Genomic DNA, 230,686 nt, shown 5'->3' with positions numbered 1-230,686 from the left:
GGTCTTGGTGACGTCACCCATGAAGTAGCCGTGGAAATTTTCCTCGGCGAACAGGATGGTGCCCCAGGGGGTCTTGCCGCCCGCGCAGTTGTTGCAGGTGCCGATCACCTTGGTGCCGGTGGAGTCATAGCTGGTCTTCAGACGGTCGGAGCCGGCAGCCGGGCCGGTCAGCTCGAACTCGGTCTCCAGCGCGGTGAAGCGGCGGTTCAGCGGACTGTCCTTGACCACGCTCCAGGTGTTGCCCTCGCGCTTGATCTCGACAACAGCATGGCCGTGGGCGGCCATCTCGATATCGACCTGTTCGGCGGTCAGATCCTCGGCGCCGGGGCTGCCCGGGAACATCAGGTCCGGGTTGGTGTACTCGTGGTTCACGCACAGCAGGCCGTGGTCGGAGGTGTTGGAGCCGACCGGCAGCGGCATGAAGCCGACGAAGTCGTTGTTGTAGCCGAACTGCTTGCTCTGCGCCTCGGCCGTCTGATTCATCGGGTCGAAGTCGGGCGCGCCCGCGACCACCGGATCGCCCCAGCGGATCAGCGTCTGGATTTCGTAGCCCTCGGCGACGTGGCTATTCTCGTCATAGCTGTGCGGCAGCGGCGGGAAGGTCAGGGTGCTGGCGCCCTCGGCGGCATGGGCCGCGCGCGGCGCAATCGCCGTGCCCAGGGCACCCGCCGCGCCGGCCAGCGCCACGGAGGCGGCGGCACCCTTCATCAGGCCGCGACGGCTCAGGGTTTTGCCGCTGAACAGGCTGGCGGCGACAACGCCACCGACGGCGGTCGCGGCCACACCGGCCGGCGTACCGATCTGGCTCAGACGGGCGGCGAGAATGGATTCAAACGGCCGTTCGGTCGAGCGGTTGACGGCGACATCGTCGTCGGCCTCAAGGCGTTGGCCAAAGGTCAAGTGGTCGTGCATGGGAGACTCCGTTGGATGCTCTTCGCGGAAGAGGTCTTTCTCGCGACCGAAACGGTTATATTCCTTAATAACCTACCGTCGCGCGAACCATCGTCGCTGGAGTCTAGGCTGGCCTCCCCATGCCCGCAATCGGAACACTGTGAATATTGGGCGACGCCTTGGCGTCGGAACGATTACACTTTCGCGTCAGAAGTATTACAACCCCTTTACGCCGCGCCGCCCTATACCGCCAAGTATTCGTGGCGCAGATCCTCGTTGTCGAGCACCTCTTTTGCCGTGCCGTCATAGACCACCTCGCCCATGTCGAGGATGACGGCGCGGTCGGCCAAGTGCAGGGCGGCGATGGCGTTCTGTTCCACGATCACCGTGGTCATGCCCAGGTCGCGGACCTTGTGCAGGGTCTTTTCGATCTCCTGCACGATGACCGGCGCGAGGCCCTCATACGGCTCGTCGAGCAGCAACAGCTTGACGTCGCGGGCCAGCGTGCGGGCGATGGCCAACATCTGCTGCTCACCGCCCGAAAGGGTCGTGCCTTCCTGGTTCTTACGCTCGCCGAGGCGGGGGAACAGCTCGTAGAGCTGTTCCAGTGACCACCCCTTGGGCGGCGCGATCTGCGCCAGTTGCAGGTTCTGCTGCACCGTCAGGCCCTGGATGATCCGCCGGTCCTCCGGTACCAGCCCGACACCGACGCGGGAGGCCTGATAGGCCTTCATGCGGTGCAGCGGCTGGCCCGCCAGCCACACCTCGCCCTGGGTCAGGTGCGGATCGGCCAGCCGGGCGATGGTCCGCAGCGTCGAGGTCTTACCGGCGCCGTTGCGGCCAAGCAGGGCCAGGATTTCGCCCTCCTTCATGGAGAAGCCGACCCCCTGGACGATGTAGCTCTCGCCGTAATAGGCATGCAGGTCGCGGGCCTGGAAGTAGGGGGTGTTCTCCGGCGCAACGGCTGCGGCGGCGCCTCCGGCGGGGGCGGCGGGCACCACGCGGTCGCGGGGGGTGGTGGCGATCATACCTGTGCTCCTCCCAGATAGGCTTCCTTCACCTTCGGGTCGCCCTTGATCTGCTCGGGCGTGCCTTCGACGATGGGATGACCCTGCGCGAACACGGTGATCCGCTTGGCCAGCGAAAAGACGACGTGCATGTCGTGCTCGATGATGATCTTGGTCACACCGTGCTGCTCCGACATGCGGGCCAGCAGGTCGATGGTGTTGTTGGTGTCGGCGCGCGACATGCCGGCGGTCGGCTCGTCCAGCAGGACCAACTTCGGGCTCTGAACAAGGCACATCGCCAGTTCCAGGCGCCGCTTATCGCCGCGCGACAGGTTGCCTGAGTGGTCGGTGAGCTTGTCGGCCAAGCCGACGTCGGCCAACATCGCTTCCGCCCGCTCGCGGATATCGGCCTGGGCGTCCACGCGCCCCCACCCGTTGATGCGGAACGCGCCATCCCGCACCGCCAGGGCCGGGATCATCACGTTCTCAAGCAGCGTCAGATCGCTGAAGATCTCGGGCGTCTGGAACACGCGAGCGACCCCGACCTGATTGATCTCGTGCGGGCTCAGACCGAGCAGGGAGCGGCCGTTGAACTTGACCGTGCCGGTGTCCGGCCGCAGCCGGCCGACGAAGCAGTTGAGGAGCGTGGACTTGCCGGCCCCGTTGGGGCCGATGATGGCGTGAACCGAGCCCTCCTCGATATCGAGGTTGACGTTGTTCAACGCCTTCAGGCCGCCGAAGCTCTTGTTGACGTTCTGAACCTGGAGAATGCCCATCGGTGGTGCCTCCCTTCCCTACTCGGCGGCCTGAGGATGGGCTTGGTCGGCCCCGCCGCCCTTGCCACGGCGGCGCAGCAGCGCCTGGATGCGGTGTCCGCCCTCAATCACACCGCCGGGCAGGAAGATCACGATCAGCATGAACAGCAGGCCCAGCGTCAGGTGCCAGCCCTCGCCGACGAACAGGCTCGCCACCGACACAACGGCGCCTTCGACCCCGTCCGGCAGAAAGCCAAAGATTTCATGCAGGGTCTGCTCGTTGAACGCCGAGAAGATGTTCTCGGAGTACTTGATGATCCCGGCGCCGAGCATGGGGCCGAGCAGCGTCCCCGCGCCGCCCAGGATGGTCATCAGCACCACCTCGCCAGAGGCCGTCCACTGCATCCGCTCGGCGCCGGCCAGCGGATCGGTCACGCACAGCAGGGCGCCCGCCAGACCGGCGTACATGCCGGAGATGACGAACGCGGTCAGGGCGTAGGGCCGGGTGTTGATGCCGGTGAAGTTCATGCGGTTCTGATTGGACTTGATGGCCATCAGCATCAGGCCGAACGGCGAGCGGAAGAGGCGGAATGACACGTACATGCCAATCAGCAGCCAGACCGCGCAGAAGTAGAACCCCGGCAGACCGTTCATCTCGATCCCGAACAGAGTCGAGACCAGCGATCCCTCCACCTCTCCCGCGCCCATCATGTGGTCGAGCACGCGTGGATCGCTGTTCAGGACCCGCAATCCGGTTTCGCCGTTGGTGATCGGCGTCAGCACCGAATAGGCCAGGTTGTAGGACATTTGGGCGAACGCCAGCGTCAGGATGGCGAAGTAGATTCCGGTCCGACGCAGACTGACGAAGCCAATGACCCACGCGAAGGCGCCGGCCAGAACGATGGCCAAGGCGATGGCGGGCAACGGGTTCATGCCCAACAGCTTGAAGCTCCACACCGCGGTGTAGGAGCCCACGCCCAGAAAGGCCGCGTGCCCGAACGATAGGTAACCGGTCAGCCCGAACAGGATGTTGAAGCCGACGGCGAACAGCCCGTAGATGGCGAACTTCTGCATCAGGTCGGGATAGCCCGCCCCCAGCGGCGCCAACCACAGCGGCATGGCCAGGATCAGCACCGCGAAGAGCGCGAACCGGAGGAGGTCGCCGCGGGCCGTTTCTCTCGTAATCGTCGTCATGGCCTCAGCTCTCCATCACGCCCTTGCGGCCCAACAGACCGCGCGGCCTCACCAGCAGGATGATGACGGCCACAAGGTAGATAATAATCTGGTCAATGCCCGGGATGATGCTCTTGACCTCGGTCATGGACGCGAAGGACTGCAGGATCCCCAGCAGGAAGCCGGCGGCCACCGCGCCCGGCAGGCTGCCCATGCCACCGACCACGACCACCACGAACGACAGCACCAGGAATTCCATGCCCATGTGATAGTCGGGCGGCAGGATCGGCGTGTACATGACGCCGGCCAGCCCGGCGACCACGGCGGCCAGCCCGAAGACGATGGTGAAGCGCTTCTCGATGTCGATGCCGAACAGGCCCACCGTCTCCCTGTCCGCCATGCCGGCGCGCACCACCATGCCGAAGGTCGTCAACTGCAGGAAGGCGAACACCCCCCCAATCACCATGGCGGAGAACAGGAAGTAGATCAGCCGCCAGTACGGATAGACGACGGTGTTGGGTTCGAAGCCCAGAAACGCGCCAATATCGGCGGCCAGTCTCAAATCTTCCGGTGGCGCCTGTGGAATCGGATTGGCGCCGAACCAAGCCTTGATGATCTCCTGCAGCACGATGGCCAGACCGAAGGTCACCAGGATCTGCTCGGCGTGGGTGCGACGATAAAAGAACTGGATCAGGCCCCGTTCCATCACCAAGCCGATGATGATCATCACCGGGATGGCCATCAGGATCGAAAACGGCACCGAATAGTCGAGGATGAAGGTGCCCCAGTCGCCCAGCCAATTCTCGATCATCGGCACACGCACCTCAAGCGGCGTGCCCCACGGGGTCATCTGCGTGGGATCGACGGTGACTTTCTCCAGGCCGATCAGCTGATTGAAGCTGACCGCGCAGAACGCCCCCATCATGAACAGCGCCCCATGGGCGAAGTTCACGACGCCCAGGGTTCCGAACACCAGGGTCAGACCGAGCGCGATCAGGGCGTAGGCACCGCCCTTGTCGAGCCCGTTGAGGATCTGGAGAAGGATCGCATCCATCCGCCAAGGCTCCTTGGGTCGCCCGGAAACAGCCGCATCCGCCGACAAGCGGGACACGCGCGGTCAAGGCCATCAACCGGGGTCATAATAAAACAAACGGAAACGTCCCGGGCCGTCGCGCGACGGCCTGAGACGCGGCGCGGTCGCCCCGGGGATCGGAGCGACCGCGCCTGGTCGGGTGTGTGTCCGGCTTAGACGCCGTTGTTGCACTCGCCCAGTTCGCCACCGAAGATGGCCGGGTCGTAGGTAACCTGCTCGGCCGGAACCTCCTGGACGATCTCCAGCAGGTCGAACTGCGAGGTCGGGTTCTCGTTCCCCTTCACCACCAGAACGTTCTTGAAGCACTGGTGGTCGGCGGCGCGGTACAGGGTCGGGCCGTTGCCCATGCCGTCGAACTCAAAGCCCTCCAGGGCCTCGACCACGCCGCAGGGCATGAAGGTCCCGGCGCGCTCGCAGGCGTCGGCGTACAGGATCGCCTGGACGTAGGTGGTGTGCGCCGCCTGGGACGGCGGGAAGCCGTACTCCTCGCCGAAGGACTTCACAAAGGCCTTGGAGCCCTCGTCCTGCAGCGACCAGTGCCAGTTGGTGGTGCCCAGGATGCCCTTCACGTTCTCGCCGGCGCCCTGCGCCATCAGGCGCGAGTACAGCGGAACCACGATGGCAAAGTCCTTGCCGTTGACCTGCTTGTCACGCAGACCGAACTGAACGGCCTGGGTCAGGCTGTTCACCATGTCCTTGCCGTAGTGGTTCAGGATCAGCACGTCGGCGCCGGAGTTCAGAACCGGCGTGATGTACTGCGAGAAGTCACCGGCACCCAGCGGAGTGCGGACGGCCTCGACGGTCTCCCAACCCAGGGCCTCGGTGGAGTTCTTGATCGACTCTTCCTGGGTCCAGCCCCAGGTGTAGTCGGCGGTCAGGTGGTAGGCCTTGCGGTCGGACCCGTAGGTGCTCTTCAGCACCGGGGCCAGCGCGGCGCCGGACATGTAGGCGTTGAAGAAGTGACGGAAGCCGTTGCGGCGCTTGTCCTTACCGGTGGTGTCATTGGAGTGCGTCAGGCCGGCCATGAAGATGACGCCGGCTTCCTGGCACAGCGACTGCACCGCGATGGCCACACCGGAGGACGAGCCGCCGGTGATCATGATGGCGCCGTCCTTCTCGATCATGCGCTTGGCGCTGGCGCGGGCGGCGTCGGACTTGGTCTGGGTGTCGCCGGTCACGAACGCAACCTTCTTGCCCAAGACACCGTTGCCGGTCAGAACCGTCGGGTTCATGGTGTTCAGCATGCCGCCGTCACCCTCACCGTTGAGGTGCTTGACGGCGAGCTGATAGGCGCGCAGTTCGTCGGCACCCTCGTCGGCATAGGCGCCGGTCTGCGGCACGTTGAAGCCGAAAGTCACGGTGTCGCCGGTCGGCTTGTTCAGGTAGTCCGCCGCCCAGGCCTGGGAGCTGAAGATCGTCGGCATGGCCAGACCGGCCCCGACGGCGGCGCCGCCCTTGAGCACACCACGACGGCTGGGATTCAAGAAATCAACCATTGCATTCCTCCCTGTGGATTATTCGGCGTGGCGCGGCCCGAGGGGTCTTCCGGCCATGGCTGCCGCCACCCGACGACCACGCAAATCAATGACGGGTCCGCGCTCTGACAGCGGGGTTCCTCCGTCACGTCGGATGCACTGTTACAATCACTCTGTCAAAAAGACAATAAAATATTGATTTGCCAGCCGCTTTTTGTAACAAATTGCCCTGATGCGCTGTCCGGCTTGTCAATTTTTCCACCTTGCGGCGCACAAATCGTCGCTGTCCGGGAGGGGCGGATGGAAAGCGGATTCGGCCTGAAAATTCGTGAAAGGCGGAAAAGCCTTGGGTTAACACAGGCTGCGGTTGCCCAGGACGTCGGCATCTCGACCTCGTACTTCAACCTGATCGAACGCGGCAAACGAACCATCGGCGGCGCCTTGTTGATCCGCATTGCCCGCGCGCTTGACCTCGATCCAGCCACCCTGGATGACGACGCTGAACGCCGAATGGCCAACGAATTGACCGAAGTGGCCGCCGATCCCCTGCTCAGCGCCATCGACCTCGACCATACTGCGGTGCCGGCCCTGGTCGGCCGCCATCCCGGCTGGGCCCGAGCGCTGGCCCTGCTGCACCGCGAATGCCGGGACCGGGGCGAGATCATCACCGCCCTGTCCGACCGCCTGGGGCAGGACCCCTTTCTCTCCGATATCGTGCACCGCATGCTGACGACCATCGCCGGGATCCGCTCGACCGCCGAAATCCTCGACAGCGTGGACGATCTCGACGCCACCCAGTCGCGCCGCTTCCGGTCCAATCTGGCGGCGGAGAGCACCCGCCTGTCCGACGCGGCCCAGGCCCTGGCCGACTTTTTCGACCGCGCGGAAGCGCCGAAACAGTCGATCACACCGGGTGAGGAAATCGACGACTTCATCATCGGGCACAACAACCACTTCCCGACCCTGGAAGAAGCGGCGGCCCGCCTGCGGGCGCGGCTGGGCGCTCGCCACACCATCGACGACGCCACCCTGTTGGCCGCGCTGGAAAAAGTCTCCGCCGCACCTCCCGTTCCGTCGGATCCGGCGAAGGCGCGCCGGCTAGGCCGGAGTCCACCGGAGGCCCCACACCACCACCCTCACACCGCGTCCGCCCGCCGTTTTGACTTGGCCCGTCGGGTCATGTCCGCGTCTCTTCGAGGCGAGATCCAGGACATCATCGCCTCTGCTCCTCAGCTTGCGTCACCGGAGGCAAGACGGCGGGGGGAAAGTGTTCTGACTTCGTATGCGGCCGCCGCGTTGTTGTTTCCTTACGAGCCGTTTCTTGAGGACGCGGAAACGCTTCGGTATGACATCGGCCTCCTTCAGGGAACCTACGCCGCCAGTCACGAGCAGATCTGCCAGCGCCTTGTCAGCCTGCGCCGCTCGGGCGCCGAGGGCGTGCCCTTCGCCATGATCCGTGTCGATCCCGCGGGCAACCTGTCGAAACGGTTTCCCCTGCCGCGCCTGCCCATGCCCCGGCACGGGGCCGCGTGTTCGCTTTGGGCGGCCTACCAGGCGTTCCAGACGCCGGGACCGATCATCCGGCAACTGGCCGAACTGCCGGCCGGTGATCGGTTTCTGTTCGTCGCCCGCGTCGTGCGCAAGGGCGTGGACAGCTTCAGCAGGCCGGCCCGGCAACTCTCCGTCGCCATCGTCTGCAACGCGCAATACGCCGACCGGATCGTCTACGGCGACGGCCTGGACCTGTCGGGACAGGCCCGTGCCGCACCCGTTGGCGTCTCGTGCCGTGTGTGTCCGAGAGGGGGCTGCCAGCACCGGGCAGAGGACCCCATCGTGCCAGCGTGATCCCTATCGCCCAAGGGGCTTTGAGTTCCAGCCCACGCATGGGTAAGATGGCATCAAGATCGTCCCGGCGAGGACGGCGCAAACAGGGAGGACAGGCTTGGCCGCGCGCCTGCTGATCGCCGAGGATGAGGCGAGCATCCTGGAATCGCTGGTGTTCATCCTTGGCCGCGAGGGATACGACATCACGACGGCACGGGACGGCGAGGACGCCTTGCGGCGCCTCAGGGCCGAGGGGCCCGTGCACCTGCTCATCCTTGATGTCATGCTGCCGCGCCTGAACGGCTTTGATGTCCTCAAGGCCGTGCGCGGGGACTCAAGCCTGTCCGACGTGCGCGTGCTGATGCTGACCGCCAAGGGTCAAGCCCGTGATCGCCTGATGGCCGAGCAGATGGGCGCCGATGCCTTCATCGCCAAGCCGTTCTCGAATCAGGATGTCGTGCGCGAGGCACGGCGCCTCGTTCCGCCGTGACGGACGATCCCGCCGAAGCACCGGATCGTCCCCCCGCCGCGTCGACGGTGCCGCGACGCTGGCGTGATTTTGCCGCCTTGCTGCCTGTTGCCGGCCTGATCCTGTTGATGCCGCCCGTCATTGGTCTGTTCGTCTCCGACGCGCGCCCGTTCGGGGTTCCCGGCATCGTCGTTTTTGTTTTCGGGATTTGGGCCGCGCTGATCGTCGCCGCGGCACTCGCGAGCCGCTCTCTGTGCGCATCGGGTCGTCCCGGGACGCGCCCGGACGGAACGCCCGAGCCATGATACCGGTCGTTGAATTCGCCCTGGCCGTCGCCCTGGCTTATGTCGCGCTGCTGTTCCTGGTGGCCTATGTCGGTGATCGCCGTGCCCGCCAAGGGCACTCCGAGTGGCTTCAGTCCTCCCTCGTCTACACCCTTTCAATCTCGATCTACTGCACATCTTGGACGTTCTACGGCGCGGTCGGATCGGCCGCGCGCAACGGCCTGGAATTCGCCACCATCTACCTGGGGCCGACCCTTGTCTTCGTCGGCTGGTGGGTGGTGCTGCGCAAGCTGGTGCGGGTCGGGCGGACCCAGCGGATCACCTCGATCGCCGACCTGATCTCGTCGCGATTCGGCAAGAGCGAAGTTCTGGGCGCCCTGGTCACCCTGATCGCGGTTGCGGCCGCGACCCCCTACATCGCCCTTCAGCTCAAGGCGGTGACCACAAGCTATCAGGTCATCGCCGGCATTCCTCTGGACTCCGCGGATTTCCGCGCCGGGTTCTGGCTCGCGGTGGGCATGGCGCTGTTCACCATCCTGTTCGGGACGCGCAACGTCGATGCCAACGAGCGCCATCACGGCGTCGTGGCGGCCATCGCGCTGGAGGCCCTGGTCAAGTTGTTCGCCTTGGTGGCGGTGGGCGTGTTCGTCGTCTTCGCCCTGTTCGATGGTCCGGCGGACCTGTTCGCGCACGCTCCGCCCGACTTCCTGCATGCGGACGATGTCTTCGGCCCGCGCTGGATCTCCCTGATCGTGCTGTCGGCGGCAGCCATCATCTGCCTGCCGCGTCAGTTCCAGGTGATCGTGGTGGAGAACGTGGACGAGCGGCACCTGTCCACGGCGTCGTGGCTGTTTCCGGCCTACCTGTTCGTCAGTTCCCTGTTCACCCTGCCCATCGCCATCAGCGGCATGACCCTGATGCCCCCCGATGCCGATCCCGACATGTTCGTGTTGACGATCCCGCTGATGGCGGAGGCCGAGGCGCTGGCCATGCTGGCCTTTCTGGGCGGGTTCTCGTCGGCCACGTCGATGATCATCGTCTCCTCCATCGCCCTGTCGACGATGGTTTCCAACCATATCGTCGCGCCGCTGGCGCTGCGGCTGTCGCACGGCCGGGAACGTGTGAGCGGCGATGTCCGGCGTCTTCTGCTGACCACGCGACGGATCGCCATCGGGGCCATCATCCTGTTGGGGTTTCTGTATTTCCGCATCAGCGGACAATCCGACGCGCTGGCCTCCATCGGCCTGATCGCCTTCGTGGGCGTGGCCCAGTTTCTGCCCAGCGTCATCGGCGGCCTGTATTGGCCGCTGGCCAATCGGCGCGGCGCGCTGTGGGGCCTGTGCGCGGGATTCGCTCTGTGGATGTACACGCTCGCCCTGCCCAGCCTGGAGGCCGAGTGGCCCATGAGCCCGCGCCTGATGGCTGAGGGTCCCTTCGGGATCGGCCTGCTTAGGCCTGAAGCCCTGTTTGGGCTCGACGGTCTGGATCCGCTGGTCCATGCCACGTTCTGGAGCCTGCTGGCCAACGCTGTTCTGTTCGTCTTCGGCTCCCTCAGCCGGGACCCGCGCCCGCTGGAATGGGTGCAGGCCCGTCAGTTTGTCGATGTCTTCAGGGGCGGAGCCGACATGTCCCCGGGCGACGGCCCCCGGATCCGCCGTACGGCCACAAGCGAGGAACTGTTTATCCTGGCCCAGCGCATCCTGGGGGCCGAGTCGGCCCAGGATTTCTTCGACGCCGCCGCGCGCCGGCAGGGGCTCACCCACGGCCTGCCCATGCCGACCGAGGACGTGATGGCCGATCTGGAACGGCGTCTGGCCGGCAGCGTCGGCGCCGCTTCCGCGCGGGCCATGATGGCCCAGGTGGCCGGCGGCGAGGTGGTCAGCATCGACGAACTGGTCAGCATCGCCGACGAAACCGCGCGCATCATGCGCTACAGTCAGGCGCTGGAACGCAAGTCCGCCGAACTCGAGACCGCCGCCGCCCAGCTTCGCGAGGCCAATGAGCGCCTGCGCGAAACCGACCGCCAGAAGGACGAGTTCCTGAGCCAGGTCAGTCACGAGGTCCGCACCCCGATGACGGCGATCCGCAGCTTCTCGGAAATCTTACGCACCACCGAGGACCTGAACGACATCCAGGCGCGCCGCTTCGTGACCATCATTCACGAAGAGAGCATCCGCCTGACCCGCCTGCTCGACGTGATTCTTGATCTTCGGGTCGTGGAAAAGGGAGAGATCCCCATTACCGTCGAACCCGTCGAGCCCGATGCCCTGCTCGACGCGGCGGCTGAGACCTGCGAGGGACTGAGTCAAGGCGCACTGATCGCCATTCGCCGGGGCGCCCGGGCCTCGGGCGCACGCGTGCAGGCCGACCCGGATCGCCTGCGGCAGGTCTTCATCAACCTGCTATCCAATGCCGTGCGCCACAACGACAAGGACAGCATCGAAATCACCGTGGAAAGCCATGCCACCGGTGATCTTTACGAGGCCATCATCGCCGACAACGGCCCCGGCGTGCCGCAGGACCATAGGGAGCGGGTGTTCTCCATCTTCTCCGCGACCTGGACCCGCGAAGGGCAGAAGGGCGCTGGCCTGGGTCTGGCCATCAGCCGGGGCATCATGCGGCGGATGGGCGGCGATCTGACGCTTGACGAGAGCACGCCGGAACAGGGTGCGCGGTTCCGGGTCACCCTGCCCCTGACCACCGACGATCCGCCGCCATGACGAACTGCGGAACGGCGAGCCGTCGCCGGTCGTGTCGGAATCGTTCTTGACACGGTGCCCCCTGGGACGCAGAAAACCGCACTATCCGTAAGGGTTTGGACTGGGCATCCCATCCGGCATCACCGGAACGGAAGCCGGTCCATTACGGGCGGAAAGCCGCCACTCGATTTCGATCCGTTTCATTGGGGGATGAACACCATGGTCAAACACACCGGCTTCAGCGCCGCAATCCTGGGCCTTGCAATGGCCATGAACGTGCCCGCGACGGCAAAGGAAGGCGGCGACCAGTACCCCCACGGCGGGGAGGGGTTCATGGCCGGTGCCGTGCCTCCGCCCGGATTCTACATGCTGGGCTACGGCGTCGACTACCGGGGTGAACTGGTCGACGCCGACGGCGACGAGGTCGCCATCCCCGGGCAAGATCCGATCTCCATCCGGGTTGACGGGATCGCCGCACGCGCCATCTACACCAGCCCCTATCAGATCCTGGGCGGCTACTGGGGCGCTCACCTCATCGTTCCGTTCTTCGATATGGAACTGGACACGGGCCTCGCCTCGCAACGCAAGACCGGCCTCGGCGACATCACGTTCAGTCCGTTCATTCTGTCCTGGCACTGGCCGGAGTGGCACCTGGCGACGGCCGTGGACATCTACGCGCCCACCGGACGTTACAAGGCCGGCGACCTGCTGAACATCGGAACCAACTACTGGAGCTTCGAGCCTCTCGTCGCGGTGACGTATCGCAACGCTGAGGGCTGGGAAGCCTCTGGTAAGTTCATGTACAATTTCAAGACAGAAAATCCGGACACGAACTATCACTCCGGCGACGAGTTCCATGTCGACTATACGTTCGCGAAAAACTTCGACAACTGGTCATTGGGCGTCGGTGGATACTTCGTTCACCAGATCCAGCGTGACGAGAACAATGGCGCCGAGGTCGCGGACAGCATTCGGGCCAGTTTCGCCATCGGCCCCCAGATCAAGTACGATTACGAAAATATGAGCTTCATCGCCAAATGGCATCATGAAGCCTACAGCCGCAACACGTTTGACGGAAACCGGTTCAACCTGAAATTCATCTTCGCGTTCTGAGACTGAACCCGGTGTTTTCCGGTCGGTCGCAGCGCCCGATCAAAGATGTTCGTGCGGCACCCCTCCGCGCAGGTGCCGCACGATGTCGCGCAGCGAGGCCGGCTTGCGCAACAGTGCGTCCGCCCGCTGCCGCAACCGGTCCAACTCCTTGGTCGACCGGGCGGCCTGTCCGGTGATGATCATGATGAAGACCGGGCGGACTCCGGCTCTCAAGCGGTCGATCAGCCAATGGCCGTCACGTTCCGGCATGCGCAGATCCGTGATGACCGCGCGGGCCGGATCGGTCACGTGGATTTCCAACGCCTGCTGACCGTTCAACGCAACGGTGACCCGGTAACCGATGGCCTCCAGATACGCCCCGATTTCCCGGGCCGCCACCTCCTCGTCATCGACGACCAGAACGTGGGGGCGTTCACCGGCGGTTGCCTCTCCGGGAACGACCGGCGCGGGTCCCGCTGGCGCGACCTCCTCCTCCGACTCCGCGACCGGTTGAATCGCCTGCCGCGCGCGCGGCAGGAGAATGTGGAAGGCCAGCCCCTCGTCCGTGTTCTCAACGAGGATGGTTCCGCCCATCTCGTTGATGAAAGCCAAGCTGATCGACAGCCCCAGGCCGGTGCCCTGCTCGCCCGACTTGGTCGTGAAAAACGGATCGAACATGTGGAGACGCACGTCCTGGGAAACACGCGGACCGTTGTTGCTGATGACGACACGCAGGTAATCGCCGTCCTCCTCCAATGACGCCGACACGCGGGCGCGCGCGGCTTCCCCGTTGCGCAGGCGTATCCCTTCCTGGGACAGAAGCGCATCCCGGGCGTTGCGAAGGATATTGACCAGGACCTGTTCCAATTGGTGCTGACGCCCGATGGCCTGGGTGTCGCCGAGATTGTCCTCGATCTCCAGGTCGATGTTGTCGTCGCGAAACTGCTTGTCCACCAACCCGACCGCCGAGGCGATAGCACGCGACACGCTGAACGGGCGGACCACTCCGGTGTCGCGGCGGCTCAGCCCCTGCATGTAGGAAATCACCTCGAACAGGCGCACGACCTGCTCCTCGATGGCGGCGAAGCCCTGCTCGGCACGCTCGGCATCAAACCCGTGGCGCTTCAGCCGTTCCAACGAGCCTTCTGCCTTCAGGCGGATGATATTGAGCGGTTGGCTGATCTCGTGGGCCAGACTGGCCGACATCTCGCCCAGCAGGGTCAGTTTCGCCGCGTGCTGGAAGCGGGCCTCCAGGTCGCGGCGTTCCGTCATGTCCTCAATGATGACCAAGCCCTGCACATCCTTGCCATCGCCGGAAGGCATCACGGCGAAGGTCAACCGGGTCAGAAGGCGGCGATCATCGCGCCCGCGCAACTCGCGCTCGAACACATCCACCCAGCCGGGCCGAGGCTGCCCTTCGGCCAGACGACGGGCCTCTGTCGGCGTCACGTCCGGCGCCAGCAGGTCGGCATATTTCATGCCGCGCAGTTCATGGGCCGAAAGACCCAGCATGCGCCGCGCGGCCTCGTTGGTTTCCATCAGCCGTCCGTTCTTGGACAGGGTCATCATGCCGAACGGCGCCAGGGTGAAGATGTTGCGGAACTTCAACTCACTGTCGGTCAGCGCGCGTTCCGCCTGCTTGCGCTGGGTAATGTCGATGAATGTGGTCAGGCAGGAGGACGCGGGCGCGTCCATCTCGGTGGTCGGCTGGCTTTGCACCAGACAGACCAGTTCCCGGCCCTCGCGCCCGAGCACGGTAATCTCGTCCGTGGCGTCGCCCCCCGCCAGAACCTTGTCCAGATGCCGGGACAGCGCGGCGTGCGAGGCCGGGTGAATGAACAGATGGAGCGGCTTGTGCTCGATTTCGTTCGCCCCGGCCTCGAACAGCCAGCCCGCCCTGCGGTTTGCGCTGACGATGGTGCGGCGATTGGAGATGATGCAATAGCCGATGGGCGCGCCATCGAACAGACTGGCATACCGCTGAATGAGGGATTCGTTGATCTGCCGGGCGTGACGCAGCTCCTCGTTCTGGGCGCGCAACTCTTCCTGGTGCGTCGCCAGATCCTCAAGGGCCGTTTCCAGTGCGTGGCGCTGGTCGGCAAAGCGGGCAAGCTCAGCCTCGCGCTCCATCAGGCGCTTGCGCAAGTCTTCGACTTCCGCGTCCCGTTCGGATTCCGTCCGTTCCACGCCGCGTTTCCCCTCGGCCATACGGACGCGGTGTGCCCCCACACCGCCCGTCAGCTTGTCCACGGTAACGCAATCACCGCCGCGCCGACACCCGAACGGAAGAATGAGACGCCACTGAAGCCTCGCCTCAGCCGAACAGATCAGGCCGACGTGTCGAGGCCTCCTTTCGACCGTGGCCGACGTTCGTTCCGCCTCCTACTCCCCGCAATACGGCACGGACTCATCGGGCGTGGCGTCCGGATAGAACGTGACGATAGCATCATTGCGCATTACGAAGACCGCCTCGTAGCCCTTGCCGTCGTCCAGCACCCGATGACGGCAGGCCTCGGTCCCGGACCCCAACTGCCCACGCGCCAACCGATAGGCTTTGGTCACCTCGTGCAGCATGTCGGAGGCCGTCAGACCCAGGGCATAGCCGTTGATGCACTTGACCCCCGTGGCGCCGTCCGGCGTGCGGAAAATCACGCCTTCCGTGTAGATGGGCGGCTCGATTTCCACGACGGAACAACCGCCTTCCAGACGCCCGGCCCAGCCATTGAGCTGCGCCTGGGCATATCGGCCCATGTAGTGCAATCCGCCCAGGGTCCAGCGCCCGTCCTCGCGCTGATACGGCTCGCCGCAGAAGATGTGGCGAAACCCGGATTCGTCGAACCAAGCCCGCTCCAGGGTGTCGATATCACCCCGCAGTGTGGCAAGAAGCGAATCCCTCAGGGAGGGGCGATCATCGAGGAAAGCCCGGAACCCGCTCGCTGGCACCGCGTCCCCCCAATCGCCGCACAGACGCAGAACGCCCAGATCAACTTCGGTGAAGGCGGGCTGCGGCGGGGTCGGATCGTCCGGCCCCTGGTCGATGTTATCGAAAAAAACGGGAAACGCCGGGGTCGGCGCCGGTGCCGATTGCGACAGCCCGGTCGGGGCCTCCACGTCCGGCGGTTCGATGAAGGCCGGTCCGGCCCCGGTCTGCCCCGGCGCCGGCTCCGGGACCTGTTCCGCCTGAGTGTCGGCCCCCACCGGCCCGAACACCTCCAACCGTCCGCATTCCCGCGCCACCCAGCGTTCCTGGGGCATGGCACCCGGCACACGCAGGCGGACCCAGGGACCGTCCGGGCGGTTCAACTCGAACGCGCCGTAGACCGTGCCCGGACGCAGCGTCACCTCGCCCGGATTGGTGCCGCTGTTGAAGCTCTGATAGGCGGGGCATTCGGCGCGGGCCGCAAATGTGCCCTCAATGGCCACGGCGGCCCGGGCCTCGCGACCCGACAGGCCGATGGGGCCGAGCAGGCACACGACGACGAGAGCAACGGCAATGGTCTGGACCCGGGGCGGCATGGTCACTCCTCCTGGCGCGTCAACGGCGTGATGTTCCACCGGGCACCATACCCGGAACCATGGCGGCAATACGGCACCCCGACCACTTCGATATCCGACCCTGTCAGGCAGCGCCCGCGCCTTGTCGGGAGGCCTGTTGTTGCGGCGCCGGATAGGCCGGCTTGGCCCCGGATGCCCGCACCGACGGCGCCCCGTCCCCCACACCCTGAGGCGAGGGAACATTCTGTCCGATGGTGGCGCAGTCATCCCGCAGAGTCTCCACCAGGCGCTGCACCTCCTCCGGACGCATCTCCCGCATGTGACGCAACATCATGGCCCCCAGCTGCAAGCTGGATTCCAGAGCCTCGGCCACGCTGCCGGTGGCGCCATGGCGGGTCAATTCGGCGACCTGGACCGGATCGCGCGCGCGAGCGAACACAGGTAGTCCCGGACGCAATCGCTTGACCGCGTCGGTGGCCCGTTCGGCCGCCTCCGGTTGATCCAGGGTCACGACCACCGCGCGCGCGTCGTCCAGGCCGGCCGCCCGCAGCACCTCGGCGCGACTGGCGTCGCCGTAATAGACATCCTGCCCCTGACGGCGCGCCTGCTCGACCCGTTGCGCATGCATATCGAGCGCCCGATACGGCACGCCCGCAGCCTCCAGCATGCGCACCACTGTCTGCCCGACGCGCCCGTACCCGGCGATGATAATATGGCCGCCACTGCTGGGCTGAGGCTCGGCCGGACGCGGCGCCAGGGCTCGCATGCGCCGCTCGGCCTGCTTGGGCAGCAGGAACGGCAGCAGTTTCACCATGAGCGGCGTGAGAGCCATGGTCAGCGAGATCACCAGGATCAGCAGTTGCGATACCTCCGGCGCCAGCAGCCGGGTCTGCGTGGCCAGCGTGAACAGGACGAACCCGAACTCACCGCCCTGACACAGAAGAACGGCCACGCGAATGGAATCATCGCGGCCGACGCCGAGCAACTGACCCAGCCCGAACAACAGAAGGGCCTTCACGGAGAGCAGGCCGGCCACCAGCGCCAGCACGATGACCCAGTTGGACGCGGCCGCCCCCAGATCAACGCTCATGCCCACGGCCATGAAGAAAAGGCCGAGCAGGAACCCGCGAAACGGCTCGACATCCGCCGCAACCTGATGGCGGAACTCGGACTCAGCCAGCAGCAGACCGGCGAGGAACGCGCCCATGGCCATCGACAGCCCGACCGCCTGCATCAGGAAGGCAACGCCAAGGACGATCAGAAGGCTCAAGGCCGCAAAGACCTCCTGATTTCGCGCACCGGCAACGACCCGGTAAAGGTGCTTCAGGACATAGCGCCCGCCCACGATCACAAACGCGATGGCAACCACGGCCAGCAACACCCGTGCCGCCACGTCACCCCAGCCTTCCGCCACTTGACCCGGCGACAGCAGCGAGACGAGGGCCAGCAGCGGCACCACCGCCAGATCCTGCAACAGCAGCACGCCGAACGCCGCGCGGCCGTGCCGTCGGCCGAACTCCCCGCGATCCCCCAGGATCTGCAACCCGATCGCCGTGGAGGACAGCGCAAGACCGAACCCGATGATCACCGCCGCACCGGTTCCCACTCCAAAGGCCCAGGCAATGCCCCCCAGAACCGCGCCGGTCACAAGAACCTGTGCCGACCCGAGCCCGAACACATCCTTGCGCATCAACCAAAGGCGCGCCGGCTTCAGTTCGATTCCGATCAGAAACAGCAGGAAGACGACGCCCAGTTCGGCGAAATGCAGCAGGTCCTCGCCCTCGGTGAGCACACCGAAACCCCACGGCCCGATCACCAAGCCCGCCACCAGGTATCCCAGCACGGATCCCAGTCCGAGACGCTGGAACAGCGTGACAAACACGATCGCGCACCCCAGAAGGGCGAGGAAGTCGAGTGTCGAAACGTGGCTCACCGGTTTCCTACTCCCTCTCCACGACGTCTGGGGTCTGCGCAAATCGCATATTCCTCAATGTAGCGTTTGCAGGGCGTTGGCGCCAGACTCTCGCCGGGGCCACACCCGGCCGCACCCCCGCCTTGATCGGGGCAGCGTTTCACCGCACTCTGCGAACCTCCATGCGACCCGCGCCTTGCCCGCCACCCCGGCCCTGACAGGAACCCCGCTATGATTGATACCACCGACTGCCCCCAAGCGGACATCCAGGCGCTGGTGCCCCTTGCCGAGACGCTGGCGGACGCGGCGCGGCAAGAAACCCTGCCCCGGTTCCGGTCGCGCGCACTGTCGGTGGAAACAAAAAGTGATCACTCGCCGGTCACCGTCGCCGACCGTGCCTCCGAGACCGCCATGCGGGCGCTGTTGGCGGAGCACTGCCCGGATCACGGCATTCTTGGTGAAGAAGAAGGCTCCAGCGGCCTGGACCGTGATTTCGTCTGGGTGCTGGATCCCATCGACGGCACCCGCTCCTTCGTCACAGGTAGCCCGCTGTGGGGCACGCTGATCGCGCTGAGCTGGAAGGGCACCCCGGTCCTGGGCGTGATCGACGTCCCGGCGATGAACGAACGCTGGGTCGGATGCATCGGCCGGCCGACACTCTACAACGGCGCGCCCTGCCGGACGCGATCGGTCACCGACCTTGACCAAGCGGTACTGTACACGACGACGCCAGACCTGTACGGCGAACGCGACCGCCCGGGGTTCGAGGCGCTGTCATCGCAAGTGGCTGAACGGCGCTATTGCGCCGACTGTTATGCCTACGGCATGCTCGCCTCGGGTTGGATCGACATCGCCCTTGATCCCGGCACGCAACCATATGACTACATGGCCCTGGTACCGGTCGTCGAAGGCGCCGGCGGACGCATGACCGACTGGTCCGGCGCCCCGGCGGATCTGCGCAGTTCGGGCTGGGTGGTCGCCACCGGCGATTCTGCCCTGCACGCCACGGCCACCAGATTGCTTCGCGGTGACTAGCGACGGCCCCGGGACGCCCCAACATGTTCCAGGATTCCCGCGTCCCTCGCCCCCGAACCGCCTCAGGACCGTGCCCATGCCCGACTCCGCCGTCCGCGATCACCTCCACCGCGAGGTCCTGCAAAGTGACGATTCTTACGGCCTGCTGCCGGAGTTCGTCTCGCAGGTGCATGACGCGCTGGAGGCGGGCGACGAGGACACGGTCCGCGAGTTGGTCGCCCCCCTTCACTACGCCGATATCGCCGACCTGATCGAGACCCTGAGCCCGGAGGACCGCGACCGCTTCGTGCGCGCCACCAAGGCGGCGTTCAACGCGGAGATCCTGCCCGAGCTTGACGACGCGGTGCGCGCCGAGATCATCGAGGAACTGGGCTTCGAGGATTTCGCCGCCTGCCTGCGCGAGGTGGAATCGGACGACGCCGTCTACCTCGCCGGCCAGTTGGAGGACGAGGAGGAGCGCGCCGCCGTTCTGGCCAAGCTGCCGCCGGAGCTGCGCAGCGTCATCGAACAGGCCCTGGCGCTGCCGGAATACTCCGCCGGGCGCCTGATGCAGCGCGAACTGGTGGCCGTGCCCAGCTACTGGACCGTCGGCGAGACCATTGACTACCTGCGCTCCGGGGCGCGCCTGCCGGACGAGTTCTATCAGATCTTCATCGTCGATCCGCGCCACCGGCCGGTCGGCTACGTGCGTCTGTCCTCGCTGCTGCGGTCGCGCCGGCCGGTGCGGCTCAACCAGATCATGGACCTCAAGGCGGCCGAAATCCCGATCACCATGGACCAGGAAGAGGTCGCCTTCATCTTCCGGCAACAGAACCTGCTGTCGGCGCCGGTGGTCGATGCCTCCGGCCGGCTGGTGGGCCGGATCACCGTGGATGACGTGGTCGACGTCATCGACGAGGAGGCGGAGGACGACATGTTCCGCCTTGCTGGTCTGTCTGAGGGCGACCTGTTCTCCGATGTCGTGGACACCGTGAAGTCCCGCATCACCTGGCTGCTGGTCAACCTGGGCACGGCGGTGCTGGCCTCGCTGGTCATCGGCGTGTTCGAGAGCACCCTTCAGGCCGTCGTCGCCCTGGCCGTGTTGATGCCGATTGTTGCCTCTATGGGTGGAAACGCCGGCACGCAGACCCTGACCATCGCCGTGCGCGCGCTGGCGACCAAGGAACTGACCGCCGCCAACGCCGGACGCATCGTCAGTAAGGAACTGGTGATCGGCCTGATCAACGGCGTGGTGTTCGCGGTGCTGACCGGGGCCGTCTCGTGGGTCTGGTTCGGCGACGGCATGATCGGCGTGGTCATCGGCGCGGCCATGGTCATCAACATGATCGCCGCCGCGCTGGCCGGAATCGCCATTCCGCTCGTGCTGGACCGGCTGAAGGTGGACCCGGCCGTCTCCTCCGGCGTGTTCCTGACCACGGTGACCGATGTGGTCGGCTTCTTCGCCTTCCTGGGGCTGGCAGCGGTGTTTATTCTCTAGGCTGGTCCCTGCTCTTCCGCTCCATCATTGGGATCCAGCGGCTCGTCCGAGCCGTCGTCGTCCGGCAGGGTCGCCGCGTCGTCGTGGTCATGGGCACGAGCCCCATAGGCGGCCAAGGCGGGACGGGCGTCCAACAGGCCGGCGGCGCGCAGTTCGTCCACCCCGGGCAGGTCCTTGACGCTCTCCAGCCCGAAATGATCGAGAAACGCGTCCGTGGAGCCCCATTGCAGCGGACGACCCGGCGTCTGGCGCCGCCCGCGCGGCCGGATCCAGCCGGCGTCGAGCAGCACATCGAGCGTGCCCTTCGACACCGCCACACCCCGGATTTCCTCGATCTCCGCCCGCGTGACCGGCTGGTGATAGGCGATGATGGCCAAGGTCTCGACAGCGGCGCGGGACAGCCGACGCTGGTCCACCGTCTCGACCGTCAGCGCCTCCGCCAGATCGGGCGCGGTGCGGAACGCCCAGGTGTTGCCGGCCCGGGTCAGTTGAACGCCCCGCCGGTCGTACTGGGCCGCCAGCGTCTCCAGCAGGGGACGCACCTTGACGCCCTCGGGCAGGCGCGCCGCCAGCGCCGCCTCGGTCACCGGCTCCGCCGACGCGAACACGATGGCCTCGATCATGCGCAGGAGTTGGAACGCGTCCGCCGCCCCGTTCGGCTCTGTGGTCTCACTCATGCCGATGCTCCCTCCGCCGCACATACAGCGGCGAGAACGCCCCGTCTTGGCGCAGATCGAGCCGCCCCTGCCGCGCCAGTTCCAGCCCGGCCACGAAGGTCGCCCCGATGGCCGAGCGCCGGTGCAGCGCGTCGGCCAGATCCTCGGGCAGGAAGCGGGCCAACGCCGTCCAGTCCAGGGCCTGTCCCATCAGGCTGTTGAGCCGCGCCAACGCCTGATCGACGGAATACAGGTCGAAGGGCTCGACCGACAGGGACGCCTGACGCTGGCGGCCGCGCACCGCACCATACGCCCGCAACAGGTCGTGCCATGTGAGATCAAACACCGTCTGGCGGTGGATGGCCACCGGCTCCGGCGCCCCGCGCGGTAGCCGCGTCAGCCCAAGCCGGGGACGCTCCATCAGCGCCTGCCCGGCCGTCCGCATGGCCTCCAGGCGCTGCAACTGGAACTGCAGGGCGGCCGCCATCTCCGCACCACTGGGCTCGTCATCGCCCTTGGGCACGGGCAGCAGCAGGCGCGACTTCAAAAAGGCCAGCCACGCCGCCATGACCAGATAGTCCGCCGCAAGATCAAGGTGACGGTCGCGGGCCAGCCGGACAAAGACGAGGTACTGTTCGGCCAATTGCAGGATGGAGATGCGCGCCAGATCAACCTTCTGATCCCGGGCCAGGGTCAGCAGCACGTCGATGGGACCGTCGAAGCCGTCGAGGTTGACCACCAGCGTGGCGGGATCACCACCGCCCCCGACGGTGTCTTCCTCGAACGCCGACGCACCGTCCGCCTTGGGCCCTTCGCCGGACATCGCCCCCTCCCCCGCCTCTACAGAAAGGCAAAGGTCGTCACAAGCCCACCCAATCCGTTCACGACGGGGAACAGGACGGAGCGGAACGGATCGAACGCAACCCCCACCTGAGCCAGCAGGTACGGCAGCAGGAACAGCACGCCCACCAGGATGAAGATTCCGACCTGTTCGAGGCGGGCCAGCGGCAGAGCCAACGCCCGGGGCAGCAGGCCGACCGCCACCCGTCCGCCGTCCAGGGGCGGCAACGGGATCATGTTCAGAACCGCCAGGAACAGGTTCAACAGAATGAGATTCTGGAGCGTCTGCCACGCCCAAGGCGACGCCACGTCCGGCAGAAACGGCACCACATGGATCAGCAGCGCCCCGACGTAGGCCATCAGAATGTTGGATCCGGGACCCGCCGCCGCCACCAAGATCATGCCCCAGCGGGGATTGCGCAGTCGCCGAACATTGACCGGCACCGGCTTGGCCCAGCCGAACAGGAACGGCGCCCCGCTGATGAACAGCAGGCCGGGCAGCACCACCGTGCCGATGGGGTCCACATGCCGGATCGGATTGGCGGACACCCGCCCCAGACGATACGCCGTGTCGTCGCCCAGCTTCCAGGCCGCCCATCCGTGCGCGGCCTCGTGCAGGGTGATGGCCAACAGCACCGGAATCACCCAGGTCGTGGCGGCGACGATCAAGTCGGGGCTCATGCGCGCATCACCTCCTCGAGACGGGTCAGGGCCACGTCCGCGTCGAACGGTGCGGGCGGGCGAAGGGCGGCCTGGGCCCGCGCCAGACGGACCCGGCCCGCCGCATCCAGCGCCCGACAGCCGTCGACAACCGCCCGCATTTCCGCGAGATCACCGTTGCAGTGCAACACCACGTCACACCCGGCCTCCAGCGACCGCGCCGTCCGCGTGGCAAAGTCGTCATTCAGGGCCTTCATCGAGATGTCATCGCTCATCAACAGCCCATCGAACCCAATATGGGACCGGATCACGTCCCGCACCACCGCGGGAGACACCGTGGCCGGCCTCTCGGGATCGATGGCCGTATAGACGACGTGGGCGGTCATTCCCAATGCGGCGTCCGACAGGGCGCGAAACGGCGCGAAATCGACCGCCTCAAGCAGATCGCGCCCAGCATCGACCACCGGCAGCGCCTCATGGGAGTCCACGCGCGCCCGGCCGTGCCCCGGCAGGTGCTTGATGACCGGCAGAACCCCGCCCTCCAGCAAGGCGTCGGCGCAGACGCGGCCCAGATCACCCACGACCGATGGATCAGCACCGAAGGCCCGATCTCCGATCACGTCATGGCCCATCGGATCGGCCACATCAAGCAGGGGAAGGCAATCGACATTGATCCCCAGCCGAGCGAGATCGTGGGCAATCAGGCGGGCGTTCAGCCGTACCGCTTCCCGCGCCGCCGCCCGGTCGCTCCGGTGCAGGGTGGCGAACACGCCCTGGGGCGGGGCCGCGCGCCAGTGCGGCGGCCCCAGGCGCCGCACGCGGCCGCCTTCCTGGTCGATCAGCACCAGGGTGTCAGGCCGGCCCGCCAAGTCCCGCAACTCGGCCACCAGACCGGCGACTTGATCCGGCGTCTCGACGTTGCGTCCGAACAGGATGAATCCGACCGGCCGCGCCGCCCTGAACAGCGCGCGTTCGGCCTCGCTCAGCCGAGGTCCGGCACATCCCAGAATGGCGGCCAGGGGCGCGTCGTCAGTCGCGGACAACCAGACACTCCACGTCCCGGCGCCTCAGATCGCGGCACAGTGCTTCCGCCGCCCCCACATCGGCCAGAGGTCCCGCCCGCAACCGGTAGAACTGACCCAGATCGCCCAAGTCAGCGTAAACGATCACGGGGGCGATTCGGCCCAGAAGATCGCCGTGGGCGTCCCGCAGACTCTCCCATTGCCGTTCCGCTTGAGCCCGCTCCTTGAAGGCCGCGAGTTGGATCAGCGGCCCGTTTTCGACGGCAAGCGCCACGTTTTCGGCGGGCGCCGCTGGCGCCGCCTCCGGCTCCGGTTCAGGCGCGGTGGTGGCCGTCGCATCGTCCCCGGCGGGCTCGGGCTCGGGCTCGGGCGGCACCTCCGCCTCGGCCGCTGCCACCGTTGAGCCAGCGTCCTCAGGCGCGTCCGGCACCGGTGTCGCGGCCTCGTCGGCGGTCACTGTCGTCATCGCCGTCAACGGGGCCGGGGCCGGCTCGGGGACGGGCGGGGCCACCGGCGGAGAGGGCGCGGGCAGCAACTGCTCGACGTCATCCGCGCCGTCGACGCGCGCATCCTCGCCGACCTGCTCGTAAACCCGCCGATCCATGTTCTCGACACGCAGACCACCCGGATCGTCGGGCCGAAACTTGAACGGTCCCTCCTCCGCGCGAACGGTCGGCAAGGACGGCAGGGCGGTCGACGCCGGTTGTGTGGGTGTGGCCACAACGACCTCGGCTTCGTCGGCACGGATCGACACCGTGGGCCCCGGCGTCAGGGCCACCCAGGCCGCCAGCCCCGACACGGCGACGACGACCAGAGCCAGCAGGGTGACCCAGACCGCGCGGCCCCGCCCGGATCGGCGCTGCGGTTCCGGCATCAGGTCGTCTTCCTCAAGGGTCATGTCCGGATCGTCATCCAGCTCTGGCGCATCCCTTTCGGGCGGGCCGGACGGCTCGTCTTCCGGCATGACTCGGAACATCTCATCGTCGAGGGCGATGGGCTCCTCGCGTCCGTCACGCCGCGTCTTCTTCAATCCGGACATCAGCGGAGTTCCCTGACCGGCTGAACGCCAAAGATTTGCAGACCTGAGGCTATCACCGTCGCCACACCCTGGACAAGCGCCAGACGCGCCAGCGAGCGCGCTTCGTCATCCGGGAGCAGAAAACGCAACTCGGCATCATCCTTGCCCTTGGTCCAGAGGCCATGGAAGGCGCCCGCCACATCGGCCAGATAATACGCCACGCGGTGGGGCTCGTGCGCCTCGGCCGCGCTCTCCACCAGACGGGGCCAGCCGGCGAGAAGGCGGATCAACTCCAGTTCCTCGGGCGCCTCCAGAAGCTCGACGGAAGCGGCGGCCAATGCCTCCGGGGACAGGTCACGCGTCGGCCACAACGCGGCGGCATGACCCGCCACCGAACAGGCCCGGGCGTGGGCGTACTGCACGTACCAGACCGGGTTGTCCCGGCTCTGCTCCGTCACCTTTGCGAAGTCGAAGTCCAACGTGGCGTCGTTCTTGCGGGTCAGCATGATGAAGCGCACGACATCCTTGCCGACCCGGTCCACCACGTCGCGGAGAGTCACGAAGGTGCCGGCGCGTTTCGACATCTTCACCGGCTCGCCCTGGTCCAGTAGCTTGACGAGCTGGCACAGCTTGACGTCCAGGGCAACCTTGCCGCCGCCCACCGCCTTCACCACGGCCTGGAGCCGTTTCACATAGCCGCCGTGGTCGGCGCCGAAGACATTGATGAGGTCGTCGAAGCCCCGCTCCACCTTGTCGCGGTGGTAGGCCATGTCCCCAGCGAAGTACGTCCATGAACCGTCGGACTTCCGCACCGGCCGGTCCACATCGTCGCCGAAGTCGGTCGCCCGGAACAGGGTCTGCGGGCGCGGCTCCCAATCCTCGGGCGTCTTGCCCTTGGGGGGTTCAAGGACCCCCGTGTAGATCAGGCCCTGTTCTTCCAGCCAGGCCAGGGTCGCGTCCACCTTGCCGGCCTCGACGAGCGCGCGCTCACTGGTGAACACGTCGAACGATACCCCCAGCGCCGCCAGATCGTCCCGAATGACATCCAGCATCACGGCAATCGCCCGGTCGCGAACCGGCCCGATCCAGGCGTCTTCGGGTTTCTCCGCCAACTCGTCGCCATGATCGTCGGCGATCGCCCGCCCAACGGGCACCAGATAGTCGCCGCCGTATTCGATCTCCTTGCGCGCCAGCATGCCGGCGATGTCGTCCTCGCTGAGGCGGCCCAACGCCTGCCGATAGCGGGCATGGACGGCCCGGGCCAGCGCGTCCACCTGGGCGCCAGCGTCGTTGACATAGTACTCCCGAGTCACTCGAAAGCCCGCCTTCTCCAGCAGCCCGGCCAGGGCGTCCCCCACCACCGCCCCGCGCGCGTGGCCGACATGCATCGGGCCGGTCGGGTTGGCAGACACGAACTCCACGTTCACCCGCCGCCCGTTCCCGATCATGCTGTCGCCGTAGGCGGGCCCGGCGCGCAGACACTGGCGCAGACAGCCCAACCAGATCGCGGGGGCGAGCCGCATGTTGATGAAGCCCGGACCGGCCACGTCCACCTCGACCACGCCGGTCATCGCCTTGAGGCGCGCCGCCAGCGGCTCGGCGAGGTCGCGCGGCTTCAGGCCGGCCGGCTTGGCCAGCACCATGGCGGCGTTGGTGGCCATGTCGCCGTGCGCCGGATCGCGCGGCGGCTCGACCGTGACGCGGGCAGTGTCGATCCCCTCCGGCAGGGTTCCGGCGGCGACCAGGGCGGCCACCTCCGCGAGGACATGGTCGCGGTAGGTCGTGAAGATGTTCATGGCGTCTCGGTTCCAGCGGGAAAGGCGTTGGCCTCGGATGCGTCGAGGCGCGGCGCTTACGGTTTGATGACGGGATCGAACAGCCGGGCGTGTTCGTCAAGGGCGAAGCGGTCGGTCATGCCGGCGATATAGTCCGCCACCACGCGGGCCAGGCGGGTCCGGTCCTCACCGGCCGCGAGGGCGCGCCCGGCCCACTCGCCCGGAAGCAACACCGGCTCGTTTACCAACAGGTCGAACAGATCGCGGACCACCCGTCGCGCCTTGCTCGTCATGCGGTTGACCCGATGATGCCTGTACATGTTCGGGAACAGGAACGCCTTGAACCCCTTGTCGTTCTCCCGCATGGACTCCGAAAAGGCCACCAGCGGACGACCCAGGGCGCGCACGTCTTCGACGCACCCCGGTCGCTCGGTCGCCGCCCGCCGCACCGTTTCCGCGCACAGGTCCTCGACCATGGCGGTAATCAGGCGCCGCACCGATTCGTGAATGACCCGTGAGCGCTCCAACCCCGGATGAGCGTCGGCCACGGCCCGGAACACCGGCCCGACCAAGGGCACGTCCCGCAGGTCATCCTCGGAAAACAGGCCGGCCCGCAGTCCATCGTCGATGTCGTGGGCATTGTAAGCGATGTCGTCGGACAGCGCCGCCACCTGCGCTTCCGGCCCGGCGAAGGTGTGGAGTTCCAGGTCATGCGTCTCGACGTATTCCTGGATCGCCAGCGGCAACGGCTCGTCCGTATGCGGCCCGAGCAGAGGGCCATTGTGCTTGACCAGACCCTCCAGGCACTCCCAGGTCAGATTGAGCCCGTCAAAGGCGGCATAGCGGTGTTCCAGCTTGGTGACGATGCGCAGCCCCTGGGCGTTGTGGTCAAAGCCCTGGTGGTCGCGCATGCGGTCCTTGAGGGCCGTCTCGCCAGCATGCCCGAAGCAGGTATGCCCCAGGTCGTGGGCTAGCGCCAGCGCCTCGGCCAGATCCTCGTTGAGGCCGAGGACGCGACTGATCGAGCGCGCGATCTGCGCCACCTCCAGGCTGTGGGTCAGCCGGGTGCGGTAGTTCTCGCCCTCGTGATAGACGAAGACCTGGGTTTTGTACTGGAGCCGGCGGAACGCGCCGGAATGGATGATGCGGTCGCGGTCTCGCTGGAACACGGTTCGCGTGGCGGATTCCGCCTCCTCGTGGAGGCGCCCGCACGACCGCTCGGGCTCGCTGGCGCAGGCCGCGAGAACCCGCACCGGAAACGCCGACGACAAAGCTTGGGACAGGGTGGACGTCATGGCGCGCACCCTACCCTTCAGCCGTCACCACGGCAACGCCGACAGCGCGGGACGCCGGCCATCTCCCTCGACAGCCCACGTCCCGGGCCGAAGGCCCATTCGCAACGGTCGCTCAGGCCGCCTGCAGGCGCTCGAACTTCGCCTGAAGCTGTTCCGGCGTTTCGGCGCGCGCGGGATCCTTAACGATGCACTCGACCGGGCAGACAGCCACGCACTGCGGCTCGTCATAATGACCGACGCATTCGGTGCAACGCTCGTGATTGATCTCGTAGATCATGCTGCCCATGGCAATGGCGTCATTCGGGCACTCGGCCGGGCAGGCATCGCAGTTGATGCAGGTGTCGCTGATCTTGAGGGCCATGGATACGGTGTCCCACTGAAGAAGAAAGAAAAAAGAGGTCGTTGGGCTTGTCGCTCCGGACCCGAAGCGCACCCCCCCCCTCCCTGGTTGACTTTGCCAAAAAGACGATCCAATCGCAACCGCACGCCCGAACACCCCGCGATGCGCGGTTCAAGGGGGCGTTCACGGACCGTCCGACCGGACTGTGCTCCCGTTAGGCCGAAAAAGCGCAGCCCGCATTGATTCGAATCAATGCCCCGGACAGTCCATGCCGATTGAACAGTTGCGGTAGCATGGTGTAACCGTGTCCTCTCTTGACGGATTGGCTGACGGCGGGGCGCTGCCCGTTCCGGCGTGGGCTGATGACACTGCGGATTGGAACCCCCCTCATGCAGCGAACCTCGGTCTCGATCGCCCTGACCGGCAGCGGCGGCGCCGGTGTGATGACCGCCGGCCAGATGCTTTTGGATGCAGCGGCGGAAGCCGGCTACTACGGCCTCATGGGCCGCACGCTCGGCCCCCAGATCCGCGGCGGCGAGTCGGCCGCGCTCCTGCGGGTGGCCACTCGCCCTGTTCAGGGCCTGGACGATGGCCACGACGTCCTGCTGGCCTTCGACTGGGGCAACATCGAGCGGTTCAGCGCCGAGTTGCCCCTGATCCCGGGCGGCATCGTGATCGCCGACCCGCGCAACGGCGCCGTGCCCGAAGTCATGCGGCGGGACCACCACCGCATTGTCGAGGTTCCCATGCAGGACCTCGCCAAGGCTATCCCGGGCGGTCGGGTCAACATGGTCGGCCTGGGCCTGATTGCCGAACTGATCGGTCTGGATCATCACTACCTTCTGGACCGCCTCGCCAAGCAACTGGCGAAGAAGGGCGAAGAGGCGCTGGCCGCCAGCAAGGCCGGCCTGGACGCCGGAGCCGAGGCGGCCGCCGGCATCACCGGCCTGGAACCGCTGGCCCCCCCACACCCGCGCGAGACCGAACGCTGGTCCATCACCGGCAACGACGCCGCCGGCCTGGGCGCCATTCAGGGCGGCGCCCGATTCTGCGCCGCCTATCCGATCACGCCGGCCACCGACATATTGGAATGGCTGGCCCCCAACCTGCCGCGCGTCGGTGGCGCGCTGGTGCAGTGCGAGGACGAACTGGCCTCGATCAACATGATCATCGGCTCCAGTTTCGGCGGTGTGCCGTCGGTGACCGCGACCTCCGGCCCCGGTCTGGCGCTGATGATGGAAAGCCTGGGCCTCGCCGTCGCCTCCGAGACACCCATCGTGGTCATCAACGTGCAGCGCGGCGGCCCCTCGACCGGCATTCCCACCAAGTCCGAACAGGTGGACCTGAACATCGCCGTCAACGGCCTGCACGGCGACGCCCCGCACGTCGTCACCGCGCCCCTCTCCATCGGTGACTGCCTGTTCGCCACGCAATGGAGCGTGCATCTGGCCGAGGCGATGCAGACGGCGGTCATCGTGCTGTCCGACCAGTCCATCGGCCAGTCGCGCGCCATTATCGACAAGCCGGCGGAGATCGCCTTCATCGGCAAGCGTCTCGTGCCCGAGACAATCGAGGCCCCCTACCGCCGATACGCCATCACCGCCGACGGCGTGTCGCCCATGGCCCTGCCGGGGCAGGAGGGCGGCGCCCATACCGCCGACGGCCTGGAGCACAACGAGTTCGGCAACCCCTCGACCCAGATCGACCACCACCAGAGCCAACTCGACAAGCGCCTGCGCAAAGTCGTGGGCTATGACTACGGCGACCACTGGGCGATGATCGAGGGCGACGAAGACGCCAGTATTGCCGTCGTCACCTGGGGTTCGGCCGCCGAGCCGTGTCGGGAGGCGGTACAGCGCGCCCGCGCCCAGGGCTTCAAGGTGCGCCTGATCGCCGCGCGCCTGATCCACCCGATTCCCCTCGACAAGATGGGCAAGGCCCTGGAGGGCATCAGTCAGGTTGTCGTCGTGGAGCAGAACCACGGCGGCCAGTATTACCGTCACCTGCGGGCGCATCTGGACCTGCCCGGCAAGGTCACGGCCTTCCACCGCCCCGGACCGTTCAGTCTGCGGCCGCGCGAGATTCTTCAACACATCCTAGGTCAGTAACGCCAGGACACCGGACCACGGAACCGAGAGCAAATCCCGAGCGATCCGGAGCGGATCGCGACGACGATTTGCTTCAATATCAATTCAATAGAGCGCGTTGCGCGAGTCAGACCTCACGCAACGCGCTCTAGACAGAAAGGGAGCGGACCCCATGGACGCGGTCGCGCCAAAGCCCCAGGATTACAAGTCTGACCTCAAGCCGGTCTGGTGTCCCGGATGCGGTGATTTCTCGGTTCTTGCGGCCATCACACGGGCGTTGGCGGAACTGCGCCTGCCACACAAGGACGTGGCGCTGGTCTCCGGCATCGGCTGTTCATCGCGACTGCCGGCCTATACCTCGCTGTATGGCTTCCACGCCGTGCACGGCCGCGCCCTGCCGGTCGCCAGCGGCCTGAAGCTGGCACGCCCCGAGTTGACGGTGCTGGCCGTCGGTGGCGACGGCGACGGCTTTTCGATCGGCGGCAACCACTTTGTCCATGGCTGCCGGCGCAATGTGGACATGACCTATATCATCATGGACAACAGCGTCTACGGCATGACCAAGGGGCAGGCCTCGCCGACCACCGCGGCGGACTGGACCGGCTCTAAGCTGACGCCGGAAGGACCCGGCCTGTCCCCATTCCGCCCGCTGGAAATGGCCCTATCGGCGGGGGCGACCTTCATCAGCCGGGCGTTCTCGGGCGATCCGCTGGAGGTGACGCGTCAGATCTGCGCCGCCATCGAGCACAAAGGCTTCTCGTTCGTGCATGTGCTGAGCCCGTGCGTGACCTACCGTCCGGAACAGAAGGGCTGGCGCGAGGTCGTGCATGCCGACTTCACGGAACCCTACAGTGATCGCCGCGAGGCCTTTCTGCGGCTGCTGGACGACGACGGGTTTACGACAGGGATCCTGTACAAGAGCCAAACGCCCCCGTTCCAGCCGACGCCCAAGTCCGTCGAGCCGGTTGCCACGCTCGGCGATCAGTTCGCCATCTGACGGCGGTCTGACCGCCCCCGCCCACAGACCGGAGAAACGCCGTTGGAAACCGTGGAAGAATTCATTGCCCACGCCATCGCCCTGGAAGAGGACTCGGCGGTGCGCTTCGATGACATGGCCGACGCCCTCGACGTTCACCAGAACCACGAGGTCACCGACCTGTTCCGCAAGATGGCGCATTACTCGCGTCTGCATCTGGCGGAGGCGCGCAAGTTGGGCGAGGGCATGACCCTGCCCGACCTGAAGCCGTGGGAGTTCAAGTGGCCGAACGCCGAACCGCCGGAGACGCCAGACCAGGACGCCACTCACTACCTGATGACGCCGCACCACGCCCTGGTCATGGCTCTGGACAGTGAAAAGCGCGCCCAGGTCTATTACGCCGGCCTCGCTGATGGGTCCGACAACGCGCGCATCCGGGAACTGGCCGCCGAGTTCGCGGAGGAAGAATCGGAACACGTCGCGTTGCTGGAAGCCATGCTGGCCAAGTATCCCGCCCCGCCCGCCGACTGGGACGAGGACATGGACCCACCGGTGGCCGTGGATTAGGGTGGGGGGCGCCCCCACGTCCCAACCGCGAGGTTCCGCCATGCCCGCCGACGCCCCTCCTCTTCTCGACGGACCCTCCGCGCCGCCCGCCACCGACGGCGCGCCGGAACAGATCATCGTGCTGCTGCACGGCTTCGGCGCCGACGGCAACGACCTGATCGCTCTGGCTCCGGCCCTGGCGCAACGGTTCCCTAAGGCCGCTTTCCATGCCCCGCACGCGCCCGAGCCGTGCGAGGTGATGCCGTTCGGCCGCCAGTGGTTCAGTTTCACGCAGTATGATCCGGAGATGTGGCGCCGCGACGCGGCCAATCTGGTGCCCGCATTGGAAACCATGGGCGAGGGCGCGCGCGCGGCAGCCCCCTCCCTCGACGCCACCCTTGACGACCTGTTGACGCGCTACGGCCTGGGTCCCGACCGACTGGCCGTGATCGGCTTTTCCCAGGGGACCATGATGGCCTTGCAGGTGGTGTTGCGCCGTCCTGCCCCGGTGGCCGCGCTGATCGGCTTTTCGGGCGCGCTGACCGGCGCCGGAGCGCTGCCCGGAGAAATCACGGCGCGCCCGCCGGTCACCCTGATCCACGGGGAACAGGACCCCGTGGTGCCCTTCGCCGCCCTGGCCCACGCCGAGGCCGGACTGAAGGCCGCCGGGGTGACGGTCGACAGCCATGGGCGGCCCGGGCTCGGACACGGTATCGACCCGGAGGGCCTGGCCATCGCCGCCGCCGCGCTGGCCCGGGTTTGGCCGAACGACGGCACGGGATGAGTCCGGACGTCCCATCCTCGATCTTTGACCCCAAGCGAAATGGCATTAAGCGACTGAAAACCAAAATGTGGCAGATTGTGGCAATGGCACTGACCGATCCTCAAGACCGTACGCGCGATTCGTCGAGGGCAAACGCAGAGGTTGAGACGGCCTCTGTCAATCCGGAGACCCTTGTCCATGTCCATCCAGTGGCGCCTGATCCTCTCGCTCGGTGGGCTATCCCTTCTGGCGGCTGTCGCCATGTCCGTGGTGTTCACGATCTACATGGAGCGGCTGACCGTCCACGCGGAAGAACGGCAACTGACCAGCCTGTTCGACAACCTGCGCTCCGATCTCGCCGAAGAGGGCCAACGCGCGCTGTCGCTGGCCACGCTCGTCGCCGAATCGCCGACAGCGTCGGCGGCCTTCGCGGCGGGCGATCGGCAGGCGCTGCTCGACCTGTACCAACCAGCGTTCGAGGCCATGCGCGAGACCTTCGGCGTCCGGCAGTTCCAGTTCCACAGCCCGCCAGCGACCTCGTTCGTCCGCATCCACAAACCCGAAAAGTTCGGCGACGACCTTAGCGGCTTCCGCAGCACGGTGGTCGAGACCAACCGTGATCGGACGTCCATCCAAGGCTTGGAGCGCGGCGTCGCCGGTCTCGGCATGCGGGGCGTCACGCCGGTGTACCACGATGGCCAGCATGTCGGCTCGGTCGAGTTCGGCCTGTCCTTCGACCAGCCCTTCTTCGAGCGATTCGCGCGGGACTACGGGGTCAACATCGCCCTCTACCTGACCACGGCCGACGGCCGGTTCGAGACCTTCGCCTCGACCCATGACGGCGTCCAATACCTTCCGGAAGACGCCCTGAGCACTGTCATGAACGACGGCACCGTCTTCCGCCAAATCGACGAGGGCGACCTCAACATCGCCGTTCTGGCGCGGACCATCACGGACTATGCGGGCAGGCCCATCGGCGTGGCCTCCATCGCCCTGGACGCCACCCCCTATCATGCCCAGATCGCCGACGCCCGATGGCTGGCGACCGTCGGAACCCTGATGACCCTGGCCGTTGCCCTGCTTCTGGGGTACTGGATCGCGCGCGGCATCGCCGGCCCCGTGGGGATGGTCACCGACACCCTGACACGTTTGTCAAACCGCGACTTCAACATCCACCTGCCAGAGACCAAGGGGACCGGCGAGGTGGCACGCATGGTGCGGTCCCTGAGCGACTTCCGGACCAAGGTCGAACAGGTCGACGCCGCCGAGCACGCGCAGGCCAAAAAGCTCGCCGAGGTGGAGGCCCAGCAACGCACCCTGACCGCCCAGGCGCGGACGAATCTGCGCGGTGTCGTCGCGGCCGCCATCCAGGCCAACGAGGCTATCGTGACGCTGGCGCACATGATGCGCGACGTCAACGCCGCCAACGTGCAGACCCAAACCATGGCCTCCGCCGTTGAGGAAATGGTGTCCTCCACGCGGGAGATCTCCGCCTCGTCGGATCGCGCCGCCGCCGATGCCGAGGGCGCGCGTGGCGCCGCCGGCGAGGGCGTCGAGGGCGCCGGCCGCGCCGTCGAGACCATGGAAGGGATCCACGGGGCCGTGCGCGGGGCGGCCGACCGCATTGATACGCTGGCCGAAGCGTCGACCCAGATCGGCGAGATCGTCCAGCAGATCGAGGACATCGCCGACCAGACCAACCTGCTCGCCCTGAACGCCACCATTGAGGCGGCCCGGGCCGGCGATGCCGGCAAGGGCTTCGCCGTCGTCGCCAACGAGGTCAAGAGCCTCGCCAATCAGACCGCCCGGGCCACCGAGGACATCCGAGGCCGCATCACCACCCTGCGCGGCGAGATGAGCACCATCATCGAGGCCATGGAAAAGGGCGCCGGCGCGGTCGAGGACGGACGCGGAGTGGTGACGGACCTGGGCGGCCAACTCCAAAACATCTCAGGCAGCATCAACAACGTCACCGAAAAGATGCGCGACATCGCCTCGATCCTGACCCAGCAGACCGACGCCGCCAACGAGATCGCCGAGGGCACGACAACCATCGCCTCCCTGTCCAAACGCAACACCGAAGAAGTCCTGAACGCGCTCAAGGCAATGGATCAGGCCACGGCAGCGCTGAACGAACAGGTCAGCCTGTTCGCCGGACTGGGCGGGTCCCTGGTGCTGGTCGAGGTGGCCAAGAACGACCACGTCGTCTTCAAGAAACGTGTGGTCGATACAGTGCTCGGCCGCGACTCGTGGAAGGAACACGATATTCCCGACCACAACGCCTGCCGCCTGGGCAAGTGGTATAAGAGCGTGAACGACCCCACCCTGCGCAATCACAAGGCCTACAGGGACCTGGATCGCCCGCACGCCGAGGTTCACGCCCTGGGCCGCGAGGCCGTGCGCAAGGCCACCGCCGGCGACATGGACGGCGCCCTGGAGGCCATCACCGGCCTGAACCGAGCCAGCAAGGAGGTGGTGGACATGCTGTCGGACCTCTCGACCGCCGTGGAGCAGATCGAATCGACTCGACCGGATGGCGCCGCCTGACGGCCGGGACGTCCCCCCCCTGAGGGGATCCCGGGCTTGGTCTCGCGTCACGATCCGGCCGTTGCGGGCCAAAGCCAGGGTTCGGGCACAAATTCCGTCATTGCGAGCCCGCGTCGCCAGACGCAGGCGAAGCAATCCAGAGCGGAAAACACTAACATGTGCCCTGGATTGCTTCGTCGCTACGCTCCTCGCAATGACGAGCTTATTGTGTTGGAACTCGAAGCACACGACGTCAGAATGTGTAAGGCGTCATCCAATCAACCGACACTTGGCCATCGGGACCGCGATCTCGGGCCGTGTCCGCTGTGCGGCCGGCCCCTGATCGCCGGCCCCAGCGTTGAGGATCACCACTGGACCCCCCGTGCGTTCGGGGGCCGGGAGACGTCGCCCTTGCACCGCGTCTGCCACCGCATGATCCACCGCCTGTTCGATCCCGCCACCCTCGCCCGACGCATGAACACGCCAGAGGCGATCCGCAGCCATCCCGACATGGAACGCTTCCTCGCCTGGGTGCGAAAGCAACCGCCGGAATTCGTCGCCCGCACCGAGGCTCCGGGCCGGTACGGACGCAACAGGGGACGGCGCGGACGATGACACCCGGTTGGACCCTGCGCCGCCCGACACTGGCTTGGGGCGATGACGGCACGCCGGAAAGCCTGGATTTCGGCGATCTCTACGCCACCCGCGCCGACGCGATCGGGGAGGCGCGGCACGTCATCCTGGACGGCATCGGCGCCCCGGCGGTGTGGAACCGCCCCGGCCCCTTGGTCATCGGCGAAACCGGATTCGGCATTGGCCTGAACCTGCTGGTCGCCTGGGACCTGTGGCGCCGCACGGCCCCGCCGGACGCCCGGCTGCACTGGCTGTCCGTCGAGGGCTGGCCGATGTCGCGCGACGAGGCCACGCGCGCCCTGGCCCGCTTTCCCGCCCTGGCTGACCTCGCGGCGCGCCTGCTGGCCGCGTGGCCGCCGCCCATCCCTGGCCTGCACACGCGCGCGCTCGACGACCGCGTGACCCTGACCCTGGCGTTCGGGCGGGTCGAAGAGGCCCTGCCCACCCTGGGCGGACCCGTGGACACCTGGGCGCTCGACGGTTTCGCCCCGGCCCGCAATCCCGACATGTGGAGCCCGGACGTGCTCGGCCATGTCGCCCGCCTCAGCCGCCCGGGCGCCCGGCTGGCCACCTACACCACGGCCGGCGCGGTGCGGCGCGGCCTGGAGGACGTCGGATTCACGGTCGCACGCACGCCTGGCTTCGCCGGCAAGCGCGAATGCCTGAGAGGTCGGCTGGCGGGATCGCCGGAGCCGCTCCGGCCGCGCCGACGTATCGCAGTTATCGGCGCCGGAATTGCCGGCTGCGCGGTGGCAGCGGCGCTGCGGCGGCGCGGAGCGAACGACATCGTGCTCGTGGACGCGCGCGGGCATCCGGGCGAGAGCCTACCCCCGGCCCTGCTCGGCCTGCTCGAACCCCGGCTGGAGAAGAACGACTCGGCCCCTGCCCGGTTGCACGCGGCGTCCTCCCTCGCGGCGGTGGCGCTCTATGACCGACTGGCGGACGGCGGCGCGGCCCCCTGGCGCGGGCCACGCGGGCTGCTGTCCGCCGACCGGGGCCGCCGGGACGATGCCTGGCGGCAGGCGGTGATCGACCGCATGGACTGGCCCGAGGATCGCCTGAGGTTGGTGAAGGCGCCCGAGGCTGCCAGCCTTGTGGGACTTGATCCCCCAGGCGAAAGCGCGCTGTGGCACCCCATGGGCGGGTGCCTGTCGCCGCCCGCGCTGTTGCCGGCGTTGCTGGGGGACACGCCCGTTCTGGCCGCGACCGTCGAGACACTGCAACCCGGCAAGGACGGTGGTTGGATCCTGATGGGCGCCGACGGATCCGTGGTTGTCGAGGCGGATACCGTGGTCCTGGCCACCGCGACCGACACCACCCGACTGTGGCCGGCCGCCGCGTTGCCCCTGCGCCCCACGCGCGGGCAGGTGAGCCTTCTGAGGGTCGCCGACCCCGACGCGCCGCCCCGGGTCGCGATCTCCAGCGGCGGCTATGTCACCCCGCCGGTCCCCGATGGCGAGGGTGGCTGGGTCCGGCTGCTCGGGGCCACGCACGAGCCCTGGCGCGCCCGAACGGACAATCCCTACGCCCCGCGCGACGGCGACGACGCCCGGATTCGCGAGTCCCTGGCTGGCGAATGGCCGGCGCTGGCCGAAGCCTTGGGCGTGGAACCGACCATCGGTGCCCTGGCCGGCCTGCGCGCCACCACGCCCGATCACCTACCCCTGGCCGGCCGGTTGTTCGACACCGCCGCGCTGGCCGAGACCCACGGCGAGACTCTGCGCAAGGGCGGGCGCAAGGCGGCAGGCGCCCTGCCCGCCCCGGGCGCCGACGGGTTGTTCACCCTGTGCGGCCTGGGCTCCCACGGCCTGACCACCGCACCCCTGCTGGCGGAGGCGGTGGCCGCCGCCGTCACCGACACCCCCTCGCCGCTGCCCCCAGACCTGACCGCCGCCGTCCACCCGGCCCGTTTCGCCGCGCGGGCACTGATCCGGGGTCGGGCCGAGGGACCCACGGCCTGACCTCTTGCGCCCAGGGCAAGAGCACATCCCGCGCGGTCCGAAGGGGCGCCGCGGCGAGAAAAAAACAAGAACCTCAACATCCTTGGTTCGCCGAGGTGACCCTTAGCCGGACGAGTCAGTCCAATCGTCGCCCGGTATGACCTTCGGTGGACTCGGCCCCGGTCCACGCGCCCACCCGGCCACCCCCCATATCCTGTCCCGCAGGACCGTGTTGGGGATAGCCCGGTGGGCTGGCGCGACACTCAACCCAAAAACCCTAAATAAGCGCCGGAGTTGATTCGACGATCCCCGTAACAGGCTTGACACCCATGAGACTAATTTTGTTTCCTGCGGTATATTTGTACATTTGATAGTGTAACTTCCACTTGCTTTTTTCGCGCACACCGAATGGCGTGATATTTATAGCGTCCTGTCCAAATTCCGTACTTCTATACTCGCCCGGCGTCAAAACTTTTTGGGTCGCGCCGACCTTGGCAAGTTCCGTCATCTGAGCGCTGCTCTGGTTCCCGGTGGCCGATTTGACATTGGAGTGGTAGACCAAGATCGATCCATCCTGGCAGGGTGACCCCAGCCCCAGGGAACATCCACTCATTTCAGCCGTAAACATATACTTGGCCGCGTTACCAAGCATCACGCCGAATGTTTTATTGTCTTCATAAGGGCACCAATACGCAGCAATCTGCTCATTCCTGTCTGCATTTCGCCCGTTCACTAGCATATACAATGGCACCCTGTATCCATAACGACCATGATATGCTGTTTTATCATAATTTCTTCCTACCGCTTTCAAGGTCAATGTCATCACGCCACCGATCAACGATGACCCGAAGTGCTTGCTGAGCGTTTTTTTCCATTCTGTGCCGTAACCACACCTGACAAGCACAACGTTATTTTCCATGAATTCGATCGGATCTTCCTTGAACTGTTGCGCGGCCGTCATCGTGTCTCTCCTTTATCTTTGTCGCCGGCACTCTGCGAAGTGACCGGGCCGACCAACGAGTCCGCCTGCTCGGGCATGACACGATGACCCGGTCAGACCGAGTACCCCTCGTCCCACACCGCGGACGCGGCTGCCATACGATGCCGGGGAGCCCCTCCGCAGGCGCCTCGAAATTCAGTACGCTCGCGAAACACCGCGCCGGTGTGACGTGCGCTATCCGCGCCCAGCCGAATCCAAACGACGGGATCAAGGTCATTGGCACCAATGGTCACTGTGTCTGACGTGACGCCATCAGATCCAATTTATCTCATTTTTTCTTGGGTTTCTCAAGAAAATACCCAATTTGGGCATGGCTTATTGCGGAAAAGAAATTATCCGCACTCTGTCCGAGCGGAATGTTCGTATTAGTCCAGTTATGAAATTGTCGCGATGGATTCCGCAATACGATCTTGTTCCCGAACATCCCCCTTTCGCTTCTCGGAGTCTTGGTTTGCGCCTCGGTGATCTGGATCGTCCCGGCGCCCCCAAAACCGCAACAGTGTCCGCCGGTCTTTCCCCGGTCCGGCGGCCGTGGACCGCACCGCGCTTGGTACCATCGATCCGAACGCGCAACGCGGGCCTTTCCCCGGCGCCCCACTTGGTGCATTTTACCGTCGCGCTCCGCCTCTCACCGGCGGTGCGAACACCGACACCACGTAAGCGGCGCGATCACCCTGGGAGATGGTTGAGGATGGGTACTTTCAGCATCTGGCACTGGATCATTGTTCTTCTCGTTGTCCTGCTGCTGTTCGGCGCGGGCAAGATTCCCCGGCTGATGGGCGACGTCGCCAAGGGCGTGAAGGCCTTTAAGAAGGGTCTGGCGGACGACGATGACTCCGACGGCTCCGGCGAGTCCCGCAAGATCGAGGGCGAAAACACCGCCGCGTCCGAGCGCAAGAAGGACGAGGCCTCCAACGGCTAGGCGCGCCCCATGTTCGATTTCGGATGGACGGAACTGGCCGTCATCGGCGTCGTCGCCCTGCTGATCATCGGCCCGAAGGACCTGCCCAAGGTTCTGCGGACGTTGGGGCAGTGGTCGCGCCGGCTGCGCGGTCTGGCGCGCGAGTTCCAGGGCCACGTCGATGACGTCATCCGCGAGGCCGAGCTTGAGGACGTGAGGGACGGCGTCAACAAGGTCCGGCGCAAGAACATCGGCCAGTCGATCAACAAAATGGTCGATCCCGACGGTCGGGTGGCGCGCGAACTGGACGAGGTTGACCGCGCCGCCCGTCGGCGCCCGACCCGCAAGGCGCCCTCGTCCGATGGCGACGGAGCGACAGCGCGCGCCGACGCGACACCACCGACCCCGAAGAGCAATTCCGGCGAGGATTGAGCGGTGCCTGCCTACAGCGACAACCCCGACGACAACAAGATGTCGCTGGTGGACCATCTGACCGAACTGCGGACCCGCCTGCTGTGGTCCGCGGTGGCCTTCATCGTGGCCTTCTTCGCCTGCTACGGTCTCGCGCAATACATCTACGATTTCCTCATGCAGCCGCTGGCGACCATCATGCGGGAGGTCGGCGGCAGCCAGCGCATGATCTACACGGCGCTGACGGAGGCCTTTTTCACATACGTGGCCGTGGCCGCCTTCGGCGCCCTTGTGGTGACGTTCCCGATGCTGGCGACGCAGGTCTGGCTGTTCATCGCGCCGGGTCTGTACAAGCACGAAAAGAAGGCGCTGCTGCCGTTCCTGTTCGCCTCGCCGGTGCTGTTCCTGACCGGCGCCGCGCTCGTTTACTATATGATCATGCCCCTGGCGTGGCGGTTCCTGCTGGGGTTCCAGACCACCGGCGCCGAGACCGTGCTGCCGATCGAGCTTGAGGCCAAGGTCGGCGAGTATCTGGGCCTCGTGATGCGGCTGATCCTGGCCTTCGGGTTCTGCTTTCAGATGCCGGTGGCACTGACCCTGATGGCCCGCGTCGGCATCGTCACCTCCTCCGGGCTGGCAGGGGCGCGCAAATACGCCATCGTCGGCGTGTTCGTGCTGGCCGCCGTGGTCACGCCGCCCGACATCATCAGTCAGGTGGGTCTCGCGCTGCCGCTGCTCCTGCTCTACGAGGCGTCCATCTGGTCGTGCCGCTACGTCGAACGGCGACGCGGCGATGTCGAGGAGGACGAGGACTGGCTCGACGACGACGAGGATGACGACGACGGCGACGATCCGGATGACCCGGACCCGACCGCCGGTTCGTCACGCCCAGCGCCGCGCGAGGACGACAGCCGGGCCGAACCAGCAGCTTCGGCGGCGGCGACGTCGACCCGCGTGTCCCCAACGGATGAGATCACCGAGGCCGACGAGGATGACGGCCCGGACGATACGGACTTCAACACCGGGCGGTGAGGCAACACGCACCGTCATTGCGAGGAGCGAAGCGACGAAGCAATCCAGAGCAGGTGCTTTCGTTTTCTGCCCTGGATTGCTTCACCCTCGTCCAGCGACGAGGGCTCGCAATGACGCCCGTCCGCGCTGGGCGGAATGTGGCCCCGCACCGTGAACCTCGCGCCGCCGTCCATCACCGAACCAACGGAACGACCGATGCATGACATCAAGTGGATCCGAGACAACCCCGACGCCTTCGACACCGGCCTGACCCGGCGCGGCCTTGCGCCGTTGTCCGCGCGCTTGCTGGCGCGGGATGAGACCCGGCGGACCTCGCAGACCGAGTTGAACACGCTTCAGGCGCGGCGCAACGAGGTCTCGAAGTCCATCGGCAAGGTCAAGAAGGAAGGCGGCGACGCCCAGCCCCTGATGGACGAGGTGGCCAGCATCAAGACCCGCATGGCCGAGATCGAGGGCGAGAATGCGGCCGCCGACGCCGACCTTCGGGAGGTGTTGTCCACCCTGCCCAACACGCCCGACGACGACGTGCCCGACGGGCCGGACGAGGACCACAATCTCGAACTCCGGCGATGGGGCGAACCGCGCACGTTCGATTTCGACCCCCGGGAGCACTTCGACATCGGCGCGCCGCTGGGCATGGACTTCGAGACCGCCGCCCGCCAGTCCGGCACGCGGTTCGTGATCCTGAAGGGGCAGGTGGCCCGCCTGGAACGGGCGTTGGCCCAGTTCATGCTGGATCTGCACACGTCGGAGCACGGTTACACCGAGATCAATACGCCGGCCCTTGTGCGCGACGAGGCCCTGTTCGGCACCGCGCAGTTGCCCAAGTTCGCCGAGGACCTGTTCAAGGTGGACGGCGGCTTCTGGCTGATCCCCACCGCCGAGGTCACCCTGACCAACATGGTCGGCGGTCAGATCCTGGACGAGGCCACCCTGCCCCTGCGCTTCACGGCGTTCACACAGTGTTTCCGGTCCGAGGCCGGCGCCGCCGGCAAGGACACGCGCGGCATGATCCGCATGCACCAGTTCGAGAAGGTCGAACTGGTCAGCATCGTCCACCCCGACCAGTCCCGGGCCGAACTCGACCGCAAGACCGCCTGCGCCGAGGAGGTCCTGAAGCGCCTGAACCTGCCCTTCCGCACCGTGGCGCTGTGCACAGGCGACCTAGGCTTCGCCGCGCACCGCACCCACGATATCGAGGTCTGGCTGCCCGGCGCCGGCCGCTACCGAGAAATCTCCTCGTGCTCCAACACCGGCGCCTTCCAGGCGCGACGCATGGACGCGCGCTTCCGTCCCACCGAGGGGAAAGGCACGGCACACGTCCACACCCTGAACGGCTCCGGATTGGCAGTGGGCCGCACCCTGGTGGCCGTGCTGGAGAATTATCAGCGGGCCGACGGGTCAGTGACGGTGCCCGACGCCCTGAAGCCCTACATGGGCGGCCTGGAGGTGCTGCGTCCCGATGTTTGAACCGATCCCCGATCTATCCAAGGCCCGTATTCTGGTCTCCAACGATGACGGCATCGACGCGCCCGGCCTCGCCGCGCTGGAGCGCGTGGCGCGGACCCTGTCGGACGATGTGTGGGTGGTGGCCCCGGAGACCGAGCAGAGCGGCGCCGGCCATTCGCTGACCCTGCACGACCCGATCCGTTATGACTGGCGTGGGCCGCGTCATGTCGCGGTGCGCGGCACGCCCACGGACTGTGTTCTGATGGCGGTCAAGCTGTTCCTGCCCGACCGCCGCCCCGACCTTGTGCTGTCCGGGTTCAATCGCGGCTCCAACATGGGCGAGGACATCACCTATTCGGGCACCGTCGCCGTGGCCATGGAGGGCACCTTGCTGGGCATCCGCTCCATGGCGCTGTCGCAGCAGGGATCGAACCCCGAGGCCTGGCCGTGGGCAACGGGGGAGACCCTGGCCGGCGACGTGATTCGCCGCGCCTGTGCCGCGCCCTGGAGCCGTGACGTGCTGGTCAACGTCAACTTCCCGGATCGGCCCGTGGACAAGGTCCAGGGCATCCGGGTCACGCCCCAGGGCAAGCGGATCGGTTCCAGCCGGTTTTCCGAGAACATGGTCGAGCGGGTCGATCCGCGCGGTCGGCCCTACGTGTGGATCGGCGTCGAGCAAGTGCGCGGCCTGGAGGGCGAGGGCTCCGACCTGCACGCCATTGCCGAGGGCTTTGTCTCGGTCACGCCGCTGTGTATCGACCTGACCGATCCCGCAACCCTCGATGCCATGAGGAACGTCTTTTGAACGGCGGCGCCCACGACCACAAGATCCGCCTGCTGATGGACCTGCGGCGCACGGGGGTGACGGACACGCGCGTGCTGTCGGCGCTGGAGACGGTGCCGCGCGAGGTGTTCGTCTCCGACCCGTTCCTGGAGCATGCCTACGACAACCGGGCGCTGCCCATCGACTGCGGCCAGACGATCAGCCAGCCTCTGGTGGTCGGTCTGATGACCCAGTACCTGACCCTTGGGCCGCGCGACAAGGTTCTGGAGATCGGCACCGGCTCCGGCTATCAGGCGGCGGTGCTGTCAAAGGTGGCGCGGCGGGTTTACACGGTGGAGCGGCACGCGCCCCTGCTGGCCCAGGCGGAAGCACGCTTCAAGCATCTGTCCCTGACCAACATCGTGACCCGCCACGGCGACGGTATGAAGGGATGGCCGGAACAAGCGCCGTTTACCCGAATCATGGTCACGGCGGCGGCGCGACAGATCCCGGAAGGCCTTGCCGACCAGCTTGACGACGGCGGTGTCATGGTGCTGCCGGTGGGCGATGCCGATCAGCAATGGGTGATGCGGGTGACGCGATCCAATCACAGGCTGCACACCGAGCGACTCCTGGCCGTCCGCTTCGTGCCCCTTCTGGACGGCGTTCCGGATCACGATCCGGACACCTGACGGACGGCATCTGGCCTCGCCCGGTCATGGGCGATAGAGTGACGCCATGAAGCCCACGCCTCCACCCTTTCGCCGCGTTCTGGTTGTCAGTGCCCTGACCGGCCTGATGCTGGGATCGGTCGGGTGTGACCGGGGGTGGCGCGACAGCCCCTACCCGGCCGCACCGTCCCACGTCCAGGGCACACCGGCCCCCGCGCCGCGCTATCAGGGCAATCCGACCCAGGCCCGCAGTGTGGTGGTCGCGCCCGGAGACACCGTTTATTCCGTCTCCAGACGCCTCGGCGTGCCGACCCGCGCCATCATCCTCGCCAACGGCCTTGAGCCCCCGTTCGAGGTCCGACCCGGGCAGGTGCTGACCCTGCCGGCGCAGCGGGTCCACACGGTGGCCCCCGATGAGACCCTGTACGCCCTGTCGCGTCGCTATGGCCCCTCGGTGGCCGCCATCGCCAACGCCAACGGCCTAGCCCCACCCTACGTTATCCGGGTTGGAGAGTCCTTGGTCATCCCGGCGGCCTCGGAACCCGAACCGGTTGACGTCCGCCCCGCCGTTTTTCCGAATCAGATGGCGGCCGCACCGCCTCCACCCGCGCCGACGCTGCCGTCGGCCGCGCAGGCGCGACGGGCGGTCCCGGGCGCCGAGCCGCCTCCACGCGCGGGCGATCTGTTCCTGTGGCCGGTGGACGGCGAGATCATCGCCGGCTTCGGTCCCGACGACGCCGGACGGCACAACGACGGCGTCGATATCGGCGCGCCGGCCGGAACCCCGATCCGCGCCGCCGAAAACGGCGTGGTGACCTATATTGGCGACGCCATCCCCGGCTATGGCACGCTTGTGCTGATCCGCCATGCCGACGGCTGGGTGACCGCTTACGGCCACACGGCGGCCCCCCGGGTCGAACGCGGACAGGTGGTCCGGCGCGGTCAGCCGCTGGGCGAGACAGGGCAAACCACCGCCACGGGCCGACCCATGGTCCACTTCGAGATCCGCCGGGACGGCCGGCCTGTGGATCCGCGCCCACGCCTGAAACCGCGTGCGTAGGCACATGTCGACCACCCGCGTTGACGACACTTCGGTTCGTCCCCTAAACACGAACCCTGGCACTCGACCATTCGGAGAGACCTGAATCATGGCGCAGCCCACCACAGAGCAGTCCACCACCGCCAGCCCTCTGGACGCCTTGACCCTGGAGGCCATCGCGGCCGGGGGCAAGGCCGCCCTGGCGCGGGCGCTGGCGCTGCTGGAGAGCAGCCCGGACGCCGGTCCGACCGCCGACCTCCTGACCGCTGCCCATCAGGCCCCGCGCGCCCATGTGTTGGGGATCACGGGCCCGCCCGGCGTCGGCAAGTCCACGCTGCTGAATACCCTCATCGCCGTGTGGCGACGCGAGGGCAAGACCGTGGGCATCATTGCCGTCGATCCCTCGTCGCGGCGGTCCGGTGGCGCCCTGCTGGGCGACCGCACGCGGCTGAAGAACGATCCGGACGACCAGGGGGTCTTCGTCCGCTCCATGGCCGCGCGCGATCACCTGGGCGGGCTGGCCGGCCTGACCACGGCGGCGATGGTTCTGATGCGCGCCTTGTACGACATCGTCATCGTGGAGTCGGTGGGCGTCGGCCAGTCCGAGACCGAGATCGTCAGCGTCGCCGACACCGTCCTGTTCTGCGTCCAGCCGGGGTCCGGCGACAGCCTTCAGTACATGAAGGCGGGAATCGCCGAGATCCCGCACATCATCGCCGTGACCAAGGCCGACATGGGGGCGGCCGCCGAGCGCGCTCGCGCCGATGTGGTCGGCGCGCTCAGCCTGGGCGAGCATTGGGACAAGTGGGATGTGCCGGTGCTCAAGCTGTCGGCCTCGCGCCTCCAGGGCATCGAGGAGCTGATGAATGCGATCGCCGCGCACGCCGGCCACCTGGACACGGACGGCCGGCGCTCCGAGACCCGCCATCATCAGGCCGAAGCCTGGCTGGAGGACTTCGTCCGCGAGCGCTTCGGCCGCGAAGGCCTGCGCCGCGCCGGCCGGTTGTCGCTGGCGAAGGGAGAGAGTCCGTTCGCGCGTCTGGCCGAGATCGCCGAGCGCTTGGGCGCGAGCAGGTGAACCGGACGGAACCGGGTCCCGTCGGTGGCCCCCTCGCCAATGGGCCGGCACGCTGGGGACTGGCCGTAGGACTGCTCGCGCTGCACGTCGGGCTGACGCTGGCGTGGTCCAGTGGCCTCGCCCGTGACGACCTGGAAAGCATGGTCTTCGCCCAGGGCTGGGCCTGGGGCTACGATCCCGAACAGCCGCCGCTCTACAACTGGCTGGAGATGGCGCTGTTCGAGGCCACCGGCCCCTCGCTGGCCGGCGCCATCCTTCTGCGCTGGAGCATCGTCGGGGTCGGGGTCCTGGCGCTGTACGACGCGATCCGCCGCATGGCCGGCGGAGACGGTGCCCTCGCCGCCGGGGCCGTGGCCGGCATGGCCGGCACGGCCCTGTTCGGGTTCGAGGGCGCGCGGCATTTCACCCATACAACGCTGCTGCTGACCACCACGGCTCTGCTGCTGTGGACCGTGGTCTGCATGGTCGAGCGCCCGACGGCGATGCGTTACCTGGCCGTGGGCGGAGCCTTGGCGTTGGCCCTGCTGTCCAAGTACACCATGGCCGTGTTCGCGCTGGCCTTGTTGTTGGGCGCATTGGTGGACCCCGCGACGCGCGCCCGGCTGTTCAACCGGCGCGTTCTCCTGGTGTCCATCGCACCCCTGCTAGCGCTGCCCGGGCATCTGGTGTGGAGACAGGAGCAGGATGTGAGTCTGCCCGACCGCGTCGCCACCATCACGGATACCGGCGCCGGGGTGGCTCCCGGGGAGGCGCTTGCCGGACTGCTGAGCGACACCGTGGCCGATCCGCTAGCGGCAATGGCGCCCCCTCTTGTGTTGATCCTGGTGCTCCTGCCCTGGTGGCGGAGAGGCGGCGCGCGCCCCACTCCACGATGGGACCGGGTGCTGGCTGCTTACGTCGCGGCCGCCATGGCCCTGACTCTGGCGATCGTGCTGGACAGGGGCGGCGACCGGCTGCGCTATCACTACCTGATGCCGGCGGCGATGGTGCTGCCCGCCATCCCGCTGCTGTGGGTCGGGTCGCGCGACCTGGCCGTGGCGCCGTGGCGTCGGCGCGCGCTGGGATGGGGGCTGGGCGGACTGGCGGTGCTGTTCGCGCTGGGGTCGGTGGTGGACCGGGTCTTGATCGAGCCGCGCCACTGCGACCGCTGTCTGTCGCTTCTGCCGGCCGAGCGCGCGGCCCAGGCCGTCCGCGAGGCCGGGTTCACCGACGGCACCATCGTGGCCGCCAACCTGGACTGGAGCGCCAACTTGCGCCCGGCGTTCCCCGACGCCCGCATGGTGGCCCGTCACTACCCTGACTGGCGCCCGCCGCACCCGCCCGGAAACGGCGCCTGTCTGATCCTGTTGTCGCGGGCGGAGACGGAAGCCTTGCGCACCGGCACACTCGATCCGGAATCGATCCGTGACACCCTGAAACCCATGCTTGACGCCGCCCCACCGGACGGCTGGCTGGCCCGGTTTCAGGTCCACGACCTGCCCCTCACCCACGCGCCGGATCGCACCGTCCCGTTCGGCTTCGTGCTGCTGACGGAGGGATTGGGGACGTGCCGATGACGGGACGCGACCTCCGGCAGTCCTTATCCCGCGCGTCAATCCCTGGCGGACGGCCCTCAAGAACGGAGGGCCGAACACTTGGCAGGCGGCCGAAAGGACACTTAATCACGGAACAGTCTCATCAAAACGCGGAGAAACAACCTAAAAACCACGGCATGACTGCACAATATCTGAACGCCTCTGCACATTGGAAAAGCCAAATTGGCGCAAGATTGCGCACGATAAATGCCGCTGATCATGATATCATATTGTCTTCAATGGCATGCTCCCGTAGCAAGAGGTGAGGTGTGTCATGGCTCCCAAAATCAAGATGCTCCCGGTCGCCTTCCTTACGGTTCTGTTCTGTTTCGGCGCCGTCGCGCATGGCCCCCTAGCCGCTGCCGAAACCGAGATCCGCGTTGGCGGCACCGGCGGGGCGCTCGCTGCCATTAGTCAACTCGGCGAACATTACGCCGCCAGCCGGCCCGATGTGACGGTCACCGTCCTCCCAAGCCTGGGCAGCGGCGGCGGCATCCGCGCCGTTCGCGACCGGATCATCGATATCGGCGTGAGCGGCCGTCCCGTGCGCGAGGACGAGGGCGCGGGCTCGACCCTGATTCAGGTCCCCTTCGCACGCACGGCGGTGGCACTGATCACCTCGCGGCCCGGCGGCGCCAAGGTCACCTCGCAGGTTCTGAAGGCCCTGATCGCCGATCCGTCCCCGATGTGGCCGGACGGCGCGCCGATGCATGTCATCCTGCGACCGCCCACGGAAACCGACTATCATGTGCTGGAGGCCGAACTGCCGTCGGTCTGGCAAGCCCTGGTCGAGGCCCGAGACCGCCCCGAAGTCCCGGTCACCGCAACTGATCAGGAGAACCTGGAACTGGCGGTGACCCTGCCCGGGTCCCTGACCACGGGAACGCTGCTTCAACTTCGCGCGGAGGACCAACCGCTCTATCCCGTGATGATCGATGGGCTGGTGCCATCGGCCGAAACCCTGGCCAGCGGTGACTACCCGCCCATCAAGGACTTCGTTCTGGTCGTCCGCTCCGATGCCTCGAAGGCGGCCAAGGCCTTCGTCTCGTTCCTGCAGGGGGAAGACGCCGCAGTGCATCTGCGCGCTCTCGGCGCCATTCCGATCCGGTGATCCCCATGCCCGCAGATCCCGCCAGAACTTCTTCGGAGGTCTTCGATTCCCTGGAGCGGGCGCGGAACCTGATGCGCCGGATGTCGATCATCATCAGCGCGTTGGTGGCAGTCGCGGTGCCGGTCGCCTATGCCCTATCGGGGTACTTGGCCCTGAACAACGATCTCGCCTTCAAGGCTCAACTGAATGCGGAGCGTATCGCCCGGTACGCCTACGGCCGCCCCCAAGCCTGGCCATACGCCGTCGAACATCTGAAGGTCCTGATCACGTTGACCGGCAAATCCAACGCGGCGGTTCGGCAACAGGTGTGCGACGCCAACGGAGTCCACATCGTCGACACCACTCCCAACCTTGCACCGCCACTGATGTGGCAACGCAGACCCATCCTGGTGCGCGGCGAGGTGGTGGGCTCGGTCGGCGTCGGCACCAGTCTGTGGCCTCTCTTGTTTTCAACGATGGCCGCAATGGGCGTCGGACTAATGATCGGTGCCCTGTCCTGGCTGGTCATGCGGAGGCTGCCGCAACGTTCCCTGGAGCAGTCGTTGGCCGCGATACACAGATCGCACGAAAAGACACACCGCCAAGCCGCCAGCCTGACCGCCGTCAACAACGAACTGAATACGCAATACCAGTATATTGCCGAAACAGCGCGACGGCTGGAGCAGGCGCGCAAAGACGCAGAGGTGGCGAACCGGAGCAAGTCCACCTTCCTGGCCACCATGAGCCATGAACTCCGGACACCCCTCACCGCCATCATTGGTTTCGCCGACATGATGGAAAGCGGTGTGTTCGGCAAGATCGAACAGCCCAATTACAGCGAGTATGTGCGAGACATCAACCGAAGCGGACATCACCTATTGTCCATCATCAACAATATGTTGGACCTGTCCAAGGTGGAGGCTGGCCGTATGGAGCTGCGGCCAGAGCTCGTCTCGGTGCCGGACCTCCTTGAGGACAGTGTCGGCGTTCTGGAGACCATCGCCGCCGATGCGGGCGTGACCCTGGCCCTGTCTGTGGCAGACGACCTGCCGCGGGTTCGAGCCGATGAGGTCAAGATCAAGCAGGTGTTGCTGAACTTGCTGTCGAACGCCATCAAGTTCACGCCACCGAATGGGCGAGTGACAGCCTCCGCCGACTTGCTTGACGGCGATCATGTCCGTGTCACGGTCACCGACACCGGGATCGGTATGGCGACAGACGAACTGACGCATGCGATGGAGCCGTTCCGGCAAGTGGAAAACCCCATGACGACGAAGCACTTCGGCACCGGCCTCGGGCTGCCCGTGTCGAAGGCCCTGGTCGAGTTGCACGGCGGCCATTTCGGGCTCGCCAGCGTCAAGGGCACGGGCACCACGGCAACGATTACGTTGCCGATCAATGGTCCAAAAGGGGGAACACAAGGACCCGACGCGCAGAACGCGGAAGGACCGGCGTAAGCCACCGCTCCCGCCACGGCTCTAGAGCGCGTTGCGCGCATTCTGAATCACGCAACGCGCTCTCATTATTTGACATTTAGACAGATCGTCGTCGCGATCCGTTGCGGATCGCTCCGGATTTCCTCTCCCCCGGATTTTGGTTTGCCGAACGCCCGTCAAAGGGACTAAACAGCGGGTCCCCCCTTCCGACCACGCCGGACCCGCCATGACCGACATTCCGCACGCCGCCCTGTTGCCGAACGGCCTGAGTGACGTCCTGCCGCCCCGGGCCGAGCACGAGGCGCACATCGTCGAACAGCTCATGGCCTTCGTCGCCGGCCATGGCTACCACCGCGTCAAACCGCCCCTGATCGAGTTCGAGGACGGACTGTTGTCCGGGGCCGGCGCCGCCCTGACCCGCGACACGTTCCGGGTCATGGACCCGGTGTCACAGCGCATGATGGCCGTGCGCCCGGACTTCACGGTGCAGATCGGCCGCATCGCCACAAGCCGGCTGGCGCGGACGCCACGGCCCTTGAGGCTGTGCTACGCCGGGCAGGTGCTGCGCGTGCGCGGCACGCAACTGAGGCCGGAGCGCCAGTTCACCCAGGTCGGCGCCGAACTGATCGGCGCCACTGGCGAGGCCGCAGAGGCGGAGGTGATCGTCCTGGTGGCCGAGGCCCTAGAGGCCGTTGGCGCCGCCGACCTGACCCTCGACCTGAACCTGCCGACCCTTCTCGGGGTCCTGGTGGACGCCCACGGGCTGGACGCCGAGCACCACGCGGAGCTTCGCGCCGCCGTCGATCACAAGGACGTGGCGGCGGTGCGGACCCTGGCACCGTCCGGCCTGGGCGGGCTTCTTGTATCCCTGATCCAGGCCACCGGCCCGGCGCAGGAAACACTGGCGGAGATCGGCGGGCTTGGCCTGCCAGACCCAGCGGCCGAACGGGTGGCCGCCCTGGGCCGCTTGGTGGCCCGTATCGAGTCCGCGCATCCCGGCCTGCCCCTGACCGTTGACGTGCTGGAAAGCCGGGGCTTCGAATACTACACTGGCATCGGCTTTTCGGTCTTCGCCCGCCGGGCACGGGGCGAACTGGCGCGCGGCGGACGCTACGGTGCCGGACCCGGGGACTCGGCGGAGCCCTCCGCCGGCTTCACCCTGATGATGGACGCCGTGCTGGATGCGGTGCCCCCGGCCGCGTCCCCGGCGCGAGGTCTGGCTCCGCCCGGCCACGACCGCGCCCTCGCTGCCCGCCTGCGCCGCGAGGGCTGGATCGTACTTAATGCCCTGGACGGCACCGACGACCCGGCGGCTGAGGCGCGTCGTCTCGGCTGCACCCATCTGCTTGGCGCGAGTGGCCCCGAGGGTTTGGACTGACCCAAACGACAGGCGCGCACGGTCGACCACGCAACACCGGATTGTCGTACCGGGGACGCCCAGACCGTATTGGCGGAATGAACCCCATTGCCGTTTGGTTGTTCCTGGGGCATCATGCACGCATGCTCACGCTTGCCGCCACGCCCGCCATGTCTTTGTCCGACTCCGACCTGCGCGACTGGTTGCGGCTGATCCGCAGCGAGAATGTGGGGCCAATCACCTTCCACCGGCTGCTGCGCCAGTACGGCACGGCGGCGGCGGCGCTGGAGTCCCTGCCGGCGCTGGCGCGGCGCGGCGGGCGCGGCAAGCCGCTGCGCGTGTGTTCCAAGTCCGCCGCCGAGCGGGAGTTGGAGGCGGCGGGCAAGGCCGGGGTCACCGTTCTGGCCCATGGAACGCCGGGCTATCCGCGCACCCTCGCCCCGCTGGAAGACAGCCCGCCCCTGCTGTTCGCGCGCGGACACGTCGCCCTGCTGGAGCGGCCGGGCGTGGCCATCGTCGGTGCCCGCAATGCCTCGCTGAACGGGCGCAAGCTGGCGCATCGGCTGGCCCAGGATCTCGCCCGCGCCGACCTGCTGGTGGTCTCCGGCATGGCCCGGGGCATCGACACCGCCGCGCATCGGGGGGCGCTGGGGGGCGCCACGGCGGCGGTGTTGGCCGGGGGCGTGGACGTGGTCTATCCGCCCGAGAACCAGGAGCTTTACGACGCCCTGACGCAACAGGGACTGGTGGTCTCGGAAATGCCGCTGGGCGAGGCCCCTCAGGCCCGCCACTTTCCCCGCCGCAACCGAATCATCTCCGGCATGGCGCTGGGGGTGGTGGTGGTCGAGGCGGCGGGCCGCTCCGGCTCGCTGATCACCGCCCGGCTGGCGGGCGAACAGGGGCGCGAGGTCTTCGCCGTGCCCGGCTCTCCGCTGGATGCCCGCGCCGCCGGTCCCAACGGACTGTTGCGCGATGGTGCCACCTTGACAGAAACCGCCGACGACGTGCTGAGGGGCCTCGCCGACCTGTTGCGCGCCCCGCTGGCGGAGCCGGACGCGGCGGAATTCCGCGCCCGGCCAGCATCGCCGCCCCCGGACGCAGAGGTCGATGCGGCACGCGAGATCATCGTCGAGGCGCTCGGTCCGGTTCCGGTGACGGTTGACGAACTCATTCGCGGCTGCCAATTGTCCGTATCCGTCGTCGCGACCGTCCTGCTCGAACTGGAACTGGCGGGCCGCCTGGACCGCCTGCCGGGGGGGCGGGTCGCGCTTCTGACAACGCCCTGACCGGCCGGCGTCCTGTCCGCCCGGCGGGGTGGTTCACGTCCGGACTGGATGAAAGGCGCCCGTCGCTCATGCGCGTTGTCGTTGTGGAATCGCCGGCCAAGGCCAAGACCATCAACAAGTACCTTGGGGATGACTTCAAGGTGCTGGCGTCGTTCGGCCACGTCCGGGACCTGCCGGCGAAGGATGGGTCCGTCGATCCGGACCAGGACTTCGCCATGAAATGGGATGTGGACCCGAAGTCGGAAAAACACCTGCGCGAGATCACCGAGGCGGTCCGGAAGGCCGATGCGCTCTATCTGGCCACCGACCCCGACCGCGAGGGAGAGGCCATCTCCTGGCATGTCCGCGACGTGCTGGCCCAGCGCAAGGTGCTGGGAGAGAAGCCGGTTCACCGCATCACCTTCAATGCCATCACCAAATCGGCCGTCAACGACGCCATGGCGGCGCCGCGTGACCTGCACCAGGAGCTGATCGAGGCCTATCTGGCCCGGCGCGCGCTGGACTATCTGGTGGGATTCACGCTCTCGCCCGTGCTGTGGCGCAAGCTGCCCGGCAGCCGCTCGGCCGGCCGCGTGCAGTCGGTGGCGCTGCGCCTGATCTGCGACCGCGAGGCGGAGATCGAGCGCTTCAAGGCGCGCGAGTACTGGACCGTCGAGGCCTTGATGGCCACCACGACGGCCGGCGGTGGCCAGACCTTCACCGCCCGCCTGACCCACCTGGACGGCAAGAAGCTGGACAAGTACGGGCTGCCCGACGAGACCGCCGCGCGCGCGGCCGAGGCCGCCATCACCGGCACGTCGTTCAGCGTCGGCAAGGTCGAACGCAAGACCGCGAAACGCCACCCGGCGCCGCCCTTCACCACCTCGACCCTTCAGCAGGAGGCGTCCCGCAAGCTGTACTTCTCCGCCTCGCGCACCATGAGCGTCGCCCAGCGCCTCTACGAGGGCATCACCCTGGGCGGCGAGACGGTCGGCCTGATCACCTACATGCGAACCGACGGCGTGCAGATGGCGCCCGAGGCCATCCACGCCACCCGCGCCACCATCGAGCGCGACTTCGGCGGCCGCTACGTGCCGGACGCGCCCCGCATGTACAAGACCAAGGCCAAGAACGCCCAGGAAGCGCACGAGGCCATTCGCCCCACCGATCCCGGCCGCACCCCGGCCATGGTGGCGCCCTACCTCAGCAAGGAACAACTGTCGCTCTATGAACTGGTCTGGAAGCGCACCATCGCCAGCCAGATGGCCAGCGCCGAACTGGATCAGGTCGCGGTCGATCTGACGGCGGCCGACGGCCGCGCGGTGCTGCGGGCCAACGGCTCGGTGGTCACCTTCGACGGCTTCCTGAAGGTGTACCTTGAGGACCGCGACGATTCGGCGGAGGGCGACGACGACTCCAACCGCCTGCTTCCGCCAATGAAGGAAGGCGACGCCGTGGACCGGCGCGAGGTGAAGGCCGAACAGCACTTTACCCAGCCGCCGCCGCGTTTCACCGAGGCCAGTCTGGTCAAGAGGATGGAGGAGTTGGGCATCGGCCGCCCCTCCACCTACGCCAGCATCCTGTCGGTGTTGCAGAATCGCGAGTACGTGAAGCTGGAAAGCCGCCGATTCGTGCCGGAGGACCGGGGCCGCATCGTCACGGCGTTCCTGGAGAACTTCTTCGCCCGCTACGTGGAGTACTCGTTCACCGCCGACCTTGAGAACAAGTTGGACGAGATCTCGGCCGGTGCCCTGGGATACCGGGCGGTGCTGCGCGAGTTCTGGACCGATTTCAAGGCGGCGGTCGACCAGATCCAAGGTCTGCGCGTCGCCAATGTGCTGGATGCTCTGGACGCGGAACTGGGCCCGCACCTGTTCCCCGAGCCCGAGGACGGCGGCGCCGACCCGCGCGCCTGTCCGACGTGCGGCGACGGCCGGCTGGGACTCCGAATCGGCAAGTTCGGTGCCTTCATCGGCTGCTCGAACTATCCCGAATGCCGCTACACGCGCCAGCTTGTGGCCACCGCAAACGATGACGGCGGGGCCGAGGATCTGGCCGCCGGCCCGCGCGAATTGGGCACCGATCCGGAGACGGGCAAGCCGGTGACGCTGCGCAAGGGACCGTACGGGCTGTACGTCCAGTTGGGCGAACAGGAGCAGATCGGTGAGACCAAGACCGGCAAGCCCAAGATGGGTCCGAAGCCGCCGCGCGCCTCGCTGCCGCAGGGGCTGGACGCCGCCCGCGTTGACCTTCAGGTGGCGTTGGGCCTGCTGGCCCTGCCGCGCGACGTCGGGCCGCACCCCGAAGACGGCGCCATGATTCAGGCCGGCCTGGGTCGATTCGGTCCCTACCTGAAGCACAACGACGGCTATAAGTCGCTCCCGAAGGACGACGACCCGCTTCTCGTGCTGACCATCGGGCTGAACCGGGCGGTCGATCTGCTGGCGCAACAGGGCGGCGGACGCAAGCGCATGGCCGCCCGGGCGCTGGGCAACCATCCTACCGACGGCAAGCCGGTCACGCTGAAGGACGGCCGCTTCGGCCCCTATGTCGAGCACGGCAAGGCCCGCGCCTCGCTGCTGAAGGCCGACCGCGAGAACATCGACGGCCTGACCCTGGACCGCGCCATTGAACTGATCCGGCTGAAGGCCGAAAAGGACGCCGCCAAGACGGACTCCGGCGGCAAGGCCGGGCGAACCACGTCCAAGGGACCCGCCAAGGACACTGGAAGCGGGCGTAAAACCGCCACCAAGAGTTCCTCCCGCAAGACGGCCTCCGCCCGATAGGCCCGACGGATCGACCCGGACTCGTTCCGACTCAGGGTTGGCGAGGCGTGGTCACGGGCGCATGCGAAGCCCGAAATACCTGTATCTGTCGGTTGAAGCCATGAATGCCTTCGGCCGCTTCGCCCTGCATGAGTTGTGCGGTCAAGCGTGCAGGACCTTTTCATGGAATATTCCCACGTTAAGTTCGTCTCATTCTTTTGGAGGAGTATACGTTCCTTCGAGAATCGGGTATCACCAAGGAACACGTTGCCAGCGGGCACGAAAAGCGGTCAAAAAAGGATCGTCACGGTCCACAAGAGACCCAGGCACGTTCTCGTTGGGAGGAAACGCGATCACCGGCACCGTGTGGTGACAGGGATGATGGCATGATTCTAAAGCAACAGGACAACACCGCCGTGGTGCATCTGTCCGGCGCGTTGACGCACACGGCCTTCGGCCGGTTCAACGACGTTCTGGATCACATGCGGGCGACCGGGGCGCAGAGTTACGTTCTGGATCTCGCCGAGGTTCCGTTCATCGACTCCAGCGGAATCGGCATGCTACTGATGAGCCAGGAAGTGGCGGAACAGCGCGAGTGCTCGCTCACGCTTCGATGCGTCGAACCGGCCGTGTGGTCGATCTTGGAACAGGCCCACGTCACCGAGCTTTTCGTTCTGGAGGACGGCCGGACCTCAGAAGCGGCCTGACGTTTGCGGGGCGGAGCGGAACCGGGGGGGGAAGCAAACCATGGATGTCTTTGCACATCTGTCGGGACACCGGGACAGCAACGAATCCGGATCGGACGATCCCATGGCCGGCGCCGGCCAGCCGACCACGCATGGCCGAACGGCAGTGCGAGCGCGACTGAACGGGATGCCGTGTCTTGTCAGCGTCCTCGACACCGACGCCGATGTGGTCTCCGGGGCTCTGGCGATTCCCCCCTTCGCCGGGGAACGCGCTCCGCTTCCGCCAAAGGGACAGCGGGCCACGTTGGAACTGGTCGAGTCGGAACCGCGCGACTGCGACCCCATCGAGATTATGGTTTCGGCGTCCAATCGCCGCACCGGACGGTTCACCGCCCAGGTGTTGGCCCTGTCCGAGGAACAGGCGGAGTGCCTGCGACCGTGACAGCAGCCCGTCCGGCCGGCCGGCGCCCATGAGCGCCCAGCACCTCGCGGTTCAGATCATCGGCGGCGGCCTCGCGGGCAGCGAGGCGGCGTGGCAGTGTGCCCGGCGGGGCCTTGCCGTTGCCCTCACTGAGATGCGCCCCGTCCGGGCGACCGACGCACACGTCACCGACGGGCTGGCTGAACTGGTGTGCTCTAACTCCTTCCGCTCCGACGATGCCGAGGGCAACGCCGTCGGCCTGCTGCACGCGGAGATGCGCCGCCTGGACTCCCTGGTGATGGCGGCGGCCGACCGCAACAAGGTGCCGGCCGGGGGCGCGCTGGCCGTGGACCGCGAGGCATTCTCGCGTGATGTCCAGGCCGCGTTGGAGAGCCACCCCAACGTCACGGTCACGCGCGGCGAGATCACCGCCTTGCCCGACGCGGACGACGGCCCGACGATCATCGCCACCGGCCCGCTGACGTCGCCGGCTCTCGCCGAAGCGATCCGCGCCGAGACCGGCGAGAACCACCTCGCCTTCTTCGATGCCATCGCCCCCATCGTCCACAGGGACAGCATCGACATGGACGTGGCGTGGTTCCAGTCGCGCTATGACAAGGGCTCGGGCTCGGACTACATCAACTGCCCCATGGACCGCGCCCAATACGATGCCTTCATCGACACGCTGCTGAGCGCCGAAACGGTGGCCTTCAAGGAATGGGAGGGCACACCGTACTTCGAAGGTTGCCTGCCCATCGAGGTGATGGCCGAACGCGGCCGCGAAACGCTGGCCCACGGCCCCATGAAGCCGGTCGGCCTGACCAACCCGCGCGCCCCTGACCGCAAGCCCCACGCCATCGTCCAACTGCGCCAGGACAACGCGCTGGGCACGCTGTACAATATCGTCGGCTTTCAGACCAAGCTGCGCCACGGCGAGCAGGCGCGCATCTTCCGCATGATCCCGGGTCTGGAGCGGGCCGAGTTCGCCCGCCTGGGCGGCATCCACCGCAACACGTTCCTGAACAGTCCGCGCCTGCTGGACGGCACGCTGCGCCTGAAGAGCAGGCCCTGGGTTCGTTTTGCCGGGCAGGTGACGGGCTGCGAGGGCTATGTGGAAAGCGCCGCCGTGGGCCTTCTGGCCGGGCTGTTCACGGCCGCCGAGGCATGGGGCGAGGCGGTCATGCCACCGCCGGGCACGACGGCTTTGGGCGCCTTGCTGAACCACATCACCAACCCGGCCCACGCCGAGACGTTCCAGCCCATGAACGTCAACTTCGGTCTGTTCCCGGAGCTGCCCCCGGAGCTGACCCGGGTGGGCAAGCGCAAGCTGCGCGGCCGCGACCGCAAGGCGGTGTACGGACGGCGGGCGCTGGAGGATCTGGCCGGGTGGATGAGGTTGCCTAACCGTAGGTTGGGGTGAGGCGCGACGCGCCGAACCCCAACACACCCGTCCGGTGTTGGGGTTCGCTCCGCTCACCCCAACCTACAGGGCTGCGTGAGTGATCTCGCGGACGGGGCCGGTTCCGTCCGCTCAGAACGCCGCCACCACCCCATCCGCGCGCGGGTCCGCCGCCCCCTCCAACACGCCATCGGGCCGGCGCACGATGGCGCCGGCGTGACCGGTGACCTCGTCGAACGCCTCTAACCGCGACACCGTGTGCCCGGCCGCCTCCAGCGCCGCGATCACCGCCGGGTCCACCCGGTTTTCGATCTTCACGTCGTCGGGGCGGCCCACCCAGGTACGGCCGAGCATCCAGCGCGGCGCGGTCACGGCGGCCTGGAGCGGCTGCCCGAACAGCACATGGCGGGTGAAGATCTCCGCCTGCACCTGCGGCTGGGCATCGCCGCCCATGGTGCCGTAGACCATCATGGAGCCGTCGTTCAGCCGCGCGATGGGCGGGTTCAGGGTATGGAACGGGCGCCGCCCCGGGATCAGCGCATTGGGCTTGTCCGGATCAAGCTGGAAGCTCGTGCCCCGGTTCTGCCAAACGATCCCGGTGTCAGTCAGCACCGCGCCCGAGCCGAAATCGTGATACAGGCTCTGGATGCAGCTCACGGCCCGGCCGGCGCCGTCGATACAGCCCATCCAAACGGTATCGCCGTCCCCGATCCGGTCGGCCGCCGGCCACGGCGCGGCGCGGCGGCGGTCGATCCCGGCCGCCCCCTGGTCCAGCATGGTGTCCGTCAGGTACGTGCCCGCGTGCACGGCCATGTAGCGCGGATCAGTCACATGCCGGTTGCGGAGCGTGTACGCGACCTTGGCCGCCTCGATCAGGCCGTGGATATGGTCGAATCCCTCGGCCTCGGCGACCCCGAGACGCTCGAACAGGCCCAGGATCATCAGCGAGGACAGGCCCTGGGTCGGTGGCTGGGTGTTGTAGACCGTGCCGTGCGCCAACCTCAGGGCCAACGGCCGGCGCCGCGCCGACCGATGCCCCGCCAGATCGTCCGACAGCAACGGGCTCCCCAGGGCCTTCAGATCGGCCGCGACCGCCCGACCGATCTGGCCGCGATAGAAGTCATCCAGGCCGCGCTCGACCAAACCCCTCAGAGTCGCGGCCAGGGCCGGGTTGCGCCGCCGCGCGCCGGGGGCGGGCGGGTGTCCCCCGTCAAGGAACAGATCGGCGAAGTTGCGCAGGCCCGTCACTTGGTCGCCCACCCTTTCGGTCGCGCGAACGAGGGAGGTCGCCGCCGGACAGCCCGACTCGGCGTAGTGGATGGCGTCCTCCAGCAACCGCGCCAGCGGCAACGATCCATCCCAGTGACGCGCGCTCATCTCCAGCGCCGATGACCACCCGGAGACCGCGCCGGCCACCGTGTTGGCCGCCAGCGGACCTCGCACGGGGACCCCCTCCAGCCCTCGCGACCGGTAGAGATCAGCCGTGACCGCGCGACCGGCGGCGCCCGCGGCCTCAATGGACAGCGCGGGCCGCCCCGGCCGGGCCATCAGCCAGAACGCATCCCCGCCCAGCCCGTTCATGTGCGGATACACGACCGCGCAGGTCGCCGCGCAGGCCACCATGGCCTCGATGGCGTTTCCGCCCTCGCGCAGCACCCGCAGCCCCGCCTGTGCCGCCAAGTGGTGCGGCGCCGTCACCATGCCGCGCACGGCCGTCAGGGTATGCAGCATCGACCCGGGTCCATTCGTTGGCGTACGGAAGACATCCCCTGTATGCGGGATCGCATCCGCTTCCGTCCAGAGCCGAGTTGACGGCCGAAGCGGTTGCCCGGCCCCACGCCCCGGAGTAAGGAAGGAACGCCCCGCCCTGATGGAACACAGCGCCATGGCGAACGACTACACCCACAGCATCTACATGCCGATCCCGTGGGAGATCTTTCACCGGGACACCCGGGTGCTGGCCCAGCGGATCATCGCCGAACACCACCGCTATGACGGTATCATCGCCATTGCCCGGGGCGGCATGATCCCCGCCTGCATCATCGCCCGCGAACTGGACATTCGCACCGTCGAGGCGGTCAGCGTCGCCAGCTACGACGACCGCGCCCAGGGCGCGCCCCGCATGCTCAAAGGCGTGGACACCGACCTCGTCGGCGACGGCGACAACTGGCTGGTGATCGACGACTTGGTCGATTCCGGCGTGACCGCCAGTGTGGTCCGCAATCTGCTGCCTCGCGCCACCATCGCGACGGTTTACGCCAAGCCGGAAGGACAGGCCGCCGTGGACCTGTTCGCCGTCCCCGTTCAGAGTGAACTCTGGCTGCTGTTCCCCTGGGACGCCGAACTGAAGCCCAACGAACCGTTGGCGCGCCACCACGCGGGACCATCAAAGGGGGCTTGATGCCTGCGGGCCCCCTCGATTGAGACTGATACTTATTCAAAAAAAGATGTGGCCTCTCAAGATGGCCCTGACGACAATAGGGCGGAGAAGAGTCTCTTTCCTCGGCCAGCGTCTTGGCCCCGACCAAGGAACGCGCCCATGCGAGTCCGCCTGAGAGCCGTTTTGACCGCCGCGCTCTGCGCCTTGCTGATGGTCGCACCTTTCGCCCAGGTCAGGGCCGCGAGTACGGACGCGGCAGGACCACTCACCCTGGGCTTCATGCCCTATCTGAACGCTGAACACCTGATCGAAAAGTACACACCGCTGGCACGCTACCTGTCCGAGGCCCTTGACCGGCCCGTCCACATCACCGTCGCCCGCGACTACGCGGAACACATCCACCTGACCGGAGAGGACGCACTGGACATCTCCTTTCTGGGCGGCAGCCCTTATGTGGTGATCGGCGAGCAATACGGGCTCAAACCCCTGCTTGTCCGCTTCGAGTTCGACGGGATGCCCACCTTCCGATCGGTCATCGTGGTCGAGCGAGACAGTCCCTATCAGGAACTGTCCGACCTGGCGGGCACCCGCATGGCCTTCGGCAGCACCAATTCGACCCTCAGCACACAGGTTCCAGTGTACATGCTAATGCAGGCCGGCGTCCGGCTGGAGGACCTCGCCGACCGTAGCCATTTGCGCAACCATGAAAACGTCATCCTGGGCGTCCAGTTCGGCGACTTCGACGCCGGTGCGGTGGCCGAGGAAGTTTTTGTCGAGAACCGCGACAAACCGATCCGCGCCCTAGCCTATTCCAAGCCGCTGTCAACGCATGTGTTCGTCACACGCGCGACCATGGACCCGGCGTTGCGCGACAAGATCGCCCAAGCCCTGCTCACGCTGCGCGACCACCCGGACAGCACGGAAATCCTGGGCGCGATCAGCACCACCCTGACGGGGTTCGCGCCCGTAAGCGACAGCGATTATGACCCGCACCGGGACATCCTCACCGTCGTGCTCCCTGTTCTCAAGGATCAGTAGGTCCGCCATGGGACGCACGTTTCGGTACGGTCGATGGGTCCTGCTCTTCGTGATCGTTCTGATTCTGTCCCTGTTCACGTCCATTGCCAGCCTCCTGGTGCATACCCAACTGCGCAACCAGTTAATCGCGGGCGAAACCCGCAAGATGGAGGTCGAGGCCGCCCTGATCGGCGGTATTCTCACGGATACCATGCTGCGCAACGACTACGTCGAGGGGCAGCACCTTTTGGACGATTGGGTCTCCGACCGCCAGGATGTGGTGGTTCTGGACGTCACGCTCGACAACGGGCGGACGTTTTTCTCGTTCCGCCGCGCGGACAATGCGGAGACACCCCTGACACTCAAGCAAACGTTCCAGTACCGAAATCGCGTCCTGAGCCTGACGCTATGCCACGATGCCACGGAACTGCACGACGCCTTGGCCGCCCTGCGGCGCAGCCTGTTCCTGCTGGGCCTCTCGCTGATCGGCGTGACCACGCTGACGCTGTGGTACGTGCTGTTCCGCTGGATGGTGCGGCCGATGGAAGAGGAAATCACGGCCCGAACCCGCGACCTGAACGCAGCCCGCGACAGCCTGGAAGAGAAGGTGGCCGAGCGAACGGCCGCCCTGAAGAAAGAGGTTGAGATCCGCCGGCAGACGGAGGCCGAACTGCGCAAGCTCGGCATGGCGGTCGAACAGAACCCGGTGACCATCTTCATCACCGATCTGGCCGGCCGGATCGAATACGTGAATCCCAGATTCGAATTGATGACCGGTTACGCTCGCACGGAGGCCCTGGGCCAGACCCCGCGTCTCCTCAAGTCTCCCGAAACCCCGCAAATCGTTCACGAAACCATGTGGGCCACGGTTCTGGCAGGTCGTGATTGGCGCGGCGAACTCAAGGTCCGTCGCAAGGACGGACAGGAGTTCTGGGCGCACGTCTCGATCTCCCCCATCAAGGACCCGGACGGGACGATCACCCACTTCGTGGCGATGCACGAGGACATCACCGAACGCAAACAGGCCGAGGCCTCCATGGAGGAATCCCGGCACGCCGCCGAGCTGGCCAACAAGGCCAAGACGGAACTGCTGGCCAACATGAGCCATGAACTGCGCACGCCCCTGAACGCGATCATCGGCTTTTCGCAGACCATGCGCGACGGCCTGTTCGGCCCGCTCGGAAACGACAAATACGGGGAGTATGTCGATCATATCCATGCGTCCGGCTCGCACCTTCTGGACCTGATCAACGACATCCTGGACGTCGCCGCAGTGGAATCCGGCCGGCTGACCCTGAACGAGGAGGAGGTGGACCTCGCCGACGTTCAGCAATCCGCCATCGAGTTCCTCGCCTCACAGGCCCGCGAGGCCGGCGTCACCCTGGCCAACGCCATCGGCTCCGATCTGCCCCGGTTGCTGGCCGACCACCGCCGGCTGCGCCAGATCCTGCTGAACGTGCTGTCCAACGCCATCAAGTTCACGCCCCAAGGCGGCCGCATAGACAGCGCCGCCCGGCGCGACGACGACGGCGGACTCGTGATCACGGTGCGCGACACGGGCATCGGCATGGACGAACAGGGGCTCATCACCGCAATGACCAAGTTCGGTCAGGTGGACAGCTCATTGGCCCGCAAGCACGAGGGCACCGGCCTGGGACTGCCGCTGACCAAGGGTCTTGTCGAGTTGCACGACGGCCGGTTGCACCTGACCAGCGCGCCGAACGAAGGCACGACGGTGACAATCCGGCTACCGCCCTGGCGCGTGCTTGATCCGGAAACCGTGGATGCAGACATTTAGCCCGGTCGTCCCACCTGCACGAAAACCCGGGATTGGAGACCCCGCCTTGTGACCCTAGAGCGGTTCTGACATGATCTGGCATTAGCCATTGTCATGACATCTTCGGTGACGGTGCGTGGATGGCTGATCGGCGCCACATACGGCGAGATCCGATGATTTTTGCAATCTAAGAGAGAACGGGAAACCACGGGTGTCCGCCGGAGCCCCCCACGATCCATTTGCAGTCGCCACGATGACCGGGCTGACCTCTCCTGGCCTGTCCGACGCCGTTCTGGCGGCCATCCCCCTGCCGGTGTTCGTCAAGGACGAGACCGGGCGCTACATTGCCTGCAATGACGCCCTCGCCGCGTTTCTCGGGTGCGGGCGGGAGGACGTCCTGGGACGAACGGCCTTCGACCTTCTCCCCTCCGACCTCGCCGAGGCCTATCAACGGGCCGATGACACCCTTCGCGCCACGGGTGGCCCCCAACGCTACGAGTCCGATGTCGAGTCACCGATCCACGGGCCGCGACGCGTCGTTTTCAACAAGACCCTGGTCACACCGCCGGACGGCGGGCCGCCCCTGATTGTCGGCATCATCGAGGACATCACGGACCTCGCACCATCGCGCAGCGACGCGCCGATCCGGGACGCCGTGCATCAGGCGTTGACGCGCTTTTCCGCCGACGCCCTGAAGACCTCGCTCGCGAAGGACCCGGCGCCTTTCCAAACGCTTCTGGCGGACATCGGCGCGGCCACGGGGACAGACCGCACCCGCTTCGACCGCTTCGACGAGGACGATCCCGGTGTCGTCGCGCTGTCTCTTCACTGGATTCGCCCCGAGGTATTCGCGAACGCCAATCAGGAGGCCCCCCAGCCCCTGCGCGTCGACGCCCTACCATGGGTGTCGGACCGCCTGCGGGCCGGGCAGATTGTGAACATTCCGGATGTCGCCCTGCTGCCGGACCCGGCGGGCACGGATCGGGCTTCTCTCTCACGCGCGGGCGTCAAAGCCCTGCTGACGGTCCCCATCCGCCTCGACCGGATCGTGATCGGCCTGTTCGGAGTCGGCTCCCTGACCGCGCCGCGCGCCTGGACAGAGGAAGAGATCAGTCTCCTCCGCCTGACGGCCCACACCCTCGCCCAGGCCCTCGACCGTGATCGGATCGAAACGCGGCTTCGCGTCAGCGAACAGAACTTCCGCGCCCTGTTCGAGTCCATGCAGGACATGCTGTTCGTCGCCGGGCTCGACGGCCGCCTGCTGCACACCAACGCCGCCGCCGCCCGCCTGCTCGGATATCCACGCGAGGTTCTGTGCGGCATGTTGGTGACCGATCTCCACGATCCGGCGCTTCTTGAGCAGACCGCCACGCTCCGGGTTCAGGTGGCACAGGGCGAGGAGACCACCTTCGACCTGCCACTGCACACGAGCGCCGGGCGCACACTCCCGGCGCGGACCCATGCCTGGAGAGGCATCTGGAACGGCCAGCCCTGCATCTTCGCTGTCTCCCATGACATGACGGCCATCAGCGAGGCCGAACTCTGGTTCAAACGCCTGTTCCGCAATAATCCGGCACCGATGGCGCTAGCGACAGCCAGTGACGCAACCCTGGTGGATGTGAACGACGCCTTTCTGGCGACGACCGGCTATGACCGCGAAGAGGTGATCGGCCAAAGCACCGCCGCCCTGAACCTGCCCGTCGATCCGGACGCGTTCGATGCGGCATCCCGGCAGTTGCGGGAAAAAGGGCGCGTGGCGGGCGTGGAACTGCGCATCCGGCGCAAGGACGGAGGGATCCGGTACGGCCTATTTTATGGTGAACTGATCGCGGCCCACGACCGGCACGTTTTCCTGACCGTCATCACCGACGTGACGAAACGCAAGCGGACGGAGGAGGCACTGGCGAAGAGCGAGGAGCGCCTCCGGCTAGCCTTCGAGGCCGCCAGCGACGGGATTTGGGACTGGGATATCGCCAACGACACGATTGATTGGAACCCGCGATGCTTCGCAATGCTGGGGTTCCACCCCGGGGCCTTCCCGGTCTCTGTGCAAACGTGGCGGGACCTGTTGCACCCAGATGACCGCGAGGTCGCTGCCGCCACGGTCGCCGCGCACATCAATGAAGGCAAGGCTTGGGCCCTGGAATTCCGCCTGCGGCGGACCGACGGAACTTGGTTGTGGGTGCTGGGGCGCGGCCGTCCCGTGGCCTGGGACGAGGCCGGACAGCCGACCCGGGCCGTCGGCACGCACACCGACATCGACGGCATGAAGCAGGTTCAGCAATCCCTGATTGAGGCTCGGCAGGCGGCGGAATACGCCAGCCTCGCCAAGTCCGAGTTCCTGGCCGGCATGAGCCATGAACTGCGCACGCCGCTCAATTCGATCCTCGGCTTTTCATCGGCCTTGCTGACGCCGGGTCCGACCGAAACCCGGGAGCTGAAAACCCGGAACTACCTGCAACACATCCACGGCTCGGGCGAGCACCTGCTTCAACTCATCAACGATATTCTCGATCTCTCGGCGGTCGAGGCGGGCAAGATGGTCCTTCAGGACGGGCCCATCGATGTGGTGGACGTCTGCCGCAACTGCATGACCATGGTCAGCAAACCGGCGGCCAAAGGCAATGTGGCCCTGATCTTCGAGGCCGGCCCTCGTCCCCCGGTCCTTCACGCTGACGAACGGCGCGTCAGGCAGGTCCTGCTCAACCTTTTGTCGAACTCCGTCAAGTTCACGCCGTCCGGCGGCCGGGTCACGCTGTCCATCCACGAACGGGACGACGGCACGCTGGCGTTGGTTGTCACCGACACAGGCATCGGCATGGACACGGCAGCCCTCGACAAGGCCATGAGGCCCTTCGAGCAGGTCGAGAACGTCCTCTCGCGGCGGCACGACGGGATCGGTCTCGGCCTGCCCCTCACCGCACGTCTGATGGACCTGCACGGCGGCACATTGTGCCTGGACAGCGAACCGGGAACCGGCACCACCGCGACCGCGACGTTTCCCGCCGCGCGGGTGCGCCCGGCGGACTGAGCCGCCGGCCTCCCCCGCGCCCTCAAACGACCTGGCAGACATCCTCGAACGCGGGCCGGGGCGCCCGGGGGAACAGCTTCGACGCGTCGCCGTATCCCAGATTGACCAGGAAATTCGACCGCCACGTCGTGCCGTCCAGGAACGCCGCGTCGACCTTGGCCTTGTCGAATCCGCTCATCGGACCACAATCCAGGCCGAGCGCCCGTGCGGCCATGATGAGATAGGCGCCCTGAAGGCTGCTGTTGCGGAACGCCGTCTCCTCAATGAACGCATCATTGCCCTCGAACCAGCTTTTCGCGTCCGCGTGCGGAAACAACTCCGGCAATCGATCATGGAACCGCATATCATGGCACACGATCACCGTGACCGGCGCGGTCATGGTCTTGTCCAGGTTGCCCTCCATCAGGCAGGGCGCGAGTTTCTCTTTCGCCGCCTTGCTTTTCACGAACACGAAGCGAGCCGGCTGGCAGTTGGCGCTTGTCGGAGCCATTTTCACCAGATCGTGCAGGCGCCGCAGGGTCGCCTCGTCAACATCCCCATCGCGCCATTGGGAATGCGTGCGGGCATCCTCAAACAGCAGGCCCAGGCCCCGGCCGTCCACCGTCGACACCGTGCGATCATCAAGCATATGTGGCTCTCCTTTCCGTCAGACCATGAAAGACGACGCTGCCCCTGTGACAACGGCCACGGGGACGGCGCGCCTTAACCCTTGCCCGGCACATGGGAACGGGGCCGGTGTCGTCAAGGGTACGGCCGGACGCGATGGTCGGATCGGGGTCCAACCGACTCCGGCCGCCACTTCACTGTGGAAATCGGAAAGAAAATATGGCAAAACAATACTGTGTATCGCTTTTTGAAAGTGATATCGCAAGATACGCATGACCCCCACCCTCTCAGCGCCGACTCGGTCACCCTCGCGCGCGCAACCGCGCCCCGCCGGTGACAGAGGGCAGCCCAACCCGGGGAGCACACAGGGTGAGACCTCCGTCCGCCCCATGGATGGAAAGACGTGAACCAGCGGCCCGTCGCCTTGGGATCGGCCGCCTGGACTGGCCGCGCCATCGCGTGGCCGGCGTTGTCATGCTGCTGTGCGCGCCACTGGCCGGCATCGCCCTGGCGGCGCAGTTTTCACCGCACGCGGCCACGGCTCAAAGCGAACCGCAGACGGCCACGGACACCCGCCGTGACATCCGGGAGATGTACGCGCACTCGAAAGACGAAGTCCCGCGCCTGACCGGACTGCTGACCCTCGTCGACAGGGAACGGGCGGCGGCCTCCGGAGACACCCGAAAGCGGTACGACAGGGTCCACGATCTTCTGACCGACGCCCGTGCCCGCCACGCCATCATCGTGCGCGATCTGGCGGGCGGGACCGGCCCCATGAATGAGGTCACGGCCCGCACCATCCACGCCGACTGGGACGCCGCCAAGGCAGCCACCCAACGGGCAGAGGGCCTTTACCGGGAGGCTCGGCGCCAAACGGATGTCCCCACAACACTGCCCGATCCGGCACCACCGCCCCCCACCGTGTCGCCTGCCACCGAAGCGGCGCCGGCCCCGGCTCTATTCCGGGTCCTGACCGCCTCATCGCCGCCCACGCCCACGCCCACGCCCACGCCCACGCCCACTCCGACACCCACTCCGGCGCCCGTCACGGGCTCGCCGCCGCAGGAACCGGCCCAAGCGCCGATCGAAGCGCCGAGCCGGCCCCCGCCCGTCCCTTCCGAGACTTCGGTTGCCGCGCCGACGCCCGATACGGCCGAACCGCCCGCGACGGCATCACCACCGGTGCCACGCCCCGCCCCACCCTCTCCGGCGCCGGCGCCGACGCCGCCGCTCCGTCCCGCCATCGTCAGCCCACGACCGCCAAGCGTGGCGGATGCCCGACCAGCGAGTCCGCCGCGCGCCGCCCTTTCCAACCCGCTGCGCACGCTGGATCCGCCGCCCCTGACAACGCGCACGGCCACGAGTGTGGCGCCGAGCGACACCCTGGGGCGCACCCTGCCCACACCGCCGACGGTGGAGATGACCGGTCCGGCCGCCCTGCCACCTCCGGGAACCCCGCCCTTCCATCGTGGTGGGGCCGCCGACTGGAACCCGTCCCTTAACCCGCTGGCCAGGCCGCCCGGCGATCCGTCGGTCATCGTCCACCCGGAATTCGCCGGTCCAGCCCGATCCGAGACCCTGCCCCCGCCGGTCCAAAGCCGGGCATACGCCTCCGACACGATACGCCGAACCCGTCCGCTGGAGATGCCCCCGCCGACCGAGTCCACGTTGCAAGGCTCCGACTCGATGCCCGATCCACCGATGCCGGACATCGCCGCACCAACCGCGCCTTCCGTGGCCCGGATCCCGCCGGCCGCTCCTCCCCCTCCCCCTCCCCCTCCACCAGAGCCGGACGCGGGACCCGCCGCCGCGCCGAACCCGCCGCCACCTCAGGCACCGGTTCCGCAGGCCGCACCACCGCAACCGCCAGCGGCCGACACGGTCCAGCCGTTCGCACTCGACCGCGAGACCCAGAGCGGCAACGCGGCGCCCAAACCGGATGACTCTCGGGCACAGTTCGCCGAAATCGCCGAGCAGGTCTCCGTACACCACGAAAAGACCAGGGACCTCCTTGGCCAGATCGATCCCGTCCGCGCAGACCTAGCCCAACGCATGGAGTCGTTGCCGCCCGCCGACCCGCGCCGCGCCGGCATGGAAGAGGTGCGGACAATCATCGACACCGCAGAAACCAACCTGAAGGCCGCCGAAACCAAATACGGCGCCCTGTCGGAGCAGTTGCGGGTCATTCTGGAGCTGGAGCCAGGCTCCCCCGTCACTTGGACCCCGCGCGACGCCGCACGGCAGGCCATCGCCGCCAGCACCAAGGCCAACCAGGGCGTGAACGGCCTCAAGCAGGCCATGGCCCGATTCGAGGAGGTCATGACCCAGCGCACCACCCGTCTCACGCCGGGGGCGCTGGCGCAGTAGATATCGGCCAACGCGGCCCTTCCCCGACGCACCGCCCTTTGCAAGCGGGGTGGCCGGGATCCATTTCTTTTCGCACACGCACCATATATAGTTATCCACACCCCCGTGGACACAAAATCTATTGCCAACGGCACCCCACCCGCATATTCTTGGGGTCGTTCGGAGCCGGAGACACAATATCCTGTGTGACAGAGGGATGTCACCCCGCCCCCGAACCCAGCCGGGAAAAGATGGCGCTGCCTCGCCGCGCGCGGGTCCCGGTCGAGCCGAAACGCCGTTCAACAGCCGGACGCGCCCCGTGGCGCCGGCGACCAGATGGAGAGGGGAACGCGAGCCATGCGCATCGACCGCCATTATACGACCGAGGGCCAGGACCCGTACGCCTCCGTTGCCTTCCGCACGACCGCCAGCGAGATTCGCAATCCCGACGGCTCGACGGTCTTCCGGCAGGAGAATATCGAGGTTCCGGCCGACTGGTCGCAGGTGGCGAGCGACGTGCTGGCCCAGAAGTACTTCCGTAAGGCCGGTGTGCCGGCGGCGCTGCGCCCGGTGCGCGAGGACGACGTCCCGCAGTGGCTGTGGCGCCACGAGGCCGACTCGGACGCCCTGGACGCCCGTCCCAAGTCGGACCGCACGGGCGGCGAGACCAGCGCCAAGCAGGTGTTCGACCGGCTGGCCGGTACCTGGACCTACTGGGGCTGGAAGGGCGGCTATTTCGACTCCGAGGCCGACGCCCGCGCCTACTTCGACGAGATGCGCTTCATGCTGTGCGCCCAGGTCGGCGCGCCAAACAGCCCGCAGTGGTTCAACACCGGCCTGCACTGGGCGTACGGCATCGACGGCCCGTCCCAGGGACACTTCTACCGCGACTACAGGACCGGCGAGATGATCGCCTCCAACAGCGCCTATGAGCACCCGCAGCCGCACGCCTGCTTCATCCAGTCCGTCAGCGACGATCTGGTGAACGAGGGCGGCATCATGGACCTGTGGACGCGCGAGGCCCGCCTGTTCAAGTACGGCTCCGGCACCGGCACCAACTTTTCGTCATTGCGTGGCGAGGGCGAGCCGCTGTCCGGCGGCGGACGTTCCTCCGGCCTGATGAGCTTCCTCAAGATCGGCGACCGCGCCGCCGGCGCCATCAAGTCCGGCGGCACCACCCGGCGCGCCGCCAAGATGGTCATCTGCGACGTCGACCACCCGGACATCGAAACCTTCATCAACTGGAAGGTCCGCGAGGAACAGAAGGTCGCCGCCCTGGTCACCGGCTCCAAGACGCTGGCGCACCACCTGAACGCCGTGCTGGCCGCCTGCCGCGAGTGGGACGGCGCCGCCGATTCGCCCGATCGCCTGGATCCCAAGGTCAACAAGACGCTGAAGAAGGCCGTGATCGCCGCGCGCAAGGCGCTGGTGCCGGAGAATTCCATCCAGCGCGCCATTCAGTACGCTCGCCAGGGATACGCCGCGCTGGATATCGAAACCTTCGACACCGACTGGGATTCGGCCGCCTATCAGACCGTGGCCGGGCAGAACTCCAACAACTCCGTGCGCGTCACCGACGACTTCCTGGAGGCGGTCGAGCGCGACGGCGACTGGAATCTGACCCACCGGCTCTCCGGCAAGACCGCCAAGACCATGAAGGCCCGCGACCTGTGGAACCAGATCTGCGAGGCGGCGTGGTCCTGCGCCGACCCGGGCCTGCAGTTCGACACCACCATCAACGAGTGGCACACCTGCCCCGCCGGTGGGCGCATCAACGCGTCCAATCCGTGCTCGGAGTACATGTTCCTGGACGATACGGCCTGCAATCTGGCGTCGCTGAACCTGATCCGCTTCCGCCGCGACGACGGCACGTTCGACGCCCAGGGCTTCGCCCACGCCGCCCGGCTGTGGACCGTGGCGCTGGAAATCTCCGTCCTGATGGCCCAGTTCCCGTCGCGCGAAATCGCCGAGCGGTCCTACGACTACCGCACCCTCGGCCTGGGCTACGCCAACATCGGCGGCCTGCTGATGGCCAGCGGCCTGTCCTATGACAGCGAGGCCGGCCGCGCCCTGTGCGGCGCCATCACCGCTCTGATGACCGGCACCGCCTACGCCACCTCGGCCGAGATGGCGGAGGAACTGGGCGCCTTCCCCGGCCACGCTGCCAACGCCGGTCACATGCTGCGGGTGATGCGCAACCACCAGCGCGCCGCTCGGGGCGAGTTGAAGGGCTATGAGGATCTGTCCGTCAGCCCGGTTCCGCTGGACCACGCCGACTGCCCGCAGCCCGACCTGATCGACGCCGCCGTCGCCGCCTGGGACCGCGCGGTGGACCTCGGCGCGGCGCACGGCTACCGCAACGCCCAGGTCTCGGTGATCGCGCCCACCGGCACCATCGGCCTGGTGATGGACTGCGACACCACCGGCATCGAACCCGACTTCGCCATCGTCAAACACAAGAAGCTGGCCGGCGGCGGCTATTTCAAGATCATCAACCGCATGGTGCCCCAGGGTCTGCGCGCGCTGGGCTATGACGAGACCGCCATCGACCGCATCACCCGTTACGCCACCGGACACGGCACCCTGGACGGCGCCCCCACCGGCGAGGGCGCCCTGACCCATGCCGCGCTGCGCGCCAAGGGCTTCAGCGACGAGGCCCTGCGCCGCCTGGAAGACGCCTTCTCCAGTGCCTTCGACATCCGGTACGCCTTCAACGTCTGGACGCTGGGCGAGGACGTCTGCACCCGCGTACTCGGCCTGTCGGCGGAGCAGATCAACGACCCCCGGTTCGACATGCTGGCGGCGTTGGGCTTTTCCAAGAGCGCCGTTGAGGCGGCCAACACCTACGTCTGCGGCGCCATGACGGTCGAGGGCGCGCCCGGCCTGAAGCCCGAACACCTGCCGGTGTTCGACTGCGCCAACCCGTGCGGCCGCATCGGCAAGCGCTATCTGTCGATGGACGCTCACATCAAGATGATGGCGGCGGCACAGCCGTTCATTTCGGGCGCCATCTCCAAGACCATCAACATGCCCAACGACGCCACCATCGCCGACTGCGACCGGGCCTACCGGACCTCGTGGAAGCTGGGCCTGAAGGCCAACGCGCTGTACCGCGACGGCTCCAAGCTGTCGCAGCCGCTCAACGCGCAGATCCTGGAGGACGAGGACCTGACCGACGACCTCGCCGACGCGACCGCGACCGAGCGCACGACGGTGGTCGCCGAGCGCGTGGTCGAGCGGGTGGTGCACCGCCTGCAACGCCACCGCCTGCCGGATCGCCGCAAGGGCTATACCCAGAAAGCCGTGATCGGCGGCCACAAGGTGTACTTGCGCACCGGCGAATACGAGGACGGCAGCCTGGGCGAAATCTTCATCGACATGCACAAGGAGGGCGCCGCCTTCCGCTCGCTGATGAACAACTTCGCCATCGCGATTTCCATCGGCCTGCAATACGGCGTGCCGCTGGAGGAATTCGTCGAGGCCTTCACCTTCACCCGGTTCGAGCCCAACGGCATGGTCGAGGGCAACGGCGCCATCAAGATGACCACGTCGATCCTGGACTACATGTTCCGCGAGATCGCCGTGTCCTACCTGGGCCGCAACGACCTCGCCCATGTGGTGCCGGACGATCTGCGCATCGATGCCCTGGGCAGCGGCAATGACCAGGGCGATTTCGCCGAGGAATGGGACGAGGCGGAAGAGGAACCCGCCCTGCCCAGCACGGTGTCGGCCGGCTACGTGCGCTCGAACCTGTACGTGCTGCACGGACGCGGCGCCGCCCAGGAGACCGCGCCGGTGGCCCGCGCGGGTGGCGCCGAAGCGGTGGCCGGCGCCGTGGCCGTGGGCCAGACCATGGCCATGGCCCCGGTCGGCGGCGGAAGCGTCGGCGGCGGCTCGGGCGACTCCACCATGGCCCGCATCCGCGAGGCCCGCATGAAAGGCTACGAGGGCGATTCCTGCGACGAATGCGGCAACTTCACCCTTGTGCGCAACGGCACCTGCATGAAGTGCGACACCTGCGGCGCGACGAGCGGGTGTTCGTGAGGGAAGGGCATCTGGGGCGGGCTTGGCGCGAAGGCGCAGCCCGCCTTACGTCCCGGGTTCGTCTGATAGCCCCATTTAGACAGGGCAAGCCGCACGTGAAGAGACAAGCTTGGCAATCATGTGCTCCGCTCCACGTTGACGAATGAGTTAGGTGTGGAGTCAATTTTATCTTCAATACAGCAATTGGAGGAATCCTATGAAGGACTTAACCACTGCCGTCGCCATGGGATCGTCTATACAAACAGTTGATACAATTGAACACGCCGGCGCGCTTTGGCTTGTTCCATTGTGGGGAGATTTTAACAATGGCGCAACAAAGATACCTCTAAGAATGATCTGTCTTTCGGTGTTGCCGCATCAAAAAACCTCAAACGGTCCTCACGACTTTATTCTAAGTGAATCATTGCCTGAGGATCTGTTTGACTATAACGCCCCTCTTCCAAAGAACAATTATATTGTGGTTGAGCCCGCACGCCTTCAAATATCTGAAAGAAAGACCGTAAACTAGCCGACTCAATACCTTAAGATTAGTGCTTGTCTGCGCTTGTTGCCCTACAACACGTGGCGTGACCCCGTGAGGAATGATTTGGGGCGGCTGCGAAGGCCTAGTCACCCGTCCCAAATCACCGCATGTGGTGCAACAATAAGCCTGCGCTGCGAACCGCTTCCGAAGCTGCCGGAAACTCCTTAACCGCCTCAGGACCGCGCTTTCGGCCGCGTGTACAGGCGTGCCGTCGCATGGCCTGTTTCGCGCAGCGTGTCAGCGAACCGCAGGCGGTCCTCTCGGGAACTCGCCGGGTTCTTGGCTAGAGCGGCCGCAGCTTTCCGCACGCTCTGATCCAGAGTCTGGATCTTGCCGCTCCGCACCAGCGTTCCGAACCGGTCTGCTTTCGCATGGTCAGTCACGCCGAGCCTCCCTCGCTGGATCGTGTTGTCAAGATATGGCGCGTTTCCATGGCGGAGGCAAGCGCGGCTGCCGCTTGGTCCAGGATGAGCGCGTTGCCTTCGTCGAAACGGTCCGGAATGTTCGATGTCGCCACAAGAACGCCCCAGGGTTCAGTACCCTCATCAATGGGACCGATCGGAATCGAGGCGAACGACACATAGTGGCGATCATCGCCATTCCGCTTGAGGTTCTCCGGTGCCGCGACAAACACGGCAATGTCCGGTGCCGTCGCGTTCCCTGTGATGATGGGGCGTCCGGTGCTGAACGCCTGGCCGATGTGACCGACGCCGGGGGGCCAGTCCCGAGGCGCGCGGTCGCCAGCCGGATTCCACTGGTCCTTCAGGCGCGAGACCGGACGCAGGGTGCGGTCGGCCCGGTCAAATCTGTAGACCGATATCGTCCAATGCTCATCGGGCTGGAACCCGAAAAACGCCGCGCCGTTCATGGCAACGGGTTGAACAATGTCGTCAACGATTTCCTGTTCGCTCAGACCGGGCGATCTGGCGACCAGGGCGATCATGTCGAACCAGCCGAGGGCTGCCTGCGTGGTTGTGGAGAGATAAACGACAGCATTTTCGAGCGCTTCGTTTCTTTGCTCTTCGCGTTTCAATTTCTCGCCGGTGTCTACCAGGTCAAAATACAGCTCCGATGCCAGAAATCGACTGGGCATTGAAAGCGCCCCAAAGACGAGCCAGACGCTAACAAGTGCCGCCAGACCGCCCCAGAAATACCATGTCAACGTTTCGAACGACGGAAAGGCCGCGATGCCGACCCAGACCGTCAGCGCACCGGGTGCAACGAAGGTCGCCAAGACATACGAGAACCGTCGCAGCCACGCCAAGGCCCCGACTTCTGTCCTGGCTGCCTGTTCGGTTCTTGTCCGGTGTTTCCCGGAAAGGGATGCCATTCCCTCGTCTCTCTCATCGTGGGTCCGCCTGCCACCAGCCGCCGGTCAGACCCTCCGCCGCATGGCCCACCTTTGCAATACACTCGAAATGGGCGCGGGCACCAGGAAGAGGTTCGCGAATCCTGTTCCGCCGGGCTCATCATCCGGTTGATGGCCTCACGAAATCAGGCCGAGCGGAGGGTCCCCGCCCGGCGCTCGGCCCGATCATCGTCCCTACCGCTCATATGTCGCGGTGATGCTGGCGCTGTCGAGCGCACCCTGAAGGAAGAACCCGACCATGGCCCCCGAAGCACTTTCGTCCAGCGGCAGGGACTCGTCGGGCAGGGCGTAGACGGTGAAGATGTAGTGGTGCGGCCCGTGGCCTTCCGGTGGGCAGGCCCCGCCGAATCCGGTGGAGCCGAAATCGGTGCGGCCCTGGACGGCGCCCTCCGGCACCGGCGCCTCGACGCCGACGCCCGTGGGCAGGGATGTCGTGTCGGCCGGAATGTTGAACAGCGTCCAGTGCCACCACCCGGAGCCGGTCGGGGCATCCGGATCGTAGACGGTGACGACGTAGCTCTGGGTGCCTTCCGGCGCGCCCGACCAGGACAGCGACGGCGACAAGTTGTCGCCCTCGCAGCCGAAGCCGGCATAAACGTGGGCCTCGGACAAAGCGTCCCCGTCAGCGATGTCATCGGAAGTCAGGGTCATCTCCGCCTGGGCCGCCGTTGCTCCGGCGGCGGCCAGACCGATGGCCGCAAGGACGGTCGAAAAAGAACGAACGGCGCGCATGCTGGACTCCTTATTGTTAAAGGTCGATCTGCCACACCCGCCTAAAGACTGGCCGAGCCCTGTCCGTCCGTCCAGTCCCCATGAATCGATAAATTGATGACTTGTTGAAACGCCGCCTCCTCCCGCACCCGTCCCGCAGAGACTCTCTGGTCCCGCGCCTTCCCAAGACCCCGCCACGTGGATTACAAAAGCGCGTCCCATCATCCGGCGGATCTCACGACCATGCCCGAATTGACCTCCCTGTGTGTGTTCTGCGGCGCCAAGGCCGGCACCAATCCAGCCCTCACCGAAGCCGCCCGCGACCTGGGCACGGCCATCGGCCGGTCGGGCCGCACGCTGGTGTTCGGCGGCGGACGCGTCGGCCTGATGGGGGAGCTGGCCCGGGCCACGCGCGAAGCCGGCGGTCACGTCGCCGGTTTCATCCCCGAACACCTGGAACGCGCCGAACGCGCCGACAAGACGCTGCCGGAGCTGCACGTCGTCCCCGACATGCACACCCGGAAGCTGCGGATGTTCGAGCGCGCGGACGCCTTCTGTGTACTGCCGGGCGGGCTGGGCACCCTCGACGAGACCTTCGAGATCCTGACGTGGCGGCAGCTCGGCCTGCACGACAAGCCGATTGCCCTGCTCAATGCCGGCGGGTTCTGGAATCCGCTGCTGGCGCTGGTGGACCGGATCATCGCCGAGGGTTTCGCCCACGTCGAGAACCGGCGCCTGTTCACCGTGGTGGACGATCCGGACGCGGTCATCCCCAGCCTTGCGGCGGAACTGGTCCGGCAAGTCCCCGACGCCGGGCCGCCGCCCGGGCACGACGCCCGGGCACTGGGGTAGCTTGGTCCCGACCCATTGCGTCGCTGAAACGGATCTCACCAGCAACGCCGCTGCGACCCCGCGCATGCGGCGTTTTCCCCGTCATTGCGAGCCCTCGTCATCTGACGAGGGCGAAGCAATCCAGAGCCGAAGACCGTGGTCCTCGCCCTGGATTGCTTCGGCGCTCCATGCCTCGCAATGACGTCGGATGTCACGCAAAGACGGTATGCTGGACAGGGCAATCGGGTGAAAGCACGTCCCACCATCTTTTATTGAGGCAGGGCGGATTCGACCCGCGAAGCGGGGAAATCCGCCGCTTGGCGGCGATGCGGCGGGTTGCGCCTTCGGCGCGAACCCGCCCTACGAAGTTTCGCATGTCGTCAACAGGGCGTTCGCCCGATTGCCCTGGTGTGCCGGACAGCGCAATGGCGGGCCTACTTCGGCTCCATGCGCAGGGCGCCGTCCAGGCGCACCACGCTGCCGTTCATCATCGGATTCTCGATCAGGGACCGGACCATCTGGCCGAATTCCTCCGGCTTGCCCAGGCGGTGCGGATGCAACGTCTTCTTGACGAGCGCTTCGTAGAGATCCGGAGGAAAGCTGTCGAACATCGGCGTCCGGAACAGGCCCGGCGCGATGCACATGACCCGCACGCCGGAGCGCGCCAGCTCACGGGCCGCCGGCAGGGTCAGCGCGGCCACGCCGCCCTTCGACGCCGCGTAGGCCGCCTGTCCGATCTGGCCGTCGGTGGCGGCGATGGAGCCGGTGTTGACGATCACGCCGCGCTCGTGCTCGGCCTCGTCCTGCGGCTCGGGGTCCAGGGCCGCCATGGCGGCGGCGGCCTGACTCATGACGTTGAAAGTGCCGATCAGGTTGATCCCGATGACGCGGGAAAACGTGTCCAGATCGTGCGGCCCCTGCTTGCCGACCACCCGTCCCCCGGCGACGATGCCGGCGCAGTTCACGCAGATGCGGGCTGGCCCGTGCGCGGCCGCCGCCGTGTCCAGCGCCGCCGCCACGGACTCGGCGCTGGTGACGTCGCAGCCCAGACCGAGCCCGCCGAACTCCGAAGCGGTGGCGGCGGCGCCGTCAGCGTTGACATCCAATACGGTGACACGCGCGCCGGCCTCGGCCAGCACGCGCGCGGTGGCCTGCCCCAGGCCGGAGGCGCCGCCGGTGACGATGGCGGCATGACCGGAAATCTGCATGGTATCGGGGGTCCCTGATAGTTCGAAGGATCGCGAAAAGGGCGTCGAGCCCCATCCTCATGTACCGGACGGAGGCGCGCTATTCCAGCGTTCGCTTGCGCAGTACCACCCGCATGGCCTCCACGGCACGCGGTGTGGCCAGAAGAGTCTCCAGAGGGGTGCCCTCGGCCTCCAGACGCTCCCCCAGGGGGGAGAAGGCGAACTCCAGGCTGTCCAGATCGAACCGTGCCTCGCTCCAGCCAATCGCCTCGTGCCCGTCGGTGAAGGCGGTGAAGGCGTGCTCGTTGAACGCCCGCCGGTTGGCGGGATCGGCCCAGGCCCCGTGCGACAGGTCGTAGGGCACCAGGATCTCGATGGTCCCGCCCTCCGTCAGCAGGCGGAGGCAGGTCGTCATGAACCCGATCAGGTCCGGCACCCGGGCCGGCACCCACGGCGCCAGAATGCGGGTGAAGGCCCCCGGCGAAAAGGCCACCGGACCGAACCGGCCGGTGTCGAGCACGCGCCCCGGAAGCGTTGGATCGCACGGATCGGCCACAATGTCCGGCGGCGCGGCGCCGACCGGCGCGGGCGCGCCCGGCAACGCCAGATTGACGGCCTCTTCGACGGGATCGCGGTCGCCGTTCAGGTTTAGCACCGTCGGCACGGATGCGAACGCCCGCCCGGCCGGACCCGAGACCGGCGCGGTCACGGGCGCTTCGACGGGCGATCCGGTGGAGGCCATGGGAGCGGTTCGCGGCAGCCCCTCCATGGCCTGCTTCAACACCGACGCGGCATCGCGCCGCCGCACCGCGTCAAGGCCACGTTGCTGCAATGCCTGACGGCCGTCCACATCGTTGGCCAGCCGCTGGCAGGCGCGGGCCAGTTCGGCGAACGGCGCCAGCCGCACGGCGGCGCGAAGGTCGGCGTCGGCCTCCAGGTCGGGCGTGGCCTCGGCCAGCACCACCTTGCGGTTGGCGAGCAGGTAGACCAGACGGGTCGGCTCCGGTGTCTGCTCCTCCAGCGGCGCCAGTTCCAGCACCATGCTGGCGCGCGCAACCAGGGCGTCGCGCTTCTTGCCATACACCTCGGCAACGGCCCGCATCTCCAGCCCGTGCGCCTCAAGTTCGGCCATCAGGCGCCAACGCTCCCGGGTCATGGGACCGATGAACAGCACGCCGACGTCCTGGGCGCGCACCGCCGGCAAACGGGCCAGAGCCGGAACCCAGCCGGCCGGGACGTGTCGAACCGCGTCGGCGTCCCTGCGAAAGGCACCGACGATGGCATCGCGCGAGGACCGGCTGACATCCCAGACCGGATTGCGAGCCAGCAGGCGGGCGTACTCTGGATAGCGCCCGGACAGTCCGCCCCGCGGCACAGGCAGGGCGTTGTAGACCAACACGTCCGGCGGCAGCGCATCGACGCCCCGGCCGTCCATCAGGTGGCCACCGATGAGGATGGTCAGGGCCTCCGCGTCCATGCCGTCCGACGTCCGCGCGACCGCATGGCCCAGGTCGCGCAACCCCTCGGCGGTGATGAGCGCCAGATCATCCAGCGCGGCGGCCCCGGGGACACCGGACGGTCGCGGGTGCAGGATGCGGACGGGGCGCGGCGTGGTCATGGATCGCCCTGCTCGTCCGCCAACGGCGGGGCATCCCCGCTAAGCCCGGCATCGGGCACCAGGAACACCTGACCGGGATAGATCAGATCGGGGTCGCGAATCTGGTCCTGGTTGGCCTCGTAAATGATGGTGTAGTCGATGCCCTGGCCATAGACCACGCGGGCCACGCGCCACAGACTGTTGCCCGGCTGCACGACCACCATCGTTTCGCCCGGGCCGGCGCTTCTCAGCGTGACGTCGGTGTGGCGGAAAGGCAGTTCGACGCGCTGGGCCACCCCGCCGTCAGCGCCCAGTTCGTCCACCCGCAGGGTGTAGACCCTGTCGTCGAGGGCGGAGGCCTCCGGCGTGGCGGTCCACGCCCCCGTTCCATCGGTTTGCGCACGCGCCACCGGCTCGTTATCCAGATAGAGTTGCACCGTGACATTGGGGCGGGCCGTGCCGGACAGGGAAACCCCGCCGCTGGCGCTGTAATCCACGCGCGACAGGCTCAACTCGCCGACGGCGGACGGCCCTCCCGGCCCCTGCAGGAGCCGAACCGCCTCTCCGCCCTGGCGCGGCGCCTCCAGCGCAATGACGGGGCGATCATCGCCCGCGCCCGGCACCGACAGAACCACCACGGTGTCCGAGACCCGCCGGGACTCGCTCCCCTCAGACGCCGAAACCGAGGCGGTCGCGGTTCCTGACGGCATATCCATATCCACCCGGACATCCGAGCCGAACCGCCCCGCGCCGGCTCCGGCACCCCCCTGCGCCGACAGCGACAGTTCCCGGTCGCCCGGGGCCAACGGTTCGTCGGGCAGGAACACCCACTCCCCCCGCCTGTCGGCGGTCACCTCGCCGATGGCGGTTCCGGCGTCCAGAATGGAGACCCGCGCCCCTGGAGCGGCCCGACCGGCCATGACGGCGCTTCCATCGGGCTCAACCCGCACCACGTCGAACCGAGGCACGTCGGGACCGGGGGGGGGCTCGGCGTCCCGTTCCGGCGCGGCGGAGGCTGGAGCGGACACCGACGCCCCAGAGTCGTCCGCCACCGTGTCGTCCGCCACCGCGTCGAGCGTCTCCCGCGCCGTCTCCATCGCCAGATCCAGGCTCTGTCCGCCGGTCGACGCGACCGGTTCGGGCTCCGACTCAGGGGCGGCCGGGGGCCGCACGACGGCCTGTCGGACGGGTTCCACCGACCATGTCGCAAGATGCCACGCCAGCACCGCAACAGTCAGGACCCCGGCGAGACCGACAAGGCTCCATAGGAGACGCTGGGACATGGTTCTGCCTCCCCTTGGACAAACGCCCGGCAAGACGGCGCGAAAAGACTGCCCGCGTGGCGTTCGCAGACTGTGACGAGCACAGGCCCCGCTGGCAACCGCCGATCACACCATCGCGAAGAGACCGTCCCATCAATCCCGGTGTCAGGCCATCAGCGGGTCTCAATATGGCCGGGCGACAGTCGACCGGATAGCGCTGCTTGGCCTCCTCGCCCCGGCGTGAGGAGGTTGGGAGGGGCGCGAGTTGGTCTTCGCGCCGGGTGTGCGTGCCGCGTCAACCCCACCCCAGCCCCCCTATCCAGCGGAGGGAGTGTGGTTTGCGTCTGGGCCACCTGCCAGACACCCAAGGAACGCCGCGTGACCGGAAAAACCCGAATTGAGAACTGCTGTCATGCCACCGGAACCCTTTCCCCGAACCGGTCACGTCGCTACTCTACGTACGCCCGTTTTCCGCCCCCCCCCGCCACAGAGAAAGGCCCAGGACCCGCCGCCATGACAACGCCGCTGACGACCGCCGCCCATGACCAGACCCAGCCGAAACGCACCGTCAAGGTATGGGACGCCCCGACCCGCCTGTTCCACTGGGCGCTGGTCGCCGCGCTGGGCCTGTGTTGGCTGAGCGGCGAGCAGGGCAATTTCACCGTTCATTTCATCGCCGGTCATGTGGTCGTGGGCCTGTTGCTGTTCCGACTTGTCTGGGGCATTCTGGGCAGCCAGACGGCCCGGTTCGGGGACTTCGTGCGCGGCCCGGGCGCCGTCGTGGCCTATGCCCGGCGGGTGTTCGGCGGCACCCCCGATTACAGTGTCGGTCATAATCCGGCCGGCGCGGTAATGGTCCTGCTTCTGCTGCTCGTCGCCGGCGCCCAGGCGGTGACCGGGCTGTTCGCCAGCGAGATGACCTATGCCTTCATCGAGGGACCGCTGGCTCCACTGGTGGACAGCGACACCTCCGAGACCCTGACCAGTCTGCACAAAAAGACCCTGTTCAACACGCTCTTGACCCTGGCCGCCCTACACGTTCTGGCCGCGTTCGCCTATCTGTTCATCAAGAGGGAGAACCTGATCCGTCCCATGGTCACGGGATGGAAGGCTTTGCCCCATGACAAGGCGGACCCGCCGCCCCGCATGGCCAAGCCCGTGGTGGCCTTGGGCGTGGGTCTGATTTCGGCGGCGGCGGCGTGGAGCCTGTACGCGATGATGTAGCGGCGCCCTTCGGATCACAGCGCCATGACGACAACCGCCCGACACTGCTAGCGTCTTTCCGCCCGCCACCCGCCAACCGCAGACGAGCCCCGCTCATGGCCGATCCCGTGTCGATCTCAGAAGCCGCCGCCCCCGCCGGCACCGAGACCTCCCTCATGGCCCGGCTGCGCGTCGCCACGCGCGAGCCGCACGAGGCCCTCCATGTCGCCCCGGGGCTGAGCACCCTGCTCGCCGAGACGCCGGACCTGTCCCGGTACCGCACCATCCTGGAGCGCTTCGACGCTTTCATGGAGATGGCGGAAACGCAGGTTCTGATCGCGGCCGACCCCTGGTTCGAGGCCCAGGGCTTCCCGCGCCAGTCCCGCCGGCCCCATCTGGCCCGGGATCTGGAGGATCTGAATCGGGCCGGCATCGTCCCGGCCGGCCCGGCATTGGGGGGCGACCTTCCGACCCTGCCCACGGGTGAGGGCGCGGCCATGGGCCTGCTGTATCTGTCCGAGGGCTCCCGCCTGGGCGGGCGCACCATGACCCGTCACCTCGCCGAGGTTCTGCCGCCGGAGCTCCGCTCCGCCACCCGCTTTCTCGGCACGCCCGGCATGGACCTGAGCGAGCAGTGGCGGCGCTTCAGTGTGTTTATGGACGCGCAGGGCCGCGACCCAACCCGCGCCGATAACGCGGTTCAGGCCGCCATGCTCGGGTTCTCCGTTCTGGCCGACTGGTTCCAAGAGACGCCATGACCGATCATGACGCCGACCTGCCGACGGTCGATCTCAGTGAATGTGAGAATGAGGCAATCCACCTGCTGGAGCTGGTGCAGCCTCACGGCTGCGTCCTGATCCTGGGCGGACCCTCCCTGACCGTTCAGCGCGCCAGCCTGAACAGCGGCCTGATCCTGGGAGAGGCCGTCGAGGACCTGCTCAACCGGCCGATCAATACCATCCTGGACGGTTTGGCCGTGGCCGCGCTTGAGGATCTGCTGGAGCGCGCGGGACAACCCGAAACCGTTCCGGTCGCCGGGTTCTATGCCCGCTCGATCAGCGATGTGGCCCCGGTCCCGCGGCTTCGGGCCACGCCGCACAGGATCGGGGATGCGGACGAAGCCCGCCTGATCCTGGAACTCGAGCCGACCACCGAGTCCGATGAGGACGACGCGGAGGAGTCCTTCGGAACCGAGGCCGTCGCCATGGCCAGCCTGTGGGAGAGCGAGAATCTCTATGTCTTCTTGGACCAGACCGTCCAGGCCATCGCCGGCCTGACGGACTACGACCGGGTCATGGCCTACATGTTTCATCCCGACTGGTCGGGCGAGGTGGTCGCAGAGACGTGCACCCCGGAATTGACCCCGTTCCTGGGACTGCGGTATCCGGCCTCCGACATCCCTTCTCAGGCGCGCCGGTTATACCTCAGCAACCGCCTGCGCCTGATCGCGGACGTCGGCGCCATTCCCGTCGCCATGACCCGGGACGTGTCCCGCACAGACGGCGCGCCCCTTGACCTGGGACACGCGATCCTGCGGAGCGTGTCGTCGTATCATATCGAGTACCTGCGCAATATGGGCGTCGGGGCCACACTGGTGGCATCCCTCGTGGTCGACGGCGCGCTGTGGGGGCTGATCGCTTGCCACCACAACGGACCGAAAGCCCTGCCGTGGCATCGCCGCGACGCCGTGGGCCGGGTGACCTCCCGCGCCTCCGACCGCACCGCCGACATCCTGAGCCTGCGGCGCGACCGCCAGAACCGCCGGGCGCACCGCTTCCTGGAGATGTTCGGCTCCCGCGTCGTCGATCACGCCACCGCCCTGGACGCCCTGTTCTTCGGCAGCCCCCGCCTGAGCGACGTGCTGCATTGCGACGGCATCGCCCTGCATGTCGCCGGACAGACCGCCGCCATCGGCAACGCGCCCCCGGCCAACGCGATGTCCGTCTTCCTGGAGCGGGCGTTCCAGCAGGCTCAGGACGGCGTTTTCGCGTCTCACAACCTGCCCAACACGGGTGTGACCGACGGACTCGACATGCCGGCCTGTCACGGGGCGCTGGTGGCGTTTCCAGGCGACACGCCGGACGTAGCGCTGGCCTGCTTCCGCGACGAACTGGTTCACGAAGTCCATTGGGGCGGCGACCCCAACAAGGCGGTCGAGGTGGACAGCGCCTCCAACAGGCTGTCGCCGCGCAAGTCGTTCAATCTGTGGAGGCAGGAGGTTCGCGGACAGTCGCGCCCCTGGGACCCGTGGACGCTGACCCTGATCCAGGGCTGCGCCACCCTGCTGACCGAACACCCCACGACCGATCCTGACGCCGCGCATGGCGTCGAGGCGCAGACAGAGGATCTCACCAGGGGCGTGAACACGCTTCTGTCGCGCTTCGAGGCCCGCGCCGAAAGCCTGCTTGAGGGGCTGGATCTGGTGGACAGCGGCACCCTGCTAACGTCGCCCAGGGCCCTGGGGGGGGACCACGACATTGCCGTGGCCGGCAATCAGGTCTTCCGCACGCAGTTCGATCTGGACGCCGGCGACATTGAGGGACGGCCGGTTCGGGACGTCCTGCGCGCCCTCGGCCTGCCCGGCACCATCACGGCCCTGCCCCTGGGAGCCTCGAAGGAGGTCGAGTGGTGGTCAGGCGAAGCCGGACACCGGACGCTCAAGGTGCTAAGGCGCGGCCTGTTCTCGGTCTCGCGGCCGGATGAAACCCGCGCATGGGTCATCTATACCTTCGAGGACGTCACCAGCATCTACCGCACGCAACGGGCCCTGGGCGTTGCCCGCCAGCAGGCCCTGGCGCGGGCGCGCAGCCGGAACGAGTTCCTGGCCCAGCTCTCCCGCGAACTGCGGGACCCGCTGCAGGCAATCCAGGGATTCGCCGATACTCTCGACCAAAGCCCGGGTTCGGCGAAGACCGACCGCTACAGGGATTACGCGGGCAAGATCCGGGGGCTGAGCGGCAATCTGCTCGACCTGCTGAATGAGGTTCTCGACGTGACCCGCCTCGAACAGGGTGTCAATCCCTCGGCCAGCACGGTGTTCGATCTGACCCTGCTGATCGGCGAGATCTGTCGCATGCTGCGCGACACCCATCACCACGCCGGCGTCACCTGGGACTGGCACCTTCCGAACGAGCGGATCCTGGTCCAGGGCGATCACGACGCCCTGCGTCAGGCCTTCACCACCTTGATCGCCGCCGCCCTGCGCGCCACGCCGGAGGGTGGCACGATCATGATCCGCCTCATCATGGAACGCGGCGGCGAGCCCCGGATTTCGATCAGCGACTGCGGCCTCGGCCTGGACGAGGACGACATGATGAGCCTGACGCGACCGGTGGGCACGCCGACGTCGCAATACGTCGGAACCCTGGAGCCCCGCCGTGGCCTGGGTCTGGCGCTGGCGCGGACGCTGATCGATCTTCATGGCGGCACCATCGCCGTCACCAGCAATCCCGGATCGGGCACCACCGTGCAGGCGACGCTGCCCCGACACCGCATCGTAGCCCGCGACAATCCGTACACGGGGGACTAGGAAAAACTGGGACCTGTTGCTTCTGGGCGGCTGGCCGAAGGACAGCCGCCGGGATGTCGATGGGCGGCTGTCCTTCGGCCAGCCGCCCGACGGGTGCGAACCATTTCACCGAAAGCCGTATCACACCCGCGATTCAACGTCCAAGCGACGGACGGCCTACCTTTGCGACTGGCCGTCCGCCCCTGGAAGCGGGCGTGGTGCCCTATTGCCGGCCCATCATCGACCCGCGCGGGCCGAACATCATGGCCGCCGCGACTTCCTGTTTCTCAACCGCGCCGTTGCCGTCGAGGTCGAGGACCTCGAACCGGGTGGCGCCGGCAGCCTTGAATTCGTCCGCCGTCACGACGCCGTCCGCGTTGGCGTCCCAGACATCGAAGCGCTGGCCCAAACGGTTGGCACGACGCTCGGCGCGCTGGTCCGAATTCCACCGGCGGCCCCGGTCATCATCCGTGACGAAGACAGGCTGACGGCCGTCGATGAAATCCTGACGGCTGACCTCGCCGTCACCGTCGGTGTCCATGGCGGCGAAGCCCAGGTCGTGGAAGCGGTCGAACTCGGCGCGCGTGACGGTGCCGTCGTCGTCGGCGTCCATCACGGTCAGCATGCCACCCGACCCACCGACGCGCCCGCCGGGGCCACCGGGGCCACCGGGGCCGGCCATCATGCCGCCACGGCCGCACGGGCCGCCGCCCATGCCCTGGTAAAACCCCGGACCGTCGCCCCAACCCCGGGCCTCGGCACCGGAGGAAACGGCGGCCATGCCCAGACCGGCCACGACGGCGACGGCGGCGGTGGTCATCAGAATGCGTTTCGTTGCGGTCTTCATCATCATCTCCCGTGATCTCCGGACACCCATGATGGGGCGTGCCGTGTGTCTTGAATGGCGACGGGGGAAGCGGTGCTCCCGTCCGCCGATGAGGTCATTCAACACCCGGCCCGTGACCCGGGTTTGTCAGACCCTCGGGAAAGCGATGACAAAGTGTGACAGGATGTTCGAAACCTTAAAGCTGCGGGGCTCACCCGCCGCTGAAGCTGTCCACCAGCGCGGCGATGTGGCGCGCGTCAGGCTGGCCGAGAATGCGGTGGGCGTGCTCCCGCGCCGAATCCTGGGTGATTCGGCGCACCCGCTGCTTGACCGCCGGAATGGCGTAGGCGGCCATGGACAACTCCCGCACGCCTAGGCCGAACAGCAACGCCGTCAGGCGCGGATCGCCGGCCATCTCGCCGCACAGCGACACCGGAATCCCGGCCGCCTGCGCCGCGCCGGTGGCGAAGTGAATCAACCGCAGCACGGCCGGATGCAACGGATCGTACAGATGGGCGACCGCCTCGTCCGTGCGGTCGATGGCCAGCGCATACTGGGTCAGGTCGTTGGTGCCGATGGCGAAGAAATCCACCTCGCGGGCCAACGCATCGGCCGACAGGGCGGCGGCCGGCACCTCGATCATCACGCCCAGGGGCGGCAATGGATCCGGCAGTGCCTGCCCCTCGGCCCGGAAGCTCGCCACCACCTCGTTCAGGATGCCCCGGGCGGCGCGCACCTCGTCCACGGTGCAGACCATGGGCAGCAAGATCCGCGCCGGACCGTGACAGGCGGCGCGGAGAATCGCGGCATACTGCGTGCGCAGCAGCTCGGTCCGGGTCAGGGACAGCCGCACCGCCCGCAGCCCCAGGGCGGGATTGGCGCCGGCCTTGATGTCCAGCGCATCGCCCAGTTTCTCCCCGCCCAGGTCCAGGGTGCGGATGGTCACCGGGCGCCCTTTCATATGTTCGATGAGGGTCCGGAAAGCCTCCGCCTGCTCCTCGACTCCGGGCAGCGAGTCGCGGTTCATGTAGAGGAACTCGGAACGCACCAGTCCGATCCCCTCCGCGCCGGATTGCGACACGGCCTCCACCTCGGACGGCAGTTCCACGTTGGCGTGCAGATGCACGGGCACCCCGTCGCGCGTCACCGACGGCACATCGCGCAGGCGCAGCAGGCTGCGCCGCGTGCGCAGGAAACTGGCCCGCCGGTTACGGTACCACGACAGGGTCTCCGGATCGGGATTGAGGATGACGGCACCGCTGGCACCATCGACCACCACCGTCGCCCCGGCACCGGCATGACGCATCAGTCCGGGCACCGCCACCACCGCCGGCAGCCCCAGCGAGCGGGCCATGATGGCGGTGTGGCTCTGGCGCGCGCCCAGCGTCGTCGCCAGTCCGCCCACCAGACGAGGATTAAGCAGCGCGGTATCGGCCGGACTCAGCTCCTCGGCCACGATGATGCTGCCGCGCGGCACGGTGGTCAGCCCGGGCTGACGCGGGCGCCGCGTGAGATTGCGGATCAGGCGCCGGCCGACCTCACGGATGTCGTCGATGCGGGCAGCCAGATAGTCGTCGTCCATGGCCGAGAAGGCACCGATCAACTCGGTCATCTCGACCCGTACCGCCGCCTCGGCGTTGACCCGGTATTCGCCGATGCGTCGATCCGCGCCCCGCAGCAACCGCGAGCCGCGCAGCATCTGCTCGTAGGCCTCCAGGATGCAGGCCAGTTCCTCGCCCGGCCCGTCCGACAGGGCGCGGACCTTGCTGCCCAGCGCCCGCAGTTCGGCGATGGCCCGATCCGCCGCCTCGGCGAGGCGCAGGCGTTCCCGTTCCACCAGACCGCCGGCGATGCGGTATTCGGGAATCGGCGACAGGCCGGTGTCATGCAGATAGATGGTGCCGATCCCGATGCCAGGGCCGACCGCCACGCCGTCCAGACGGACCATGGGCGGCACCCCACCCGCGACCGAGCCGGCGGCCTCCTCCAGCCCGTCGCCCCCCGACACGCCCGGGCGGCTCCACACGGTCGGCAACGGTCTGTCGGTCCTACTCTTCATGGAACCCACCCGCAACCAGTTCCCGCAGCGCGGTCAGCGCCTCGGACGCTTCGCGCCCCTCGCACACCACATGAATGGTCGATCCCGTGCCGGCGGCCAGCATCATCAGGCCCATGATCGAGTGGCCCGACACCTCCTGCCCCCGGCTGAACACCTTCACCGATGCGTCAAACCGCTCGGCGGTCTTGACGAACCGGGCGGCGGCACGGGCGTGCAGACCCCGCTGGTTGACGATGGTGCAATCGGCGCGCTGCGCCACCGATCCCGAACCCGGATCACCGCCCGAGTCGGCGACCTGAAGAACACGGCGGCGAAACCCTGGCCCGGCGGCCGGAGTGGCGATGACCACCGGTCCTACTCCTGAGTCAGCAGCCGCGAGGCCACATTGATGTACTTGCGCCCGGCAAGCTGGGCGCTGGTCACGGCATCGCCCAGGGGCTCCGTCGCGCGCACCGATGCCAGCTTGATAAGCATCGGCAGGTTGACGCCGGCGATGACCTCGATGCTGGCCCGATCCATGATCGAGATCGCCAGATTCGACGGCGTGCCGCCGAACATATCCGTCAGAACGATGACCCCCTGTCCCTGTTCGACCCGCGAGACCGCCTCGACGATATCAGCGCGCCGCTGCTCCATGTCGTCATCTGGGCCGATGCAGATGGTGGCCACGTTCGACTGACTGCCCACCACATGTTCCAGCGCGGCCAGCATCTCTTCGGCCAGACGGCCGTGAGTCACGAGCACCAGTCCGATCATCGGTTCTCTGTCCCGTTCATGAAGCTCGGGCACCTACGCACCATGGCCTGTCTGTCCTTCCTGTTGCGCGCCCCGGTCCAGATCGCGGTGACGCACCGTCACCCGCCCGTCACGGGCGCGCAACCAGTCGCCAAGACGTTCCGCGACCAACACCGACCGATGCCGCCCCCCCGTGCACCCAATGGCCACGGTCAGGTAACTTTTCCCCTCGCCCTGCTGTCGGGCCAGCACGACCTCCAACAGTTCCGTCAGGGCCGACCAGAACCGGGCGAAATCCGGATCCGCCTCGACGTAGGCGGCCACGTCCGCATCGCGGCCGGACAACGGCCGCAGGTTCGACACATAGTGGGGATTACGCAGGAAACGGACGTCGAACACAAGATCCGCTTCGCGCGGCAAGCCATGGCGGAAACCGAAGGACACCACGGCGATCAGCGTCGACTCCGTCCCCGCCGCCAGACCGAGTTGATCCTCCAGACGCCGCTTCAACTCGCCAAGCGTCCAGTGCGCCGTGTCCACCAGCACGTCAGCCCGGGCCCGCAACGGCCCCATGCTGGCCCGCTCCAGGGCCAGCCCGTCCAGGAGGGGCCGGTCCAGGGCCAGCGGATGACGGCGCCGAGTCTCCGTGAACCGCCGACGCAGTACGTCATCGGCGCAGTCCAGGAACAGAAGGGTGACATCCAGGGTCGAACGCGCCCGCAGTCGCTCCACGGTGTCCAACAACCTGTCGATGGTGAAGTCGCGCGTCCGCACATCGGTCACCACCGCCAACGGCCGGTCGAGCGCGCCACCGGCAATCAGTCCATCGAGGAGCGACAGAGGCAGGTTATCCACGGCCTCGTAGCCCAGGTCCTCCAGCGCCGCCAGCGCAGAGGACTTCCCGGCCCCGGACATGCCCGTCAGCACGACCAAACGCTGGCGCCCCGGAGAGGCGCCGGCTTCCCCCCCCTCCGAGCCGAGGTGGCCGGACTCCGCGGTGGCGTCCCCCGGCGTCATGACGGCTCCCCTTCCGTGAGCGGGACAAGCCCGTGCGCGGCCACGGAGACCACCAAGCGAACCTTGGCCGGCGCCGAGGCCTCGAACGGCCACAGGGTGAAGCCCCGCACCGGAATGGCGCCGTCCGCCTCGTCGTCTCCGGGCGCCACGGCCATCGGATCACGCATCACCACACCCGGCGCGCGCGGCACGTCATCCGGCCGCGCCGCCAAGTCGATGACCGCCACAAGCGGCGCGTAGGTCACCCAGCGCCCCGCCCCCAGCGAAATCACGCCAACGCCGCGCACCTCCAGAAGCCCGCCAAGCGGCTCCGGCACCGAGGCCAGCACGATGCCCGCCTCGTGATCGCGGGTCAGAACTACCTGATCGTCGGCCACCAGCCGGGCGTCCGCCATATCCAGCAGGCGCAACGCCAGATCGGACTTGCCCGACCCCGGCGCGCCGCGAAGCAATACGGCACCTTCCGGCAGGGCGATACAGGTTCCATGCACGGTCGCGGTTTCACTCACGGTGCCCTGCTCCCTTCACTTCCTCCTCACCCGGGCCATACCGAGACCCGGGCCGTGGCCGCTCTCCCGGATGGCGCGCGGAGAGAGCATCGGGCGACAGTATGTCCGTTTGCACGCGCCGTTGAAAGAGACCGAGGCATGGCTTGTTCCGGGCCGGCTTGAATGCCGCCGCCGGCCATGGCATCAGTGACGCAACCGAGGCGGCTGACCCAATCGCCGGCCGGACTTAGATTTCAATCATTGCCACGACGGCGCCGGCCGACTCGGCGTCCGTCCCTGGGAGGACCTTCCGCATGACCGTCAGCACCGAACCACAGACCGATCCGTTTGCCCTGGCCAAGGCCCTGAGCGGCCAACACCTGATCGACGGCCAGTTCGTCGCCGCCGCGTCCGGACGCGCCTTCGACGTCGTCAACCCGGCCACCGGCGCGGTCATCGGCCAAGCGGCGGACGGAGACGCCGCCGACGTGGACCGGGCCGTCGCGGCCGCCGCCCGTGCCCAGGCCGAGTGGAAAAAGATGCCGGCGCGCCAGCGCGGCAAGCTGGTGGCCCAGTGCGGCGCCCGGCTGGCGGAGCATGTGGACGAGCTGGGTAAGCTGATCGCCCTGGAGACCGGCAAGGCCCTGCGCACGGAAAGCCGGGTCGAGGCGTCGGTGCTGGCCGACATGTTCGTCTTCTTCGGCGGCCTGGGCTCCGAACTGAAGGGCGAGACCGTACCCTTCAACCCGAACATGATGACGGTCACGGCGCGTGAGCCGGTCGGCGTGGTCGGCGCCATCATTCCGTGGAACGTGCCCTTGTTGCTGATGGCGATGAAGATCGCCCCGGCCCTGGTGGCCGGCAACACGGTGGTCGTCAAGTCGGCCGAGGAGGCGCCGCTGACCGTGCTGCGGGTCATGCAGATCATGAACGAGATCCTGCCGCCCGGCTGCGCCAACATCCTGTCGGGCTTCGGCCCCGAGTGCGGCGGGCCGCTGGTGGCCCATCCGAAGATCGCCAAGGTCAGCTTCACCGGCTCTGTGGAGACCGGCCGCATCGTCGCCCGCGCCGCCGCCGACCGCCTGATCCCGGCGACGCTGGAACTGGGTGGCAAGAGCCCGATGATCATCATGGGCGACGCCGACCTCGACCGCGCCGTCGAAGGCGCGATCACCGGCATGCGCTTCACCCGTCAGGGGCAGAGTTGTACCGCGTCGTCCCGCATCTATGTCCACGAGTCGGTCCACGATGCCTTCGTCGAGAAGGTGCGCGCCCGCGTCGACGCCATGAAGATGGGCGACCCGCTGGACGAGGCGACCGATATCGGCACCATCATCTCGCCGCAGCAGTTGGAGAAGGTGCAGGGTTTCGTCGAGGCCGGGAAGAAGGCGGGTGCCACCTGCATCACCTGCTCGAAGATGCCGGAGGACGCCGCGCTGTCGAAGGGTCTGTTCCTGCAACCGGTCATCTTCACCGACGTCTCGCCCGACGCCGCGCCGGCCAAGGAGGAAGTCTTCGGCCCGGTGGTCTGCATCTTCAAGTTCAGCGACTACGAGGACGTTCTGGCCAAGGCCAACGACAGCGAATACGGCCTCGCCGCCACCATCTGGACCAGCGATCTGAAGACGGCGCTGGACGCCACCCACCGGCTGGAGGCCGGCTTCGTCCAGGTCAACCAGAACCTGGTGGTGCAGCCCAACCTGTCCTACGGCGGCGTCAAGAGCTCCGGCCTGGGCAAGGAAGCCTCGCTGGAATCCATGCTGGAACACTTCACCCACAAGAAGACCATTATCTTCAATATGGGGTGATGGCGGGACCGTTCACGGGGGTCGTTTGCGGGGTTCGGCCGCGTCGGTCGCCGAACCCCACCGGCCTCACACCATGTTGGGGTTCGCACCGCCTCACGCCATCCTTCATCCGCAGACCTGAGGTCCGACACATCATGTCGGCCATGGATAGTCCACCGGCCCGGCGGGCATGAGGATGTCGGACCTGTCGGGAGATTCGGAAACCAGATCCCTCGGCCACGGCCGTGTCGTGTGACTCCAAGCCACCCAGGCCGAAAGCGCGGCATCCCACTCGTGGTCACTGGCGAAGGATAGAGCCTTCTCCTTAAGGCCCAATTCGCCGCGCAGCCAGTCCGAGGCTTTCCTGGCGTCAAGACTGTCTGGCCAGTCTCTAGGATAGCGAGCCCGGGCCTTGGCGACGTACAGAACTTTTGGATGTGTTTCGAGCAGAGCGACATCAGGAAACGCCTGACGCAGACGCATGGCAAACGCCATCCCTTGCACGGCCATGGCCCCATAGAGTGAGTTGGCGCAAATCACGCTCTTCCGACAATCTGGGTATGTGTTTTGAAGCCAGCGGTCAGCCCCGCGCCAACCGCTCTTCTTCGTTTCCCAAAACAAAAGGGCATCCACCCCAGCAGCAATGATCGAGCCTGTACCGACCTGATCGCGGACCCACGCCATGGCATCGTCCACCGAGTCAACCGTCGCCACGCGGGCCTCGCGAAGTGCTGAGTGTTCCGCCACCAGGACCGCAACAGCGCTCTTCCCACCGGGATCAAAGCCAACAAAGACCGAACCTCGACCGGTGTGCATGGCTCCCCCTCATTCGAAGTCCGTTTTGATCCGTTCCGGTTCGGTGAAAGCTGACGGCCTCCTCCCCCCATCGGGGGGAGGTTGGGAGGGGGGCGTGTTGGTTTTCCCGTCGGTGTCGCTTTCCCCGTCAACCCCGCGCGTTCTCGATATCGACCCCACCCCAGCCCTCCCCTATCCAGGGGAGGGAGTCCGGGTGGCACCGACCGCCCGAACCGAGTGCTCCGGGATCGACAGGAACGAATCACCCGGAATCCGTATCACGACCTCGCCTCGCCCTCCCCCGACGGTGCGGCGCGCTCCGGGAAGCTCATTTCGACCGTCAGGCCGGGGTGGTTGTCCCGCAACTCCAGGCGGGCGCCGTGCAGTTCGGCCACCGCCGCCACCAGACTCAGCCCCAGGCCGGTGCCGGCGGTGTGGCGACTCTGCTCCAGGCGCACGAAGCGGTTCAGCACCGCGCCCCGGAACTGCTCCGGGATGCCCGGGCCGTCATCCGACACCACCATTTTCACCCGCCCCAGCGCCACGTTGACGAACACCGAGATATGGCCGCCCTCGGGCGTGTACTTGATGGCGTTATCCACCAGATTGGCGGCGGCCTGGGACAACAGGTGACGGTCGCCCAGCACGGTCGGGGGGTGATCGGCATAGGGCGGGGTATAGGTCAGGGTCTGCTCGCGTTCCTCGGCCACCGGCTCGTACAGTTCGGCCGTGCAGGCCACCAGTTCACTCAAATCGAGGACCTCGAAAGTCTCCTTGGCGTGACGCCCCTCGATGCGGGCGATGGACAGCAGCGCATTGAAGGTATGGAGGATGGAGTCGGTGTCCTCCAGCGCGCCTTCCAGCGAGCGCCGGTATTCCTCCAGGTCGGGTTTGCCGACCAGCGTGATCTCCAGGCGCGAGCGCATGCGGTTGAGCGGGCTGCGCAGATCGTGGGCGATGTTGTCGGTGACCTCGCGCATGGCCGAGATCAGCTTCTGCATGCGGTCGAGCATGCTGTTGAGATTGATGGCCAGCCGGTCGAACTCGTCGCCGCCGCCGGACACCGGCACCCGCCCCGACAAGTCTCCCTCCAGGATGGTGGCGGCGGTGCGGTTGACGGCGTCGATGCGCCGCAGCAGGTTGCGGCTCATGACGATGCCGCCGATCACCCCCAGCACGAGGGACGTCGCCAGGGCGAAGGCCAGCGATTGTTCCATGATCTGGGCGAAGCCGCTGCGTTCCGTCATGTCGCGCCCGACCAGCAGGCGCAGACCGTCCGACAGATAGACCAGCCGCCCCTGGACCGGCCACAGTTGGCCCGGTCGGTCCCCGGTGCCGGCGACAGTGAACCGCATCCAGCCGTTGCGATCTGGCGGCACATCCGGCCACTGGCGCAAGTTGCCGACGAGAGGTGCCCCGCCCGCCCGCGGCGCCAGGATGTAGATGTGGTGATAGCCCTGATAGCCGGCGACGCGGGTCTCGATGGCCGAGATCAGGGCCGGCGTACCGCCACGCCGGTGGACCTCACGCAAACCCGCCATCTCGGTGTTGATGGCGGTGACCGTCTGTTGGTCGATCAGGGCCGCCGTGGTCCAGTACACGAGCCCCAGCACCACCCCGGACAGCAACGCGAACACGACCGCCGAGATCAGCGCCAGCCGGAACACGGTGGTGCGGAACAGACGCGCCGTTGGGCTGGGCGGGCTAATCGGACTCGCGCAGGCAATAGCCCGCGCCCCGGATGGTGTGAATCAGGGGGCTGTCGAAGTCCTTGTCGATCTTCTGGCGCAGCCGGCTGACGTGGACGTCGATCACGTTGGTCTGGGGGTCGAAGTGATAGTCCCAGACGTTTTCCAGCAGCATGGTGCGGGTCACCACCTGCCCGGCGTGGCGCATCAGGTATTCCAGCAGGCGGAATTCGCGTGGCTGCAAGGTGATGGGCTTGCCGGCGCGGGTGACGTGGCGGCCAAGCAGGTCGAGTTCCAGGTCGCCGACCTGAAGCCGGGTCTGCTGGGTCTGCCCCTCGCCGCGCCGCAGCAGCGCCTCCAGCCGCGCCAGCAGCTCCGAGAACGCATAGGGCTTGGCCAGATAGTCGTCGCCCCCGGCGCGCAGCCCCTGCACCCGCGCGTCCACCTCGCCCAGGGCGGAGAGGATCAGCACCGGCGTCTGTTTCCCGGCCTTGCGCAGGGTCTCGACCACCGCCAGCCCGTCTAGGCGCGGCAGCATGCGGTCCAGCACGATGGCGTCATAGGGTTCGTTGGTGGCCATGTAGAGGCCGTCCATGCCGTTGTCGGCATGGTCCACCACATAACCGCTCTCGCGCAGGCCCTTGGCCAGGTAGGCCGCCGCCTCAGCATCGTCTTCGACAACAAGGAGTCTCATGGCGCGCACTATAGCGCCTCGGCGGCCGGCGGCAAGATGGGGGTGGTCCGTCACCGGGCCGGCGCACAACGCCCGCCCGGCGGAAACACTCAATCCCGCGCCTTCGAAAGATGGACCAAATCCCGGAGGCTGCGATGAATTTCAAACAGAACGATGATGGCTTCCGCGACCAGCCTGGAAACAATCGGCCCGGCGATGATCAGTGCCCAAGCGGTTACGCTGACTGATGCTGGAACCCTATATGAAGAACCTGTATCAAGAATATTGAACCCAAGCAGAACGCACGCAATAGACGCAAGAATCCAACCAACCTTAATGACGGCTGGAGTAATCATCATCTCAAAGTTAAAGAAACTGCGGTCTTCGCCAGATTTTTTGTTTAGCACAGGCGGCGCTAATCCCGACCTTTCCCATTTGTGAACAGCTTTTTTTCTTGCAATTTCCTCTTTTTTTCTGACCTTAACTCGTCTCCACTTGGAATATCGGCATTGGATGTCATTGCTTCCGTCCTCCGGCAGTGTTGCACGCGGTTCGGATCGTGAGCGAATATTCTCTGTAACACAAGGACTCGTTTCAGTAGGTCGGGTGCGGTCATACGTCCGACCTGATGAATCAATGCGTATCACGCCACGGATCTGGCTGGAAATGCGCAGGGTGCCGCAGAGTCGTGACGTCGATCCGCCGCAGCCATTTTCGTATTGTGCCCTGTCATTGCGAGCCCCCTTCGCAAGAAGGGGGCGCGGCAATCCAAGGCGAAAGAAGATTCTTCGCGCCCTGGATTGCTTCGCCCTCGTCAGACGACGAGGGCCCGCAATGACGTTGTCACTTGTTGGCGCCCTACCCCCGCAGCTCCCCGCCCGTCGCCTTCTTCACGGCGGCGACGATCTTCTTGCCGGCGGCGTCGATTTCCTCGTCGGTCAGGGTGCGTTCGGTCGGTTGCAGGGTGACGCACACCGCCACCGATTTCTTTCCGGCCTCCAGGCGGTCGCCCTGGTAGACGTCGAACACCGACACGCCCGCGATCAACGCCTTGTCGGCGCCCGTTGCGGCGCGCACCACGGACTCTGCGGCCACGTCCTCGGGCACCACGAAGGCGAAGTCGCGCTCCACCGGGTGGAACGGACTGGCGGCCAACAGCGGCCGCGCCTTGGTCGCCTTGGCCTTCGGCGCGGGCACAGCCTCGAGAAACACCTCGCAGGCCACCATGGGTCCCTTGACGTCCAGGGTCTTGAGCACACCCGGATGCACCTCGCCGAACCACGCCAGCACCTTCGGGCCAAGTTTCAGTGTGCCGGAGCGACCCGGGTGGTACCACGCCGGCGCCTCGGCGGCGGTCTGCAGGTTGTCGACCGGTGCGCCCGCCGCCGCCAGCGCGGCCAAGGCATCGGCCTTGGCGTCGAAGGCATCCACCGGGCGCGGCGGCGCGTCCCAATGGCGCGGCCCGCTCTGACCAGCGCGCAGACCGGCGGCCACCATGCGCTGTTCGCCCGGTTCGCCGCCCTGGAAGTCGGGGCCGACCTCGAACAGCGCCGCATTGGGCACCCCCCGGTCGGCGTTGCGCTGCGCCGCCGTGGCCAGATTGGGCAGGATGGACGGCCGCATGGCGTCCAGGTCGCTGCTGATGGGATTGGCGAGGTCCATGGCCGGCTGCCCGCCGCCGAACGCCTCGGCGTGGGCCTTGGGCAGGAACGACCACGTGACGCACTCGCTCAGGCCCCGCCCGGCCAGCGCCCGGCGCGCGGCGACGCGGCGAGTCTGCTCCCCGGTCAGCACCTGTTTGGGCATCGGATCGCGCGGCATCGACACGGTTGGAATGCGGTCGAAGCCGTGGATGCGCGCCACCTCCTCGACCAGATCATGCTCGGCCGAGATGTCCGGACGCCACGACGGGCGCAGCACGGTCAGCACGCCCTCGACATCCTGGGCCAGGACCTCACACCCCAGGTCCTCAAGGATCCGTCGGCAGGCCCGGCTGTCCAGGTTGACCCCGCACAGCGCCCGCACCCGCGCCGGGTCCAGCGGAACCTCGGTGCGCCAAGCGGGCGGCGCCCCGGCGATGAGCAAGTGCGACGGCTCGCCCCCGCACCAGTCCAGGATCAGGCGCGTTCCCAGTTCGGCGCCCAGAATGGCGCTTTCCGGGTCCACACCGCGTTCGAAGCGGTAGCGCGCGTCGCTGTCGATGCCCAGGCGGCGACCGGTGGCGGCGATGCGCCGGGGGTCGAACAGGGCGCTTTCGAGGAACACGTTGACCGTGCTTTCGGTACAGCCGGTCTCAAGTCCCCCCATGACGCCACCGATGCCCTGCGGCCCGGCCTCGTCACAGATGCCCACGTCCTCCGGCGTCAGGACGTACTCTTTCTCGTCCAGGGCCAGGATCGTTTCGCCCGGCCGCGCCAGACGCGGGTGGATGTGCCCCTTGAGTTTGTCGGCGTCGAACACGTGCAGCGGCCGCGCGAACTCGTAGGAAATGAGGTTCGTCACGTCCACCAGGGCCGAAATCGGCCGCAGGCCGATGGCCGTCAGGCGGTCCTTGACCCACTGCGGGCTGTCGCCGTTTTTCACGCCCCGGATATAGCGGCCGACGAACATCGGGCACGCCTCTTGATCCGCATCGGAGTCGTGGCGCACGGCGATCGGGCTGTCGAAGGTGCCCGGGACCGGCTCGACCGTGAGCGGTTTCAGCGTGCCCAGGCCGGCCGCCGCCAGATCGCGGGCCACGCCGCGCACACCCAGGCAGTCCGGCCGGTTCGGCGTGATCGCGATGTCGAACATCGGATCAAAGGTCATCACGTCGATCAGGCTGGCCCCCAGGGGCGCGTCCTCGGGCAATTCGATAATTCCCGAGTGGTCGTCACCCAAACCCAATTCGCGGGCCGAGCACATCATGCCCTGGCTCTCGACGCCCCGGATCTTGCCGGTCTTCAGCACCATCCCGCTTTCAGGAATGGTCATGCCCGGGCGCGCCAGCACCACCTTGATGCCGGCGCGGGCATTGGGCGCCCCGCAGATGATTTGCAGGTCGGCCTCGCCCGCCGTTCCCGTGCGCACGGTGCACAGGCGCAGCTTGTCGGCATTGGGGTGCTGCTCAGCGGCAACCACCTCGGCCACCGTGAACGGCGCCAGCACGGCGGCCGGATCCTCGACGGCTTCCACCTCCAGGCCGATCATGGTCAGGCGCTCGGCGATGGCCTCCACGGAGGCATCCGTCTCCAGGTGGTCCTTCAGCCACGACAGGGTGAACTTCATCGGCCGAGCCCTCCGTGCAGCGTGGGCACATCCAGCGCGGCGAACCCGTAGTGCCGCAGCCAGCGCAGGTCGGACTCGAAGAAGGTCCGCAGGTCGGGAATGCCGTACTTCAGCATGGCGATGCGCTCCATGCCGACACCGAAAGCGAAGCCCTGATAGCGTGTCGGGTCCAGCCCGCAGGCGACCAGCACGTTGGGATGAACCATGCCGCACCCCAGGATTTCAAGCCAGGCGTCGCCGGCACCGATGCGCAACTCGCCGCCCTTGCGTGAACAGCCGATGTCCACCTCCGCCGACGGTTCGGTGAAGGGGAAGAACGACGGCCGGAAGCGCATGGGCACGTTCTCGACCTCGAAATAGGCCTCGACGAACTCCTGAAGGCAGCCTTTCAGGTGCCCCATGTGGGTGCTCTCGTCGATCACCAGCCCCTCGAACTGGTGGAACATGGGGGTGTGCGTCATGTCGGAATCGCTGCGGTAGCAGCGCCCCGGCGCCAGAATGCGGATCGGCGGTTCCTGGCTCATCATCGTACGCACCTGCACCGGCGAGGTGTGCGTGCGCAGCACATGGCGGGACCCATCGGCGCGCGGCGGCAGGAAGAAGGTGTCGTGCATCTCCCGCGCCGGGTGGTCCGGCGGGAAATTCAGCGCGGTGAAGTTATGGAAGTCATCCTCGATGTCCGGCCCCTCGGCCACCGCGAAGCCCATCTGGCCGAAGATGGCCGCGACCTCGTCCCAGGTCTGACTGATGGGGTGGATGGAGCCGGCCCGCTCCGGCCGCGCCGGCAGGGTGACGTCGAGGCGTTCGCGGGCCAGCCGCGCGTCCAGTTCGACCGCCTCAAGCGCGGCCCTGCGCGCCTCGATGGCGGCGGCGATGGCGTCCTTGACGCGGTTCATCTCCTGACCGGCCGTCTTGCGGGTCTCCGGGTCCATCCCGCCCAGGGTCTTCATCAGGGCGGTCACCCGCCCCTTCTTGCCCAGGGCGGTGACCCGCACCTCCTCCAGCGCGCCCAGGTCCGGGGCGCCCTCGACGGCGGTCATTAGCTCGTCGCGCAGCGTGTCCAGGTCGTCCATGGATCCGTCCATCAGCGGATGAAGTTCAGGCGCGCAAGCGCCGACACGGGCGGTCGCATAGCACTCACGGACCGTGAAGAAAAGACCGCCCCCGGTCCGAGCGGATCGGCTATGCAATAATCGCATGGAATACATGCGAAAAGGGCCGCCTCCGGGATCGGGGACGGCCCTGAACGGGTCTGCGGAACAACACCTTAGCCGCGCGCCGCCTGGGCCTGCTGGCACAGCGACGCAAACGCCTCGGGCTCGTGCACGGCGAGATCGGCCAGCACCTTGCGATCCAGATCAATACCGGCCTTCTTCAGGCCGTCGATCAGCACGCTGTAGGTCAGGCCGTGCAGACGCGCACCGGCATTGATGCGCTGGATCCACAGGGCGCGGAAGTCGCGCTTCTTCTGGCGGCGGTCGCGGTACGCATACTGAAGGCCCTTTTCGACCTTCTCGATGGCGGTGCGGAAATTGGTGGAATTGCTACCGCGATAGCCCTTGGCCAGCTTGAGAATCTTCTTGTGGCGGGCCTTGTTCACGGTGCCGTTGACGGCGCGGGACATGGGTCACTTCCTCCTGACGAAACACGATCTCCTGGGGCACGACGGACGGCGGTTGGCGGATCGCCGATCAGCGGCCGTAGGGCAGGAAATTGCGCTTCACGATGGTGGTGTCGGCATCGGACAGAATAAAGGTGCCACGGGCCTGGCGCTTCATCTTCTGCGGCTTGTTGCGCAGCATGTGGCGCTTGTAGGCCACATTGGCGCGCACCTTGCCGGTGCCGGTCAGGCGAAAGCGTTTCTTCGCCGCGCTCTTGGTCTTCATCTTGGGCATTTTGTCTTGGTCCTGTTCTCGGCCCGTCCTGCGCGCGCGAACGCGGCGGCGGGCGGTATGTTTTCAGTCGGAACGGTCGGGCATGCCCTGGCGCGCCCCCGGTCTTAACCCGGGTCACGGCACGCCGCGCCACGCCGTTCGTTGTGCGGTGAAGGGCGGGTTTGTACCGCATCCGGCCATGCGGTGCAAGCACCGGCTGACGGTTTCGTCATGGCTCAGGGACGACGGGCCGGGATAAACCATCGAAGCTGGATCGCGCGAACCCGCCGGGCGTTATCTCTCTGCGGCGGTCACTCCGGCGCCCGCGTCTGCAACGCCAGGGCATGCAGATCACCACCCATCTTGCCCTTGAGCGCGGCGTAGACCATCTGGTGCTGCTGCACCCGGGTCTTCCCCCGGAAGGCCTCGGCCACGATGTTGGCGGCGTAGTGATTGCCGTCGCCGACCATATCGTCGATGGAGACCCGGGCATCGGGGAAGGCGTCCTTGATCATGCTTTCCAATGTGCCGGCATCCATGGCCATGGTCGGGAGCCTCCCTGTCCGTCGGTTGGTCGAAGGCCCTTACCCTAGAGCAGATCGGGATCAAATGGAACGTGTTCGCGAGACCATCTTGTCCGGATCCAGATTGACCCCGGATCGGGTCCAGCCCCCGATCAGATCCCCAAGGCCCGGCAGAATCGGCGCCGCGCCGTCCCCGGACACCACGCAGTTGCACCCCAGCCGCCGCGCCCGTCGGGCCCGGTCGCGCGCCTCGGACACCAGCCAAGCCTCCACCTCCGGCCCGGAGCAGCGGCGCGACGCCGCGCCGATACTCACCGTCATATGTTCCGCGACCACCGACTCGCCATGGGGAATCCGCAGCGCCGAAACCGCCTCGCGCATCGTTTCGCCAACGGCCCGGACCCCGCGAAGGTCGGTTTCCGGCAACAGACACGCCAACCGTTCGGCGGACATCCGCGCCGCCAGATCCGACGGTCGCCTGAGGTGTTCGACGACACACAGCGCAATACGCTGGAAACAGTCTTCCGCCGCGGCACCACCGTGCCGTTTCAGATAGGCCTTGAAAAAGTCGATATCGATGAAGAGCAGCCCCAGTTGGCCGTCCGTCCGCCGCAGACGTCCGCTTTCCCGACGCAGCACGCTGTCGAAAACCCGCCGGCTCGCCACGCCCAGCCTGCGCTCGATCCCAACGACGTGAGCGACCTCGTTTCGTAGCATGCGCAGTTCGAGCAGAAGCTCGATCCGGGCCCGGAGCACGCGGGGATCGACACTAGCGGGAATGACGTCGCTGGCGCCGTGCTCCAACCAGTCCGCCGGATCGCGGGCCGACGCCGATTCGTTGCTGTCGGCGTTATCCTCAGGGACAACGACCAGAATGGGAACCGAGCCAAGGCTGTCATGGCCCCGCAACGCGGCGCAGGCCTGAGCGACATCCTGACCGGCCAGATGACTGACGCCGGCCTCGTCCACACCCAGCACGATCAAATCCGGCCGCAAGGCCAAGATCGAGTCCCGAACCCCGCCTCCCGCACGATCATCGGTGTCGGACAGAACATGCACGTCCCGGGTCTCCCCCAGAACACCACGAACCGCCGGCTCGTCCAACAGCCCGCGACCGACCACCACAATACGCGCAGAGTCCACAGGCCCGCCCCCCAACGGCAGTGTCTTGAGGCCAGCACACACTCAAGTCATTCGATCACGGTGAACCTGAAAAAAGGTCGCCCGAAACAGATCAAACGTCAACATGCAATTGCATGGGGTCGACCCCAACCCTCGTGGAGATAATACCCCGGGCGCCGGGAGAGACCAACAAATAACTCAAACGTCCACTCGCAATCAGGCCATTTCCTTCGGCACGCCCTGAGGATCGTCCGCCGACCCATCGATATATGATCCCTGTTCATGGTCCTCTGCCAGCCCCGACGGATCCTGGTGGATCAGGATGTCGGCGCCGGGAAAGGCCTCATGAATCCGGGTCTCAACCTGTTCGGCGATGACATGCGCCGCCCACAGCGTCAGGTCACGGTCCATTTCCAGATGGAGCTGGATGAAACGGTGCGGCCCCGAGGACCGGGTCCTCAACTCGTGGGCATTCATCACCTGGTCGTGGCTGCGCGCAATATCGAGGATGCGCAGCCGGTCGGACTCGTCGAATTCCCGGTCCATCAGATAGTTCAGGGAATGCCGCAGAACCCTCCAGGCGTTGAACAGCAGATACCCGGCGATCACGATGGTAAAGGCCGGATCGGCCCAGTTCATGTCGCCCCGAGAGACCAGAACCAGCGACACGATGACGCCAACATTGACCAGAACATCGCCGGCATAGTTCAGAGACTCGGCCTGAATGGCCACCGACCCGGTGCGTCTGACCACGAAACGCTGAAAGGTCACCAGAGCCAGGCTCAGGATGATCGACAGGACCATGATGCCGATGCCCACCCCGGAGTGCTCGACAGGTTCGGGGTGCAGGAGCCGCGAGACGGCCTCGCCGGTCAGGAACAGGGCCGACCCGCCGATGAAGGCCGCCTGGGCCAGCCCGGCCAGCGGCTCGGCCTTGCCGTGCCCGAACCGGTGGTCGTGGTCGGCCGGCTCGAGAGCGACACGCACCGCAAACACGTTCAACAACGACGCGGCGGCGTCGAGGACGGAATCGACCAGGGTGGAGAGCAGCGACAGCGAACCCGTCAGGCTCCACGCCACCATCTTCACCAGGATCAGGGTGCAGGCGGTGGTCACGGCCGCATAAGTCGCCAGGCGCATGAGGCGTTCTTTGGACGGGCCTTGTTTTGCCTCGCCTGCCATACCCGCGTCACTCCTCATCGCGTGAGAATATTTGCACTCTATGGTCGATTCTAGGCCGTGATCCGCGCATCAGGGATACAGGCGCTGGGTGTGCCACGCGGCCCCATCCCAAGTGTACTCCACCCGATCATGCAAGCGGAAGGGACGGTCCCGCCAGAACTCGATGCGCTCCGGGATCACGCGCGCACCGGTCCACCATGGCGGCCGGGGCACAGGACCGACTCCGAACCGGGCGGCATATTTCGCAATTCGAGATTCCAACTCCAAACGTTCACCGAGCGGTCGCGACTGTTGCGAGGCCCACGCACCGATGCGGCTGTCCCGTGCGCGAGAGGCGAAATAAGCGTCTGCCTCCTCCTCGCTCACCGACATGACCGGTCCCTCGACACGCACCTGCCGCTTTAGACTCTTCCAGTGGAAGCACAAACCAGCGCGGGCGTTGGCGCGCAGGTTCTCGCCCTTGCGGCTGTCCATGTTGGTGTAGAAGACGAACCCGCCGGTCGGCCCCGGCTCCTCCACCACGCCCTTGAGCAGCACCATGCGCACGGAGGGCCGCCCGTCCGCCGTGGCCGTGGCCAGCGCAACGGCATTGGGATCGTTGGGCTCGCTCTGCTCCGCCTCCTCCATCCACGCCTGGAACAGCGCATAGGGATCCGACACGATCAGCGACGACACGATTCTCTCCTGCGTTCACGCGCCCCCTGCCCCCGGATGATCCGTTCCTGAAGGTATCAGGACATTGAATTCAGGCAGCGCCGACCGAACCGAGCCGGATCATGCGGACTTCGTATTGGACCCGCCCCCGAACGTGGAACGGACCGCCCACACGCCGGGCGGCCCGTCCAGGACGTTGATCAACGCTCGGGCGGCGCGGCTCAATCCTCGTCGTCGTCCGCGCCCCGGTTTTCCCAAGTCGGACCGGCATCGGTCGCCTTGGCGTTCGGATCACGGTCGACCAGTTCGATCATCGCCATCGGCGCGGCGTCGCCGTAACGGAAACCAGCCTTCAGCACTCGGGTGTAGCCCCCGGGACGGGACTTGTAACGTTCCGCCAGGGTAGAGAACAGCTTGGCCACCACCTTGTCGTCGCGCAGGACGGCAAAGGCCTGACGGCGAGCGTGCAAGTCACCGCGCTTTCCCAGCGTGATGAGCTTTTCGGCCACCGGGCGAAGTTCCTTGGCCTTGGGCAGGGTCGTCGTGATCTGCTCATGCTTCAGCAGCGACAGCGCCATGTTGGCGAACAGGGCCTTGCGGTGGCTCTTGGTGCGGCTGAACTTGCGATGCGCCATGCCGTGTCGCATGGGGCGGCTCCTTTCACGTCTGGGCTTCGCGCGCGAAGCGGATCAGGGGGCCCACCACCACCCGCCGACCACGAGGGATCCGGCGCGATGATTTGGCGGGGTGGCCCGGAGTGGGCCAAAACGACGTGCGGGACACGAAGCAGCCCGCACGGGTGCGCGTCAATCCGGCGCGACCGCGCCGGCGGGCGAAAAAAATCAGTAAGGCTCTTCCAGCTTCTTGGCCAGTTCCTCGATGTTCTCGGGCGGCCAGTTCGGGATTTCCATGCCCAGGTGCAGACCCATCTGGGACAGCACCTCCTTGATCTCATTCAGCGACTTGCGGCCGAAGTTCGGCGTGCGCAACATCTCCGCCTCGGTCTTCTGCACCAGATCGCCGATGTAGATAATGTTGTCGTTCTTCAGGCAGTTGGCCGACCGCACCGACAGTTCCAGCTCGTCCACCTTGCGCAGCAGGTTCTTGTTGAACGGCAGGTCCTCGTCCTCACGCTCGGTCGGCGCGGCCTGCGGTTCGTCGAAGTTGATGAAGAGCTGCAACTGGTCCTGAAGAATCCGCGCGGCCAGCGCCACGGCATCGTCCGGGGTGATCGAACCGTCCGTTTCCACCTGCATGGAGAGCTTGTCGTAGTCGGTCACCTGCCCGACGCGGGTGTTCTCCACCTTGTAGGAGACACGGCGCACCGGACTGAAGATGGCGTCGATGGGGATCAGCCCGATCGGAGCATCCTCCGGCCGGTTCATCGGCCCGGGCACGTAGCCCTTGCCATTGCTGACGGTCAGTTCCATGGACAGGGTCGCGCCCTCGTCCAGATGGCAGATGACAAGATCGGGATTCATGATCTCGATGTCGCCGGTTGTCTCCACCTGACCGGCCGTGACCGGGCCCGGCCCTGTCGCCTTCAGCGACATCCGGCGCGCGCCCTCGGCTTGCATGCGCACGCCGATGGTCTTGATATTGAGGATCACGTCCGTGACGTCCTCGCGCACGCCCGGGATCGAGGAGAACTCGTGCAGCACGCCCTCGATCTGGATCGCGGTCACCGCCGCGCCTTGCAGCGACGACAGCAGCACGCGCCGCAGCGCATTGCCAAGCGTGATGCCGAAGCCGCGCTCCAGCGGCTCGGCGACCACCGTCGCGAGACGACGCGGATCGGCCCCGGGCTGCACGTTGAGCTTATTGGGCTTGATCAGCTCCTGCCAGTTCTTCTGGATCAACGACATGATGGTTTCCTGCGACCGGTGTGGGCGGGTTCGGTTCGGTTTGGATCGGCGCCGAAAAGCCAGAGCAACGCTGGCATCGGCCACCGCGCGGACAAACGCGGGAACGCCGGACTCCGGAACCACGTTTCGCGCCGACCGGCCGCGCGACGACCTTCCTGAAAGGCATCGCAACCGGGGCGCAACCTGATCGCAAGCGGACCCCTGGGCCTCGGCAACCGAACCCCGCCGCCCGCGACCTCATCACTCTGAACGGAACACGGGAAACGGCCCCGGACGCGTCGCCCTACGACGCCTCCAGGACCGCCCCGGACAATCCGTCCTAAACGCGCCGACGCTTCCGCGGACGGCAACCGTTGTGCGGGATCGGCGTCACGTCGCGGATGGCGGACACCGTGAACCCCACGGCCTGAAGGGCCCGCAGCGCCGATTCCCGGCCCGAACCCGGCCCCTTAACCTGGACCTCAAGGGTCTTCATGCCGTGTTCCTGAGCCTTGCGACCGGCATCCTCGGCGGCCACCTGGGCGGCATAGGGCGTGGATTTCCGAGACCCCTTGAACCCCTGCGAGCCGGAGGACGACCAAGAAATGGCGTTGCCCTGGACGTCGGTGATGGTGATCTTGGTGTTGTTGAAGCTGGCGTTGACGTGCGCGATACCGGAGGTGATGTTCTTCCGTTCGCGGCGCCTCGGCCTCGCTGCTGGTTTGGCCATGAACCCTGTCCTGCCTATCCTGCGTGGGATGCGTCTTTGCGTTTCGAAGCAGCGCCCGGCGCGGCGGATCGCGCGGCACTGCGAAGGGGAGCGCACCAGACACCGGCCCGAGAGACCCGCGTCGAACGCGCCCCGGACTCTGTCTTACTTCTTCTTGCCCGCAATCGGCTTGGCCGGCCCCTTGCGCGTTCGCGCGTTGGTGTGCGTCCGCTGGCCGCGCACCGGCAGACCCTTGCGGTGACGCAGCCCGCGATAGCACCCCAGGTCCATCAGACGCTTGATGTTCATGGCCGTTTCGCGCCGCAGATCGCCCTCGACCTTGTAGTCGTTGTCGATCAGTTCACGGATGCGCTGAATCTCGTCCTCGCCCAGGTCGTTGACCCGGCGGCCCCAATCCACGCCCACGGTCGTGCAGATCTGGCTGGCCTTGGTCCGGCCGATGCCAAAAATATAGGTCAGCGCGACACCGACCGGCTTGCCGCTCGGTACGTTCACACCCGCAATTCGTGCCAAGACCCGCTCTCCTCAACAATCCAATAAACGAACGCCCGGCCCTGCCCATCGTTTGAGGGGCCGATATCAACACATGCTGTCCTGGGGCGACGGCGACCGCCAAGGGCGCGCATTATAGAAACACGCGGCGCCCTGTCAACCGCTGAATCGCCCCGAACGCGCCTGCTCCTAAAGGCCGAGAACCTGTTCCATCTCGGCGGTGACCTCGTCCATACCCCGGGTGCCGTCCACCAGCTTCAGGAGCCCGCGGTCCTTGTAGAACGGAAGCAGCGGTTCCGTCTGCTCGTGATAAGACTCCAGCCGACCCTTGACGGTCTCCGGCATATCATCCGAGCGGCGCGAGAACTCCGTGGCGCCACACTTGTCGCAGACCCCACCCACCTTCGGCGGGTCAAAAGTCTCGTGATAGTTCGCCCCACACGACGCACAGGCGAACCGACCGGTCAGCCGCTCCATCAGCATCTCGTCCGGCACCCGCACCTCGACGACCGCATCCAGGGGCGTGCCCTTGCCGGCCAGCAGGGTTTCCAGCGCCTCGGCCTGCCCCAGGGTGCGCGGCACCCCGTCGAGGATGAAGCCGTTCTCGGCGCAATCCGGCTTGTCCAGACGTTCCCCGATCACCCCCATGATCTCCTCATCGGAGACCAGTTTGCCGGCATCCAGGATGGCCTTCACGCGCTGCCCCAGGGGCGTGCCCTCGGCGATGGCCTTGCGCAGAATGTCGCCTGTCGAGAGATGACACCACCCGTGCTTGGTCTCCAACCGTTTCGCCTGTGTTCCCTTGCCACCACCCGGCGGGCCCAGCAGGACGATCCGACGCGCCTCGCTCATCCCCGTCTTCCCCTCAGCTTCGCTTTCTTGATCAGGCCCTCGTACTGATGGGCCAATAGATGACTTTGAACCTGGGCCACCGTGTCCATGGTCACGGTCACCACGATCAGCAGACTCGTGCCGCCAAAGTAAAATGGCACGCCGACCTGCGAGATCAGGTATTCGGGCATGACGGAGATGGCGACCAGATAGAGCGAGCCCACGGCCGTCAGGCGCGTCAGCACGTAGTCCAGATATTCCGCCGTGTTCTTGCCCGGCCGGATGCCCGGCACGAACCCGCCGTGCTTCTTCAGGTTCTCCGCCGTGTCTTCCGGATTGAAGACAACGGCCGTATAGAAGAACGCGAAAAAGATAATCAGCCCGGCATAGAGCGCCATGTAGAGCGGCTGGCCGTGGCCGAGCATCGGCAGCAGGTCGGCGAAGAGCCCGCCGGCCGTGTCCCACGCCTGAGTGACGAGGCCCATCCAGCCGTCCTGCCCGGCGGCAGCATCGGCGCCGGTCTCGACCGGATCCGACAAAGTCCCCGGGGCGCCGCCACCGAAGCCAGCGATGGTCATCGGCAGCAGAAGCAGCGAACTGGCGAAGATCGGCGGAATCACGCCCGGGGTGTTGATCTTCAGCGGCAGGTGCGAACTCTCGCCGCCGAACATCTTGTTGCCTCTCTGGCGCTTCGGGTATTGCACCAGAATCCGACGCTGCGCGCGCTCGATGAACACGATACAGGCGATGACCATGACGGCCAGCACCAGCAGGCCAACGATGACGAACGCCGACAGGGCGCCGGTGCGGCCCAGTTCCAGCGTGCTGGCCAGCGCCAGCGGCAGGTTGGCCACGATGCCCGCGAAGATGATCAGCGAAATGCCGTTGCCGACCCCGCGCGCCGTGATCTGCTCGCCCAGCCACATCAGGAACAGCGTGCCGCCCACCAGCGTCACCACGGTGGTGAAGCGGAAAAACAAACCCGGATCGATCACCGCCGACACCCCGCCAGCGGACGCGCTCTCCAGACCCACGGCCACGCCGTATGCCTGCAACGTGGTGATCAGAACGGTCAGATAGCGAGTGTACTGGTTGATCTTCTTGCGGCCTGATTCGCCTTCCTTCTTGAGCTGCTCCATCTTCGGACTGACCGCCGTCATCAGCTGCATGATGATGGACGCCGAAATGTACGGCATGATGTTCAGCGCAAAGATGGTCATGCGCGACAGCGCGCCACCGGCAAACATGTCGAACATGCCGAGAATGCCGCCGCTCTGCTGCTGGAAGAAGGCCTCCAGGCCGGCCGGATCGATGCCCGGCAGCGGTATGTAGGTTCCCAGGCGATAAACGATGAGCGCACCCAGCGTAAACCAGATGCGCTTTTGCAGTTCGGTGGCCTTGGCGAGGACCCCGAAGTTGAGGTTCGCGGCGAGTTGTTCCGCGGCGGACGCCATGGTCTACTCCCAAATCCCCGGTATGCCCGACCCGATGACGGGTCGGGCCCGATCCGTGCTCAATCCGTGAAGCCGGCGATTAGACCCGCTTCGGCCCGGCGGCGCAAGGCCCCGGCGAAAGGACGCCCGCCGCCGGAGGCGATCAGCCCTCGGCGGCCGGCGCGCGCACCAGACCGGTCATGGTGACCGTGCCGCCCTTGGCCTCCACGGCTTCCCGCGCCTTGGCCGACGCCCCACTCACCGTGATCGTCACGGCACTGGTCAACTCGCCGTTGGCCAGAAGGCGAATGCCGTCTTGCACACGGCCCACGAGCCCGACCTCGACCAGCTTGGCCTCGTCGATGGGCTGGCTGGCGTCCAGCTTGCCGGCATCGATGGCTTTTTGAAGGCGGCCCAGGTTGACCTCGGCGAACGTCTTCTTGAATCGAGCGTTGGTGAAGCCCCGCTTCGGCAGACGCCGGTAGAGCGGCATCTGCCCGCCCTCGAAGCCCTTGATGGACACGCCGGTGCGCGACTTCTGCCCCTTCTGGCCCTTGCCGGAGGTCTTGCCGGTCCCGGAGCCGATGCCGCGACCGACCCGCTTGCGCGCTTTGGTCGCGCCGGGATTATCGCGCAGATCGTTCAGTTTCATGGTCACACAATTCCTCTCGCAAACGGCCGCGCGTGAGCGGCCGGCCCGGATGTCAGGCCGGCTCCACCTTCAGCAGGTGCTCGACCTTGCGGATCATGCCGCGCACCGCCGGCGTATCCGCCAGCACGCGCGACCGATGCATCTTGTTCAGGCCCAGGCCGATCAGAGTCGCCCGCTGGTCGGCCCGACGGCCGATGGGGCTGCCCACCTGGGTCACCTTGACGTGGGAAGTCTCCGCCGCCGTGCTCTGTGTCTGATTGGACATCGTCGCCTACTCCGTCGCCACCGCGGACGCCGCGTCCTGGTCCCCGGCCGGGGTCGACGCACCGCCGCCAACCGGACCGCCATCGCGACGGCCGACAATGTCGCCCACCTTCTTGCCCCGGCGCGCCGCCACCTGACGCGGCGAGAACGAGTTGCGCAGGGCATCGAAGGTCGCCTTGACCATGTTGTACGGGTTGGTGGTGCCGTTGCACTTGCTCACCACATCCTGCACGCCCATGGTCTCGAACACCGCGCGCATCGGACCGCCGGCGATGATGCCGGTGCCGGCCGGTGCGGCGCGCAGAGTCACGCGCCCGGCGCCGAAATGGCCCTTGATGTCGTGATGCAGGGTGCGCCCCTCGCGCAGGGGCACCCGGATCATGGTGCGCTTGGCCTGATCGGTCGCCTTGCGGATGGCCTCCGGGACCTCGCGCGCCTTGCCAGTGCCGAAGCCGACGCGGCCTTTGCCGTCGCCGACCACCACCAGCGCCGCGAACGCGAAGCGCCGACCGCCCTTGACCACCTTGGCCACACGGTTGATGTGGACCAGCTTGTCCTTGAACTCGTCGTCCCGATCGTCGCGCCGATCACGGTCACGGTCGCCGCCGCGCTGGCGACCCCGGTCGCCGCGCTCGCCTCCGCCCCGCTCATTGGGATTGCGTGCCATATCGTCTTGACCTTTCCCTCACCCGTCGGTGTTCAGAACTGCAGGCCGCCCTCGCGCGCGGCATCCGCCAGGGCCTTGACCCGCCCGTGATACAGATAGCCGCCACGGTCGAAGACCACCGCGCCGACGCCCTTGGCCACCGCCCGTTCGGCGAGCAGCTTGCCGACGGCCTCGGCGGCAGCCTTGTCAGCCCCGGTCTTGAGGCCGGCGCGGAGGTCCTTCTCCACGCTGGAGGCAGCCGCGATGGTCTGTCCGGCGATGTCGTCGATCACCTGGGCATAGATGTGCTTGGAGGACCGGAACACCGACAGACGGGGACGGCCCCGGGCCTTCTTACGGAGCGCGAAGCGGACCCGGCCGCGCCGACGCTCGAACAGCTTCTTCGCTGAATTCATACCCGTATCCCCGCCTTACTTCTTCTTGCCTTCCTTACGCAGGATGCGTTCGTCGGCGTACTTCACACCCTTGCCCTTGTAGGGCTCCGGCGGACGGAAGCCGCGCAACTCCGACGCAACCTGCCCGACCCGCTGCTTCGACGCTCCAGAGACCTCCACCTGGGTGGGAGCCAGTGCGACGATCTTGAGATCGGCCGGAATCGGATAGGTGATGTCGTGGCTGTAGCCGAGCGACAGCACCAAGTTCTTGCCCTGGACCTGAGCCTTGTAGCCAACGCCGACCAGCTCCAGCTTCTTGGTGAAGCCCTCGCCGACGCCCTTGACCACGTTGTTGATCTGAGCCCGGGTCGTCCCCCAGTGCTGGCGAGCCTGCTTGTGGGTCGCCTTGGGCCTGACCCAAACCCGCTCACCCTCCAGGGTGGTTTCCACATCATCCGGGCACTGATACGTCATCTCGCCCAGCTTGCCCTTGGCCGTAACCACATTGTTCGCGACCGTTACGGTCACGCCCTTGGGCACGTCCACGGGGTATTTTCCAACGCGTGACATGGGTTTCGTCCCCCTCGCCTAAAATACCTTGCAGAGGACTTCGCCACCCACGTTCGCCGCGCGCGCCTCGGCATCGCTCATAACGCCGCGCGGCGTGGACAGGATGGAAATCCCCAGGCCGTTGTAGACCTTGGGCAGGTCCTTGATCTTCGAATAGACACGGCGGCCGGGCCGCGACACCCGCGCGATGGTGCGGATCGCGGGCGAGCCCTCGTGGTACTTCAACTCGACCACCAGTTCGTCCACGCCCTTGCGCACGTTGGCGCGGGAGTAGCCGCGAATGAAGCCCTCGCGCTGGAGCACGTCGAGGACGTTCTCCCGCAGCTTGGACGCCGGGGCATTGACAGTCGCCTTGCGCGCCTGCTGCCCGTTACGGATGCGGGTGAGCATGTCACCCAAAGGATCACTGAGAGCCATGGGCCACCTTCCTCACCAACTCGACTTGACCATGCCGGGAATCTGCCCCTGAGAGGCAAGGTCCCGCAGCACGACACGGCCCAGACGGAACTTCCGGTAAACCGAATGCGGACGCCCGGTCAGTTCACACCGGTTCATGATGCGCACCTTCGAGGAGTTGCGCGGCAGCTTCGACAGCTTCATGACCGCTTCGAACCGATCCTCGGGCGAGGCATCCTGGTTCTTGATGATGGCCTTCAACTCTGCGCGCTTGGCGGCCTTCGCCTTCACCATGCGCTCGCGCTTCTTGTTGCGCTGGACGGCACTCACTTTCGCCATGGGGTTTCGTCTCCAAGCGCCTAGTTCTGGAAGGGCATGTTGAACCCTTCCAGAAGGGTTCGTGCCTCGTCGTTGGACTTTGCCGTGGTGCAGATGGTGATGTTCATCCCGCGCATCTTGTCCACCTGATCGTAATCGATCTCGGGAAAGACGATCTGCTCCTTCAGGCCCATGTTGTAGTTCCCGGCGCCGTCAAAGCCGGACGCCGAAATCCCGCGGAAGTCACGCACGCGCGGCAGCGCGATGTTGACCAGGCGGTCCAGGAACTCGTACATCCGCTCGCGCCGCAGCGTCACCTTGCAGCCCACGACCATGCCGTCGCGCAGCTTGAACTGGGCGATGGACTTCTTGGCCCGGGTGATGATGGGCTTCTGGCCAGCGATCGCCGTCAGGTCCTTGACCGCGCCCTCGATGAGCTTGCGGTCCTGGGAAGCTTCACCCACACCCATGTTGATGACGATCTTGTCGAGACGCGGCACCTCGAAGCGGTTCTTGTAACCGTGCTTTTTCGTGAGGTCCTCGCGCACCACGGTGTCGTAATGCTCTTTCAGCCGTGCGGTCATCGTCGCCCCCTCAGACATCGATGACCTCACCGGAACGCCTTGCGAAGCGCACCTTTCGGCCATCCTCAAGCACCTTGAACCCGACCCGGGTCGGCTCGTAGTCCTTCGGGTCCTCGATCATCACGTTAGAGACGTGAATCGGCGCCTCCTTCTCGATAATCCCGCCCTGGGAGGTCTGGGTCTGGCGCGTGTGACGCTTGACCTTGTTGACACCCTGAACGATGACGCGGGCCTCGGCCGGCAGCGCCTTCAGCACCTCGCCGCGCCGGCCCTTGTCGCGGCCGCTCATGACCACGACCTTGTCGCCCTTCTTGATCTTGGCGGCCATCACAGCACCTCCGGGGCGAGCGAGATGATCTTCATAAACTTCTTCGCGCGCAGCTCGCGGGTCACCGGGCCGAAGATACGGGTGCCGATCGGCTCGTTCTGCTTGTTCAGCAGCACGGCGGCGTTGCTGTCGAAGCGGATCGCCGAGCCGTCCGGGCGCCGGATTTCCTTGGCCGTGCGGACGATGACCGCCCGGTGCACGTCGCCCTTTTTGACGCGGCCGCGCGGGATGGCCTCCTTGACCGAGACCACGATGACGTCGCCAACGCCCGCCGTCATGCGCTTCGAGCCCCCAAGGACCTTCACACACATGACCCGCCGGGCGCCGGAATTGTCGGCGACATCCAGGTTGGTCTGCATCTGGATCATGACTAGTATTCCCTAAAAGTTCCGCGAAACGGTTACACGCCCGGGAGCGAGTCCTATTCCACGGAGGAGTCGAGAACGACTTCCCAAGTCTTGCGCCGTGAAATAGGGGCGCACTCGCGGATCCGCACGATATCGCCGACCTTACACTGATTGGCTTCGTCGTGCGCGGCGAACTTCTTCGAACGCCGGATGAACTTCTTGTAGACGGGGTGCATGAACCGCCGCTCGACCTTGACGACGATGGTTTTGTCGTTCTTGTCGCTGACAACAACACCCTGAAGGATACGCCTCGGCATCTGTCCTGGTCTCCCTACGACGCGGCGCCGGCGGCGCGGGCCTTCTCGGCCTGGATGGTCTTGATGCGCGCCACATCCCGGCGCACCTTGCGGACGTGGGCCGTATCGGACAACTGGCCCGACGCGGCCTGGAAGCGCAGGTTGAACTGCTCCTTCTTCAGCTCGACGAGCTTTTCGCGCAGTTGATCAGCGCTCATCTGGCGCAGATCCTCGGTACCGGTCCCCTTGACCTTGGCCATTGTTCCCTACTCCCCGATGCGCGCGACGAACTTGGTCTTCACCGGCAGCTTGGCCGACGCCAGTTCGAAGGCCCGGCGCGCCACCTCCTCGGAGACGCCGTCGAGCTCAAACATGATGCGGCCGGGCTTGACCTTGGCGACCCAGTATTCGGGCGACCCCTTACCAGAGCCCATGCGCACCTCGGCCGGCTTTTTCGACACCGCCACATCCGGGAAGATCCGGATCCACAAACGGCCCTGGCGCTTCATGTGGCGCGTGATCGACCGGCGCGCGGCCTCGATCTGACGCGCGGTGATGCGCTCCGGCTCCACGCACTTCAGGCCATAGGCACCGAAGTTCAGCGCCGTGCCGCCCTTGGCCTCACCCTTGATGCGGCCCTTATGAAACTTGCGAAACTTAGTTCGTTTCGGACTCAGCATTTCCTAACGCTCCTTCGCCCCGTCACCGTTGCCCGTCAGCGGGGCGTGTCGCCGCGACGCTTGTCCTGGGCCATCGGATCGTGCTCCAGGATCTCTCCCTTGAAGATCCACACCTTGACGCCGCAACTGCCGTAGGTCGTCTTGCCCGTGGCGGTTCCGTAATCGACGTCGGCGCGCAGCGTATGCAGCGGCACCCGGCCCTCGCGGTACCACTCGGTCCGCGCGATCTCGGCGCCGCCCAGACGACCGCCGCAGTTGATCCGGATCCCCAACGCACCCAGGCGCATGGCATTCTGCACCGCGCGCTTCATGGCGCGGCGGAACGCAACGCGGCGCTCAAGCTGCTGGGCGATGTTTTCGGCGACCAACTGTGCGTCCAGTTCCGGCTTGCGGATCTCGACGATGTTCAGATGCACCTCGTTGCCGGTCATCTGCTGCATCTTCTGGCGCAGCTTCTCGATGTCCTGGCCCTTCTTGCCGATCACCACGCCCGGGCGGGCCGTGTGAATGGTGATACGCGCCTTCTTGGCCGGCCGCTCGATGATGATGCGCGACACCCCCGCCTGCATCAGACGTTTCTTGAGGTATTTGCGGATCATCAGGTCCTCGTGCAGCAACGAGGCATACTCATGATCGGAGTACCAACGCGAGTCCCAGGTGCGGTTGATGCCCAGGCGCAGGCCGATCGGATTGACTTTCTGTCCCATTACGCCAACTCCTCGCGCTCACGCACCACAATGGTCAGGTTCGCCCAGGGCTTGATGATCTTGCCGACCCGACCCCGCGCCCGAGCGTGCCAGCGCTTCATGACCAGGGCCTTGCCGACGAAGGCCTCCTTGACGACCAGTTGATCGACGTCGAGGTCGTGATTGTTCTCGGCATTGGCGATGGCCGATTCCAGAACCTTCCTGACCTCGATGGCGATGCGCCGCTTCGAGAAGGACAGTTCGGACAGCGCGCGATCAACCGGCATGCCCCGAATGGAGGCGGCCACCAGGTTCAGCTTGCGCGGGCTGGTCCGGATCATGTGCGAGACCGCCTGGGCCTCGGTGTCGTCAAGACGACGCGCGGCGGATGACTTGCCCATGGTTACTTCCTTTTCGCCTTCTTGTCGGCGGCGTGCCCGTAATAGGTCCGGGTCGGCGAGAACTCGCCCAACTTGTGCCCGACCATGTTCTCGGTCACCAGCACCGGCACGAACTTCTGCCCGTTGTAGACCCCGAATGTCAGGCCCACGAACTGCGGCAGAATGGTCGAGCGGCGCGACCACGTCTTGATCACTTCATTGCGGGCGGCGGCGCGCGCCGCCTCCGCCTTCTTCAGAAGGTAGCCGTCAACGAACGGACCTTTCCAAACGGAACGAGCCACGAGCGGCCTCCCTTACTTCTTCTTTTTCGTCTGATGACGACTGCGCATGATGAGTCGATCCGTCTTCTTGTTGGACCGAGTCCGCTTACCCTTGGTCGGCTTGCCCCACGGGGTCACCGGATGCCGGCCACCAGAGGTGCGGCCCTCGCCGCCGCCGTGCGGGTGGTCGACCGGGTTCATGACCACGCCGCGCACGTGCGGACGCTTGCCCATCCAGCGCTTGCGACCGGCCTTGCCAAGTTTCTGGTTGGCGTTGTCCGGGTTCGAGACCGCGCCGACCGTGGCCATGCACTCGGCCCGCACCAAGCGCAACTCGCCGGAGGACAACCGCAACTGGGCATAGCCCTGGTCCTTCCCGATCAACTGGGCGTAACAGCCCGCCGACCGCGCGATCTGTCCACCCTTGCCGGCCTTCAGCTCCACGTTATGAACGATGGTGCCCACCGGCATGGACTTCAGCGGCATGGCGTTGCCCGGCTTGATGTCCGCGTGCGCGTCGGCGATCACGGTATCCCCCACCCCGAGACGCTGCGGCGCCAGAATGTAGGACAACTCGTCGTCGGCATAGCGGATCAGGGCAATAAAGGCCGTGCGGTTCGGATCGTACTCCAACCGCTCCACCGTCGCCGACACGCCGGTCTTTCGGCGCTTGAAATCCACCATGCGGTAGCGACGCTTGTGACCACCGCCCCGGTGCCACGCCGTGGTCCGGCCGTGGTTGTTGCGCCCGCCCGTCTTGGTCAGACCCTCGGTCAGACCCTTGACCGGTTTGCCCTTGTGCAACTCGCTGCGGTCCACCAGGACCAGGTTGCGCATGCCCGGGGTGACCGGATTGAACTGTTTCAAAGCCATCGGATCAGACCCCCACGCCGATGTCGATGGAATGCCCCTCGACCAACGTCACGATCGCCTTCTTGACGTCGGAGCGCTTGCCGATGGTTCCACGAAACCGCTTGACCTTGCCCTTCTGGATGAGGGTATTCACCGCCTTCACCTTGACGTTGAAAATACCCTCGACGGCTTGCTTGATCTCCGGCTTGGAGGCATCCAGCGGCACCTTGAAGGTCACCTGATTGTGTTCGGAGCCCATGGTCGCCTTTTCGGTGATCACGGGGGCGCGGATGATGTCGTACATCCGCGTCTTGTCGATGGTCGCCACCGCCTTGCTCATTTCAGGCGCTCCTGCAGGTGGGTCACGGCGTCCTTGGTCAGCACCAGGGTGTCGCGACGCAGGATATCGTGAACGTTGGCGCCCTGCTGCGGCAGCACGTCGACGCCGACGATGTTTCGCGCCGCACGGGCGAAGCCCTCATTCAGCTCGGGGCCGTCGATGACCAGGGCGTTGTTCCAGCCCAGCGCCGCCAGCCGTGCCGCCAGATCCTTGGTCTTGCCGGTTTCGGACGCGGCGGCGTCCAGCACCACCAGTTTGTTGTCCGCCAGCTTGGCCGACAGGGCCGTCTTCAGGCCCAGGGCGCGCACCTTCTTCGGCAGGTCATGGGCGTGCGAGCGCACCACCGGGCCGAAGACGGTCGCGCCGCCCCGCCACTGGGTCGCGCGCCGCGAGCCTTGCCGCGCGCGGCCAGTGCCCTTCTGTTTGAACGGCTTGGCGGTCGTGCCGCGAATCTCGCTGATGCCCTTGGTCTTGTGGGTGCCGGCCTGGCGCTTCGCCAGCTGCCAGCGCACCACGCGATGCAGGATATCGGCGCGCACCGCCAGACCGAACACGGCCTCGTCCAAATCGATACTGCCGGCCGGCTGATTGTCCAGCGTGATGACGTCGTGCTTCATGACTCTCAGCTCTCCTTGCTGGCGTCGTCGCCATCGCCGGTCGGCGCCACTTCGGTGGACACCTCTTCGGCAAGCGCCTCTTCTAGGGGCGCGGCCTCCGCCTTGATCCCGGCCGGCATCGGCACGCTGTCGGGCCGCGCCTTCTTCAGGGCGTCGGAGACCTCGACCCAGCCGCCCTTGTGGCCCGGCACGGCGCCGCGCACCATCACCAGGCCGCGCTCCTCGTCGATGCCCACGACCTCCAGGCTCTGCACCGTGACCCGCTCGAAGCCGAGATGGCCAGGCATTTTCTTGCCCTTGAACACCTTACCGGGGTCCTGACACTGACCGGTCGAGCCCAGCGAGCGGTGATTGATCGACACGCCGTGCGTCGCCTCAAGGCCACGGAAGTTGTGCCGCTTCATGCCACCGGCGAAGCCCTTGCCGATGCTGGTACCGACCACGTCAACATACTGCCCGGCGACGAAGTGCGCCGCCGACAGTTCGGTGCCGGGCGGCACCAGACACTCGTCGGACACCCGGAATTCCACCAGATGCCGCTTGGGTTCCACCCGTGCCTTGGCGAAGTGGCCCCGCATGGCCTTGGAGGTGTTCTTCACCTTGGCGCGACCGGCGCCGAGTTGCACCGCCACGTAGCCGTCCTTTTCGCGCGTGCGGTTGGCCACAACGTGGCACTCCTCCACCCGCAGAACGGTGACCGGCACATGCACGCCCTCGGCGTCGAACAGCCGGGTCATCCCGACTTTCTGGGCTATCAGACCGGAACGCATAGTCTTCATCCTCAATTCTGGATACGCCCCCGTTGGGCGGCCGGCACGCCTTGCCACGGCACACGAGGTACGGATCGCGTCACATCGGGCCAACATCGGTGTCACGGCAACGAAGAGAGTCCCCGCGCCCGCCCCGATCGACCCAGAAAGGGTCGATCAGACACGGCAAGCGAGCCCCGAAGCGGCAGACACACGCCGCCCCGCCCTAGAGCTTGATCTCCACGTCCACGCCAGCGGCCAGATCCAGCTTCATCAAGGCATCCACCGTCTGGGGCGTCGGATCGACGATATCCAGCAGACGCTTGTGCGTGCGAATCTCGAGCTGCTCGCGCGACTTCTTGTCGATGTGCGGCGACCGGTTGAGCGTGAACTTCTCGATCCGGGTCGGCAGCGGGATCGGCCCGCACACCTGTGCCCCCGTCCGCTTGGCCGTGCCCACGATCTCACGCGTGGACTGATCCAGCACGCGATGATCGAACGCCTTCAGGCGAATGCGGATATTCTGATTGTCCATCATGGTTATGGTCCGACCCAATTCTGATCCAGTGCCATCGCGCCATTATCCGGCCGGCGCCGCAACGCCGACGGGACCGGCCCACGTCCGGCCCCCGCTTCTTGTCCGGCGCCTTCCCGTGACCCCCCGGGGGTTCGCCGAACCGTTCGAAAAAGAACACAAGAAAGAAAAAAGAACGGGTCCTGTTTCTTTCGGTGCTCCCACCAGACCCGGAACGGCGTGGGGTCCGCCTTTCCGGAACAGCACTCTACCACCATCCCGAGTCGGCGTCCGCCCCCCAAATGGGACCGGGCGCCGCCCGAGCTGCCTACTCGATGATGTTGGCCACCACGCCGGCGCCGACGGTGCGGCCGCCCTCGCGAATGGCGAAGCGCAGGCCCTCGTCCATCGCAATCGGCGCGATCAGGTTGACCACCATGGCGATGTTGTCGCCCGGCATCACCATCTCCGTGCCCTCCGGCAGTTCGATCGTTCCGGTCACATCCGTGGTCCGGAAGTAGAACTGCGGACGGTAGTTCGAGAAAAACGGCGTGTGACGGCCGCCCTCGTCCTTGTTCAGGATGTAGCACTCGCACTTGAACTTGGTGTGCGGCGTGATCGTCCCCGGCTTCGCCAGAACCTGGCCGCGCTCCACATCATCACGCTTCGTGCCGCGCAGCAGCGCCCCGATGTTGTCGCCCGCCTCGCCCTGGTCGAGCAGCTTGCGGAACATCTCAACACCCGTGCACACCGTCTTGACCGTGTCCTTCAGGCCGACAATCTCAACTTCCTCGCCAACCTTGATCAGGCCCCGCTCCACGCGGCCCGTCACCACCGTGCCGCGACCCGAAATCGAGAACACGTCCTCAATCGGCATCAGGAACGGCTGGTCCTTCGGACGCTCCGGCTGCGGAATGTAGCTGTCCACCGCCTTCATCAGCTCGATGATCGACTCCTTGCCGATCTTCGCGTCGCCGTCCTCCAGCGCCGCCAGCGCCGAGCCCTTGACGATGGGGATATCGTTGCCCGGGAAGTCGTACGAGGACAGAAGCTCGCGAACCTCAAGCTCGACAAGCTCCAGCAGCTCCTCGTCGTCAACCTGATCGACCTTGTTCATGTACACCACAAGCGCCGGAACACCCACCTGACGCGCCAGCAGAATGTGCTCCCGCGTCTGCGGCATCGGGCCGTCCGCCGCCGACACAACCAGAATGGCACCGTCCATCTGCGCCGCGCCCGTGATCATGTTCTTCACATAGTCAGCATGACCCGGGCAATCCACGTGCGCGTAATGACGGTTCTCCGTCGTGTACTCAACGTGCGCCGTCGAGATCGTGATCCCGCGCGCCTTCTCCTCCGGCGCCTTGTCGATCATGTCGTACGCCGAAAACGTGGCACCGCCCGTCTCCGCCAGAACCTTCGTGATCGCCGCCGTCAGGGTCGTCTTGCCGTGGTCAACGTGCCCGATCGTCCCCACGTTGCAGTGCGGCTTGCTGCGGTCAAACTTTTCCTTCGCCATTCTCTCTGCTCTCCGTTCGCACGGTCGGTGTGTCGTTGTGCCTCGGCGGCATCACCCCGCCATCTTCGCCTTGATTTCCTCGGACACGTTATTCGGCACCTCGGCATACGAGTCGAAGTGCATGGTGTACTGCGCCCGTCCCTGGCTCATCGACCGCAGGGTATTGACGTAGCCGAACATGTTGGCCAGCGGCACATGGGCGGCGACGACGCGAGCGTTGCCACGCTGGTCCATGCCCGTGACGTTGCCCCGCCGGCTGTTCAGATCACCGATGATGTCGCCCATGTACTCCTCCGGCGTCACCACCTCAACCTTCATCACCGGCTCCAGCAACTTCGGCCCGGCCTTCGGCATGCCCTCGCGGAAGGCCGCGCGGGCGGCGATCTCGAAGGCCATGACGCTGGAGTCCACGTCGTGGTAGGCGCCGTCGATCAGGGTCGCCTTCACGTCGGTGCAGGGGAAGCCGACGATGACGCCGTTGTCCATGCTGGACGCCAGCCCCTTCTCGACGCCCGGAATGTATTCCTTGGGCACCGAACCGCCGACGATGGTGCTCTCGAACTCGAAGCCCGAGCCCGGCTCCAACGGTGTGAATGTGACCTTGATCCGCGCGAACTGGCCGGAACCGCCCGACTGCTTCTTGTGGGTGTAGTCGACGGTGTAGGCCTTGGAAATGGTCTCGCGGTAGGCCACCTGGGGCGCGCCGACGTTGGCGTCCACCTTGAACTCGCGCTTCAGGCGATCAACGATGATCTCCAGGTGCAACTCGCCCATGCCCTTGATGACCGTCTGGCCGCTCTCGACGTCGGTGGAGACGCGGAACGACGGGTCCTCGGCGGCGAGGCGCGCCAACGCCATCCCCATCTTTTCCATGTCGGCCTTGGTGCGCGGCTCCACCGCGACCTCGATCACCGGGTCGGGGAACTCCATCCGCTCCAGCACGACCGGCTTGGCCGGATCGCAGAGGGTATCACCCGTCGTGGTCTCCTTCAGGCCCACAATGGCAACGATGTCGCCGGCCGACGCCCACTTGATTTCCTCGCGGTTGTTCGAGTGCATCAGCAGCATGCGACCGACGCGCTCCCGCTTGCCCTTGACCGTGTTGAGGACGTAGGAGCCGCTCTCGATGGTCCCGGAGTAAATGCGCGCGAAGGTCAGGGAGCCCACGAACGGATCGTTCATGATCTTGAAGGCCAGCGCCGAGAACGGTGCCTGGTCATCGGCCGGACGCTCCGCCGGAGTATCGCTGTCCGGCAGCACGCCCTTGATGGCCGGCACGTCGTAGGGCGACGGCATGAACTCCACCACGGCATCCAGCAGCGTCTGCACACCCTTGTTCTTGAACGCCGAGCCGCACAACACAGGCACGAACATCTGACTGATGGTGCCCTTGCGGATGCAGGCCTTGAGGGTCTCCTCGTCGGGCTCGTTGCCCTCCAGGTAGGCCTCCATGGCGTCGTCGTCGGCCTCGACGGCGGTTTCGATCAGAGTCTCACGGAGTTCCTGCGCCTTGTCCTGAAGGTCAGCCGGGATATCGACGTAGTCGAACTTGGCGCCCAGGTCCTCACCGTGCCAGATCACACCCTTCATCTTGACGAGATCGACCACGCCGGCGAAATCGCTTTCCACGCCGATGGGCATGTTGAGCACCAGCGGCCGCGCGCCCAGACGATCCACGATCATGTCCACGCAGCGGTAGAAGTCCGAGCCCATGCGGTCCATCTTGTTGACGAAGCACATGCGCGGCACGCCGTACTTGTCGGCCTGACGCCATACCGTCTCCGACTGCGGCTCCACGCCCGCCACGGAATCGAACACCGCCACCGCACCATCCAGCACGCGCAGAGAGCGTTCCACCTCGATGGTGAAGTCCACGTGCCCCGGAGTGTCGATGATGTTGACGCGATGATCCTTCCAGAACGCCGTCGTCGCCGCCGACGTAATGGTGATGCCGCGCTCCTGCTCCTGCTCCATCCAGTCCATGGTGGCATTGCCGTCATGGACCTCGCCGATCTTGTGCGACTTCCCCGTGTAGTACAGGATTCGCTCGGTCGTCGTGGTCTTACCGGCGTCGATATGCGCCATGATCCCGATGTTTCGGTAGCGTTCGATCGGGGTCTCGCGTTTCATCTCGGGTTCCTCGCGGGCCTAGACAGGGTGGAGCGCGGCTGAGTGGGTTGAACTACCAACGATAGTGAGAGAAGGCCTTGTTGGCCTCGGCCATGCGGTGGGTATCCTCCCGCTTCTTGACCGCGCCACCCCGGTTGTTGGCGGCGTCCTGGAACTCGCCGGACAAGCGATCCACCATGGTCGTCTCGGAGCGCTTGCGCGCGAAATCGATGATCCAGCGCAACGCGAGCGCCTGACGGCGCTCCGGTCGCACCTCGACCGGCACCTGATAGGTTGCGCCGCCGACACGGCGGGAGCGGACCTCAAGGGCCGGCTTCACGTTGTCGATGGCCTCGTGAAACATTTTCACGGGGTCCTGGCTGGTCCGGGCGGCCATTTTGTCAAGCGCGCCATAGACAATGCGCTCGGCCACGGACTTCTTGCCCTCAAGCATGACCGCGTTGATAAACTTGGCCACGACCTTGTCGCCATATTTGGCGTCGGGCAGGACCTCTCGCTTGATGGCGGCACGACGACGGGACATCCTCGGGGCTCCTTACTTGGGACGCTTCGCGCCGTACTTCGAACGGCGTTGTTTCCGATCCTTCACGCCCTGGGTATCCAGGGTGCCGCGAATGATGTGATAGCGCACGCCGGGCAAGTCCTTCACACGACCGCCGCGGATCATCACCACCGAGTGCTCTTGAAGGTTATGCCCCTCGCCCGGAATATAGGACGTCACCTCGAACCCGTTGGTCAGGCGCACGCGGGCGACCTTTCGCAGGGCCGAGTTCGGCTTCTTCGGCGTCGTCGTATAGACCCGCGTGCAGACACCGCGCTTCTGCGGACAGGCCTGCATGGCCGGCACCTTATTTCGCTTGAACTGCGGCGTCCGCGGCTTGCGGATCAACTGGTTGATTGTCGGCATCCAACACCCGTCCCTGAGAGGTCTCGCGTCTCTTTCATCATCACATACGGCTCGCGATCACGCCCGCGCGAACCGACCGCCCGCCTCGCCCAATAGATATCGTGGGCGAATCGACGCGCGGCCATGCCTTCCCCAGGCTCCAAGGCAAACACGACGCGCCCGAAACGGGCGCGTCGGTACAAAAAAGCCCCGGAGGGGTCCCGGACGAGACCCCCGAGTCGAGGGGAAAGGCCGTCGGGCCTGATCGTGAAACTGGCCCGAAAGCGCGCGGCGGCGCGGGGTCGCCCCGCCTGCCAGCGCCTCGGGAGCGCGCATACTATGCATCCGCCCCATGCCCGTCAAGCCCGATGGCGGAAAATTGCGCGCCGCACCCACACAGGCCCCCGAACGGCCGATCCGGCGGCCCATCCCCGGGCCACGCCGCGCCGTTCAGCCGCAACCGATCCAGGACGCCCCCGGACAGAGCGCCCAAAAGCCCCACCAAGGGTTGGAGTCGGCACCGACTCGGCTCCCGGCCGGGTCGGAAACAGACCCCGGCGACCGGAAGGGGGACGACCGACCACGCCCCGTCCGACCGCCGACAAAGCCCAGGCGTCGCGCGCGTCAATCGTCTCCGCCCGGCCGGGGTGCCTCCGTCCCCTCGCCCGCCGCCGCGTCCTCCTGCGACAGCGCAATCACCGTGTCACCGGAGTCGAACGCATCGCCGACCATCTCGTCCTGTTCCAGCGCCGGCGCCATGACCTTGTCCCGGTCCGCCGCAATCTGGCGGAACTGGTTCATCAGGGCCCCGGTGCCGGCCGGGATCAGGCGACCGACGATGACGTTTTCCTTCAGACCGACCAGCCAATCCTTCTTGCCGGCGGTCGCCGCCTCGGTCAGCACGCGGGTGGTCTCCTGGAACGAGGCCGCCGAGATGAACGAGTGCGTCTGCAGCGAAGCCTTGGTGATGCCCTGCAGAACCGGGTCGGCCGCTGCCGGACGGCCACCGTCCTTGATGGTCTTGTCGTTCTCGTTCGCGAACTCCATGCGGTCGACCAATTCACCGACAAGGAAGGTGGTGTCGCCCGGCTCGCGGACCTCCACCTTCTGCAGCATCTGGCGGATGATGACCTCGATGTGCTTGTCGTTGATCTTCACGCCCTGGAGCCGGTAGACGTCCTGGATCTCCTTGATGAGATAGTCCGCCAGCGCCTCCACCCCGAGCACGCGCAGAATGTCGTGCGGCACCGGATTGCCGTCCATCAGCGGATCGCCCTTGCGGACCTGGTCGCCCTCCTGGACGGTCACGTGCTTGCCCTTGGGCAGCAGGTACTCCATCTCTGTGCCGTCCTCGGCCACCACGACGATGCGCCGCTTGGACTTGTAGTCCTTGCCGAACTCGACGCGGCCATCGATTTCGGCGATGACGGCGTGGTCCTTGGGCTTGCGGGCCTCGAACAGTTCGGCCACACGCGGCAGACCGCCGGTGATGTCGCGCGTCTTGGAGCCTTCGCGCGGGATACGCGCCAGCACGTCGCCGGCCTTGACCCGCTGGCCCGGTTCCACCGACAGGATGGCGTCCACCGACATGAAGTAACGCGCCTCCAGGCCGTTCTCCAATGTCATCAACTCGCCGGCTTCGTCCCGAAGCGTGATGCGCGGCTTCAGATCGCCGGAGCGCGGCTGCGAGCGCCAATCGACAACCACCCGCGACGAAATGCCGGTGGCCTCGTCTGTGACCTCGCGCATGGAGACGTTGTCGATCAGATCGACATAGTGCGCGATGCCTTCCTTCTCGGTGACGATGGGCAGCGTGTACGGATCCCACTCCGCCAGCCGCGTGCCCTTCTCGATGGTCTGGCCGTCGTCCACCAACAGGCGCGCGCCGTACGGAATGCGGTGGCGGGCCTTTTCGCGACCGAGTTCGTCGGCCAGCACGACCTCCAGGTTCCGGGCCATGACGACCAGGGTCCCGTCCTCGGTGGTCACCACCTGGCGGTTCTCGATCCGCACGATGGCGTCAAAGGCCGCGTCCACGCTCGACTGTTCGGCGCCACGCTGGGCCGCGCCACCGATGTGGAACGTCCGCATGGTCAGCTGCGTGCCCGGCTCGCCGATGGACTGCGCCGCGATGACGCCGACGGACTCGCCCATGTTCACCGGCGTACCGCGCGCCAGATCGCGGCCGTAGCAGGCGGCACAGATCCCGCGTTCGGCCTCGCAGGTCAGCACCGACCGGATCCGCACCTGCTCGACGCCGGCCTGGACCAGCTTTTCGACATCGGCTTCCCCGACCAAGTGGTTGCGCGGCAACAGCAACTGACCATTGTTGTCCAGCACATCCTCGGCCGTGGTACGGCCGAGCACGCGCTCGCCCAACGACACGATGATCTCGCCGCCGTCCACCACCGGGTTGACGGTGATGCCCTCGGTCGTGCCGCAGTCGTCCTCGCAGATGATGGCGTCCTGCGCCACATCCACCAGACGTCGGGTCAGATAGCCCGAGTTGGCCGTCTTCAGCGCCGTGTCGGCCAAGCCCTTACGGGCACCGTGGGTGGAGTTGAAGTACTCCAGCACGGTCAGGCCTTCCTTGAAGTTCGACACGATCGGCGTTTCGATGATGGAGCCGTCCGGCTTGGCCATCAGGCCACGCATGCCGGCCAGCTGCTTCATCTGCGCGGGCGATCCACGCGCCCCGGAATGGGCCATCATGTAGACGGAGTTGATCGGCTTGCCCGGTTCGAGCTTGGCGATCTCCTTCATCATCTCCTCGGCCACGCGGTCGGTGCAGTGCGCCCACGCATCAATGACCTTGTTGTACTTTTCGCCCTGGGTGATGAGGCCGTCGAGGTACTGGTGCTCGAACTCCTTCACCTGAGCCTCGGTCTCGGCGACCATGCCTTCCTTGCTGGCGGGGATGACCAGATCGTCCTTGCCGAAGGAAATGCCGGCGCGCGCCGCCTGCCCGTAGCCCAGCGTCATGATGCGGTCGCAGAAGATCACGGTCTCCTTCTGGCCGCAGTGGCGGTAAACCGTGTCGATGACGTCCTGAAGGTCCTTCTTCCGCAGCAGGCGGTTGATGGTCGCGAACGGCACGTTGCGGTCGCGCGGCAACAGTTCATAGATGCGCAGCCGCCCGGGCGTCGTCTCCACCACCATCGACCGGTGCTCGCCGTCGTGGTCCACCGCCTCAATCCGGCACTTGATGCGCGCGTGCAGCGCCACATGGCCGTGATAGAGGGCGTGTTCTACCTCCTGAAGACTGGTGAAGGCCATGCCCTCGCCTTTTTCGTCCTCGCGCTCCATCGACAGGTAGTACAGGCCCAGAACGATGTCCTGGGTCGGCACGATGATGGGCTTGCCGTTGGCCGGGCTGAGGATGTTGTTGGTGGACATCATCAGCACGCGCGCTTCCAACTGCGCTTCCAGCGACAGCGGCACGTGCACGGCCATCTGGTCGCCGTCGAAGTCGGCGTTGAACGCGGTGCAGACCAGCGGGTGAAGCTGGATCGCCTTGCCCTCGATCAGCACCGGTTCGAACGCCTGGATGCCCAGGCGGTGCAGCGTCGGCGCACGGTTCAACATGACCGGGTGTTCGCGGATGACCTCTTCCAGGATGTCCCAGACCTCGGGCCGCTCCTTCTCCACCATGCGCTTGGCGGCCTTGATGGTGGTGGCGTAGCCGTACAGTTCGAGCTTGGAGTAGACGAAGGGCTTGAACAGCTCCAGCGCCATTTTCTTTGGAAGACCGCATTGATGGAGTTTCAACTCCGGGCCGACCACGATCACCGAGCGGCCCGAGTAGTCCACGCGCTTGCCGAGCAGGTTCTGACGGAAGCGGCCCTGCTTGCCTTTCAGCATGTCGGACAGCGACTTCAGCGGGCGCTTGTTCGCCCCCGTGATGGCGCGGCCACGCCGGCCGTTGTCGAACAGCGCGTCCACCGATTCCTGCAACATCCGCTTTTCGTTGCGGATGATGATGTCCGGCGCGCGCAACTCGATCAGCCGCTTCAGGCGGTTGTTACGGTTGATGACGCGGCGGTACAGGTCGTTCAGGTCGGAGGTGGCGAAGCGCCCGCCGTCCAGCGGCACCAGCGGACGCAGTTCCGGCGGAATCACCGGCACCACGTCCAGGATCATCCATTCCGGACGGGTGTCGGATTCCATGAACGCCTCGACCAGTTTGAGGCGCTTGACCAGCTTCTTGCGCTTGGCCTCGGAGTTGGTCTCCTTCAACTCGAAGCGCATGTCATCGCGCAGCGCCTCAAGGTCGATGGCCGACAGCATCTCTTTCAGCGCCTCGGCGCCGATGCCGGCGTGGAAGCCGTCCTCGCCGTATTCGTCCACGGCGCGCTGATAGGCCTCCTCGCTGAGCAGTTCGTTCTGCTTCAGCGGGGTCATGCCGGGTTCGATGACGACGTAGTTCTCGAAGTACAGGACCCGCTCCAGATCCTTCAGCGTCATGTCGACCAGCAGGCCGATTCGGCTGGGCAGAGACTTCAGGAACCAGATGTGGGCAACCGGCGCGGCCAACTGGATGTGGCCCATGCGCTCGCGGCGAACTTTGGAGAGCGTGACCTCAACGCCACACTTCTCGCAGATGATGCCGCGATACTTCATGCGCTTGTACTTGCCGCACAGGCACTCATAATCCTTGATGGGACCGAAGATGCGGGCGCAGAACAGCCCATCGCGTTCCGGTTTGAACGTACGATAGTTAATGGTCTCAGGTTTCTTGATCTCGCCGAAAGACCACGACGATATTTTTTCGGGGCTCGCAATCGAAATCTTGATCTGGTCAAAGGACTGCGCGCCCTGGACCTGACCGAAAATTTTCATCAACTCGTTCATGAGACACTCTCCGCCGGTTCGCGGGGGCGCCCGGATCCCGGGCCGCCCAAATCATATCGGGTGCGGACGGCGCGCCCGCCACCCCCCCCAGCCGTCAGACGGCGGCGGTGGCGGCGCGGAACCCCGCCGACAGCCCTAGAGGCCGGACTGGTTCATTTCGACGTCCAGGCCCAGCGAGCGCATTTCCTTCACCAGCACATTGAAGGATTCAGGGATGCCGGCCTCGAAGGCGTCATCGCCGCGCACGATGGCTTCGTAGACCTTGGTCCGGCCCGCCACGTCGTCCGACTTCACCGTCAGCATTTCCTGGAGGGTGTAGGCGGCGCCGTAGGCCTCCAGCGCCCAAACCTCCATCTCGCCGAAGCGCTGGCCGCCGAACTGCGCCTTGCCGCCCAGCGGCTGTTGGGTCACCAGGGAGTACGGACCGATGGACCGCGCGTGAATCTTGTCGTCCACCAGGTGATGCAGCTTCAACATGTAGATGTAGCCCACCGTGACCGAACGATCAAACGCCTCGCCGGTGCGCCCGTCGCACAGGGTCACCTGCCCGGACGCATCCAGGCCAGCCTTGTCCAGCATGTCAACGATGTCCGGCTCGCGCGCGCCGTCGAAGACCGGCGTGGCGATGGGCACCCCGTTGCGAAGGTTGTCGGCCATCTCCAGCAGATCGGGTTCCTCCAGGTCGGCGATGGACTCCTGATAGTCCTTGTCGCCATAGATGACCTTAAGGCGATCCCGGATGGCCTCGACCTCGCCGGACCCGTGACGCACCGCCTCCAGCATCTCGTTGACCTGCTGGCCCAGACCGCGGCAGGCCCAGCCAAGGTGAGTCTCCAGAATCTGACCGACGTTCATGCGCGAGGGCACACCCAGCGGATTGAGCACAATATCGACCGGTGTGCCATCCTCCAGGTAGGGCATGTCCTCCATCGGGTTGATCTTGGAAATCACACCCTTGTTGCCGTGGCGGCCGGCCATCTTGTCGCCGGGTTGCAGCTTGCGCTTCACGGCAACGAAGACCTTGACCATCTTCAGCACGCCCGGGGGCAGTTCATCACCGCGCTGGAGCTTCTCCACCTTGTCGTCGAAGCGGGCGTGGATGCGCTCGATATTCTCCTCGTAGGTCTTCTTGCGCGCCTCGACCTCGGCCATGGCGGCCTCGTCGTCGACGGCGATCTGACGCCACTGTCCGGAGGTGAACTCCGCCAGCAGGTCCTCGGTGACCTCGCCCCCCGTCTTCATGCCCTTGGGCCCCGACACGACCGTCTTGCCGAGCAGAACCTCCTTGAGCTGAGCGGAGAAGCTGCCCTCCAGAATGGCCTTTTCGTCGTCGCGGTCCTTGGCAAGGCGTTCGATTTCCGAGCGCTCGATGGCCAGGGCGCGCTCGTCCTTCTCGACGCCGCGGCGGTTGAAGACGCGCACCTCCACGACCGTACCCGTCACCCCCGGCGGCACCCGCAGCGAGGTATCGCGCACGTCGGAGGCCTTTTCGCCGAAGATGGCGCGCAGCAGCTTCTCTTCCGGCGTCATCGGGCTTTCGCCCTTCGGCGTGACCTTGCCGACCAGGATGTCGCCGGCCTGGACCTCGGCGCCGATGTAGACGATGCCGGCCTCGTCCATGTTCTTCAGCGCTTCCTCGCCCACGTTGGGGATGTCGCGCGTGATCTCCTCCTGCCCCAGCTTGGTGTCGCGGGCCATGACCTCGAACTCCTCGATGTGGATCGAGGTGAAGACGTCATCGCGCACGATGCGCTCGGAAATCAGGATGGAGTCCTCGAAGTTGTAGCCGTTCCAGGGCATGAACGCGACCAGCACGTTTCGGCCCAGCGCCAACTCGCCAAGGTCGGTGGAAGGACCGTCGGCGATGATGTCGCCCTTAACCACCACATCGCCGACCTTCACGAGGGGACGTTGGTTGATGCAGGTGTTCTGGTTGGAGCGCTGGAACTTGCGCAGGCGGTAGATATCCACACCGGACGCGGTGGCGTCGGTTTCCTGGGTGGCGCGAACAACAATGCGGGTGGCGTCCACCTGCTGCACGCGGCCGGTCCGCCGCGCCACGATGGTGGCGCCGGAATCGCGCGCGACCGCGCTTTCCATGCCGGTGCCGACGAACGGCGCCTCGGCGCGCACCAGGGGCACCGCCTGACGCTGCATGTTCGAGCCCATAAGCGCGCGGTTGGCGTCGTCGTTCTCCAGGAACGGGATCAGCGCGGCGGCCACGGAGACAAGCTGCTTCGGCGAGACGTCGATCAGATCGACCTTGGACGGGTCCACCATCTCGTAATCGCCGGCGTGCCGAGCGCTGACCAGATCGGTGGCAAAGCGGCCGTTCTCGTCCAGCTCCGCGTTGGCCTGGGCGACGGTGTGGCGGCCCTCCTCCATCGCCGACATATAGATGACCTCGTCGGTCACCTGACTGTCCGCGACCCGGCGGTACGGGCTTTCGATAAAGCCGTACTGGTTCACCCGGGCGAAGGTCGCCAGACTGTTGATGAGGCCGATGTTCGGGCCTTCCGGCGTCTCAATGGGGCAGATGCGGCCGTAATGCGTGGGGTGCACGTCGCGCACCTCGAAGCCCGCGCGTTCGCGCGTCAGGCCGCCCGGACCCAGCGCCGACAGGCGGCGCTTGTGCGTCACCTCGGACAGCGGGTTGGTCTGGTCCATGAACTGCGAAAGCTGCGAGGAGCCGAAGAATTCGCGCACCGCCGCCGCCGCCGGCTTGGCGTTGATCAGGTCGTGCGGCATGACGGTGTCGATGTCCAGGGCGCTCATGCGCTCGCGGATGGCGCGTTCCATGCGCAGCAGGCCGACCCGGTACTGGTTCTCCATCAACTCACCGACGGAGCGCACGCGGCGGTTGCCCAGGTGGTCGATATCGTCCACCTCGCCCCGACCGTCCTTCATCTCCACCAGCAGCTTGATGATGGACAGGATGTCGTCCTTGCGCAGCACGCGCACATGATCGGGCACGTCCTCGTTGGTGAAGCCCAGGCGCGCGTTCATCTTCACGCGGCCGACCGCCGACAGATCGTAGCGCTCGGAATCGAAGAACAGGCCCTTGAACAGCGCGTCGGCGGTTTCCAGGGTCGGCGGCTCGCCCGGGCGCATGACACGGTAGATGTCGATCAGCGCCTCTTCACGCGAGCTGTTCTTGTCCACCGCGAGCGTGTTGCGCAGGTACGGCCCGACGTTCACATGGTCGATGTGCAGCACCTTCAACTCGGTCACGCCGGCCTTTTCCATCTCGGCCAGCATGTCCTCGGTCAGTTCGTCGCCAGCCTCGGCGAAGACCTCGCCGGTCTCCTCGTTGATCATGTCCTCGGCGGCGTAACGGCCCACCAGTTCCTCGGCGAACACGCGCTGGCTGGTCATGCCCTCTTCGACCAGCTTGCGGGCCGAGCGCGGCGTGACCTTGGCGCCGGCCTCCATCTTGACCTCGCCGGTATCGGCATCGACCAGGTCGTGCATCAGCTTGACGCCGCGCATGCGGTCCGGCTCGAACGGAATCTTCCAGCCCTTTTCGTCGCGCGCGAACGTCAGCGTGTCATAGTAGTAGTTGAGGATTTCCTCCTGGGTCATGCCCTGGACCTCCAGCAGGTCCACGGATCGACCCTGAGCCGCGCGCTCAGCGCGCAGCGCCTCGGTGGCGCCGCCCTCCAGCGCGTACAGCAGCGTCGTCACCGGCAGCTTGCGGCGCCGGTCGATGCGCACATAGACAAGGTCCTTGGCGTCGAACTCGAAGTCCAGCCAGGAGCCCCGGTAGGGGATGACGCGGGCAGCAAACAGGAACTTGCCGGACGAGTGCGTCTTGCCCTTGTCATGATCGAAGAACACGCCGGGCGAGCGGTGCATCTGCGAGACGATGACGCGCTCGGTGCCGTTGATGATGAAGGTGCCGTTCGACGTCATCAGGGGCATGTCGCCCATGTAGACGTCCTGCTCCTTGATGTCCCGGATGGAGCGGGCGCCCGTCTCCTCATCCACGTCCCAGACCAGCAGACGCAGAGTCACCTTGAGCGGCGCGGCGAAGGTCATGCCGCGCTGCTGGCATTCGTCGACATCGTACTTCGGCGGCTCCAGGTCGTAGCCGACGAACTCCAGTTCGCCCTTACCGGCGAAGTCCCGGATCGGGAAGACCGACTTCAGGACCTCCTGAAGTCCGCTGTCGCTTCGTTCCGCGGCCGTCAAGCCGACCTGGAGGAACTGATCGTAGCTGCTCTTCTGCACCTCGATCAGATTGGGCATCGGGGCCACGGTGGAAATGCGCCCGAAGTCCTTGCGGACCCGCCTCCGACTTGTCAACGACTTGGTCATTGCCGCTCCTTACCTGCTGTCCTGCCGCCTGCTGTCCCGCTGGACATCCGCCCAATCCCGGCCCCGGTTGCCCCCGACCGGACCCAATCTACCGCGCCATTTCGGCGTCATTCTGGCCATGTGTCCGGCGCCCCCACCGGACCACGGCATCTCAAACGCCCGAAAGCCGGGGGGACTTTCGCCGTCCCCCCGGCCCAAGGGTCCTCTGCTGAAACCGTATTCCCGCGCGGTGATTACTTCACCTCGACGGAAGCACCGGCCTCTTCCAGCTTCTTCTTCAACTCCTCGGCCTCGTCCTTGGGCACGCCTTCCTTCACCGGCTTGGGAGCACCCTCGACCAGTTCCTTGGCTTCCTTCAGGCCCAGACCGGTGATGGCCCGGACCTCCTTGATGACGTTGATCTTCTTGTCGCCGGCCGACGCCAGGATGACGTCGAACTCGGTCTTTTCCTCCTCGGCCGGCGCGGCCTCGCCGCCGCCACCCGCGGCGACACCGGCCACCGCGACCGGCGCGGCGGCCGACACGCCCCACTTCTCTTCCAGCATCTTGGACAGCTCGGCAGCTTCCAGGACGGTCAGGGCGGACAGGTCTTCCACCAGCTTTTCAAGATCAGCCATGATACTCTGCTCCTTGTCGGATCGACTTGAACGATCGGAAATCTGGGACAGCGGCGATCACGCCGCCTCGCCCTGGGATTCGGCATAGGCGTTGAGCACGCGGGCCAGTTGACCGGCCGGCGCCTGGGTGACGCTCGCCACCCTCTGCGCGGGCGTGGTCAGCAGGCCGACCAGCTTGCCGCGAAGCTCATCAAGGGACGGCATCTTGGCCAGCGCCTGGACACCGTCGGCATCCAGCACCCGCCCCTGCATGGCCCCGCCAAGGATGACCAGCTTGTCGTTGGTCTTGGCGAAATCCGCGCAGGCCTTGGCGGCCGCCACCGGATCCGCCGACGTGGCAATCGCCGTCGGGCCGGTGAACAGGTCGCTCAGTCCCTCAAACTCCGTGCCTTCCAGGGCGAGTCGGGTGAGCCGGTTCTTGGTGACGCGGAATCGCGCCCCGACCTCACGCACCTTGCCGCGAAGCGCCTCCATCTGCGCAACCGTCAACCCCTGATAGTGGGTGACGATGCAGACGGTGGACTCCCCGAACTCGGTGTGCATGCGGGCCACGAGATCCTTTTTGTCGTCTCGGTTCACATCCGTCTCCGCTCACTGGGTCCGCGATCCGACCCGGCCAGAATGCCGACGCCGTCTCGGCGGACGCGGTTGTCCACGCGTCCGCGCCGGAGGAACCCCATCCCCTCGCCCGGCCGCCGCCTTGTGGCGCGCCGCCCGACGATACCCGGGGCCGGGTCCCGCCCGTCGCGGGATCACGGGACCTGCCCTCGGAAAGTTCAAGCCGTTCCGCCAAGGAGCCGCGACACGGCGCCTGGACGGTCGAACACTCTGCACTTCCCGTCTGCGCGGGCGAGACATCGTCCCTTCAAGGCCCCACGACCCGAGAACGGGCCCGGGACCACCCACGGTCTCGGACAGGCTGGAACGGCGGGCCGTCGAAACCGCCGCCGCTCCGTTATCGAACCGCCCCGCCCCATCAGAGGCGTGCGGCCCGAACCTTGCGCCGCCCCGGAGCACTCCCGCCCCGGCCCGGCACCTCCTCTCGATCCCGGCCGCGTCGCCCTAGACCGGCGTCGCGACCGACGCGATGTTGACCCGCAGACCCGGGCCCATCGTCGAACTCAGCGAAATCTTCTTGACGTAGGTGCCCTTGGCCCCCGACGGCTTGGCCTTGATGATGGCATCCACGAAGGCGTGAATGTTCTCGGCCAACTGCTCGTCGCTGAAGCTGACGCGCCCCACGCCGCCGTGAACGATGCCGGCTTTCTCCACACGGAACTGCACCTGACCGGCCTTGGCCGCCGTGATGGCCTCGGTGACGTTCGGCGTCACCGTGCCCAGCTTCGGGTTCGGCATCAGACCGCGCGGACCCAGGATCTTACCCAGACGCCCCACCACGCCCATCATATCCGGCGTGGCGATGCAGCGGTCGAAGTTGATGGTGCCGGCCTGCACCTCCTGCATCAGATCCTCGGCACCGACCACATCGGCCCCGGCGGCCTTCGCCTCCTCGGCCTTGTCGCCCTTGGCAAACACGGCGACGCGCACGGTCTTGCCGGTGCCGTGCGGCAGCGAAACCACGCCGCGCACCATCTGATCGGCGTGACGCGGATCAACACCAAGATTCATGGCCACCTCGACGGTCTCGTCGAATTTGGCCGTCGCGCGCGCCTTGATGGCCTTCACGGCCTCGGCAAGATCCAGCGCCGAAGTGGGATCCACGCCCTCATAGGCGGCACGAAGCCGCTTGCCCTTATTCGCCATGGTCCCTTACTCCTCCACGCTCAGGCCCATGGACGAGGCCGAGCCCTTCACCATTTCCATCGCCGCCTCGACAGTCGGACAATTCAGGTCCGGCATCTTCTGCTGGGCGATCTCACGCACCTGGTCGATGGTGACCGACCCCACGGTGCCGCGCCCCGGCGTCTGGGTACCCTTCTGCACGCCGGCCGCCTTCTTCAGGAAGTAGGACACCGGCGGGGTCTTGGTGATGAAGGAAAAGGACCGATCACCGTAGGCCGTGATGACCACGGGAATCGGCATGCCCGGTTCCATGTTCTGCGTGGCCGCGTTAAAGGCCTTGCAGAATTCCATGATGTTCAGGCCGCGCTGGCCCAACGCCGGACCCACGGGCGGAGACGGCTTGGCGCCCCCGGCCGGAATCTGGAGCTTGATGTATCCAACGATCTTTTTCGCCATGATATCCTCGGCATGTGTGCCCCGCCGAAGCGGGTTCCAAGGGGCGTGGTGCGGCCCCCGCGGTCTTCCGGGGCATCCTTCCACGCGAAACCGGCGCGCCGCCCACGGGCCCGCGCGCCGAAAACCGACTGTCCGTCAGAGCTTCTCGACCTGCGAGAACTCCAGTTCCACCGGTGTGGATCGACCGAAAATCGACACCGACACCTTCAGACGCGCCCGCTCGTCGTCCACGTCCTCGACCAGACCGTTGAACGAGGCGAACGGCCCGTCGGCCACGCGCACCTGCTCGCCGATCTGGAACGTGATCGACGGCTTCGGCCGTTCGATCCCTTCCTGCACCTGATGCAGGATATGCGCGACTTCCCGCTCGGAAATCGGCGCGGGCCGGCCGCGCCCCCCCAGAAAGCCGGTCACCTTCGCGGTGTTCGTCACCAGATGCCAACTCTCGTCGGTCAACTCCATCTTGACCAACACGTAACCCGGGAAGAATTTCCGTTCGGCATTGACCTTGGCGCCGCGCCGGACCTCGACGACCTCCTCGGTCGGCACCAGGACCTCCTCGAACAGGTCTTCCATGCCCTTCTGGGCCGCCTGCTCACGGATCGACTGAGCGACTTTGTTCTCGAATCCGGAATAGACGTGAATCACATACCAGCGGGCATCCATGCCTGCTTACCCTCCCAGGCCGAAAATAAGCTGGACACCCCAGGCCAACACCTGATCCACCACGAAGAAAAAGATCGCGGCCAGAAACACCATCAGGAAAACCATCAGCGTTGAAATGCCCGTTTCCTTGCGCGAAGGCCAAGTGACCTTCGCCAGTTCCTGGCGAACCTGCCTAACGAACTGGCCCGGATTTGTCTTTGCCATGTGATCGTCGAACTCGCCCGTTTCCGGCCCCGCCGGCCACCACCACCCGGAGCAAAACACCCCGCCGGCCGCGCCGGCCTCGCTCTGTATCGAGACCCGTTTCCGGCCTCCCGACCATCCGGGCGCCGACCCGTTGCATCTGAATGGCCATGGCAGGGGCGGCAGGACTTGAACCCGCAACCCCCGGTTTTGGAGACCGGTGCTCTACCAGTTGAGCTACACCCCTCCAGGGCCATGCTTCGGGGGTCACCCGACGGCGGCTGTCAATGCCTGCCCGAGCTACCCCGCGGCGCCCCCGTCCGCGACCACGGTCACCAGCCCCCGGACGCGGACCCACCCTCTCATCCCTGGGGAGAGAGGACTCGGGTTTCGGTGCCTGGAGGCCGGGCCATAGCGAGCCGCGGCGGATGACGGCTCCGCCTGACGTGTCAGGCGGAGCCGCATGGTTTAGCGGCCCGGGCCGGCCGGATCAAGCCCTTTCTTCCGGTCGGGCCGCGAATATCATGCTACTCGATGATGTTGGCCACCACGCCGGCGCCGACGGTGCGGCCGCCCTCGCGAATGGCGAAGCGCAGGCCCTCGTCCATCGCAATCGGCGCGATCAGGTTGACCACCATGGCGATGTTGTCGCCCGGCATCACCATCTCCGTGCCCTCCGGCAGTTCGATCGTTCCGGTCACATCCGTGGTCCGGAAGTAGAACTGCGGACGGTAGTTCGAGAAAAACGGCGTGTGACGGCCGCCCTCGTCCTTGTTCAGGATGTAGCACTCGCACTTGAACTTGGTGTGCGGCGTGATCGTCCCCGGCTTCGCCAGAACCTGGCCGCGCTCCACATCATCACGCTTCGTGCCGCGCAGCAGCGCCCCGATGTTGTCGCCCGCCTCGCCCTGGTCGAGCAGCTTGCGGAACATCTCAACACCCGTGCACACCGTCTTGACCGTGTCCTTCAGGCCGACAATCTCAACTTCCTCGCCAACCTTGATCAGGCCCCGCTCCACGCGGCCCGTCACCACCGTGCCGCGACCCGAAATCGAGAACACGTCCTCAATCGGCATCAGGAACGGCTGGTCCTTCGGACGCTCCGGCTGCGGAATGTAGCTGTCCACCGCCTTCATCAGCTCGATGATCGACTCCTTGCCGATCTTCGCGTCGCCGTCCTCCAGCGCCGCCAGCGCCGAGCCCTTGACGATGGGGATATCGTCGCCCGGGAAGTCGTACGAGGACAGAAGCTCGCGAACCTCAAGCTCGACAAGCTCCAGCAGCTCCTCGTCGTCAACCTGATCGACCTTGTTCATGTACACCACAAGCGCCGGAACACCCACCTGACGCGCCAGCAGAATGTGCTCCCGCGTCTGCGGCATCGGGCCGTCCGCCGCCGACACAACCAGAATGGCACCGTCCATCTGCGCCGCGCCCGTGATCATGTTCTTCACATAGTCAGCGTGACCCGGGCAATCCACGTGCGCGTAATGACGGTTCTCCGTCGTGTACTCAACGTGCGCCGTCGAGATCGTGATCCCGCGCGCCTTCTCCTCCGGCGCCTTGTCGATCATGTCGTACGCCGAAAACGTGGCACCGCCCGTCTCCGCCAGAACCTTCGTGATCGCCGCCGTCAGGGTCGTCTTGCCGTGGTCAACGTGCCCGATCGTCCCCACGTTGCAGTGCGGCTTGCTGCGGTCAAACTTTTCCTTCGCCATGGTCTTTCCGTCCTTTTGAGTCCGGCGCAAGACGTCGCTCGGGCCGATCGCCATCGTCACATTCCAAATCGCGGCGCGTTTAATGACGCACCGCGCCGACACCGCCACGCGGCAATGGCCACGAGACGGACGCCTCCGCCTCATGGCCAGTCAGGATCGTCGGGTTGGAGCGGGTGATGGGAATCGAACCCACACAACCAGCTTGGAAGGCTGGGGCTCTACCATTGAGCTACACCCGCGCCCCGAAAGGCCCCGCGGCCGGGCTGGACGGTCAATGGTGGAGGGGGTTGGATTCGAACCAACGTAGGGTTACCCCGCCGGATTTACAGTCCGGTGCCTTTAACCACTCGACCACCCCTCCACGGGAAACGTCCGGCCCGCGCGGAGACCCCGCACTATGGGAATTTGCTCTCTCATGTCAATGACGATCTTGGCCGCGCGCCGTGACGGCTTGGGTGGGCGGATGCTCGCGACCACGCCCGAAACGGGGGCGAAAAAGGACTCGCGTTCGGCCGGCGGACGGCGCACAGTCCCGCCCCGTTTTCCAACACCGACCGGAACGAGTTTCATGCAGTCCGCCGCCCCGATCGACGCGGCGCCCGCCGACGACACCATCGCGCGGCGGCGCACCTTCGCCATCATCAGCCACCCGGACGCCGGTAAGACCACGCTGACGGAAAAGCTCTTGCTGTTCGGCGGCGCCATCCAGATGGCCGGCGCGGTCAAGGCGCGCGGCGAGGCCCGGCGGGCGCATTCCGACTGGATGAAGGTGGAGCGCGAGCGCGGCATCTCGGTGGCCTCTTCGGTCATGACCTTCGAGTATGGCAGTTGCGTCTTCAACCTGCTCGACACCCCGGGCCACGAGGACTTCAGCGAGGACACCTACCGCACGCTGACCGCCGTGGATTCGGCGGTGATGGTGATCGACGCCGCCAAGGGCATCGAGGAGCAGACCCGCAAGCTGTTCGAGGTCTGCCGCCTGCGCGACGTGCCCATCGTCACCTTCGTCAACAAGCTGGACCGGGAAAGCCGCGACCCCTTCGACATTCTCGACGAGATCGAACAGGCCCTGGCCCTGGACGTGACCCCGGCGAGCTGGCCCATCGGCATGGGCAAGGCCTTCAAGGGCTGCTACGACCTTTTCCGGGACCGGCTGGTGCTGCTGGAGAAGGGCAGCAAGGGCGGTCTGCCACACGAGGGCGAATCCTGCTCCGGCCTGGACGATCCCAAGCTGGACGCCCTGCTGCCCGTGGGCGCCGCCGATACCCTGCGCGAGGAGGTCGAGATGGCGCGCGGCCTGTGCCCCGACTTCTCGCTCCAGGCCTACCGGGAAGGCCACATGACGCCGGTGTTCTTCGGCTCGGCCATCAACACTTTCGGGGTGCGTGAATTGCTGGAGGGGCTGGCCGCCCTCGCCCCGCCGCCACGCCCGCAGCCCACCGCCGACCGCGCCGTGGCGCCGGACGAAGCCAAGGTCTCCGGCTTCGTGTTCAAGATCCAGGCGAACATGGACCCGAAGCACCGCGACCGCATCGCCTTCGTGCGGCTGTGCTCGGGCCACTTCAAGCGCGGCATGAAGCTAACTCACGTGCGCACCGGCAAGGCCATGGTCATGCACAACCCGGTGCTGTTCCTGGCCCAGGACCGCGAGGTGGCGGAAGAGGCCCACGCCGGCGACATCATCGGCGTGCCCAACCACGGCAACCTGCGCATCGGCGACGCCCTGACCGAGGGCGAGGCGCTGCGCTTCACCGGCATTCCCGCCTTCGCCCCGGAGATGCTGCAGAAGGCCCGGCCCAAGGACCCGCTGAAGAGCAAGCACCTGGGCAAAGCGCTGCAACAGTTGGCCGAAGAAGGTGTTGCCAGCGTCTTCAAGCCCATGCTGGGCGCCGACTGGATCGTCGGCGTCGTCGGCGCGCTGCAATTCGACGTCATGGCCGACCGCATCCGCACCGAATATGACGTGCCGGTCATCTTCGAACCCACGCCCGTCTATGCCGTTCGCTGGGTGGAGGGCGACGATCCGAGAACCGTCAAGGCCTTCCTGGACGCCAACCAATCGGCGGTCGCCGAAGACCACGACGGCGCCCCGGTGTTCATGGCCCGCAACGCCTGGCATCTGGACAAGGCCGCCGAGGAACACCCCAAGCTGCGCTTCCGCAACACCCGCGAACCGGCGGTGTAGGACGGGTTCCCGTGTCATCCCGAACGCCCCGCAGGGGCGGAGGGATCTCGGGCGGGCGTGAGCCCGTAGCCCGTAGTTCGTCCATGGCGGGTTCGCGCCGAAGGCGCAACCCGCCATGGACGAACCCTCGAACACGGCGGATTGGCCGGCGTCGCGGGCCGATCCGCCCTACGATGACGGCGCCGCCTCCTCCGGCTCCTCCCGGTTGGCTTCGGCCTGTTCGACGGCCCAGGTGCCCGCCGCCTCGACGGCCACGGGCGAGGCGGTGGGCAACACGCCCAGATAACTCTCCGTCTCGTCCACCGACGGGGTCGCGCGTTGCGTCATGCGATAGAGCGCATACAGCGCCAGCGCGGCGAACGTCCCACCCAACACCAGCCAGAACGCGAACGGCCCCAGCCCCTGCATCGCCCAACCGGTCAGCAGAGGTCCGGCGATGGCGCCCAGTCCAAAGGTGAACACCAGCCCGCCGGACGCGGCCGGCATGTCCTCTGTCGGCAGAAAATCGTTGGTGTAGGCCAGCAACAGGGCATACAGCGGCGTCGTCACCCCGCCGGCCAGGAAGGCGGCCGCCATCACCGGCCACAAGCCGCCGACGTTGATCCATCCCAGGGCGCAGGATGCCGCGCCCATGACGGCCGCGCCGAAGATCAGCGTGCGCCGGTCCATGCGGTCCGACAGCCATCCGATGGGGTATTGCAGCACCAGCGCGCCGGCGAACAGCATGGCCACGAACAGCGCGATCCGATCCGCCGACAGCCCGATCTGGGTGCCGAACACCGCGCCCATGCCAGATTGTGTGGCGTAGACGCTGCCCAGCAGGAAAATGCCCACGGTGCCGAGCGGCGAGCCGGAATACAGCTTGTGCAGGGACATCGGCCGCGCGACCTCAACCGCCGGAACCCGGGCGACGGTCAGAAGGATCGGCGCGAACGAGATCGACACCAGGATCGACGCCCCGATGAACAGCGAGGCGGTCCCCGCGTCCCCCAGCGTCAACAGCCCCTGCGCCCCGATGATCCCCAGCGTCTGCGCGATCATGTAGGCCGACAGCACCTTGCCGCGGGTCTCGTTGGTGGCGGCGTTGTTCAGCCAGCTTTCGGCGGTGACATAGATGCCCGACATGCAGAACCCCACCAGGATCCGCAAGACCGTCCAGGCCCACGGCTCGGTCAGCAGCGTAAACGCGATCAGCCCGGCCGACATGAAGCTGCCCAGCGCCGCGAACACACGCACGTGCCCGACCCGCCGAATCAGCGAAGGGCTCAGACGCGCGCCCGACAGGAACCCGATGAAATAGCCTGATGTGACGATGGCCAGTTCGGCGGCCGAGAACCCCTCGATCCCGCCGCGCAGGCCGATCAGGGTGAAATGCATGCCGTTGCCCAGCATGATGAGCACGACACCGAGCAGAAGAGCCCAGACTCCGGCCAGGACCTGAAACATCAGCCCCCCTTTCCCGCCGTCGGGTTCGCCCTTGCCGTCTGTCAGGCCGCAAGAGGGCGAGCCAGCGCCGCAGCCTCGCATCAGTCCGTTCCGCGACCAACACCGGATCAAAGTGGTACACTGGCCCGGTTTTCCAAGGGGAGCCTGCAATTCCCGGCGGGCAGACAGACATTGACGGCCTGACAGGCTCCGATTTTGAGCGCTCCCCGCTTTTTTTGGGGTCGATCCGGCCCCGGAATGCGCTTATACACTGGTTGGGAGCAAATTGAATTAAACTCGGGGTACAGAAGATTCGTTCTCGTCCGGCGGTCGGATGCTGGGACAGTGGATTGGGTTGTTGACGCGTCCGGGGGGAAATGCGTCCGACCACCATGCATGGCCCCGGCCCTTAATTCTTGCCCTCGAACGGCCGTGACGTTCCTTCTCCGCTTGGGAGCAAAGCCGCCCGTCCGATGACGCCCAACGCCCCCCCTGACGCGTGCGCGCTGAACTTGGTCGTGGAGGCGGCGCCGATCGCCATCCTGATCCAGGATCTGTCCGCCGTCTGGGACGGCCTGGACCGGTTGCGGGCCGAGGGTGTCTCGGACCTCCGCGTTCACCTGGATGCAAGGCCGTCAGTCGAAGCGGACCTTCTGGCGGGCCTGCGTGGCGTGTGGGCGAACAGCCGGGCCTGCGCGCTTCTGGGTGCGGAGACGGGAAACGACCCAACCCCGGCCCTGCGGCGATTCCTGAACCATCCCGAGAACCGGGATTTCGTCCGCGACAGTCTGCTGGCCCTATGGAACGGTGAAACCCGCTTCCAGGGCGAGGGCGTGGGCACCGACGACACCGGACGGACCCTCTCGCTTGGGGTCACCCTGGTTTTGCCCGCTTCGCCCGACGAGGCCCGCTCGGTCCCCATCTATGTCCTGGACCGCTCCGAGGTCGCCGGCCACGCGGAAGCCCTGCGCGCCAGCGAGACCCGATTCCGCCTGACATTCGAGCGGGCCTCTCTCGGCATGGCCATCACGGCGCTGGACGGCCGCGTCCGGACCACCAATCCCGCGTTCAGCGAGATCGTCGGCCTGTCCGACGAAGACCTCATCGGCATGAAAATCGGCGACCTGACCTCGGAGGGAGACCACGCCGAGGGACAGCGCGTCCGCGCCACCCTCCTGGCGGACCCCGCTAAGACCAGCCAGACCTACGATAAGCGCCTGCGCCACGCCGACGGCCGCACGCTGTGGGTGCGGGCCACGGCCACCCTGGTGCGGACCACCGTCGGCGAGCCCTGGTACTTCATCTATCAGATCCAGAACCTGACGGAACACCAACAGGCCATCGCCCGGGCGCGCGCCGCCGAGAACCAGTTGTTCAACGCCATCGAGTCCGTCAGCGAGGACGTTCTGCTGTTCGACCCCGACGATCGCCTGGTTCTGGTCAACTCGCACGTCCTGACGTCAGAGCCGGACCTTGCCAAGGTCCTGATTCCGGGTGCCACGTTCGAGGACATCTCACGCAGGATCGCGGAACGCAAATTGACCACGCCGGAGGGCGACGTCGACCAGGAAGACTGGCTGCACTGGCGCTTGGCTCGCTTCCGGAAGTCGAACGTCGAGCCGTTCGAGACGCGGTCCACCAACGGCCGGTGGTTCCTGGTGCGGCAGAGTCGGGGCGCCGATGGCTCCACCTTGATCCTCAGGTCCGACATCACCGACATGAAACGACGCGAGGCCGATCTGACCGAGGCCAAGAGACTTGCGGATCGCGCCAACCGAGCCAAAAGCGCCTTCCTGGCCAACATGAGCCACGAACTGCGCACCCCCCTGAACGCCATCAACGGATTCGCGGAGGTGATGGTTAAGGAACTGCACGGACCTCTCGGCGCCACACCCTACGCGGATTATGTCAACAACATCCTGTCGGCGGGCCAACACCTGCTGGACCTGATCTCGGACATTCTCGACATTTCCGTCGTCGAGGCCGGGGACCTGCTCCTGGCAGAGTCCGATTACTGTCCCGCCTCACTGGTGTCCGCCTGCTTGCAGGACCACGTCAAGCAGGCGGCCGACAAGGGCCTCGTGCTACGCAACGCCGTGCCCGCCGGCCTGCCGCTTCTGCGCTGCGACGCCTACCGCATCCGGCAGGTCCTCCAGAACCTGCTGTCCAACGCCATCAAGTTCACTCCCCCAGACGGAACGGTCGAGATCGGCGGCTGCGTCTCCGTGTCTGGTGGATTGATCATCACGGTCTGCGATACCGGCATCGGCATGACCGGCACCGACATCCAAGTGGCCCTGACCAATTTCGGGCAGGTGCAGAACGTGTTCGCACGCTCCGAGGGAGGTACCGGCCTGGGGCTGCCGTTGGCGCGCGCCCTGATAGAAGCGCATGGCGGCCACCTGAGCATCTCCAGCGCTCCGGATCGGGGGACGACGGTCACCCTGGACCTGCCGGCGTGGCGGGTCCTCCGTGACACTGAGGACGCCGGGCCAATCAGAGCCCTGCGTTCGACGTTCGGGGACGCGTCAGGCGACCTGCAAGCCTCATGACGGATCCACCCGGGCCGTGCGATCGGCAAGTGGGAACCCACGGGTCTTGCGGCGCGACCCTTTGAGCACCCTCCCCTATGAATGCGGCAGGAGTGCCAGCCGTCGAGTCCACGACCGTTGTGCCTCAGCTAGAATCAGGACTGATCGTGCCCCCGCTCACGCCCGTCGTTCCAAGGCAGACACAATCGCCCATGCCCGCCCGGCCCCGGTTTCCGAGTCCCGAGGTCACAGCGCTGATCGCGGTGCTGGCGTGGGCGCCGCTGCCGCTGGGGAGCAACCGGCCGTGGTCGACGGCCCTTCTGATGGTGATGGTGTTCGGTCTGGCGGCGACGGTGAGTCTGCGCGGAAGCCGCCCGGTGTGGTCGCCGGAGCGACGCCTGGCCCTGGCCCTGTTCGCGGGGGCGTTCGGCTGGACGCTGGTCCAGGCGGCACCGGGGTTGGGCCCGGCACAGCCGCACTGGGACGCGCTACACTCCCTGACGGGACAGATCCCCTGGAGATCGCTGTCGATCACGCCCTGGGCCACGGCGGACGGCGGACTTCGGCTGGCCGGATACGCCGCCGCCGCGTGGCTGGGTGCCGCGGCACTCGACAACGCGTCCGAGCGGCGCGCCGTCATCCTCACCCTGGCCGGCGTGGGCGCGGTTCTGGCCGTCTATGCCCTGATCGTCCAGTTTTCCGGAAGCTATACGATCTGGTGGTGGAAGAAGTGGATCTACCAGGACGTCACCACGGCCACGTTCGTCAATCGGAATACGTACTGCATCTATGCCGGAATCGGCGTGGCGGCGGCCCTGATGGCGGCGCGCTGCGCCTCCCGTTCTACTCGCCGCTGGGTGTGGCGCCTCGCCGCCGGCCTGGGCCTGCTGGCGGCGGTGCTGACCGAATCCCGCTGGGGACTGGCGTGCGTTGCCGCCGGCCTCGCCGGTCTCGCCCTGCTGAGGCCGAGCCCGCCCCCGTGGCGGACGATGGGGATCGGCGTGGCGGTGCTGACGGCGGCGCCGGTGGCCCTGGTGCTGGCGGGTCAGGCGCGGTTCTTCGCTCGCTTCGACCCTGCCTTCGTTCTCGGCGATGTCCGCTGGGACCTCTATCGGGTGACCCTGGACGCCATCCGGGCCGCCCCCTGGACCGGGCACGGCCTGGGAAGCTTTCCCGTGCTTTATCATCAGGTCCGGGACGAAACGCTGTCGGACGTGCTGGTGTTCCAGGCCCATTCGGTACCGCTGGAGCTGGCGGCGGAACTGGGCCTCCCGGCGGCGCTGGCGCTGACGGCCGCCTTCGTCCTGCTGGTCGTGGAGGCTGCCCGGCGCGCCCGCCGCGACGGCGATCCCCTGGCCCGGCTGGCGGCGGCGGCCGGGATCATGGCCGGGCTGCACGGCCTGCTGGACTTTTCCATGCAGACCCCGGCGCTGGCAGTCACGGTGCTGGTGTTGCTGGGCGCCGCAGGATCCGCCAGTGCCGCCGCGCCCGCGCGATCTCCGGCACATGTGGACCCAGCACCGCCGCCCGCGCCATGAGCCGGTCGACATAAGGCACGGGCGCGCCGCGCGCCGCCTCTGCCCAGGCCAGCCCGCTCCAGGCGAACGGATCGGCGGGGGAACGGGCCAGCGCCCGCCGCCACGCATCGGCGGCCTCGTGGACCAGATCCGGCCGGCCGTCCTCGAACACCGCCACCAACGCCGCCTCGGCCCGGTCGGCGGGGGGCAGCACCGCCACCGCCAGTCCCAGCCGGACACCGGCCAGAACGGCCAGAACCAGGAACACCAATGCGACGCCCGCACGCCTCATGAAGCCCCCACCACGGATCGAAGCACGGCCGCATAAGCGTCCAGCATGGTTTCGTGCCGTTCGGCGATGTCGCCCGGCACCCGGGGTCGGTCTGCCCGCCACGCCGCCGCCAGCGCCCGCGCCAGAGCCGGCGGATCGCCCGGCGCCACCAGCCATGTGTGAGGCCAGTGGGCCACCTGCTCCGGAATGCCGCCGACCGCCGTCGTCACCAGCGGCAGGCCGGCCCGCCGCGCCTCCAGCACCGCCCGTGGCGCGGCCTCGGCACGGCTGGGGCACACGGCCATGTCGGCCGCCGCCCACACCGGCGCCATGTCGGCCTGCTCGCCCAACAGCTCGACCCGATCCCGCAGCGAATCCGGCAGTCGCGCGACGGCCCGCCGCACGACACCCGCATACCCGTTCACGTCCCGCCCGGCCCAGCGCACTCGAAACCGCGCCTGCATGTCGTCCGGCAGCAGCGGCAGCGCCGCGATCAGGTCCAGCGGACCCTTGCGCGGACACACCGCCCCGGCGGCGAGCAGCGTCGTCGTATCGCCGTCCGGGCAGCGCGGCGCCCCCACGACGGGCGTCACGGCATTCGGGATCACCGACGACCGATCCGGTGGCGCCCATGCCGTCCAGGCCCGCGCCGTCGCGGCCGAAACGAACACCACCCGATCCGCCCGCCCGAACGCCGACAGTGCCCGGTCTTGCAGGGCGGCGGACAGATCGGCCAGCGCCTCCGGTTCCGGCTCGCGGATCACCCAGACGCAGGGCAAGCCGGCCCGCGCCGCCGCCTCCACCCCGGCGAAGGCGCGCAGGCCGTTGACCAGAACGACGGTGCTCCCGGCGTCCCGCAGCGCCCCGGCCAGACGGGCGGCGTGCCCGTCCACATGGCGCCCCACCAGCGGCCGGCCGGCGTCGATCACCCGGAGCGACCAGCCCGCATGTTCCCAGTCCGCACGAAGTGGGCCGTCATGAAAAGCCATCGCCAACGCCGGCGGAGCATCCCCCCGGGCGACAAGACCCCGCGCCAGCTCCAGCAGGCTCAGCGGCGCCCCGTCCCTTTCCAACATCTCGCCGACACAGGCGAGGCGGAGAGACGAGTCTCCTCGCCGCCGACGTTCCTTCATTGCGAGCCGAAGGCGAAGCAATCCAGGGCGATTGCCACAGTCCGCCGCTCCTGGATTGCTTCGTCGCTGCACTCCTCGCAATGACACTGCGCGGGAGACACCCGTTTCACCCAGGAGCGCGCCAATGCGCCGCGCGATCTCCCGACCCTCGCCCAGCACGGCAAGGCGCGCCAGTGTCCAGGCACTGCGTGTCATCCCCGCCGGACACAGCCGAGCGCGCAAGGCATGCCGGCATGGCACCGAAGCCGGCGGCGCCTCGTACAGGCGTTCGTGCCGCGCCACCATGGCCGCCATGGAGAACCGCGCCGCGCGCGCCCGCCCCCGCTCCGCCAGACGGCACCGCTCCTCCGGGTTCTCAAGCAGGTCCAGCACCCGCGCCGCCAGAGCCTCCACGGTCGGCGGATCGACGGCGGGACCGGCCAGCGCCTCGGCCAGCCCGCCGGCCGGCGCGGCCACCACCGGCACCCCGGCGGCCTGGGCCTCCAGCACCGTGTTCGGCAGTCCCTCCGCCGCCGACACATGCAGCAGGACGGACGCCTCGGCAAAATGCGGCGCGACATCGGCGACCCGCCCCGGCATCTCGACCCCAGACGTGCGTGCGCGCGCGGCCTCCATCAGCGGCCCGTCGCCGACCAGGCGAACGCGCGCGTCGGGCCGCGCCACCCGCACCCGCGCGGCCACCTCCAGCCATAGAACCGGTCGTTTGTGCGCCACCAGCCGGAACACGCCCAACACCAGGGGCGGACGGTCGCGTTGAGATCGCAGTCCCGGCGGCACGACGACACCGTTCGGCACGACGACGGGCGGCGCGATCCCGGCCCAGCGCGCATGATCGACGGACACGGCCTCGGCATTGGCGGTCACGGTCACGGCGGGATGCCGGGACAGCACCGCCAGCCCTGGGCGCAGCCCGCGCGCCAGCGGATGCCCCAGCCGGTCCGGCGCCAGATTGCGCAGCCCCACCACCACGCGCGGCACGCCCAGCACCGCCGCCGCCGCGCCCCCCACAACCGCCGTCGTATCGAGCCATGCATGAACCGCGCGCGGCTTCAGCACCGCCAGCCAGCCGGCGACCCCCAGCAGATCGCCCGCCAGCGCAACCGGCAAGCCGCCGGCCGCGCGGTCCAGGCGCGCCAGCACGGGCGTGTCCCGGGGCGGCGGCGCCGTCCAGACGTCCACCGGCACGCCCAAGCGTTCCAGGTCGGGCAGCAGGTCCGCGGCGCCCGGCCGGTCATGCAGATGCTTGACCAGCACCCGCACCGGCCAGCCGCGCGCCACGAGGCCCGCCACCAGCGCCACCATCTGCCGTTCGGCGCCGTTACCGACCAGGGACGGCGCGATCATCACCAGCGGCCCCTCGGCCCGGCCCAGGACCGGCAGCGGCACTCGCAGAACCCGCCGCCACGCCCGCGCCGCCGCGCCGGGCCCCTCCGCCTGGACCCGGCACGCCAGCCGTTCCAGCAGCAGCCGGGCCGGCGAGGTCTCGCGCCACGTCCCGCCCGCATCGCGCACCGCCACCACGGTCACCCGCTGGCGCCACGCCGCCAACAACACCGACGCTGTCAGGGCGCGCGCCCCGCCCGGTGCCTCCAGCCTGTCGCAGGCGGGCAGCCGCAAACCCCAGTCGCGCGGGTCTCCCGGCCGGTGGAGGACATCCACACCGACCACCGCCGTCCCGCTCACGGCGCCCGCACCCGGCCGCGCCGCGCCCCCCGGCGCAGAAAGACGCGCGGATCCCACGTCATGGCGCGGGCCACGCTCCACCACGGCACCGTCCGCGCCGCCTGAATCACCCGCCGTTGGCGCCAGGCCTCCGGCAGTCCACGCAGACCGTCCCTAAGGCCCTTCCCCTCGATGACCAACCGGCCCCGCATGGCCGACCGTGCCAGCAACAGCAACACCACACAGACGAACGCCGGCAACACCAGCCAGAACAGCGCCCCCGGCGTGTTCTTCACGGACAGCCAGAGCCGGTTGCGGGCGGTGTGATAGCGAATGAAGTCGCTGTCCACGCCGTTGGTGGCCGACCCCACATGCCGCACCTGGGCCGTCGGCACGAACACCACCGCCCCACCCCGCAGCCGCAACCGGTAGGACAGATCGGTGTCGTCGAGATAGCAGAAGAACCGGCCGTCGAACCCGCCGACGACGTCCCAGGCCTCCCGCCGATACAAGGCGGCGGCGGCGCAGGCCGAAAAGCATTCGCCCTCCACCAACCGGCCCGGCGGCGGCACCGGGTCCCGGATGCCGCCGCGCCAGACCAGACAGACCGGCGCCATCTCGTCGCCCAGACCGTCGCAGCGGTCCGGGTCGGCGTCGTCGCGTTGCAGGCTGCCGAACGCCGCCGCGCGCGGATGGCGCCCGACCGCCGCGCGGAGTTCCGCCAGCCAGTCCGGCGCCGGAAAGGCATCCGGGTTGAGCGTGGCGACGAACGGCGGCACCGGCCCGCCGGTGTCGTGGTCGGCGCCGATATTGTTGGCCAGGGAATAGCCCACGTTCTCCGGCAACCGGACCACATGAACACGCGCATCGTCCGGCAGCACCGGGTCCAGCACCGCCGGATCGCTGCCGTTGGCCACCACCACGGCCTCGAACGCCGCATCGGTCTGGGCCAGCAGCGCGGCGAGACACCGCCCCAACAATGGCCCCTCGTTCAGGGTCACGATCACGACCCGCACCCACGGCGTGGCGGTCATGCGACGGCCTCCCCGTCCGGCAACGGCCGAAACCGGGCAAAGGTTCGGTCGCAGGCCTCGGTGCAGGCGGTCTCGCAGCGCCGCTCGCCGTCCAGCCAGTCGAACGTGCCGTCGAACAGATTGCCCAGCGACAGGCGGTCGCGCGAACAGCGCCTTGCCGCGCCGTTGGGGTCGATGTGGCAATAGGCCGTGCCGGCGTCGCACAGCCTCGGCCCGTCCGCCCCATGGACCTCCTGACCCGCCGCCGCGCTGCTCATGGGAACGCGCAGCGCCCGCAGCAGCCCCAGATCCGCGTCGGAATAGACCGGCGACGCATCCCCGGCCGGACGGTTCAGATACTGCCCGCGCGCCTCCAGCCCCAGCGCCCGCAGCCGCGCGATCCAACCGGGCAGAGAGTCGATCCAGCGTGGATCGGCGACGATGGTACACGTCAGGCGGGGCCGCAGCGCCTCGCGCCGGTCGAACAGCGCCCGCAACACCCCGGCCCGCCGGGCGAAGTCGTCGAAGTCCGTAAAATCGGGATGAAACGACAGGGTGACGTACTCGAACCGCTCCCAAAACCCGGGCGGCCACTGGTCGGGGTCGCGCCACAGGTTGGTGGTCATGCGCAAGGGCGCCGGATAGCCCAGCACGAAATCGGCAAAGCCCTTGAACACCGTGGGCTCGCCGCCCGCCACATGCACCAGCGGCGCGCCGATCCCGATGAGGGCATCGCGCCAGTCCGTCAGGGGTCGCTCGTCCGGCCGGCGCGCCTTGGCCTTGATGCGGCAATACGGGCAATCGTAATTGCACAGCATCGACGGCAGAATCACCGCCAAACGCCGCCCGCCTGGGCCGATGGCCTCGACCGGGCGGCTCATGGTGGGCCGTCCCAGCGCAGCACCGCCGTGTCCCAGTCCGTGCCCAGCAGGCGGACCCCGGGCGTCCGCGCCGCCACATCGCGCACGAACGGGGCGACGTCCGGCCACGGGGCAGCGCCACAGTCGTCGATCAGCGCCAGCCCACCGGGGCGCAGCAGCGGCGCGAACTGGGTCCAGTCGGCGGCCAGACCGGCGCGGTCGTGGCGCCCGTCCAGCACCAGCAGCCCGATGCCGTCCCGCCCGGCCCAGGCCTTCGCGCGGGCCACGGCCAACGGATCCTGACTGCACCGGCGGATCAGGGTGACGGCGCGGCGCGGCAGACCGACCCGCGCCAGCGTCGCCCGCATGGCGGCGGCCGTCACCGGCACCCCGGTCACCCCATCGACGCCGGCCCCATAGCCGCCCCCGTCCAGCGGATCGATGCCCAGCAGACGCGGGCGCCGCCCCTGCCCGCCCCCACCCACCGCCAGCGTCGCCAGACCGAGCCCGAACAGCACACCGACCTCGATGGCCCGAAGATCCGGCCCGGGGCTGGCGCGGGCGGCCAACGCGCGCAGCAGAGCCGCCGGCAGGGCACAGGCCAGCCGGCCGCCGCCGACGCGTTCCAGCCGCACCACCTGATCGGCCAGATAGGCCAGAGCCTGGGGCGTCATGTCCGCCTGTCCCAGCGCCGGCAGCCAGACCGACCGCAGACGGGCCGTATCGGCGTCCGAAAGGGCGCGCGAAAACGGCTGGAACCGCGCCGGAACCGCCGCGTCGAGTTCACCCCGCACCGATGCCAGGGCGGCGGTCATGCGCTGCCGCGTCTCGGACAGGGCGGTCAGAGTCTCGCGGTCGCCGCGCGCGGCGGCCCGCTCGACCTCCGCGACGGCACCCCGCCAAGCCGCATCGCGGGCGGCGTTCTCGCGGGACAGATCGGCGCGCAGCCCGGCGACGGCCTCCGCCATCCCCCGCGCCGCCCGGTCATAGCGCGCGGCCAGCCGATCCAGAGTCTCGTTATGGTTCCGCTCAACCGTCCCGAGACGATCATTGGTCGCCGCCACCATTTCAACCAGAGCCGCCTCGCGATGGGCGTCGGCGGCCGCGCGGGCGTGCCGCTCGGCGTCGAGTGCGGCCACCATCCGGTCCTCGAATCCCGACTGGCGCGCATCAAGCCGCCCGTCCAACCCGTCCAGATCGTCGCGCACCCACCCGATGTGGCGCTTGAACTTGGCCTCCAGGTCACGCTTGAGGGCGTGCCGGTCCAGCCTGTCCAGGCGCCGCGCCCGCACGTGGCCATACGCGACGAACCCGAGCACCCCAGCCATGGCCACGGCCGCCAACCCAGACGACCACGGCGCCGGCACCAACGGCGCCGAGGCCGCGACTCCGACCAGGACCACAGCCGGCGGCGCCCGCCACCCGCCCAGAAACGCGGCCATTTCCCCGGCCAGACGCCGACCGCGCCGCCACCAGGGATCGGGCGGCGGGATGTTGGGGGCGGGTTCGGACGCGGGCTGCGAAACCGGCTCGGTATCCTGCATGGGCTTCGGGTGCGGCTCCACCGTCAGGGCCGCCCGGACCATGCCGGCCAGCGCGTCGTCGTCCGGCAGGCCGGCGTCCAGATGCACGGCGATCAGATTGCCCCAGGCATCGGCGTCGGGGAGCGGCTCGTGATCCCGGGGCGGCCACGCGAACAGGCGCCTCCAGTCGTGCCGCGCACCGTAGCGCACGACAGGATGCCACTCGCTCACGAACACCCGATAGCCGCGCCCCTCCAGCAGCGCCACCAGATCGCCCATAGAGTATCCCAGCCGCAGCGTCTTGCGGTTCTCGAACTCGACCATCACGAGGCGGGGCCGCCAGCGCTCCCAATCCAGCCCCAACAGGACGCGCAGGTCCCAGCCCTCGGCGTCCACCTTGAGCACGTCCACGCGGTCCATGCCGTGACGATCGAGCACGGCGGTCAGCGTGTCCACCGGCACCCGGGCGGTTTCGCCGTGGCTGTCCAGGAAGGGTGACAGGGTAGCCACGCCGGTGCTTTCGGGCGCGGTGTACAGCGGCGCGGCGTCGGCGGCCGCGTCGGAGACGGCAACCGCCTCGACGGTGACGGCGGGATCGTCCTTGACGCGGGACAGCAAGGCGGCGCGGTTGTCCGGCTCCGGCTCGATGGCCAGAACGGACCAGCCGGCCTCGGCGAACGGCGCCAGGAACCCGCCCCGGTGCGCGCCCACGTCCACCAGACGGCCTGGCGCCGTGGTCTGAAAGCGAGCCAGACCCAGCAGAAGCGCGGCCTCGTCCAAGCGGGCGCCATCCAGACGCGGATGATCGGCCGACAACATCCGCCGGCCCTCCGTCACCTGCCCAACAAGCCCGCGCAGCCGCTCCCGGCGGGGGGCCAAGGTGAAGTCCCGGAGAGCGGATCGCCGTCCCGCGTTGCCCAGACGCGCGACCAACGCCGGATCGGACGCGAGACGCTCCAACGCGCCCCGCAGCGCCGACGGATCGCGCCGCGTCACCATCAGGGCCGCGTCCGTCTCCGCCAGACAGGCCAGGGTCGCCTGATCGGCCGGCCCATACGCCAGCACGGCCGCGCCCGCCGCCAGCGCCTCGGGCAGCTTATTGGCGAGGGAATGGCGCGTGTAGGCGCGGCTGTCCGCGTCGAACGCATAGGCGATCAGCACCCCGTCCGCCGACAGCAGGCGGGCGCGATAGGGGGCCGGGTCCTCCTGTTCCGCCACGGCCGCCGACACGCCCATGAGGCCGGACGCCAGTTCCCGCGCCGCCGCCCGCCACGGCGGCAGCACGCGGATCTCGAAGCGGACCATCACCCGCCCGGCGGCCCGGTTGACGGCGTCCACCGCCTCGGCCACGTCGCGCACGGCGGCCCGGTTCATATCCTCGGCCAGCGCGCCGGCGTACACCAGATCGAACGGCTGCGTCGGACACCCATCGCCCGGCGGTGTCGCCCGCGCCGGCCAATCGTCCGGATCAATACCGTTAGCCAACGCCTCCCAGTCGCCGCCGCCGTAGCGATCCCGGAACGCGGTCGCCATCGACCCGCCGATGGCCAGCCGCACCGCCGCCCGCCGCGCCAGCCACTCCAGATCCCGGTGCCAGACCCCGTGCACCAGCGGATTGGTGCGGGCCAGCAGCGCCAGCCAATCGTCCATCAGGTGCAGGATCAGGGGCACGTTCAGCCCCTCGATCAGATCAAGCGCCAGAGGGTGCAGATGGCCCCGCGTCGGTTGCGGGCGGTAGTACACGGCCTCCGGCGCGAAGGCCCGCGCCCGGGTCGCCGCCATTCCCGCGTCCAGATCGGACTCGGTCCGGCCATCGGGATGATGCACCGTGAAGCGGTCCGGCGCGGCGTCCGGCGTGACCGCCAGCAGGCGCCCGCCGCGCCACGGCGCCATCAGCGCCGCCTTGACCTGACCCGTGGCCGACAGCCCGCCCACGGGCGTGAGATCGAGCACCAGAAGGCGCGGCTCCGGCGGCGTCTCGTCCGCGAGAACGCGCTCCAGAGGTACCCGCGGCACCAAATCCAAACGGCCACCCGGCGTGGCATTCACCAGCCGCGCACCCATGCCCGCCAGAGCGTCCCGCGCCGCCACGAACGCCCGCCCCATGTTCTCCACCTGGGGATCGTGCCAGCGTTTGCCCTTGCCGAAGTAATCGGGGTGGAAGTGATTGGGATCGTCGCTGGCCATGTCCAACACACCCGGCCCGCCCCCGTCCGTGCGTTCGACGTCGGCGGGAATGGCGTAGTCCAGGTCGACGCCCAACAGCACGATCTCGCGCGCGCCCAGGAACACCGCCAACTGAAGGCAGGTGAAGACCACCGTGCAGCCCGCGTAGGTGCGGGCCAGCGCGTCCAGCGACACGTCGAACCGATCCGGATAGCCGGGGCGGGGCCGGTGGTCGACCCAGATGACGTCCGATCCCTCCTCCAGCGTATAGGCCAGATTGATCGGAAACAGCCGCGTGATCCCGGCCGGCAAGGCGTTCAGTTCGGCGGCCCGATCCTCCGCCACCAGATGGTCCTCGACCACGTAGTAGGTCGGGCGGAACCGGGTCTCCGGGAAGGCCAGAAACAGGCCGTTAACGCCGATGGTGACCTGCCCGGCGAGGGCATCGAGGTCCACCCGCCGCAGGCTCGGCCCGTTACCAAGCACAAACACTCGCTGGCCCTGGTGACGGTCGCGCAAGGCGGCGAGACGCGGGCGGTGTTGAGCGGCCCAGCGCCCCTCGTACAGGTCCACCACCCGCCGCAGGCCATTGATGCGATCAGTCGGCGCAATCCGCTCGGTGGGCAGGAAGATCGGTGCCCGCACATCGGGCGGCAAGCGAGCGATCAGCGCCGCCTCTCCGTCCCCCGGAGCCTGTTCCAGCGTCCGCGCCAGTCCGAACGGCACCGAATGCCCCCCTGCCCTGTGATCCGCTCTCGACACACCCCTTATGACATATGATATTTTGATTGAGTGCAGCCTCACAATGCAAGCATTGTTGCGCGATCCACGGACGATCCCCATGCACGGACGGATCCTTCACTTCTCCATGATGCGCATCTCGGTGGCGCTGGCGGCCATTCTGCCCGTGAGTGTGCTCACAGGGGCCTGCACCATGGCCCCCGACGGCTTTCTGGCGCGGGGACTGGCGGGGCATTACTACCTGCACGGTGCCCGCCGAAACCTTTACGACAATCCGGCCGGGGCCTTCGCGGCCTGGACGCGTGCGGCAGACGCCGGCCACGCCAAGGCCACCTATCAACTCGCCCACCTCTATGGGTCCGATGCTCTCGGCCCCCGCGACCAGGAAGAGGCCCTGGCCCTGGCCCGTAAGGCGGCGGCCGACGGATACGCCCCGGCCGCGCATTACGTGGGCATGAGCCTGCTGTACGGCTGGGGCGGCATGGACAAGGACCCGGCGGCGGCAGAGCCGTTCCTGCGCCGGGCGGTCGCGGCCGACATCGGGCGCGCACGGGCCGACTTGGGCTGGTTGCTGCTGGACCGCGCGGCTGACGCCCCGGCCGGCACCGCCGCGTCCGCGCGCGACGAGGGACTCGCCCTGCTCGAGGAGGCCGTCGCGGACGACGACCCGGTGGGGAAATTCCGACTCGGCGAAGTCCTGATGGAAGGCCGGCACATCCCGCGAAATCCCGCCCGGGCAGCGGACTTGCTGGAAGAGGCCGTGGACGCGGGCGAGGACCGCGCGGCGCTGCCGCTGGCACGCATGCGCCTGTTGGGTGACGGCATTCCCGTCGACCGACAGGGCGCACTGGCCCTGTTGGACCGAGTCGAGAGCAAGGCCCCCGCGCATGTCCTCGTCACCCTGGCGCGGGCGCTGCTCGACACCGACGATGCCCTGCCCCACGATCCGCGCCGCGCCCGCCGCCTGCTCGAACGCGCGGCCGAGGCCGGACGCACCACCGCGCACACCACCCTGGGCAAACTGCTGGCCGACGGCGCGCCCGGCGTCCCGCCCGACCCCACATTGGCCGTCCATCACCTGCGCGTCGCCGCCGAAGCCGGCAACGGCGAAGCCACCCGCTACATGGGGCACTTGCTTGAGGATCAGGGACGCGCCGACGACGCGCTCGACTGGTTCCTAGAGGCCGCCGCGCGCGGCCATGGTCATGCGGCCGTCGAGGCCGCACGCCTGTTGCTCAAGCGCGCCGACGCTGGCTCGGCCCGGCGGGCGCTGGCCATTCTCGGCGAGGTGGCTCCGGACCATACGTCGGCCGCGCTTGAACTGGCCCGGCTGGCCCGCGACGGCCAGGACGGCATCCTGCCGGCCGATCCCGCCATAGCGCGCCATTGGTTCCAGCATGTGCGCGCCACCGGCGCGCGGAAAGCGGCCGCCCAGGCCACCAACGACCTCGCCCGCATGGTGCTGCGCGGAGAGGGCGGCCCCACCGACCCCGAGACAGCGCACGCTTTGTTCCGGGAGGCAGCGGCCGCCGGTCATGGATGGGCGGCCCTGGAACTCGGTCGGCTGTTCGAGGACGGCGCCGCGCCGATTCCGGCGGACCCGGCGCAAGCCTGGCACTGGTACCGAGAGGCCGCCGCGCGCGGCGTCGCCCAGGGGCACACGGCGCTCGGGCGGTTGCTGGCCCGCGACGGACAGGGCGCCGACGCCGTCCAAGCCGCGTTCGCACATTTCCGCAAGGCGGCTGAAGGCGGGCACGACTGGGCGCTGTACGAGGCCGGAAAGGCCGCCGAACAGGGCGTCGCCGGACAGCCGGGCGATCCGGCCACGGCCTGGGCATGGTATCAACGTGCCGCCGCCCAGGGCGTTGATGCGGCCTTCGGTGCCATGGGCAGCCTGCACGAGCGCGGCCTTGGCTTGCCCCGGGACGACACCCAGGCGCTGGCCCTGTATCACCTGGGTGCCCGCGCCGGCAACGCCTGGGCCACCTACAAGGTGGGCGCCTTCGTCGCGGAGGGTCGGGGGACACCCGCCGATCCGGACGCGGCCCGGGCCTGGCTGGACCTGGCCGCGAACCGAGGCGTCGAGGAGGCCACCGAAATGCGCGCTCGCCTGGAACGCGGCGAGGTCGGGCCTTTCGGCGCGCCATCGGGATCTGATGGCCCCGGCCTGCGGATTCAGGTTTCGCCGACAGCGCCGCGACCCTGAGACTCACCGCCGATGGCCTGCCGCGCTGATCGCACACACATTCGCGTGTGGTCAGAACAAAGGCCGCTAACCCAAAGGATTAGCGGCCATTTTAAATGGTGGGCGCGGCTGGGATTGAACCAGCGACCCCTACGATGTCAACGTAGTGCTCTCCCGCTGAGCTACGCGCCCCCACAGTCGACTTCCATGCCCGCTCATGACCCAGATCGCGGTCCGTTGGGCACGGAAGGACGCTCTTCTACTCCGCTCGCGATGGCATTTCAACCCCTTGCGCGCGGGGTGTCGATCCGGGCTCGACACCGGCCTCGCGTTGATGGAGGATGCCCGCCGTTCGACACCCTTTGTTCGAGGATCCCTTCGTTCCATGATCCGTCATGTCGTGATGTTCACGCTTCATGCCTCTGACTCCCTTGACGTCGTCCGTGCCGCGCTGCAACGGCTGGCGACGATCCCCCATGTCCTGGCGCTGGAAGTCTCGGAGAACCTCAAGTCCGACCTGATCGGCAACGAGATCGACCTTGTCGTTCATGCGGTGTTCAAGGACCGGGCGGCGCTCGACGCCTACCACAACCACCCAATCTACCGGGAAGCCATCGACGCCGTCCGTCCACTCCGAGACCAGCGGGTGGCCGCCGATTTCATGACGGAGATCAAGGATCTCTGAACGCGGCCTTTGCACACCATGACGGAGGCGACCGCCAGCACGGCGCGTTTCGCAAACGGGCTGTTGCCCCGTGACCCGCCCTGATGTAGCAGGCTGAGGCTTCCCTGTGCCCCCCGCGAGACCGCCTTCATGACCCTGACCAATACCGCCCCGCCCGCCGCCGCGCGATCCTGGTTGACCCCGCGCGATCCCGCCCGCGCCACCCTCGCCCTGATCGCGATCACCGCGATCATCCGCGTCGGGCTGGGCGTGTTGATGGATTATGGCAACGGCGAGTCCTATTACCTCGCCACCGCGCGAGACCTGCACCTCAGCTATTTCGACCAACCGCCGCTGTTCCTGTGGATCGGCTGGGCCATGGTGCACCTGACCGGCAGCGACGACCCGGCGATCATCCGGTTGCCGTTCATCGCCCTGTTCGCGGGCACCACATGGGTCCTGTTCACGCTGACCCGCCGCCTGTTCAGCGCCGAGGCTGGGTTCCACGCGGCGTTGCTTCTCAACATCTCGGCCGTGTTCACCATCAGTGTCGGGGGATGGTTTCAGCCAGACGGGCCGCTCATGCTGTTCTGGTTGCTGACGGCCTGGATACTGGCGCGGTTGTTGCTCGAACCCGCTGAGGGCGCGCGGGCCTGGGGCTGGTGGCTGCTGGCGGGATTGTGTCTCGGGCTAACGCTGCTGTCGAAGTATCACGCCGTGTTCCTGATCGCGGGAGCCGGTTTGTTCGTGCTGACCCGTGCGGAGCAACGGCGCTGGCTGCTCCATCCGGCCCCGTATGCGGCGCTGATGCTGGCACTGCTGATCGCCTCACCCGTGCTCGTTTGGAACGCCCAGAACGACTGGATCTCGTTCGCGTTCCAGGGCGGCCGATCCGTGGAAAGCGTCGGCATCCGCCCGGAATGGCTGCTGCGTAGCGTGATCGGACAGATGACGTGGCTGCTGCCCTGGGTGTGGTTGCCCATGATCTGGGTGTTCGTGCGGGCTCTGGCACGCGGTCCCGGCACGCCGCGCGATTGGTTCCTGGTCTGTCTGGCCGTCGGCCCGGTCGCCTTCTTCACCGTCGTCGCGCTTTGGGCCCCGCTGGGGTTCCATTTCCACTGGCAGGCCCCCGGCTACCTGATGTTGTTCCCGCTGCTCGGACGGCTGGCGGCCGACGGCCTGGACCGGCGGCCGCGCCTCGCCAAGACATGGCTGACAGGCTCGGTGGCGGTCACGGCGCTGGTCATTGTCGTGCTCGGCAGCCACATCGCCACCAATTGGATTGCCCGCGTGGTGCCGCTGGACAAGGACCCGACGCTCGAGGCCCTGGAATGGCGCGCCCTGCGCGATGATCTGAGGGCCGAAGGCCTGCTGGAGCGGCCGAACACCTTTGCCGCCGCCGTGCATTGGGTGGAGGGCGGCAAGGTGGACAGTGCGGTGGGCGGCGCGCTGCCGGTGGTGGTGCTGTCCAATGACCCGCGTAACCTTGCCTTCACCCTCGACCTGACCAGGGCCGAGGGTTGGGACATGCTGTTGATGGGGGCCGGACGGCGTTTGAAGGACCCGACTGCCCGCTTTGCCCAGTCATTCGACAGCCTGGAGCGGATCGACACCTACACGCTGCGGCGGGGCGGAGACGTGGTCGTGACGGACATCCAGGCCTGGCTGGGACGCGGCTTCTCGACGCGGCACGAGATCCGTTTCGACGGCGCCGACCCGGACAGCTATTTCGGAGACGGTTGGGGCGCCTTCAGCCCCGACGCCAAGGGCCGGGCCATTGCCGCCCCTCAGGCCACGCTTCGCATCGACGTCGAGCCACGGGTCGGCTATGGCCGACTGGACGTGCGAGCCCGATCCGTCAGCGGCCAGCAAACGCTCACGGTGACGTGGCGCGGCCGTCCCGTCGGGCGCTTGGTGTTGCCCGACGACGGCGCGGCCGTGGCTTTGGAGGCGACACTGCCGGGCGTCCGTCGCGTGGGACATCATCAAGTGGATTTGACCCTGATCCCGGAACGCCCGGGGGTCGTGGTGGAGACCGTCGTACTGGAACCGGTCAGGACAGGCTCCCCCTGACAAAAACCGGTTGCCCGGAAGCGGAGTTATTGTGCCGCTCGGAGTGCCCGCACCTCCTCAAGGGTCAGTTCGGTCGCCCTGGCGATCTGCTCGTCCGTCAGCACACCCAGATCCAACAGGTTCCAAGCCAGACGCAGCATCACCGCCTGCCCGCCTTCCTTCAGGCCCTGCTGAAGGCCCTGCTGAAGGCCGTGTTCAAGCCCACGCCGGGTCGCGTCCTCGGGCGACGTCCATTCCGACAGGGTGGCGGACAGTGCCTCCCTCCAGGTCTCGTCGTCCGGCGTGGCCTTGCGCACGATGACGCGGTCGCCCTCGACGGCGAACGTCAGCGTCTCCCCGCCGCGCAGGCCGGCGGCCTTGCGGATCGCCTTGGGAAGGGTCATCCGGCCGGAGGCCGTCAGCCGGGCGAGTTCCATCACCGTGTCCTTGTGTCCATTGTGTCCACACGCACCGCGCCCCCCACCCAATCGGCAAGCGGAACGGTCGGGGTCGCGCGCCCGACCCACCTTGCACCGGCGCCGTCCATGCCTTAGGTCAGACCAACCATCCCATCCGACGACACCCCCTGCCGCCGGTCCAGTCCGGAGCCCCCGCCCGTGAGAAAACGCTCGACCGAGATGCCCCCCGAGACGCCCGACGGCATCCGGGGGGACGGGCGGGTGCTGCGCCGGTTGCTGCCGCACCTGTGGCCGAAGGGCGAGCCGCGCCTGAAGGCGCGCATGGTCGCCTCGATGGTGCTGCTGCTGCTGGCCAAGGTGGCAACGGTCACGGTGCCGATCTTCTACAAGGATGCGGTCGACGCCCTGTCGGTGCCGACGACCATCGCGGCGGTGCCCATCCTGGCCATCCTCGCCTACGGCCTCGCCCGTGTCAGCGTCATCCTGTTCAACGAACTGCGCGACCTGGTGTTCGCCCGGGTGGTCGAGCGCGCCATGCACGTGGTCGGCCTGGACACCTTCCGCCACCTGCACGCGCTGTCGCTGCGCTTTCACATGGACCGACAAACCGGCGGCCTGTCGCGCGTGATCGAGCGCGGCACGCGCGGCATCGAGATCGTGCTGCGGCTGTTCGCGTTTCGGGCCGGGCCGGCGGTCATCGAACTGGTGATGGTCTGCGGCATCCTGTGGTGGATGTTCGACTGGACCTTCGCCGCCGCCATCGTCGTCACCATCGCGCTGTACATCGCCTGGACCCTGGCCGTGACCACGTGGCGGCTGGAGTTCCGGCGCACCATGAACCAGCACGACGCCGAGGCCAACACCAAGGCCATCGACAGCCTGCTGAACTATGAGACCGTCAAGTACTTCGGCAACGAGGAGCACGAGGCGCGCCGCTTCGACCGCGCCCTGACGGCCTACGAGAACGCCGCCGTCAAGTCGCACAGCTCGCTGTCGGTGCTGAACATCGGCCAGGGCGCCGTCATCGCCGCCGGCCTAGTGGTGATCATGGCCATGGCCGGGCGCGGCATCGTCGCCGGCACCATGACGCCGGGCGACTTCGTGCTGGTGAACACCTACCTGATGCAGTTGTCGATCCCGCTGAACTTCCTCGGCATGGTCTACCGCGAGATCCGGCAGGCGTTGGTGGACATGGAGATCATGTTCTCGCTACGCGACCAGCCGCCCGAGATCGCCGACAAGCCGGACTCGCCCGACCTGACGGTGACCGGCGGCACCATCCGCTTCGAGCGGGTGCGCTTCGCCTATGGGCCGGACCGCGACGTGCTGCGCGGCATCGACCTGGAGGTGCCGGCCGGGCGTACGGTGGCCATCGTCGGTCCCTCCGGCGCCGGCAAGAGCACCATCGGCCGCCTGTTGTACCGCTTCTACGACGTCACCGACGGATGCGTGACCATCGACGGTCAGGACGTGCGCGAGATCACCCAGGCGTCGTTGCGCCGGGCCATCGGCGTGGTGCCGCAGGACACGGTGCTGTTCAACGACTCCATCGGCTATAACATCGCCTACGGCAATCCTGCGGCTGACCAGCACGAGATCGAGCGGGCGGCCAAGCTGGCATCGCTGCACGACTTCGTCCGCATGTTGCCCGCCGGGTATGACACCATGGTCGGCGAGCGCGGCCTGAAGCTGTCGGGCGGTGAGAAACAGCGTGTGGCCATCGCGCGGACGATCCTCAAGGACCCGGCCATCCTGCTGTTCGACGAGGCCACCAGCCAGCTCGACAGTCATACGGAAAAAGACATTCAGGCGGCGCTGCGGCAGGTCTCGTCCGGACGCACCACCCTGGTCATCGCCCACCGCCTGTCGACGGTGATCGACGCCGACCGCATCGTCGTGCTGGACGAGGGCCGCGTCGCCGAGTCCGGCACCCACCAGGAGCTTCTGGCCCTGGGCGGCCGCTACGCCGCGCTGTGGCACAAGCAGCAGGAGACCCAGGCGCTGGAAGCGCGACTGGAGCAGGCGGCACGCGACCCCGACACCGATCACGAACTGGCACGCCCGACCAACGCCTGAGCCGGCGAGAATCCGGGCACCGGTCATTGGCCTACCGGAGAGACCGGGTTACCATGCACCCCATCCGGCGGTCGTCCGCTCGCGGACGCCGCGATTCCAAAGGGGGTTGCCCATGCGCCGCACCGCTCCGTTCCTCCGTTGCCGCACCGGATCCGTCCAACCCGCCCGACCGGTTTCACGTCTTCGGCCGGGAGTCGCGTCGGCTCTCCTGGTTGTGGGCCTGAGCCTGGGCATTGCCGCCACGGGAGCCCCGCCCCGGGCGCACGCAGACGAGTCCGTGACCCTGCCGGCGGACCTGCCTCCCCTGCCCGTGCTGGATCCGTCGCTCGACCCTGATCGGGACACCGGCCGCATCGCCCGACTGGTCCGGGCCCGCGTCGTCGGCATGATCAAGATGCTGGGCTCGTTGACCGAGGGCGACATCATCGCCACCGACGGTCCGATCACGGCCACGGAATTGCCGGAAGGCGGCGCCCGCGTGCAGTTCACCGACCTGACGGTGCTGGCCGGATCAAGCACGGGTGATCCGATCACGATTGCCTTCGGCGATATCCTGGTCGATGCCGCGAATGGCGCGGCAGGTCGGGTGACGTTCCAATCCAAGGTGGCGGGGCCGATCGTCATTTTCCATCAGGGGACCCGGGTCGCGGAGGTGACCATGGAGGCCCTGGACCTTGAAGGAGAGATCAATCCCGAGTTCCCCACGATGGGGCAGGACGAGATCACGGTGCGCGGGATGTCGATGGAAGTCGAGGACGACATGCGCGACCCGCTGCGGATCACGCTGGCCGAAGGGACCGCCAGCACGCGCTCCGGCATGGCCGACGACGGCACCCTGGAAGCAACCGTCACTCTCGACGGAAACGCCCTGGGCTTCGCGCGCGGTCAGCATGATCCCACCGTGTCCATCGGAACCCTGCGCAGTGAGAACACGTATGATGGCGTGCCCGGCGCCTGGACGGACGTTCTTACGCTCATGACCTCGCCTGACCGGCTCGCGCCGATCCAGGAAACAACCGCCGTCGTCGGCCGGGTCATGGCGCAGAACGAATTGGGCAATAATCTCTCAAAGAACACGGCCCAGGACATCGAGATCTTCCTGTCCCCCAACGAGTCGATCACCATTGAAAGCATCACCTACGACATCGAGATGGACGAACCGATCAACGAGGCGGCCCACGGCTCTTCGACGTTCGCGCTCGACAGCCTGCGCACGCGCGGCCCCGATCTGCCGATGGCGGTCGATCTGGGAGCCCTGCGCATGACCTTCGAGGGCGAAGGCCTGGATGTGCCGCGCCTGCGCGGCTTCATGGCGGAAACCATGGAATGGGCTTCTGAGATTCCGATGGACCCGGAAAAAGTCACGCCGCAGATGGCTCAAGACATGGAAACCCGCGTGCTCGACGACATGATCGGATTGATCCGCGATCTGGAGATCGGTAAGGCCGAAACCGACGTCAGACTGTCCAGCCTGTCGGTTCGAGAGGGACGCACGCCCGTGTTTTCCCTGAACGAGGGCGCCATCAGCGGCGGCTGGGAAGAGAAGACCGACGGCCTGCTCGACGGCCCGAGTTCGATCATGGTGCGGGGCCTGACCGTCACCGACCCGAGCCTCGGCATGCCTTGGAGCGTGGGCTCCGCGACGCTGGACAGCCAAACCCGCGACCTGGATCTGAGGGCGCTGCGGGAACTGGTCGTTCTGTTCATCCAATCGGCCGACAGTCCCACCGGCGCTCCCGATCCGCAGGCCGTCGCCGCCCTCGCCGACTCGATGACCGTCGCCGGCGGACAGCTCACGATCAATCTTGAGGGGATTGCCCTGGGCACCGAAATGCGGCCCATGGGGGGGCTGGGTTCGGCGGACCTTTTCTTTGAACTGGAAAGCGCCGAGCCCGGCGACCCGGTGGCCGATGCCCGGCTGACATTCGAGATGGGCGGCCTCGACCTTGGCCAGATGGCCGCCCGCACGATGCCCCAGGACCTGATTCCGCAAACGGCGTCGCTGGTCCTGCGGGGCGCCTCGTTGCCCGTGCCCGGTCTGGTCCGCCAGGGCATGATGACGCCGGCCGACCCGCTGGCGGCGGATCGGGCCATGGAACAGGCCCTGATGGCCATGCTTTCGGTGCACCAACCATCCCTGACCCTGGAATCGCTGGCGGTCGACGCGCCCTCTCTCGGGATCCAGGGCGAGGGTGATGTCACCCTGCGCGAGCCGGGCCCGGAGGGCGTCGATGGCGGCATGTCCCTGGTCGTGCGCGACCTGGACCGGGCCATGACCCTGTTGCAGGAACAGGTCCGCGACAACCCCGCCCTTCAGGAACCGCTGATCGTCCTGCTGGGGCTGCGCGGCATGGGTCGGGCCGGAGGGCCGAACACGCACGTCTACGACATTGAGCTGTCCCCGACCGAGGGCGCGTTGGTCAACGGCACGCCCATCGGCGCCCTGCTGATGCAGGCGCCCCCAGGGCCGGGTCAGGGGCCCGGGACCGCGCCGATGGGACCGCAAACGCCGGATGACGACAAGGCCGAACGCAAACAACAGCGCCAATAGGACGGGCCGAGGCGATTCGACGGGCGGTTGGCCTTCGGGCCGCCGCCTGCCGGTTCCGGCCCGTATTCATGACGAAGATGGTCGGAAACCCGCGCCGAGAGACAGATCCTTGCTTTCCCACATCACGCAACAACATTATTGTAACGCTCTGTTTCGGTTTTCATCCGCGCCGGATGGAGAAAAGCCGGAGCATGACGACTCTGATCGTGCCAATCGGACATGACGCGTCATCCATCAAACCAGCGTACTGACGGCTGACGTGCCATCGCCCGTTCAGAAACGCCCGAGACATAGAAACCCGAGGGAGGGACAACCTCATGAAACAGTTCGCCACCACCCTGGCCACCGCCGGCGTCGCCCTGGGCTTAGCCCTGACCGCCCCGGCCGTCGCCTCGGCGGCCTGCGACGATGGCGAGATCGTCATCAAGTTCAGCCACGTCACCAACACCGACAAGCACCCCAAGGGCATCGCCGCGTCGCTGTTGGCGGAGCGGGTGAACGCCGAAATGGACGGCACGGCCTGTATGGAGGTCTACCCGAACTCGACCCTGTACAATGACGACAAGGTGCTGGAGGCCATGCTGGCCGGTGACGTCCAGCTCGCCGCGCCCTCGCTGTCGAAGTTCGAGAAGTTCACCAAGCAGTTCCGCCTGTTTGACCTGCCGTTCGTGTTCGAGGATATCAACGCCGTCAACCGCTTCCAGACGTCCGAGCACGGTCAGGCGATGCTGGATTCGATGCAGCGCCGGGGTCTTCAGGGCCTCGCTTTCTGGCACAACGGCATGAAGCAGATGTCTGCCAACCGGCCGCTGCTGGTCCCCGAGGACGCCAAGGGGCTGAAGTTCCGCATCCAGCAATCCGACGTGCTCCAGGCGCAGTTCGAGGCCCTGGGCGCCAACCCGCAGAAGATGGCCTTCTCCGAGGTGTACGGCGCGCTGCAGCAGGGCGTCGTGGACGGCCAGGAAAACACCTGGTCCAATATCTACGGTCAGAAGTTCTTCGAGGTGCAGGACGGCATCACCGAAACCAACCACGGCATTCTCGATTATCTGGTCGTGACCTCCACCGAGTGGCTGGACAGTCTGGAGCCCGAGGTGCGTGACCAGTTTCTGACCATCCTTCAGGAAGTCACCGAGACCCGTAACGCCGAGTCCTATGCGGTCAACCAGCGCAACAAGGACCTGATCGTCGAAGCCGGCGGCACCGTGCGCACGCTGACCCCCGAGCAACGTGCCCAGTGGGTCGAGGCCATGAAGCCTGTGTGGGAGCAGTTCGTGGATGACATCGGACAGGATCTGCTCGACGCCGCCGTGGCGACGAACGACGCCGAGTAAGCAACACCCGACGTCCGTGACAACCGGTGGCCTGGCCCGACAGCCGGGCCACTGTCACGTTGGGCGGAACGATGTGCTGCGATGCAAAATGAAGGGGACCCTCGAATCGTCCCCGACCAAGGGGAGGACGCGGCCATGCAGGGAACGGCGGCGGATCGGCCGACCAGCCTCATCGACACCATCGAGCGGGTTGGCATCGCCACCGTGCTCGGTCTGATGACGTTGGTGACCTTCGCGAACGTGGTGGCGCGCTACGTTTTTAACTCGAACGTCCTCTGGGCGCTGGAGACCACGGTCTTCCTGTTCGCTTGGCTGGTGCTGCTGGGCGCCTCGCACGGCGTTAAGATCTCGGCCCACATCGGGGTCGACCTGATCCTGAACCTCCTGCCCGCCGGCTTGCGGAAAGCCATGATTCTGCTGACGGTAGGGCTGTGCTTGACCTTCAGCATCCTGTTGTTGATCGGCGCGTTTCAGTACTGGTGGCCGTTTGCCACTAAGCAATCCTGGTACGAGGTTAACGATATTCCGATGTTTTTCTTCCCCGGCCTGATGGCCGACCTGTTCAATTATGGGGAAGAGTACGAAAAAATGCCGCGATTCATTCCCTACGCGGTACTCCCCCTCGGTCTATTTCTGCTGACGCTGCGCTTCCTCCAGGCGGGCTGGGAAATCATGACCGACCGCCGACACATGCTGATCGCCAGTCACGAGGCCGAGACCGAAGACATGGCGGCACAGATGGCCCTCGAGACCGGCGACAGCGAAACGAATGCCCCGCCGTCCCCAAGCCGCGACAGGGAGGGCTGAGGCCATGTCCGTCGTCCTTCTGTTCGTGATGGTGATCGGCTTCATGCTCATCGGCGTGCCGATCGCCGTGTCGCTCGGCCTGTCCAGCACCATCTTCCTGCTGGTCTATTCCGAAGCCTCGCTGGGCTCCATCGCCCAGACCCTTTTTTCCGCCTTCGATGGCCATTACACGCTTCTCGCCATCCCGTTCTTCATTCTGGCGTCGGCCTTCATGTCCACCGGCGGCGTGGCCCGGCGCATCATCCGCTTCGCCATCGCCTGCGTCGGCCACTTCAAGGGTGGGCTGGCCATGGCCGGCGTGTTCGCCTGCATGCTGTTCGCGGCGCTGTCGGGCTCGTCACCGGCGACCGTGGTGGCCATCGGAACCATCGTCATCGCCGGCATGCGCCAAGTGGGGTATACGCGTGACTTCGCCGCCGGCGTCATCGCGAACGCCGGCACGTTGGGCATCCTGATCCCGCCGTCCATCGTGATGGTGGTCTACGCCGCGTCTGTGGATGTCTCCGTCGGCCGCATGTTCCTGGCCGGGGTGATCCCGGGATTGATCGCCGGCCTCATGCTGATGATCGGCATCTATATCATCGCCCGCATCCGCAACCTGCCGGCGCAGAACTGGGCCGGCTGGTGGGAAGTCGTGGCCTCCGCCCGCGACGCAGCCTGGGGCCTGTTCCTGATCGTCATCATCCTGGGCGGCATCTATGGCGGTGTCTTCACCCCCACCGAGGCGGCCGCCGTCGCCGCCGTCTACGCGTTCCTGATCGCCAACTTCATCTACCGGGACATGGGGCCGTTCACCCACGGCCTGGGTCCGAAACACCTGATCCCGTGGAAGGCCCTCAGCGTGCTGTGGCACAAGGATACCCAGCACGCCCTCTATGAGGCCGGCAAGCTGACCATCATGCTGATGTTCATCATCGCCAATGCGCTGATCCTGAAGCATGTGCTGACCGAGGAACGCATTCCCCAGATGATCGCCGAGGCCATGCTGAGCGCCGGCCTGGGGCCGATCATGTTCCTGATCATCGTCAACATCATCCTGCTGATCGGCGGCCAATTCATGGAGCCGTCGGGCCTGATCGTGATCGTCGCCCCGCTGGTGTTTCCCATCGCCATCGAACTGGGCATCGACCCCATCCACCTGGGCATCATCATGGTGGTGAACATGGAAATCGGCATGATCACCCCTCCGGTGGGACTCAACCTGTTCGTGACGTCGGGGGTGGCGCGCATGCCCATGCTCGATGTGGTCAGGGCGGCGTTGCCGTTCCTGGGCATTCTGTTCGTCTTCCTCATCCTGGTGACCTACGTGCCATGGCTGTCGACCGCCCTGCCCACCGCGTTGATGGGACCGGAACTGATTACGCAGTAGCCCGCGTCCGCCGCACGGTTGCTGTCACGGTGCTGCTGGCCGCTGCCCTTGTGGCGGCCTGCAGCCCGACCGGCATCGCCATCGGCGCCGGGGCCACGGTGGCCACGGCGGCGTCGGAGGAACGCGGCCTGGAGGGCGCCGTCTCCGACGCGGCCATCCAGACCGAGATCAACACGCTCTGGCTGGAGCACGATTTCGATATGTACCGTCGCGTCGATCTGGCGGTACGCGAGGGCCGCGTGCTGCTGACCGGCGCGGCGCCCACGCCCCAGGCCCGCCTGGACGCCGTGCGGCTGGCGTGGCAGGCGGAGGGCGTGCGCGCCGTCCTTAACGAGATCGAGGTCGACGACACCTCCACCCTGGTCGACGAGGCCGCCGATGACATCATCGCCCGGAAGTTGCTGACGCGCCTGCTGCTCGACCGTCGTATCCGGTCGATCAACTACACCGTCGAGGTGGTCAACGGCACGGCCTATCTGTTCGGTGTCGCCCAGGACCGGGAGACCCTGGAGCGCGCCATCTCTTACGCCCGCGATATGCGCGGCGTGCGCACCGTGGTGACGCATGTCAGGGTGAAGGGGGAACCCGAGACCGCGCCCGGCGGAAACGCCCCGCTTCTGTAGGACAGCGACCCGGCGCAGGTGCGCGAGTGCATAGGTCGTCTTGCCCACCGCCGTCCGGCCCCCCGAGGACCCAGAGCGTGGGCGTCGTCATCGCCCGCTACTCACATCTTTCGTAGGACTGAGATGTGCCTGCCCTCAGGTTGTACTTGTCCAATTCCGGGCCGGAAATCGTGATGACATAATCCGGATTGCCGTCGTGCGGGTTGTTCAGGGCGTTCACGCGAAAGAACACGCGGTTGGTGGCCGGACTGTCGTATTTGTAGCGGCCGCGCGCGTAGCCCCAGTTGGTCGGTCCGTCCCGCCACCGGTAGCCGCCGTTGGACATGATGATCAGGGGCGCGCTGTCGCTGTCGCAATCGCCGCCCGACACGTAGGTGCCCGCGAACTGCTCCGGCAGTTCGGCGGTCCAGCCCTCCGCATCGACCGTGCCCTGCCCCGCATAGGAATCGGCGGTCTTGACCGACACGCTGTCGAGCCAGACGACGAGCGCCGCCGAGCCCCCCAGGGCCACGATCGTGCCCACGATCACCTGCCACAGGGGCGGTCCGCTGCGTTCCTCGGGGATCATGGCGTCTCCCCCGGCGCCCAGGGCGTGCCCTTCACGCCCCGGGTTTCGAACCGTTGCACGCGCACCGTCCCGGACCAGTGCGTCTCCGGCAGGGCGGCCTTGCGCAGCAGGTGGGCGAGGAACGTCTCGGGCTCCGGCACCTGCTCCCAAACCTGAGGCAGGAACAGACCGCGCCGGCCCCGGTCCTCCAGGATCAGGCCGTCGACGCCGGGCCGCATCCTGCTCAGCAGATCGTCCCGGTCGGCGAACGGCAACGGCACCGACGGCGTCAGCACCGACACGGAGACGCGCAGGTCGGGCAACTCCCGCTCCGCCACCAGAGGAAAGCGGGAATCGCGGAAGCCCGCGTCGTAGCCGTGACCGTGGACATCCTGGGCCAGTGGCCGGTGCGCCTCCACCGAGCCGATGCAGCCGCGCAGTCTGTCGGTCAGGCGATGGGTCAGGGTGACGAAGGCCGCCCCCGGCGCACAAAGGGCCGGCGGACTCGCGGACAGGTCGAGGGGGCCGGGCGGCCCGCCGTGGTGCACCCCGTGCTCCAGGCCAGTCGCCGCCAGACGTACAAGCGCCGGGCCGTGCGCCTCGACCAGGGCGGCGGTGGCGGCGATGGGATCGTCATTGGCGCCCGCTTCCTCGGACTCGAAAAACGCCCAGGCGCCGTAGCCCACCACCCGGTCCCGCGATCCAGCGGTGTCGCCGGAATTGCGGATATCCAGCCGCTCCACCCGGATGCCGCTGCGCCGCGCCAGCGACAACAGGCCGTTGATGGCGGCGAAACCGCAGGCCTCGTGCGGGCCGATCGCGTTCGGGTTCAGGGCCTCGATGGCGGCGGCGGTGCCGGCGTCGGTGGTCCGGCAGGTCGCATCATCCAGGAAATGGCTGAGATCGGAACTGATGATGACGGCCGTCTCCGGCCCGCCCCACAGGGCGCGCAGGACCGGGGCGACCTGCTCCGGCGCGGCGCGGCCGACCAGCATCGGCACCAGGGAGAACTCTCCCAGCGTGGCCTGAAGAAACGGCAGATGAACTTCCAGGCAGTGTTCCTGAGCATGGGGCGCGTCCGCCACGCCCACGCCCTCAATCCCGGCCAGACGCGCGCGCGCCCAGGCGTGGTCAATGGGCACGTCGCCCAGCGGCGTGCGCCACACGGCGGCGCCCGACAGCGCGATCCCCCTGACCGGCGCCCGGTGCGCCGGCCCGATCATCACCACGCGGCGGATGCGATCGCGTGCCGGCTCCAGGCGGGCATAGGCGCGCGCGGCCACGGCGCCGGAGTAGACGTGCCCGGCATGGGGCGCGATGATCGCCTTGGGCACGGGTGCGTCCGTGGGGCGCGCGGCGCGGCCCTCCTCCAGGTACGCGCTCACCTCGCGGCGCAGACTGGCGGCGTCGCCGGTGTAGAACGTACCGGCGATGGCCGGCGGACGCACAGCGCCGGACGGAGCGGACGCAGCGGCGGCGACAGGCATGGTTCGGCCCCTCCCTGCTGTCGGGTCTGCCAGAACGGTCAGTATAGCCGCCCAACGCGCGAAGCCCAAACGATCCCGGCCGCGCGCCGCAGGTCTCGTTTTGGCTGGGCGGATCATTCCGGATGTCGGTTGACATCACACCAGCAGCAAGTCCTGAAGGGCGGGGATCAGCGGTGGATCGGCCGGCGGCATGGGGTAATCGCGCAGCCGCGCCGCCCGCACCCAGGCGATGTCCTGGCCCTCGCGCGGGGTCGGCCGCCCGTGCCACGAGCGCAGCACGAACAGCGGCATCAGCAGATGAAAGTCGGGGTAGGCATGCGACGCAAACGTCAGCGGCGCCAGACAGGCGTGCCGGACATCCAGGCCCAGTTCCTCGTGAAGCTCGCGGATCAGGGCGCGTTCCGGCGTCTCTCCCTCATGGACCTTGCCGCCGGGGAACTCCCACAGGCCGGCCATCGGCTTGCCCTCGGGCCGGCGGGTCAGCAGCACGCGGCCGTCCCGGTCCACCAGGGCGGCGGCCACCACCAGCACCAACCGAGCGCGTTTGGCCCGGTCGGCCTCCCACGCGGCGCGGTCGATGGACCGGCGCTCGTGATCCCAGACCTCGCCGCGCGCCACCGCGTTCACCCGCATCCGGCGGCCGTCCGGACGGATGCCCAACTTGTCCAGGACCCACAGCGAGGCCGTGTTCTCGGGTTGCGCGCTGGCGAACACCTCGGCCAGGTCCAGGGGTTCGAACGCCAGCGTCAGCATGGCCCGGGCGGCCTCGGCCGCCAGTCCGCGTCCCCGATAGGGCTCGCCGATCCAGTAGCCCAGTTCGGCGGCCGGCCAGCTGCCGTTCCAGTTCAGGCCGACCGCGCCCATCACGGTCCCGGTGGTGCGGTCGGTCATCAGCAGCGAAACGGCCGTGCCCTCGGCGCGGAGACCAGCTTCCAGACTGATCCAGGCGTACGCGTCCTCCAACCCATAGGGATGGGGAATCCGCCCGGTGTAGCGGGCCACCGACCACGCCCCGGCCAGATCGGCGAGGACCGAAGCGTCCTCGGCCACCGGCGGACGCAGGATCATGCGGTCGGTCACCAGCGGCAAGGCGGCCTCGCAGCCGCCCTCGGCCAGCCGCGCGGCCAGGGCGCGCGCCGTGTCCGGATCCAGGGCAGAGGCGTCAGCTTCGGTAATCGGCATTGATGTCGATATATCCATGCGTCAGGTCGCAGGTCCAGACGGTGGCCGCACCGCCGCCGATGCCCACGTCCACCTCGATGAGGATCTCACGGCCCTTCATGTGCGCCGCCACGGGCGTTTCGTCGTAGCCCGGCACGGCCAGCCCGGCCTCGCAGACCTGGAAGCCGCCGATGCGGATGGCGAGGCGGTCGCGGTCGGCCTTCTCCCCGGCCTTGCCCACCGCCATGACGATGCGGCCCCAATTGGCGTCGGCCCCGGCGATGGCCGTCTTGACCAGGGGCGAGTTGCCGATGGCCAGCCCGATGCGCCGCGCCGCGCGGGCGGTCTCGGCGCCGCAAACACGGATTTCCACGAACCGGGTGGCGCCCTCCCCGTCCCGCACCACCTGATGGGCGAGGTCCAGCAACAGCCCGTTCAACGCCGCGCGGAACGGGGCCAGAGCCGGGTCGTCGGCGGACGTGACGGCCGGATGGGCGGCCTTGCCGGTGGCGAACAGGAGCAGGGTGTCGGACGTCGAGGTGTCGCCGTCCACCGTGATGCTGTTGAACGAGGCATCGGCCGCCGGCCGCAACAGCGCGTCCAGCACGGCGGCGGGCAGCGCCGCGTCCGTCGCCACATAGGCCAGCATGGTCGCCATGTCCGGCGCGATCATGCCCGAGCCCTTGGCGATCCCCGACAGGCGCACGGGCACGCCGCCGATCTCGGTCTCGGCCGTGGCGGTCTTCGGGTAGGTGTCGGTGGTCATGATGGCCCGCGCCGCCGCGCCCCAGGCGTCGGGGCGGGCGTCGGCGGCCATGTCCGGCAGCGGCCCGGTGATGCGCTCGTCGGGCAGAAATTCGCCGATGGTGCCGGTGGAGGAGACGAACACCTCCTCCGGTTCGCACCCGGCCACGGCGGCGGCGGCGACGGTGATGTTTTCCACCGACGACACCCCCCGCAGGCCGGTGAAGGCGTTGGCGTTGCCCGAGTTGACCACCAGGGCGCGGGCGGACCCGCCCCGCAGACCGCTGGCGCACCTCTCGACCGGCGCCGAGCGGGTGGCCGATTGGGTCAGCACCCCGGCCACGGTGGTGCCGGGGTCGAACAGCGCCAACAGCACGTCGGTACGCTGCTGGTAGCGCACGCCGCAGGCGCGGGTGGCGAGGCGGACGCCTGGGATGGGCGTGGGTTCGATGATGACGGCGGGCGCGAGGGGGGAGACGGGGGTGGTCATGGTCGCTGGTCGTCTCGTTTTGTCTTTTTGCTGAAGGACAGTAGGCTCGGACAGCGCTTCCCGGACTCCTCCCCCCTTCGGGGGGAGGTTGGGTGGGGGGCGAGTTGATTTCCGCGCGGATCCCGCTTGCCGCATCAACCCCACCCCAACCCTCCCCTATCCAGGGGAGGGAGTCCGGTTTGCGCTTATGTCACCCGCCAGACGTTTACGGAAGGGGCCGCGCTCCATCCCGTTCCACACGGAGATTCGCAGTCATTACAGGACACGTGTCGACATCGGGCTGAAAGACCGGCGGCGCGGCCCCGGAGGGAACCGCGCCGCGCAGCAGGCCCTATGGTATCCACAGGTGTCTTGCTGCAAGATCGGAGTCTCAGGCCCGGCGACACAATGACCCGTCATTGCGAACCCACGTCGCAAGACGAGGGCGAAGCAATCCAGGGCGTAGGACAGCATTCATTCGCTCTGGATTGCCCCGATTCTTGATTTGGGCTACGCTCCTCGCAATGACGAACTCCAGAAAAACCCTGTGGACCAAATCGGCACCGCAGCGTAGGGAGTCGAGGACAAGGCCTACTCGGCTTCAGCCTTCGGCACCACGTCCTCGATGGGCGTAGTTTCGATCTCGGCCTCGGCGCGCAGGTCCTCGACCAGCGACTCGATGGTGTCCTGGGCGATTTCGGTGGTGAGCTGATTGCGCACCTGCTCCAGGCTGGGCTGTTCGGCCATGCGGCGGTCGGTCACGGTGATGACGTGCCAGCCGAACTGGGTCTGCACCGGCTCGGTGGTGAAGGCGCCGGCCTCCAGGTCGAAGGCGGCGGCGGCGAACGGCTCGACCATCTGGCCGTTGCGCCGGAAGTAGCCCAGATCGCCACCGTTCGGCGCCGACGGGCCCGTCGACTCGGCCTTGGCCAGCTCGGCGAAGTCGGCGCCGTCCTCAAGCTGCTCGATGAGAGCGCGGGCCTCTTCCTCGGTCTCCACCAAGATATGGGAGGCCTTGACCTCTTCCTCCGGCGGATGCTCGGCCTTGAACGCCTCGTAGCGGGCCTGGATCGCCTCCTCGGTGGCGGCGTCCTCCACCATCTTGGTCAGATAGACGCTACGGACGATCTCGTCGCGCACGGCGTTCAGGCGCTCCGCCACGTCGGGGTGATCGGCGAAGCCCTCGGCCTTGGCCTTGTCCGCGATCAACTGGCCCTCAATCAGATGATTGAGGATGGACTCGTACAGCATCGGCAGTGGCACCTGCATAAGCTGCGGATCGCGCGCGCGCATACGCTCGACCTGTTCCATGGTGATCTCGAAGCCGTTGACGCGGGCGACCACGGTGTTGGGGTCGATCTCGGAACCGGACTGGGCGAACGCGGGCGCAGCAAGCGCGGCGAGAGACACGCCGGCCGCGAATGCCAGGGCACGAGAGAAGGAGCGAGCCATGTCGTGATGTCCTCAATGCAAACGAATCGGTGGGAACGGCACTGCCGTTGAACGCGATGGGCGGCACCCTGACCGCTCCCAGCCCCGGCGTCAACAGCCTGAGCACGGGCGGATCGGGCGCCCCGGGTCTGTTCTGGAGGCCCTTCCGGGCCGTTTCGAGGCTGAAATCGGGCAACCCGGCGCCGCGTTGACAGCCCCGGCCCCGCTCTCTATGTCTTCCCGGTCTTCCGCCCCCGCCCGGGGACGGCCCCGTGCCGCGCGGTGTCTTCGTCGTTTCTCTTCTCCTCGCCTCTCCGCTCCCGAAGGACTTCATCCATGTTCGGCGTCATTGCCCGAAAAGTGTTCGGTACCGCCAACGATCGCTACATCAAGGGGCTCGGGAAGACCGTCGCCGCCATCAACGATCTGGAGCCGGAGCTGGAAGCCCTCTCCGACGACGCCCTGAGGGAGCGAACGGCGTGGTTCCGCCAGCGCCTGGACCAGGGCGAGACGCTCGACGATCTGCTGATCGAGGCGTTCGCCACCGTCCGCGAGGGCGCCAAGCGCACCCTGGGCCAGCGCCACTACGACGTCCAGCTCATGGGCGGCATGGTGCTGCATCAGGGCAAGATCGCCGAGATGAAGACCGGTGAGGGCAAGACGCTGGTCTCCACGCTGGCCGTGTACCTGAACGCGCTGAACGGCCGAGGCGTTCATGTGGTGACCGTCAACGACTATCTGGCCCAGCGCGACGCCGCGTGGATGGGCCAAGTCTACACCTTTCTCGGCCTGACGGTCGGCTGCATCACCCATGGCCTGACCGACGCCGAACGCCGTGAGCAGTACGCCCGCGACGTGACCTATGGCACCAACAACGAACTCGGCTTCGACTATCTGCGCGACAACATGAAGTTCCGTCTGGAGGACATGGTCCAGCGGGATTTCAGCTTCGCCATCGTCGACGAAGTGGACAGCATTCTCATCGACGAGGCGCGCACACCACTCATCATCTCCGGCATGGCGGAGGACAGCACCGACCTTTACGCCAAGGTGGACAAGCTGATCCCCCGCCTGACCGAGGAGCATTATGAGAAGGACGAGAAGCAGCGCTCGGTCAACCTGACCGAGGAGGGCACGGAATACGCCGAACAGCTTCTCCAGGAGATGGGGCTGATCTCGTCCGGCAACCTGTATGACCTGTCCAACGTCTCGCTGGTGCACCACCTGAACCAGGCCCTGCGCGCCCACACCCTGTTCGAGCGCGACGTGCACTACATGGTCAAGGACGGCAAGATCGTCATCATCGACGAGTTCACCGGTCGCGCCATGGAGGGCCGGCGCTACTCCGAGGGCCTGCATCAGGCGCTGGAGGCCAAGGAGAGTGTGACGGTCCAGAACGAGAACCAGACGCTGGCCTCGATCACCTTCCAGAACTTCTTCCGCCTGTATCCCAAGCTGGCCGGCATGACCGGCACGGCGATGACGGAGGCCGGGGAGTTCGCCGAAATCTACAGCCTGGAGGTGGTGGACCTGCCCACCAACAGGCCGATGGTCCGCCAGGATTTGGACGATCAGGTCTACCGCACGGCGCGGGAGAAGTACGACGCCATCGTCAGCCTGATCGAGGACTGCCAGAAGAACGGCCAGCCGGTTCTGGTCGGCACGGTCTCCATCGAGAAATCCGAATTCATCGCCCAGATGCTGCGAAAGACCAGGGGCGTCAAGCCCAACGTTTTGAACGCCCGTCACCACGAGCAGGAAGCCCTGATCATCGCCGACGCCGGCGTGCCCGGCGCGGTGACGATCGCCACCAACATGGCCGGGCGCGGCACGGACATCCAGCTCGGCGGCAACCTGGACATGCGCCTTGCCCACGAGGTCCCCGCCGACCTGGAGGGCGAGGCCCGGGACCAGCGCATCCAGGCCATCCGCGACGAGGTGGCGGCGCGCCGGACGCAGGCGCTCAAGGCCGGCGGCCTGATGGTCATCGGCACCGAGCGTCACGAAAGCCGGCGCATCGACAACCAGTTGCGCGGCCGGTCCGGCCGCCAGGGCGACCCCGGCGCGTCGCAGTTCTTCCTGTCCCTGGAAGACGACCTGATGCGCATCTTCGGCACCGACCGCATGGACGGCATGCTGCGCCGCCTCGGCCTGGAGGAAGGCGAGGCCATCGAGCACCCCTGGATCAACAAGGCGCTTGAGAAAGCCCAGCAGAAGGTCGAGGCGCGCAACTTCGACATCCGTAAGAACCTGCTGCGCTTCGACGACGTCATGAACGACCAGCGCAAGGTGATCTATGAGCAGCGCCGCGACCTGATGAACGCGTCGGATGTCCGCGAGACCATCTCCGACATGCGCCGCGAGGTCGTGGAGGGCATGGTGCCCCGGCACATGCCGCCCAAGGCCATGCCCGACGAATGGGACATGGCCGGACTGCATGATGACTGTATGCGTCTGCTCGCCCTGGACCTGCCGTGCGAGGACTGGCGCGACGAGGAAGGCATCGCCGAAGCGGAGATCGAGGAGCGCATTCTTCAGGCCGCCGAACAGGCCATGGCCCAGAAGGCCGCGCGGTTCGGCCCCGAGACCCTGCGCATGGTCGAGAAGAGTATCCTGCTGCAACTGCTCGACCAGATCTGGAAGGAACACCTGTTGCAACTGGACCACCTGCGCCAGGGCATTTCCCTGCGCGCCTATGGCCAGCGCGACCCCCTGAACGAGTACAAGCAGGAAGCCTTCGCCTTGTTCGAGGCCATGTTGGAGACCCTACGCGAGCGCGTCACGCAGTACGTCTCCCACGTCGAGATCCGCGAAGCCCCGCCCGAGGACGCCCTGGTGCCGCGATCCGCGCCGACGCGCATGCAGGCCCATCACGACAAACCGGAACCGGCCGTCGGCGGCGGCGCGCCGGAAGGGGAAGGATTGCGCGCGGCGGAACCCGCCGTCAGCCATGTGGACCCTAAATCCCGCGACCCCAATGACCCTTCAACCTGGGGCAAGGTCGGCCGCAACGAGCCCTGCCCCTGCGGCTCCGGCAAGAAGTACAAACACTGCCACGGCAACGTGGCCTGATGTCGGCGCGACGCCACCGATTTCGTGCCGTGTTATAGCACCAATAAAATTGTCTGCAATTTACTATAGTCTTGCCATCATTAGCCGTCGCATTGACGATCGTCCGGCTTGGTCTTGCGTCCCTGCGCATCGTCTGATAGTGTGAGCGACGATGGACTCTTGTCGGTCGGAACGGCAACCACGCCGGGAGTCCAGTCGGTTCCCGAAGCACAGGACACCGGATCAGGAGACGGGACGATGAGCATAGCGTCCGTTGCCGGAGGAACACTCCTCGCCCAGGCCGCCAATATGATGTCCACGCAGACGGCCATGTTGCGCATCTCCGCCGACGCAGAACAGTCCGTGGTCGCGATGCTGGAACAGGCCAGCGGTCAGGCTCAGGCGCCGTCCCAGGCGGTCACGCCGGCGGCCGGCGCGGGCAAGGGCGCCGCGGTGGACATCCTGGTCTGAACGGTCCCGGATCGGCGGACGCCCCACCTCAGCAGCGTGCCCTGTGACTGAACAGGACGAACCGAGGACAGCATGGCCGAAGTCACAGGCGTTTCCGGATCATCGGCACCGCCCATCCGAAGCGGGGCTGTGCGCCCCGTCCCCACCGTCGACGAAAACCCCGGCGGCGGCCAGGGCGGCGCGGCGCCGGCTCGGTCCACCGCCGAATCCACGGACTCCCAGCGCCCTCCGGTGATCCGCTTCGAGGGTCAGGACCTGGATCCGACCGCGCCGCGTGGCACGTACCTGGATATCGTGGTATAAGCGCCGGGTTCCTGGTCTCGACGAACGGCCCCGGCCGTTCGGGCCATCGCATCGGTGACCGTCGGGTGAGCGTTGACCGCATCCACAAGACCTATTTCACGTCCGTCCCCGGGGGCAGCCGGGGCGCGGGACCAACCGTGCGGATGGTCCCCGAGGGCGACGACCGCGAGCGGCTCGTTTGCACCGAATGCGGCTACGTCCGCTATGACAACCCCAAGATCATCGTCGGCGCCGTCTGTACGTGGGAGGAGCGCTACCTCATGGTTCGCCGCGCCATTCCGCCACGCGAGGGGCTGTGGTGCCTGCCCAGCGGGTTCATGGAACTGGGCGAAAGCTCCGAGGAGGGCGCGGCCCGCGAGGTCTGGGAAGAGGCCCGCGCGCGGGTCACCCTGACGGACCTGCTGGCGCTGTACAACCTGTCGCACATCAGTCAGGTGCATCTGATCTACCGGGGACACATGCGCTCGCCCGACTGCGCGGCGGGGCCGGAAAGCCTGGAGGTGGCCTTGATGGATTGGGAGCATCTGCCGTGGGGTGAGTTGGCCTACCCCAACGTGGCCTGGGCGTTACGCCAGCACCGCGCCATGCGCGGACGCGCCGACTTCGCGCCGCTGGGAGTGCCCGCCGAGGATGCCGCCGGCCCCTGACCACCCTGAAGGGCGAGCATGCCAAAGGCTCCAAGCTTCCCGTTTCGCTTCCTTGCGTTGTCGCGCGCGCCGCTCTACCATCGGGCTCACTGCCTGGGGGGATCACGCGGGCGTGGCGGAATTGGTAGACGCAAGCGACTTAAAATCGCTTGGGCTTTCCCGTGCCGGTTCGAGTCCGGCCGCCCGCACCACCTCCATATCATCGGCCCAACACAAGCATCGACGGCCGCCCGCTGGGCCTCAGCCGTCGGTCACGCCGGCTCCCGGGGTGTCGCGGCGTCCAGCCTCGGCACCGGATCGTCCGGGAAGAACAGCGTGAAGGTCGCCCCCTCGCCCGGTCGGCTGTCCAAGGTGACGGTACCGCCGTGCTCATCCATCAGCGCCTTGACCAGTGACAGGCCTAGACCCGTGCCCTCGATTTTCCGGGTCTCAACATTGATGACCCGGCCGTAAGCGGAAAACACAAGGTCCTGATAGTCCTTGCCGATGCCGATCCCGGTGTCGGAGACGTAGATCTCCACGCCACCGCCCCCCGCCCGGGCCCCGACGCGGACCTCGCCACCCGGCGGTGTATACTTGATGGCGTTGGACAGCAGATTGTTCAATATCTGCCGCAGCGCCCGCTGATCAGCCGTCACGGCGGGAATATCCGTGGGACAGCTGCGGTGGAGCTTCAGGGTCCGTTCGCTCGCCCGTTCCCTGAAAAGGTGGGCACAGGCGGCGATTTCCGCCTGGGTGTCGAGCGCCGCCGGCTCCAACTCCATGCGGCCGGACTCGATCCGCGCCAGATCGAGCAGATCGTTGACCAGATCGCGCAGGTGGCAACCGCTGTCTTGGATGTCCCGGGCGTAGGTCTTGTATCGCTGCTGCCCCAGGGGACCGAACACCTCCTCGCTCAACACCTCCGAGAACCCGAGAATGGCATTCAGCGGCGTGCGGATCTCGTGGCTCATCGACGCCAGGAACTCCGATTTCGCCACATTGGCGGCGTCGGCCTGAATGCGGGCCTGCTCCGCGCGCTCCTTGGCCCGCGCCAGTTCGTCGGCGCGATCTTCCAAAGCCGCCTTCTGCTCGGAGACCTGATCCATCAGCGTGTTGAAGGCCTCCCTCAATCCGGCCAACTCGCGCACCTGGAAACGAGGAGTCTCAAGGTGCCCGCCCTTCTGATCGGCATGGGCCAGTTGCGTCATGACGTCGGACAGGGCCTGGATCGGGCGCACCACCAGAAACCGCACGGTGACGAAGAGCGCCGCAAAAATGATCACCATGGCGCCGAGGAACCCCATGAAGGCGGTGCCCGTCACGAACCCAAGCGGTTCCTTGAGACTATCCATCGCAAAGCGGATGTCCATGACCCCGTTGATGGTCTCGCCGATGTCGCCGACATGGCAGGCCTTGCATTCCTCCACCACCGTCAACGGACGCAGGAAACGGAGTTCATCGCCATCGCGGATCACCCGTTCCCGCCCGGTTCGGAACGCACGGGCGACTTCGGGGTCGTTGTCGCGCACGCCGTTCCAGCTTGGGGCCTCGCCGAACTGCCCCTCGACCGTGACACCCCGAATCAGACGGATGCTCGCGGCCTCCATCCTGTCGTTCAGACGCTCGACGATGCTCGCAAGCTCGCCGGGCCTCGGGCCATGGCGCATGGTGGTGTAGACATGTTCGAACACTTGCTCGGAAGTCGCCCGGGCGCGAGATTCCGCCAGGGCCAAGACAGACGTCTCTTCCTGCGTTCGGACCAGCCAGAAAACAGCCGCTTCAGAGCACAGAACCGCCACGATCACGACGACGGCCAACCAATGGGTGATTGTCCACGACGCCTTCATGCGTCCAATCTTTCACAATCTTGTCGGAGCGCGAAACCACCCCGAACACATCCGCGGTAGTCCCCGCACGAACTGGCGGTCAATGCGGCGATGCCTCCTCTGCCCGTCCATAGAAGCGGGGAAAGACGCGGGCCAATCCGTGATCGTATCATCGGGTGCCGACGGCCGCAGCCTCCCATTTGGCATAAGTTATTACAATTTTAAAATACATCTGCGCGATTGTCTTTTGTTTTGGTTGAAAAAACGTCGCCCCGAAGCCTTTTCCCCACCGCGCGGGGGTGATACCAACACAGGATCGTGAGTCGGCGCCCCGTCGCGGGCTCTCTCCGTCTGTCCCACAATGCAGGACCGTTCATGACGTCCCCGCCCCCGTCCTCCGCCGCCGCCGGCCCCACCGTGGCCCTGTTCGTGACCTGTCTCGCCGATCTGTTCCGCCCCACGGCTGCGTTCGCGGCCCTGCGCCTGCTGGAACGGGCCGGCTGCACGGTGACGGTTCCGCCGCGCCAGACATGCTGCGGTCAGCCCGCCTTCACCAACGGAGACCGCGACCTCGCCCGCGATCAGGCGTGGTTCATGGTGGAGGCCCTGGAGGCCGAACTGGTGGACTATGTGGTGGCGCCGTCGGGGTCCTGCGCCAGCCACATCCGCCACCACTATCCCGCCCTGCTGGAGCATGATCCGGACATGGTGAAGCGGGCGCGCCATCTGTCCAAGAAGACGTATGAACTGACGTCGTTCCTGGTGGATATTCTGGGATGGACGGACGTCGAGGCTCGCCTGGACGCCACCGTGACCTATCACGACACCTGTTCCGGCCTGCGGGAGCTTGGCATCCACGACCAGCCCCGCGCGCTGCTGGCCAAGGTCGCCGGCCTTGACGTCAAGGAGCTGTCCGCGCCCGAGGAATGTTGCGGCTTCGGCGGCTCGTTCACCCTGAAGTACCCGGAGATTTCGGGCCGCATGGTCACAGACAAAGCCGAGAACATCGAGGCCACAGGCGCTGACATGATCTTGGGCGGCGACATGGGGTGCCTGCTCAACATCGCCGGCATGCTGAAGCGGCGCGGCAGCGCGGTTCAGGTCCGCCACGTCGCCGAGGTGCTGGCCGGCATGACCGACGGCCCAGCCATCGGCGAGCCGTCCGAAAACCGCTGACATCGCCCAGGCCAAGGAAGGCGCCCCCATGCACGTGAGCAGCCGCCAGTTCAAGGACAACGCCCGTAAGGCCGTCACGGACGATAACCTGCGCCAGTCGCTGGCCACCATGAAGACCGGCTTCCGCGCCCGGCGCGGCGAGGCGGTGGCCGCTCTGCCGGAGTTCGAGGCCCTGCGCGAGGCCGGCCGGGCGATGAAAAACCATACTCTTGAGAACCTCGATCACTATCTGGAGCGGTTCGAGGCCAAGGTCATCGAAAGCGGCGGGCACGTCCATTGGGCGCCCGACGCCGAGGCCGCCCGCCGCGCGGTGTTGGGCATCTGCCGCGCCCATGGCGCCAAACTGGTCACCAAGGGCAAGTCCATGGTGACCGAGGAAATCGAGCTGAACGCCTTTCTCGAAAAGAATGACATCGAGTCGGTTGAAACGGACCTGGGCGAGTACATCATCCAGTTGCGCCAGGAACAGCCCAGCCACATCATCGCGCCCGCGATTCATGTCCGGAAATCGGAAGTGGCCGACCTGTTCCGCGAGCATCACGCAGGATTGCCGGCCGATCGGCCGCTGGACGAGCCGCGCGCCCTGCTGGACGAGGCGCGCGCGGTCTTGCGCGAGCGCTTCCTGTCCGCCGATGTGGGCATCACCGGCGCCAACATGCTGGTCGCCGAGACCGGCTCGACCGTCATCGTCACCAACGAAGGCAACGGCGATCTGACCCAGCTCCTGCCCCGGGTTCACGTCGTCGTGACCAGTATCGACAAAGTGGTGCCAACCCTGGAGGACGCCGCGACCGTCCTGCGCCTGTTGGCGCGGTCGGCCACCGGCCAACCCATGGCCACGTACACCACGCTGGCCACGGGGCCGCGCCGCGAGGGCGATCCCGATGGCCCGGCGCATTTCCATGTCGTACTGGTGGACAACGGCCGTTCCGCCCTTCTGGACTCGCCGTACCGTGAGGTGCTGCGCTGCATCCGCTGCGCCGCCTGCATCAATCACTGCCCGATTTATGGCGCCGTCGGCGGCCATGCCTACGGCTCGGTCTATCCGGGCCCAATCGGGTCCGTCCTGACGCCCGCCCTGTCCTCTCTGGAGGATGCCGGCAGCCTGCCCAATGCCTCGACCCTGTGCGGCCGTTGCGAGGCCGTCTGCCCGATGAAGATCCCCCTGCCCCGCATGCTCCGCCAATGGCGGGAGGAAGAGGTGCACCGCTCGTTGACGCCGGAGAGCGCGCGCCGCATCATGACCGCGTGGTCATTCGCGGCCCGCCATCCGGGCGTCTACCGGCTTGGCACGTCCCTCGCGGGTCGGGCCTTACGCTTCCTCGGAGGGCGCCGGGGCAGCCTGCGCCGGGTGCCGCTGGCCGGGGAATGGACGCGCGTGCGCGATCTGCCCGCCCCCGAGCCCGGGGAGCCCTTCATGGCGCGTTACAAACGCAAGAAAAAGCCCTAGGATCGAAATCGTCCTCTCAACTGCGGGATCATCAGATACGATGGCGCGTTCTTCCCGGGCGGCGCAGGATTATCGCCTCCACGAACGTCTCACCGAAGCCTACATGGCGGATCGAATCCGCATTCATGTGGATTTCAACCGGCTCAACAGAACCGGATCGCCGGTGTTCGACCCGTGGGAAAACGTGGTTCCGCTGGTGACGCTGATTCTTGGCAGTCTGGCGATCATGCCGTTCGATCTCGTGGCCGGCACGGTCGCCCTGGTGGTCGCCATGTTCGGCTACGCTTTTCTGGTCAGACCCTGGGTGGCGGATCGACTGCGCAAGCGAACCATTGAAAACATGCTCAGAAATGCGCACAACTGGCAGGTGCTCTGGTCCTTCGGCGGCGTGGTGGTCACGCTGGTGCAAAACCCGCGTATCGGCGTCGTGGCCCCCGGAGGCGACTGGCGGGGGTTCGCCCGGCGGTTTCAATCCGGTCAGGAACTGGGGCCAGGGTTGGGGGAACGCCCGGGAAGCGCTCCACCAGGCGACAGAACGACCTAACGGATCCGTTCGGCGCGCCGACAGGGCTTGGGTCCAAGAGGGATGGGTGATCCTGGACGGTTGGCCCGCCCGGACGCCACCTGATCCCGATCACTGAACCCTGAGGAGACCGCCGCCGTGAGCAGCAGGCCCCGCGACACCATTCTTGCCGGCATTCGCGCCGCCCTGAAACGGCCGACGGATCCCGAGGACATTTCCACCGATGCCGTCGACGACCGCCTGAGGAGCCGGGCCGCCCAGGTGGTTCCGGCCATTGCCCGTGGCACCCGCTCGGAGTTGGTCAACCGCTTCATCGCCAATGCCGAGACCGCCGGGGCCGCCGTGACCCGCACCGCGCCCGACGGGATGGCTGACGCCGTGGTCGCGGTGCTCGGCGAAAGCGCAGTATCGGGCCGGGTGGCCGTGGCGGCCGATCCGCGCCTTGATTCGGTGGAGGCCTCCGACCGCCTAACCGTGGAACGACGCGGCACGCCGTCCGGCGACGATGTCATCGCGGTCGGCCACGCCATGGCCGGACTGGCCGAGACGGGAACGCTGCTCATGGCGTCCGGCCCCGACAGCCCGTCCAGCCTGAACGTCCTGTCCGACACCCACGTCATCGTCGTGAGAACGTCCGACATCGTCGGCGGTCTGGAGGACGGCTGGGACCGGCTGCGTCAATCCTGTCCCGACGGGATGCTTCCGCGCACCGTTCACCTGATCACGGGGCCGTCCCGAACCGGCGACATCGAACAGACGATCCAGATCGGCGCCCATGGACCCCGCCAGTTGCATGTGATCCTTCTCGACGACGACGCGGATGTCGGCGGGATCTGACCATCGGAGCCGGCGCGGCAGGGGCCTGATCTCGGATTCGGATCTGCGCCTGTGGCAGCAGATCACGCGCAGCGCGACTCCCCTTGCCGGCAATCATCCCTCGACGGAAACGCCGCCCGATCCGCCCGTGCCCCGGGCGGTCGCTCCGCCTCGCTGCCCCACCCCCGCAGCGTCCCCCGCTCCGACCGCGCCACGGGAACGGCCCGACTCCCCGCGCCACGACGGCGCGGGGATCGACCGCCGCACCTATGATCGGTTCCGCCGCGGACGGATGGCCCTCGACGGACGTCTGGACCTGCACGGCATGACCCGCGAGCGCGCCCATCAGGCCCTGACGGTGTTCCTGCATCGCGCCCACGAACGCGGCGCGCGGTGTGTTCTGGTCGTCACCGGGAAAGGCACGGGCCGCGAAGGCGGCGGTGTCCTGCGCCGCGACGTCCCCCTCTGGCTGGGACAGGGCGGGGTGCGGCGGATTGTCCTGTCCACCGCGCCCGCCCAGGCCCGCGACGGCGGCGACGGCGCCCTGTACGTGCTGCTGCGACGCCGCCGCGACTCCGCACAAACCCTGGGCCGCACCTCCTCGTCTTGACGCTCCTCGTGTCGCGATCCTAGATTTGCCGCAACTGGATCGACATCGGCGCCCGAACATCGGGAGGCCCGTTCTGACCCGCTTCCTTTCAAAGGACACGCTTCATGAAACACGTTTCCGATTCCTCGTTCGAAGAGGACGTTCTGAAGGCCGACGCGCCGGTTCTGGTTGATTTCTGGGCCGAATGGTGCGGCCCCTGCCGCCAGATCGCGCCCGCGCTGGAGGAAATGGACCAGTCCATGGGCGAGCGCGTGACGGTCGCCAAGATCAACATCGACGAAAACCCCGGTACGCCCAACAAGTACGGCGTTCGGGGCATTCCGACGCTGATGGTCTTCAAGGACGGGCAGGTGATCGCCACCAAGATCGGCGCCCTTCCGAAGAGCAAGCTGTTCGAGTGGGTGGAGTCGGTGATCTAAGCCGCGCGCGGTCACGGGAGGGGTGGCTTGCCCGAAGGGCGGCGCCCCCCCTACCGCCGGCTGTACTTGCCCACCACGAGATGCACACTGACCAGATCCTCGCGGGGCACCTCGAATTCACGCGCCGGATTGAACTGGCGCAGGCGCACGCCGCGCTCGTCCAGACGCAAGAGACGCTTGACCAGCGCCGCCTCGCCGGTTCCGGCGCGCACGATGACCAGAACATCCTGCCCCGGCAGGGGAGGCCGCGTGGGATGACACAGGATCATGTCTCCGGGCTCGAAGGCCGGGGACATGCTCTCCCCGATCATATAAAAGCCGAATCCGTTCCTCACGCCCATCAGGGGACCCGGCCGCCGGGCCCACTCGATGGGATCATAGCTGACGATCATTTCCCCGTCCGGCCCGCCCAGGGCTGACCCGTACACTGGAAAATCGCGGTCCCCGACCAGCCCGTCCGTGGTCAAGTCGCCGATCTCCACATCATCCTCTCGGCAGGAAACTGACGCCCCGTCCTCGCCCCCTCCCGATGGAGAAGACGCACTCGGCTCAAGCGTTGTCTCTGGTACATTCTGCACCGCACTCACCCCATCAACCTGTCCCGTCAGGCTGCCGCCGAACTGCAGCCACGCCGGCGGCACGCCGAACGCGGCCGCGTACTGCTCGACCTTGTCGACCCGCAGGTTGCGCTGCCCGTTCTCATGGCTCTTGTAAGTATTGACATTCCAGCCGAATCGAAGGGCGGCGTCGGTCGCGGTCTTGAAGCCGGCGACGGCGCGAGCCTGTTTGAGTCTGTCAGCGGGCGTGTCCATGGTGCCCAGTGTACCACGGTACGCTCGGTGTTTCCACTTGACCGACGCGGTACATTTTGCACCCTGAGAGGAGAACATTTCATGAACGACCGCGCACCCCACCCAAGCCCTGGCATCCCGTCCGGGTCCCAAGGCGACACCCGACGATCCACGCGAGGACCACCCCCCGATGTTCGATTGCCCGCCTTCTCTTCCACCGAACCCGGTCATCCAAGTCAACGATGAACCGATTCGACCCCGTCCAGGCCACTCCCTTCCGGTTCAGGCTCGAACGATGCTGGGCCTGCTCATCGAGGCCGCCCAAGACGGCGCCCCGTGCCCCAGCAATTTCGCCCTCATGGACGCCCTGAACCTGGCCAGCCCGGACGGGGTACGGAAGAACCTCGCCCTACTTCGACAGGCCGGCCTCATCGCCGTCGAGTCCGAGGGACAGCGTCGACGGATCACTCTTCTGGAGACCGGCGCCCGCACCGATTGGTCCCGCGCCAGCGGTCACGCCCGTGCCGGCGCCGCCTACGCCGAGGGCTGGGGCAACGGTTCGGACGCCATCCTGCTGCGCCTCGCCGACGAGGGCCTTGATCTGGCCACCATGGCGACCCGCCTGGGCCGAACCCCATCCAGCGTGCGCCACCGCCTGCGCCGACTGCGCGCCATCACCGATGCGGCTCTGTCTCCCCCGGTTCCCGAACCGTCCGCCGCGCCGACCGTCCGGTCCGCTTCACCCGACGCAGAGGTGCCGGATCCCGGCCCCATGCGGCGCGACCTGATCACGAACGACTCCGAACGGCCCGACGATGAGCGCGCCCAGATCGCCGCCTTTCTCGCCGCCGGACGCGGGCGAAAGGTTCCGCCGGCCTATGCGGGCGAGGTCCGGGGCGGCCGCCCCCTGACCGGCGTCGCGCCCGTCAGCGCCATGGCCCGGCGGGTCTTGCTGGCCCTGGAGGACACGCCGCGCACCGCCCGGGACCTGTCGGTCCGCGCCCGGGTTGATCCGCTGCTGATGTCGGAAATCCTCCAGGAACTCCAGGGCGCGGGGCTGATTGAACGACACCGCGCCCAACGTCGCCCCGCCAACACGCCCACCGAAACCCGCGTCGTCCGTACCCCACGCGCCATCGCGGTGATCAAGGCGCTGGGCCTGGATGAGACCCGCCCCGATTCCGCCTCCTGCCCCCCCTGTACAGCATGGAGCATCCCATGAGCCCGTTTCCCGACCGCCGCCGCTCCTGGACCTGGCCCGCCGCCATCGTCGCCGTCGCCGCCCTGGCCGCGCTGAGCGTCGGCGTGGCCACGGGACGGCTGCCCCTGGAGCAGGCGCTCGCCCTCGCCACTGCCCTGATCGGCGGGTAACCTGATTTCTCGCTCCGCATTCCATGATTGATCGCGCCCACCGTTTCGAATTAGCATTTTCTCATTCAATGGGTTGACAATCCGCAATGAGCTTGAAACCTTATTGCGCGCCCGGTCTTTGTCGGGAAACGAAACAACCATCCTGCGGTTGAACGTCAGGGTGGAACAAACGCTCAATGAATCAATCGGGGAGGTTACGAGATGGGAGCACGACAGCAGGGGACGCGCCGTTGGGCGGCGACCCTGGTGGTGGCGTTCGCCGCCACGGCAATGCCCGCCCTGGCTCAGGCCGATGAGACCGAGGACATGACGGTCGAGGTGATGGCCGGCGCCTGCACCTACTGCCATGGCACGGACGGCAACGGTATCGGCGAGGCGATTCCGTCCATCGCCGGCATGCCCGAAGACCAGTTCGCGTATATGATGGTCACTTACCAGGACGGGTCCAATCCCGCCACGGTCATGGGCCGGGTCGCGCGCGGCTACACCGAGGACCAGATCCAGGCCCTGGCGGCGTACTTCGGCGGCAAGCCGTTCGAGCGCCCGCCGCAGCCCTGGATCGACGAGAGCGTGGTGGCCGAAGGCAAGGAACTGGCCGCTGAGTATTGCGAATCGTGCCACGAGAACGAGGGCCGCGACGGCGAGGGCGTGGGTATCCTGGCCGGGCAGAAGCTCCAGTACATGCGGTTCTCCGTCGCCGACTTCCTCAGCGAGGCGCGCGAGATGGAACGCCGTCAGGCGCGGAAGTTCCGCGAACTGATGGACGACCATGGTGAAGAGGGTTTCGAGAAGATCCTCAACTACTACGCCAGCGTGCAGTGAGGGACGCGACCATGATGCATTCCACCCGTCGCGGATTTCTCCGCACCACCGCCGCCGCCACCGCCGTGGGCGTGGTCGGCCTGCCCCATATCGCTCGCGCCGCCGCACCCCGATTCGTCATCGTCGGCGGCGGTCCCGGCGGCGCCACGGCCGCCAAGTACCTGAAGCGGTACGCGCCCGCCGCCGAGGTCACCCTAATCGAGGCCAACCCAACCTACACCACCTGCTTCATGAGCAATGAAGTGTTGGGCGGCCTGCGCGACTTCTCCACCATCCAGGTGGGTTATGACGGCCTGAGCGGCCACGGGATCACCGTGATCCACGACCTGGTCACGGCCATCGACCCGGAAGGCAAGACCGTCACCACCCAAGGCGGCGAAAGCGTGGCGTTCGACCGCTGCATCGTCGCGCCTGGCATCGACTTCAAGTACGACGCCGTCGAGGGGTATTCGGCCGAGGCGGCCGAGATCATGCCGCACGCCTGGAAGGCCGGCCCGCAGACCACGCTGCTGCGCAGCCAGTTGGAGGCCATGGAGGACGGCGGTACGGTCATTGTCGCCCCGCCCGACAATCCGTTCCGCTGCCCGCCCGGCCCTTACGAGCGCATCAGCCTGATCGCCAACTACCTCAAGCAGCACAAGCCGAAGTCCAAGGTCCTGGTCCTGGACGCCAAGGACAAGTTCTCCAAGATGCCGCTGTTCACGCAGGCCTGGGAGATGTTCTACGGCTACGGCACCGACAACAGCCTGATCGAGTGGGTCTCCAAGTCCGACGGCGGCACCGTGACCGGCGTCAACACCGAGACCATGGAGGTCACCACCGCCGGGGCCGGCACCTTCAAGGGCGATGTCGTCAACCTCATCCCGCCGCAAAGCGCGGGCGCCATCGCCCGCAGCACCGGCCTGCTTGAAGGCGGCGACTGGGCGCCGGTGAACAAGGGCACGTTCGAGTCCCTCGCCGTTCCCGGCATTCATGTGCTCGGCGACGCCTCCATCGCGGCGGCCATGCCGAAGTCCGGCGCCAGCGCCAACTCCCAGGCCAAGGCCACCGCCGCCAGCGCGCTGGCCCTGTCCATGGGTCAAGAACCGCCGATGCCGACGCTGGCGAACGCCTGCTACTCCATCGGTGGCCCGGAGCATGGCTTCTCGGTGGCCGCCGTCTACAACTACGACGACTTCGAGAACAAGCTGGTGCCGGTCGAGGGCGCCGGAGGCGTCTCGCCGATCGACGCCGGGGCCGACTCCCGTCGGCGCGAAATGTTCTACGCGCACAGCTGGTTCGAGAACATGAAGGCGGACTGCTGGGGCTGATCTCCCGGCGCCATGCGGACGAGGGGTGGGCATGCGGATGATGCCCGCCCCTCAGTCTCCGTGCCCACGGTTTCCGACGGCGACCGGTGATGGCTCAGGACCGACCCCCTCCCCTACCCGAGCCGAACCAGTGTATGGTTGTCCGATGACCGGGTGCGGAAGCGGGCCGGTGCAAAACGGCGGATGAGTCCAGACTCATCCGCCGTCGGCATTCGGACCATTGTTTTAGGTTCAGAACGTTCGCGTTTGGTGTTCAAGCCGCGCCCGATGCGCCAGGAGGCCCGATGACCGCGTCCGATCCGTCCGACAAGCCGCCCCGGCGGGGTCTGTTCCGCCGGCTGTGGCGCAATCCGTTCGCCACCACCGCCAGCACCACCATCTTCATCCTGGGGATCCTGGTCGCTTTCGGGGGCTTCTATGGTGGGTTCAGCGTGTTCGCCAAGGTGACCAACACCACCGAATTCTGCATCTCGTGCCATGAGATGGAGGTCGGCCCCTACGCCGAGTATAAAACCTCCATCCACTATTCCAACCGCACGGGGATCCGGGTCGATTGCGCCGACTGTCATGTCCCGCGCGCCTTCTTCCCCAAGCTGATGGCCAAGATCGTCGCCTCCAAGGACCTGTGGCACAACATCCTGGGCACCATCGACACCCGCGAGAAGTTCGAGGACCACCGCCTGGAAATGGCGGAACGCGTCTGGGCCAAGATGGAGGCCACCGAGTCCCGCGAATGCCGGGAATGTCACGACTTCGCCGCCATGGACCTGTACGAGCAGGGCCGCCGCGCCGAAATCAACCACCCGGAGGCCATGATGGAAGGTCGCCACTGCATTGAATGCCACAAGGGCATCGTTCATGAACTTCCGGAGGGGTATGAAGGATGACACGCACCTCTCGTTTCCCGTGGACCGCCGTCCTGGTGCTGTCGGCCGTGACCGTCGGCATGCCCGTGTCTCCCGCCTCGGCTGAGGAAATTGCCTCCGACATCGCGCGCGGCGGGCGCCTGTACGACAACTGGCGCAAGGAACTGGACGTCCACGACCGCCACATCTCCCACCTGCCGGAGCCCGAGATTCACGGCGCCGCCGCCGCTGGCGAGGGCCGCTGCTTCACCTGTCACGGGTGGGACTATCGCGGCACGCATGGCACCTCCGGCGGAACGGAGGTGGGCATCAAGGCATTCGCCGGGGGCGACCCCAATCAGGTGATGGCCATCCTGGGCGACGAGACCCACGGGTACGGCACCTATATGGACGAAGAGGACCTGCAGGATCTGGCCCTGTTCGTCACCCAGGGACAGGTCATCATGGACCAGTGGATCCACCCGGCCAGCGGTCAGGCGCGCGGCGACGCCGAGCAGGGCGCGGTGTACTTCCAGTCCATCTGCGCCGGCTGCCACGGCGCCGACGGCATGGGCGTCACCGAAATGCCGCCGCTCGGCGCCTTCAGCCGCGCCGAACCGGAACACGCCCTGCACATCATGCTGAACGGGCACCCCAACGGTAGCATGCCGCCGCTGCGTGTCCTTGACACCAAGGTGCTGGCCAACACCCTCGCGTACATGCAGACCCTGCCCCGCCGTCCCGAAATCGCCGCCGTCGTGCGCGGCGGCCGCCTTTACGACACATGGTACGAGGAGGCCGGCCGCACGGTCCCGGACGGCTGGCACCCGACCTGGCCCGAGGACCGGCGCGCCGACGCCGAGGACGCCGGCGGCAACGCCCTGGCCCGCGCCCAGCGCAGCAGTTGGCGCTGCGCCAGTTGCCACGGCTGGGATTATCAGGGCGCGAACGGTCGCGCCGTCGGCGGAGAGGACCTGCCGCCCTTCAAGGGGATCGACGGCATGGCCGGCGCCGACCCCGAGGAGATCGCGGCCGTCCTGACCGACGAGACCCACGGGTACGACCGGCTGCTGTCCGTGCGCGACATCGCCGATCTGGCCACCTTCGTCAGCAAGGGGCAGATCGACATGGCACCCCGGATCGACCCTGAAAGCGGACATTTCGAGTCCGACGGCGCCGCGTTCGAGGGGCACTATCACACCATCTGCGCCACCTGCCACGGCGCCGACGGTCGGGCGGTGCGCACCATGTCGCCGCTGGGCCGCGCGGTGACCAGCCAGCCGCAGCACGCGCTGCACAGTGTCTTCAACGGCCACCCCGGCGAGGACATGCCGCCGCTGCGCGCCATGGGGCTCGACACCGCCGCCGGCATCCTGGCCTTCGCGGAAACCCTGCCGACCAACAAACGCTGAACTTGCGCGGGCCTTGCGCCCGCGCCCGTCCCATCCGGAGGACCCGAGACATGTCCATCGACCGCGTTGTTCTCGCCTTCGCCGGCACCGTGGTTCTGGTGACCGTGCTGATCGCCCTGTTCACCACCGCCGACTGGGTGCTGTGGATCTCCGCCTTCGTCGGCGCCAACATGCTGCAGGCGGCCTTCACCGGCTTCTGCCCGTTGGCCATGATCCTGAAAAAGATGGGCGTCAAGCCGGGCGTGGCGTTCGGCTGACCCCGCCAGCCCGGCGGCCACCCGCCGCGCGGGTCTTCGGGACTCAGGTCCACGCGCTCCCGCCCCGACCTCCCCGCTCTCAACCAAGCGGGGGGCCGCCCTCGATTCCCTCACTGGTGCCCTCCGGCCGGAACGAGCGCGACGGGGCTTCCTCGTCGATGGCCCCCAGCACCGCCAGACAGTCGCCGGTCTTGGCCGCCCCGGGGAAGTGGCGGCCGATCAGCATGCCGTCCAGCTTGGCGACGTAGTCCCGGGGGGCAACGCCGGTGCGGTCCATCGGCCAGACGCGCGCCAGCCGGTCGCCGGCGCGCACCGTCTCGCCAAGGTCCACGCACATTTCCAGCAGCCCGTCGACATCGGCGAAGGTGAAGCAGTCCATGGACGGCATGGTCAGGCTGGACGACGGTTCCACCACCGGCTCGGCGTCCAGAACACCGGCATGGATCAGTACGTTGCGCACCCCCTTGCGGGCGATGCGGACGCTTTCGGCGGAGGACGTGCCGCCGCCTCGCAACTCGGTGCTGACGAAGGTCTTGCCGGCGTCCTCGGCGGCGGTGTCCAGCATCCCGGCGGAGTCGATCTCCAGCACCTTGGCGGTGAAGGGCGCGTTGAAGGCCACGGCGGCGGCCTCGCAGCGGGCCTCCTGGGTCTTGTCCGGCAGCACATGCGAGGCCGCGAAGGGCACGAAATCCAGCGTCGAGCCGCCGGCGTGGAGATCCAGCACCAGATCGCTCATGGGCAGCAGATAGCGCTGAACGTAGTCGGCGATCTTCTGGGTCACCGTGCCGTCGGGGGCGCCCGGGAACATGCGGTTGAGGTTGCCGTCGTCGATGGGCGAGGTGCGCCGCCCGGCGCGGAACGCCGGATAGTTCAGGAACGGCAGGACGATAATTCGCCCGCTGATGGTGGCCGGATCAAGGTTGAGCACCAGATCCACCAGGGCCAACGGCCCCTCGTACTCGTCGCCGTGGGTGCCGCCCGTCAGCAACACGGACGGCCCCAGACCATTCTTCAGAACGCACACCGGGATCATCAGGTTGCCCCAGGCGCTGTCGTCGCGGCTCCAGGGCAGACGCAGGAATCCGTGCTGGACGCCCTCGACGTCAAAATCGACGGTGGGGTCCAGGGTGGTCGGCTTTTCGTGCATCAAGCTCATCATGGTTTTGCTGTCCAAAGCCTCCCGCGCGTGGAAACAAGCCGGTGTCGGATGGCGACCCGCTGCCGCCTTCTATATCAATCCTTGACCAGTAGCGCGCGGGGCGTGTTCGCCAGGATCTCGGGGGCGCCATCGGTAATAACGAAGCTCTCGGTGATCTCAAAGCCCCAGTCGTCCATCCACAGCCCGGTCATGAAGTGGAAGGTCATGTTCGGCTCCAGCACCGACCGGTCGCCGGCCCGCAGGCTCATGGTCCGCTCGCCCCAGTCGGGCGGATAGCTGATCCCGATGGGATAGCCGGTGCGGTTGTCCTTCTCGAATCCGTGGCGGCGCAGCACGGAGAAGAAGGCGCCCGCCACCTCCTCGCAGGTGGTGCCGGCGCGGGCCACGTCGAGACCCGCCGCCATGCCCTCCAGCACCGCCTTCTCGGCGTCGAGGAAGCGCTGGTCCGGCTTGCCCAGGAAGATGGTGCGCGACAGCGGGCAATGGTAGCGGTGGTAGCATCCGGCGATCTCGAAGAACGTGCCCTCGCCGTCACGCAGAGGCTCGTCGGTCCAGGTCAGGTGCGGGGCGGAGGCCTCCGGCCCTGAGGCGACCAGCGGCACGATGGCGGCATAGTCGCCGCCGAAGTCGGCCGTGCCGCGAATGGCGGCGTCCTGGATCTCGGCGACCAGATCGCATTTGCGGATGCCCGGGGCCATCACCTCCCGGATGCGCGCGTGCATGGCATCGACGACGCGGGCGGCACGGCGCATATACACCAGTTCGGCCTCGGACTTGACCGCGCGCTGCCAGTTGACCAGGGACTTGGCGTCCTCGATGCGGGCGTTGGGCAACTCGGCCAGCAGCGTCCGATAGGCGGCGGCCGAGAAATAGTAGTTGTCCATCTCCACGCCGATGCGCCGCCGGTCCCAGCCCCGGGCGCGGAGCACGCTGGCCAGATGCTGCATGGGGTGGCACGCTTCAGACTGGACGAAATGGTCCGGGTAGGGGTGCAAGCGCTCCTCCGGCAACCACGCCGTGATGCGGGCACCGTTGGCATCCTGCCCCCGGCCCCACCACAGCGGGTCGTCGTCCACCGGCAGCACCACGGCCTGATGGACGTAGAAGGACCACCCGTCGTATCCGGTCAGCCAGTTCATGTTGGACGGATCGGAGACGATCAGCAGGTCCAGGCCGGCGGCCTGCATGGCGGCCTTGGTCTTGGTCTGACGACGGTCGAATTCGTCCTGAGGAAAGCGCAGCTTTTTTGGAAGGGGCATGGCGGGGGTTCCGGGCAGGAGGGCTAGGTTTCGAAAGCGGATCCGGCGCCGGCCCGGGTCACCCGTGACAGCGCCAGCGTGGCGATGGCGGTGTCCTGCACGCCGGTCCCGGTCAGGTCGGCGACGGTGATCCGGTCCGGGCTGGCGCGGCCCGGCGCGGCGCCCGTGACCACTGCGCCCAACTCCGGGAACGACGCGTCGGCCGCCACCACGCCGGCAGCGATGGCGTGATGCAGTTCCCCCAGGCGGCGGGTCTGCGCCAGGCTGTCGGCGACATAGTCAACGTCCGGCCGGGCCAGGACGGCCGGGTCGAGTTCGTTCTTGTGCTCGGCGTCGGAGCCCATGGCGGTGACGTGCTGGCCGGGCCGCAGCCAATCAGCCTTCACCAGCGGCTCGGGGCTGGGCGTGGTCAGGAGGATCACGTCCGTCCCCTCAACGGCGACCTCGGCGGAAGGCGCGGGGGAGATCGGGATTCCCAGCCGTTCCGAAAGGTCCGATGCACAGGCGGCGGCCTTCCCGGCGTCGCGCGCCCAGACGGCGGCGCTCTCCAGCGGGCACACCAGGGCCAGCGCCTCCAGTTGAAGGCGGGCCTGCAGGCCGGCGCCGATCACGGCGGCGCGCCGGGCATCCGGACGGGCCAGAAGCTTCGCGGCGACCGCCCCGGCGGCGGCGGTGCGCACGTCGGTCAGATAGCCGTTGTCCAGCAGCACCGCTTCCAGCAGGCCCGTCTTCGCGCTGAACAGCGTCATCAGGCCGTTGACGCTGGGCAGGCCGAGCTTGGGATTGTCGAAGAACCCCGGACTGATCTTGATGGCGAAACTGTCGATGCCGGGCACATAGGCGGTCTTGACGTCCACCTCGCCGTTGGCCTCGGCGATGTCCAGGCGCAGGATCGGCGGCATGACCACGCCACCGCCCGTCAGGGCCGCGAACGCCCGCTCGACGCAGGCGACGGCATCGAGGTCCAGCGCCACGGCGGCGCGCAGGTCGGCTTCGGTGACGATGCGGACGGCGGGCATGGGTGGAGTCCTCAGACCTCGACGGTTTCGTCGGAGACAATTCGATGATGCAGCGTCATGTCGATGTTGCGGCCGCTGAGCAACACGAGGGTCGGGCCGGTCGGGCGCGCCTTTTCGGCCAGCAGGGCGCCCAGGCCGACCGCGCCCGAACCTTCGATCACCTCCCGCTCGGACCAGTAGGCGTGGCGGATGCCCTCGGCGATCTCGTCCTCGGTCAGGGTCACGGTCTCGTCCACCAGATCGCGCACCATGGCGAAGGTGTGCCGGTTGTCCAGGCCGATGCCGCCGCCCAGGGAATCGGCCAGCGTGGCCACCTCCCGCACGAACACCGGCGTACCGGCGCGCAGACTTTCGACCATGGCGGCGCCGCGCTCCATGCTGACGCCGATCACGCGGGCGGAGGGCCGCGCCGTCTTCACCGCCAGCGCGACGCCGGAAATCAGCCCGCCGCCCGACAGCGGCACCAGCACCGTCTCGACCTCCGGCAGGTCCTCAATCATCTCCAGTCCGAGCGTACCCTGCCCCGCGATGACGTCGGGATGGTCGAAGGGCGGCAGCATGGTCAGATCCTCCCCGGCCACCAGTCGGTCGACCTCCTTCTGGGCCTCGTCCTGGGTGTCGCCCACGATGCGCACCTCGGCGCCCAGGGCCCGGATACCCTCGACCTTATTCGCGGGCACCAGGGAGGACATGCAGATCACACAGCGCACACCGGCCTGCCTTGCGGCGTGGGCCAGCCCGCGCCCGTGGTTGCCGGTGGACACCCCGACGATGCCCTTTGCCTTTTGGCCGTCCGACAGCGACAGCACGGCGTTGGTGGCGCCGCGCACCTTGAAGCTGCCGGTGAGTTGATGGTGTTCACGCTTCAGCCACACCGGCACATCGCAGCGATCCGACAGGCAGGGCGAACGATCAAGCGGCGTGCGGCGGATGCGCCCGGCGAGGCGGTCGCGGGCGGCCAGGATGGCGGCGTGTTCGATGGGCATCAGGCCGTTCCTTTCCGGTCGCCGGGCGCCAGCGGACGGGAGAACAGGCGCCCACCTCCCGGAACGTCATGGTCGATGCCGCACAGCCGCAGAGCCAACCAGGCGGCGGCCTGATTGCTCGTCACCACGGGGCAGTCAACCTCCGCCTCGATCAGCGGCACGACCTCGGCTGCCGAAACAGCGGTGCACGAGATGAACAACGCATCGGCCTTCGGGTCCGTGGCGGCGACGGCCTCCCGGATCAGGACGTCCGGGCGAACCCGGGCCATGTCCCGGTCATCCTCGATCGCCCAGCAGGTCAGGCCCGCGATGTCATATCCCAGGGCGGCGAAGCGATCCGCCACCGGGCGGGCGATCTCGGGGACATAGGGCGTGAGGATCGACAACCGCCGCACGCCCAGAGCCTTGAGGGCCGCGTCCGCCGCGATGATCGGGTTCGTGGCCCGGGCGCCCGGCTTGGCGGTCCGTACGGCCGCCGAGACCCCGTCGTCGCCGATCACCGCCGAGGCGGACGTGCAGCCGAAGTGGATCACGTCGAACGGCGTGCCCGGGATCAGCGCCGCCGTCGCCGCCGAGAGGCTGGTTTCCAGGGCGGCGAGACTCTCCGCCGACACCGGGTTGGAAAAGGCAATGCGATTGGCATGCACCGCCAACCCGCTGCCATGGAGCAACCGGGCAACGTCCCTCTCCATGGTCAGGTCGGTCTCCAGAACAACCAATCCGACTCGCCGGACAGCGTCGGGCGCGGAAAAGGCGGGCGATGTGCCCGGCGTCCCCAGATCGGACACGCGAACGTCCATTCCTGCCCCCTCGCGATCATCGGCATTCACCCTGAGTGCATCTTGCGGCCCGGGATTGCCCCTGTTCAATCCTCGCCGCTGGATGAACTTGCCAAACGCAACGGCCGCACTAGGACTTTTTTCTGGAACACGCCGAAAAAACCGAAAATTCATCCCCGTCAGCGCTCGGCCGCAAGCTCCGGCCTGCCGGTCCGACGAAACCAACGCCTCGACCCACCGACCCTGGCGCCGCCGCTGGCCCCGCAAAATTGTCCAACCAACACAGTCGGTTAAAGCGCGACCGGCGGCCCGCCCGACCGCCGTCCCGCCGACGGTCATCCGGACCGGCCGCGATCACACCACGGGAAATGGACGCGGCCGGCCGGCCGCAGGCCCCGGATCGAGGCGGTGTTGACTGCCCCCGTGATCTGGAGTGCCATAGCTTTCTGCACGGGAACGACGAAGGCAACGCGAAAGGTCCCTTGGTCTGACGCATGGACAGGATAGGCGGACGCCTCCTGTCGCCGACGCGGCCCCCACCCGCCGCACGGTCGTCATCATGCAACGTCCCGACTGCCCCCACCCGACATCGGGCGCGCGCGCGGCGGTTGGGACTGCGCGAATCACCGCAGAGGACATATCCATCACAGGGAGAGGCTTCCATGACTCTGACCATTCGAACCCTAATCGGAACCGCAGCCGTCTCGGCCCTGGCTCTTGCCAGCGCCACGGGCGCCCAGGCCGATACCTGGAAGTATTCGCTGGAAGAAGCGATCGACGAGGTCCAGGGCGTCTACGCCACCCAGTTCAAGGAGTACGTTGAGGCGAATTCCGACCACACGGTCGAGATCTTCCCGTACGGGACCCTTGGCGAATCCGACGACACCACGGAACTGACCCAGATGGGCGCCCTTCAGTTCTCCACCGCCTCCCCGGGCTTCATGGGCAAGGTGATCCCGGAACTGCAGGTGTTCCTGCTGCCTTACGTGCTGCCCGAGGATCACGCGGTGCTGGCCGATTTCTACAAGACGTCGGACACCATTAACGAGATGCTGGCCGCCAAGTATGACGGCGTCGGCCTGCATCTGGTGGACATGTACCCCGAAGGCGAAGTGGTCATGACCACCCAGGAGCCGGTGACCAGTCCGGCCGACCTGGACGGAGTGAAGTTCCGCGTCATGACGACCCCAATGCTGGTGGAGACCTACCGGGCCTTCGGCGCCACGCCGACGCCGCTGCCCTGGGGCGAGGTCTACGGCGCCTTGCAGACGAATATCATCCAGGGGCAGGAAAACCCGATGTTCTTCGTCGAATCGACGAAGATGTACGAGGTGACCGAGCACATCACCTACGCCGGGCACAACAACTTCACGACGGCCGTCATCACCAACAAGACGTTTTATGACGGCCTGTCCGAGGAAGACCAGGCCCTGGTCGGCGAGGCCGCCGACGCCGCCTACGCCCACATCATCGAGTACCAACAGGGCCTGACCCAGCGCGCCGAGGAGAAAATCCTGGAGGCCAAGCCGGAAATGACCGTCACCGTGCTGACCGACGAGCAGCGCGCGCCGTTCCGAGAGGCCGCCGAACAGGTCAAGCAGAAGTTCGTCGAGGAGGTCGGCGGTGACGCCAAGGCCGTCCTTGAGGGCTTCCAGGCGGACATTGAGGAGTCCCGGGAACGCGTCGCGGGCGACTGACACCATCGCGCCCGGGCAAAAGATGAAGGAAGGATCCGCGCCGTCGGATCGGCGGTCGGGTCCTTTCCCGCCTCAAGACGCTCTGGTGCCATATCATATCATTGCGAGCAGCGTAGCGACGAAGCAATCCAGGGCGGATACTTGCATTTTGTGCCCTGGATTGCTTCACCCGCGTCTGAAGACGCGGGCTCGCAATGACGAATCACATCGCCGCGCGAACGAAGAGCCGCCGCTACGGCGGAAAGAAGTGTGAAGACGATAGCGCTCCTGACCACGGGCCCCCATGATGGGACGTGGATCGCGACCGGAAGGCAAAGGGACAGCGCCCGATGAACGAGCCCCCACAGCGGCCGGGAACGCCCGGCCCCGACGCCTCCAGTTCGCAGTTCGGCGGCCTGCTGCGGCCGCTGGCCTGGATCGACGGCGCCATCGCCCACTTCGAGGCGGCGGTGTTGGCCCTGGGCGTGATCATCATGGCCGCCATGTCGGTGGCCAATGTCGTCGGCCGGTTCGTGCTCGGCGAAAGCTTGTTCTTCGTCGAGGAACTCAACCGCTTTCTCATCGTGCTGATCACGTTCGTCGGCCTGGGCTATGCCGCCCGCATGGGCCGGCACATCCGCATGTCGGCCCTTTACGACGCGCTGCCGGACACGGCGCGCAAGGTTCTGATGGTCGTCATCTGTCTGGTGACGTCCGCCGCCATGTTCGTGCTGGCGTGGTACGCCTACGCCTATGTGGTGTCGGTTCAGGAGTCCGGCCGCATCGCGGCGGCGCTGCGCATTCCGGTCTACCTGACCTTCGTGTGGGTGCCGATCGGCTTCGTCATCACGGGCATCCAGTACCTGCTGACCGCCGTCGCCAATCTGACGCGGCCCGACGTCTACATCTCCGCGTCGGTTATCGACAGCTACGACGAGACAGAAACCAAGGTCTGACGGAGGACCGCGCCCATGCTCGCCGAGGTCATGATCAGTGTCATGGTGGTCCTGCTGTTGCTGGGCTTCCCCATGATGATCCCGCTGATCGCGGGCAGCTTCGTCGCCTTCTTCATCTACATGCCGATCCCGCCGGAGATCATGGTGCAGCAGATGCTGGGCGGCATCCGCCCGGCCGCCCTGGTGGCGGTGCCCATGTTCATCCTGGCGGCCGATATCATCACCAAGGGCCATTCGGCCGACCGCCTGATCGACATGGTGATGCGCTACGTGGGGCACCTGCGCGGCGGTCTTGGGGTGACGGCAGCGGCGAGTTGCACCCTGTTCGGCGCCGTCTCCGGCTCCACCCAGGCGACCGTGGTGGCCATCGGCAGCCCCTTGCGCCCTCGCATGCTGGAGGCCGGCTACAAGGACAGCTTCACGTTGGCGCTGATCGTCAACGCCTCCGACATCGCCATGCTGATCCCGCCGTCGATTGCCATGATCATCTACGGCGTCATCTCCGGCACCTCGATCGCCGAACTCTTCGTCGCCGGCGTCGGTCCGGGCCTGCTGATCCTGGTGTTGTTCGCCACCTACTGCGTGTTCTATGCGTGGCGCAATGACATCCCGACCCTTGAGAAGGCAAGCTGGAGCGAACGCCTGACGGCCACGCGAGAAGCCCTGTGGCCGCTGGGCTTCCCGGTCATCGTGGTGGGCGGCATTTATGGCGGCATCTTCAGCCCGACCGAGGCGGCGGCGGTCTGCGTGGCCTATGCCTTCATCCTGGAATTCATCATCTTCCGGTCGCTGAAGTGGATGGACCTGTTCGAGATCGCCAAGTCCACCGGCCTGATCACGGCGGTGGTGTTCATCCTGGTGGGCGCCGGCAACGCGTTCTCGTGGTCGATTTCGTTCAACCAGATCCCGCAGGAGATTCTGGGCGGCCTGGGCCTGGATCAGGCCGGCCCGACCATGGTGCTGGTGGCCATCTCCATCGCCTTTTTCATCGGCTGCATGTTCGTGGACCCGATCGTGGTGATCCTGGTGCTGGTGCCGATCTTCGCGCCCATCGTCGAGGCCGCCGCCATCGATCCGGTGCTGGTGGGCGTGATCATCACGCTTCAGGTGGCCATCGGGTCGGCCACGCCACCGTTCGGCTGCGACATCTTTACCGCCATCGCCATCTTCAAGCGGCCCTACATCGACGTGGTCAAAGGAACACCGCCGTTCGTGGTGATGCTGTTGGGAGTCAGCGTCGCGCTGATCCTGTTCCCGCAGATCGCCCTGTTCCTGCCGCAGCTAGCTTTCGGGGAGTGACGATGTTCAGCACCATCCTCGTGCCCGTGGACGGCTCCAACCAGTCCCTTCTGGCGGTCGATTTCGCCGTCGATCTGTCGAACCGCTTCGGCAACGCGAAGCTGCTGCTGCTCAGCGTGTACCGCCATCACAGCCCGATGGAGGGCTCCCTGTCGATGGTCCGCCCGCTGCACCCGGCGACGCCGGACGAAGCCCTGCGGGACTATGCGAAGAATCTGGTGGCCTCCGCCCGGGCGCACGCGCTGGAGCGCGGCACCGTCGAGGTCGAGGCCTTCGCCAAGCGCGGCCAACCGGCCCGCGCCATCATCGATTTCGCCAAGGAGCACACCTGCGACGTCATCGTCATGGGCGCGCGCGGTTCCGGTGACGTGGAGAGTTTCCTGTTGGGCTCGGTCTCCCACAAGGTCTCGGGACTGTCGCCGGTCACCTGCATCCTCGTGAAGTAGCGCTTTGACCTTGCCCCGAAAAAGTGGAGACCGGGTTATACCGGCCGACGCGACTGCGCCCCTGGTGCCGCTTTGCGGTGCCAAACCAAGGATGGCCGCCCTCCGGGCGGCGGAGCCGCGCGCCCCGAAGGGGCGCTGCACGAGTCAATTCTATCGTCGGCCGGAAAGGAATCAGGACGATTTGAAAACTCACTTTGCCAGAACCATTAAAGACGAACCGCCTAACCACGTAGACATTAGCTTCGGAGAAGCTTTGTACAAAACACTACGTAGAGTCTTTGCAAGCTTTGCTTTCACAGTTTTAGAAGGCTGCTCCGCGAACCATGGTGTGTGCATTACGTCTATGATTTCATATCCGCAATCTGATAGCGTTGCTATCGCCGTATCTGGAGTAAAGTAGTGCAAGTGCCCTACTGACTCTCGAAAATATAACGGCCTCCCGCGAATAAGTGAAAGCACAGACAAGTCAAGAGGAATGTGAAATACTTTATAGTTACCTTTCGATTTTAGAAGCTTTAAAAATCCAATGTAATCTTCCACATGCTCAAATACGTCAATACACAGAAGAGCATCGTATTTTTCTTCAAGATCGAGGAGATTCTTTTTATAGTAATGAAGCCTGTCTGCCTCGCGTGTAGTGCACAGTGCAAAAGCGTCGTCGCTAATTTCATATCCGTAAAATTCCACTTTCTCATAAGCGGTTTTTAGAGAAAGTTGCCTAAGGACTTCTCCGGCGCCACAACCGATTTCGCATATCGAACTCAATGTAATACCGTTCCGCTTGATAATCCTATCAATTTGATCAGCTTTCCACGGTGAATCAGCTACATGCCAATCTTCATTCTTTGCCAGATAGTCACCATCGTTGTATCTGGACGTTATTTTCGTACTGTCATGCATTTCTTTTGCCTATCTTCAGCTGGTGAACCTTGAACCAGCATTCCCCAGATGACTGCAGAATCCGCCTGGAAACGGTAGCCGAACAGGCTGCGGCATGGAAGCCGGAGATTGCGCAGGATCTGGCCCCGATGTCCCCGCCGCGCCCCGTTTGTCCGGAGGAGAGCGCGGTGATGGTCGAGGCGACCTCCCCAACCAGCGGCGATCGGTGTTTCCGAAAACCGGCTTGGCGCCGGTATCTTCCCTCGCTTCTCAACGGACCTCGTTGTCGCCTTCCATGTCCTCGGTCGCGGCGTCGATTCCGTCCAGCAGGGACACCGTGGCCTGTATGGCGGACCAGGCATGGCGCCGAAAGCACTTGATCATAAGGATAAATCAGGCGATAGTTTCACGCACAAGTTGGTCATGGCAAGAAATCTTAGGGGATTACGATGAAGCTGCTCAATTATCCGGTCGTGCGCGATTTGGCCTCAATCATCGCGACGATATATGGCCGGACTCAATTGCGTTCATTCTCGGTTGGGTATGAGGATGGATTGTGGGTGCATAAGTACGACGGCCCACGATATTTGGTCCGTGAGCGCCCCAGCATTCCCAAAAAACGACACAAGGGCGCCGGCGGCGACAGAAACTTCAGCCACGACGATCCAAGTCAACTGAAGGATGTCATTGAGGATGTGACCGGCTACGCACCGAAACTTGGCGATGTCTTCGTGGACATCGGGGCTGGAAAAGGAACGTTGACGGTCGCCCTTGGCAAGCTGGTTGGTGCCGAAGGTCGCGGCCTGTCGGTCGAGGCGCATCCGAAGCAATACCGATGCCTGTCGCGGACGTGTGCCCTAAACCGCCTGGATCAGGTCATCACGGAACAGGTGGCGGTCGGCGCTACCGATGGCGAGGTCCTTATCTCAGAGGAAGGAAATGCGGATGAAAGCCATGTCGGCCAAGTTGATGACGGATACAATGTTAAGCAGACGACAGTAGATAAACTTGTCGAAGCGCATGGCATCGGGCAAGTTGACTTCCTATCGATGAATATTGAAGGCGCGGAGACAGAAGCGCTTCTTGGGATGAAGTCGACATTGGCAAGGTGCAGGATTGTAGCTATTGCCTGCCATGATTTCCGTGCGGATCGAGAAGGTCTTGAAGAAATGCGCACGAAAGACAAGGTGATTTCAATTCTTAACGAGGCAGGATTTCGGATCAGTCCTCTGGAGCAGAGACGAACAAAAACGACTGCATTGGATGATTGGGTTTCCGCAGAAAACTCCGCGTTCGCGGCTTGAGTCGACCGGACGGGGCTGGTCGGCGCTGGCCCAGACGGTTTCACCGTCCGGCGGAGGTGCCCTGGCCTTGGAGGCGTTTCGGGTGATGACTGAACCGCTCCGATTTTATCGCAGGCTGGTGGGTCTGATGCCAATCCCCGTTGATTGAGTCGGATCGTGGCGTCTTGGATGGAACAAGGTCCTGCCGGTCTCGGGCGCTTCTTTGACCCGGGCTTCGTCCCGGGGGGCCCAGGATGACGTTCTCTTCCTTATCAACAACACGTTTCCGGTCCCCCCACCGCATGGGTTCGGGCGATAGGCAGCGATCCACAAAAAACGTGTACCGCCCCGCTCGGCTCGCGTTTTATGATGGGCTCCCCGCCACCGAACCGTTGCCTTCGCCCATGGTTGCCCGCGTCCACACCGTCGCCTTCTCCGGCATTGAGGTCCTGGGCGTGCAGGTGCAGGTCTCGCTGACCGGGGGGCTACCGGCCTTCACCATTGTCGGCCTGCCGGACAAGGCGGTGGGGGAAAGCCGCGAGCGGGTGCGCGCCGCGCTGACGGCCATCGGCCTCGCCCTGCCGCCGAAGCGGATCATCGTCAACCTCGCCCCGGCCGACCTCCAGAAGGAAGGCAGCCACTACGACCTGCCCGTCGCCTGCGGTCTGCTGACGGCCATGGGCGTGCTGCCCATGGAGGAGATGGACGGCTTCGTCATCCTGGGCGAACTGGGCCTGGACGGCTCGCTGGCGCCGGTGGCCGGGGTGCTGCCGGCGGCGTTGTCGGCGGTGCGGGCGGACAAGGGCCTGATCTGCCCCGGTCCCCAGGGCGGCGAGGCCGCGTGGGCCGGCGATGTGTCCGTGCTGGCGCCGGGCGGCCTGCTGGAACTTATCAACCATTTCAAGGGCAGCCAGACGCTCGACCGACCGCGCCCGGAGGCCCGCGCCGACGACGGCCCGACGCTCGACCTCGCCGACGTCAAGGGCCAGGAAAGCGCGCGGCGCGCCCTGGAGGTGGCCGCCGCCGGTGGTCACAACCTCCTGATGACCGGCCCCCCGGGCGCCGGCAAGTCCATGCTGGCGGCGCGCCTGCCGGGGCTGCTGCCGCCCCTGGCGCCCGACGAGGCGCTAGAGGTCTCCATGATCCACTCGGTCGCCGGGCATCTGGCCGAGGGCCGGCTGATCACCCGGCGGCCGTTCCGCGACCCGCACCACTCGGCCAGCATGCCGGCGCTGGTGGGCGGTGGCCTGCGGGCGCGGCCGGGCGAGATCAGCCTCGCCCACAACGGCGTGCTGTTCCTGGACGAGTTGCCGGAGTTCTCACGCCCCGCGCTGGAGGCGCTGCGCCAGCCGCTGGAGACCGGCCGGGTCAGCATCGCCCGCGCCAACGGGCATGTGACCTATCCGGCGCGGGTGCAGCTTGTGGCGGCCATGAACCCGTGCAAGTGCGGTTATCTCGACGACCCGGCGCTGGCCTGCAACAAGGCGCCCGGCTGTGCGATGGAGTACCGTAATCGGCTGTCCGGGCCGCTGCTGGACCGCATCGACCTGCATGTGACGGTGCCGCCGGTCGACCCCTTCGCCATGGAGGCCGGCACGACCGCCGAGCCGACCGCCACGGTGTCCGCGCGGGTGCGGGCGGCGCGCGAGGCCCAGCTTGAGCGGGCGGACGGGCCGGGGGCACGCATCAACGCCCGCCTGGAGGGGGAGTCCCTGGAACGCATCGCCACGCCCGACGCCCCCGGTCGGCAGCTCATGGCCGACGCGGCGGAGCGCCTGCGGCTTTCGGCCCGGGCCTATCACCGCCTGTTGCGGGTGGCGCGCACTCTGGCCGACCTGGACGGCCGGGACGGTGTGGGGCGGGTGCACGTGGCGGAGGCGCTGAGCTATCGTCAGGTCAACCCGGCCGGCGCCGGCTCCACCGCCGTGGAGGAGACCGGCGGTCATCGGCGCGGGCGCGGGCGGAGGCGCGGATGAGATTCGGGCCGAGCCACATCGACATCCGCGCGCGCCGGGGTCTGATGTGGATCTTTGCTCGAGACCTGGATCCGCTCGCAGGCCCTGCATATGTGGTCAACGACCGGCATCGTTGGCGGTGACGGGCCGACGGCCGCACGTCTACGCGCCCCGCCAGCGATTGGTTCCTGATGCGACCAGCCCGCCGCGACATGGACAGGATACGGCGGTCGATCTCGTCACGGTCGAACACGGCGGGTCCTTCGATGCCGTTGACAAAACGTGCACGATCCTTGCGTGACACGAGCCGGTTCCGGTGGCCTTGGCGATCCGTTCGAGGCGTTCCGGCCTTTCCTTGGACCGTTGGGCTGGTCTTCACCAGAGGAGGACGAATCATGCGCATCGGTGTGCCCAGGGAAATCAAACCGCAGGAATTCCGCGTCGGTCTCATGCCCGACGGCGTGCGCGATCTGGTCGCGCACGGTCACCATGTGGTCGTCGAAGCCGGAGCCGGCATCGGCATTGACGCCACCGACGAGGACTACAGGGGGGCCGGCGCCGTCGTGCTCGGCGATGCCGACGCGGTGTTCGATCAGGCCGATATGATCGTGAAGGTCAAGGAACCCCAGGCGGTCGAACGCGCCCGCCTGCGTCCCGATCAGATCCTGTTCACCTATCTCCATCTGGCGCCGGACGAACCCCAGACCTCCGAGCTGATCGCCTCGGGCACCACCTGTATTGCCTACGAGACGATCACCGACGCCCACGGTGGGCTGCCGCTGCTGAAACCCATGTCTCAGGTCGCCGGCCGCCTGTCCGTCCAGGCTGGGGCGCGGGCCCTCGAGCGCGCCCAGGGCGGACGCGGATTGCTGCTGGGCGGCGTTCCGGGCGTGGGGCCGGCCCGCGTCGCGGTCATCGGGGGTGGCGTGGTGGGCGAGAACGCGGTGGAGATGGCCCTGGGCCTTGGCGCCGACGTGACCGTGCTGGACCGCAATCCGGCCGCGCTGGAGCGCCTGGCGCATCGGTTCGGGGCCGCGCTGACCACGTTGTATGCCTCACGGGCGACCCTGGAACGCACCGTCATCGACGCGGACATGGTGATCGGGGCCGTCCTGGTGGCCGGGGCCGGGGCGCCCAAGCTGGTCAGCCGCGATATGGTCGCGCGCATGCGCAAGGGCACCGTCCTGGTGGATGTGGCCATCGACCAGGGCGGCTGTTTCGACACCAGCCGCGCCACGACCCATGATGAACCCACGTTTATTGTCGAGGACGTGGTGCACTATTGTGTCGCCAACATGCCGGGAGCCGTGCCGCTCACCTCGACCCAGGCGCTTACCAACGCCACCCTGCCCTTCGTGCTGCGACTGGCGGATCAGGGCTGGCGCGCCGCGCTGAAAGCCGACCCCCACCTGCGGCGCGGCCTGAATGTGGCCGGCGGACAGGTGACCTGCCAGCCGGTGGCGGAGGCTCAGGGTCTGCCCTTCACGGCCCCCGAAACGCTGCTGGACGGCTGATCGCGGCGCCAGTTCAAAGGTTCGGGTACGGCCCGTCATTTCCAATGCGAGGTCGCCGCCATCGTCAGGCCCGGAGGCCCCACACGACCCGGGGTGTTCGATGATGTGGCGCCCGCGCGTTCCGCGCCCTATACCAGGAAGATCAGGGGCGTCCGCCCGGATCCGGGCCGGGCGGACCCAGGGCAGATCCCGAGTGGTCCGAACCGGATCGCGACGACGATTTGCTTCCCTATCAGATGGCTTGGGCGCGGTGGGGGGATCAGACCTCACGCAACGCGCCCGAGCGGTATCGGTGGCGGCGCGGCATGAAAACCAACGGCGTGAAACTGGACGAACGCGACCTGCGGATCATCGAGATCCTGCAACGCGAGGGCCGGCTGTCGAAATCGGAACTGGCGCGACGCGTCAATCTGTCTTCAACGCCGTGCTGGGAGCGGCTGCGTCACCTGGAGGACGCCGGCATCATCGAGGGCTATGAGGCCCGCGTCTCGCTGAAGGCCTTCGGGCCGCTGACCCAGGTGGTGGTGACCGTGGAACTGGAAAGCCACCTGCCGGAAGACTTCGCCCGGTTCGAGGCGGCCGTTCGGGCCCACCCGGAGATCTTCGAGTGCGATTCCCTGGGTGGCGGCATCGACTACGTGCTGCGCGTGCTGGCCCGCGATCTGGAGAGCTATCAGGCGTTCATGGACCGCCTGCTGGCCGCCGGCCTTGGCATCCGGCGCTACTTCACCTATGTCGTGACCAAACCGGTCAAGCGCGAACCGCCCCCGGTGACGCGGTTGGGCGGCGGCGGAGAGAGGCTGTAGGGCGTGGTCGCGCCGTGGGTCATCGTCCTCTCCAGGCCCCGCGCGGCAGGCAATTCCTCTCCCCGCCCCGCACACATAAGAACCACTTTCACCGCGCTGTCCCGTACCCTGGCGGTGTCTTTCGCACCCGAACCCCAGGGAGCTCCTTCCATGCCGCGTCCACACGGTGGCGCGCAAAACGCGCCTGTGCCCGTTCCCCTGACCGACCCCACGCTGTTCCGCCAGCGCGCTTACATCGGCGGCGAATGGCGGGAGTCCACCTCCGGCGCCGTCGTGCCGGTCACCAACCCCGCCGATGGGTCCACCGTCGGGTCGGTGCCCGCCCTGACCGGCGCCGAAAGCGCCGAGGCCGTCAATGCCGCCCACGGCGCCTTCTGGGACTGGTCCCACACCCTGGGCTGGGAGCGCTCGCGCATTCTGCGCCGTTGGTTTGATCTGATGGCGGCGGCGCGCGAGGATCTGGCGCTCATCATGACCCTGGAGCAGGGCAAGCCGCTGTCGGAAAGCCGGGGCGAGATCGACTACGCCGCCTCGTTCATCGAGTTCTTCGCCGAAGAGGCCAAGCGCCCCAACATCGAGGGCGTGACCAGTCACCTTCCCGACGCCGAGGTCGAGATCTGGCGCGAGCCCATCGGCGTCGCCGCCCTGGTGACACCCTGGAACTTCCCCAGCGCCATGATCACCCGCAAGGCCGCGGCCGCCATGGCGGCGGGATGCCCGGTGGTGGTGCATCCCTCACGTGAAACCCCGTTCTCCGCCCTGGCCTTGGCCGAACTGGCCGACCGCGCCGGGGTGCCGCCGGGCGTGTTCAACGTCGTCACGGGCCGTTCGTCGGAGGTCGTGCCGCCCTGGATGGCCGAGCCCCGGGTGCGGGCGCTGTCCTTCACCGGCTCGACCGAGGTCGGCAAGCTGCTCTACCGGCAGTCCGCCGACACCGTGAAGCGCATGGTGATGGAACTGGGCGGGCACGCGCCCCTGATCGTGTTCGCCGACGCCACCTTCGAAGAGGCGGTGGCCGAGGGCCTCAAGGCCAAGTTCGCGACCTCCGGACAGGACTGCCTCGCCGCCAACCGGCTGTTCATCGAACGCCCCATCTACGAGGCCTACTGCGAGGCGTTCACCAAGGCCACGGCGGCGATGACTGTCGGCCCGGGCCTTGACGATCCCGACATCGGCCCCCTGATGAACGAGGGGGCGGTGACGAAACAGGAAGAGCATGTCGCCGACGCGTTGGACAAGGGCGCGCGCCTGCTCTGCGGCGGCAAACGCCACGCCGCCGGGCCGCTGTTCTTCGAACCGACGGTGCTGGCCGACGTGCCGCCGGAAGCGCTGATCTGGCGCGAGGAGACCTTCGGCCCCGTCGCCGCGCTGGCGCCCTTCGACACCGAGGAAGAAGCCATCAAGCGCGCCAACGCCAGCGAGGCCGGCCTCGTCGCCTATCTTCACACCAACGACCCGCGCCGCATTTATCGCGCCAGCCGTGCCCTGCGCTATGGCATGGTGGCGGTCAACCGCACCAAGGTGACGGGCGCGCCCATTCCCTTCGGCGGCTATAAGCAATCCGGCATCGGCCGCGAGGGCGCCCGCCTGGGGATGGAAGCCTTCACCGAGGTCAAGTACGTTTGCCGCGACTGGGCGTGAGCCGTCGTAAGGAACGAAAGGAACACGAAGACTATGCTCACCAACGACCAATTGTCCGCCTGGGACCGGGCGCACTTCATGCACCCCTCGACCCATCTGGCGCAGTTCGCACGGGGCGAGGCCGCCAACCGGGTCATCGCGGGCGGATCCGGCGTGTTCATCGAGGATCGCGACGGCAACAAACTGCTGGACGGCTTCGCCGGGTTGTACTGCGTCAATGTCGGCTACGGCCGCCCCGAAATTGCCGACGCCATCGCGGAGCAGGCGAAGAGCCTCGCCTACTATCACGCCTACGTCGGGCACGGCACCGAGGCCTCGATCACGCTGTCGAAGATGATCGTGGATCGGGCGCCCGAGGGCATGAGCCGGGTCTATTACGGCCTGAGTGGCTCCGACGCCAACGAAACCAACATTAAGCTGGTCTGGTACTACAACAACACCCTGGGCCAGCCGGAGAAGAAGAAGATCATCAGCCGCTGGCGCGGCTATCACGGCTCCGGGCTGATGACCGGCTCGCTGACCGGGCTGCACATGTTCCACAAACAGTTCGACCTGCCGCTGCCCTACATCAAGCACACCGAGGCGCCGTACTACTTCCGCCGCCCAGAGGCCGGCATGAGCGAGGCCGAGTTCTCGACCTGGTGCGCCGAAAAGCTGGAAGAACTCATCCTCGCCGAGGGACCGGAGACCGTGGCCGCCTTCATCGGCGAGCCGGCCCTGGGCACCGGCGGTCTGGTGCCGCCGCCGGAAGGCTACTGGGCGGCCATCCAGGCGGTGCTGGACAAGTACGAGATCCTGCTGATCGCCGACGAGGTGGTGACCGGCTTCGGCCGCCTGGGGTCCATGTTCGGGTCGGACCACTACGGCATGCGGCCGGACATCATCACCATCGCCAAGGGCCTGACGTCGGCCTATGCGCCGCTGTCCGGCTCGATCGTGTCCGAGAAGGTTTATGATGTGCTGATGAAGGGCACCGACGAACTCGGCCCCTTCGGTCACGGCTGGACCTACTCCGCCCACCCGCTCGGCGCGGCGGCCGGCATCGCCAATCTCAATCTGATCGACGAGTTGGGCCTGGTGGCCAATGCCAAGACGGTCGGCGGCTATCTGAAGGAAGGGTTGACAGCGGCGCTCGGCAATCACCCCAACGTCGGCGAGGTGCGCGGCGAGGGCCTGCTGTGCGCGGTGGAGTTCGTCGAGGACCGGATCGAGCGGCGATTGTTCGACCCCGCCAAGAAGGTGGGACCGAACATCGTGGCGGCCATGCTGAAGACCGGCGTCGTCGCCCGCGCCATGCCGCAGGGAGATATCATCGGACTGGCGCCGCCGCTGTGTCTGACCCGGAACGAGGCCGACACCATCATCGACGCCACCCGGGACGCGGTGGAAGAGGTGCTGGGCGGGGGGTGACCCTGCTCCAAAACCGTGAACACCTCCGTTAAGCGCCTGCGGGAGCGGAGAGGTGGATCATGACCACCAAGACACGGCGGTCCTCACGGAGATCGCGTCCCTGAACGTGGTGTAGCAGCGCGGGGGGTCTCCGGTCGGGTTTGGCCGGGGTGGCCCAGGTGCTGATCACGACGGACGCCGATGCGCTGCCGGTGTTGGACCCGGGGCGGGGCCGGACCCGCCCGCCGTCGCTCATGTGTACGCCAGCGGTCGCGGCGCCGTGCATGCCCGCGAGCATCTGAAAGACTTCTCCGGCGTGCTCCAGGTGGATGGCGTCGCCGCCGACAAGACGCTGGTGACCCACCGCGCCGCCGCCGTTGCCGTTCACGCTCGCCTTCTGCTGGAGTCACGCGCGCCGCAAAGTCCGGGATGCCCAGCGTCAGGGGACTTCGCCGATCGCGGAGGAGGCCCTGCGCCGGACCGCCGCGCTGTACCGGATCGAAACCGAGATCCGGAGGCGTTTGGCGGAGGAACGGCTGGCCGCGCGGCAGACCCGCTCTGCCCCGCTGGTCGCGGACATGCGGGTCTGGCTGCACGAGCAAGCGGCGCGATTGTCCCGCAAGACGCTGGTCGGCGAGGCAATCCGCTATGCCCTGCGCCATTGGGACGGTCTGTGCGTCTTCCTCGAAGACGGCCGCGTCGAGATAGACTCCCATGCCGTCGAGCGCAGCATCAAGCCGCAGATCTTGGTGAGGAAAAACGCTCTATTCGCCGGCGCCGACAGCGGCGCGGAGCACTGGGCCAGGATCGCCTCCCTGATCGAGACCGCCAAGCTCAACGGCCTCGACCCGCAGGCCTGCATCAGGGACGTTCTCGAGACCATGGTGGCCGGCTTCCCCGCCAACCGGATCGACGACCTCCTGCCCTGGGCCTGGACGGCCCCGATGCAGCGATCAGAACCGCAGACCGCGCTCAACACCGGATCCCGTGGGTCAAAAAGACGCTTACAACCCAATCATCGCACCGGCCAAATCTGAAGCGATTGTTCCGACCGTACGTGTTGACCGAACTGCCCCCGGCCCATACAGTGCCGCTCGCTTCGCGCACCGATGGTGTTCAGCCCCAGAAGGGGCCCGTGCCACCGATGTGGCCGCAGGATGTGCCCATAGCTCAGATGGTAGAGCAGCTGACTTTTAATCAGCGGGTCCCAGGTTCGAGTCCTGGTGGGCACACCAATATTTTCAAGGGGTTGCGGGGTCTTCTGCAACCCCTTTCTCATGTCGAAGCTCCCGTTGGGTAACGCCTGGGTAACGGTGCTTGCGCGGGAAACTGCGTGATCCGGTGCGCGTCTGGCGGATAGCCGGCCCAATCAGCGATGCAGCGGATGATGGCGCCCAGGGGTTGCGGACCATCGGCGCACAATAGAGCGGCTGCGGCGTACCAAGGGGGAATGCCATTTCCTCGCAGGGTCTTTCATGATCGGTCGGGTCAACGCTTGAACCCGCCATGCGCGAGGATCCCATGCAGGATATCCCAGCATCTCCGCCAAAGAGCACTGCACTCGTCCCTACCCGCGTCGTGCGGGCGGAACTGGGCGGCATCAGCGACATGACCCTTTGGCGCTGGCTGCGCCGCCCGGACCTGAACTTCCCCCAGCCGATTCTTATTGCCCGGCGCCGGTATTGGAGGCGCGCCGACATTGACGCCTGGAAACAGAATCTGGCCCCTCGGAACAGACCGTGTCCCGCAAAGCTCGATTGAAAGGGCGTAATCGACCAGAGCCGAAACGCGATCCTGGCTGAAGAAGCAACCGAATCTGTCGGAGCCCAAAAGCGTTTCTGCGCGATCTATGTTGCTGCTCAATACCGATCGCGGCGGAACTGCGAGGGCGTCGTCCCGGTCACCTTGCGGAACACTTTGGTGAAATGCCCGTGGCTGGAGAAGCCCACGTCCAGGGCGACGCTAACGATCGTCCGGCGGTCGTCCAGCAGAAGTTCCTTCGCCTTCTCGATCCGCCGTTCATGGAGATACCGGTACGGGGTGCGGCCGAACGAGGCATGGAACGCCTTGCCGAAATGCGACCGCCCGAGGCCGACGGTCCTGGCCATCTCGGAAAGCGGGACGGTGCGGTCGAGGTTGGCGTCGATGAACGCCGTGATCCGTCTCTGTCGCGACGCCCCGAGACCGCCGGAGATGTGCGGGGCGCTGCCATCATTGATACCGTACTTCTCAAATAAGTGGAGCGCGAACGCTACGCTAAATTGGTCGACGGACCGGCTCGCTTTTTCGGCCTCTTGGTTTAGGGTTCCCGCGAACCACGGCATCATGTCCGACAGCACCGTGTCCTCCACGACGGCAGAGGGGATGAGACGCGGCACCTTCCCCTGGAACATCGGCGCAACCGTCGACTCCACGAACTCCGGCGTCAGCGCCACAATCAGGGCGGCATCGCACCCGTCCCATTCGATCCGCACCGGGCGATCCGCCGGGATCAGATGGAAGGCGGTTCCGGACAGCGGCACCGTCTGGTCCTCCGGTGCATCCAGGGTTCGCCAACGAGCCGTCACCGGCCCGGCCGGCCGCACGAGTACCGTCTGGCGGAGCTTCGTCCAGTGCCCCGGACGGGGCGGGAACTGGCAGCGGCAGACGATGAGGCCGTTGTCGGTCGCCCGCTCAGTCAGGGTGTTGCACAGGACCAACGTGTCCGCCTGGAAATCGATCGTCAGGATGTCCGTCATGGCAAGCGCTCCATGATCGGTGCGGTCGATGCTCCCCCAAGTGCACTCCACCCGCGCGCAGGCGTAAAAGGCACGGCAAGGCTACGATCATGGTTCACGATCTTCTTGTCTTAATAGTGTCAGGACTAGACGATTTTTGAACTGATACCGGCCGACCTAAAGAATGACCTTTTTGACCCAGGGTTGGAGGCAGAGGGACTGGAGCCGGTCGGCCTCATCGACGAGGGCGTTCCAGGCGTCGCAACAGGCCTGGATGATGGCCTCCTTGTCGGGCCAGACCTGGAGGGAGAGGAAGCGCTCCCTGAGGAACAGCCAGACCCGTTCGACCGGGTTGCACTCCGGGGAATACGGGGGCTGATGAACGAGGGTGATGTTTTCGGGCACCCGCAAGGACGTTGCGGCGTGCCATCCGGCGCCATCAAGAACCAACACGGCATGCTCGTCGTCGGCCAGCGTTTTGGCGAAGTCATCCAGAAAGCGCTGCATGACCTTGGTGGAGACAGTCGGCATGACGAGGGCAAAGGCGTCACCGGTGGCGGGCTCGACGGCGGCAAATAGGTAGGTCCAGTCGAAACGCTGATCGCACAGGCCTGGGGGCCGCTCGCCCTTGGTCCACCACCGATGGCATAGGCGGCCCTTCTGACCGACGCGGGCTTCGTCCTGGAAAAACAGGCGGATCCGCTTGTCCGGATGGTCCTGGGCTGCCGTGATCAGGGCGTCGCGCAGGTCTTTTTTTTGAAGCGTTCCTGAGCCTCGCGGTCCGCCTTCGGGTGAACTTGACGCGCCTTTTGACGAGACATCCCGTTCCGGCGCAGAATCCGCCCGACACTGTCGGGATGAAGGGCCTTGCCGAACGTCTTGGAGATCCAGACGGCCAACGCTTCAAGGGTCCAGGTGCAGACCCCTTCGGTGTCCGGGTCCGGCCCTTGACGGACGACATCCAGGAGCTTGGCCTGCTCCTCTTCGGTCAGAAACGGGTCGCGCCCTGGCGCCGACCGGTCCCGCAAGCCTTCAACCCCTTCCGCATTGTAGCGGATCACCGCATCCCGGAGCGCTTGACGATCAAGGCCAGCCAGGCGCGCCGCCTCGGCGCGGGACATGCCGTCGAGCGCGTTGGCAATCGCATAAGCCCGTGCCGCCACGCGGGTCCGGCCGCAGTGGCGCGCCCACTTCCGCAAGGCCGACGAGGACATCGTCTCCGATATCTTGAGCATGATGGTGACGCTCCCCCTGCATCTGGTGGATGCGCCATCCAATCATACTCTAGGGATCATGGGAATCCCCAGACGAGTCATCCTCATCGTCGCCCGGTATGATATATGGCGATGGTTAGAATGTTTTTATTTTACCTCAATTCACGTCGCTTTTGATGAAACAGATATATTTTGCGCTGTTCCCCCATTGTTTCCGCTCACATCGCACCATGTTCCGGTATTTCGTGAAAGCCGCTCTTGCCAGGGTTGTCGATCGTCATCGACAGGGCCGCATCAGGTAGAACGGCCGGAACTCCGAACATCCTCTGATCCCGTCCACATCCGGCGCGACGAAGTCCGCCGGCCGCGCCGTTTCGCGCCGTGATCCTTGAGGAGGGCCGTTCCATGATCGAGAGGCGCCGCTTTCCTCCACCGCCGTTTCCGCCGCCCGACTGGCGGAATGCCGCGACCTATCGCCCCCTGCTGGCACTCGACCGAACCGCCTGGGCCTGGCAGTGGCTGAAACGCAACCCGGACTTCCTCGTTTCGGTGGGCCGGGCCAGACCGTACGTGAGCACACCCATTGCCGGGACGCCCGCACCTCGGATCGTGATCTCGCCCCGTGCCGAGATGGACCACCAATGGGGCGTCCTGTTTCGCCGACGAAACGATGGACCTGGTGTTCTGGTCGAGCGAGACGGTGCCGAGCGTCCTGACCGTGGAGGCTCGGGACGGCGGTGCCAAATCAGCCAACACCTTCGACCTGGGCCGACTCCCGTTGCCGGTCATGGTGCTGCGGCAACCGAACAGCGCCCGGCAACTGCTGATCCGGGACGGGACGCGCTGCCTCCAAATCGAGGTGCTGACCGAAGGGGTGCCCTGTCATCCCGCGCGGCATCCTGTCCGCCTCATGGTTCCGCTGTGGCCGGCGCACGAGGACGAGCCGCGCCTGTTGGCCTTGCGGCGGTTCCTGCATGTCCGGCGGGAAAGCGTCCTTCCCGACCGACCGCCTGTACCCGTCGGAACGCCGTGCCGGGCGGTGGCTGGACATGCTACGCGCCTGCGATGCGCGACGGGCTGGGGCGTCCCAGCGCCAGATTGCCGCCGCGATCTTTGGCGCGGACCGGGCGGCGCAGGACTGGGCCGGGCGGTCGGACTACCTGCGCCTGCGGGTTCAGAGACTGGTCCGCGGCGCCGATCACATGGCGGCCCGGGGGTATCGCGACCTCCTTCGGTAAGCGGGAACCTGCTGGAGGCGGAGGGTCGGTGGGGGATCCGCGACGGGGCTGGATGGTGGAGGGAGTGGCCTTCCACCCGCCCGTCGGGGAGACACGCCATGTCCCGCGCACCCGCACGGCGGTCCACGGGCGACCGCGCCAACCTGTATTCCGAGATCACCGACCGCATCATCGCCGAGCTTGAGGCCGGGCGCCTGCCTTGGGTCCAACCCTGGGGCACCGATCAGGCCCGCACGGCGGTCGGCCTGCCGCGCAACGCCGGCTCGGGCCGGCCGTACTCCGGGATCAACGTCCTGATCCTGTGGGGCGCCGTCATCGAACGCGGCTACTCCGGGGCCAGGGCTGGTTGACCTTCCGCCAGGCCAAGGCCCTGGGCGGCACTGTTCGCAAGGGCGAGCGCGGCACGACTGTGGTCTATGCCGACCGCTTCGTCCCCGAGGACGAGCGCCGCCGTGCTCTGGAGAAGGGCGAAGACCCCCAGGCCATCCCGTTCCTGAAGCGCTTCACCGTCTTCAACACCGACCAGTGCGACGACCTGCCCGAGGACATCGCCACCACCGCGCCGCCGGTCCCCGAGGGTCTGATCCTGCCGCGTGCCGAGGCGCTGATCGCCGGCACCCGGGTGGATTTCCGGATCGGCGGCAACCGCGCCTTCTACAACCCCCTGCATGACTTCGTGCAGGTGCCGCCCCCGCAGGCCTACTTCGAGCCTGTCAACTGGCACCGCACGGCCCTGCATGAACTCGGCCATGCCACCGGTCCCAGATCGCGCCTCGACCGCGACATGTCCGGGTCCTTCGGCTCCCGCAAGTACGCCTTCGAGGAACTGGGGGCCGAGATCACGGCGGCCTTCACCTGTGCGGCCCCGCCGATCGCCCTTGGGCGATCGGCTTGTTTCAAACAAGCCGCGGATCGGAACGATCCGCGGCGGCCATCGTCCCGACCGTGCGTCACGCCGATTACATCGCCTCGTGGCTGGACTGCCTGCGCGAGGACAACCGCGCCATCATCCCCGCCGCCAGCCAGGCCAGCAAGGCCGCCGACTGGCTGATGGGCTGCCTGCCCGAGGATGTCGCGATCTCCGGCACTACCCCCGATGACGAGGAGGCTGCGTGATGAAAGCCACCGGTACGCCTCTCTTTCTATTCCTCATTGCCATGGCAGTCATCGCCTTCTGGCCGCTCTCGAAGCCCCTGCCCATCGGTCCGGCCACCATCCTGTCCGGCGACAGGCTGGTGATCCATGACGTCACGTTCCGGCTCGTGCACATCCGCGCGCCGGATCCGGATCGCATGTGCCGGGACCGCCACGGTCGCTCCTGGTCGTGCGGGTCCGACGCGGTCCCCACCCTGCGCGAGGCCATCAGCGACTTCCTCGTGTCCTGCGCCGTCCAGGGACCCGAACAGGACGGCGCCGCCCCCGCGCGCTGCGTCGTTCGTGGCGAGGACTTGGGCCGCACGATGCTGTTGGAGGGACTGGCGGTCGCCATCGGCCAGCCGTCCAACGAATACCTCGGCGCCGAACGCACCGCCCGGTTCCTGCAAAAGGGCCTGTGGGACGACCCCGAACCCCGCTGATTGCTGCGCCAGCCACAAACACGCAACCTTTCCCTTTACAACCGACGCTTCGCTTGTTCCCCTATAACCTGTGCGGCCTTTTTCCTTCGGCCGCCATGGTCGCCGCGCGGCAGTGCCGGGGCGAGGCATCGGCCGGCAGGGCGGGAGCTTGAGATCGGCCCGTATCCGAAGCAACCGGGCGAATTGGCGATGCTCGTGCGCGGGATGGCGGCATACGTCCTCCAGACCGGCGTCGAATTCAGCGACGGCCATACGATCGGCTTTGGGGATGAGCATGCCGTGACCGCAAAGATCCGCCTTAAGCGCTCGAGTTACGGGGGCGACACCATGCCGATTTTTCGTGTGAAACTGATGGGGGCGGAGGCGCGCCGATGAGCGAACCCAATGCAAGCTGTCATGAGGCAGAGGCCACCTTCGACCCGGACGCCATTGAGGTCGTGCCGGGCGTCACGTACTACGAGATCGTCAATACTTTTCGGAATACGGCGAAGCAGCTTGGCGACTACGTGACCAATACGAAAGAGGCGGACCGCCTCAGGCAATTGCGTGTCAAGGCCTACGCGGCCCAGCATCCAAGCGGGTATGAACCCAATGATGTCTTCGGTAGGTACCCGAGTTACGGGCCGGTTGATCCGGATCATATGTTGAAAGAGATCACGCTCAAGAAATCGACGCCGAAGGTCTTGCCAGAGTACTCTATATTCTACGGCATTAAGATTGTCTCTGCTCGGATAAAAGACCATATAGAGGCGTTGGAACCCGGCGTTCACGCGTTCTTTCCCGTCTTGGTGCGTCGCGCGGACGGGTCCGAGTCGTACCAGTACTATTTCATACAGGTCCTCGAGGAACTCGACTGCGCATGCGTCCAGTTGTCAGGATTTAGGCGGGACACTGCAAGCATAGGCGGATATATATGGACGAGAACTCCTGACGAAGGCAAGGTCTATCTTTGGGAAGACTGCGTCAGAGGTCGGCATTTCTTCCGGGAAAAGAGCGCGCTCTTTAACACTGTCGCGTCTGATCAGCTCGTCAAGCGTCTTGGGAAATTTCTCCCGCGCGGTTGGGCGCTGCTGGAGGCTGGTGTCATCCGGAAGAAGGGGAACTGACCGATGGCTTGGTATACTGCAAACGACCCGCGCCTCCGCCTCCAAGGCAACGACAATTTTAGAGCGGATTTCGATCAATCGGGCTCATAACCGCACGATCTGACGTCGTTGGCGCATTCGTTTGGTTGGAACAGATCGACGAGGCGTCCGAGGAGGCTCCACAGACCTGCGACGGTTCGCTCGGCGTCCTTGCGCAGCAACGCCTTGAGCTTGGCGAAGGCCTTTTCCATGGGGTTGAAGTCGGGGCTGTTGGGCGGCAGGAACGGCAGATTCGCTCGGGCGCACATCCGGCGCCAGGCCTTGGCGCACATAGGGCTCGAACCAGTCTCCGTTGATCGGCCGGTCCAGGACCAAGGGCGCCACCATGCCGGTCATCCGCAGACCGACGCCCTGGTCGGCGAGATGGACGCCCTGTTGTCGGGCTATCCGGAGCCCACCGAACTGCCCGAGGGCGTCGACGCGCGCGTCGGCGAGATCGAGGCCGCGCTGAAGGGTTTTGAGACCCGACCGGCCACGTTCGAGCCCGACGAGGTCTCCCGCGCCGGGGCCTTCATCTCCATCGATCTGGACGGCGAGGCGCACATCGAACGGGGCTTCGTCCGGCCCGAGGACGAGCCACCTCTGCCGGCGCCCGAGGCCGATCCTGATGCTCAGGCGACGGCGGCGCCGGACGGTGTCCAGGGCGAACCGGTTGTTGCAGGCGCGATGCCCGAGGCCAACGCGCCGGGTGCCACCCAGGCGACGGATCCCGACCCGGATCCCGTGGACGACCCGTTGCGCCCGCTGCCGGACCGGCTGGTCACCGAACTGACCGCGCACCGCACGCTGGCGCTCCGGGACGCGCTGGCCTCCCACCCCGACACCGCCTTCATGGCCGTCCTGCACGCCCTGTGCCTGTCCACCTTCCACCGCCACGCGGTCGCAAGCTGCCTGGAGATCACCGGCCGGTCGGGGCCGCTGGCGGCCCAGGCACCGGGTCTGAAGGACAGCGCGTCGGCGCAGTCCCTGGACGCCCGCCAGGATGCCTGGATCGACCGTCTGCCCGCCGATCCGCGCGATCTGTGGGGGGCTTTGCAGGCCTTGTCGTCGGATGAGCGCATGGCCTGCTGGCCCATTGCGCCTCGCGCACCGTCAACGCGGTGGTCGAGCCCTGGAACCGTGTCCCGGGTCGCTCCGACCACGCCGACGCGCTGGCCCGGGCGGCCGGGTTGGACATGGTCGCCGCCGGATGGCGCCCGACCGTCGAGACCTACCTGGGGCGGGTACCCAAGGCGCGCATCCTGGCCGCCGTCCGTGAAGCGGTGAACGACAAAGCCGCCGACCGTCTCGCCTCGCTGCGCAAGGGCGAAATGGCGACCGAAGCCGAGGCGCTGCTCGCCGAAACGGGCTGGCTGCCGGAGCCGTTGCGGACGCCGGGGGACCCCGAAACCGTCACCGCCGAAGGGCCTAACGCCGAGTCTGGCGAGGCAGACGAGGACAACGAGGCGGCCGAGCCCGATGCCGATAGCGGGGCCGAGGCGACGCCGGAGGACAGCGAAACGGACCCCGTCCCCGAAGACATCGACGACGCCACCCGCGCCGCCGAATAGCCCGCATCCTTTCACGCGGCCCGGTTCCGGTGCTCCCGGGGCCGGGCCGTTTCTCTGTCGGAGGGCCCCACGATGTCCCTTCCCGAGATCGCATCCCGCCTCGCCGATGAGGCCGAGGCGGTCTGCCGCACCTACCTTCCCGCCGGCCGGCGCCAGGGCGCCTATTGGCAGGTCGGTGACGTGCGCGGCACGCCCGGCCGCAGTCTCTATGTCCGCCTGACTGGCCCTCGCGCCGGCCGCTGGACCGATGCCGCAACCTCGGAACGCGGCGATCTGCTGGACCTGATCGCCGCCAACCGGGGTCTGGACCTGCGCGCGGCGCTCGACGAGGCCACCGCCTTCATGCGCCTGCCGCGCGACGCAGCGTCGTCCGCGCACCAGCCCGTTCCCGCCAATTCCACCGCCGCCGCGCAACGCCTGTTCGCGGCGTCCCGGCCCATCGCCGGCACCCTGGCCGCGCGCTATCTGGCTGGACGCGGCATCATTCTGGCCCATCCCGAGCCCGCTCTGCGGTTCCATCCGCGTGCCTTCTGCCGGCCCGATCCGGGCATGACTCGCGCCCAATGGCCGGCGCTGATCGCCGCCGTCACCGCGTCTGACGGGACGCTGACCGGCGTGCATCGCACCTTCCTCGACCTCGCCACCACCGGCAAGGCGCCGCTCTTTCGGCCGCGCCGTGCGCTCGGATTGCTGCTCGGCAACGGCGTCCGGTTCGGTGCCGCTGGCCCAGTCCTTATCGTCGGCGAGGGTCTGGAAACCGTCCTCTCCTTGCGCTACGTGCTACCGGATCTGCCCGCCGTCGCGGCGTTGTCGGCCGCCCACCTCGGGGCGTTCGAGCCACCACCCGGCCTGCGCCGCCTGTACGTAGCCCATGATGCCGACGCCGCCGGCTTGCGCGCGCTGGTGCGTCTGACGGATCGCCTCGAACCCCGCGCCATCACCGTTCGTCCGCTGCCGCCGCTCGGCGCGGATGCCAACGCCGACCTACTGACGCTTGGCCCGCGCCGGTTCCGCGCGCGCGTTCTCGGTCACCTGGATCCGGCCGATGTGCCGCTGGCCCTCGGCAGGGTGTGAGCCGGAAACGGTGCGCCGGGTCGGCGGGGACCGGTGGTCGCGAGTCGACTGCTCTCCCGCGCGGGACCGCGCCGGCGGCCTTTCCATGGGGGGATCTGCCGGAGGCCGGCCGGCGCCGCAAGGCGCGCTTCGCGCGTCCTCCTTCACGTTGTTCCGGCCCGTTCGGGTGCGGCGCCGGCCTCTGGGCCTCCGGCGGACGATCCCCGGAAAGGCCGCGATGGGCGCGGCCTCCAGCCAGCGGGAGAGCCCCATGATCCGCGACGTCCTGCCCCCGACCGACGATCCGCACGCCGCCGTCTCCGCCACCGCCCACCTGCTCGAGGAACTCCAACTGCATGGCATCCGCCCGTTCCAGGACGAGCCCGATCCGCGTCCCATGCCCGACGCGAAGACCGCCGAAAGCGCCGTCACCGTCTGCCTGGACACCCTCGCCGACCTGTTCACAGCCACCCGCCTGGAGGACGACCTGGGCGATCTGCTGTGGTCCGTGGTCAACGCCTTCCATCGCCGCGTCGGCGCGCTCGACCGGGCGCTGGACACCAACGAGCAGGCCCAGAGGCGCGCCCAGGCCGAGCAGGATGGCAGCGAGGTGCGCTCGGTCGAACTCGAGCGCTTGACCGCCGAGGGCATCGGTCTGATCGAACGCCGCAATGCCTTCGAGGCGTTCCGCGACACCGCCGCCGAGACCTTCGAGGCCATCACCGGCGGCGCCTGGCGCCCGCGCGCCGGATCGCTCACCAACCGCCGCGCGCTGACCGCGGCCGTCATCGACAGCCGGGATTTCCTGGCCGCCCGCCAGCGCGCCGACACCCAGGTGATGCTGCCGCCCGGTCCCCGCGTCGCCTTTGCCGGTGGCACCGCCTGCACCGATCACCGGCGCATCTGGGCCGTGCTCGACAAGGTGCGCGACCGCCATCCCGACATGGTACTGCTGCACGGCGGCGCGCCAAAAGGCGCCGAGCGCATCGCCGCCTGCTGGGCCGACCAGCGCGGTGTGCCGCAGGTCGTCTTCCGCCCCGAGTGGCCCCGCCACGGCAAGGCCGCCCCATTCCGTCGCAACGAGCAACTGCTTGAATCATTGCCCATTGGTGTTATCGTTTTCCCGGGTTCCGGCATCACCGACAACCTCGCTGACACCGCCCGCCGCATGGGCATCCCGGTGTGGAAAATCGGTCCCGAGAGTGGCGCCTGAGCGCCGCCAAAGGTACGGTTCATGGTCGTTGACGGCATTGCCTTTCCGTCCAGGTTGGGCCGGAAGCGGGCTGAAAGGTTCACGCTACCGACCCTATGAATCGGACATTCAATGCAAGCAACGCGTACCTTCGTGATCCGCCCAAAGGGGACGGTTCGCTTTTTGTCGAGCAGTACCCAAAACTGTTACTTCCAGTTCTTGGGAAGTGTAGATCGGGTTAGCGGATTCTTGGGTCTTGCCTCTGTGACAATGGTCAGCGACACTGTTTCTGGGTGACGTTAAGAGAGAGTCGTTATCTATACAACCCTGGACAGCAGAAAGCCTCGCGCGACTAGGCCGTCGCAAAGTGAGATCTTCTTGGGTTCAAGAAGAATCGCACGGGTGGCGCGAAATCATCCCGCGACTTCGCATGGTCTGGGTCGTATTCAAGAAAATCATTCTCGAAGTGCATCGCGTCAGCTTTATTGAGAGAATCGGCTGCGCCTCGAACGTTCTTCCTGCGAGCATCGAAGACGACTAAATATCCACGGGTCGCTGTGCAGGCCGTGTGGCGCACCTCCCTATCGAGATAGTCGGCAAGTTGGTCCGCTCCGTCTTGCGCGCGTTGCGGTCCATAGTCAGTGTAGGTACCTTCCGCTGCCGGCTTCCTCGAAACCGACGTTGAACGACCCAGCCATTTCACCTCGATCAATGCGGCAGCGCCGGAAGCAAACCAATCTACGCGGATATCGACCGGTTTTTTATCGTCTGTATTGTGCTCCGGTCGGGCGTTAGCGTCGCGCAGGACTAATTGCAGCGCCTGGATAAGCGAATCCCGCATAATCCATTCGGGCCGGTTGACGAGGACTAGCCGAGCGCCATCGACACCGCCTTCCCAAACTTTCGCTAGGATGCGGCACTTTGATTCCTGGGCGAACTTGCCGTAGCGCGAGAATGCCTCTTCTAGGCTGCTTAGCGTGGCATTGGCGAAATTGCTGGCGAGAATTGGCGAGACTTTCTGCACATAGTCGTCGTGATGCTTGGCCAGAATACGGTCGACGCCATTGTCGTAGCGATATACGAGTGCATCGGTAGCGGCTTCCCGGAGATCAACATCGGTCCCGAGTTGGAGGAAGCGGTATGTGCCGTCCGGCACCAGCTCAATCACGTAGTGGGCGCCTGTGTCGGCGGTGGCGAGCGCGGGGCCCAACTCCTCGCTGCACTGAAATGTCTTGGGCGAGCCCCAAGCGGCAATCATCGGCGCGGCGGGTGTTGTGTTCATGCCGATAGCCACCGTCAGTGTGCCCCGAAGGCTTTCTGGGGGATAGCGCTGATAAATGAGCTTAACGGAATCAAGCAGAGTCGTGATCGCACGCGCACCCTGTTCGCCGAAAGCGTCGGTCGCGTGCGGCAAATATGCCATCTCTACCAAGTTCTGAACGTTCTCGATGTTAATCAACGGGTTCATCCTCCGTCCGCAGGATCCGGGCGGAGAGCCAGATGACCGCCGGCGACAACAGATCCTTCACGTCGCTACCAAGTACCGAGCTGACAATTCTGTATTCTTGGTAGAGAAGGTCGATGTCGTTTGCCTGGAGCAGGTGACGCCGCTGCCCCAGCCGGACTGACGCTGCCAAGCCAGGCGTCTGGCTGATCGCGTGGCGGATTGAGCCGACCGGAAGCGCAAGCGCGCATTGTGTGGCCGCGCGCAACCACAGGCGCCTGTCGCCCCAGGAACCCAAGGTCAGGAGGCTGTCGATCTCAGCCGCCAGTTCATTGCGACGCGCAGTCATCATGCCCTCGCCGTCCTGATCGACCAAACCCCTGGCGACGACGATCGAACGGGCCGTCTCAAACTGAACGCTGAACGGGAAACCTTCGGATGTGACCGCGAATCGATAGCCCCAGTCGCCGACCGCCTGGCCTTTGAAGAGACCCAATATGCAGCCGAGATAGGCATAGAGATGCGCTTCAATGACCGTCATCGGCACGATGGACGCCGGCGCGTCAGCCATGATCGCCACAGCGTCGAAGTAAGCGTGAGGAATAACGTCGTCGGAACTGGTCAATTGAGCGCCCCGTCGATCGCATTGTAGGCGTCTATGAACAATGCCTCCTCGCTTCGCTGCACTTCACTCAAGTCCGTCCAGTCGGTCATGCGCACAACCTGCATGCCGTCGCTTTTCTGGAGCCCGGCGAGGCGCAGCACGAGCTGAGAACTGCGTAGATTGGCAGTCATCAGCACGCGATTGCCTTCGGCGACGAACTTGGAGAACATCGAACCAGCTCGTGCCTCATAGGCAATGTCGAGAGATCCTTCGGGTGTGTCGATCAAAAGCGTGGCGGCGCCCTTTGCCATATACTCCGACAACGCCATGCGAAGCGCGATGTCGATGAAGAAGCGCTGGCTTTCGGACACCGAATCGGACTGCGCGCGCAATTGGTCGTCCATACGCATGCGTAAGCCAAAGCCCGAATCATTGGCCCCCTGGCGATGCTCCAGATCAACGTCGATCGGTCTACCGATGAAGTCTTCGGAGAGTTCACGGAAGCGTGGAACGAAGCGTTCCGAGCCGGCCTCATACTGTTCCTTGAGCGCTTTCTCGTACGAGCGAAGCTGGTTGCGCAATTCGTCCCGCTTCCTGTAGTGCGCCTCGCTTTGCGCCAGGAATGCTTGGCGTTCCTTCTCGAGCTTGTCGATCTCCAGCTGGATCGCCGAGAAGTTAGAGCCGCTCTGAGCTTTGACCAGACCGGCAGCCTCCTTCTCCTCGAATTGCCTAAGCTCCTCCGCTGCGGCTTCCTCAGTCGCCTGGGCAGCGGCGAATTCGTCGCTAATTCGCGCGCGACTGCGCAGGATTGTATCGAGGTCGTCGCGAATGCGGGCGATCTCACTGTCGAGACGTTGCAGTTCACTGATAGCAGCAGCATCGCCGCCCGACCGATCCAAAACGCTGTCGCATAATGGGCATTCACCCTTATCAAGGGCGGCTTGAATCTTCGCCGCGACATGGACGTTGCCGCAGAGTCCGCAGCGATCTTCCGATAAGGTGGCACGGACGATGGGATGGTGCTCGACCGAGGACGACAGCTGCAGCCGGTTCGAGAACAGGCGTCGATATTCGAGTTGGGCCTCGGTGAGCGACGCGCTGAGATCGGTCCATTTAAGATCCGCGTCGAGCATCTCAGCCTGTTTGCGCCGCATGCGCTGTTCGGCATCCGATTGCCGGGCGACAAGCGCATCGTGCTGGGCTTGAAGCTCCGCGCCGGTCGTATGGTCGTCGGTTTCTGTGCCTTCGAGGAGGTCGGCGAGCTGTTTGATGCGGTCGGAAACGTGCCGCGCGGAAAATCTGACGTTGCGAGCACGCGAGCTTTCCCGATCCATTTCGCGCTGGAGCTTGTCAGCAGCTTTAGCTGCGACCGGATCGGCGCCGAAAGCGAGATACAGCGCATTGGTGAGTGCCGCGTCGTCCCACATCAGAAGATGGCGGCCTTCGTCGAACGTGGCGACGAAATGCATGAGGAAGACGAACTGCGCGAAATCCTCGAGGCCAGTCAACTCGAGGATCTTTGCGTGATACAGGCCGGTCAGGTCATTGCTATCTTCCTCGCTCGATGGCCGGACGTCGATCGTTCCGCTAACCACGTCTTCGATTGCCAAGCGGGAAACGCCGGTGCCGCCAAAAAGATCGCGCGTGACGCTCAAGTTGGCGTTCGACCATGCCAACTCCACGGTGGCGCTTGCAATTGACCGTGAATGCTCACTAATGCGGCCGCTGAAATAGTCTTCGGAGCGATCGGCGCGCCCGGCGTTGCGCAGATAATCTTGGGCCGACTGAAATTTACGACTGGGATCGGGGATCGCGCCAGTGATAGTGAAATTGATCGTGTTCAAGAATGTCGATTTGCCGAGACCATTCGCCCCGATGAGAAAGAAGACAGGGCGTTCAATTACAGTACTAACGTTCGGATTATTGGAATAGAGGTCGAAATTCGCGAGCGCCACCCGCTTGATCGTCGGTAGAGAGATCTTGCGGTCGGCTATGTCAGGCACACTGGATTCCTTCCGTTCCATCCATGTCAGACGCGCTCGAATACGAGGCAGTGTTCAGACAATTCAAATCCTCCTCCGTGCTGAGAGCTATTGCGCATGGACCGGATAGCGCTCCTCTCAGTCAAGCGGAACCCCAATTGACGCACACTTTCTACGAGAATGGAAGCCACATCAACATGGACGCCGGCATACTGGCTGTCGCCGATCGCGACGACGGCGTGACGGCCGGGCGCCAAAATACGCCGGAGCTGCGCGAAGATTTTGACAAGATCGTCAAAATAGAAGCCGATCATCTCAGGGATATGAGGATTCCATAGATCAGTCCTAGCGCGGCGCAGGGCGTCAAGCGTTGCTTCAAGAACATCGGAAGCGGTTATGCGCTGCGTTGACTGCCATTTCATCTGTACATGCGAGCGCAAGGTCTGGTGACGCAATACTCGATTGTCTTGGCTGGATTTTAGGTATCCCAGCATCCACAATTCGAGATTATAAACGTCTGTATAATCGAAGGAATTCGGATAGGGCGGTGAGAAGATCGCAACGTCTGCCTGCTTGACGCGTGCCAGGGCGCTCCGGGCGTCGCCGCGTTGGACGATGTGTCGGCCTCGGCGCAGTCCGGAGTGTAGGGCGAGATCGGTAGCTGCCATGTCGACGGCGACGTCGAGGCTGGCGATTAGATCCGAAACCGACCGTCGTCGCGTTTCCCAGCTGCGGCGGTAGCGTCGCCCTTTTCCATTTATTGTCACATTACTGTTGGGGACTAGAACCGCTCCCAAAAGTACCTTGAGCAGGCGTGCTTCGTTGGGCGGCAGAGCAGCCGACACACGCACAATCGCACGGACCATCGCATAGACATCGGCCGCGAAGATGAAGCGACCATTCACACCAGGTTCGGCCATTGTTGGCGGCATGCCCTCGATGGGAAGGGCGTCGTTAGGGCTAGCTTCCAGTTGCGAAAGTAGGTTGTCGTAAGTGGCGCAAAAGTGTGCGGCAGGCAAGGGGGTGAGTTTTGCTTCAATGAGATCCGCCAGGAAAGGATTGACCTCGATGACGGTGGAGGCAATTCCTAGCATTCGGCAGGTGACCGCCGTGGTTCCGCTTCCCCCGAATGGATCCAGGCATCGGTTAACCTTATAAGGCAACGCGCCCAGCGTATCGGCGACGAATTTGGGCGAAAAGGCTTCCTTGAAGTGGAACCAACGCTGGAAGGCAATGTTTGCCGCGCCCTGGTTCGAGGAGGTTGGTGCGGTTTCGGCATAGCTTTCGAGCCAGTTGCCAACATTGCTTGACGGCAGGCTGTGGTGAGCTAGGCGCTGAGAGTTGCGAACGGTCTCCGCAAGGGGGGTGCGCCAGAACTCCGTCATGACGCAACTCCTCGGCTGCGGTCGACAAGCAAACGCTCTACGAAAGCAGGCTCGATATCCGACGACTGGATAAGCGCGGCAAGCACGGCGCGGCGTTCCAGCTCCGGCAATCGAGCGAGCTTATTCGCCCATCGGGATGCCTTACGGCGAATGCGTTCGCGCTCGCGGAAGCTGCCGCCGATCGGCGCATAGTCGTGGAGATCGGGCGAAAACTTGAAGTTCGCCCATATCCGTTCCCGGCGCGGCCCGGCGTGGCTGATATTGATGAGTTCCTTGACCTCCCACCCCTGAAGCGCCTGGTCGTAGAGCGCCGAAGAATAGCCGGAGATCATGATCCGGGAGTTTAACTTTAGGAGGACATCGAGGAGCCTGCAATGATCCTCATCGGTATATTCGTAGCGGTAGTACCGGCGGTTCTTCTTAGTGGCGGCGATATAAGGTGGATCAACATAAACTAACTCCCGACCTTTGAAAGGGTAGTCGGCGAGAAAATCAAGCGCATCAGTGTTATGGAGCATGAGCCCTGGTATATCCCAGACATTGGCCGCCTGAATTACTTTTGGATCGATGTCGACACCGATGCTGATGTGCGATGGACGCTTGTTACGCATGACGGCACCACCTCCAAGGTGCGTCTCGATGTAAGTATCGTGCGGCGGCATCAAAGAAACGATGTCCTGCCAGAGCCGCCCTTTTCCGCCTGTATATCTCATGTGCATGATCATCGCCATTTTTGATGATGCAGTCAAGCGTGACGAAAATTCAGTCTGCGAGACGGGTTGAAGCGCGTTGTAGGATGCCGCTTGCATCCATCAGGATATAACCCGCAGCCGCACTGCCAGGGGAAACTTCAGCGCAGCTAAGTGTCTGTCCGGGAGGTTCATGCGTCAAAACAACCAGTTGAAGAGTTTGGTTGATCCCGCCTCTGTAGCCTGATTCCCTGCCAAGAGGACCTGATGTCAGGGAGAGGGTCATGTGGACGGACGAGAACCGGGCGCTGTACAACCGCGATCACCTTCGAT

General features: G+C 66.7%; 204 protein-coding genes, 6 tRNA genes and 5 pseudogenes (1 of these 215 cut by a window edge). 97 read left to right on the top strand and 118 right to left on the bottom strand.

What is annotated here, in order from left to right; translation table 11 throughout:
- The 6 genes from BLS85_RS01030 to BLS85_RS01005 form a co-directional block, all read right to left on the bottom strand.
- Positions 1-912, bottom strand: the start of a protein-coding gene (locus BLS85_RS01030) for a PhoX family protein (RefSeq protein ID WP_092780789.1). The gene continues 1,137 nt to the left of window position 1, outside the view; only the first 912 of its 2,049 coding nucleotides appear in the window; the start codon lies at positions 910-912; the stop codon falls past the left edge of the window.
- Between the two features lie 221 nt (positions 913-1,133).
- The gene (locus tag BLS85_RS01025) at positions 1,134-1,919 is read right to left on the bottom strand and encodes an ABC transporter ATP-binding protein (RefSeq protein WP_092780786.1); all 786 of its coding nucleotides are present in this window, start codon (positions 1,917-1,919) and stop codon (positions 1,134-1,136) included.
- Positions 1,916-2,674, bottom strand: coding sequence for an ABC transporter ATP-binding protein (locus tag BLS85_RS01020; protein WP_092780783.1), 759 nt, complete (start codon positions 2,672-2,674; stop codon positions 1,916-1,918). Before BLS85_RS01020 ends, BLS85_RS01025 begins: the two co-directional genes overlap by 4 nt.
- Before the next feature lie 18 nt (positions 2,675-2,692).
- Entirely contained in the window at positions 2,693-3,847 is a 1,155-nt protein-coding gene (locus BLS85_RS01015) for a branched-chain amino acid ABC transporter permease (protein WP_092780780.1), read from the bottom strand.
- Between the two features lie 4 nt (positions 3,848-3,851).
- The gene (locus BLS85_RS01010; RefSeq protein WP_092780777.1) at positions 3,852-4,880 is read right to left on the bottom strand and encodes a branched-chain amino acid ABC transporter permease; all 1,029 of its coding nucleotides are present in this window, start codon (positions 4,878-4,880) and stop codon (positions 3,852-3,854) included.
- Between the two features lie 191 nt (positions 4,881-5,071).
- Complete coding sequence (locus tag BLS85_RS01005) at positions 5,072-6,415, bottom strand: substrate-binding protein (protein WP_092780774.1); 1,344 nt, start codon at positions 6,413-6,415, stop codon at positions 5,072-5,074.
- A gap of 279 nt (positions 6,416-6,694) precedes the next feature.
- Here BLS85_RS01005 and BLS85_RS01000 point away from each other — a divergent pair, with 279 nt between their 5' ends.
- The 5 genes from BLS85_RS01000 (at position 6,695) to BLS85_RS00980 (ending at position 12,783) form a co-directional block, all read left to right on the top strand.
- Positions 6,695-8,239 carry a helix-turn-helix domain-containing protein gene (locus BLS85_RS01000; RefSeq protein WP_092780771.1) on the top strand — a complete coding sequence of 515 codons (1,545 nt, stop codon included), beginning with the start codon at positions 6,695-6,697 and terminating at the stop codon, positions 8,237-8,239.
- Between the two features lie 97 nt (positions 8,240-8,336).
- On the top strand, positions 8,337-8,708 hold the full coding sequence (locus BLS85_RS00995; RefSeq protein ID WP_092780768.1) for a response regulator: 372 nt from the start codon (positions 8,337-8,339) through the stop codon (positions 8,706-8,708).
- Positions 8,705-8,992, top strand: a complete 288-nt coding sequence (locus BLS85_RS00990; protein ID WP_092780765.1) for a hypothetical protein — start codon at positions 8,705-8,707, stop codon at positions 8,990-8,992. The genes BLS85_RS00995 and BLS85_RS00990 overlap by 4 nt, the downstream gene beginning before the upstream one ends.
- A complete protein-coding gene (locus BLS85_RS00985) occupies positions 8,989-11,691 on the top strand; it encodes a sensor histidine kinase (RefSeq protein WP_092780762.1) in 2,703 nt (900 codons plus the stop codon). The genes BLS85_RS00990 and BLS85_RS00985 overlap by 4 nt, the downstream gene beginning before the upstream one ends.
- Positions 11,692-11,880: 189 nt before the next feature.
- Complete coding sequence (locus tag BLS85_RS00980; RefSeq protein WP_092780759.1) at positions 11,881-12,783, top strand: SphA family protein; 903 nt, start codon at positions 11,881-11,883, stop codon at positions 12,781-12,783.
- A 39-nt stretch (positions 12,784-12,822) separates the two neighbouring features.
- Here the strand turns inward: BLS85_RS00980 and BLS85_RS00975 are convergent, their stop codons facing one another.
- From BLS85_RS00975 to BLS85_RS00965, 3 genes are all read right to left on the bottom strand, one after another.
- Complete coding sequence (locus tag BLS85_RS00975; RefSeq protein WP_143027044.1) at positions 12,823-15,012, bottom strand: PAS domain S-box protein; 2,190 nt, start codon at positions 15,010-15,012, stop codon at positions 12,823-12,825.
- Positions 15,013-15,144: 132 nt separating this feature from the next.
- On the bottom strand, positions 15,145-16,278 hold the full coding sequence (locus BLS85_RS00970) for an EndoU domain-containing protein (protein WP_092780753.1): 1,134 nt from the start codon (positions 16,276-16,278) through the stop codon (positions 15,145-15,147).
- A 103-nt stretch (positions 16,279-16,381) separates the two neighbouring features.
- Positions 16,382-18,190 carry a monovalent cation:proton antiporter-2 (CPA2) family protein gene (locus tag BLS85_RS00965; protein ID WP_143027043.1) on the bottom strand — a complete coding sequence of 603 codons (1,809 nt, stop codon included), beginning with the start codon at positions 18,188-18,190 and terminating at the stop codon, positions 16,382-16,384.
- A 210-nt stretch (positions 18,191-18,400) separates the two neighbouring features.
- Here BLS85_RS00965 and hisN point away from each other — a divergent pair, with 210 nt between their 5' ends.
- Positions 18,401-19,204, top strand: a complete 804-nt coding sequence (gene hisN / locus BLS85_RS00960) for a histidinol-phosphatase (protein WP_092780748.1) — start codon at positions 18,401-18,403, stop codon at positions 19,202-19,204.
- Between the two features lie 76 nt (positions 19,205-19,280).
- Positions 19,281-20,681 carry a magnesium transporter gene (mgtE, locus tag BLS85_RS00955; protein WP_092780745.1) on the top strand — a complete coding sequence of 467 codons (1,401 nt, stop codon included), beginning with the start codon at positions 19,281-19,283 and terminating at the stop codon, positions 20,679-20,681.
- On the opposite strand, the gene scpB is transcribed toward mgtE, so the two are convergent.
- The 8 genes from scpB to BLS85_RS00915 form a co-directional block, all read right to left on the bottom strand.
- The gene (gene scpB, locus BLS85_RS00950) at positions 20,678-21,358 is read right to left on the bottom strand and encodes an SMC-Scp complex subunit ScpB (RefSeq protein WP_092780742.1); all 681 of its coding nucleotides are present in this window, start codon (positions 21,356-21,358) and stop codon (positions 20,678-20,680) included. The genes mgtE and scpB overlap by 4 nt on opposite strands.
- Positions 21,351-22,160: a segregation and condensation protein A gene (locus BLS85_RS00945; protein WP_092780739.1), complete on the bottom strand. Its 810-nt coding sequence runs from the start codon at positions 22,158-22,160 to the stop codon at positions 21,351-21,353. Before BLS85_RS00945 ends, scpB begins: the two co-directional genes overlap by 8 nt.
- Before the next feature lie 17 nt (positions 22,161-22,177).
- The gene (locus BLS85_RS00940) at positions 22,178-22,858 is read right to left on the bottom strand and encodes a site-2 protease family protein (RefSeq protein WP_092780736.1); all 681 of its coding nucleotides are present in this window, start codon (positions 22,856-22,858) and stop codon (positions 22,178-22,180) included.
- Complete coding sequence (gene nagZ / locus BLS85_RS00935; protein ID WP_092780733.1) at positions 22,855-23,880, bottom strand: beta-N-acetylhexosaminidase; 1,026 nt, start codon at positions 23,878-23,880, stop codon at positions 22,855-22,857. Before nagZ ends, BLS85_RS00940 begins: the two co-directional genes overlap by 4 nt.
- Positions 23,867-24,898, bottom strand: a complete 1,032-nt coding sequence (locus BLS85_RS00930; protein WP_092780730.1) for an SPOR domain-containing protein — start codon at positions 24,896-24,898, stop codon at positions 23,867-23,869. Before BLS85_RS00930 ends, nagZ begins: the two co-directional genes overlap by 14 nt.
- Positions 24,898-26,673 carry an arginine--tRNA ligase gene (gene argS / locus BLS85_RS00925; RefSeq protein WP_092780727.1) on the bottom strand — a complete coding sequence of 592 codons (1,776 nt, stop codon included), beginning with the start codon at positions 26,671-26,673 and terminating at the stop codon, positions 24,898-24,900. The genes BLS85_RS00930 and argS overlap by 1 nt, the downstream gene beginning before the upstream one ends.
- Before the next feature lie 56 nt (positions 26,674-26,729).
- On the bottom strand, positions 26,730-27,947 hold the full coding sequence (locus tag BLS85_RS00920; RefSeq protein ID WP_092780724.1) for a deoxyguanosinetriphosphate triphosphohydrolase: 1,218 nt from the start codon (positions 27,945-27,947) through the stop codon (positions 26,730-26,732).
- 112 nt (positions 27,948-28,059) lie between these two features.
- On the bottom strand, positions 28,060-28,308 hold the full coding sequence (locus BLS85_RS00915) for a YfhL family 4Fe-4S dicluster ferredoxin (RefSeq protein WP_092780721.1): 249 nt from the start codon (positions 28,306-28,308) through the stop codon (positions 28,060-28,062).
- Between the two features lie 368 nt (positions 28,309-28,676).
- Between BLS85_RS00915 and BLS85_RS00910 the strand changes: the two genes are divergently transcribed.
- From BLS85_RS00910 to mnmC, 7 genes are all read left to right on the top strand, one after another.
- Entirely contained in the window at positions 28,677-30,395 is a 1,719-nt protein-coding gene (locus tag BLS85_RS00910) for a 2-oxoacid:acceptor oxidoreductase subunit alpha (RefSeq protein WP_092780719.1), read from the top strand.
- A 151-nt stretch (positions 30,396-30,546) separates the two neighbouring features.
- Positions 30,547-31,371 (top strand): 2-oxoacid:ferredoxin oxidoreductase subunit beta, encoded by an 825-nt coding sequence (locus tag BLS85_RS00905; RefSeq protein WP_092780716.1) that lies wholly within the window; start codon positions 30,547-30,549, stop codon positions 31,369-31,371.
- A 51-nt stretch (positions 31,372-31,422) separates the two neighbouring features.
- Entirely contained in the window at positions 31,423-31,917 is a 495-nt protein-coding gene (locus BLS85_RS00900) for a ferritin-like domain-containing protein (RefSeq protein WP_245699052.1), read from the top strand.
- A 40-nt stretch (positions 31,918-31,957) separates the two neighbouring features.
- Positions 31,958-32,680, top strand: a complete 723-nt coding sequence (locus BLS85_RS00895) for an alpha/beta hydrolase (protein WP_092780710.1) — start codon at positions 31,958-31,960, stop codon at positions 32,678-32,680.
- Between the two features lie 177 nt (positions 32,681-32,857).
- Entirely contained in the window at positions 32,858-35,206 is a 2,349-nt protein-coding gene (locus BLS85_RS00890) for a methyl-accepting chemotaxis protein (RefSeq protein ID WP_092780707.1), read from the top strand.
- 237 nt (positions 35,207-35,443) lie between these two features.
- Positions 35,444-35,800 carry an HNH endonuclease family protein gene (locus BLS85_RS00885; protein WP_092780704.1) on the top strand — a complete coding sequence of 119 codons (357 nt, stop codon included), beginning with the start codon at positions 35,444-35,446 and terminating at the stop codon, positions 35,798-35,800.
- A complete protein-coding gene (gene mnmC, locus BLS85_RS00880) occupies positions 35,797-37,779 on the top strand; it encodes a bifunctional tRNA (5-methylaminomethyl-2-thiouridine)(34)-methyltransferase MnmC2/FAD-dependent 5-carboxymethylaminomethyl-2-thiouridine(34) oxidoreductase MnmC1 (protein WP_092780701.1) in 1,983 nt (660 codons plus the stop codon). Before BLS85_RS00885 ends, mnmC begins: the two co-directional genes overlap by 4 nt.
- A 256-nt stretch (positions 37,780-38,035) precedes the next feature.
- On the opposite strand, the gene BLS85_RS18550 is transcribed toward mnmC, so the two are convergent.
- Complete coding sequence (locus BLS85_RS18550) at positions 38,036-38,719, bottom strand: hypothetical protein (RefSeq protein WP_143027042.1); 684 nt, start codon at positions 38,717-38,719, stop codon at positions 38,036-38,038.
- A 730-nt stretch (positions 38,720-39,449) separates the two neighbouring features.
- On the opposite strand from BLS85_RS18550, the gene BLS85_RS00875 reads away from it, so the two are divergent.
- The 17 genes from BLS85_RS00875 to trmFO all read left to right on the top strand — a co-directional run bounded on the left by BLS85_RS00875 (position 39,450) and on the right by trmFO (position 58,116).
- Positions 39,450-39,680: a twin-arginine translocase TatA/TatE family subunit gene (locus BLS85_RS00875; protein WP_092780698.1), complete on the top strand. Its 231-nt coding sequence runs from the start codon at positions 39,450-39,452 to the stop codon at positions 39,678-39,680.
- A 9-nt stretch (positions 39,681-39,689) separates the two neighbouring features.
- Positions 39,690-40,091, top strand: a complete 402-nt coding sequence (tatB, locus tag BLS85_RS00870) for a Sec-independent protein translocase protein TatB (RefSeq protein WP_092780695.1) — start codon at positions 39,690-39,692, stop codon at positions 40,089-40,091.
- Positions 40,092-40,094: 3 nt separating this feature from the next.
- Positions 40,095-41,102, top strand: coding sequence for a twin-arginine translocase subunit TatC (gene tatC / locus BLS85_RS00865; protein ID WP_342728802.1), 1,008 nt, complete (start codon positions 40,095-40,097; stop codon positions 41,100-41,102).
- Between the two features lie 195 nt (positions 41,103-41,297).
- Positions 41,298-42,572: a serine--tRNA ligase gene (serS, locus tag BLS85_RS00860; protein WP_092782058.1), complete on the top strand. Its 1,275-nt coding sequence runs from the start codon at positions 41,298-41,300 to the stop codon at positions 42,570-42,572.
- Positions 42,565-43,356 (top strand): 5'/3'-nucleotidase SurE, encoded by a 792-nt coding sequence (gene surE / locus BLS85_RS00855; protein ID WP_092780692.1) that lies wholly within the window; start codon positions 42,565-42,567, stop codon positions 43,354-43,356. The genes serS and surE overlap by 8 nt, the downstream gene beginning before the upstream one ends.
- 35 nt (positions 43,357-43,391) lie before the next feature.
- On the top strand, positions 43,392-44,006 hold the full coding sequence (locus tag BLS85_RS00850) for a protein-L-isoaspartate(D-aspartate) O-methyltransferase (RefSeq protein WP_092782055.1): 615 nt from the start codon (positions 43,392-43,394) through the stop codon (positions 44,004-44,006).
- A 46-nt stretch (positions 44,007-44,052) separates the two neighbouring features.
- Positions 44,053-45,045: a LysM peptidoglycan-binding domain-containing M23 family metallopeptidase gene (locus BLS85_RS00845; RefSeq protein WP_092780689.1), complete on the top strand. Its 993-nt coding sequence runs from the start codon at positions 44,053-44,055 to the stop codon at positions 45,043-45,045.
- Between the two features lie 88 nt (positions 45,046-45,133).
- Positions 45,134-46,102 (top strand): methylmalonyl Co-A mutase-associated GTPase MeaB, encoded by a 969-nt coding sequence (meaB, locus tag BLS85_RS00840; protein WP_092780685.1) that lies wholly within the window; start codon positions 45,134-45,136, stop codon positions 46,100-46,102.
- Positions 46,099-47,658, top strand: a complete 1,560-nt coding sequence (locus tag BLS85_RS00835) for a glycosyltransferase family 39 protein (RefSeq protein ID WP_092780683.1) — start codon at positions 46,099-46,101, stop codon at positions 47,656-47,658. Before meaB ends, BLS85_RS00835 begins: the two co-directional genes overlap by 4 nt.
- Before the next feature lie 292 nt (positions 47,659-47,950).
- Complete coding sequence (locus BLS85_RS00830) at positions 47,951-48,787, top strand: PstS family phosphate ABC transporter substrate-binding protein (RefSeq protein WP_092780680.1); 837 nt, start codon at positions 47,951-47,953, stop codon at positions 48,785-48,787.
- Positions 48,788-48,792: 5 nt separating this feature from the next.
- Positions 48,793-50,223, top strand: a complete 1,431-nt coding sequence (locus BLS85_RS00825; protein ID WP_092780677.1) for a sensor histidine kinase — start codon at positions 48,793-48,795, stop codon at positions 50,221-50,223.
- A gap of 205 nt (positions 50,224-50,428) precedes the next feature.
- A complete protein-coding gene (locus BLS85_RS00820) occupies positions 50,429-51,580 on the top strand; it encodes an ATP phosphoribosyltransferase regulatory subunit (protein ID WP_092780674.1) in 1,152 nt (383 codons plus the stop codon).
- 122 nt (positions 51,581-51,702) lie between these two features.
- Positions 51,703-52,845, top strand: coding sequence for a DNA-processing protein DprA (gene dprA, locus BLS85_RS00815; protein WP_092782052.1), 1,143 nt, complete (start codon positions 51,703-51,705; stop codon positions 52,843-52,845).
- A 68-nt stretch (positions 52,846-52,913) separates the two neighbouring features.
- On the top strand, positions 52,914-55,610 hold the full coding sequence (gene topA, locus BLS85_RS00810) for a type I DNA topoisomerase (RefSeq protein WP_092780671.1): 2,697 nt from the start codon (positions 52,914-52,916) through the stop codon (positions 55,608-55,610).
- Between the two features lie 365 nt (positions 55,611-55,975).
- A complete protein-coding gene (locus tag BLS85_RS00805) occupies positions 55,976-56,296 on the top strand; it encodes an STAS domain-containing protein (RefSeq protein WP_092780668.1) in 321 nt (106 codons plus the stop codon).
- A gap of 40 nt (positions 56,297-56,336) precedes the next feature.
- The gene (locus tag BLS85_RS00800) at positions 56,337-56,717 is read left to right on the top strand and encodes a hypothetical protein (RefSeq protein WP_092780665.1); all 381 of its coding nucleotides are present in this window, start codon (positions 56,337-56,339) and stop codon (positions 56,715-56,717) included.
- Positions 56,718-56,745: 28 nt separating this feature from the next.
- A complete protein-coding gene (gene trmFO, locus BLS85_RS00795; RefSeq protein ID WP_092780663.1) occupies positions 56,746-58,116 on the top strand; it encodes a methylenetetrahydrofolate--tRNA-(uracil(54)-C(5))-methyltransferase (FADH(2)-oxidizing) TrmFO in 1,371 nt (456 codons plus the stop codon).
- Positions 58,117-58,227: 111 nt separating this feature from the next.
- Here trmFO and BLS85_RS00790 read toward each other — a convergent pair whose 3' ends face one another.
- A complete protein-coding gene (locus BLS85_RS00790; RefSeq protein ID WP_092780660.1) occupies positions 58,228-59,826 on the bottom strand; it encodes a gamma-glutamyltransferase family protein in 1,599 nt (532 codons plus the stop codon).
- A 139-nt stretch (positions 59,827-59,965) separates the two neighbouring features.
- Between BLS85_RS00790 and gpt the strand changes: the two genes are divergently transcribed.
- From gpt to BLS85_RS00770, 4 genes are all read left to right on the top strand, one after another.
- Positions 59,966-60,496, top strand: a complete 531-nt coding sequence (gene gpt / locus BLS85_RS00785; protein WP_245699028.1) for a xanthine phosphoribosyltransferase — start codon at positions 59,966-59,968, stop codon at positions 60,494-60,496.
- Positions 60,497-60,634: 138 nt separating this feature from the next.
- The gene (gene phnD / locus BLS85_RS00780; RefSeq protein WP_092780657.1) at positions 60,635-61,513 is read left to right on the top strand and encodes a phosphate/phosphite/phosphonate ABC transporter substrate-binding protein; all 879 of its coding nucleotides are present in this window, start codon (positions 60,635-60,637) and stop codon (positions 61,511-61,513) included.
- Between the two features lie 7 nt (positions 61,514-61,520).
- Positions 61,521-63,290 (top strand): sensor histidine kinase, encoded by a 1,770-nt coding sequence (locus BLS85_RS00775; RefSeq protein WP_176793228.1) that lies wholly within the window; start codon positions 61,521-61,523, stop codon positions 63,288-63,290.
- A 232-nt stretch (positions 63,291-63,522) separates the two neighbouring features.
- Positions 63,523-66,300 carry a PAS domain S-box protein gene (locus BLS85_RS00770; RefSeq protein ID WP_092780651.1) on the top strand — a complete coding sequence of 926 codons (2,778 nt, stop codon included), beginning with the start codon at positions 63,523-63,525 and terminating at the stop codon, positions 66,298-66,300.
- Positions 66,301-66,322: 22 nt separating this feature from the next.
- Here BLS85_RS00770 and BLS85_RS00765 read toward each other — a convergent pair whose 3' ends face one another.
- Positions 66,323-66,928 carry a malonic semialdehyde reductase gene (locus tag BLS85_RS00765; protein WP_092780649.1) on the bottom strand — a complete coding sequence of 202 codons (606 nt, stop codon included), beginning with the start codon at positions 66,926-66,928 and terminating at the stop codon, positions 66,323-66,325.
- A gap of 347 nt (positions 66,929-67,275) precedes the next feature.
- Here BLS85_RS00765 and BLS85_RS00760 point away from each other — a divergent pair, with 347 nt between their 5' ends.
- The 3 genes from BLS85_RS00760 (at position 67,276) to BLS85_RS18545 (ending at position 73,804) form a co-directional block, all read left to right on the top strand.
- Positions 67,276-69,273 (top strand): hypothetical protein, encoded by a 1,998-nt coding sequence (locus tag BLS85_RS00760; protein WP_143027041.1) that lies wholly within the window; start codon positions 67,276-67,278, stop codon positions 69,271-69,273.
- A gap of 336 nt (positions 69,274-69,609) precedes the next feature.
- Positions 69,610-73,296, top strand: coding sequence for a vitamin B12-dependent ribonucleotide reductase (locus BLS85_RS00755; RefSeq protein ID WP_092780645.1), 3,687 nt, complete (start codon positions 69,610-69,612; stop codon positions 73,294-73,296).
- Between the two features lie 196 nt (positions 73,297-73,492).
- Positions 73,493-73,804 (top strand): hypothetical protein, encoded by a 312-nt coding sequence (locus tag BLS85_RS18545; RefSeq protein WP_143027040.1) that lies wholly within the window; start codon positions 73,493-73,495, stop codon positions 73,802-73,804.
- 188 nt (positions 73,805-73,992) lie between these two features.
- Here the strand turns inward: BLS85_RS18545 and BLS85_RS18540 are convergent, their stop codons facing one another.
- From BLS85_RS18540 to BLS85_RS00745, 3 genes are all read right to left on the bottom strand, one after another.
- Complete coding sequence (locus BLS85_RS18540; RefSeq protein WP_143027039.1) at positions 73,993-74,202, bottom strand: hypothetical protein; 210 nt, start codon at positions 74,200-74,202, stop codon at positions 73,993-73,995.
- Positions 74,199-75,149: a GAF domain-containing protein gene (locus BLS85_RS00750; RefSeq protein WP_092780644.1), complete on the bottom strand. Its 951-nt coding sequence runs from the start codon at positions 75,147-75,149 to the stop codon at positions 74,199-74,201. Before BLS85_RS00750 ends, BLS85_RS18540 begins: the two co-directional genes overlap by 4 nt.
- 213 nt (positions 75,150-75,362) lie before the next feature.
- On the bottom strand, positions 75,363-75,920 hold the full coding sequence (locus BLS85_RS00745) for a YbhB/YbcL family Raf kinase inhibitor-like protein (RefSeq protein ID WP_092780641.1): 558 nt from the start codon (positions 75,918-75,920) through the stop codon (positions 75,363-75,365).
- A 222-nt stretch (positions 75,921-76,142) separates the two neighbouring features.
- Here BLS85_RS00745 and BLS85_RS00740 point away from each other — a divergent pair, with 222 nt between their 5' ends.
- A complete protein-coding gene (locus tag BLS85_RS00740) occupies positions 76,143-76,751 on the top strand; it encodes an LOG family protein (RefSeq protein ID WP_092782046.1) in 609 nt (202 codons plus the stop codon).
- A gap of 413 nt (positions 76,752-77,164) precedes the next feature.
- Here the strand turns inward: BLS85_RS00740 and BLS85_RS00735 are convergent, their stop codons facing one another.
- The 3 genes from BLS85_RS00735 to BLS85_RS00725 all read right to left on the bottom strand — a co-directional run bounded on the left by BLS85_RS00735 (position 77,165) and on the right by BLS85_RS00725 (position 80,797).
- A complete protein-coding gene (locus BLS85_RS00735; RefSeq protein ID WP_092780638.1) occupies positions 77,165-77,938 on the bottom strand; it encodes an SDR family NAD(P)-dependent oxidoreductase in 774 nt (257 codons plus the stop codon).
- Positions 77,939-78,017: 79 nt separating this feature from the next.
- Positions 78,018-79,535, bottom strand: a complete 1,518-nt coding sequence (locus BLS85_RS00730) for a hypothetical protein (RefSeq protein ID WP_092780635.1) — start codon at positions 79,533-79,535, stop codon at positions 78,018-78,020.
- Positions 79,532-80,797 carry a LysM peptidoglycan-binding domain-containing protein gene (locus BLS85_RS00725; RefSeq protein ID WP_092780632.1) on the bottom strand — a complete coding sequence of 422 codons (1,266 nt, stop codon included), beginning with the start codon at positions 80,795-80,797 and terminating at the stop codon, positions 79,532-79,534. Before BLS85_RS00725 ends, BLS85_RS00730 begins: the two co-directional genes overlap by 4 nt.
- A 492-nt stretch (positions 80,798-81,289) precedes the next feature.
- Between BLS85_RS00725 and BLS85_RS00720 the strand changes: the two genes are divergently transcribed.
- From BLS85_RS00720 to BLS85_RS00710, 3 genes are all read left to right on the top strand, one after another.
- Positions 81,290-82,000 carry a cytochrome b/b6 domain-containing protein gene (locus tag BLS85_RS00720; RefSeq protein WP_092780629.1) on the top strand — a complete coding sequence of 237 codons (711 nt, stop codon included), beginning with the start codon at positions 81,290-81,292 and terminating at the stop codon, positions 81,998-82,000.
- Positions 82,001-82,095: 95 nt separating this feature from the next.
- The gene (locus BLS85_RS00715) at positions 82,096-82,737 is read left to right on the top strand and encodes a biliverdin-producing heme oxygenase (protein WP_092780627.1); all 642 of its coding nucleotides are present in this window, start codon (positions 82,096-82,098) and stop codon (positions 82,735-82,737) included.
- The gene (locus BLS85_RS00710; protein WP_092780624.1) at positions 82,734-85,508 is read left to right on the top strand and encodes an ATP-binding protein; all 2,775 of its coding nucleotides are present in this window, start codon (positions 82,734-82,736) and stop codon (positions 85,506-85,508) included. Before BLS85_RS00715 ends, BLS85_RS00710 begins: the two co-directional genes overlap by 4 nt.
- 202 nt (positions 85,509-85,710) lie before the next feature.
- Here the strand turns inward: BLS85_RS00710 and BLS85_RS00705 are convergent, their stop codons facing one another.
- From BLS85_RS00705 to BLS85_RS00680, 6 genes are all read right to left on the bottom strand, one after another.
- Positions 85,711-86,340, bottom strand: a complete 630-nt coding sequence (locus BLS85_RS00705; RefSeq protein WP_092780621.1) for an EF-hand domain-containing protein — start codon at positions 86,338-86,340, stop codon at positions 85,711-85,713.
- Positions 86,341-86,524: 184 nt separating this feature from the next.
- The gene (ptsP, locus tag BLS85_RS00700; RefSeq protein WP_245699027.1) at positions 86,525-88,372 is read right to left on the bottom strand and encodes a phosphoenolpyruvate--protein phosphotransferase; all 1,848 of its coding nucleotides are present in this window, start codon (positions 88,370-88,372) and stop codon (positions 86,525-86,527) included.
- Entirely contained in the window at positions 88,362-88,721 is a 360-nt protein-coding gene (locus tag BLS85_RS00695; RefSeq protein WP_425438454.1) for an HPr family phosphocarrier protein, read from the bottom strand. The genes ptsP and BLS85_RS00695 overlap by 11 nt, the downstream gene beginning before the upstream one ends.
- 5 nt (positions 88,722-88,726) lie before the next feature.
- On the bottom strand, positions 88,727-89,128 hold the full coding sequence (locus BLS85_RS00690; protein ID WP_092780618.1) for a PTS sugar transporter subunit IIA: 402 nt from the start codon (positions 89,126-89,128) through the stop codon (positions 88,727-88,729).
- Between the two features lie 33 nt (positions 89,129-89,161).
- Entirely contained in the window at positions 89,162-90,124 is a 963-nt protein-coding gene (rapZ, locus tag BLS85_RS00685; protein ID WP_092780616.1) for an RNase adapter RapZ, read from the bottom strand.
- Positions 90,121-90,633 (bottom strand): HPr kinase/phosphorylase, encoded by a 513-nt coding sequence (locus BLS85_RS00680; protein WP_092780613.1) that lies wholly within the window; start codon positions 90,631-90,633, stop codon positions 90,121-90,123. The genes rapZ and BLS85_RS00680 overlap by 4 nt, the downstream gene beginning before the upstream one ends.
- A 293-nt stretch (positions 90,634-90,926) precedes the next feature.
- Here BLS85_RS00680 and BLS85_RS00675 point away from each other — a divergent pair, with 293 nt between their 5' ends.
- The gene (locus BLS85_RS00675) at positions 90,927-92,420 is read left to right on the top strand and encodes an aldehyde dehydrogenase family protein (protein WP_092780610.1); all 1,494 of its coding nucleotides are present in this window, start codon (positions 90,927-90,929) and stop codon (positions 92,418-92,420) included.
- Between the two features lie 132 nt (positions 92,421-92,552).
- On the opposite strand, the gene BLS85_RS00670 is transcribed toward BLS85_RS00675, so the two are convergent.
- From BLS85_RS00670 to BLS85_RS00405, 55 genes are all read right to left on the bottom strand, one after another.
- Positions 92,553-93,215, bottom strand: a complete 663-nt coding sequence (locus tag BLS85_RS00670; protein WP_092780607.1) for a DUF429 domain-containing protein — start codon at positions 93,213-93,215, stop codon at positions 92,553-92,555.
- 257 nt (positions 93,216-93,472) lie between these two features.
- A complete protein-coding gene (locus BLS85_RS00665) occupies positions 93,473-94,861 on the bottom strand; it encodes a sensor histidine kinase (protein ID WP_092780604.1) in 1,389 nt (462 codons plus the stop codon).
- A 37-nt stretch (positions 94,862-94,898) separates the two neighbouring features.
- On the bottom strand, positions 94,899-95,576 hold the full coding sequence (locus BLS85_RS00660) for a response regulator transcription factor (RefSeq protein ID WP_092782036.1): 678 nt from the start codon (positions 95,574-95,576) through the stop codon (positions 94,899-94,901).
- A gap of 89 nt (positions 95,577-95,665) precedes the next feature.
- Positions 95,666-96,202, bottom strand: a complete 537-nt coding sequence (locus tag BLS85_RS18535) for a DUF4282 domain-containing protein (RefSeq protein ID WP_143027038.1) — start codon at positions 96,200-96,202, stop codon at positions 95,666-95,668.
- Between the two features lie 211 nt (positions 96,203-96,413).
- Positions 96,414-98,822, bottom strand: a complete 2,409-nt coding sequence (gene pheT, locus BLS85_RS00655; protein ID WP_092780601.1) for a phenylalanine--tRNA ligase subunit beta — start codon at positions 98,820-98,822, stop codon at positions 96,414-96,416.
- Positions 98,819-99,895: a phenylalanine--tRNA ligase subunit alpha gene (pheS, locus tag BLS85_RS00650; protein ID WP_092782033.1), complete on the bottom strand. Its 1,077-nt coding sequence runs from the start codon at positions 99,893-99,895 to the stop codon at positions 98,819-98,821. Before pheS ends, pheT begins: the two co-directional genes overlap by 4 nt.
- 194 nt (positions 99,896-100,089) lie before the next feature.
- Positions 100,090-100,446 (bottom strand): 50S ribosomal protein L20, encoded by a 357-nt coding sequence (gene rplT, locus BLS85_RS00645; RefSeq protein WP_092780598.1) that lies wholly within the window; start codon positions 100,444-100,446, stop codon positions 100,090-100,092.
- Positions 100,447-100,513: 67 nt separating this feature from the next.
- Positions 100,514-100,717, bottom strand: a complete 204-nt coding sequence (rpmI, locus tag BLS85_RS00640) for a 50S ribosomal protein L35 (RefSeq protein WP_092780595.1) — start codon at positions 100,715-100,717, stop codon at positions 100,514-100,516.
- 290 nt (positions 100,718-101,007) lie between these two features.
- On the bottom strand, positions 101,008-101,241 hold the full coding sequence (locus BLS85_RS00635) for a BolA family protein (RefSeq protein WP_092780592.1): 234 nt from the start codon (positions 101,239-101,241) through the stop codon (positions 101,008-101,010).
- A gap of 60 nt (positions 101,242-101,301) precedes the next feature.
- The gene (locus BLS85_RS00630; RefSeq protein ID WP_143027037.1) at positions 101,302-102,363 is read right to left on the bottom strand and encodes a diguanylate cyclase domain-containing protein; all 1,062 of its coding nucleotides are present in this window, start codon (positions 102,361-102,363) and stop codon (positions 101,302-101,304) included.
- Between the two features lie 195 nt (positions 102,364-102,558).
- The gene (locus BLS85_RS00625) at positions 102,559-103,482 is read right to left on the bottom strand and encodes a cation diffusion facilitator family transporter (protein ID WP_092780586.1); all 924 of its coding nucleotides are present in this window, start codon (positions 103,480-103,482) and stop codon (positions 102,559-102,561) included.
- A 111-nt stretch (positions 103,483-103,593) separates the two neighbouring features.
- Entirely contained in the window at positions 103,594-104,199 is a 606-nt protein-coding gene (gene pdxH, locus BLS85_RS00620) for a pyridoxamine 5'-phosphate oxidase (RefSeq protein ID WP_092780583.1), read from the bottom strand.
- 200 nt (positions 104,200-104,399) lie between these two features.
- Positions 104,400-104,825 carry a 50S ribosomal protein L17 gene (rplQ, locus tag BLS85_RS00615; protein WP_092780580.1) on the bottom strand — a complete coding sequence of 142 codons (426 nt, stop codon included), beginning with the start codon at positions 104,823-104,825 and terminating at the stop codon, positions 104,400-104,402.
- Positions 104,826-105,020: 195 nt separating this feature from the next.
- A complete protein-coding gene (locus BLS85_RS00610) occupies positions 105,021-106,037 on the bottom strand; it encodes a DNA-directed RNA polymerase subunit alpha (RefSeq protein WP_176793316.1) in 1,017 nt (338 codons plus the stop codon).
- 325 nt (positions 106,038-106,362) lie between these two features.
- Positions 106,363-106,752, bottom strand: coding sequence for a 30S ribosomal protein S11 (gene rpsK / locus BLS85_RS00605; protein ID WP_092780577.1), 390 nt, complete (start codon positions 106,750-106,752; stop codon positions 106,363-106,365).
- Positions 106,753-106,896: 144 nt separating this feature from the next.
- Positions 106,897-107,265, bottom strand: coding sequence for a 30S ribosomal protein S13 (rpsM, locus tag BLS85_RS00600; protein WP_092780575.1), 369 nt, complete (start codon positions 107,263-107,265; stop codon positions 106,897-106,899).
- A 168-nt stretch (positions 107,266-107,433) separates the two neighbouring features.
- Positions 107,434-108,096, bottom strand: a complete 663-nt coding sequence (locus BLS85_RS00595; protein WP_092780572.1) for an adenylate kinase — start codon at positions 108,094-108,096, stop codon at positions 107,434-107,436.
- A complete protein-coding gene (gene secY / locus BLS85_RS00590) occupies positions 108,093-109,529 on the bottom strand; it encodes a preprotein translocase subunit SecY (RefSeq protein ID WP_092780569.1) in 1,437 nt (478 codons plus the stop codon). The genes BLS85_RS00595 and secY overlap by 4 nt, the downstream gene beginning before the upstream one ends.
- A gap of 142 nt (positions 109,530-109,671) precedes the next feature.
- Complete coding sequence (gene rplO, locus BLS85_RS00585) at positions 109,672-110,160, bottom strand: 50S ribosomal protein L15 (RefSeq protein WP_092780566.1); 489 nt, start codon at positions 110,158-110,160, stop codon at positions 109,672-109,674.
- Between the two features lie 52 nt (positions 110,161-110,212).
- Positions 110,213-110,425, bottom strand: coding sequence for a 50S ribosomal protein L30 (gene rpmD, locus BLS85_RS00580; RefSeq protein ID WP_092780563.1), 213 nt, complete (start codon positions 110,423-110,425; stop codon positions 110,213-110,215).
- Between the two features lie 6 nt (positions 110,426-110,431).
- Positions 110,432-111,091, bottom strand: a complete 660-nt coding sequence (gene rpsE / locus BLS85_RS00575) for a 30S ribosomal protein S5 (RefSeq protein ID WP_245699026.1) — start codon at positions 111,089-111,091, stop codon at positions 110,432-110,434.
- 32 nt (positions 111,092-111,123) lie between these two features.
- Complete coding sequence (gene rplR / locus BLS85_RS00570) at positions 111,124-111,486, bottom strand: 50S ribosomal protein L18 (RefSeq protein WP_092780560.1); 363 nt, start codon at positions 111,484-111,486, stop codon at positions 111,124-111,126.
- A 15-nt stretch (positions 111,487-111,501) separates the two neighbouring features.
- Complete coding sequence (gene rplF, locus BLS85_RS00565; RefSeq protein ID WP_092780557.1) at positions 111,502-112,035, bottom strand: 50S ribosomal protein L6; 534 nt, start codon at positions 112,033-112,035, stop codon at positions 111,502-111,504.
- Positions 112,036-112,053: 18 nt separating this feature from the next.
- A complete protein-coding gene (gene rpsH, locus BLS85_RS00560) occupies positions 112,054-112,452 on the bottom strand; it encodes a 30S ribosomal protein S8 (protein WP_092780554.1) in 399 nt (132 codons plus the stop codon).
- Positions 112,453-112,464: 12 nt separating this feature from the next.
- A complete protein-coding gene (rpsN, locus tag BLS85_RS00555; RefSeq protein WP_092780550.1) occupies positions 112,465-112,770 on the bottom strand; it encodes a 30S ribosomal protein S14 in 306 nt (101 codons plus the stop codon).
- A gap of 20 nt (positions 112,771-112,790) precedes the next feature.
- Positions 112,791-113,333 carry a 50S ribosomal protein L5 gene (gene rplE, locus BLS85_RS00550; RefSeq protein WP_092780547.1) on the bottom strand — a complete coding sequence of 181 codons (543 nt, stop codon included), beginning with the start codon at positions 113,331-113,333 and terminating at the stop codon, positions 112,791-112,793.
- A 10-nt stretch (positions 113,334-113,343) separates the two neighbouring features.
- Positions 113,344-113,664, bottom strand: coding sequence for a 50S ribosomal protein L24 (rplX, locus tag BLS85_RS00545; protein ID WP_092780544.1), 321 nt, complete (start codon positions 113,662-113,664; stop codon positions 113,344-113,346).
- On the bottom strand, positions 113,661-114,029 hold the full coding sequence (rplN, locus tag BLS85_RS00540) for a 50S ribosomal protein L14 (protein WP_092780541.1): 369 nt from the start codon (positions 114,027-114,029) through the stop codon (positions 113,661-113,663). The genes rplX and rplN overlap by 4 nt, the downstream gene beginning before the upstream one ends.
- A gap of 53 nt (positions 114,030-114,082) precedes the next feature.
- Positions 114,083-114,325 carry a 30S ribosomal protein S17 gene (gene rpsQ / locus BLS85_RS00535; RefSeq protein WP_092780538.1) on the bottom strand — a complete coding sequence of 81 codons (243 nt, stop codon included), beginning with the start codon at positions 114,323-114,325 and terminating at the stop codon, positions 114,083-114,085.
- 14 nt (positions 114,326-114,339) lie between these two features.
- On the bottom strand, positions 114,340-114,564 hold the full coding sequence (rpmC, locus tag BLS85_RS00530) for a 50S ribosomal protein L29 (protein WP_092780535.1): 225 nt from the start codon (positions 114,562-114,564) through the stop codon (positions 114,340-114,342).
- A 6-nt stretch (positions 114,565-114,570) separates the two neighbouring features.
- A complete protein-coding gene (gene rplP / locus BLS85_RS00525; protein ID WP_092780532.1) occupies positions 114,571-114,984 on the bottom strand; it encodes a 50S ribosomal protein L16 in 414 nt (137 codons plus the stop codon).
- A gap of 35 nt (positions 114,985-115,019) precedes the next feature.
- Positions 115,020-115,691: a 30S ribosomal protein S3 gene (gene rpsC / locus BLS85_RS00520; RefSeq protein ID WP_092780529.1), complete on the bottom strand. Its 672-nt coding sequence runs from the start codon at positions 115,689-115,691 to the stop codon at positions 115,020-115,022.
- Positions 115,691-116,071, bottom strand: a complete 381-nt coding sequence (gene rplV / locus BLS85_RS00515) for a 50S ribosomal protein L22 (RefSeq protein WP_092780526.1) — start codon at positions 116,069-116,071, stop codon at positions 115,691-115,693. The genes rpsC and rplV overlap by 1 nt, the downstream gene beginning before the upstream one ends.
- Before the next feature lie 2 nt (positions 116,072-116,073).
- Positions 116,074-116,352: a 30S ribosomal protein S19 gene (rpsS, locus tag BLS85_RS00510; protein ID WP_092780523.1), complete on the bottom strand. Its 279-nt coding sequence runs from the start codon at positions 116,350-116,352 to the stop codon at positions 116,074-116,076.
- Positions 116,353-116,364: 12 nt separating this feature from the next.
- Positions 116,365-117,204 (bottom strand): 50S ribosomal protein L2, encoded by an 840-nt coding sequence (gene rplB, locus BLS85_RS00505; protein ID WP_092780520.1) that lies wholly within the window; start codon positions 117,202-117,204, stop codon positions 116,365-116,367.
- 4 nt (positions 117,205-117,208) lie between these two features.
- A complete protein-coding gene (locus BLS85_RS00500) occupies positions 117,209-117,523 on the bottom strand; it encodes a 50S ribosomal protein L23 (RefSeq protein WP_092780517.1) in 315 nt (104 codons plus the stop codon).
- Positions 117,520-118,140, bottom strand: coding sequence for a 50S ribosomal protein L4 (gene rplD, locus BLS85_RS00495; protein WP_092780514.1), 621 nt, complete (start codon positions 118,138-118,140; stop codon positions 117,520-117,522). Before rplD ends, BLS85_RS00500 begins: the two co-directional genes overlap by 4 nt.
- A gap of 5 nt (positions 118,141-118,145) precedes the next feature.
- The gene (gene rplC / locus BLS85_RS00490; protein WP_092780511.1) at positions 118,146-118,910 is read right to left on the bottom strand and encodes a 50S ribosomal protein L3; all 765 of its coding nucleotides are present in this window, start codon (positions 118,908-118,910) and stop codon (positions 118,146-118,148) included.
- A 205-nt stretch (positions 118,911-119,115) separates the two neighbouring features.
- Positions 119,116-119,424: a 30S ribosomal protein S10 gene (gene rpsJ, locus BLS85_RS00485; RefSeq protein ID WP_092782027.1), complete on the bottom strand. Its 309-nt coding sequence runs from the start codon at positions 119,422-119,424 to the stop codon at positions 119,116-119,118.
- A gap of 307 nt (positions 119,425-119,731) precedes the next feature.
- Positions 119,732-120,922, bottom strand: coding sequence for an elongation factor Tu (tuf, locus tag BLS85_RS00480; protein WP_092780509.1), 1,191 nt, complete (start codon positions 120,920-120,922; stop codon positions 119,732-119,734).
- Positions 120,923-120,973: 51 nt separating this feature from the next.
- Positions 120,974-123,052 carry an elongation factor G gene (fusA, locus tag BLS85_RS00475; RefSeq protein WP_092780506.1) on the bottom strand — a complete coding sequence of 693 codons (2,079 nt, stop codon included), beginning with the start codon at positions 123,050-123,052 and terminating at the stop codon, positions 120,974-120,976.
- Between the two features lie 52 nt (positions 123,053-123,104).
- Complete coding sequence (rpsG, locus tag BLS85_RS00470; RefSeq protein ID WP_092780503.1) at positions 123,105-123,575, bottom strand: 30S ribosomal protein S7; 471 nt, start codon at positions 123,573-123,575, stop codon at positions 123,105-123,107.
- Between the two features lie 12 nt (positions 123,576-123,587).
- Positions 123,588-123,959, bottom strand: a complete 372-nt coding sequence (rpsL, locus tag BLS85_RS00465) for a 30S ribosomal protein S12 (RefSeq protein ID WP_092780500.1) — start codon at positions 123,957-123,959, stop codon at positions 123,588-123,590.
- Between the two features lie 603 nt (positions 123,960-124,562).
- Complete coding sequence (gene rpoC / locus BLS85_RS00460) at positions 124,563-128,789, bottom strand: DNA-directed RNA polymerase subunit beta' (RefSeq protein WP_092780498.1); 4,227 nt, start codon at positions 128,787-128,789, stop codon at positions 124,563-124,565.
- Between the two features lie 135 nt (positions 128,790-128,924).
- Positions 128,925-133,106: a DNA-directed RNA polymerase subunit beta gene (gene rpoB / locus BLS85_RS00455; RefSeq protein WP_092780495.1), complete on the bottom strand. Its 4,182-nt coding sequence runs from the start codon at positions 133,104-133,106 to the stop codon at positions 128,925-128,927.
- 233 nt (positions 133,107-133,339) lie between these two features.
- Positions 133,340-133,723, bottom strand: coding sequence for a 50S ribosomal protein L7/L12 (gene rplL, locus BLS85_RS00450; protein ID WP_092780492.1), 384 nt, complete (start codon positions 133,721-133,723; stop codon positions 133,340-133,342).
- Between the two features lie 57 nt (positions 133,724-133,780).
- Positions 133,781-134,302, bottom strand: a complete 522-nt coding sequence (gene rplJ, locus BLS85_RS00445) for a 50S ribosomal protein L10 (protein ID WP_092780489.1) — start codon at positions 134,300-134,302, stop codon at positions 133,781-133,783.
- 483 nt (positions 134,303-134,785) lie between these two features.
- The gene (gene rplA / locus BLS85_RS00440) at positions 134,786-135,487 is read right to left on the bottom strand and encodes a 50S ribosomal protein L1 (protein ID WP_092780486.1); all 702 of its coding nucleotides are present in this window, start codon (positions 135,485-135,487) and stop codon (positions 134,786-134,788) included.
- A gap of 6 nt (positions 135,488-135,493) precedes the next feature.
- A complete protein-coding gene (gene rplK / locus BLS85_RS00435) occupies positions 135,494-135,922 on the bottom strand; it encodes a 50S ribosomal protein L11 (protein WP_092780483.1) in 429 nt (142 codons plus the stop codon).
- 135 nt (positions 135,923-136,057) lie between these two features.
- Entirely contained in the window at positions 136,058-136,588 is a 531-nt protein-coding gene (gene nusG, locus BLS85_RS00430) for a transcription termination/antitermination protein NusG (protein WP_092780480.1), read from the bottom strand.
- Between the two features lie 6 nt (positions 136,589-136,594).
- Positions 136,595-136,792: a preprotein translocase subunit SecE gene (secE, locus tag BLS85_RS00425; RefSeq protein ID WP_092782024.1), complete on the bottom strand. Its 198-nt coding sequence runs from the start codon at positions 136,790-136,792 to the stop codon at positions 136,595-136,597.
- A 150-nt stretch (positions 136,793-136,942) separates the two neighbouring features.
- Positions 136,943-137,018, bottom strand: a tRNA-Trp gene (locus BLS85_RS00420).
- A 280-nt stretch (positions 137,019-137,298) separates the two neighbouring features.
- Complete coding sequence (gene tuf / locus BLS85_RS00415) at positions 137,299-138,489, bottom strand: elongation factor Tu (protein ID WP_092782021.1); 1,191 nt, start codon at positions 138,487-138,489, stop codon at positions 137,299-137,301.
- Between the two features lie 165 nt (positions 138,490-138,654).
- Positions 138,655-138,728, bottom strand: a tRNA-Gly gene (locus tag BLS85_RS00410).
- Between the two features lie 36 nt (positions 138,729-138,764).
- Positions 138,765-138,850, bottom strand: a tRNA-Tyr gene (locus BLS85_RS00405).
- Positions 138,851-139,057: 207 nt separating this feature from the next.
- Here BLS85_RS00405 and BLS85_RS00400 point away from each other — a divergent pair.
- The gene (locus BLS85_RS00400; protein ID WP_092780476.1) at positions 139,058-140,674 is read left to right on the top strand and encodes a peptide chain release factor 3; all 1,617 of its coding nucleotides are present in this window, start codon (positions 139,058-139,060) and stop codon (positions 140,672-140,674) included.
- A 168-nt stretch (positions 140,675-140,842) separates the two neighbouring features.
- On the opposite strand, the gene BLS85_RS00395 is transcribed toward BLS85_RS00400, so the two are convergent.
- Positions 140,843-142,120: an MFS transporter gene (locus BLS85_RS00395; RefSeq protein ID WP_092780473.1), complete on the bottom strand. Its 1,278-nt coding sequence runs from the start codon at positions 142,118-142,120 to the stop codon at positions 140,843-140,845.
- 452 nt (positions 142,121-142,572) lie between these two features.
- Here BLS85_RS00395 and BLS85_RS00390 point away from each other — a divergent pair, with 452 nt between their 5' ends.
- Together BLS85_RS00390 and BLS85_RS00385 are read left to right on the top strand one after the other, a co-directional pair.
- Positions 142,573-144,651, top strand: coding sequence for a PAS domain-containing sensor histidine kinase (locus BLS85_RS00390; RefSeq protein ID WP_092780470.1), 2,079 nt, complete (start codon positions 142,573-142,575; stop codon positions 144,649-144,651).
- 191 nt (positions 144,652-144,842) lie between these two features.
- Positions 144,843-146,168: an O-antigen ligase family protein gene (locus BLS85_RS00385; RefSeq protein ID WP_092780467.1), complete on the top strand. Its 1,326-nt coding sequence runs from the start codon at positions 144,843-144,845 to the stop codon at positions 146,166-146,168.
- On the opposite strand, the gene BLS85_RS00380 is transcribed toward BLS85_RS00385, so the two are convergent.
- Genes BLS85_RS00380 through BLS85_RS00365 form a run of 5 tightly spaced genes read right to left on the bottom strand, consistent with a single transcriptional unit; the run spans position 146,068 to position 155,501 of the window.
- Positions 146,068-146,439 carry a hypothetical protein gene (locus BLS85_RS00380; protein ID WP_143027035.1) on the bottom strand — a complete coding sequence of 124 codons (372 nt, stop codon included), beginning with the start codon at positions 146,437-146,439 and terminating at the stop codon, positions 146,068-146,070. The genes BLS85_RS00385 and BLS85_RS00380 overlap by 101 nt on opposite strands.
- Positions 146,436-149,234 (bottom strand): glycosyltransferase, encoded by a 2,799-nt coding sequence (locus tag BLS85_RS00375; protein WP_143027034.1) that lies wholly within the window; start codon positions 149,232-149,234, stop codon positions 146,436-146,438. The genes BLS85_RS00380 and BLS85_RS00375 overlap by 4 nt, the downstream gene beginning before the upstream one ends.
- The gene (locus tag BLS85_RS18530) at positions 149,231-150,247 is read right to left on the bottom strand and encodes a glycosyltransferase family 2 protein (RefSeq protein ID WP_143027033.1); all 1,017 of its coding nucleotides are present in this window, start codon (positions 150,245-150,247) and stop codon (positions 149,231-149,233) included. The genes BLS85_RS00375 and BLS85_RS18530 overlap by 4 nt, the downstream gene beginning before the upstream one ends.
- Positions 150,244-151,107 carry a radical SAM protein gene (locus BLS85_RS18525; RefSeq protein WP_143027032.1) on the bottom strand — a complete coding sequence of 288 codons (864 nt, stop codon included), beginning with the start codon at positions 151,105-151,107 and terminating at the stop codon, positions 150,244-150,246. Before BLS85_RS18525 ends, BLS85_RS18530 begins: the two co-directional genes overlap by 4 nt.
- Positions 151,104-155,501, bottom strand: a complete 4,398-nt coding sequence (locus BLS85_RS00365) for an FkbM family methyltransferase (protein WP_176793223.1) — start codon at positions 155,499-155,501, stop codon at positions 151,104-151,106. The genes BLS85_RS18525 and BLS85_RS00365 overlap by 4 nt, the downstream gene beginning before the upstream one ends.
- Positions 155,502-155,616: 115 nt before the next feature.
- Here BLS85_RS00365 and BLS85_RS00360 point away from each other — a divergent pair, with 115 nt between their 5' ends.
- The gene (locus BLS85_RS00360; protein WP_176793222.1) at positions 155,617-157,722 is read left to right on the top strand and encodes an SEL1-like repeat protein; all 2,106 of its coding nucleotides are present in this window, start codon (positions 155,617-155,619) and stop codon (positions 157,720-157,722) included.
- A 96-nt stretch (positions 157,723-157,818) separates the two neighbouring features.
- On the opposite strand, the gene BLS85_RS00350 is transcribed toward BLS85_RS00360, so the two are convergent.
- Positions 157,819-157,893 (bottom strand) — tRNA-Val (locus BLS85_RS00350).
- A gap of 193 nt (positions 157,894-158,086) precedes the next feature.
- Here BLS85_RS00350 and BLS85_RS00345 point away from each other — a divergent pair.
- A complete protein-coding gene (locus tag BLS85_RS00345) occupies positions 158,087-158,386 on the top strand; it encodes a Dabb family protein (protein WP_092780452.1) in 300 nt (99 codons plus the stop codon).
- Positions 158,387-158,515: 129 nt separating this feature from the next.
- The gene (locus tag BLS85_RS00340; protein ID WP_092780449.1) at positions 158,516-160,438 is read left to right on the top strand and encodes an ArnT family glycosyltransferase; all 1,923 of its coding nucleotides are present in this window, start codon (positions 158,516-158,518) and stop codon (positions 160,436-160,438) included.
- A 26-nt stretch (positions 160,439-160,464) separates the two neighbouring features.
- Here the strand turns inward: BLS85_RS00340 and BLS85_RS00335 are convergent, their stop codons facing one another.
- Entirely contained in the window at positions 160,465-160,854 is a 390-nt protein-coding gene (locus BLS85_RS00335; RefSeq protein WP_092780446.1) for an AbrB/MazE/SpoVT family DNA-binding domain-containing protein, read from the bottom strand.
- Positions 160,855-161,055: 201 nt separating this feature from the next.
- On the opposite strand from BLS85_RS00335, the gene BLS85_RS00330 reads away from it, so the two are divergent.
- The 6 genes from BLS85_RS00330 (at position 161,056) to BLS85_RS00305 (ending at position 169,596) form a co-directional block, all read left to right on the top strand.
- Entirely contained in the window at positions 161,056-162,912 is a 1,857-nt protein-coding gene (locus BLS85_RS00330; protein WP_092780443.1) for an ABCB family ABC transporter ATP-binding protein/permease, read from the top strand.
- Positions 162,913-163,189: 277 nt separating this feature from the next.
- Entirely contained in the window at positions 163,190-165,463 is a 2,274-nt protein-coding gene (locus BLS85_RS00325; RefSeq protein ID WP_143027030.1) for a DUF2125 domain-containing protein, read from the top strand.
- Positions 165,464-165,780: 317 nt separating this feature from the next.
- On the top strand, positions 165,781-166,797 hold the full coding sequence (locus BLS85_RS00320; RefSeq protein ID WP_092780437.1) for a TRAP transporter substrate-binding protein: 1,017 nt from the start codon (positions 165,781-165,783) through the stop codon (positions 166,795-166,797).
- 135 nt (positions 166,798-166,932) lie between these two features.
- The gene (locus tag BLS85_RS00315; protein ID WP_092780434.1) at positions 166,933-167,604 is read left to right on the top strand and encodes a TRAP transporter small permease; all 672 of its coding nucleotides are present in this window, start codon (positions 166,933-166,935) and stop codon (positions 167,602-167,604) included.
- A gap of 4 nt (positions 167,605-167,608) precedes the next feature.
- Complete coding sequence (locus BLS85_RS00310; protein ID WP_092780432.1) at positions 167,609-168,973, top strand: TRAP transporter large permease; 1,365 nt, start codon at positions 167,609-167,611, stop codon at positions 168,971-168,973.
- On the top strand, positions 168,916-169,596 hold the full coding sequence (locus BLS85_RS00305) for a BON domain-containing protein (RefSeq protein WP_092780429.1): 681 nt from the start codon (positions 168,916-168,918) through the stop codon (positions 169,594-169,596). Before BLS85_RS00310 ends, BLS85_RS00305 begins: the two co-directional genes overlap by 58 nt.
- A 97-nt stretch (positions 169,597-169,693) precedes the next feature.
- On the opposite strand, the gene BLS85_RS00300 is transcribed toward BLS85_RS00305, so the two are convergent.
- From BLS85_RS00300 to BLS85_RS00280, 6 genes and pseudogenes are all read right to left on the bottom strand, one after another.
- A complete protein-coding gene (locus BLS85_RS00300) occupies positions 169,694-170,164 on the bottom strand; it encodes a hypothetical protein (protein WP_092780426.1) in 471 nt (156 codons plus the stop codon).
- Positions 170,161-171,630, bottom strand: a complete 1,470-nt coding sequence (gene amrB / locus BLS85_RS00295) for an AmmeMemoRadiSam system protein B (RefSeq protein ID WP_092780423.1) — start codon at positions 171,628-171,630, stop codon at positions 170,161-170,163. The genes BLS85_RS00300 and amrB overlap by 4 nt, the downstream gene beginning before the upstream one ends.
- 135 nt (positions 171,631-171,765) lie before the next feature.
- Positions 171,766-172,209: an 8-oxo-dGTP diphosphatase MutT gene (gene mutT, locus BLS85_RS19760; RefSeq protein ID WP_425438461.1), complete on the bottom strand. Its 444-nt coding sequence runs from the start codon at positions 172,207-172,209 to the stop codon at positions 171,766-171,768.
- Positions 172,210-172,293: 84 nt separating this feature from the next.
- Positions 172,294-172,698: pseudogene (locus BLS85_RS19755) on the bottom strand (GNAT family N-acetyltransferase); the annotation flags it as partial.
- A gap of 94 nt (positions 172,699-172,792) precedes the next feature.
- The gene (gene argJ, locus BLS85_RS00285; protein ID WP_092780417.1) at positions 172,793-174,025 is read right to left on the bottom strand and encodes a bifunctional glutamate N-acetyltransferase/amino-acid acetyltransferase ArgJ; all 1,233 of its coding nucleotides are present in this window, start codon (positions 174,023-174,025) and stop codon (positions 172,793-172,795) included.
- 570 nt (positions 174,026-174,595) lie between these two features.
- Positions 174,596-175,456 (bottom strand): peptidylprolyl isomerase, encoded by an 861-nt coding sequence (locus BLS85_RS00280; RefSeq protein ID WP_092780414.1) that lies wholly within the window; start codon positions 175,454-175,456, stop codon positions 174,596-174,598.
- 315 nt (positions 175,457-175,771) lie between these two features.
- Between BLS85_RS00280 and secA the strand changes: the two genes are divergently transcribed.
- The 5 genes from secA (at position 175,772) to BLS85_RS00265 (ending at position 180,098) form a co-directional block, all read left to right on the top strand.
- Positions 175,772-178,507: a preprotein translocase subunit SecA gene (secA, locus tag BLS85_RS00275; protein WP_092780411.1), complete on the top strand. Its 2,736-nt coding sequence runs from the start codon at positions 175,772-175,774 to the stop codon at positions 178,505-178,507.
- Between the two features lie 237 nt (positions 178,508-178,744).
- Entirely contained in the window at positions 178,745-178,957 is a 213-nt protein-coding gene (locus BLS85_RS18520; RefSeq protein WP_143027029.1) for a hypothetical protein, read from the top strand.
- Positions 178,958-179,029: 72 nt separating this feature from the next.
- Positions 179,030-179,260 carry a hypothetical protein gene (locus BLS85_RS18515; RefSeq protein ID WP_143027028.1) on the top strand — a complete coding sequence of 77 codons (231 nt, stop codon included), beginning with the start codon at positions 179,030-179,032 and terminating at the stop codon, positions 179,258-179,260.
- Between the two features lie 65 nt (positions 179,261-179,325).
- A complete protein-coding gene (locus BLS85_RS00270) occupies positions 179,326-179,907 on the top strand; it encodes an NUDIX hydrolase (RefSeq protein ID WP_425438453.1) in 582 nt (193 codons plus the stop codon).
- 106 nt (positions 179,908-180,013) lie between these two features.
- Positions 180,014-180,098: transfer RNA gene (locus BLS85_RS00265), tRNA-Leu, on the top strand.
- Between the two features lie 60 nt (positions 180,099-180,158).
- Here BLS85_RS00265 and BLS85_RS00260 read toward each other — a convergent pair.
- Positions 180,159-181,736 (bottom strand): sensor histidine kinase, encoded by a 1,578-nt coding sequence (locus BLS85_RS00260; RefSeq protein WP_092780405.1) that lies wholly within the window; start codon positions 181,734-181,736, stop codon positions 180,159-180,161.
- A gap of 354 nt (positions 181,737-182,090) precedes the next feature.
- On the opposite strand from BLS85_RS00260, the gene BLS85_RS00255 reads away from it, so the two are divergent.
- The 6 genes from BLS85_RS00255 to trxA all read left to right on the top strand — a co-directional run bounded on the left by BLS85_RS00255 (position 182,091) and on the right by trxA (position 186,709).
- Complete coding sequence (locus tag BLS85_RS00255; protein ID WP_092780402.1) at positions 182,091-182,891, top strand: (Fe-S)-binding protein; 801 nt, start codon at positions 182,091-182,093, stop codon at positions 182,889-182,891.
- 28 nt (positions 182,892-182,919) lie between these two features.
- Positions 182,920-184,341 carry a LutB/LldF family L-lactate oxidation iron-sulfur protein gene (locus tag BLS85_RS00250; RefSeq protein WP_092780399.1) on the top strand — a complete coding sequence of 474 codons (1,422 nt, stop codon included), beginning with the start codon at positions 182,920-182,922 and terminating at the stop codon, positions 184,339-184,341.
- 40 nt (positions 184,342-184,381) lie between these two features.
- Positions 184,382-184,885: a hypothetical protein gene (locus BLS85_RS00245; protein ID WP_092780396.1), complete on the top strand. Its 504-nt coding sequence runs from the start codon at positions 184,382-184,384 to the stop codon at positions 184,883-184,885.
- Between the two features lie 117 nt (positions 184,886-185,002).
- Complete coding sequence (locus BLS85_RS00240; protein WP_092780393.1) at positions 185,003-185,701, top strand: LutC/YkgG family protein; 699 nt, start codon at positions 185,003-185,005, stop codon at positions 185,699-185,701.
- Positions 185,685-186,290 (top strand): Smr/MutS family protein, encoded by a 606-nt coding sequence (locus BLS85_RS00235; RefSeq protein ID WP_092780390.1) that lies wholly within the window; start codon positions 185,685-185,687, stop codon positions 186,288-186,290. The genes BLS85_RS00240 and BLS85_RS00235 overlap by 17 nt, the downstream gene beginning before the upstream one ends.
- 104 nt (positions 186,291-186,394) lie before the next feature.
- On the top strand, positions 186,395-186,709 hold the full coding sequence (gene trxA, locus BLS85_RS00230; RefSeq protein ID WP_092780387.1) for a thioredoxin TrxA: 315 nt from the start codon (positions 186,395-186,397) through the stop codon (positions 186,707-186,709).
- A gap of 50 nt (positions 186,710-186,759) precedes the next feature.
- Here trxA and BLS85_RS00225 read toward each other — a convergent pair whose 3' ends face one another.
- A complete protein-coding gene (locus tag BLS85_RS00225) occupies positions 186,760-187,521 on the bottom strand; it encodes a LexA family transcriptional regulator (RefSeq protein ID WP_176793221.1) in 762 nt (253 codons plus the stop codon).
- A 274-nt stretch (positions 187,522-187,795) separates the two neighbouring features.
- Between BLS85_RS00225 and BLS85_RS00220 the strand changes: the two genes are divergently transcribed.
- The 7 genes from BLS85_RS00220 (at position 187,796) to BLS85_RS00195 (ending at position 193,517) form a co-directional block, all read left to right on the top strand.
- Positions 187,796-188,722, top strand: a complete 927-nt coding sequence (locus tag BLS85_RS00220) for a helix-turn-helix domain-containing protein (RefSeq protein WP_092780381.1) — start codon at positions 187,796-187,798, stop codon at positions 188,720-188,722.
- Positions 188,719-188,871 carry a hypothetical protein gene (locus BLS85_RS18975; RefSeq protein ID WP_176793220.1) on the top strand — a complete coding sequence of 51 codons (153 nt, stop codon included), beginning with the start codon at positions 188,719-188,721 and terminating at the stop codon, positions 188,869-188,871. The genes BLS85_RS00220 and BLS85_RS18975 overlap by 4 nt, the downstream gene beginning before the upstream one ends.
- Before the next feature lie 201 nt (positions 188,872-189,072).
- Entirely contained in the window at positions 189,073-189,693 is a 621-nt protein-coding gene (locus BLS85_RS00215) for a c-type cytochrome (RefSeq protein WP_092780378.1), read from the top strand.
- An 11-nt stretch (positions 189,694-189,704) separates the two neighbouring features.
- Positions 189,705-191,003 (top strand): NAD(P)/FAD-dependent oxidoreductase, encoded by a 1,299-nt coding sequence (locus tag BLS85_RS00210; protein ID WP_245699024.1) that lies wholly within the window; start codon positions 189,705-189,707, stop codon positions 191,001-191,003.
- 284 nt (positions 191,004-191,287) lie between these two features.
- Positions 191,288-191,890, top strand: coding sequence for a NapC/NirT family cytochrome c (locus tag BLS85_RS00205; RefSeq protein WP_092780375.1), 603 nt, complete (start codon positions 191,288-191,290; stop codon positions 191,888-191,890).
- Positions 191,887-193,260 (top strand): c-type cytochrome, encoded by a 1,374-nt coding sequence (locus BLS85_RS00200; RefSeq protein WP_092780373.1) that lies wholly within the window; start codon positions 191,887-191,889, stop codon positions 193,258-193,260. Before BLS85_RS00205 ends, BLS85_RS00200 begins: the two co-directional genes overlap by 4 nt.
- Before the next feature lie 50 nt (positions 193,261-193,310).
- A complete protein-coding gene (locus BLS85_RS00195; RefSeq protein WP_092780370.1) occupies positions 193,311-193,517 on the top strand; it encodes a YgaP family membrane protein in 207 nt (68 codons plus the stop codon).
- Between the two features lie 79 nt (positions 193,518-193,596).
- Here the strand turns inward: BLS85_RS00195 and doeB are convergent, their stop codons facing one another.
- The 5 genes from doeB to BLS85_RS00170 form a co-directional block, all read right to left on the bottom strand.
- Positions 193,597-194,676 carry a N(2)-acetyl-L-2,4-diaminobutanoate deacetylase DoeB gene (gene doeB / locus BLS85_RS00190; RefSeq protein WP_092782012.1) on the bottom strand — a complete coding sequence of 360 codons (1,080 nt, stop codon included), beginning with the start codon at positions 194,674-194,676 and terminating at the stop codon, positions 193,597-193,599.
- 74 nt (positions 194,677-194,750) lie between these two features.
- Positions 194,751-195,935, bottom strand: a complete 1,185-nt coding sequence (doeA, locus tag BLS85_RS00185; RefSeq protein WP_092780367.1) for an ectoine hydrolase DoeA — start codon at positions 195,933-195,935, stop codon at positions 194,751-194,753.
- A gap of 23 nt (positions 195,936-195,958) precedes the next feature.
- Positions 195,959-196,954: a cyclodeaminase gene (locus BLS85_RS00180; protein ID WP_092780364.1), complete on the bottom strand. Its 996-nt coding sequence runs from the start codon at positions 196,952-196,954 to the stop codon at positions 195,959-195,961.
- Positions 196,955-196,965: 11 nt separating this feature from the next.
- On the bottom strand, positions 196,966-197,940 hold the full coding sequence (gene eutB, locus BLS85_RS00175; protein WP_092780361.1) for a hydroxyectoine utilization dehydratase EutB: 975 nt from the start codon (positions 197,938-197,940) through the stop codon (positions 196,966-196,968).
- Positions 197,940-198,728, bottom strand: coding sequence for an aspartate racemase/maleate isomerase family protein (locus BLS85_RS00170; protein ID WP_143027027.1), 789 nt, complete (start codon positions 198,726-198,728; stop codon positions 197,940-197,942). Before BLS85_RS00170 ends, eutB begins: the two co-directional genes overlap by 1 nt.
- 653 nt (positions 198,729-199,381) lie before the next feature.
- On the opposite strand from BLS85_RS00170, the gene dctP reads away from it, so the two are divergent.
- The 4 genes from dctP to BLS85_RS00150 all read left to right on the top strand — a co-directional run bounded on the left by dctP (position 199,382) and on the right by BLS85_RS00150 (position 203,096).
- The gene (gene dctP / locus BLS85_RS00165; protein ID WP_092780355.1) at positions 199,382-200,416 is read left to right on the top strand and encodes a TRAP transporter substrate-binding protein DctP; all 1,035 of its coding nucleotides are present in this window, start codon (positions 199,382-199,384) and stop codon (positions 200,414-200,416) included.
- Between the two features lie 329 nt (positions 200,417-200,745).
- On the top strand, positions 200,746-201,351 hold the full coding sequence (locus tag BLS85_RS00160; protein ID WP_092780352.1) for a TRAP transporter small permease: 606 nt from the start codon (positions 200,746-200,748) through the stop codon (positions 201,349-201,351).
- 15 nt (positions 201,352-201,366) lie between these two features.
- On the top strand, positions 201,367-202,650 hold the full coding sequence (locus tag BLS85_RS00155; RefSeq protein WP_092780348.1) for a TRAP transporter large permease: 1,284 nt from the start codon (positions 201,367-201,369) through the stop codon (positions 202,648-202,650).
- A gap of 2 nt (positions 202,651-202,652) precedes the next feature.
- Positions 202,653-203,096, top strand: coding sequence for a universal stress protein (locus BLS85_RS00150; RefSeq protein WP_092780345.1), 444 nt, complete (start codon positions 202,653-202,655; stop codon positions 203,094-203,096).
- Positions 203,097-203,285: 189 nt separating this feature from the next.
- On the opposite strand, the gene BLS85_RS00145 is transcribed toward BLS85_RS00150, so the two are convergent.
- On the bottom strand, positions 203,286-203,996 hold the full coding sequence (locus tag BLS85_RS00145) for a class I SAM-dependent methyltransferase (RefSeq protein WP_092780342.1): 711 nt from the start codon (positions 203,994-203,996) through the stop codon (positions 203,286-203,288).
- 428 nt (positions 203,997-204,424) lie between these two features.
- Here BLS85_RS00145 and BLS85_RS00140 point away from each other — a divergent pair, with 428 nt between their 5' ends.
- From BLS85_RS00140 to BLS85_RS00100, 8 genes and pseudogenes are all read left to right on the top strand, one after another.
- Positions 204,425-205,279, top strand: a complete 855-nt coding sequence (locus BLS85_RS00140) for an FkbM family methyltransferase (protein WP_092780339.1) — start codon at positions 204,425-204,427, stop codon at positions 205,277-205,279.
- 383 nt (positions 205,280-205,662) lie between these two features.
- Positions 205,663-207,234: a YifB family Mg chelatase-like AAA ATPase gene (locus BLS85_RS00135; protein ID WP_092780336.1), complete on the top strand. Its 1,572-nt coding sequence runs from the start codon at positions 205,663-205,665 to the stop codon at positions 207,232-207,234.
- 374 nt (positions 207,235-207,608) lie between these two features.
- Entirely contained in the window at positions 207,609-208,727 is a 1,119-nt protein-coding gene (gene ald, locus BLS85_RS00130) for an alanine dehydrogenase (protein ID WP_092780333.1), read from the top strand.
- Between the two features lie 305 nt (positions 208,728-209,032).
- Entirely contained in the window at positions 209,033-209,533 is a 501-nt protein-coding gene (locus tag BLS85_RS00125; protein WP_092782009.1) for an Lrp/AsnC family transcriptional regulator, read from the top strand.
- A gap of 150 nt (positions 209,534-209,683) precedes the next feature.
- Positions 209,684-211,174, top strand: coding sequence for an NAD-dependent succinate-semialdehyde dehydrogenase (locus tag BLS85_RS00120; protein WP_092780330.1), 1,491 nt, complete (start codon positions 209,684-209,686; stop codon positions 211,172-211,174).
- Between the two features lie 33 nt (positions 211,175-211,207).
- Positions 211,208-212,584 (top strand): aspartate aminotransferase family protein, encoded by a 1,377-nt coding sequence (locus tag BLS85_RS00115; protein ID WP_092780327.1) that lies wholly within the window; start codon positions 211,208-211,210, stop codon positions 212,582-212,584.
- A gap of 199 nt (positions 212,585-212,783) precedes the next feature.
- A pseudogene (gene tnpC, locus BLS85_RS00105) lies at positions 212,784-213,504 on the top strand (IS66 family transposase); the annotation flags it as partial.
- Positions 213,505-213,722: 218 nt separating this feature from the next.
- Positions 213,723-213,798: transfer RNA gene (locus BLS85_RS00100), tRNA-Lys, on the top strand.
- A gap of 624 nt (positions 213,799-214,422) precedes the next feature.
- On the opposite strand, the gene BLS85_RS00090 is transcribed toward BLS85_RS00100, so the two are convergent.
- The 3 genes from BLS85_RS00090 to BLS85_RS19585 form a co-directional block, all read right to left on the bottom strand.
- Entirely contained in the window at positions 214,423-215,301 is an 879-nt protein-coding gene (locus BLS85_RS00090; RefSeq protein ID WP_092780318.1) for a helix-turn-helix domain-containing protein, read from the bottom strand.
- Positions 215,302-215,457: 156 nt separating this feature from the next.
- Entirely contained in the window at positions 215,458-215,979 is a 522-nt protein-coding gene (locus BLS85_RS19590) for an IS630 family transposase (RefSeq protein WP_281242472.1), read from the bottom strand.
- A gap of 32 nt (positions 215,980-216,011) precedes the next feature.
- Positions 216,012-216,494: an IS630 family transposase gene (locus BLS85_RS19585; RefSeq protein ID WP_281242471.1), complete on the bottom strand. Its 483-nt coding sequence runs from the start codon at positions 216,492-216,494 to the stop codon at positions 216,012-216,014.
- A 405-nt stretch (positions 216,495-216,899) separates the two neighbouring features.
- Here BLS85_RS19585 and BLS85_RS19750 point away from each other — a divergent pair.
- From BLS85_RS19750 to BLS85_RS00050, 8 genes and pseudogenes are all read left to right on the top strand, one after another.
- Positions 216,900-217,142 (top strand): annotated as a pseudogene (locus BLS85_RS19750) (transcriptional regulator domain-containing protein); the annotation flags it as partial.
- A gap of 326 nt (positions 217,143-217,468) precedes the next feature.
- The gene (locus BLS85_RS00070) at positions 217,469-217,732 is read left to right on the top strand and encodes a DNA -binding domain-containing protein (protein ID WP_092780306.1); all 264 of its coding nucleotides are present in this window, start codon (positions 217,469-217,471) and stop codon (positions 217,730-217,732) included.
- Positions 217,733-217,830: 98 nt separating this feature from the next.
- Positions 217,831-218,082 carry an ArdC-like ssDNA-binding domain-containing protein gene (locus BLS85_RS19745; RefSeq protein WP_425438452.1) on the top strand — a complete coding sequence of 84 codons (252 nt, stop codon included), beginning with the start codon at positions 217,831-217,833 and terminating at the stop codon, positions 218,080-218,082.
- Positions 218,034-218,540: pseudogene (locus BLS85_RS19740) on the top strand (ArdC family protein); the annotation flags it as partial. The gene BLS85_RS19745 and the pseudogene BLS85_RS19740, both read left to right, overlap by 49 nt.
- Positions 218,541-218,677: 137 nt before the next feature.
- The gene (locus tag BLS85_RS19735; protein ID WP_425438451.1) at positions 218,678-218,848 is read left to right on the top strand and encodes a zincin-like metallopeptidase domain-containing protein; all 171 of its coding nucleotides are present in this window, start codon (positions 218,678-218,680) and stop codon (positions 218,846-218,848) included.
- A complete protein-coding gene (locus BLS85_RS00060) occupies positions 218,848-219,309 on the top strand; it encodes a thermonuclease family protein (RefSeq protein WP_092780303.1) in 462 nt (153 codons plus the stop codon). Before BLS85_RS19735 ends, BLS85_RS00060 begins: the two co-directional genes overlap by 1 nt.
- Complete coding sequence (locus tag BLS85_RS19580) at positions 219,310-219,684, top strand: DUF4261 domain-containing protein (RefSeq protein ID WP_143027025.1); 375 nt, start codon at positions 219,310-219,312, stop codon at positions 219,682-219,684. It begins immediately after the preceding gene.
- On the top strand, positions 219,681-220,415 hold the full coding sequence (locus tag BLS85_RS00050; protein ID WP_092780297.1) for an imm11 family protein: 735 nt from the start codon (positions 219,681-219,683) through the stop codon (positions 220,413-220,415). The genes BLS85_RS19580 and BLS85_RS00050 overlap by 4 nt, the downstream gene beginning before the upstream one ends.
- Positions 220,416-220,489: 74 nt before the next feature.
- On the opposite strand, the pseudogene BLS85_RS00045 reads toward BLS85_RS00050, so the two are convergent.
- Positions 220,490-220,799 (bottom strand): annotated as a pseudogene (locus tag BLS85_RS00045) (IS630 family transposase); the annotation flags it as partial.
- Between BLS85_RS00045 and BLS85_RS18965 the strand changes: the two are divergent.
- The 4 genes from BLS85_RS18965 to BLS85_RS00030 all read left to right on the top strand — a co-directional run bounded on the left by BLS85_RS18965 (position 220,716) and on the right by BLS85_RS00030 (position 224,270).
- Positions 220,716-221,720, top strand: coding sequence for a hypothetical protein (locus BLS85_RS18965; RefSeq protein ID WP_176793217.1), 1,005 nt, complete (start codon positions 220,716-220,718; stop codon positions 221,718-221,720). The pseudogene BLS85_RS00045 and the gene BLS85_RS18965 overlap by 84 nt on opposite strands.
- On the top strand, positions 221,717-222,004 hold the full coding sequence (locus BLS85_RS00040) for a hypothetical protein (protein WP_176793214.1): 288 nt from the start codon (positions 221,717-221,719) through the stop codon (positions 222,002-222,004). Before BLS85_RS18965 ends, BLS85_RS00040 begins: the two co-directional genes overlap by 4 nt.
- 72 nt (positions 222,005-222,076) lie before the next feature.
- Positions 222,077-223,078, top strand: a complete 1,002-nt coding sequence (locus BLS85_RS00035; protein WP_092780291.1) for a DUF7146 domain-containing protein — start codon at positions 222,077-222,079, stop codon at positions 223,076-223,078.
- 250 nt (positions 223,079-223,328) lie between these two features.
- Positions 223,329-224,270 carry a DUF2493 domain-containing protein gene (locus BLS85_RS00030; RefSeq protein ID WP_245699023.1) on the top strand — a complete coding sequence of 314 codons (942 nt, stop codon included), beginning with the start codon at positions 223,329-223,331 and terminating at the stop codon, positions 224,268-224,270.
- A gap of 331 nt (positions 224,271-224,601) precedes the next feature.
- On the opposite strand, the gene BLS85_RS00025 is transcribed toward BLS85_RS00030, so the two are convergent.
- From BLS85_RS00025 to BLS85_RS00005, 5 genes are read right to left on the bottom strand one after another with little or no spacing between them, the layout of a single operon-like run.
- Positions 224,602-225,717 carry a hypothetical protein gene (locus BLS85_RS00025; RefSeq protein ID WP_092780285.1) on the bottom strand — a complete coding sequence of 372 codons (1,116 nt, stop codon included), beginning with the start codon at positions 225,715-225,717 and terminating at the stop codon, positions 224,602-224,604.
- On the bottom strand, positions 225,701-226,318 hold the full coding sequence (locus BLS85_RS00020) for a hypothetical protein (protein ID WP_218128228.1): 618 nt from the start codon (positions 226,316-226,318) through the stop codon (positions 225,701-225,703). The genes BLS85_RS00025 and BLS85_RS00020 overlap by 17 nt, the downstream gene beginning before the upstream one ends.
- A complete protein-coding gene (locus tag BLS85_RS00015) occupies positions 226,315-228,300 on the bottom strand; it encodes an AAA family ATPase (RefSeq protein WP_218128226.1) in 1,986 nt (661 codons plus the stop codon). Before BLS85_RS00015 ends, BLS85_RS00020 begins: the two co-directional genes overlap by 4 nt.
- A 26-nt stretch (positions 228,301-228,326) precedes the next feature.
- A complete protein-coding gene (locus BLS85_RS18500; RefSeq protein ID WP_143027022.1) occupies positions 228,327-229,664 on the bottom strand; it encodes a class I SAM-dependent methyltransferase in 1,338 nt (445 codons plus the stop codon).
- Positions 229,661-230,473: a DNA adenine methylase gene (locus BLS85_RS00005; protein ID WP_143027021.1), complete on the bottom strand. Its 813-nt coding sequence runs from the start codon at positions 230,471-230,473 to the stop codon at positions 229,661-229,663. Before BLS85_RS00005 ends, BLS85_RS18500 begins: the two co-directional genes overlap by 4 nt.
- Positions 230,474-230,686 lie beyond the last annotated feature (213 nt).

This window comes from Rhodospira trueperi (genome assembly GCF_900101965.1).
GTDB classification, from domain to species: domain Bacteria; phylum Pseudomonadota; class Alphaproteobacteria; order Rhodospirillales; family Rhodospirillaceae; genus Rhodospira; species Rhodospira trueperi.
This window is presented reverse-complemented; position numbering and strand designations above follow the sequence as displayed.

Coding starts and splice junctions, on each gene's coding strand:
- BLS85_RS00025 (WP_092780285.1), bottom strand. CDS start 225,717: ATGAACCCGTTGATTAACATCGAGAACGTTCAGAACTTGGTAGAGATG.
- BLS85_RS01000 (WP_092780771.1), top strand. CDS start 6,695: ATGGAAAGCGGATTCGGCCTGAAAATTCGTGAAAGGCGGAAAAGCCTT.
- rplV (WP_092780526.1), bottom strand. CDS start 116,071: ATGGGCAAGTCATCCGCCGCGCGTCGTCTTGACGACACCGAGGCCCAG.
- BLS85_RS00730 (WP_092780635.1), bottom strand. CDS start 79,535: ATGACCACGCCGCGCCCCGTCCGCATCCTGCACCCGCGACCGTCCGGT.
- BLS85_RS00885 (WP_092780704.1), top strand. CDS start 35,444: ATGTGTAAGGCGTCATCCAATCAACCGACACTTGGCCATCGGGACCGC.
- mnmC (WP_092780701.1), top strand. CDS start 35,797: ATGACACCCGGTTGGACCCTGCGCCGCCCGACACTGGCTTGGGGCGAT.
- rpsE (WP_245699026.1), bottom strand. CDS start 111,091: ATGGCACGCAATCCCAATGAGCGGGGCGGAGGCGAGCGCGGCGACCGG.
- rplB (WP_092780520.1), bottom strand. CDS start 117,204: ATGGCTTTGAAACAGTTCAATCCGGTCACCCCGGGCATGCGCAACCTG.
- pheT (WP_092780601.1), bottom strand. CDS start 98,822: ATGAAGTTCACCCTGTCGTGGCTGAAGGACCACCTGGAGACGGATGCC.
- BLS85_RS00250 (WP_092780399.1), top strand. CDS start 182,920: ATGCACGTGAGCAGCCGCCAGTTCAAGGACAACGCCCGTAAGGCCGTC.
- BLS85_RS00745 (WP_092780641.1), bottom strand. CDS start 75,920: ATGCGCGCCGTTCGTTCTTTTTCGACCGTCCTTGCGGCCATCGGTCTG.
- rapZ (WP_092780616.1), bottom strand. CDS start 90,124: ATGACGCCGGGGGACGCCACCGCGGAGTCCGGCCACCTCGGCTCGGAG.
- rplD (WP_092780514.1), bottom strand. CDS start 118,140: ATGAAGCACGACGTCATCACGCTGGACAATCAGCCGGCCGGCAGTATC.
- BLS85_RS00595 (WP_092780572.1), bottom strand. CDS start 108,096: ATGAGCGAGGCGCGTCGGATCGTCCTGCTGGGCCCGCCGGGTGGTGGC.
- rpsL (WP_092780500.1), bottom strand. CDS start 123,959: ATGCCGACAATCAACCAGTTGATCCGCAAGCCGCGGACGCCGCAGTTC.
- BLS85_RS18515 (WP_143027028.1), top strand. CDS start 179,030: ATGGCCGAAGTCACAGGCGTTTCCGGATCATCGGCACCGCCCATCCGA.
- rplA (WP_092780486.1), bottom strand. CDS start 135,487: ATGGCGAATAAGGGCAAGCGGCTTCGTGCCGCCTATGAGGGCGTGGAT.
- doeB (WP_092782012.1), bottom strand. CDS start 194,676: ATGATGAGCTTGATGCACGAAAAGCCGACCACCCTGGACCCCACCGTC.
- surE (WP_092780692.1), top strand. CDS start 42,565: ATGTTTGAACCGATCCCCGATCTATCCAAGGCCCGTATTCTGGTCTCC.
- BLS85_RS00390 (WP_092780470.1), top strand. CDS start 142,573: ATGACGCCCAACGCCCCCCCTGACGCGTGCGCGCTGAACTTGGTCGTG.
- BLS85_RS18550 (WP_143027042.1), bottom strand. CDS start 38,719: ATGACGGCCGCGCAACAGTTCAAGGAAGATCCGATCGAATTCATGGAA.
- BLS85_RS00005 (WP_143027021.1), bottom strand. CDS start 230,473: ATGCAAGCGGCATCCTACAACGCGCTTCAACCCGTCTCGCAGACTGAA.
- rpsC (WP_092780529.1), bottom strand. CDS start 115,691: ATGGGACAGAAAGTCAATCCGATCGGCCTGCGCCTGGGCATCAACCGC.
- argJ (WP_092780417.1), bottom strand. CDS start 174,025: ATGACCACCCCCGTCTCCCCCCTCGCGCCCGCCGTCATCATCGAACCC.
- BLS85_RS00895 (WP_092780710.1), top strand. CDS start 31,958: ATGCCCGCCGACGCCCCTCCTCTTCTCGACGGACCCTCCGCGCCGCCC.
- BLS85_RS00635 (WP_092780592.1), bottom strand. CDS start 101,241: ATGGCCATGGATGCCGGCACATTGGAAAGCATGATCAAGGACGCCTTC.
- BLS85_RS18545 (WP_143027040.1), top strand. CDS start 73,493: ATGAAGGACTTAACCACTGCCGTCGCCATGGGATCGTCTATACAAACA.
- BLS85_RS00500 (WP_092780517.1), bottom strand. CDS start 117,523: ATGAGCAAGGCGGTGGCGACCATCGACAAGACGCGGATGTACGACATC.
- BLS85_RS00210 (WP_245699024.1), top strand. CDS start 189,705: ATGATGCATTCCACCCGTCGCGGATTTCTCCGCACCACCGCCGCCGCC.
- BLS85_RS00675 (WP_092780610.1), top strand. CDS start 90,927: ATGACCGTCAGCACCGAACCACAGACCGATCCGTTTGCCCTGGCCAAG.
- BLS85_RS00330 (WP_092780443.1), top strand. CDS start 161,056: ATGCCCCCCGAGACGCCCGACGGCATCCGGGGGGACGGGCGGGTGCTG.
- rpmC (WP_092780535.1), bottom strand. CDS start 114,564: ATGGCCAAGGTCAAGGGGACCGGTACCGAGGATCTGCGCCAGATGAGC.
- scpB (WP_092780742.1), bottom strand. CDS start 21,358: ATGAGTGAGACCACAGAGCCGAACGGGGCGGCGGACGCGTTCCAACTC.
- rpsG (WP_092780503.1), bottom strand. CDS start 123,575: ATGTCCCGTCGTCGTGCCGCCATCAAGCGAGAGGTCCTGCCCGACGCC.
- BLS85_RS00320 (WP_092780437.1), top strand. CDS start 165,781: ATGAAACAGTTCGCCACCACCCTGGCCACCGCCGGCGTCGCCCTGGGC.
- BLS85_RS00205 (WP_092780375.1), top strand. CDS start 191,288: ATGACCGCGTCCGATCCGTCCGACAAGCCGCCCCGGCGGGGTCTGTTC.
- hisN (WP_092780748.1), top strand. CDS start 18,401: ATGATTGATACCACCGACTGCCCCCAAGCGGACATCCAGGCGCTGGTG.
- trxA (WP_092780387.1), top strand. CDS start 186,395: ATGAAACACGTTTCCGATTCCTCGTTCGAAGAGGACGTTCTGAAGGCC.
- BLS85_RS00830 (WP_092780680.1), top strand. CDS start 47,951: ATGGCTCCCAAAATCAAGATGCTCCCGGTCGCCTTCCTTACGGTTCTG.
- BLS85_RS00790 (WP_092780660.1), bottom strand. CDS start 59,826: ATGCTGCATACCCTGACGGCCGTGCGCGGCATGGTGACGGCGCCGCAC.
- rplQ (WP_092780580.1), bottom strand. CDS start 104,825: ATGCGACACGGCATGGCGCATCGCAAGTTCAGCCGCACCAAGAGCCAC.
- ald (WP_092780333.1), top strand. CDS start 207,609: ATGCGCATCGGTGTGCCCAGGGAAATCAAACCGCAGGAATTCCGCGTC.
- BLS85_RS00670 (WP_092780607.1), bottom strand. CDS start 93,215: ATGCACACCGGTCGAGGTTCGGTCTTTGTTGGCTTTGATCCCGGTGGG.
- mgtE (WP_092780745.1), top strand. CDS start 19,281: ATGCCCGACTCCGCCGTCCGCGATCACCTCCACCGCGAGGTCCTGCAA.
- BLS85_RS00920 (WP_092780724.1), bottom strand. CDS start 27,947: ATGACGTCCACCCTGTCCCAAGCTTTGTCGTCGGCGTTTCCGGTGCGG.
- BLS85_RS00970 (WP_092780753.1), bottom strand. CDS start 16,278: ATGCCGCCCCGGGTCCAGACCATTGCCGTTGCTCTCGTCGTCGTGTGC.
- BLS85_RS00625 (WP_092780586.1), bottom strand. CDS start 103,482: ATGCGCCTGGCGACTTATGCGGCCGTGACCACCGCCTGCACCCTGATC.
- BLS85_RS01015 (WP_092780780.1), bottom strand. CDS start 3,847: ATGACGACGATTACGAGAGAAACGGCCCGCGGCGACCTCCTCCGGTTC.
- BLS85_RS00395 (WP_092780473.1), bottom strand. CDS start 142,120: ATGTTTCAGGTCCTGGCCGGAGTCTGGGCTCTTCTGCTCGGTGTCGTG.
- BLS85_RS00915 (WP_092780721.1), bottom strand. CDS start 28,308: ATGGCCCTCAAGATCAGCGACACCTGCATCAACTGCGATGCCTGCCCG.
- BLS85_RS01005 (WP_092780774.1), bottom strand. CDS start 6,415: ATGGTTGATTTCTTGAATCCCAGCCGTCGTGGTGTGCTCAAGGGCGGC.
- BLS85_RS00050 (WP_092780297.1), top strand. CDS start 219,681: ATGAGCGAACCCAATGCAAGCTGTCATGAGGCAGAGGCCACCTTCGAC.
- rpoC (WP_092780498.1), bottom strand. CDS start 128,789: ATGAACGAGTTGATGAAAATTTTCGGTCAGGTCCAGGGCGCGCAGTCC.
- BLS85_RS00850 (WP_092782055.1), top strand. CDS start 43,392: ATGGACCTGCGGCGCACGGGGGTGACGGACACGCGCGTGCTGTCGGCG.
- BLS85_RS00825 (WP_092780677.1), top strand. CDS start 48,793: ATGCCCGCAGATCCCGCCAGAACTTCTTCGGAGGTCTTCGATTCCCTG.
- gpt (WP_245699028.1), top strand. CDS start 59,966: ATGGAACACAGCGCCATGGCGAACGACTACACCCACAGCATCTACATG.
- BLS85_RS00805 (WP_092780668.1), top strand. CDS start 55,976: ATGATTCTAAAGCAACAGGACAACACCGCCGTGGTGCATCTGTCCGGC.
- BLS85_RS00715 (WP_092780627.1), top strand. CDS start 82,096: ATGGCCGATCCCGTGTCGATCTCAGAAGCCGCCGCCCCCGCCGGCACC.
- BLS85_RS00710 (WP_092780624.1), top strand. CDS start 82,734: ATGACCGATCATGACGCCGACCTGCCGACGGTCGATCTCAGTGAATGT.
- BLS85_RS00385 (WP_092780467.1), top strand. CDS start 144,843: ATGCCCGCCCGGCCCCGGTTTCCGAGTCCCGAGGTCACAGCGCTGATC.
- BLS85_RS00705 (WP_092780621.1), bottom strand. CDS start 86,340: ATGATGATGAAGACCGCAACGAAACGCATTCTGATGACCACCGCCGCC.
- BLS85_RS00235 (WP_092780390.1), top strand. CDS start 185,685: ATGTCGGCGGGATCTGACCATCGGAGCCGGCGCGGCAGGGGCCTGATC.
- BLS85_RS00800 (WP_092780665.1), top strand. CDS start 56,337: ATGGATGTCTTTGCACATCTGTCGGGACACCGGGACAGCAACGAATCC.
- BLS85_RS00770 (WP_092780651.1), top strand. CDS start 63,523: ATGACCGGGCTGACCTCTCCTGGCCTGTCCGACGCCGTTCTGGCGGCC.
- BLS85_RS00115 (WP_092780327.1), top strand. CDS start 211,208: ATGCTCACCAACGACCAATTGTCCGCCTGGGACCGGGCGCACTTCATG.
- serS (WP_092782058.1), top strand. CDS start 41,298: ATGCATGACATCAAGTGGATCCGAGACAACCCCGACGCCTTCGACACC.
- BLS85_RS00125 (WP_092782009.1), top strand. CDS start 209,033: ATGAAAACCAACGGCGTGAAACTGGACGAACGCGACCTGCGGATCATC.
- BLS85_RS00980 (WP_092780759.1), top strand. CDS start 11,881: ATGAACACCATGGTCAAACACACCGGCTTCAGCGCCGCAATCCTGGGC.
- BLS85_RS00140 (WP_092780339.1), top strand. CDS start 204,425: ATGAAGCTGCTCAATTATCCGGTCGTGCGCGATTTGGCCTCAATCATC.
- ptsP (WP_245699027.1), bottom strand. CDS start 88,372: ATGAAGAGTAGGACCGACAGACCGTTGCCGACCGTGTGGAGCCGCCCG.
- BLS85_RS00195 (WP_092780370.1), top strand. CDS start 193,311: ATGTCCATCGACCGCGTTGTTCTCGCCTTCGCCGGCACCGTGGTTCTG.
- BLS85_RS18530 (WP_143027033.1), bottom strand. CDS start 150,247: ATGACCGCCACGCCGTGGGTGCGGGTCGTGATCGTGACCCTGAACGAG.
- rplF (WP_092780557.1), bottom strand. CDS start 112,035: ATGTCACGCGTTGGAAAATACCCCGTGGACGTGCCCAAGGGCGTGACC.
- BLS85_RS00910 (WP_092780719.1), top strand. CDS start 28,677: ATGCAGCGAACCTCGGTCTCGATCGCCCTGACCGGCAGCGGCGGCGCC.
- rplP (WP_092780532.1), bottom strand. CDS start 114,984: ATGCTGAGTCCGAAACGAACTAAGTTTCGCAAGTTTCATAAGGGCCGC.
- BLS85_RS00740 (WP_092782046.1), top strand. CDS start 76,143: ATGCCCGAATTGACCTCCCTGTGTGTGTTCTGCGGCGCCAAGGCCGGC.
- argS (WP_092780727.1), bottom strand. CDS start 26,673: ATGAACATCTTCACGACCTACCGCGACCATGTCCTCGCGGAGGTGGCC.
- BLS85_RS00360 (WP_176793222.1), top strand. CDS start 155,617: ATGCACGGACGGATCCTTCACTTCTCCATGATGCGCATCTCGGTGGCG.
- fusA (WP_092780506.1), bottom strand. CDS start 123,052: ATGAAACGCGAGACCCCGATCGAACGCTACCGAAACATCGGGATCATG.
- BLS85_RS19745 (WP_425438452.1), top strand. CDS start 217,831: ATGTCCCGCGCACCCGCACGGCGGTCCACGGGCGACCGCGCCAACCTG.
- dctP (WP_092780355.1), top strand. CDS start 199,382: ATGACTCTGACCATTCGAACCCTAATCGGAACCGCAGCCGTCTCGGCC.
- topA (WP_092780671.1), top strand. CDS start 52,914: ATGCGCGTTGTCGTTGTGGAATCGCCGGCCAAGGCCAAGACCATCAAC.
- BLS85_RS18525 (WP_143027032.1), bottom strand. CDS start 151,107: ATGAGCCGCCCGGTCGAGGCCATCGGCCCAGGCGGGCGGCGTTTGGCG.
- rplC (WP_092780511.1), bottom strand. CDS start 118,910: ATGCGTTCCGGTCTGATAGCCCAGAAAGTCGGGATGACCCGGCTGTTC.
- BLS85_RS00070 (WP_092780306.1), top strand. CDS start 217,469: ATGTCCGGCGGGAAAGCGTCCTTCCCGACCGACCGCCTGTACCCGTCG.
- BLS85_RS00765 (WP_092780649.1), bottom strand. CDS start 66,928: ATGCTTGATGATCGCACGGTGTCGACGGTGGACGGCCGGGGCCTGGGC.
- doeA (WP_092780367.1), bottom strand. CDS start 195,935: ATGCCCCTTCCAAAAAAGCTGCGCTTTCCTCAGGACGAATTCGACCGT.
- BLS85_RS00380 (WP_143027035.1), bottom strand. CDS start 146,439: ATGAGGCGTGCGGGCGTCGCATTGGTGTTCCTGGTTCTGGCCGTTCTG.
- secE (WP_092782024.1), bottom strand. CDS start 136,792: ATGGCAAAGACAAATCCGGGCCAGTTCGTTAGGCAGGTTCGCCAGGAA.
- BLS85_RS01020 (WP_092780783.1), bottom strand. CDS start 2,674: ATGGGCATTCTCCAGGTTCAGAACGTCAACAAGAGCTTCGGCGGCCTG.
- BLS85_RS00280 (WP_092780414.1), bottom strand. CDS start 175,456: ATGGCTCGCTCCTTCTCTCGTGCCCTGGCATTCGCGGCCGGCGTGTCT.
- amrB (WP_092780423.1), bottom strand. CDS start 171,630: ATGCCTGTCGCCGCCGCTGCGTCCGCTCCGTCCGGCGCTGTGCGTCCG.
- BLS85_RS00215 (WP_092780378.1), top strand. CDS start 189,073: ATGGGAGCACGACAGCAGGGGACGCGCCGTTGGGCGGCGACCCTGGTG.
- nusG (WP_092780480.1), bottom strand. CDS start 136,588: ATGGATGCCCGCTGGTATGTGATTCACGTCTATTCCGGATTCGAGAAC.
- tatB (WP_092780695.1), top strand. CDS start 39,690: ATGTTCGATTTCGGATGGACGGAACTGGCCGTCATCGGCGTCGTCGCC.
- BLS85_RS00255 (WP_092780402.1), top strand. CDS start 182,091: ATGACGTCCCCGCCCCCGTCCTCCGCCGCCGCCGGCCCCACCGTGGCC.
- BLS85_RS00930 (WP_092780730.1), bottom strand. CDS start 24,898: ATGTCCGGATTGAAGAAGACGCGGCGTGACGGACGCGAGGAGCCCATC.
- tuf (WP_092780509.1), bottom strand. CDS start 120,922: ATGGCGAAGGAAAAGTTTGACCGCAGCAAGCCGCACTGCAACGTGGGG.
- BLS85_RS00905 (WP_092780716.1), top strand. CDS start 30,547: ATGGACGCGGTCGCGCCAAAGCCCCAGGATTACAAGTCTGACCTCAAG.
- trmFO (WP_092780663.1), top strand. CDS start 56,746: ATGAGCGCCCAGCACCTCGCGGTTCAGATCATCGGCGGCGGCCTCGCG.
- BLS85_RS00035 (WP_092780291.1), top strand. CDS start 222,077: ATGTCCCTTCCCGAGATCGCATCCCGCCTCGCCGATGAGGCCGAGGCG.
- tuf (WP_092782021.1), bottom strand. CDS start 138,489: ATGGCGAAGGAAAAGTTTGACCGCAGCAAGCCGCACTGCAACGTGGGG.
- BLS85_RS00260 (WP_092780405.1), bottom strand. CDS start 181,736: ATGAAGGCGTCGTGGACAATCACCCATTGGTTGGCCGTCGTCGTGATC.
- secY (WP_092780569.1), bottom strand. CDS start 109,529: ATGGCGTCCGCCGCGGAACAACTCGCCGCGAACCTCAACTTCGGGGTC.
- BLS85_RS00400 (WP_092780476.1), top strand. CDS start 139,058: ATGCAGTCCGCCGCCCCGATCGACGCGGCGCCCGCCGACGACACCATC.
- BLS85_RS00775 (WP_176793228.1), top strand. CDS start 61,521: ATGGGACGCACGTTTCGGTACGGTCGATGGGTCCTGCTCTTCGTGATC.
- BLS85_RS00160 (WP_092780352.1), top strand. CDS start 200,746: ATGAACGAGCCCCCACAGCGGCCGGGAACGCCCGGCCCCGACGCCTCC.
- BLS85_RS00310 (WP_092780432.1), top strand. CDS start 167,609: ATGTCCGTCGTCCTTCTGTTCGTGATGGTGATCGGCTTCATGCTCATC.
- rplE (WP_092780547.1), bottom strand. CDS start 113,333: ATGACCGCACGGCTGAAAGAGCATTACGACACCGTGGTGCGCGAGGAC.
- secA (WP_092780411.1), top strand. CDS start 175,772: ATGTTCGGCGTCATTGCCCGAAAAGTGTTCGGTACCGCCAACGATCGC.
- BLS85_RS00245 (WP_092780396.1), top strand. CDS start 184,382: ATGGCGCGTTCTTCCCGGGCGGCGCAGGATTATCGCCTCCACGAACGT.
- BLS85_RS00180 (WP_092780364.1), bottom strand. CDS start 196,954: ATGCCCGCCGTCCGCATCGTCACCGAAGCCGACCTGCGCGCCGCCGTG.
- BLS85_RS00150 (WP_092780345.1), top strand. CDS start 202,653: ATGTTCAGCACCATCCTCGTGCCCGTGGACGGCTCCAACCAGTCCCTT.
- BLS85_RS18520 (WP_143027029.1), top strand. CDS start 178,745: ATGAGCATAGCGTCCGTTGCCGGAGGAACACTCCTCGCCCAGGCCGCC.
- BLS85_RS19585 (WP_281242471.1), bottom strand. CDS start 216,494: ATGTCCTCGTCGGCCTTGCGGAAGTGGGCGCGCCACTGCGGCCGGACC.
- BLS85_RS00820 (WP_092780674.1), top strand. CDS start 50,429: ATGACCGACATTCCGCACGCCGCCCTGTTGCCGAACGGCCTGAGTGAC.
- rpoB (WP_092780495.1), bottom strand. CDS start 133,106: ATGACCAAGTCGTTGACAAGTCGGAGGCGGGTCCGCAAGGACTTCGGG.
- BLS85_RS01025 (WP_092780786.1), bottom strand. CDS start 1,919: ATGATCGCCACCACCCCCCGCGACCGCGTGGTGCCCGCCGCCCCCGCC.
- eutB (WP_092780361.1), bottom strand. CDS start 197,940: ATGCCCATCGAACACGCCGCCATCCTGGCCGCCCGCGACCGCCTCGCC.
- rpsJ (WP_092782027.1), bottom strand. CDS start 119,424: ATGGACAATCAGAATATCCGCATTCGCCTGAAGGCGTTCGATCATCGC.
- BLS85_RS00945 (WP_092780739.1), bottom strand. CDS start 22,160: ATGTCCGGCGAAGGGCCCAAGGCGGACGGTGCGTCGGCGTTCGAGGAA.
- BLS85_RS00335 (WP_092780446.1), bottom strand. CDS start 160,854: ATGGAACTCGCCCGGCTGACGGCCTCCGGCCGGATGACCCTTCCCAAG.
- rpsN (WP_092780550.1), bottom strand. CDS start 112,770: ATGGCGAAAGTGAGTGCCGTCCAGCGCAACAAGAAGCGCGAGCGCATG.
- rplK (WP_092780483.1), bottom strand. CDS start 135,922: ATGGCGAAAAAGATCGTTGGATACATCAAGCTCCAGATTCCGGCCGGG.
- BLS85_RS18975 (WP_176793220.1), top strand. CDS start 188,719: ATGAGCCCGTTTCCCGACCGCCGCCGCTCCTGGACCTGGCCCGCCGCC.
- meaB (WP_092780685.1), top strand. CDS start 45,134: ATGGCGCAGCCCACCACAGAGCAGTCCACCACCGCCAGCCCTCTGGAC.
- rpmI (WP_092780595.1), bottom strand. CDS start 100,717: ATGCCCAAGATGAAGACCAAGAGCGCGGCGAAGAAACGCTTTCGCCTG.
- rpsK (WP_092780577.1), bottom strand. CDS start 106,752: ATGGCCAAACCAGCAGCGAGGCCGAGGCGCCGCGAACGGAAGAACATC.
- BLS85_RS00985 (WP_092780762.1), top strand. CDS start 8,989: ATGATACCGGTCGTTGAATTCGCCCTGGCCGTCGCCCTGGCTTATGTC.
- rpsQ (WP_092780538.1), bottom strand. CDS start 114,325: ATGCCGAGGCGTATCCTTCAGGGTGTTGTTGTCAGCGACAAGAACGAC.
- BLS85_RS00735 (WP_092780638.1), bottom strand. CDS start 77,938: ATGCAGATTTCCGGTCATGCCGCCATCGTCACCGGCGGCGCCTCCGGC.
- BLS85_RS00345 (WP_092780452.1), top strand. CDS start 158,087: ATGATCCGTCATGTCGTGATGTTCACGCTTCATGCCTCTGACTCCCTT.
- BLS85_RS00940 (WP_092780736.1), bottom strand. CDS start 22,858: ATGAGCCCCGACTTGATCGTCGCCGCCACGACCTGGGTGATTCCGGTG.
- BLS85_RS00155 (WP_092780348.1), top strand. CDS start 201,367: ATGCTCGCCGAGGTCATGATCAGTGTCATGGTGGTCCTGCTGTTGCTG.
- dprA (WP_092782052.1), top strand. CDS start 51,703: ATGCTCACGCTTGCCGCCACGCCCGCCATGTCTTTGTCCGACTCCGAC.
- BLS85_RS00305 (WP_092780429.1), top strand. CDS start 168,916: ATGGCTGTCGACCGCCCTGCCCACCGCGTTGATGGGACCGGAACTGAT.
- BLS85_RS00660 (WP_092782036.1), bottom strand. CDS start 95,576: ATGAGACTCCTTGTTGTCGAAGACGATGCTGAGGCGGCGGCCTACCTG.
- pheS (WP_092782033.1), bottom strand. CDS start 99,895: ATGGACGACCTGGACACGCTGCGCGACGAGCTAATGACCGCCGTCGAG.
- rpsH (WP_092780554.1), bottom strand. CDS start 112,452: ATGGCTCTCAGTGATCCTTTGGGTGACATGCTCACCCGCATCCGTAAC.
- phnD (WP_092780657.1), top strand. CDS start 60,635: ATGCGAGTCCGCCTGAGAGCCGTTTTGACCGCCGCGCTCTGCGCCTTG.
- BLS85_RS00315 (WP_092780434.1), top strand. CDS start 166,933: ATGCAGGGAACGGCGGCGGATCGGCCGACCAGCCTCATCGACACCATC.
- BLS85_RS00120 (WP_092780330.1), top strand. CDS start 209,684: ATGCCGCGTCCACACGGTGGCGCGCAAAACGCGCCTGTGCCCGTTCCC.
- rplO (WP_092780566.1), bottom strand. CDS start 110,160: ATGAAACTGAACGATCTGCGCGATAATCCCGGCGCGACCAAAGCGCGC.
- BLS85_RS00300 (WP_092780426.1), bottom strand. CDS start 170,164: ATGATCCCCGAGGAACGCAGCGGACCGCCCCTGTGGCAGGTGATCGTG.
- BLS85_RS18500 (WP_143027022.1), bottom strand. CDS start 229,664: ATGACGGAGTTCTGGCGCACCCCCCTTGCGGAGACCGTTCGCAACTCT.
- BLS85_RS00200 (WP_092780373.1), top strand. CDS start 191,887: ATGACACGCACCTCTCGTTTCCCGTGGACCGCCGTCCTGGTGCTGTCG.
- rplT (WP_092780598.1), bottom strand. CDS start 100,446: ATGTCCCGCGCCGTCAACGGCACCGTGAACAAGGCCCGCCACAAGAAG.
- BLS85_RS00220 (WP_092780381.1), top strand. CDS start 187,796: ATGCTGGGCCTGCTCATCGAGGCCGCCCAAGACGGCGCCCCGTGCCCC.
- BLS85_RS00755 (WP_092780645.1), top strand. CDS start 69,610: ATGCGCATCGACCGCCATTATACGACCGAGGGCCAGGACCCGTACGCC.
- BLS85_RS00690 (WP_092780618.1), bottom strand. CDS start 89,128: ATGATCGGACTGGTGCTCGTGACTCACGGCCGTCTGGCCGAAGAGATG.
- rplN (WP_092780541.1), bottom strand. CDS start 114,029: ATGATCCAGATGCAGACCAACCTGGATGTCGCCGACAATTCCGGCGCC.
- BLS85_RS00030 (WP_245699023.1), top strand. CDS start 223,329: ATGATCCGCGACGTCCTGCCCCCGACCGACGATCCGCACGCCGCCGTC.
- BLS85_RS00890 (WP_092780707.1), top strand. CDS start 32,858: ATGTCCATCCAGTGGCGCCTGATCCTCTCGCTCGGTGGGCTATCCCTT.
- BLS85_RS00875 (WP_092780698.1), top strand. CDS start 39,450: ATGGGTACTTTCAGCATCTGGCACTGGATCATTGTTCTTCTCGTTGTC.
- BLS85_RS00750 (WP_092780644.1), bottom strand. CDS start 75,149: ATGGCATCCCTTTCCGGGAAACACCGGACAAGAACCGAACAGGCAGCC.
- BLS85_RS00340 (WP_092780449.1), top strand. CDS start 158,516: ATGACCCTGACCAATACCGCCCCGCCCGCCGCCGCGCGATCCTGGTTG.
- rpmD (WP_092780563.1), bottom strand. CDS start 110,425: ATGTCCAATCAGACACAGAGCACGGCGGCGGAGACTTCCCACGTCAAG.
- BLS85_RS00090 (WP_092780318.1), bottom strand. CDS start 215,301: ATGACGGACATCCTGACGATCGATTTCCAGGCGGACACGTTGGTCCTG.
- BLS85_RS00145 (WP_092780342.1), bottom strand. CDS start 203,996: ATGCATGACAGTACGAAAATAACGTCCAGATACAACGATGGTGACTAT.
- BLS85_RS00725 (WP_092780632.1), bottom strand. CDS start 80,797: ATGTCCCAGCGTCTCCTATGGAGCCTTGTCGGTCTCGCCGGGGTCCTG.
- BLS85_RS00720 (WP_092780629.1), top strand. CDS start 81,290: ATGACAACGCCGCTGACGACCGCCGCCCATGACCAGACCCAGCCGAAA.
- BLS85_RS00135 (WP_092780336.1), top strand. CDS start 205,663: ATGGTTGCCCGCGTCCACACCGTCGCCTTCTCCGGCATTGAGGTCCTG.
- BLS85_RS00225 (WP_176793221.1), bottom strand. CDS start 187,521: ATGGACACGCCCGCTGACAGACTCAAACAGGCTCGCGCCGTCGCCGGC.
- BLS85_RS00060 (WP_092780303.1), top strand. CDS start 218,848: ATGAAAGCCACCGGTACGCCTCTCTTTCTATTCCTCATTGCCATGGCA.
- BLS85_RS00845 (WP_092780689.1), top strand. CDS start 44,053: ATGAAGCCCACGCCTCCACCCTTTCGCCGCGTTCTGGTTGTCAGTGCC.
- rplR (WP_092780560.1), bottom strand. CDS start 111,486: ATGAATTCAGCGAAGAAGCTGTTCGAGCGTCGGCGCGGCCGGGTCCGC.
- BLS85_RS01010 (WP_092780777.1), bottom strand. CDS start 4,880: ATGGATGCGATCCTTCTCCAGATCCTCAACGGGCTCGACAAGGGCGGT.
- rplL (WP_092780492.1), bottom strand. CDS start 133,723: ATGGCTGATCTTGAAAAGCTGGTGGAAGACCTGTCCGCCCTGACCGTC.